This is a genomic window from Bradyrhizobium sp. WSM4873, from assembly GCF_055811355.1.
The window spans coordinates 591,288-821,973 of the sequence record NZ_JBVVPS010000001.1; the positions used below are offsets into that span (position 1 = coordinate 591,288).

The 230,686-nt window shown below is 63.7% G+C and carries 207 protein-coding genes, 3 pseudogenes and 3 riboswitches (2 of these 213 only partly in view); of the genes and pseudogenes, 74 read left to right on the top strand and 136 right to left on the bottom strand.

What is annotated here, in order from left to right; genetic code table 11:
• On the bottom strand, positions 1 to 39 hold the beginning of the coding sequence (gene dusA, locus AC0L21_RS02900; protein ID WP_473257842.1) for a tRNA dihydrouridine(20/20a) synthase DusA. Its footprint begins 957 nt before the window's first position; 39 of the gene's 996 nt are visible here — the first part of the coding sequence; it begins with the start codon at positions 37 to 39; its stop codon lies beyond the left edge, outside the window.
• 132 nt (positions 40 to 171) lie between these two features.
• On the opposite strand from dusA, the gene AC0L21_RS02905 reads away from it, so the two are divergent.
• The gene (locus tag AC0L21_RS02905; protein WP_473257844.1) at positions 172 to 612 is read left to right on the top strand and encodes a hypothetical protein; all 441 of its coding nucleotides are present in this window, start codon (positions 172 to 174) and stop codon (positions 610 to 612) included.
• A 94-nt stretch (positions 613 to 706) separates the two neighbouring features.
• On the opposite strand, the gene AC0L21_RS02910 is transcribed toward AC0L21_RS02905, so the two are convergent.
• The 21 genes from AC0L21_RS02910 to AC0L21_RS03010 all read right to left on the bottom strand — a co-directional run bounded on the left by AC0L21_RS02910 (position 707) and on the right by AC0L21_RS03010 (position 22,503).
• Complete coding sequence (locus AC0L21_RS02910; RefSeq protein WP_473257847.1) at positions 707 to 1,324, bottom strand: glutathione S-transferase family protein; 618 nt, start codon at positions 1,322 to 1,324, stop codon at positions 707 to 709.
• Positions 1,325 to 1,719: 395 nt separating this feature from the next.
• Entirely contained in the window at positions 1,720 to 2,703 is a 984-nt protein-coding gene (locus AC0L21_RS02915) for a molybdopterin-dependent oxidoreductase (protein ID WP_473257849.1), read from the bottom strand.
• Between the two features lie 83 nt (positions 2,704 to 2,786).
• Positions 2,787 to 3,680 (bottom strand): LysR family transcriptional regulator, encoded by an 894-nt coding sequence (locus AC0L21_RS02920; protein WP_473257851.1) that lies wholly within the window; start codon positions 3,678 to 3,680, stop codon positions 2,787 to 2,789.
• Between the two features lie 198 nt (positions 3,681 to 3,878).
• Positions 3,879 to 5,111 (bottom strand): CmpA/NrtA family ABC transporter substrate-binding protein, encoded by a 1,233-nt coding sequence (locus AC0L21_RS02925; RefSeq protein ID WP_473257854.1) that lies wholly within the window; start codon positions 5,109 to 5,111, stop codon positions 3,879 to 3,881.
• An 82-nt stretch (positions 5,112 to 5,193) separates the two neighbouring features.
• Positions 5,194 to 6,285, bottom strand: a complete 1,092-nt coding sequence (locus AC0L21_RS02930) for a carbon-nitrogen hydrolase family protein (protein ID WP_473257855.1) — start codon at positions 6,283 to 6,285, stop codon at positions 5,194 to 5,196.
• A gap of 35 nt (positions 6,286 to 6,320) precedes the next feature.
• The gene (locus tag AC0L21_RS02935; protein WP_473257857.1) at positions 6,321 to 7,376 is read right to left on the bottom strand and encodes a phenylacetaldoxime dehydratase family protein; all 1,056 of its coding nucleotides are present in this window, start codon (positions 7,374 to 7,376) and stop codon (positions 6,321 to 6,323) included.
• A 16-nt stretch (positions 7,377 to 7,392) separates the two neighbouring features.
• Complete coding sequence (locus AC0L21_RS02940; protein ID WP_473257859.1) at positions 7,393 to 8,127, bottom strand: ABC transporter ATP-binding protein; 735 nt, start codon at positions 8,125 to 8,127, stop codon at positions 7,393 to 7,395.
• Complete coding sequence (locus AC0L21_RS02945; RefSeq protein ID WP_473257861.1) at positions 8,124 to 8,903, bottom strand: ABC transporter ATP-binding protein; 780 nt, start codon at positions 8,901 to 8,903, stop codon at positions 8,124 to 8,126. Before AC0L21_RS02945 ends, AC0L21_RS02940 begins: the two co-directional genes overlap by 4 nt.
• Complete coding sequence (locus tag AC0L21_RS02950; protein WP_473257864.1) at positions 8,900 to 10,108, bottom strand: branched-chain amino acid ABC transporter permease; 1,209 nt, start codon at positions 10,106 to 10,108, stop codon at positions 8,900 to 8,902. Before AC0L21_RS02950 ends, AC0L21_RS02945 begins: the two co-directional genes overlap by 4 nt.
• Position 10,109: 1 nt before the next feature.
• A complete protein-coding gene (locus tag AC0L21_RS02955; RefSeq protein ID WP_473257867.1) occupies positions 10,110 to 11,030 on the bottom strand; it encodes a branched-chain amino acid ABC transporter permease in 921 nt (306 codons plus the stop codon).
• 69 nt (positions 11,031 to 11,099) lie between these two features.
• Positions 11,100 to 12,197, bottom strand: a complete 1,098-nt coding sequence (locus AC0L21_RS02960) for a branched-chain amino acid ABC transporter substrate-binding protein (protein WP_473257871.1) — start codon at positions 12,195 to 12,197, stop codon at positions 11,100 to 11,102.
• A gap of 967 nt (positions 12,198 to 13,164) precedes the next feature.
• Positions 13,165 to 14,718, bottom strand: a complete 1,554-nt coding sequence (locus AC0L21_RS02965; protein ID WP_473257875.1) for a tripartite tricarboxylate transporter permease — start codon at positions 14,716 to 14,718, stop codon at positions 13,165 to 13,167.
• Entirely contained in the window at positions 14,719 to 15,186 is a 468-nt protein-coding gene (locus AC0L21_RS02970) for a tripartite tricarboxylate transporter TctB family protein (protein WP_473257878.1), read from the bottom strand. It abuts the gene before it with no gap.
• Positions 15,187 to 15,197: 11 nt separating this feature from the next.
• A complete protein-coding gene (locus tag AC0L21_RS02975; RefSeq protein ID WP_283843491.1) occupies positions 15,198 to 15,731 on the bottom strand; it encodes a helix-turn-helix domain-containing protein in 534 nt (177 codons plus the stop codon).
• 89 nt (positions 15,732 to 15,820) lie between these two features.
• A complete protein-coding gene (locus tag AC0L21_RS02980) occupies positions 15,821 to 16,771 on the bottom strand; it encodes a PDR/VanB family oxidoreductase (RefSeq protein WP_473257881.1) in 951 nt (316 codons plus the stop codon).
• Entirely contained in the window at positions 16,772 to 17,281 is a 510-nt protein-coding gene (locus tag AC0L21_RS02985) for an MOSC domain-containing protein (protein ID WP_473257883.1), read from the bottom strand. It abuts the gene before it with no gap.
• Between the two features lie 32 nt (positions 17,282 to 17,313).
• On the bottom strand, positions 17,314 to 18,957 hold the full coding sequence (locus tag AC0L21_RS02990) for a thiamine pyrophosphate-dependent enzyme (protein ID WP_473257885.1): 1,644 nt from the start codon (positions 18,955 to 18,957) through the stop codon (positions 17,314 to 17,316).
• Positions 18,954 to 19,631 carry a 3-oxoacid CoA-transferase subunit B gene (locus tag AC0L21_RS02995; RefSeq protein WP_473257888.1) on the bottom strand — a complete coding sequence of 226 codons (678 nt, stop codon included), beginning with the start codon at positions 19,629 to 19,631 and terminating at the stop codon, positions 18,954 to 18,956. Before AC0L21_RS02995 ends, AC0L21_RS02990 begins: the two co-directional genes overlap by 4 nt.
• Positions 19,628 to 20,290: a CoA transferase subunit A gene (locus tag AC0L21_RS03000; protein WP_473257892.1), complete on the bottom strand. Its 663-nt coding sequence runs from the start codon at positions 20,288 to 20,290 to the stop codon at positions 19,628 to 19,630. Before AC0L21_RS03000 ends, AC0L21_RS02995 begins: the two co-directional genes overlap by 4 nt.
• 20 nt (positions 20,291 to 20,310) lie before the next feature.
• Positions 20,311 to 21,489 (bottom strand): acyl-CoA dehydrogenase family protein, encoded by a 1,179-nt coding sequence (locus AC0L21_RS03005; RefSeq protein ID WP_473257896.1) that lies wholly within the window; start codon positions 21,487 to 21,489, stop codon positions 20,311 to 20,313.
• An 18-nt stretch (positions 21,490 to 21,507) separates the two neighbouring features.
• Positions 21,508 to 22,503, bottom strand: a complete 996-nt coding sequence (locus AC0L21_RS03010) for a Bug family tripartite tricarboxylate transporter substrate binding protein (protein ID WP_473257898.1) — start codon at positions 22,501 to 22,503, stop codon at positions 21,508 to 21,510.
• A gap of 245 nt (positions 22,504 to 22,748) precedes the next feature.
• Here AC0L21_RS03010 and acuR point away from each other — a divergent pair, with 245 nt between their 5' ends.
• The 5 genes and pseudogenes from acuR (at position 22,749) to AC0L21_RS03035 (ending at position 26,903) form a co-directional block, all read left to right on the top strand.
• Positions 22,749 to 23,423, top strand: coding sequence for an acrylate utilization transcriptional regulator AcuR (gene acuR / locus AC0L21_RS03015; RefSeq protein ID WP_473257901.1), 675 nt, complete (start codon positions 22,749 to 22,751; stop codon positions 23,421 to 23,423).
• 9 nt (positions 23,424 to 23,432) lie between these two features.
• Entirely contained in the window at positions 23,433 to 24,416 is a 984-nt protein-coding gene (gene acuI, locus AC0L21_RS03020) for an acrylyl-CoA reductase (NADPH) (RefSeq protein ID WP_473257903.1), read from the top strand.
• Positions 24,417 to 24,511: 95 nt separating this feature from the next.
• On the top strand, positions 24,512 to 25,723 hold the full coding sequence (locus AC0L21_RS03025; protein ID WP_473257906.1) for a trans-sulfuration enzyme family protein: 1,212 nt from the start codon (positions 24,512 to 24,514) through the stop codon (positions 25,721 to 25,723).
• 118 nt (positions 25,724 to 25,841) lie between these two features.
• Positions 25,842 to 26,264 (top strand): annotated as a pseudogene (locus tag AC0L21_RS03030) (ester cyclase); the annotation flags it as partial.
• A gap of 12 nt (positions 26,265 to 26,276) precedes the next feature.
• Positions 26,277 to 26,903, top strand: coding sequence for a LysE family translocator (locus tag AC0L21_RS03035; protein ID WP_473257910.1), 627 nt, complete (start codon positions 26,277 to 26,279; stop codon positions 26,901 to 26,903).
• A gap of 612 nt (positions 26,904 to 27,515) precedes the next feature.
• Here the strand turns inward: AC0L21_RS03035 and AC0L21_RS03040 are convergent.
• From AC0L21_RS03040 to AC0L21_RS03085, 10 genes are all read right to left on the bottom strand, one after another.
• Positions 27,516 to 28,532 carry an aromatic ring-hydroxylating dioxygenase subunit alpha gene (locus AC0L21_RS03040; RefSeq protein ID WP_473257914.1) on the bottom strand — a complete coding sequence of 339 codons (1,017 nt, stop codon included), beginning with the start codon at positions 28,530 to 28,532 and terminating at the stop codon, positions 27,516 to 27,518.
• 17 nt (positions 28,533 to 28,549) lie between these two features.
• Complete coding sequence (locus tag AC0L21_RS03045) at positions 28,550 to 29,911, bottom strand: amidohydrolase family protein (protein WP_473257916.1); 1,362 nt, start codon at positions 29,909 to 29,911, stop codon at positions 28,550 to 28,552.
• The gene (locus tag AC0L21_RS03050) at positions 29,908 to 30,708 is read right to left on the bottom strand and encodes an ABC transporter permease (RefSeq protein WP_473257919.1); all 801 of its coding nucleotides are present in this window, start codon (positions 30,706 to 30,708) and stop codon (positions 29,908 to 29,910) included. The genes AC0L21_RS03045 and AC0L21_RS03050 overlap by 4 nt, the downstream gene beginning before the upstream one ends.
• Positions 30,705 to 31,511 (bottom strand): ABC transporter ATP-binding protein, encoded by an 807-nt coding sequence (locus AC0L21_RS03055; RefSeq protein ID WP_473257921.1) that lies wholly within the window; start codon positions 31,509 to 31,511, stop codon positions 30,705 to 30,707. Before AC0L21_RS03055 ends, AC0L21_RS03050 begins: the two co-directional genes overlap by 4 nt.
• Before the next feature lie 59 nt (positions 31,512 to 31,570).
• The gene (locus AC0L21_RS03060) at positions 31,571 to 32,566 is read right to left on the bottom strand and encodes an ABC transporter substrate-binding protein (RefSeq protein WP_473257923.1); all 996 of its coding nucleotides are present in this window, start codon (positions 32,564 to 32,566) and stop codon (positions 31,571 to 31,573) included.
• Positions 32,567 to 32,951: 385 nt separating this feature from the next.
• On the bottom strand, positions 32,952 to 34,055 hold the full coding sequence (locus AC0L21_RS03065) for a hypothetical protein (protein WP_473257925.1): 1,104 nt from the start codon (positions 34,053 to 34,055) through the stop codon (positions 32,952 to 32,954).
• A 344-nt stretch (positions 34,056 to 34,399) separates the two neighbouring features.
• On the bottom strand, positions 34,400 to 34,984 hold the full coding sequence (locus AC0L21_RS03070) for an NAD(P)H-dependent oxidoreductase (RefSeq protein WP_473257927.1): 585 nt from the start codon (positions 34,982 to 34,984) through the stop codon (positions 34,400 to 34,402).
• 3 nt (positions 34,985 to 34,987) lie between these two features.
• Complete coding sequence (locus AC0L21_RS03075) at positions 34,988 to 36,343, bottom strand: FAD-binding oxidoreductase (RefSeq protein WP_473257930.1); 1,356 nt, start codon at positions 36,341 to 36,343, stop codon at positions 34,988 to 34,990.
• Positions 36,340 to 37,167 carry a cysteine hydrolase family protein gene (locus AC0L21_RS03080; protein ID WP_473257934.1) on the bottom strand — a complete coding sequence of 276 codons (828 nt, stop codon included), beginning with the start codon at positions 37,165 to 37,167 and terminating at the stop codon, positions 36,340 to 36,342. Before AC0L21_RS03080 ends, AC0L21_RS03075 begins: the two co-directional genes overlap by 4 nt.
• A 3-nt stretch (positions 37,168 to 37,170) precedes the next feature.
• Positions 37,171 to 37,590, bottom strand: coding sequence for a cupin domain-containing protein (locus AC0L21_RS03085; protein WP_473257937.1), 420 nt, complete (start codon positions 37,588 to 37,590; stop codon positions 37,171 to 37,173).
• Between the two features lie 142 nt (positions 37,591 to 37,732).
• Between AC0L21_RS03085 and AC0L21_RS03090 the strand changes: the two genes are divergently transcribed.
• The 4 genes and pseudogenes from AC0L21_RS03090 to AC0L21_RS03105 form a co-directional block, all read left to right on the top strand.
• Positions 37,733 to 38,635, top strand: a complete 903-nt coding sequence (locus tag AC0L21_RS03090) for a LysR family transcriptional regulator (RefSeq protein WP_473257940.1) — start codon at positions 37,733 to 37,735, stop codon at positions 38,633 to 38,635.
• A 199-nt stretch (positions 38,636 to 38,834) separates the two neighbouring features.
• Positions 38,835 to 39,653, top strand: a complete 819-nt coding sequence (locus tag AC0L21_RS03095) for a creatininase family protein (protein ID WP_473258373.1) — start codon at positions 38,835 to 38,837, stop codon at positions 39,651 to 39,653.
• A 120-nt stretch (positions 39,654 to 39,773) separates the two neighbouring features.
• Entirely contained in the window at positions 39,774 to 41,399 is a 1,626-nt protein-coding gene (locus tag AC0L21_RS03100) for a CocE/NonD family hydrolase (protein ID WP_473257943.1), read from the top strand.
• A 239-nt stretch (positions 41,400 to 41,638) separates the two neighbouring features.
• Positions 41,639 to 41,743: pseudogene (locus tag AC0L21_RS03105) on the top strand (LysR substrate-binding domain-containing protein); the annotation flags it as partial.
• A 284-nt stretch (positions 41,744 to 42,027) separates the two neighbouring features.
• Here the strand turns inward: AC0L21_RS03105 and AC0L21_RS03110 are convergent.
• Positions 42,028 to 42,354, bottom strand: a complete 327-nt coding sequence (locus AC0L21_RS03110; protein WP_473257947.1) for a hypothetical protein — start codon at positions 42,352 to 42,354, stop codon at positions 42,028 to 42,030.
• A gap of 204 nt (positions 42,355 to 42,558) precedes the next feature.
• Positions 42,559 to 43,029 (bottom strand): ABC transporter substrate-binding protein, encoded by a 471-nt coding sequence (locus AC0L21_RS03115; RefSeq protein WP_473257949.1) that lies wholly within the window; start codon positions 43,027 to 43,029, stop codon positions 42,559 to 42,561.
• Positions 43,030 to 43,558: 529 nt separating this feature from the next.
• On the opposite strand from AC0L21_RS03115, the gene AC0L21_RS03120 reads away from it, so the two are divergent.
• The gene (locus AC0L21_RS03120; RefSeq protein ID WP_473258376.1) at positions 43,559 to 43,825 is read left to right on the top strand and encodes a substrate-binding domain-containing protein; all 267 of its coding nucleotides are present in this window, start codon (positions 43,559 to 43,561) and stop codon (positions 43,823 to 43,825) included.
• Positions 43,826 to 44,011: 186 nt separating this feature from the next.
• On the opposite strand, the gene AC0L21_RS03125 is transcribed toward AC0L21_RS03120, so the two are convergent.
• From AC0L21_RS03125 to hypB, 3 genes are all read right to left on the bottom strand, one after another.
• Positions 44,012 to 46,126, bottom strand: coding sequence for a TonB-dependent receptor (locus AC0L21_RS03125; protein ID WP_473258378.1), 2,115 nt, complete (start codon positions 46,124 to 46,126; stop codon positions 44,012 to 44,014).
• Between the two features lie 217 nt (positions 46,127 to 46,343).
• Complete coding sequence (locus AC0L21_RS03130; protein ID WP_473257951.1) at positions 46,344 to 47,057, bottom strand: HoxN/HupN/NixA family nickel/cobalt transporter; 714 nt, start codon at positions 47,055 to 47,057, stop codon at positions 46,344 to 46,346.
• A gap of 164 nt (positions 47,058 to 47,221) precedes the next feature.
• Entirely contained in the window at positions 47,222 to 47,887 is a 666-nt protein-coding gene (hypB, locus tag AC0L21_RS03135; RefSeq protein WP_473257953.1) for a hydrogenase nickel incorporation protein HypB, read from the bottom strand.
• A gap of 24 nt (positions 47,888 to 47,911) precedes the next feature.
• On the opposite strand from hypB, the gene AC0L21_RS03140 reads away from it, so the two are divergent.
• Positions 47,912 to 48,157 (top strand): hypothetical protein, encoded by a 246-nt coding sequence (locus tag AC0L21_RS03140; protein WP_473257955.1) that lies wholly within the window; start codon positions 47,912 to 47,914, stop codon positions 48,155 to 48,157.
• Positions 48,158 to 48,201: 44 nt separating this feature from the next.
• Here AC0L21_RS03140 and AC0L21_RS03145 read toward each other — a convergent pair whose 3' ends face one another.
• The 21 genes from AC0L21_RS03145 to AC0L21_RS03245 form a co-directional block, all read right to left on the bottom strand.
• Complete coding sequence (locus AC0L21_RS03145) at positions 48,202 to 48,558, bottom strand: hydrogenase maturation nickel metallochaperone HypA/HybF (RefSeq protein ID WP_473257958.1); 357 nt, start codon at positions 48,556 to 48,558, stop codon at positions 48,202 to 48,204.
• On the bottom strand, positions 48,552 to 49,619 hold the full coding sequence (gene hypE, locus AC0L21_RS03150; RefSeq protein ID WP_473257961.1) for a hydrogenase expression/formation protein HypE: 1,068 nt from the start codon (positions 49,617 to 49,619) through the stop codon (positions 48,552 to 48,554). The genes AC0L21_RS03145 and hypE overlap by 7 nt, the downstream gene beginning before the upstream one ends.
• The gene (gene hypD / locus AC0L21_RS03155) at positions 49,616 to 50,746 is read right to left on the bottom strand and encodes a hydrogenase formation protein HypD (protein ID WP_473257963.1); all 1,131 of its coding nucleotides are present in this window, start codon (positions 50,744 to 50,746) and stop codon (positions 49,616 to 49,618) included. The genes hypE and hypD overlap by 4 nt, the downstream gene beginning before the upstream one ends.
• The gene (locus tag AC0L21_RS03160; RefSeq protein ID WP_473257967.1) at positions 50,743 to 51,435 is read right to left on the bottom strand and encodes a D-sedoheptulose-7-phosphate isomerase; all 693 of its coding nucleotides are present in this window, start codon (positions 51,433 to 51,435) and stop codon (positions 50,743 to 50,745) included. The genes hypD and AC0L21_RS03160 overlap by 4 nt, the downstream gene beginning before the upstream one ends.
• Before the next feature lie 13 nt (positions 51,436 to 51,448).
• Positions 51,449 to 51,730, bottom strand: coding sequence for a HypC/HybG/HupF family hydrogenase formation chaperone (locus AC0L21_RS03165; protein ID WP_473257972.1), 282 nt, complete (start codon positions 51,728 to 51,730; stop codon positions 51,449 to 51,451).
• Positions 51,700 to 54,159, bottom strand: coding sequence for a carbamoyltransferase HypF (hypF, locus tag AC0L21_RS03170; RefSeq protein WP_473257975.1), 2,460 nt, complete (start codon positions 54,157 to 54,159; stop codon positions 51,700 to 51,702). The genes AC0L21_RS03165 and hypF overlap by 31 nt, the downstream gene beginning before the upstream one ends.
• A complete protein-coding gene (locus AC0L21_RS03175; RefSeq protein WP_473257978.1) occupies positions 54,156 to 55,358 on the bottom strand; it encodes an NHL repeat-containing protein in 1,203 nt (400 codons plus the stop codon). The genes hypF and AC0L21_RS03175 overlap by 4 nt, the downstream gene beginning before the upstream one ends.
• A 2-nt stretch (positions 55,359 to 55,360) precedes the next feature.
• Complete coding sequence (locus tag AC0L21_RS03180) at positions 55,361 to 56,230, bottom strand: NifU family protein (protein ID WP_473257980.1); 870 nt, start codon at positions 56,228 to 56,230, stop codon at positions 55,361 to 55,363.
• Positions 56,231 to 56,259: 29 nt separating this feature from the next.
• Complete coding sequence (locus tag AC0L21_RS03185; RefSeq protein WP_473257981.1) at positions 56,260 to 56,484, bottom strand: hypothetical protein; 225 nt, start codon at positions 56,482 to 56,484, stop codon at positions 56,260 to 56,262.
• Positions 56,485 to 56,497: 13 nt separating this feature from the next.
• The gene (locus AC0L21_RS03190) at positions 56,498 to 56,707 is read right to left on the bottom strand and encodes a hypothetical protein (protein WP_085395754.1); all 210 of its coding nucleotides are present in this window, start codon (positions 56,705 to 56,707) and stop codon (positions 56,498 to 56,500) included.
• Positions 56,704 to 57,771, bottom strand: coding sequence for a hypothetical protein (locus AC0L21_RS03195; RefSeq protein WP_473257986.1), 1,068 nt, complete (start codon positions 57,769 to 57,771; stop codon positions 56,704 to 56,706). Before AC0L21_RS03195 ends, AC0L21_RS03190 begins: the two co-directional genes overlap by 4 nt.
• Before the next feature lie 69 nt (positions 57,772 to 57,840).
• Positions 57,841 to 58,167 (bottom strand): hypothetical protein, encoded by a 327-nt coding sequence (locus tag AC0L21_RS03200; protein ID WP_473257988.1) that lies wholly within the window; start codon positions 58,165 to 58,167, stop codon positions 57,841 to 57,843.
• Complete coding sequence (locus AC0L21_RS03205; protein WP_473257993.1) at positions 58,164 to 58,649, bottom strand: hydrogenase maturation protease; 486 nt, start codon at positions 58,647 to 58,649, stop codon at positions 58,164 to 58,166. The genes AC0L21_RS03200 and AC0L21_RS03205 overlap by 4 nt, the downstream gene beginning before the upstream one ends.
• Positions 58,650 to 58,783: 134 nt before the next feature.
• Complete coding sequence (locus tag AC0L21_RS03210) at positions 58,784 to 59,092, bottom strand: hypothetical protein (RefSeq protein ID WP_473257997.1); 309 nt, start codon at positions 59,090 to 59,092, stop codon at positions 58,784 to 58,786.
• Between the two features lie 47 nt (positions 59,093 to 59,139).
• Positions 59,140 to 59,451, bottom strand: a complete 312-nt coding sequence (locus AC0L21_RS03215; protein ID WP_473258001.1) for a hypothetical protein — start codon at positions 59,449 to 59,451, stop codon at positions 59,140 to 59,142.
• A gap of 100 nt (positions 59,452 to 59,551) precedes the next feature.
• Positions 59,552 to 61,150, bottom strand: a complete 1,599-nt coding sequence (locus tag AC0L21_RS03220; RefSeq protein ID WP_007594382.1) for a nickel-dependent hydrogenase large subunit — start codon at positions 61,148 to 61,150, stop codon at positions 59,552 to 59,554.
• A 61-nt stretch (positions 61,151 to 61,211) separates the two neighbouring features.
• The gene (locus tag AC0L21_RS03225; RefSeq protein WP_473258381.1) at positions 61,212 to 62,174 is read right to left on the bottom strand and encodes an NADH-quinone oxidoreductase subunit B family protein; all 963 of its coding nucleotides are present in this window, start codon (positions 62,172 to 62,174) and stop codon (positions 61,212 to 61,214) included.
• Positions 62,175 to 62,910: 736 nt separating this feature from the next.
• Positions 62,911 to 64,356, bottom strand: coding sequence for a sigma-54 dependent transcriptional regulator (locus tag AC0L21_RS03230; protein WP_473258003.1), 1,446 nt, complete (start codon positions 64,354 to 64,356; stop codon positions 62,911 to 62,913).
• 415 nt (positions 64,357 to 64,771) lie between these two features.
• Positions 64,772 to 66,088: a DUF3422 family protein gene (locus AC0L21_RS03235; protein ID WP_473258005.1), complete on the bottom strand. Its 1,317-nt coding sequence runs from the start codon at positions 66,086 to 66,088 to the stop codon at positions 64,772 to 64,774.
• A gap of 2,589 nt (positions 66,089 to 68,677) precedes the next feature.
• Positions 68,678 to 70,087 (bottom strand): dihydropyrimidinase, encoded by a 1,410-nt coding sequence (gene hydA, locus AC0L21_RS03240; protein WP_473258007.1) that lies wholly within the window; start codon positions 70,085 to 70,087, stop codon positions 68,678 to 68,680.
• Positions 70,088 to 70,098: 11 nt separating this feature from the next.
• Positions 70,099 to 70,839, bottom strand: coding sequence for a maleate cis-trans isomerase family protein (locus AC0L21_RS03245; RefSeq protein WP_473258009.1), 741 nt, complete (start codon positions 70,837 to 70,839; stop codon positions 70,099 to 70,101).
• A gap of 205 nt (positions 70,840 to 71,044) precedes the next feature.
• Here AC0L21_RS03245 and AC0L21_RS03250 point away from each other — a divergent pair, with 205 nt between their 5' ends.
• Entirely contained in the window at positions 71,045 to 71,755 is a 711-nt protein-coding gene (locus AC0L21_RS03250; RefSeq protein ID WP_473258011.1) for a GntR family transcriptional regulator, read from the top strand.
• Positions 71,756 to 71,757: 2 nt separating this feature from the next.
• Positions 71,758 to 72,507: an aspartate/glutamate racemase family protein gene (locus tag AC0L21_RS03255; protein WP_473258013.1), complete on the top strand. Its 750-nt coding sequence runs from the start codon at positions 71,758 to 71,760 to the stop codon at positions 72,505 to 72,507.
• Here the strand turns inward: AC0L21_RS03255 and AC0L21_RS03260 are convergent.
• The gene (locus AC0L21_RS03260) at positions 72,504 to 73,886 is read right to left on the bottom strand and encodes an amidase (protein ID WP_473258016.1); all 1,383 of its coding nucleotides are present in this window, start codon (positions 73,884 to 73,886) and stop codon (positions 72,504 to 72,506) included. The two genes, AC0L21_RS03255 and AC0L21_RS03260, sit on opposite strands and share 4 nt — an antisense overlap.
• An 88-nt stretch (positions 73,887 to 73,974) precedes the next feature.
• Here AC0L21_RS03260 and AC0L21_RS03265 point away from each other — a divergent pair, with 88 nt between their 5' ends.
• From AC0L21_RS03265 to AC0L21_RS03280, 4 genes are read left to right on the top strand one after another with little or no spacing between them, the layout of a single operon-like run.
• On the top strand, positions 73,975 to 75,069 hold the full coding sequence (locus tag AC0L21_RS03265) for an ABC transporter ATP-binding protein (RefSeq protein WP_473258020.1): 1,095 nt from the start codon (positions 73,975 to 73,977) through the stop codon (positions 75,067 to 75,069).
• A 29-nt stretch (positions 75,070 to 75,098) separates the two neighbouring features.
• Positions 75,099 to 76,145, top strand: a complete 1,047-nt coding sequence (locus AC0L21_RS03270) for an ABC transporter substrate-binding protein (protein WP_473258022.1) — start codon at positions 75,099 to 75,101, stop codon at positions 76,143 to 76,145.
• Between the two features lie 4 nt (positions 76,146 to 76,149).
• Entirely contained in the window at positions 76,150 to 77,016 is an 867-nt protein-coding gene (locus AC0L21_RS03275) for an ABC transporter permease (RefSeq protein ID WP_473258024.1), read from the top strand.
• Complete coding sequence (locus AC0L21_RS03280) at positions 77,013 to 77,828, top strand: ABC transporter permease (protein ID WP_473258026.1); 816 nt, start codon at positions 77,013 to 77,015, stop codon at positions 77,826 to 77,828. Before AC0L21_RS03275 ends, AC0L21_RS03280 begins: the two co-directional genes overlap by 4 nt.
• On the opposite strand, the gene AC0L21_RS03285 is transcribed toward AC0L21_RS03280, so the two are convergent.
• Positions 77,829 to 78,164, bottom strand: a complete 336-nt coding sequence (locus tag AC0L21_RS03285) for a hydroxyisourate hydrolase (protein ID WP_473258030.1) — start codon at positions 78,162 to 78,164, stop codon at positions 77,829 to 77,831. It abuts the gene before it with no gap.
• Positions 78,165 to 78,190: 26 nt separating this feature from the next.
• Here AC0L21_RS03285 and AC0L21_RS03290 point away from each other — a divergent pair, with 26 nt between their 5' ends.
• On the top strand, positions 78,191 to 79,387 hold the full coding sequence (locus tag AC0L21_RS03290; RefSeq protein WP_473258032.1) for an MFS transporter: 1,197 nt from the start codon (positions 78,191 to 78,193) through the stop codon (positions 79,385 to 79,387).
• On the top strand, positions 79,368 to 80,735 hold the full coding sequence (locus AC0L21_RS03295) for an amidase (RefSeq protein WP_473258036.1): 1,368 nt from the start codon (positions 79,368 to 79,370) through the stop codon (positions 80,733 to 80,735). The genes AC0L21_RS03290 and AC0L21_RS03295 overlap by 20 nt, the downstream gene beginning before the upstream one ends.
• A gap of 33 nt (positions 80,736 to 80,768) precedes the next feature.
• Here the strand turns inward: AC0L21_RS03295 and AC0L21_RS03300 are convergent, their stop codons facing one another.
• Positions 80,769 to 81,725 carry a MurR/RpiR family transcriptional regulator gene (locus AC0L21_RS03300; RefSeq protein WP_473258040.1) on the bottom strand — a complete coding sequence of 319 codons (957 nt, stop codon included), beginning with the start codon at positions 81,723 to 81,725 and terminating at the stop codon, positions 80,769 to 80,771.
• 240 nt (positions 81,726 to 81,965) lie between these two features.
• On the opposite strand from AC0L21_RS03300, the gene AC0L21_RS03305 reads away from it, so the two are divergent.
• The 25 genes from AC0L21_RS03305 to AC0L21_RS03425 all read left to right on the top strand — a co-directional run bounded on the left by AC0L21_RS03305 (position 81,966) and on the right by AC0L21_RS03425 (position 109,782).
• The gene (locus AC0L21_RS03305) at positions 81,966 to 83,507 is read left to right on the top strand and encodes an ABC transporter substrate-binding protein (protein WP_473258045.1); all 1,542 of its coding nucleotides are present in this window, start codon (positions 81,966 to 81,968) and stop codon (positions 83,505 to 83,507) included.
• A 79-nt stretch (positions 83,508 to 83,586) separates the two neighbouring features.
• Complete coding sequence (locus AC0L21_RS03310) at positions 83,587 to 84,531, top strand: ABC transporter permease (RefSeq protein WP_473258049.1); 945 nt, start codon at positions 83,587 to 83,589, stop codon at positions 84,529 to 84,531.
• Positions 84,528 to 85,388 (top strand): ABC transporter permease, encoded by an 861-nt coding sequence (locus AC0L21_RS03315; protein ID WP_473258051.1) that lies wholly within the window; start codon positions 84,528 to 84,530, stop codon positions 85,386 to 85,388. Before AC0L21_RS03310 ends, AC0L21_RS03315 begins: the two co-directional genes overlap by 4 nt.
• A gap of 3 nt (positions 85,389 to 85,391) precedes the next feature.
• Positions 85,392 to 86,366, top strand: a complete 975-nt coding sequence (locus AC0L21_RS03320) for an ABC transporter ATP-binding protein (RefSeq protein WP_473258054.1) — start codon at positions 85,392 to 85,394, stop codon at positions 86,364 to 86,366.
• Positions 86,363 to 87,328: an ABC transporter ATP-binding protein gene (locus AC0L21_RS03325; RefSeq protein WP_473258057.1), complete on the top strand. Its 966-nt coding sequence runs from the start codon at positions 86,363 to 86,365 to the stop codon at positions 87,326 to 87,328. Before AC0L21_RS03320 ends, AC0L21_RS03325 begins: the two co-directional genes overlap by 4 nt.
• Before the next feature lie 340 nt (positions 87,329 to 87,668).
• Complete coding sequence (locus tag AC0L21_RS03330) at positions 87,669 to 88,919, top strand: ABC transporter substrate-binding protein (protein ID WP_007593010.1); 1,251 nt, start codon at positions 87,669 to 87,671, stop codon at positions 88,917 to 88,919.
• Between the two features lie 129 nt (positions 88,920 to 89,048).
• Positions 89,049 to 89,876, top strand: a complete 828-nt coding sequence (locus AC0L21_RS03335) for an AraC family transcriptional regulator (protein WP_473258059.1) — start codon at positions 89,049 to 89,051, stop codon at positions 89,874 to 89,876.
• A 200-nt stretch (positions 89,877 to 90,076) separates the two neighbouring features.
• Positions 90,077 to 91,087 carry a branched-chain amino acid ABC transporter permease gene (locus AC0L21_RS03340; protein WP_473258061.1) on the top strand — a complete coding sequence of 337 codons (1,011 nt, stop codon included), beginning with the start codon at positions 90,077 to 90,079 and terminating at the stop codon, positions 91,085 to 91,087.
• A 1-nt stretch (position 91,088) separates the two neighbouring features.
• Positions 91,089 to 92,210 carry a branched-chain amino acid ABC transporter permease gene (locus AC0L21_RS03345; RefSeq protein WP_473258063.1) on the top strand — a complete coding sequence of 374 codons (1,122 nt, stop codon included), beginning with the start codon at positions 91,089 to 91,091 and terminating at the stop codon, positions 92,208 to 92,210.
• Positions 92,203 to 92,985 carry an ABC transporter ATP-binding protein gene (locus tag AC0L21_RS03350; protein ID WP_007593014.1) on the top strand — a complete coding sequence of 261 codons (783 nt, stop codon included), beginning with the start codon at positions 92,203 to 92,205 and terminating at the stop codon, positions 92,983 to 92,985. Before AC0L21_RS03345 ends, AC0L21_RS03350 begins: the two co-directional genes overlap by 8 nt.
• On the top strand, positions 92,978 to 95,191 hold the full coding sequence (locus AC0L21_RS03355; RefSeq protein ID WP_473258065.1) for a Tm-1-like ATP-binding domain-containing protein: 2,214 nt from the start codon (positions 92,978 to 92,980) through the stop codon (positions 95,189 to 95,191). The genes AC0L21_RS03350 and AC0L21_RS03355 overlap by 8 nt, the downstream gene beginning before the upstream one ends.
• A 3-nt stretch (positions 95,192 to 95,194) precedes the next feature.
• A complete protein-coding gene (locus tag AC0L21_RS03360; protein ID WP_473258068.1) occupies positions 95,195 to 96,028 on the top strand; it encodes a phosphoenolpyruvate hydrolase family protein in 834 nt (277 codons plus the stop codon).
• A 25-nt stretch (positions 96,029 to 96,053) separates the two neighbouring features.
• On the top strand, positions 96,054 to 98,957 hold the full coding sequence (locus AC0L21_RS03365; RefSeq protein ID WP_473258070.1) for a flotillin family protein: 2,904 nt from the start codon (positions 96,054 to 96,056) through the stop codon (positions 98,955 to 98,957).
• Between the two features lie 9 nt (positions 98,958 to 98,966).
• Positions 98,967 to 99,404, top strand: a complete 438-nt coding sequence (locus tag AC0L21_RS03370; RefSeq protein ID WP_007593021.1) for an SRPBCC family protein — start codon at positions 98,967 to 98,969, stop codon at positions 99,402 to 99,404.
• Positions 99,405 to 99,409: 5 nt separating this feature from the next.
• A complete protein-coding gene (locus AC0L21_RS03375) occupies positions 99,410 to 99,859 on the top strand; it encodes an SRPBCC family protein (protein WP_473258074.1) in 450 nt (149 codons plus the stop codon).
• Positions 99,856 to 100,674 (top strand): FAD binding domain-containing protein, encoded by an 819-nt coding sequence (locus AC0L21_RS03380; RefSeq protein WP_473258076.1) that lies wholly within the window; start codon positions 99,856 to 99,858, stop codon positions 100,672 to 100,674. Before AC0L21_RS03375 ends, AC0L21_RS03380 begins: the two co-directional genes overlap by 4 nt.
• A gap of 5 nt (positions 100,675 to 100,679) precedes the next feature.
• A complete protein-coding gene (locus AC0L21_RS03385; protein WP_473258078.1) occupies positions 100,680 to 101,156 on the top strand; it encodes a (2Fe-2S)-binding protein in 477 nt (158 codons plus the stop codon).
• An 11-nt stretch (positions 101,157 to 101,167) separates the two neighbouring features.
• On the top strand, positions 101,168 to 102,763 hold the full coding sequence (locus AC0L21_RS03390) for a xanthine dehydrogenase family protein molybdopterin-binding subunit (RefSeq protein ID WP_473258081.1): 1,596 nt from the start codon (positions 101,168 to 101,170) through the stop codon (positions 102,761 to 102,763).
• A gap of 1 nt (position 102,764) precedes the next feature.
• The gene (locus AC0L21_RS03395) at positions 102,765 to 103,787 is read left to right on the top strand and encodes a xanthine dehydrogenase family protein molybdopterin-binding subunit (RefSeq protein WP_007593027.1); all 1,023 of its coding nucleotides are present in this window, start codon (positions 102,765 to 102,767) and stop codon (positions 103,785 to 103,787) included.
• A 7-nt stretch (positions 103,788 to 103,794) separates the two neighbouring features.
• On the top strand, positions 103,795 to 104,676 hold the full coding sequence (locus AC0L21_RS03400) for an AAA family ATPase (protein WP_473258084.1): 882 nt from the start codon (positions 103,795 to 103,797) through the stop codon (positions 104,674 to 104,676).
• Positions 104,673 to 105,794, top strand: coding sequence for a vWA domain-containing protein (locus AC0L21_RS03405; RefSeq protein WP_473258086.1), 1,122 nt, complete (start codon positions 104,673 to 104,675; stop codon positions 105,792 to 105,794). Before AC0L21_RS03400 ends, AC0L21_RS03405 begins: the two co-directional genes overlap by 4 nt.
• Positions 105,791 to 106,675, top strand: coding sequence for an amidohydrolase family protein (locus AC0L21_RS03410; protein WP_473258088.1), 885 nt, complete (start codon positions 105,791 to 105,793; stop codon positions 106,673 to 106,675). The genes AC0L21_RS03405 and AC0L21_RS03410 overlap by 4 nt, the downstream gene beginning before the upstream one ends.
• Positions 106,676 to 106,716: 41 nt before the next feature.
• Positions 106,717 to 107,565, top strand: coding sequence for an MBL fold metallo-hydrolase (locus AC0L21_RS03415; protein ID WP_027569306.1), 849 nt, complete (start codon positions 106,717 to 106,719; stop codon positions 107,563 to 107,565).
• An 18-nt stretch (positions 107,566 to 107,583) separates the two neighbouring features.
• A complete protein-coding gene (locus AC0L21_RS03420; protein ID WP_473258090.1) occupies positions 107,584 to 109,152 on the top strand; it encodes an isochorismatase family protein in 1,569 nt (522 codons plus the stop codon).
• Between the two features lie 3 nt (positions 109,153 to 109,155).
• A complete protein-coding gene (locus AC0L21_RS03425) occupies positions 109,156 to 109,782 on the top strand; it encodes an FMN-dependent NADH-azoreductase (RefSeq protein WP_473258092.1) in 627 nt (208 codons plus the stop codon).
• A gap of 23 nt (positions 109,783 to 109,805) precedes the next feature.
• Here the strand turns inward: AC0L21_RS03425 and AC0L21_RS03430 are convergent, their stop codons facing one another.
• Genes AC0L21_RS03430 through AC0L21_RS03455 form a run of 6 tightly spaced genes read right to left on the bottom strand, consistent with a single transcriptional unit; the run spans position 109,806 to position 115,671 of the window.
• Entirely contained in the window at positions 109,806 to 110,855 is a 1,050-nt protein-coding gene (locus tag AC0L21_RS03430; protein WP_473258094.1) for a LacI family DNA-binding transcriptional regulator, read from the bottom strand.
• Complete coding sequence (locus AC0L21_RS03435) at positions 110,852 to 111,496, bottom strand: ThuA domain-containing protein (protein ID WP_473258096.1); 645 nt, start codon at positions 111,494 to 111,496, stop codon at positions 110,852 to 110,854. Before AC0L21_RS03435 ends, AC0L21_RS03430 begins: the two co-directional genes overlap by 4 nt.
• A gap of 10 nt (positions 111,497 to 111,506) precedes the next feature.
• The gene (locus tag AC0L21_RS03440) at positions 111,507 to 112,604 is read right to left on the bottom strand and encodes a Gfo/Idh/MocA family protein (protein ID WP_473258098.1); all 1,098 of its coding nucleotides are present in this window, start codon (positions 112,602 to 112,604) and stop codon (positions 111,507 to 111,509) included.
• Positions 112,605 to 112,626: 22 nt separating this feature from the next.
• Entirely contained in the window at positions 112,627 to 113,475 is an 849-nt protein-coding gene (locus AC0L21_RS03445) for a carbohydrate ABC transporter permease (protein ID WP_473258100.1), read from the bottom strand.
• Positions 113,468 to 114,409: a carbohydrate ABC transporter permease gene (locus AC0L21_RS03450; RefSeq protein ID WP_473258384.1), complete on the bottom strand. Its 942-nt coding sequence runs from the start codon at positions 114,407 to 114,409 to the stop codon at positions 113,468 to 113,470. The genes AC0L21_RS03445 and AC0L21_RS03450 overlap by 8 nt, the downstream gene beginning before the upstream one ends.
• Positions 114,410 to 114,411: 2 nt before the next feature.
• Complete coding sequence (locus AC0L21_RS03455; RefSeq protein WP_473258102.1) at positions 114,412 to 115,671, bottom strand: extracellular solute-binding protein; 1,260 nt, start codon at positions 115,669 to 115,671, stop codon at positions 114,412 to 114,414.
• Between the two features lie 164 nt (positions 115,672 to 115,835).
• Between AC0L21_RS03455 and AC0L21_RS03460 the strand changes: the two genes are divergently transcribed.
• The gene (locus AC0L21_RS03460) at positions 115,836 to 116,594 is read left to right on the top strand and encodes an SDR family NAD(P)-dependent oxidoreductase (protein ID WP_473258104.1); all 759 of its coding nucleotides are present in this window, start codon (positions 115,836 to 115,838) and stop codon (positions 116,592 to 116,594) included.
• A 34-nt stretch (positions 116,595 to 116,628) separates the two neighbouring features.
• On the opposite strand, the gene AC0L21_RS03465 is transcribed toward AC0L21_RS03460, so the two are convergent.
• From AC0L21_RS03465 to AC0L21_RS03475, 3 genes are all read right to left on the bottom strand, one after another.
• Positions 116,629 to 117,777, bottom strand: a complete 1,149-nt coding sequence (locus tag AC0L21_RS03465; RefSeq protein WP_473258106.1) for an ABC transporter substrate-binding protein — start codon at positions 117,775 to 117,777, stop codon at positions 116,629 to 116,631.
• 956 nt (positions 117,778 to 118,733) lie between these two features.
• Positions 118,734 to 119,810, bottom strand: coding sequence for a glycoside hydrolase family 5 protein (locus AC0L21_RS03470; protein WP_473258108.1), 1,077 nt, complete (start codon positions 119,808 to 119,810; stop codon positions 118,734 to 118,736).
• A complete protein-coding gene (locus AC0L21_RS03475; RefSeq protein WP_473258111.1) occupies positions 119,756 to 121,066 on the bottom strand; it encodes an O-antigen ligase family protein in 1,311 nt (436 codons plus the stop codon). Before AC0L21_RS03475 ends, AC0L21_RS03470 begins: the two co-directional genes overlap by 55 nt.
• Positions 121,067 to 121,293: 227 nt before the next feature.
• Between AC0L21_RS03475 and AC0L21_RS03480 the strand changes: the two genes are divergently transcribed.
• Positions 121,294 to 122,430: a GNAT family N-acetyltransferase gene (locus AC0L21_RS03480; protein ID WP_473258115.1), complete on the top strand. Its 1,137-nt coding sequence runs from the start codon at positions 121,294 to 121,296 to the stop codon at positions 122,428 to 122,430.
• A 27-nt stretch (positions 122,431 to 122,457) separates the two neighbouring features.
• Here the strand turns inward: AC0L21_RS03480 and AC0L21_RS03485 are convergent, their stop codons facing one another.
• Positions 122,458 to 123,681, bottom strand: coding sequence for an FAD-dependent oxidoreductase (locus AC0L21_RS03485; RefSeq protein WP_473258118.1), 1,224 nt, complete (start codon positions 123,679 to 123,681; stop codon positions 122,458 to 122,460).
• Between the two features lie 432 nt (positions 123,682 to 124,113).
• On the opposite strand from AC0L21_RS03485, the gene AC0L21_RS03490 reads away from it, so the two are divergent.
• On the top strand, positions 124,114 to 125,460 hold the full coding sequence (locus AC0L21_RS03490) for a lipopolysaccharide biosynthesis protein (protein ID WP_473258120.1): 1,347 nt from the start codon (positions 124,114 to 124,116) through the stop codon (positions 125,458 to 125,460).
• A gap of 54 nt (positions 125,461 to 125,514) precedes the next feature.
• On the opposite strand, the gene AC0L21_RS03495 is transcribed toward AC0L21_RS03490, so the two are convergent.
• Complete coding sequence (locus AC0L21_RS03495; protein ID WP_473258123.1) at positions 125,515 to 127,608, bottom strand: GumC family protein; 2,094 nt, start codon at positions 127,606 to 127,608, stop codon at positions 125,515 to 125,517.
• 281 nt (positions 127,609 to 127,889) lie between these two features.
• Here AC0L21_RS03495 and AC0L21_RS03500 point away from each other — a divergent pair, with 281 nt between their 5' ends.
• Together AC0L21_RS03500 and AC0L21_RS03505 are read left to right on the top strand one after the other, a co-directional pair.
• Positions 127,890 to 129,065: a glycosyltransferase family 4 protein gene (locus tag AC0L21_RS03500; protein WP_473258125.1), complete on the top strand. Its 1,176-nt coding sequence runs from the start codon at positions 127,890 to 127,892 to the stop codon at positions 129,063 to 129,065.
• 30 nt (positions 129,066 to 129,095) lie between these two features.
• Positions 129,096 to 130,628 carry a glucosamine inositolphosphorylceramide transferase family protein gene (locus tag AC0L21_RS03505; protein ID WP_473258127.1) on the top strand — a complete coding sequence of 511 codons (1,533 nt, stop codon included), beginning with the start codon at positions 129,096 to 129,098 and terminating at the stop codon, positions 130,626 to 130,628.
• Here AC0L21_RS03505 and mdlC read toward each other — a convergent pair.
• The 6 genes and pseudogenes from mdlC to AC0L21_RS03535 all read right to left on the bottom strand — a co-directional run bounded on the left by mdlC (position 130,625) and on the right by AC0L21_RS03535 (position 138,355).
• Entirely contained in the window at positions 130,625 to 132,232 is a 1,608-nt protein-coding gene (mdlC, locus tag AC0L21_RS03510; RefSeq protein WP_473258129.1) for a benzoylformate decarboxylase, read from the bottom strand. The genes AC0L21_RS03505 and mdlC overlap by 4 nt on opposite strands.
• Before the next feature lie 35 nt (positions 132,233 to 132,267).
• A pseudogene (locus tag AC0L21_RS03515) lies at positions 132,268 to 133,715 on the bottom strand (aldehyde dehydrogenase).
• 34 nt (positions 133,716 to 133,749) lie between these two features.
• Positions 133,750 to 135,075 (bottom strand): MFS transporter, encoded by a 1,326-nt coding sequence (locus tag AC0L21_RS03520; protein ID WP_473258132.1) that lies wholly within the window; start codon positions 135,073 to 135,075, stop codon positions 133,750 to 133,752.
• A gap of 89 nt (positions 135,076 to 135,164) precedes the next feature.
• Positions 135,165 to 136,874, bottom strand: a complete 1,710-nt coding sequence (locus AC0L21_RS03525; RefSeq protein ID WP_473258134.1) for an FAD-dependent oxidoreductase — start codon at positions 136,872 to 136,874, stop codon at positions 135,165 to 135,167.
• Positions 136,875 to 136,920: 46 nt separating this feature from the next.
• Positions 136,921 to 137,388: a MarR family winged helix-turn-helix transcriptional regulator gene (locus AC0L21_RS03530; RefSeq protein WP_473258136.1), complete on the bottom strand. Its 468-nt coding sequence runs from the start codon at positions 137,386 to 137,388 to the stop codon at positions 136,921 to 136,923.
• Positions 137,389 to 137,431: 43 nt separating this feature from the next.
• Entirely contained in the window at positions 137,432 to 138,355 is a 924-nt protein-coding gene (locus tag AC0L21_RS03535) for a LysR substrate-binding domain-containing protein (RefSeq protein ID WP_473258139.1), read from the bottom strand.
• Positions 138,356 to 138,463: 108 nt separating this feature from the next.
• Here AC0L21_RS03535 and AC0L21_RS03540 point away from each other — a divergent pair, with 108 nt between their 5' ends.
• The 11 genes from AC0L21_RS03540 to AC0L21_RS03590 all read left to right on the top strand — a co-directional run bounded on the left by AC0L21_RS03540 (position 138,464) and on the right by AC0L21_RS03590 (position 149,340).
• A complete protein-coding gene (locus AC0L21_RS03540) occupies positions 138,464 to 138,787 on the top strand; it encodes a Dabb family protein (RefSeq protein ID WP_473258142.1) in 324 nt (107 codons plus the stop codon).
• Positions 138,784 to 139,863, top strand: a complete 1,080-nt coding sequence (locus AC0L21_RS03545; protein WP_473258144.1) for a maleylacetate reductase — start codon at positions 138,784 to 138,786, stop codon at positions 139,861 to 139,863. Before AC0L21_RS03540 ends, AC0L21_RS03545 begins: the two co-directional genes overlap by 4 nt.
• A gap of 4 nt (positions 139,864 to 139,867) precedes the next feature.
• The gene (locus tag AC0L21_RS03550; protein WP_473258146.1) at positions 139,868 to 141,241 is read left to right on the top strand and encodes an amidohydrolase family protein; all 1,374 of its coding nucleotides are present in this window, start codon (positions 139,868 to 139,870) and stop codon (positions 141,239 to 141,241) included.
• A 20-nt stretch (positions 141,242 to 141,261) separates the two neighbouring features.
• On the top strand, positions 141,262 to 142,164 hold the full coding sequence (locus AC0L21_RS03555) for an NAD(P)-dependent oxidoreductase (RefSeq protein ID WP_473258148.1): 903 nt from the start codon (positions 141,262 to 141,264) through the stop codon (positions 142,162 to 142,164).
• A 15-nt stretch (positions 142,165 to 142,179) separates the two neighbouring features.
• Positions 142,180 to 143,064 (top strand): intradiol ring-cleavage dioxygenase, encoded by an 885-nt coding sequence (locus AC0L21_RS03560; protein WP_473258150.1) that lies wholly within the window; start codon positions 142,180 to 142,182, stop codon positions 143,062 to 143,064.
• Positions 143,065 to 143,120: 56 nt separating this feature from the next.
• Entirely contained in the window at positions 143,121 to 144,515 is a 1,395-nt protein-coding gene (locus AC0L21_RS03565; protein WP_473258152.1) for an FAD-linked oxidase C-terminal domain-containing protein, read from the top strand.
• Positions 144,512 to 146,038, top strand: coding sequence for a sugar ABC transporter ATP-binding protein (locus tag AC0L21_RS03570; RefSeq protein WP_473258155.1), 1,527 nt, complete (start codon positions 144,512 to 144,514; stop codon positions 146,036 to 146,038). The genes AC0L21_RS03565 and AC0L21_RS03570 overlap by 4 nt, the downstream gene beginning before the upstream one ends.
• Positions 146,031 to 146,981: an ABC transporter permease gene (locus tag AC0L21_RS03575; RefSeq protein ID WP_473258157.1), complete on the top strand. Its 951-nt coding sequence runs from the start codon at positions 146,031 to 146,033 to the stop codon at positions 146,979 to 146,981. Before AC0L21_RS03570 ends, AC0L21_RS03575 begins: the two co-directional genes overlap by 8 nt.
• Positions 146,978 to 147,955, top strand: a complete 978-nt coding sequence (locus tag AC0L21_RS03580) for an ABC transporter permease (RefSeq protein ID WP_473258159.1) — start codon at positions 146,978 to 146,980, stop codon at positions 147,953 to 147,955. Before AC0L21_RS03575 ends, AC0L21_RS03580 begins: the two co-directional genes overlap by 4 nt.
• A gap of 42 nt (positions 147,956 to 147,997) precedes the next feature.
• A complete protein-coding gene (locus tag AC0L21_RS03585; protein WP_473258161.1) occupies positions 147,998 to 148,972 on the top strand; it encodes a sugar ABC transporter substrate-binding protein in 975 nt (324 codons plus the stop codon).
• Positions 148,973 to 149,052: 80 nt separating this feature from the next.
• Positions 149,053 to 149,340 carry a YciI family protein gene (locus AC0L21_RS03590; RefSeq protein ID WP_473258163.1) on the top strand — a complete coding sequence of 96 codons (288 nt, stop codon included), beginning with the start codon at positions 149,053 to 149,055 and terminating at the stop codon, positions 149,338 to 149,340.
• A gap of 178 nt (positions 149,341 to 149,518) precedes the next feature.
• On the opposite strand, the gene AC0L21_RS03595 is transcribed toward AC0L21_RS03590, so the two are convergent.
• From AC0L21_RS03595 to hydA (AC0L21_RS03655), 13 genes are all read right to left on the bottom strand, one after another.
• The gene (locus AC0L21_RS03595) at positions 149,519 to 150,511 is read right to left on the bottom strand and encodes an ABC transporter ATP-binding protein (protein WP_473258165.1); all 993 of its coding nucleotides are present in this window, start codon (positions 150,509 to 150,511) and stop codon (positions 149,519 to 149,521) included.
• Positions 150,508 to 151,497, bottom strand: coding sequence for an ABC transporter ATP-binding protein (locus tag AC0L21_RS03600; RefSeq protein ID WP_473258167.1), 990 nt, complete (start codon positions 151,495 to 151,497; stop codon positions 150,508 to 150,510). The genes AC0L21_RS03595 and AC0L21_RS03600 overlap by 4 nt, the downstream gene beginning before the upstream one ends.
• Positions 151,498 to 151,516: 19 nt before the next feature.
• A complete protein-coding gene (locus tag AC0L21_RS03605; protein ID WP_473258169.1) occupies positions 151,517 to 152,440 on the bottom strand; it encodes an ABC transporter permease in 924 nt (307 codons plus the stop codon).
• Positions 152,437 to 153,378, bottom strand: a complete 942-nt coding sequence (locus AC0L21_RS03610) for an ABC transporter permease (RefSeq protein WP_473258171.1) — start codon at positions 153,376 to 153,378, stop codon at positions 152,437 to 152,439. Before AC0L21_RS03610 ends, AC0L21_RS03605 begins: the two co-directional genes overlap by 4 nt.
• A gap of 17 nt (positions 153,379 to 153,395) precedes the next feature.
• Positions 153,396 to 154,997 (bottom strand): ABC transporter substrate-binding protein, encoded by a 1,602-nt coding sequence (locus AC0L21_RS03615; RefSeq protein WP_473258173.1) that lies wholly within the window; start codon positions 154,995 to 154,997, stop codon positions 153,396 to 153,398.
• Between the two features lie 140 nt (positions 154,998 to 155,137).
• Complete coding sequence (nikE, locus tag AC0L21_RS03620) at positions 155,138 to 156,808, bottom strand: nickel ABC transporter ATP-binding protein NikE (RefSeq protein WP_473258175.1); 1,671 nt, start codon at positions 156,806 to 156,808, stop codon at positions 155,138 to 155,140.
• Positions 156,805 to 157,653 (bottom strand): ABC transporter permease, encoded by an 849-nt coding sequence (locus tag AC0L21_RS03625; RefSeq protein WP_007608569.1) that lies wholly within the window; start codon positions 157,651 to 157,653, stop codon positions 156,805 to 156,807. The genes nikE and AC0L21_RS03625 overlap by 4 nt, the downstream gene beginning before the upstream one ends.
• Positions 157,650 to 158,684, bottom strand: a complete 1,035-nt coding sequence (locus AC0L21_RS03630) for an ABC transporter permease (protein ID WP_473258177.1) — start codon at positions 158,682 to 158,684, stop codon at positions 157,650 to 157,652. Before AC0L21_RS03630 ends, AC0L21_RS03625 begins: the two co-directional genes overlap by 4 nt.
• A 29-nt stretch (positions 158,685 to 158,713) precedes the next feature.
• The gene (locus AC0L21_RS03635; RefSeq protein WP_473258179.1) at positions 158,714 to 160,333 is read right to left on the bottom strand and encodes an ABC transporter substrate-binding protein; all 1,620 of its coding nucleotides are present in this window, start codon (positions 160,331 to 160,333) and stop codon (positions 158,714 to 158,716) included.
• A gap of 119 nt (positions 160,334 to 160,452) precedes the next feature.
• Positions 160,453 to 161,889, bottom strand: coding sequence for an NAD(P)-binding domain-containing protein (locus AC0L21_RS03640; RefSeq protein WP_473258182.1), 1,437 nt, complete (start codon positions 161,887 to 161,889; stop codon positions 160,453 to 160,455).
• On the bottom strand, positions 161,886 to 162,635 hold the full coding sequence (locus AC0L21_RS03645) for an SDR family oxidoreductase (protein ID WP_473258185.1): 750 nt from the start codon (positions 162,633 to 162,635) through the stop codon (positions 161,886 to 161,888). The genes AC0L21_RS03640 and AC0L21_RS03645 overlap by 4 nt, the downstream gene beginning before the upstream one ends.
• A complete protein-coding gene (locus tag AC0L21_RS03650; RefSeq protein ID WP_473258188.1) occupies positions 162,635 to 163,609 on the bottom strand; it encodes an NAD-dependent epimerase/dehydratase family protein in 975 nt (324 codons plus the stop codon). The genes AC0L21_RS03645 and AC0L21_RS03650 overlap by 1 nt, the downstream gene beginning before the upstream one ends.
• A gap of 16 nt (positions 163,610 to 163,625) precedes the next feature.
• Entirely contained in the window at positions 163,626 to 165,095 is a 1,470-nt protein-coding gene (hydA, locus tag AC0L21_RS03655; RefSeq protein ID WP_473258191.1) for a dihydropyrimidinase, read from the bottom strand.
• Positions 165,096 to 165,151: 56 nt separating this feature from the next.
• Between hydA (AC0L21_RS03655) and AC0L21_RS03660 the strand changes: the two genes are divergently transcribed.
• Entirely contained in the window at positions 165,152 to 165,814 is a 663-nt protein-coding gene (locus AC0L21_RS03660; protein WP_473258195.1) for an aspartate/glutamate racemase family protein, read from the top strand.
• Here the strand turns inward: AC0L21_RS03660 and AC0L21_RS03665 are convergent.
• The 7 genes from AC0L21_RS03665 to AC0L21_RS03695 all read right to left on the bottom strand — a co-directional run bounded on the left by AC0L21_RS03665 (position 165,811) and on the right by AC0L21_RS03695 (position 176,687).
• Positions 165,811 to 166,479 (bottom strand): flavin reductase family protein, encoded by a 669-nt coding sequence (locus AC0L21_RS03665; RefSeq protein WP_473258198.1) that lies wholly within the window; start codon positions 166,477 to 166,479, stop codon positions 165,811 to 165,813. The two genes, AC0L21_RS03660 and AC0L21_RS03665, sit on opposite strands and share 4 nt — an antisense overlap.
• Positions 166,480 to 166,484: 5 nt before the next feature.
• A complete protein-coding gene (locus tag AC0L21_RS03670) occupies positions 166,485 to 167,417 on the bottom strand; it encodes an N-carbamoyl-D-amino-acid hydrolase (protein ID WP_473258200.1) in 933 nt (310 codons plus the stop codon).
• Between the two features lie 135 nt (positions 167,418 to 167,552).
• The gene (locus AC0L21_RS03675; RefSeq protein ID WP_473258202.1) at positions 167,553 to 168,848 is read right to left on the bottom strand and encodes an aminotransferase class III-fold pyridoxal phosphate-dependent enzyme; all 1,296 of its coding nucleotides are present in this window, start codon (positions 168,846 to 168,848) and stop codon (positions 167,553 to 167,555) included.
• A gap of 10 nt (positions 168,849 to 168,858) precedes the next feature.
• Entirely contained in the window at positions 168,859 to 170,439 is a 1,581-nt protein-coding gene (locus AC0L21_RS03680) for a hydantoinase B/oxoprolinase family protein (protein WP_473258205.1), read from the bottom strand.
• Entirely contained in the window at positions 170,436 to 172,439 is a 2,004-nt protein-coding gene (locus tag AC0L21_RS03685; RefSeq protein WP_473258207.1) for a hydantoinase/oxoprolinase family protein, read from the bottom strand. The genes AC0L21_RS03680 and AC0L21_RS03685 overlap by 4 nt, the downstream gene beginning before the upstream one ends.
• 460 nt (positions 172,440 to 172,899) lie before the next feature.
• Complete coding sequence (locus tag AC0L21_RS03690) at positions 172,900 to 174,327, bottom strand: PepSY domain-containing protein (protein ID WP_473258210.1); 1,428 nt, start codon at positions 174,325 to 174,327, stop codon at positions 172,900 to 172,902.
• A gap of 11 nt (positions 174,328 to 174,338) precedes the next feature.
• On the bottom strand, positions 174,339 to 176,687 hold the full coding sequence (locus AC0L21_RS03695) for a TonB-dependent receptor (RefSeq protein WP_473258212.1): 2,349 nt from the start codon (positions 176,685 to 176,687) through the stop codon (positions 174,339 to 174,341).
• A 117-nt stretch (positions 176,688 to 176,804) separates the two neighbouring features.
• Positions 176,805 to 177,006: riboswitch (cobalamin riboswitch) on the bottom strand.
• A 72-nt stretch (positions 177,007 to 177,078) separates the two neighbouring features.
• Here AC0L21_RS03695 and AC0L21_RS03700 point away from each other — a divergent pair.
• On the top strand, positions 177,079 to 177,651 hold the full coding sequence (locus AC0L21_RS03700; RefSeq protein WP_473258214.1) for a histidine phosphatase family protein: 573 nt from the start codon (positions 177,079 to 177,081) through the stop codon (positions 177,649 to 177,651).
• Here the strand turns inward: AC0L21_RS03700 and cobT are convergent, their stop codons facing one another.
• The 8 genes from cobT to cbiT form a co-directional block, all read right to left on the bottom strand.
• Positions 177,652 to 178,704 carry a nicotinate-nucleotide--dimethylbenzimidazole phosphoribosyltransferase gene (gene cobT / locus AC0L21_RS03705; RefSeq protein WP_473258216.1) on the bottom strand — a complete coding sequence of 351 codons (1,053 nt, stop codon included), beginning with the start codon at positions 178,702 to 178,704 and terminating at the stop codon, positions 177,652 to 177,654.
• A 15-nt stretch (positions 178,705 to 178,719) separates the two neighbouring features.
• A complete protein-coding gene (gene cobF, locus AC0L21_RS03710) occupies positions 178,720 to 179,469 on the bottom strand; it encodes a precorrin-6A synthase (deacetylating) (protein WP_473258219.1) in 750 nt (249 codons plus the stop codon).
• A gap of 45 nt (positions 179,470 to 179,514) precedes the next feature.
• A complete protein-coding gene (locus tag AC0L21_RS03715) occupies positions 179,515 to 180,192 on the bottom strand; it encodes an energy-coupling factor ABC transporter permease (protein ID WP_473258222.1) in 678 nt (225 codons plus the stop codon).
• A 37-nt stretch (positions 180,193 to 180,229) separates the two neighbouring features.
• Positions 180,230 to 180,449: riboswitch (cobalamin riboswitch) on the bottom strand.
• A 45-nt stretch (positions 180,450 to 180,494) separates the two neighbouring features.
• Complete coding sequence (gene cobA, locus AC0L21_RS03720) at positions 180,495 to 181,226, bottom strand: uroporphyrinogen-III C-methyltransferase (RefSeq protein ID WP_473258224.1); 732 nt, start codon at positions 181,224 to 181,226, stop codon at positions 180,495 to 180,497.
• Entirely contained in the window at positions 181,223 to 182,533 is a 1,311-nt protein-coding gene (locus AC0L21_RS03725) for a cobyrinate a,c-diamide synthase (protein ID WP_473258226.1), read from the bottom strand. The genes cobA and AC0L21_RS03725 overlap by 4 nt, the downstream gene beginning before the upstream one ends.
• Complete coding sequence (gene cobM / locus AC0L21_RS03730) at positions 182,533 to 183,315, bottom strand: precorrin-4 C(11)-methyltransferase (protein WP_473258228.1); 783 nt, start codon at positions 183,313 to 183,315, stop codon at positions 182,533 to 182,535. The genes AC0L21_RS03725 and cobM overlap by 1 nt, the downstream gene beginning before the upstream one ends.
• Positions 183,312 to 183,680 carry a cobalamin biosynthesis protein gene (locus AC0L21_RS03735; RefSeq protein WP_473258230.1) on the bottom strand — a complete coding sequence of 123 codons (369 nt, stop codon included), beginning with the start codon at positions 183,678 to 183,680 and terminating at the stop codon, positions 183,312 to 183,314. The genes cobM and AC0L21_RS03735 overlap by 4 nt, the downstream gene beginning before the upstream one ends.
• Positions 183,677 to 184,858 (bottom strand): precorrin-6Y C5,15-methyltransferase (decarboxylating) subunit CbiT, encoded by a 1,182-nt coding sequence (cbiT, locus tag AC0L21_RS03740; RefSeq protein WP_473258234.1) that lies wholly within the window; start codon positions 184,856 to 184,858, stop codon positions 183,677 to 183,679. The genes AC0L21_RS03735 and cbiT overlap by 4 nt, the downstream gene beginning before the upstream one ends.
• On the opposite strand from cbiT, the gene AC0L21_RS03745 reads away from it, so the two are divergent.
• Complete coding sequence (locus AC0L21_RS03745; RefSeq protein WP_473258237.1) at positions 184,857 to 185,603, top strand: cobalt-precorrin-6A reductase; 747 nt, start codon at positions 184,857 to 184,859, stop codon at positions 185,601 to 185,603. The genes cbiT and AC0L21_RS03745 overlap by 2 nt on opposite strands.
• Here AC0L21_RS03745 and cobJ read toward each other — a convergent pair.
• From cobJ to AC0L21_RS03780, 7 genes are read right to left on the bottom strand one after another with little or no spacing between them, the layout of a single operon-like run.
• A complete protein-coding gene (gene cobJ, locus AC0L21_RS03750; RefSeq protein ID WP_473258239.1) occupies positions 185,579 to 186,313 on the bottom strand; it encodes a precorrin-3B C(17)-methyltransferase in 735 nt (244 codons plus the stop codon). The genes AC0L21_RS03745 and cobJ overlap by 25 nt on opposite strands.
• A complete protein-coding gene (locus AC0L21_RS03755) occupies positions 186,310 to 187,041 on the bottom strand; it encodes a precorrin-2 C(20)-methyltransferase (protein ID WP_473258241.1) in 732 nt (243 codons plus the stop codon). Before AC0L21_RS03755 ends, cobJ begins: the two co-directional genes overlap by 4 nt.
• A 2-nt stretch (positions 187,042 to 187,043) precedes the next feature.
• A complete protein-coding gene (locus tag AC0L21_RS03760) occupies positions 187,044 to 187,673 on the bottom strand; it encodes a precorrin-8X methylmutase (protein ID WP_473258243.1) in 630 nt (209 codons plus the stop codon).
• Positions 187,673 to 188,836: a precorrin-3B synthase gene (cobG, locus tag AC0L21_RS03765; RefSeq protein WP_473258246.1), complete on the bottom strand. Its 1,164-nt coding sequence runs from the start codon at positions 188,834 to 188,836 to the stop codon at positions 187,673 to 187,675. The genes AC0L21_RS03760 and cobG overlap by 1 nt, the downstream gene beginning before the upstream one ends.
• Positions 188,833 to 192,081 (bottom strand): cobaltochelatase subunit CobN, encoded by a 3,249-nt coding sequence (cobN, locus tag AC0L21_RS03770; protein WP_473258248.1) that lies wholly within the window; start codon positions 192,079 to 192,081, stop codon positions 188,833 to 188,835. Before cobN ends, cobG begins: the two co-directional genes overlap by 4 nt.
• Positions 192,081 to 193,115, bottom strand: a complete 1,035-nt coding sequence (gene cobW / locus AC0L21_RS03775) for a cobalamin biosynthesis protein CobW (RefSeq protein ID WP_473258251.1) — start codon at positions 193,113 to 193,115, stop codon at positions 192,081 to 192,083. The genes cobN and cobW overlap by 1 nt, the downstream gene beginning before the upstream one ends.
• Complete coding sequence (locus AC0L21_RS03780; protein ID WP_473258253.1) at positions 193,112 to 193,495, bottom strand: DUF1636 family protein; 384 nt, start codon at positions 193,493 to 193,495, stop codon at positions 193,112 to 193,114. The genes cobW and AC0L21_RS03780 overlap by 4 nt, the downstream gene beginning before the upstream one ends.
• A gap of 95 nt (positions 193,496 to 193,590) precedes the next feature.
• A riboswitch (cobalamin riboswitch) is annotated at positions 193,591 to 193,810 on the bottom strand.
• A gap of 40 nt (positions 193,811 to 193,850) precedes the next feature.
• On the opposite strand from AC0L21_RS03780, the gene cobO reads away from it, so the two are divergent.
• Both cobO and AC0L21_RS03790 read left to right on the top strand, forming a co-directional pair.
• On the top strand, positions 193,851 to 194,486 hold the full coding sequence (gene cobO, locus AC0L21_RS03785) for a cob(I)yrinic acid a,c-diamide adenosyltransferase (RefSeq protein ID WP_473258255.1): 636 nt from the start codon (positions 193,851 to 193,853) through the stop codon (positions 194,484 to 194,486).
• Between the two features lie 9 nt (positions 194,487 to 194,495).
• A complete protein-coding gene (locus AC0L21_RS03790) occupies positions 194,496 to 195,944 on the top strand; it encodes a cobyric acid synthase (protein ID WP_473258258.1) in 1,449 nt (482 codons plus the stop codon).
• Here the strand turns inward: AC0L21_RS03790 and cobD are convergent.
• Positions 195,933 to 196,895 (bottom strand): threonine-phosphate decarboxylase CobD, encoded by a 963-nt coding sequence (gene cobD / locus AC0L21_RS03795; RefSeq protein WP_473258261.1) that lies wholly within the window; start codon positions 196,893 to 196,895, stop codon positions 195,933 to 195,935. The two genes, AC0L21_RS03790 and cobD, sit on opposite strands and share 12 nt — an antisense overlap.
• Positions 196,896 to 196,906: 11 nt before the next feature.
• On the bottom strand, positions 196,907 to 197,848 hold the full coding sequence (gene cbiB, locus AC0L21_RS03800) for an adenosylcobinamide-phosphate synthase CbiB (protein ID WP_473258264.1): 942 nt from the start codon (positions 197,846 to 197,848) through the stop codon (positions 196,907 to 196,909).
• 121 nt (positions 197,849 to 197,969) lie between these two features.
• Here cbiB and cobU point away from each other — a divergent pair, with 121 nt between their 5' ends.
• From cobU to AC0L21_RS03825, 5 genes are all read left to right on the top strand, one after another.
• Complete coding sequence (cobU, locus tag AC0L21_RS03805; RefSeq protein ID WP_473258268.1) at positions 197,970 to 198,473, top strand: bifunctional adenosylcobinamide kinase/adenosylcobinamide-phosphate guanylyltransferase; 504 nt, start codon at positions 197,970 to 197,972, stop codon at positions 198,471 to 198,473.
• Complete coding sequence (gene cobS / locus AC0L21_RS03810) at positions 198,470 to 199,252, top strand: adenosylcobinamide-GDP ribazoletransferase (protein WP_473258273.1); 783 nt, start codon at positions 198,470 to 198,472, stop codon at positions 199,250 to 199,252. The genes cobU and cobS overlap by 4 nt, the downstream gene beginning before the upstream one ends.
• A 4-nt stretch (positions 199,253 to 199,256) precedes the next feature.
• Complete coding sequence (gene bluB, locus AC0L21_RS03815; protein WP_473258276.1) at positions 199,257 to 199,889, top strand: 5,6-dimethylbenzimidazole synthase; 633 nt, start codon at positions 199,257 to 199,259, stop codon at positions 199,887 to 199,889.
• 174 nt (positions 199,890 to 200,063) lie between these two features.
• Positions 200,064 to 201,095: an ABC transporter substrate-binding protein gene (locus AC0L21_RS03820; RefSeq protein ID WP_473258278.1), complete on the top strand. Its 1,032-nt coding sequence runs from the start codon at positions 200,064 to 200,066 to the stop codon at positions 201,093 to 201,095.
• The gene (locus AC0L21_RS03825; protein ID WP_473258281.1) at positions 201,092 to 203,785 is read left to right on the top strand and encodes a hybrid sensor histidine kinase/response regulator; all 2,694 of its coding nucleotides are present in this window, start codon (positions 201,092 to 201,094) and stop codon (positions 203,783 to 203,785) included. The genes AC0L21_RS03820 and AC0L21_RS03825 overlap by 4 nt, the downstream gene beginning before the upstream one ends.
• 79 nt (positions 203,786 to 203,864) lie before the next feature.
• Here the strand turns inward: AC0L21_RS03825 and AC0L21_RS03830 are convergent, their stop codons facing one another.
• Both AC0L21_RS03830 and AC0L21_RS03835 read right to left on the bottom strand, forming a co-directional pair.
• The gene (locus tag AC0L21_RS03830; RefSeq protein WP_473258284.1) at positions 203,865 to 205,433 is read right to left on the bottom strand and encodes a hypothetical protein; all 1,569 of its coding nucleotides are present in this window, start codon (positions 205,431 to 205,433) and stop codon (positions 203,865 to 203,867) included.
• 174 nt (positions 205,434 to 205,607) lie between these two features.
• Positions 205,608 to 206,537, bottom strand: a complete 930-nt coding sequence (locus tag AC0L21_RS03835; RefSeq protein WP_473258288.1) for a LysR family transcriptional regulator — start codon at positions 206,535 to 206,537, stop codon at positions 205,608 to 205,610.
• A gap of 129 nt (positions 206,538 to 206,666) precedes the next feature.
• Here AC0L21_RS03835 and AC0L21_RS03840 point away from each other — a divergent pair, with 129 nt between their 5' ends.
• Positions 206,667 to 207,605: a ring-cleaving dioxygenase gene (locus tag AC0L21_RS03840; RefSeq protein WP_473258291.1), complete on the top strand. Its 939-nt coding sequence runs from the start codon at positions 206,667 to 206,669 to the stop codon at positions 207,603 to 207,605.
• Entirely contained in the window at positions 207,602 to 208,228 is a 627-nt protein-coding gene (locus tag AC0L21_RS03845) for an alpha/beta hydrolase (RefSeq protein ID WP_473258293.1), read from the top strand. The genes AC0L21_RS03840 and AC0L21_RS03845 overlap by 4 nt, the downstream gene beginning before the upstream one ends.
• Before the next feature lie 39 nt (positions 208,229 to 208,267).
• Here AC0L21_RS03845 and AC0L21_RS03850 read toward each other — a convergent pair whose 3' ends face one another.
• The 7 genes from AC0L21_RS03850 to AC0L21_RS03880 all read right to left on the bottom strand — a co-directional run bounded on the left by AC0L21_RS03850 (position 208,268) and on the right by AC0L21_RS03880 (position 216,716).
• A complete protein-coding gene (locus tag AC0L21_RS03850) occupies positions 208,268 to 209,242 on the bottom strand; it encodes a magnesium transporter CorA family protein (protein ID WP_473258295.1) in 975 nt (324 codons plus the stop codon).
• Between the two features lie 353 nt (positions 209,243 to 209,595).
• Complete coding sequence (locus AC0L21_RS03855) at positions 209,596 to 211,092, bottom strand: ABC transporter substrate-binding protein (protein WP_473258297.1); 1,497 nt, start codon at positions 211,090 to 211,092, stop codon at positions 209,596 to 209,598.
• A gap of 55 nt (positions 211,093 to 211,147) precedes the next feature.
• A complete protein-coding gene (locus AC0L21_RS03860) occupies positions 211,148 to 212,152 on the bottom strand; it encodes an ABC transporter ATP-binding protein (RefSeq protein ID WP_473258299.1) in 1,005 nt (334 codons plus the stop codon).
• Positions 212,149 to 213,162, bottom strand: coding sequence for an ABC transporter ATP-binding protein (locus AC0L21_RS03865; RefSeq protein WP_473258303.1), 1,014 nt, complete (start codon positions 213,160 to 213,162; stop codon positions 212,149 to 212,151). The genes AC0L21_RS03860 and AC0L21_RS03865 overlap by 4 nt, the downstream gene beginning before the upstream one ends.
• Before the next feature lie 2 nt (positions 213,163 to 213,164).
• The gene (locus AC0L21_RS03870; protein ID WP_473258305.1) at positions 213,165 to 214,058 is read right to left on the bottom strand and encodes an ABC transporter permease; all 894 of its coding nucleotides are present in this window, start codon (positions 214,056 to 214,058) and stop codon (positions 213,165 to 213,167) included.
• Positions 214,055 to 215,005 (bottom strand): ABC transporter permease, encoded by a 951-nt coding sequence (locus tag AC0L21_RS03875; protein ID WP_473258311.1) that lies wholly within the window; start codon positions 215,003 to 215,005, stop codon positions 214,055 to 214,057. Before AC0L21_RS03875 ends, AC0L21_RS03870 begins: the two co-directional genes overlap by 4 nt.
• A 289-nt stretch (positions 215,006 to 215,294) precedes the next feature.
• Positions 215,295 to 216,716: an amidase gene (locus tag AC0L21_RS03880; protein WP_473258314.1), complete on the bottom strand. Its 1,422-nt coding sequence runs from the start codon at positions 216,714 to 216,716 to the stop codon at positions 215,295 to 215,297.
• A 120-nt stretch (positions 216,717 to 216,836) separates the two neighbouring features.
• Between AC0L21_RS03880 and AC0L21_RS03885 the strand changes: the two genes are divergently transcribed.
• Complete coding sequence (locus AC0L21_RS03885; protein WP_473258316.1) at positions 216,837 to 217,724, top strand: LysR family transcriptional regulator; 888 nt, start codon at positions 216,837 to 216,839, stop codon at positions 217,722 to 217,724.
• Positions 217,725 to 217,892: 168 nt separating this feature from the next.
• On the opposite strand, the gene AC0L21_RS03890 is transcribed toward AC0L21_RS03885, so the two are convergent.
• The 12 genes from AC0L21_RS03890 to AC0L21_RS03945 all read right to left on the bottom strand — a co-directional run.
• Complete coding sequence (locus AC0L21_RS03890; protein ID WP_473258319.1) at positions 217,893 to 218,828, bottom strand: carbohydrate kinase family protein; 936 nt, start codon at positions 218,826 to 218,828, stop codon at positions 217,893 to 217,895.
• A gap of 5 nt (positions 218,829 to 218,833) precedes the next feature.
• Positions 218,834 to 220,474, bottom strand: coding sequence for an FGGY-family carbohydrate kinase (locus AC0L21_RS03895; RefSeq protein WP_473258321.1), 1,641 nt, complete (start codon positions 220,472 to 220,474; stop codon positions 218,834 to 218,836).
• A 38-nt stretch (positions 220,475 to 220,512) separates the two neighbouring features.
• Entirely contained in the window at positions 220,513 to 221,286 is a 774-nt protein-coding gene (locus tag AC0L21_RS03900; RefSeq protein ID WP_473258323.1) for an SDR family NAD(P)-dependent oxidoreductase, read from the bottom strand.
• A gap of 39 nt (positions 221,287 to 221,325) precedes the next feature.
• Complete coding sequence (locus AC0L21_RS03905; protein ID WP_473258325.1) at positions 221,326 to 222,333, bottom strand: ABC transporter ATP-binding protein; 1,008 nt, start codon at positions 222,331 to 222,333, stop codon at positions 221,326 to 221,328.
• 16 nt (positions 222,334 to 222,349) lie between these two features.
• On the bottom strand, positions 222,350 to 223,180 hold the full coding sequence (locus tag AC0L21_RS03910) for a carbohydrate ABC transporter permease (protein WP_007608460.1): 831 nt from the start codon (positions 223,178 to 223,180) through the stop codon (positions 222,350 to 222,352).
• Positions 223,181 to 223,183: 3 nt separating this feature from the next.
• Entirely contained in the window at positions 223,184 to 224,056 is an 873-nt protein-coding gene (locus AC0L21_RS03915; RefSeq protein ID WP_473258328.1) for a carbohydrate ABC transporter permease, read from the bottom strand.
• Between the two features lie 90 nt (positions 224,057 to 224,146).
• The gene (locus tag AC0L21_RS03920) at positions 224,147 to 225,400 is read right to left on the bottom strand and encodes an ABC transporter substrate-binding protein (RefSeq protein ID WP_473258387.1); all 1,254 of its coding nucleotides are present in this window, start codon (positions 225,398 to 225,400) and stop codon (positions 224,147 to 224,149) included.
• Between the two features lie 384 nt (positions 225,401 to 225,784).
• Positions 225,785 to 226,735: a sugar-binding transcriptional regulator gene (locus tag AC0L21_RS03925; RefSeq protein ID WP_473258330.1), complete on the bottom strand. Its 951-nt coding sequence runs from the start codon at positions 226,733 to 226,735 to the stop codon at positions 225,785 to 225,787.
• 8 nt (positions 226,736 to 226,743) lie between these two features.
• Entirely contained in the window at positions 226,744 to 227,409 is a 666-nt protein-coding gene (locus AC0L21_RS03930; RefSeq protein WP_473258332.1) for an HAD family hydrolase, read from the bottom strand.
• A gap of 74 nt (positions 227,410 to 227,483) precedes the next feature.
• The gene (locus tag AC0L21_RS03935; protein WP_473258334.1) at positions 227,484 to 229,400 is read right to left on the bottom strand and encodes a nitric oxide reductase activation protein NorD; all 1,917 of its coding nucleotides are present in this window, start codon (positions 229,398 to 229,400) and stop codon (positions 227,484 to 227,486) included.
• Between the two features lie 10 nt (positions 229,401 to 229,410).
• Positions 229,411 to 230,217: an AAA family ATPase gene (locus AC0L21_RS03940; protein ID WP_473258336.1), complete on the bottom strand. Its 807-nt coding sequence runs from the start codon at positions 230,215 to 230,217 to the stop codon at positions 229,411 to 229,413.
• Positions 230,218 to 230,277: 60 nt separating this feature from the next.
• Positions 230,278 to 230,686, bottom strand: the end of a protein-coding gene (locus AC0L21_RS03945; protein ID WP_473258338.1) for a cbb3-type cytochrome c oxidase subunit I. 938 nt of this gene lie beyond the right edge of the window; 409 of the gene's 1,347 nt are visible here — the last part of the coding sequence; the start codon falls outside the window, past its right edge; it ends in the stop codon at positions 230,278 to 230,280.

Below are 230,686 nucleotides of genomic sequence, written 5' to 3' on the forward strand. Positions count from 1 at the left end.
CATGGGTGCCACGGAAAAGCGATAGTCTTGATATTTCAACAGCTTAGCTTACTCTTCAATGGGATGAATAGCGAACGTGTGCACTCCAAACTAGACGAAATTGCACACGTTTGTACCCGTTTTGACCTCTCAGTGCACACATAGTGCACACGAAAGTCGGAGTGCACACGCGTGGCGACCTTCACACAAATGGCATCTGGGAACTGGCGCGTCCAGGTCCGCCGGAAGACCCGCTATGTGGCCGAGACATTCCGACGGCGTAAGGACGGCGAAGAATGGGCGCTCGAGATGGAGCGCAATATCGACCGCAACGGATCGTCCAAGCCACGCGTGGCGCGGAACGTTCGCACGTTTGGCGATCTGATCGACCTGCACGATGAAGACATGCATGAAGTTGGAAAACCCCCTCGCCGGTCAAAAGCTGCTGTGATGGCGTCGCTCAAGACTGAGCTCGGCAGCGTGAAGCTTCCCGCGCTCGATCGAGAACGGCTGATCGAATTCGGAAGAAAGCGCGCCAAGGAAGGCGCTGGCCCTGCAACGTTGGCCATCGATTTGTCTTTCATCCGGACAATCATAACTCATGCCGCCGCGGTGCACGGTATCGAGGTTTAAGCCGAGGAAGCCCGCCTCGCACGCGTCGCGTTAAGTCACCTCAATTTGGTTGGAAAGAGCAAAGAGCGCGACCGACGGCCCACACAAGACGAACTCAACGAACTAATCGAATAAAGCAGATGTCGGCCAGGCTCACCCCCTCGCCGACCAGGGCTTGGCGCGCAGGCCGCAGGGCCCGGTCGATCCCGGCCATGTAGGTCGTGAAAGCTTCGTCGGCGCGAGCGTGGACATCCGCGGCAAGTTCGGAGCCTTGCATGGCGAGCAGGTAGATCTGCGCATCGCGGCCGAACACCAGACTGACATCCAGAAAGCTGTCAATCCGCGAGGCCTCGAATGGATCGTGGCCATATAGACCGCTCCGCTCCGCCTGGCGGGCGACCGCGCGCATGATGCTGTTGGACTCGAAAATGCCGACTTGTCCGTCCCCGCTGAAACCCGCGGGGACCGTCCCGAACGGCTGGGCCGCAAGGAAGGCGTCGGTCTTGTAGAGCTTGCGGCCCTTGAACCCGATGCGGCCCACCCGCTCCGCGGCTGAGCGTTCCTCTGCGGGCACTTCGCTCAGCGGGCGAGCGTCAAAATCCCAAAGCCAGTCCACGAGTTCTGCGCCCGCGGCGCCCCGCACCTCCAACGCGACGCCGCCGATGCGCGCGGCGATGACCGCCTTCCAAACACGAGGATTGGGCAAGTAGGAAAAGATCCGCACCTCGGCCATAGTGCTGTCTCCGTGGCGCGCCGCTAAGCCGGTAGCGCAGTTATTCGTGCATTGGGCCGTGGAGCTGGACATGCTTGAGCCCTTATTCGACATGTTGAGGGGGACCAGCATGCGCGGAACGCCTGCTCGACGAAGAGGGCCGAAGCGGCCAAGGGGGGAGGCAGGAGCGGCCACGCTGATGGCGCCGTTTGGCCAGAGGTATCCCTTAGCGCACCTGACGCGGTTGTAAATAAGCGCCGTGCCCCCATCGGCTTCCAACATTGAACCCACACGTGATGGGCATTCCGGTGATGGTTCAAGGAATTGGGCGGTGTTGGGCGGGGTCAACCTTCGGCGCCGATCGGGGGTCAATCCGTACGCCGAATAACATGCGGCGACGCGAAGCGTCATAGGTCTCATACGACCGTGAAAGGAACGCGATAGAGAGCATTTCTCTTTCCGTCGTCCGGCTGACTCTCGCCGGAACGGGAGGTCGCGCGGGAAACGATGCTTTGTTGTCCCGCCGCCGCCTCGAAGTCGCACATGAATTGCGTCCACGAATGGCCGGTAGGCTTTTCGACGGCGCAGGCCTTCCAGGAAAGCCCCTCATCCAGGCTGATCTTCACGCCGGCCACGCCGCCATCCGCCCACGCCCAACCTGATGCCCGAACGACGGCCTCCCGCTCGAGCGAAGTCCCGGGCACAGGCCACACGATCACCGATTGCGGAGCGATGTTCCAGACCGGGCGCGTCACGCCCTCGGCGACGACATCGTTGTACCAACGTGTCGTAAAGGGACCAGGAGCGCGCTCTTTGCGAAGCTCGATCCTCCGGAGCCATTTCACGCTGTTGGTCCCATAGAATCCCGGTACGACCAGCCGCAGCGGATGACCGTGCTCCGGTAACAGAGGCTCGCCGTTCATTTCGTAGGCCAGGAGGACCTCGGCCCCCACGCGCGAGCGAGGGAGATCCTTCGTGTAGTGCCCGCAATCCGCGCCGCCGAACTCACCCGCGTCCGCACCGACGGACCAGACAAAGGTAGCCTCCGGGTCCGGTTCGACGCGTTGGAGGACATCGTCCAGACGCACGCCGCCCCATATCACGTTGCAAACACGCTGCGTCGGCTTGTCCGGAGCCAACGGGCTTCCCGCGCATTGGTGCACTGAGGCGACGGTTACCTTCGGCATCCGCTTGAGATCCCGCACGGTGACGCGCATTGGGCGGCCGATCATGCCGGCGATCTCGATCTCCCACGCATCACCGTCGCTCACCTCCAAGACGCCCAGGTGGCAGAGAACGATACAATCCTTCGTCGGCGTCGTCCGCTCGATCAGCTTGTGGGGTTCGGACGGGATCCGCGCGAAGAAGCCTTTGACCTTATATTCGAACGCTTCAGACATCCAATGTTTCCGTAGCAACTGCGCGATGGAGCCGACGCCGGCCGATGACCAACCGAGAAGGAGCGGTCGCATAGACGAGAAAACTAGAACTCGTTGAGGTAGGCGTTGTCCCGCTCGAAGATGCGCGATAGGTGACGGCTCACGGTCCGAACGCGCGCCAGGAACTGCAGGTCCTCGTGAACCGAGTGGAAGACGTCCCGATAGACCTTCACCTGATCGGGAAGCACCGGGATCAGCCTGGGATCGGTCTTCGCAGAGAACAAGGGCAGCAAACCGATGCCGGCTCCCGCAGCGATGGCCTGCTGCTGCGCGTGCATGCTCGACGATCTGAAAACCACGTTGGTGGGATCCAGCACGTCGAGCAACCAGTGAACGGGCTGGATCGCGATCAGATCCTCCACGTAGTCCACGAAGGTATGGGCCGCCAGTTCGTCCCGGTCCCTCGGCGCGCCGCGCTGGGCGAGGTAGGCTTGACTGGCGTAGAGCGCTAGACGGAACGATCCGAGCTTCTTGACCTCGAGTTTCGCTCCCGCGGGATGCACGAAGCTGATAAAGATGTCCGCTTCGCGCTTGGTGAGGCTGATGATGTGCCGTTCGGTCACCAGTTCGACAGTAATGCCGGGACTTTGAACCGCGAGCTCGGCGAAGCGCTGAGCAAGAAAAAAGGCTCCGATACCCTCCATCGTCACGACACGGACCCGGCCCGCTGCAGTCGCATTGTCCGCTCCCATCGCCGGCTCGACGGCCGAGGCCTCCTGTTCGATGCGTTCGGCGATGTCGAACAGACGATGTCCCCGCTCCGTCAGCACGAAGCCGTCCCGGTTGCGATCGAAGAGCTTGACGGCAAGATCCTTTTCGAGCTCCGCGATCCGGCGGCTTACCGTCGTATGATCGACCTTCAACCGGCGGGCGACCGGCGCCAGCCGCCCCTGTCGGGCAAGTTCCAGAAAGAATACGAGATCATTCCAGTCGAACAATGCGGCCGCCCGTGCCTCGATCCACTCGAATAGGCGCCCCGACAAAATGCGGGCCAGCCGACGATATCGACATCCTAGCCTCCCGTCACCCGGCGGCCAACAGCGCCAAGGCAGCTTCGGAGACCGTCGTTTCGGCAATCTCCGCGTTCAAAATGCCTTCCTGAAGCGTTCTGCTGTCCTTCGCGAATGGCCTTAAACTCATGTCTTCTGCAGCGTCGCCAGATATTCCTCCGGCTTCGCGGAGTCGAACTCGCGACCGAAAATCCGCTCCTTGCCGAACACGATCGGCGGAGGCTCGACACCGTCCTCCTTGAGGATCCGCGCCGCGTCGGTCGCCAGCATCACCTTCTCCGCGAGAGCCTTGTAGTCGATGTCCTCCTTGAGCATCTTCCATCGCTTCAACTGCGTCATCAGCCAGACGGCGGCCGAGTATTGCGGAAATGGCCGATAATCGACGCGCTTCGGATCCTCCTTGATCGCTCCCAACCCGTCCGCGTACCGCCCCGTGATGACCTGGTCGATGACGACTTCGGGCGCGTTCAGGTACTGCGGCTGCGACAGGACCTTCGCCATTCCAACCCGGTTTCGGTCGTCGGAGACGTGAAGGCTGGCCGCAACAATCGCCCGGTAGAAGGCCATGAAGGTGTTCGGGTTCTGCGTTATCCAGCTTTCCGCCGCCGATACCGCGCAGCACGGGTGCCCGTCCCATATTTCGCGCGAAATGAGGTGGATGAAGCCTGCCCCCTCGAACACGGCCCGCTGCCCGCCCGGCTCGCCGCCGAAGAAACCATCGATGCTGCCGACCCGCAGATTCGAAACGTATTCCGTGGGCGGCACCACTCGATATTTGACGTCGTTGTCGGGATCCAGTCCGTGGGCGGCGAGATAATTGCGCAACTGCAAGGCCTGATGGCTCTGGTCGAAGGGAATGGCAAACGTCATTCCTTTCCAATTCTTCGGATCGCGATTGTCCCGGTGTTTCATCGCGAGGACGAGCGAGTTGCCGTTCTGGTTCAGAATGGTCAGGATCTTGATGGATTGCTGGTTGCCACCGAGACCTGCCGTCATCGTCAATGGCACCGGCATGACCTGTTGCGAGACATCGAGCTCGCCGTTCAACATCTTGTCCCTGATCAGGGCGATGCCGGCGATCTTTTGCAGCGAGACCGCGAGACCCTCCTTGGCGTAGAAGCCGATCTGTTCGCCGTAGATCAGCGGCGCAGCGCACGTGATGGCCAGGAAGCCGACGTTGAGTTTGGTCTTTTCGAGCGGCTTCTTCTCCTGCGCGATGGCCTGCAGGGTCGACACCGGGAGGATGGTGCCCAGGGCCCCCAAAAGGGTCGCGGCCCCGACCGATTTCAGAAGCTGCCGTCGCAGAACCGGTTCCGGGAACAAGCCGTGCAGGAGCGCCTCCTCGATACCGTTCGCCACCGCCTGTTCAACCGTCGTCCGGGACGCTTGGGCCGGGGCACAGCAGAAGCAGCCCCGGAACCGGCTTAGTCGATCGCGAAATTCATTGCGCAATGCGGCCTCCTCTCGTTGTGACCTGTCGGATCGACGGATCAGCTTGCTGGCTGGATATCGGGGATGTCTGGAGACGTTCACCCATCTCGATCGCGCCCATCTCGGTTGGCGTATCGACGAAGGTCGCCGGCATCAGACGCTTTCGGCTGACGGTCAGATCGAAGACGTCGAACCGGTTGTAGTAGCCGACCACGTCGTGGAACTGCTTGGGTTCGATGCAGCGGCGCAGATCGAACTCGGCGTATGCGATGCCCTCCTCGTCCTGCAGCGTGTCGCCCAGGGTTTCGCCAGTCGGATCGACGAAGAAGCTCACCGCGCGGGGCGTCGCGTCGATCACGTCTGCGACGGTTGAATCCCGTTCTATGAGGAAGTCGCGCAACGCCTTGTCCATGTAGCCGGCGGTGACGATGCCGAACGCCTTCGCCTCGAACGAGTGCGCGCTGGCACGGATGCGATTGGCGGCGACGTTGTTGAAGTTTCCTCCGCCTTTGGGCCGTCGGGTCGGCCACATGGGTGGCCAACTCGAAATGTGGACCTGCTCGGCCTGAGCCATCAGGGTGTACCTGGCGAGAGGGTTGGTGTTTTCCCCACAGATGAGGTTTCCGACGCGCCCGACCGGGGTATCGACGACCCGTAGACCTTCGCCGTCGCCGGCGGCCCATACGAGCTTTTCGTAGAAGGTCGGCACCAGCTTCCGGTGATGATTGAGCACGTTTCCGTCGGGGCCGATCATGATGTTGCTGTTCCAGATCAGCCCCACGCTGACCGGCGAGCTCTCGCTGATCCCGATCGAGACGGTGACTCCGAGCGTGCGTGCCTCGTTCCGGATGGCGGCAATCTCGGGACCGTTTGCGGCGACGGACTGCTCGGCCATGCGCACGAACAGATCGTGGTTGTCGATCGGCGCCCAGAGAGCGGCCCAGACAGGGAAAGCGGGAATGTAGGTTTCCGGGAACGCGATCAGTTGCGCTCCGGCCTTCGCGGCTTCGCGGATGATCGAAACGGCTTTCGCCGTAGTGGCCGCCCTATCGAGAAACACGGGAGCGGCGTGGACCGCGGCGACCTTGACCGGTGAAGACATGACTTTTTCTCATTTCAATTGGTATGTCGTGAATGTCAGGCGGACAGCTTCTCGCCATCGAAGTAGCTCGAGAGACCCGTCCCCGGCGTGCAGTTCACGTACTCGAAGACGTTCCCCTGCTTCGGAATGACGAACACCTCGTGCCACGTCCGCAACTGATTGGCCTTACCGTACTTGCGGTAGCGCGCGATCGCCGCCGAAAAGATCGCTTCGTGCGACGCGTGATGCTCGGCCCAGTTCTCCATGTGCTTGAGCGACAGGAAGTAGCCCAGCGCGTGCGTCTCGAGCACGGCTTGCCCGGCGACGTCGCAGGTCTGCTGAAAACGTAGCGAAGCGCACCCCGTGGCCGTGGGGCTCTCCTTGAGGAAATCCATACCGCGCAGAAGAGGAGCGCGCAGTTCGCGCATATAGTCGTCCGTCTGGGACGGATCGCAGCGCCCCCAGAAGGCCGCCGACCGGATGATGGCGAGATTTTCCGGGGTGACGATGCGCCAGCGAGCCCCCTTCGTCGCCCTCGCCTGCGGAGCCGGCAGATCGGGCATCGGCGACTCCAGCTTGTCGGCCGCAGCCAGCGGTATTCGGTCCCGCATCGCGCCGTAATAGCCGCAATAAGGCGTCGGATAGATCGCGACTTCCTTGGAGAGCATCAGCCCGGCGGGATAGTCCTGCCAGTAGATACTCTCCTGCCGGTCGACGGGAACGGTGATGCTTTCGCGGAAATAGCCGGTCGGCTCGGCCAGGCGCGCCTCGTCGCCCCACCAGGATTTCACATGGGGGTCGGCCAACCAGTCGTCGCGCTTCTGCCGGTCGACCCAATATGCGGCCACGATATGGGTGTACAGGCCGTTCTGATCGACGAACCACGCGTGATCGTGGACGGTCGGGCCGTTGCGCAGGACGAGGGCCGCTTCGATCCACCGGAAGAACGGCGATGCATGCACGTCCTCCGCCGACCTTCCCTGAACGCCATGGAAAGCGACGCAGATTTCGTCGCAGCCGTTCACGAACGCGGTCGACCAGCGCTGAACGACCGGTTCAAACCCCTTTGGCTTTCGCAGCGGATTGACCCGCTCGTAGATCTGGATGGTCATGTCCCTGCTCTCTCCCTTAATGGACGCCGAAATACGCTCTGTGCAGTTCTGGGTTCTGCATCAGCGTTTCGGCATCTCCCTCGGCCATTACCTGGCCTTGAACGAGTACGTAGCCGTAGTCCGCCACCCGTAGCGTCTGCCGGACGTTCTGCTCGACCAGCAGGATCGAAAGCCCAGCGGTCTTGAGCCTCTTCACGATCGCGAACACCTCCGACACGAACAGCGGCGAGAGACCGAGCGACGGCTCGTCGAAGACAACCAGTTCCGGATCCGTCATCAGGCCGCGAGCGATCGACAGCATCGAGCGCTCTCCGCCGGACAACGTTCCGGCGAGCTGCCTGGATCTTTCCTTGAGCCTCGGAAACGTCTCGAAGAGCTCCTCCATCCGGGCCGCGACGCGGGCATTGTCCCGAATGAGCAGGCCGCCCACCTTGAGATTTTCCGCCACCGTCATCTTCGGAAGGACGCGGTTGCCCTCCGGCACGGTCGCGATTCCGAGGGCGGCGATCCGATGCGTGGGCATGCGCACTATCGCGTCGCCTCCGAAGTAGATCTCGCCCTTCTGCGCCCGGTTGAGTCCAAGGATGGTCCGGATCAGTGTGCTCTTGCCGGCGCCGTTGGCCCCGAGGATGCACGTGACCTGGCCGGGCTTCGCCTCCACGGTCACGTTCCTCAGGACATCGGCCTTGTCGTAACCTGCCGTGACGCCAATGACCGATAGCTTGCGGGAGCTCTCGGAAGCGGTCCTCATGCGTCTTCTCCCAGATAGGCCGTCTGCACGTCACGGTCCGCCATCAGCGCGTCGAACGCCCCTTCGAATATCTTGCGGCCGAAATTCAGCACGACGCAGCGGTCGGATACCCTGCGGATCACGTCCATCTCGTGCTCGACCAGAACCACGGCGAGTTCCGGAAGCTCGGCGCGGAACGCCAGAAGATCGCCCATCAGTTGCCGGGTCTCGTCGTGGGTCATGCCGGCCGACGGTTCGTCCAGCAACAGCACGCGCGGCTTGGCTATCAGAGCCCTGCATATCTCGATGCGCCGCCGGTCGATCATCGTGAACGAGCCGGCGGGCTGGAACAGACGGTCGGCGATCACAGGATTGAAGCGGTGAGCGAGCGACCGGACCTCGCGGATCGAGGCTTCGACTTCGGCCCGCCAGCGTCCACGGCGGAAGATGTTCGTCGTCAGACCGAGATCGAGAGACGTGAGTTTGCCGACCACGATGTTGTCGAACGCGCTCTGTTCGAGCATGAGGCGGGACCGCTGGAATGTCCGGACGATGCCCGCCTGCCCGATCGTCTGGGGCGATTTGGCGAAGAGATCGAGGTCTCCCAGACGGATGGTTCCGGCAGTCGGGCGATAGAGACCCGTGACGACGTTGAAGAACGTCGTCTTTCCGGAGCCGTTGGGTCCGACGAGACCTACGGTTTCGCCGCAGTCGAGTGTAAAATCGAGACGGTCCAGCGCGACGAGGCCGTCGAAACGCATCGTCAGGCCCGTGCAGGCGAGCAGAGCTCCGGTCACAGCCCCTCCTCCCGCCCCGCGGAAAAGCGGGAAAAGTCGCGGAGCGGCCGCGGGAGAATGCCGAACGGTCTGAAGAGCAGGATGCAGAGCACCAGCACGGCAAAAATGAGCAGGCGATACTCCTGGATCGCCTGCAGCTTCTCGGGCAGGACGATGATGATGCAGGCGGCGACGACCGCGCCCCACATGTTTCCCAACCCGCCGAGCACGACGATCGACAGCATAAGGAGCGATTCGCCCAGACCCGCTCCGTTCGGGGTGACGAAGCCGTTCATCATGCCGTAGACGGCACCGGCGACGCCCACGATGGCGTTGCCCAGGATGAACGCGACGGCCTTCCAGCGCACGATCGAAAGCCCGAACACCGATGCGGCCGTTTCGTCGCTGCGGACGGCGTCCAGCGCGACCCCGATCCAGGAGGCCTCGAGGCGCTTGGCGAAAGTGAACGCAAGCGCGAACAGGACGATCGCGAGAATCGCATAAGGGAAGTAGAACGACACCTCCCACCAGCCGATTGATGTTGTCCGGCTGAAGTCGAAGCCCCAGACCGAAAAGCCCTTGATCTTCATTCCCTGCGGTCCCCCGAGGGTGTCGTTCACTTCGAGGAAGGTGCGGAGGAGAAGCCCGAACGCCATGGTCACCAGCGCCGCGTAATGTCCGCGCGTGCGAAGGACGGGAAGCAGCAGGACGAGGCCCAGCGCGCTGGTGACCAGACCGCTGATCGCCAGGATCGCCAGATGAGGCAGGCCTGGATATGTCGTGAGCACCGCGGCCGCGTACGATCCGATCACGAAGAAGGCGGCCCCAGCGAAATTGACGATACCGGCGAACGCGAGCTGGATGTTCAGACCAACGCATGCCGTCGCGAACAGGGCGACCGTCGACAGCATCAACAGCGTATAGTGCTCTCCTCTGAAGACAACGGCGATCGTCAAGGCGCCGATCATCGCGACCGTATTGCCGAACCCGCTGAAATCGCCGCAGATCGCCGCGATCTCCCTGCCCGCCGCCGATTTGTCGGCGAGCGCGAAAACGACCAGGAATGCGGCCAGCATGCCGAGCACCTGCGCCTGCGATTCCGAATGGATCACAAGCGCTCCACCTCCGAGAAGAAGCAGCACGGTGAAGACCGCGACCGCGCGCGGGAAACGCTGAAGCCGCATCATCAGGGGCAGGGATGGCGCGGGCGCCGGAATGCTGCTCATCCTACACCCGCTCGCTTCTGCGCTCGGCGATCAGGCCGGTAGGAAACAGCCCGATCAGCACAATCACGGCGGCGAAGGCGATTACATCCTTGTAGGCACTCGAGAACGGCAGCGCCACGACAACCAGCGTCTGCACGCCGGCGAACAGGAAGCCGCCAATGATCGGTCCGAGCAGACTTCCGAGTCCCCCAACGACGGCGGAAGCGAATCCGATGACACCGAGAAGAAGTCCCATGTTGAAGTTGATCTCCCGGTAGTAGAGCCCGAGCATGCAGCCAGCGAAGGCCGCAAGCGCGGAACCGAGGGCGAACGTGCCGAGGACGACCCGCTGGAAATCGACGCCCGCGAGCCGGGCCACTTCGCCGTCCTGCGCCACGGCGCGGATGGCCAATCCCATCGGGGACCGCGAAATCAGAAGGTGCGTCGCGAATACCAGCGCCAGCCCCGCACACAGGATGATGACGCTGTCGAAACCAACGCTGAAGGAGCCGAGCCGGATCGATCCGGCAGGCAGCAACGCCGGGAATGGCTTCGGATTGCCGCCGTTGGGAACGCCCAGTCGGATCGCCTCGCGAAGCACGGTACCCGCCATGAGCGTCGCGAGCAGCACGTTGACCGCGGGTGCCTGGCGCAGCGGCAGGATGAGGAAGCGGCCGATCAACGCTCCGACCAGACTACCGATGGCGATGGCCGCGGCGATGCCCGTCCCCAGCGCGACGAGCGGGGGAAGTGCGACCAGTCCGCCGACGAGCCCGATAGCGCCGAGGCTGGAAAACGCCCCGACCGTTACGACGTCGCCGTGGGAAAACTTGATGACGTCGAGCACGCCGAAGAACAGCGAGAAGCCGACGGCGATCATCGCGTAGATGACGCCCAGCATCACGCCGTTGAACAGCTGCTGCGCCAGTATTCCGAAGTCCATCGCACGATTCCGATGTTCGTGAGGGCGATGGCCTCCGCGCAGCCTGTGCGCGCGGCGGCCGTCCGATCGTCAGTCCTTTGCGAGCTTCTTTTTGCCGGCCGCGTAGTCGCTATCCGGCCAATAGACCCACTTCCCGCCCTGCGCGACGTAGACGTTCGCGCTCATGATGTTCTGACGGTGGTCGTCGAAGTTGATCTCACCGACGAGCGCCTTGTAGCCCTTCGTTCCGTTCAGTTCGGCCTTCACCTTCTTGCGGTCCGGGCCGACCTTTTCGATCGCGTCCATGATCAGGTTCGCGGCCGAGTAGGCAAACGGCCCGTAGGCATCCGGATCTTCGCGGAAACCAGCTTTGGTGTACGCCTCCTGGAAGGCCTGCCCCTCGGCATACTTGCTCAGCGGTGCACCATTGTGGAAGGAGATCGTCCCTTCGCTCGCCGCACCGGCGCCCCCAATGTAGCCTGCCGTCATGATGCCGGAGACGCCTGCGAACTGGGCCTGAACGCCCACGCGATCCATCTGCGACCGCAGGCGGACGCCGAGCGGCGTCAAGCCGCCAACCAAGATCACATCGGGCTTCAGTTCCTTGATCTTGGTGAGTTCTGCGGTGAAGTCTTGCTGGTCCGGGCTCACAGGAAAGGTCGCCAGGTTCTCGCCGCCCGTCGGCTTCAGATACTCGGAGAAATACTTGAACTGGCCTTTACCGTAGTCCGTGGTGTCGTGAATCATGACGAACTTCTTGTAGCCCTGCTTGGTCAGGAATTCCGCGGCCAGCTTGCCCTCGTTGATCATCGTGCCGTTGACGCGATGGACCTCCTTGTAATCGTTGCCGTAGGTGATCTCGGGCAGGATCGCTCCCCAGACGACAACCGGCAGACCGAAGCGCGCATAGGTGTCGACGGTCGCGATGCCGACGGCGGAGCAGTAATGGGTCACGCCGGCGACGATCGAATTGTCGGACGCCGCCTTGGTCGCTACTTGGATGCCGACATTGGGCTTGCACTCGTCGTCGTAAGTAACGAGTTCGTAGGTGTACTTCGCGTTCGCGTCCGCATTCCTCTGCTGCACCGCCAAGGTCGCGGAATTCCGTCCGCCGAGGCCCGGTGCAGAATTGCCGCCCGACAACGGGCCGATGAAGGCGATTTTGACGGTATCCTTTGCCGCTGCCACGACGGATGCCCAACCGCTCAGTAAGACCGCGCTGCCCAGAACAGAAAGAATTCTTCGCTTTGTGATCATGTTGCCTCGCTCCGTCCTCGATATGACAGGAGCGTAACTGCATCCGGATTTCCGCCACCATTGGGAATCTTCGCAAGGCGTCGTGCGGAGACGAACCCGCCTGCCCGTTTAATGCGCCTTGGCTGCATCCATGCGATGCATCGTGCCGACTACTTGGGCCAACGCGCCGGGTTTGAGGTGGCCCGGGGGAAGAAGCGGGCTTTTTTGCAAGGCGCCGCTTCGGCGAACCGGTCGAGCCGGCCTATCGCCTCTCCGCGCGGGATCGCGAACCACGTCCCGCAGCCGCGAAACCACGGCCGGCCGCGAGGCGATCGCGCGTGCGTTCAGGACTTTAGGCTGAAGTCATTCTTAAATTCATAGTCACCCACCGGCTCGCGCGACATATACCTCGCGGGCGTCCTAAACATCAGCGAGACCAATCGCCCCATCAGTGCCGGTTTCGCAGCGAGATCGAACCGCTCCAGTGGGAAGTTTGTGATGTAACTAGGCAGCCGCTTGTGGAAGAACGCGCCGCTATCAAAGGGGCGCGAAAGCGCCCCCCCTAAAGGATTGATAAATTTGCGTATTCGACGGATTTGGCGCCCGAGAGCCGATCGACGCGGTTCGCGCGGATCGTGTGGCCTGCGAAAGCTCGCCATATCGGCGAGACCTTGTCTCGATCATCTGAAAGCGTCCCAAAGATCTGGGCAGAACCGCTCGGTTGGCTCCGCCTCGCCTCTTGGAGCCGGCCGCCGGCCTTAAATCCGGTCGATCGCTGGACTTGGACAAGCATGCTCCAATCCGTGCAGCGTGGTCCAGGCAGCCCTGCACCGTACACTCGCTGGTATGGAGATGCTGCGCCATCTCGCGGGTGGCGCGTTCGGGCCGCGATGCAAGCGGATCTTGAAGCGATTGAAGCCTACTCGGCGGGCCGTGCGACCGCGGCACCAGAGCTCTCCGGGAGGTCGAGCGCAGCAAACGCCTTCGGTTTCCGCAAGCGCACGTAGATCTGCGCTGCCAGAAGCACCACGCACAGGAGCAAAAAGAACGCGCTGATCGGCCGCTCGACGAAGATCATGGCGTCGCCCCGCGAGACCAGCAGCGAACGGCGGAAGTTCTCCTCCAGGCGCGGCCCCAAGACGAAACCGAGCAGGATCGAGGCCGGGTGGAAATCAAGCAGCAGCAGCAGATAGCCGACCAACCCGACGACGACAGTCTCGCCGACCTGGAACATGTCGTTGTTGGTCGAGTAGACGCCGATCGCGACGAAGAACAGCGCGCTCGGATACAGATATTTGTAGGGAATCATCAGGAGCTTCACCCACAGCCCGATTAGCGGGACGTTGAGAAGCACCAGCATGACGTTGCCGATCCAGAAGCTTGCGATCAGGCCCCAGAAGATGTCCGGATGCTCCTTGATCAGCTGGGGGCCGGGCACGATGCCCTGGATCATCAGCGCACCAAGGATCAGGGCCATGACAGCGTCGCCGGGAATGCCGAGACTCATTGTCGGGATGAAGTCGCCCTGCACCGACGAATGCGTAGACGCCTCTGGACAGGCGACGCCTTCGATCATCCCGGTACCGAACTTCTCTGGCGTTTTCGAGACCTTTTTCTCCGCAGCGTAGGAGATGAAGGAGGCGATCGTCGGTCCCGTTCCCGGAATGAGCGAGCAAAGACTTCCGATGATAGTGCCCCGCAACATCGCCGGAATAGAGCGGCGGAGTTCGTCGCGTGATGGACGCAGATCGCGCAGACCGACGTTCGAATAGCGCGTATTCACGTCGGAATATTGATTCACGCTCTTCATGAACTCGGCGATGCCAAATAGACCGAGTGCGAGTCCGACGAGTTCGATGCCGTCAAGAAGGTTCGGAATGCCGAACGTGAAGCGCTCCGTGCCAGTCTCGACATCCGTTCCCACGATTCCCAGGAAGAGGCCCAGCAAGGTCATGGCAATACCCTTGAGAGGTGAGCCCTTCGCCAACGTCGAACCGGCGAGCAGGCCCAGAAGCATCAGTGAACAAATCTCGGTCGGACCGAACTCCAGTGCGACCTTCACCAGCACCGGCGCCAGAAAGATCATCTCCACTATGCCCCAAGAGGCGCCTACGAACGACGACAGTACCGTGATGCCGAGTGCAGCGCCGCCTCGACCCTGCTTCGTCAGCGGAAATCCGTCGAGGCACGTCACCGCGTGCGGTGGATGGCACGGCAGGTTGAGCAGGATGGAACAAATCGCGCCGCCGTATTGCGCTCCATAGAAGACGCCTGACAGCATCAAGATCGCGCCGACCGGGGGAATGCCGAACGTTAGCGGGAGCAGCACGGATATCGTGGCGAGAGGCCCCATTCCCGGCAGGACCCCGACCATGTTGCCAACCAGAACACCGACGAAACACCACATGAAATTCTGTGGCTCGAAGGCGACCCCGAAGCCGTACCAGAGATCGGAAAGCGCGCTCGCCAACATCTAGAACCCCCAACGGTAGAGCGGGAAAGGAACTCTCAGCACGCAGGAAAAGAGGAGACAGCCGGCGACGGTGACGACCGCGGCCAGAACGGCGGAACCTCTGACGGTAGCGGTCCGGTCGCCGAGCGCGGAGACGAAGACGCACATGAAGGTGGCCGCAGCCATGCCGAAATAGACGCCGAATAGGACGAACATCAGCGGACCCGCGAGGATGCAGGCCCAGCCTCGCCATTCCATCGCGGCCGGCAAGATGCGCTCTCCCTCTTCAAGAGGCGTCGCCAATCCCGTGACGAAGATCAACGCTCCAACGATCACCATCATGACACTGAGCATGAACGGAAACATGCCCGGTCCCATGTGCGCGAAGGTCCCGAGCGAATAGGTCGTAGAGTTGAGACCGATCCCGGCGCCCAGCAGCACCATGAGTAGCCCGGCGTAGAAATCCTTCTTTCGCAACGTGATCGGCATTCTCGGCACCTCTATGCGGTTTTGGTCGCTATCACGACGAGCGCCGATGCCGGTTCGGAAGACACCTGGATCAGCTTGTGCGGGATCGTGGAATCGAACTGAATGCAGTCGCCCGGATTGAGCGTTTCCTTGCGCTTCCCGATGACGAGTTCGATCCGGCCCGTGAGGATGAACAAGATCTCCTCACCTTCGTGGTGGCTCATGATGCGACCGCGTTTTGCCGTTTTGGTCGGCCTCACGACGAAGGCGCGCATCGTGCGTTCGGGAGCGAGTCCAGCGACGAGCGACAGGTGCGTGTCGACATCGCCCGCTTTCCCGTTCTTCGCGCGGACAATCGTGATCGGATCGTGGTCGTCGGGCTGGCCGTAGAAGTGGTCCAAAGTCGTTCCGAGAGCCTCGGCGATCTTGATCGCGGAGCCTATCGATGGAGAAGAGAGCCCGCGTTCCAGCTTGGAAAGATAGCTGCGGGTCAGACCGGAATCGGCCGCAAGCTGCTCCAGCGTCATGCCGCTCTGCACGCGGAGGAATTTGAGGTTGAGTGTCATTGCGCTCGGATCTTTCCGAAATGATTGCCTGCATCGATCTCGCACCAAACCATCGACAATTCAAACCGTAGAATGGGTTCTCCAAACGATCACAGATCAAGCACCAGTCGCTGTCCCGCGCAGTCGCCCACACAGACGATGAGCTCATTCTGTCGTTCGGCGGGCGACAGCACGCGATCGCGATGGATGGGCGGCCCCTCGGTCCAGCGCGTGCGGCAGGCGCCACAGATGCCTCCGCCGCAGGACACGGGGACGTCGACGCCGAGCGCATCCAGCGTCCCGAGAAGACCGACATCCGGCGTGACGGTTGCCAACTTCTTGCTCGCCGACAGATAGAGTTCGTAGGGAGGCACGTCGCTTTTGGCGGAGACTTTCGGCGGCGTGAACATCTCAATGTGCTTTCGCTCTTCCGGCCAGGCCGAAACGGCATCTTCGAAGGCCTGCAGCATCAGGGCAGGTCCGCAGCAGGCCGCCAGACCAGACCCGACGAACTCCCCCACGATCGCGGCGATGACGGGCTTGGCCTGGGTGGTCGTGTCGTACAGGCGAACACGGCCCGCTTCGATCGCTTGCACAATCATGTCGGGCAGGACCGGCTGCCCGCGACTGGTCCAATGCAGCACGTAATTCGAACGCCCCCGACGCTCGAGATGCCGGATCGCGGAGATGAACGGGGTCACGCCGATGCCTCCCGCAACGAACACGTTCGTTGCCTCCGGATGCAGCGCGATCCCGCCGCGCGGCAGCGAGACGGAAAGCGGCTGTCCCACCTCCACGCGTTCGTGCAGGAAATTCGAGCCGCCGCGGCCCTCGCGTTCCCGCTTCACCGCTATCACGTAGCGCCGATTGTCGTCCGGCTCGTTGCAGAGGGAGTAGGTCCGGACGAGACCCTGCCCAAGATGGACGTCGATATGCGCCCCGGGCCGAAACGGAGGCAGCTCCCAATCGTCCTGATCGACCAGCGTAAAGCGCTTAGCGTCGTTGCCGAGATCCTCGACCTTAGAGACAACGGTGGAGACCGTCTTGATCGCCTTCGCCATCTATATCGGCCTCACTGCGTCACCGACACGCAGCGTGCCTCCGGCGACGATCTTGCAGTTCAGCCCCGACCGGTTGATGAGCGGATCGAAGACCGGCTTGCCGAGTATCTCTTCGATGTGCCGGCACGGCGTCGAAAGACGGGTCGCCTCTACGATCGTCTCTCCCAGCCGGAAGCGACGGCCGACGAGATGATTCAGCGGGACGCCTTCGACGGTCACGTTGCGGCGATGTTCCTCGGGCAGCAACTCGATCTTGTGGTCGCGTCGCAGCGCCTCGAGCGTCTCCACCTCGAACAGGGTGACCTGCCGTCCCTCCTCCGGCTTGTGGGAGTAGAATCCGGTTTCGTGACCGACGAAATATCGATCACCCTCGATCCCGCGTCCGGCGACGAGCTCGAGCGAAGGAAACGAGCGCATCGGCAGAAAGGCTCGCGGGGTCTTGTGCAGGAAGCGCACGACGCCCTGCCAGGACGTCGCGACCTGGGACTTCTCGATTGCGATGGCGTCCATCTTGGTTCTCCTAGGCCTTGATCCGAACGATTTCAGCGTGAAACGGCGAGCGATTTGTCCAGCGTCTGACGCACATCGGATCGCACCTCGATGACGACCGGTCCTTTGGCCGTCATGGCCTCAGCGACCGTCGACGGAGCGCTCTCCGCGTCCTCGACGACGAATCCCTTCGCGCCGAAGGCACGTGCCAAGGCGGCGAAGTCGGGGTTCGAAAGATCAGTGCCGTACGGACGATCGGGGAAGGCCCGCTCCTGATGGGATCGGATCGTCCCGTAGGACCAGTTGTTCGATACGACGATCTTGAGGTCCGCCCCTCTGGCGACGGCCGTCGCCAGTTCGTTGCCCGTCATCAGGAAGCCTCCGTCTCCGCAAAAGGCTACGACCTGCCGCCCCGGAAAGCGAAGGCTCGCGGCGAGCCCGGACGGGACCCCGCTGCCCATCGCGCCGCAAGCCGAGCCGAGTAGTCGTGCGGTCGGCTCGAAGCTGAAGATGCGATGGACCCATCCGGCGAAATTGCCGGAGTCCGTTGTGACGACGCCGTCGGGCTTGAAGTGTATGGCGATGGCCGCCACGGCGTGACCGAAGACGTCTGCGGACGGTACGCCGAAACGAGGCCAACCGTGCGTGGCCGTCCGCACCGCGGCGGCTGCTCGGAGCCACTCGGTCCGGTCCGGCGCTGCCGTGGAAACGGCCAGCATGGCCGACACGAACGCATGCGATCCGGAAACGACCGCGACGTCGGTCTGGACGCGCTTTCCGATCGCATCGGGATCCGGATAGACGTGGACCAACGGCTGGCGCGGCTCGGCCTGTCTCGGAAACGCAAAGCCGAGCGAGGACAGGTCGCCCAGACGCGTTCCGACGGCAACGACGAGGTCGGCTCGTTCGAGCAGTTTGGCGTGAGGTTGGGAGGGAAAGAACCCAAACTGACCGCCCCACAGCGGGTGAGCGTTCGGAAATTGGTCCTGCATCTTGTTCATGGTGACGACTGGGACGTTCCACTTCTCGGAGAACGCGACCAGATCTTCGCGGAACGATGCCGTCCGGCATTCGCCGCCGACCAGCAGGATCGGCCGCTCCGCTGCCGTCAACGCCGCCGCCGCTTTTTCGATGGCCGCACTGCCTGGCTCCGGGCGCGCGAGTCCATTAGTCCTGATGGCAAGTCCCTCTGCCGCTTCCTCTAGGAGATCCTCAGGCAGCTCGACGGCGACCGGGCCGGGCGTTCCCGCATGGGCCACCGCGAACGCGCGGGCCATCATCTCAGGAACGAGATCCGCCGAGTTCAGACGCACGGACCATTTCAGCACGCCATCGAACGAACGGCCACAGTCGATCTCCTGCACAGCGTCCCGCGCAAGGTTCGGACGGTCGACTTGACCGACCAGCATCACCAGCGGAATCGCTTCCTGCGCGGCGACATGCAGTCCAAGCGCGGCGTTGAAGGCGCCTGGGCCACGGCTCGCCATCACGACTCCGGCGCGACCCGTGAGCTTGGCGTCGGCGACGGCCGCAAGGCTTGCACTTCCTTCGTGCCGACAGGTCACCAGATCGAAATCGCTGCGGTCGCGCAGCGCATCCAGCAGCGCCAGAAAGCTTTCTCCCGGCACGCCGAAGGCCCGGTCGATCCCATGGGCGACGAGACTGTCTGCGACCAGTTCGGCGACGCAATAGGTCATGCGACGCTCCCGTCCTGCTTGATGGTCCGGACCTCGCCGGCGACGTGCAGCGGCGCCTCCGTCCGATCGCGCAGCGCCTGAATCGTGAGGCCGTCGAGCAGCGCCCAGACCGCCAGCCCTCCCTCCGTCACGTCGATGATGGCGAGGCTGGTGAATATCCGGGTCACCACTCTACGCGCGGTGAGTGGATACCCGCATCGCTCCACGATGCGGGAACGACCATCCTTCGTGGTGTGATCCATCATCACCCAGATCGACTTCGCGCCGACGGCTAGATCGATTGCTCCACCGATGCCGGGCGGAGACCCATTGTCTCCGGTCGTCCAGTTGGCAAGGTCGCCGTCCTTGGAGACCTGGAACGCGCCCAGCACGGCGACGTCGAGATGGCCGCCCCGCATCATCGCGAATGAGAGGCTGGAGTCGAAGTAGGAGCCACCTGTCCGAAGCGAGATCGGCATTTTCCCGGCGTTGATGAGATCCCAGTCCTCTTCGCCTGCCGCTGGCTTTGGGCCTACGTTGAGGATGCCGTTCTCGCTGTGAAGGATTACGCCCGAACCGGCCGGCAAGTAGTCGGCCACGTGCGTAGGAGCGCCGATCCCGAGATTCACGAAGCCCTCCGCCGGCAGATGAAGCGCGACCGTGCGCGCCAATGCGTCGCGTGAAAGCGGGGTCATCGAAGGCTCCTTGCGAAAACGCGGTCGACGAAGATGCAGGGCGTGACAATGGCTTCCGGATCCAGATCGCCGGCTTCAACCACGCGGTCGACCTCCACGGCCACCGTCCGGCCGGCGGTCGCCATGACCGCGCAATGATTGCGCGCCGTCTTGTTGTAGGTGACGTTGCCGAGCGTGTCGGCGAGATGCCCCTTGACGAAAGCAAAATCTGCCCGAAGCGGAAGCTCTAGAATGAACTCTCGTCCTTCGACGACGATCTTCTCTTTGCCCTTCGCAAACACCGTTCCGACGCCGACGGGAGAAAGGAAGCCGCCAAGACCGGCGCCACCCGCTCGGATGCGTTCCACCAACGTGCCCTGCGGAACGAGTTCGAGTTCGACAGTGCCGGCACGATATTGCTCAGCGAATTGCTTGGCACTGCGCGGGTAGGAGCAGACGATCTTACGGACGATCTTGGCCTCGAACCACAACGACAGATCGTCCTCTGTGGAGCCCGCGTTGTTCGATACCAGCGTCAAGTCGCGGACCCCCCTGTCGAGCACCGCCTTGACCACTCCGAGCGGAAGACCCGCTCCGCCGAACCCGCCCATCATGACAGTGTCGCCGTCCTTGATGCCTTCCACGGCCGCTGCCGCATTCTCAACCACTACGTTGCGCATCGTTTCGTCCGCCGTGTTTGCTACGGGATTGACTTGGGGTACGTCGTCGACAGGCCGCGACCGACCCGATCGAGCAGCATCTCGTTGGTGCCGTCGGCGTAGGCCGCCATCCGGACCTCGGCGAAATGCATGTTCAGACGGTGGGCCCCGCTGGCGCCGGTCGCGCCCACGATCCGGACACACTGATCGATGCCCCACAGCGCCGTATCGACCGCGAACTTCTTGGCTTGCGCGGCGAGCGCGACCGGATTCCCGCCGATCTGTATCTGCTCGGCGGCGCGGAAGACGAGCGCGTTGGCGGCCTCGAGCCGAACCGACACCTCCGCGAGCTCCCAGCGCAGGCCCTGATGTCCGGTCAGCGGCTTTCCGAAGGCCTGCCGGCCCTCGCAGTAGTCGACCGCCTCGCACAGCGCCGCATGCAGCGTCGCGACGCACATGGCGGCCACGTGGACGCGAGCCGCGTTGACGGAAGCCATCGATGCCTTGAGAGCAGCGCCCGGCGCTGCGATCAGACACCACTCGGGAATGAAGTGAGCGTCGAAGGCTACCTCGGCCAGGCGGAAGGAACGCGCTCCCGGAACGACGATCTCGCTTCGCCGGACCGTATTGGCCTCACCGAACGGCACGTAGAAACTGGCGATGTCCCCTGCCCCCGCCGCATCGCCCACGCGGGCCAGGACGATCAAGCCTCCGACCAGCAGGCCGTCCGTCATCCAGGCCTTGGTGCCGCTCAGAGCCCAGCCACCGTCGACCGGAACGGCCGTCGTGGTAAGCGCGGAGACATCGCTCCCGCCCGCAGGCTCGGTCATGGCCGTCGTCAGGAGAAGCTCCCCGCGCAGCGCGGGCTGCAACAATCGCTCGATCTGGATCGGCGCACCTGTCTGGGAAAGGCGCGTCGCTCCGCCCTGGTGATGGTTCAGGCAGAACGCCGCCGCGAAGCCGTGGCGCGCCATTTCCTGCGCGACCCGGATTTTGCAGAGGTAGGACGCTTCCAGACCACCGTGAACTCGCTTCGCCTGAAGCCCCAGCATGCCGAGCTCTGCCCACTCGGCAATCCACTTTTCCGGAAACGCCTCGCCCGCCATGTGCGCGGCCAAGACGCTCTCGGAAAAGGCGCCGGCACAAAATGCCCGTGCCGTCGCCACGTGATCGCGCTCGTCGGCGGAAAGATGAGCGTCGTACTGCTGATAGAAGTCCATGGGTTATCCTTCGGCGGGCTACTTCTGCAGAGGCGCCCCGATATCCTTGGCCCACTTATTCCAGTAGGCCTCTTCCTTTCCGACATCGGACGTGAAGCTCTCCACCGTCGAACCGGTGATCAGGGTGGCGCCGATCGTTTCCAGTTGCTTCAGGAACTCTGGATCACTCGAAGCCTTGTCGAGGGCAGCGCCAACCTTGGCGACGACGTCGGCGGGGAGGCCCGGCGGACCCGCGACCCCGAACCACGGGGAGATATCGATAGGCTTGCCACCCGCCTGTTCGATCGTCGGCAGATCCGGGAAGGCCGGCGACCGCTCGGCTGACGTCACCGCGAGCGCCTTGAGGGTGCCGGCCTTGACCTGCTGACCGATCGTGGCTTCGGTAAAGAAGCCCACCTGTAAAATCCCCGACATGCAATCGACTATCGGTTGATTGCCGCCCGAATAGTTGATGAACGACATTTTCGTGTCGTAGGCCATATCGAACAGCGTGCCACCAATGTGGGATGTCGCCCCGAACGTACCGCCGAAGTTCACTTCTCCCGGGTGCGCCTTCAGATAGGCGACGAGCTCCGGTACGCTGGACACGGGAAAAGTCGGGTTCACGACGAGCAGATTCCGCTGCTTCGCGACCTTCCGGATGTAGGTGAAGCCCTTCTGCTGATCATAGCGCACAGACGCATAGAGCGCCTTGGCGCGAGTATTCGAGGACTCCACCGCGACGAGGAGCGTGTACCCGTCGGGCTTCGCGCGGGAAACGTTTGACGCGGCGATCATTCCGCCGGCACCGCCGTTGTTCTCGATGATGACGGTCTGGTTCAACTCCTTCGAGAGAAGGCGGCCGATCACGCGGCCAATGATGTCCGTCGGACCTCCAGGCGGGAAACCGACGACCAGCTTGATCGTGGTGGAGGGATAAACATCGGCCGCCTCGGCCGGATCGGCGATATGTCCGACGCAAAGAACAGCCACGCCGACGACGATGGACGCGGCTTTTCGGAACAAGCGAAACATGCGACACCTCTCTCGAAGAATGGCGAACCTTCGAACCAAGGACACTTTGTGTCAAGTATGAAACTGACGTAACGCGACGCATAACCGCACAACGACTCGGCAAAAACTGCGAAAAAAGCTTTCACTTGCAGCATTTTTCGGCATTTTCAGCGCTATTTCGGTCTCCAGTTCGTCAGGTATTGCGGTTCCATGCTTGCTCAAATTCGGCTTTTGTGTTCTAGACGATCGGTCTATTAAGGACACAAATGGCAAAATCTTCAGATAATCGCCGCCAACCGGCCGAGGCGCGGCGACACGACATCGGATACTCGCCGACACGCGACGTTCTGATCCGTTGCGGAATGGAAGTGATGACTCAACAGGGATTTGCCGCCACGGGCCTGGACGCACTGCTGCGCCGCGCCACCGTGCCGAAGGGCTCGTTCTACCATTACTTCGAGAGCAAGGCGGAATACGGTCGCGAAATCATGAAGGAGTACGATTCCTTTTTCCGGCACAAGCTGGACCGCGCCCTCAACGACGAGAGGCTCGCGCCGCTGGCACGCATGCGAGCCTTCGTCGAAGACGCCAAGGCAGGTATGGCGAAATACAGCTACACGCGCGGCTGCCTCGTCGGAAATCTCAGCCAGGAAGTCGAGGCGCTACCCGACGATTACAGGTCCGCTTTGGACGAAATCATCAAGGGCTGGCAGCGGAAGGTGGCGCATTGCCTGGAACTCGCGCGCGACGCCGGCGAGATCGGAGATGCCGCGGACTGCGATGCCTTGGCCGAGTTCTTCTGGATCGGCTGGGAGGGGGCGGTGATGCGGGCGCGCCTCGTCAGGAACGGCGTGCCGCTCGATACCTTCATCTCCGGCTTCGTCGCCGGTCTCCCGCGCCCGGACGGGGCGAAGCCGCGGTCCAAAAGAAACGTGAAATAGGAGTTCAAATTGTTCAAAGCCGTTTTGATCGAAAAGGACGAGCAAGGATACCGCGCCGGGGTGGCCGAGTTGCCCGAGGCTCGCCTTCCCGAAGGAAACGTGACCGTCGACGTGGAGTACAGCACCCTGAACTACAAGGACGGCCTTGCGATCACCGGCAAGGGTCCGATCGTCAGATCCTTCCCGCTGGTGCCGGGGATCGACTTCGCGGGTCTGGTCTCGTCGAGTTCCGACTCGACCTTCTCGCCGGGAGACCGGGTCGTTCTCAACGGCTGGGGGGTCGGCGAACAACACTGGGGCGGCCTGGCCCAGCGAGCCAGCGTCAAGGCCGACTGGTTGATCAAGCTGCCGGATTCGATGCCTTCCCGCCGGGCGATGATCATCGGCACCGCCGGCTACACGGCGATGCTATCGGTCATCGCCCTCGAGAAGTTTGGCATCCGCCCTGGCACGGGCGACGTGCTGGTGACCGGTGCCGGCGGGGGCGTCGGCAGCATCGCGATCATGCTGTTGCACAAGCTCGGATTTCGCGTCGTGGCTTCGACTGGAAGACCCGACGAAGAGCCGTACCTCAAGAGCCTGGGCGCAAACGAGATCATCGACCGGTCCCAATTGTCGCAACCAGGCAAGCCGCTGCAGAAGGAACGGTGGATCGCCGCGATCGACTCGGTAGGCAGCCACACCCTCGCCAACGTGTGCGCCGGCATCAAAGCGGACGGAGCCGTCGCAGCTTGTGGCATGGCGCAAGGTTTGGACTTTCCCGCAAGCGTTGCCCCCTTCATCCTGCGCGGAATCGCCCTGTTCGGCATCAACAGCGTGACGCGCCCGAAGGCGGAACGCGTCGAAGCCTGGGACCGTCTTGCCGCCTTGCTCACCGAGGCCGATCTGGAGAGATCAGCGGTCGAAATCGGTCTGAGTGACGTCGTCGCCTCCGCGGAGCGCCTCATGAGTGGCCAAGTGCGCGGGCGCACGGTCGTCGACGTCAATAGGTGACTTCGACCCCGAAAAACTGCGATGCGACTGTAGCGGGCCGGGCCGTCGAAACCAGACGACGACTACGGCCCACCCAAACGGGAGATTTCGAAACGATGGCCGCTTCGGAACGAACTGCAAGCGAGGAACCCCTGCTCGGGTTCTCGACGCGAGCGATCCACCATGGGTACGACCCTGGCCATCACTCTCGCGCGGTATCCCATCCCATTTACACGACGTCGACCTTCGCCTTCGACAGCGTCGCTGAATTGGATGCGGCGGCTGCATCGGGAGGCAGGCTATACGCGCGGGAGTTCAATCCGACGACCGCGCTGCTGGAATCCCGCTTGGCAAGCCTGGAAGGCGCCGAAGACGCAGTCGTATTCGCATCGGGAATGGCTGCCTTCGGAGCGTTGATCCTTTCGCTGCTATCTCAGGGTGACGAGCTCGTCGTTCATCGAACGCTGTATTCGAATACGACGACCATGACCGAGCAGGGTTTACCCAGGTTCGGTATCAAGACCGTTCCAGTCGATCTGAGCGACCCCGCCAATCTCGATGCTGCTGTTACTTCACGCAGCAAAGCTGTCTATTTCGAGACCCCCATCAACCCAACTGGCGACGTCCTCGACATCGTTGCCGTTGCGGACCGTGCGCGACGAGCCGGCCTCTTGGTCTTCGTCGATGGTACGTTCGCATCGCCTGCGCTGCAAAGGCCTCTGCAACATGGGGCGGACGTCGTGCTGCACTCACTCACGAAGTACATCAGCGGACACGGAGACCTACTTGGAGGCGCTCTCTTGGGTCAGGCCGAACTGATCGAAAAAATCCGAGATCGTGGCCTCCGATATATCACGGGTGCCGTCCTGTCACCTGTGGCTTCGTCACTGATTCTGCGTGGTATCAAAACGCTTCCTCTTCGGATGGAGCGCCACGGATCCAATGCACTTGCAATCGCGCGCATGCTCGATGCCCACCCGTTGGTTGAATGGGTGAACTATCCATTCCTTCCGTCCCATCCACGGTACGCAATCGCGAAAAAGCAGATGTCGGCAGGATCCGGCATACTGTCCTTTGGTCTCCGTGGAGGCTTTGAATCTGCCCGGCGCTTTCTTGACAATCTCAAACTCATTACGCTGGCCGTCAGCCTCGGAGACGCCGAAACGCTCATAATGCATCCTGCCAGCTTAGTTCACGCCCGGCTCGCGGTTCGTCCGGAAGCGCATCTTCAAAGAGGCGTCGAAGACGATTTGATCCGTCTATCGGTCGGACTTGAGGACGAAGCAGATCTACTCGGAGATTTCGAACAGTCTTTAAGTAGGCTCTAGGGACCTCGGTCCGCAAAGCAAGGATTAGAATATGATCGCCGCACCGCCCGGACTCGAGCCGGCCATGGACTTCGGTCAAATCCCTCTGTCTCAGCAAAAGTAAGTCGTCCGGAAATTCTACAAAGATATGTGGGACCGCGCGGATATCGCTCTGATCCCGGAGATATTTCAGCCGGGCTTCACGTTCAGAGGCTCCCTCGGCCCCGTCCTCGTCGGCTACGACCAATTTGCGGACTACGTCAGATGGGTAACGGACTCGCTCGAGTCCTACACATCGGACATCCTCACCCTGGTCGAGGAAAGCAACCGGGTTTCAGGCAAGCTTCGCTTCCACGGCATCCATCGAAGGCCGATGCTCGGTTACGCGCCGACCGGACGTCACGTCTGGTGGTTCGGAGCACCGTTTTTTACGTTTCACGATGGCAGGGTCACGGATCTGTGGGTTCTTGGCGACATCCACGGGCTCATCGCGCAACTCGCCCCGGACGCGGCGAGCAGACCCGAGTTCGCCACGAACGCCCGGTTGCAATCTTCGCCGTAAACGGACCTCGAAATGTTTAATCTTCAGATGTTCCTACTCTTTTTGGCCGCCGCACTGGTCGTGGCGGTCACTCCGGGACCCCGCATCTTCTACATCGTCGCGCGCACGCTGGCCGGCGGCCGCAACGAGGGATTGGCATCAAGCGTCGGCCTGGGGCTCGGCGGCTTCGTACATGTGCTCGCGGGCGCGATCGGCATCTCGGCCCTGGTGATGGCGAGCGCCGAAGCGTTCACCGCGCTGAAGGTCGCCGGTGCCTTCTATCTCATCTGGCTGGGCATCAAGACCTGGAGGGAAGCGCGCGTGACCGCGCCGACCGACGTCCGGACGACTGGGCCAGGCCATGCGCTGCGCGAAGGCATCGTCGTCGAAGCGCTGAATCCGAAGACCGCCGCATTCTTCCTTGCCTTCATTCCGCAGTTCGTTGACGCGACCGCGCACGTGGCTCTGCAGTTCGTCGTGCTCGGAACGATTTCCGTCGCTTTGAATACCAGCGTCGACCTGATCGTGACCCGTTGGGCGGCCAAAGCGAGGGATGGACTCGCCGGACGACCAAAGTTCATTGCGCGGACGAGACAGACCTCGGGAGCCGTGATGTGCGGCTTGGGAGTCGCATTGCTGGCCGCGCGACGCGCGAGCTAGGGTCCGCAGCCGGCAATACGTTCCCGATTCCGACAATTGAAATTGCTTCGTCGGCACTCGACCAACTCCCGCGCCATCCGAAATTCATCTCGTGAACATCGCACGACGCGGGGCGGCCTTACCCACTTCAGGAGGCCTGCTCACATAGGCTGTGATGAGATTTTTCTTGATCTCGCGGTGCACACGCCGCGCACACGCCGCCTTCTAAGCAATTGAAAAACTTAAATTCTCGCTCCAATCCATCATGGGGAAGTGTGAGCTAGGTCCAGCCAATCAAAGCCAGCGAAATCTAAGTTCGCACACCCGCGGACACAGTGGAGAAGCACTGTGGCGGAGAGAGTGTCAGTCAATCCCCGTTGAAACAGAAAGTATTTTCGATCTTTTTAGACCAAAACCCACCGTTCGAGCTACGGCTGAAACCGGGGTTTCTCCTGCCGGCAACCGCCTGTCCTGCCAGTGGCAACCCTCCGTGTTTGAAAAAGCCATTGTGCGGCTTTGTAGATCGCCATCTGCCTTATTTCTTTCCTGTCTCTGTTCGGCAGCAAGGACCTCAGCCCGGCGGTGGCTTGCAAGACTGAACCACTTCACCGTTACCGGCTGGGGCGAGACCGGCTATTGCCGCGGCTGCTCCTCCTCGCCATGCTGCCGTAGCAAATCGAGCAGGCGCTTGCGCATGATCATGCCGGGCCGATCGGACGGCATATGAATCTCGATCTTGCGGCCCATATCGACGACGGCGTCGGGATCCGTCGATTCCAGCATGTCGCGATCTTCGGCGATGATCGCGGCGTCCCAGTCGATCAGCTCCTGGGTTGAACAGTCGGCCTCGGTGTCGTTGCGGAACAGCAGCTGAACGACCTGGATCTGTCCATCGGAAATCGGCGTCGCGCAGTTGAAGATGATGTGCCGGATGCCGGACGGATATTCCATATCGAGGCGCCGACAAAATGGCATGAACCATTTGTTGCGCTGATGCCGCCTCGTCATCGGCTCTTTCGTGCCGGTGATCCTGTAAGCATTGGGCGGATTGCGAACCGAGATGACGGTCTCGGCGTCGAAGCCTGCGGCGTTCTCGGTGATCTCGTACTTCTCGGGCTTTGGCTGATTGATGTCGCCGAAAGTCCCCTTGTGAACAAAAGCGAAGTGCGCGTTGTCGAAGGAGTTCTCCATCAGCCGTAGCGCCGCCGTGTTCCACTTGTCGTAGAATTGGTTGATACGGCGATAGCCGGGCATCTCGTCCTCGGGGATCGGCGGGATGTCGCTCAAGGGCTCATCGAGTGCCACCCAGACGTAACCGTAGCGAGCCTTAGCCCGGAAGGAGCGCGCCTTCGCGTCCGGAACCGGTTGCTCGAATGGAAATTGCGGGATCATGATTAGCTTGCCGTCGCGATCGTATTCCCAGCCATGATAGCCGCAGACGATGTTGCCGTTGTTGCACCAGCCTTTCGACAGCTTTGCGGTGCGATGGCAGCACCGATCTTCAAGCGCGGCAGGCTCGCCCTTGGCATCCAGGAACAGCACGATCGGCTCGCCGAGCAGCGTGAACGGCTTCGGCCCGTCCTTGAGATGATCGACCGGCATCAGCGCGTACCAGAACCGGCGCAACACCGGCTGCTTCGTGCTCAACATGATCTTGCTCCCGGATTCTAGGCTGCCAGACGCGTGATGACGCGCGCGGCATCGGTTTTGAGTTTTTGCAGATCGAGCCCCGGAATGGCTCCGTCCTCGACGACGATCCGGCCGCCAATCAGGAGATAGCGGAGTCTGGCCGAGCCGCCACACGTCACCGGCGCGATCAGGGGATCGTGCATGCCGAAATGTCGGGGCTGGTCGAGATTGAAGATGGCGATGTCCGCCTGTTGCCCGGGCGCGAGCGTGCCGACATGGGGCATGCCGAGCACGCGGGCGCCGCCGGCGGTTGCCCAGTGCACGACGTCCTCGGCGGTCACGGCGCCCGCGCCCTTCACCGCGCGGTGCGTGTGCCAGGCGCTATGCATTTCGCAGAGCATGTCCGCTGCTTCATTGGAGGCCGCCCCATCGACCCCCAGCGAAACGGCTCCACCGAGACGCGCCATCGCATCGGCAGGCGCAATACCCGAGCCGAGGCGGCAGTTCGACTGAGGACAATGCGCCATGCCGGTGCCGGTGCTCGCAAGGATGCGCACCTCCTCCTCGTCCAGATGCACCAGATGCGCGAACCACACGTCCTCGCCGAGCCAATCGTGATCGGCCAGCCATTGCACCGGCCGCTTGCCATGGACGGACAAACAGAACTCGACATAGTCGGCGGTTTCCGATAGATGGCTGTGCACCCGCACCCCCATGCGCCGCGCCGCCGCGATCACTTCGCGCAGCTCACCCGGATCGAGCGACCAGGTCGGCGTGGTCGGCGCCAGCGCAACCCGCGACAGGCTGTTCGGCGAGCCATCGTGGAAACGCTGCGCGCATGCCTCGACCGATTGCAGCATGCGATCGAGCGTTTCGACCGGCATCGCTGCAAACCTGTCCGTATCGACGTGGCGCGCCGTGGTGCCGCCGCCGCGGCAAAATACCAGGCGGAGACCTAGACTTCGCGCAACGTCGAAGATGACCTGCGCCGGATCGAACCGGAAGGTGTCGCTGAAGAGATAATGATGGTCGGCAACCGTCGTCGTCCCCGACAGCAGCAGCTCTGCGAGCCCGATACGAGCCGCGACCGCAAGCGCCTCCTCGTCGAATTTCGACCAGAACCGGTAAGGCACAGCGCGCAGCCAGCCGGCCAGCGGCAGGTCGATCCCGGATCGCACGCCCTTCAAGACACTCTGGAATAAATGATGATGCGTCGAGACCAGACCGGGATAGACCACACCACCCCGCGCATCGAGCCGCTGCTCGCCCGGCTCCGGCGCGAGCGCACCGATTGCGACGATCACGCCGTCTCGGATGCGGATCTGACCCGCGGTGCGCATCGCAGCGCCCGGCAGGCCTGTGAAGATGCCTGCGGCATTGTCGATCAGGATCGCCGTCATGTTTCTGTCCTGGTCTCGCTGTCGTGCCAGTTGGACAGTACCAGCTGCGACAGCGCGACCATGGCCGCGAACAACAACACCCCGGTCAACGTGATCAGGAATAGTGCGGCAAACATACGGGGAATATCGAGCGAGAATCCCGCATCGAGAATTTCATAGGCGAGTCCCGATGAACGACCGCCGGTGCCCGCGACGAACTCCGCGACCACGGCGCCGATCAGCGCGAGGCCGCTCGATATCCGCAAGCCGCCAAAGAAATAAGGCAGCGCGCCCGGAATACGCAGCTTAACCAGCGTCTTGAAGCGGCTGGCACGATTCATTCGAAAGAAGCTCGCAAGTCCAGGGTCGACGCTGCGCAGTCCAAGCGTCGTGTTCGAGATGATCGGAAACAGCGCCACCAGCGTGGCGCAGATGGTCAGCGAAATCTGTGTGTTCTTGACCAGGATGATGATGAGAGGCGCGATCGCCACCACCGGTGTCACCTGCAGGAGCACCGCATAGGGAAACAGGCTGACCTCGATCGCCCGGCTCTGCACGAACATGAAGGCGATCAGCGTGCCGAGAATGACTGCGGCCACGAACGCCTGCAAGGTCACCCGCAAGGTCACGAGCAGCGCGCGGAGCAGTGAGGGGCCGTGCTGGAGGAAGCTGTTAAAGATGTCGCTGGGCTTCGGAAACAGGTAGACGGGAACGGAGGCGAGTTGAAAGCCGACCTCCCAGACGGCGAACAGCACAACCCCTACCGCAAGCGGGGCCGCGATGCGCACGAACACTTCGGATTCGAGCAGGGGCTTCACTTTTCTCCTCCCCCGACCGATTGCAGGGACGCCTCGGCAAGCCATGTCGACAGCTCGCGGCAATAGGCCGCAAATTGCGGGCTATCGCGAAATCCCTGATCGCGTGGTTGCGGATGATCGATGGTCATGACGCGAAAGATGCGCCCCGGGTTGGCGGCCATGACGATGATCCGGGTCGAGAGGAACACAGCCTCGTAGATCGAATGCGTGACGAACACCGTGGTCAGCTTGCGCTCCCACCACAGGTTGACAAGATCGTCGTCGAGCCTGTTGCGCGTGAATTCGTCGAGTGCGCCGAACGGCTCGTCCATCAACAGGAGATTTGGGTTCGTGACCAGGGCACGCGCGATGGAAACGCGCATCTTCATTCCGCCGGAGAGCTGCCTCGGAAAATGCCGGTTGAACGCCGAGAGACCGACGCGGGCAATGGCATCGGCAACTTTCGGATCCGCCGTGGCTCGCGGCATGTTGGCGAACTCCAGCGGCAAGCGGACATTGGCCTCGACCCGAGCCCAGGGCATTAAGGTCGGCTCCTGGAACACGAATGCGAGACGCCTGCTCTCCTGTCCCACTTGAGCGAAATCGCCGCGCCACCACAGCAGACGGCCGTCGGAGGGCTCGATGAGGTTGGCTATCAACTTGAGCAACGTGCTCTTGCCGCAACCGGACGGCCCGATCAGGGTCAGGAATTCGCCCTCTGCGATGGCAAGATCGATCGGCGCGAGGCCTCGCGCTCCGTTGGCAAACACCTTCTCGGCCGACAGGACCTCGACAGCCGGCGGGCGGTCATCAGCGGTCGTCATCTGCCTTGCCCTCTCGTCCAACGGCTCAACGGGCAACAGCACCGTCATATCGGCATCCCCTATTTCAGACCGATCTTCAGGTTCCTGACAAAACGGTCGTCGAACGACTTCTGCCAGTCCACCTTAGGGTCGAGCAGGCCTCCGGCGACCAGGAAATCGTAGATTTGCCTGTATCGGTCGGCCGTGATGATGCCGACGCCGAGCGTTGCCGCATCGCCACGGTCGATTGCCTTCATCTCCTTCATCCGCTCGACTGCGAATGCGAGCTGGCCATCCGTCATCTTGGGATTGTCGACCTTGATCAGTGCATTTCCGGGCGCCGGATTTTTCATGTAGTCGTACCAGCCCTCCAGCGAGGCCTTGACGAAGCGCTCCACCACACCGGGCTTTTCGGCGATCGTCTTCTCGGTGGTCACGATCGTGGAGCCGTAGGGTGGGTAGCCGCCGTCCGCGAGCAGGAAGAACTTGACCTTCTCTTGCTGCTGCTCGGCTTGATACGGCTCGGAGGACGGATAGGCCTGCTGCGCAATCGTCTTGTCGGCGAAGAAGGGTTGCAGGTTGAAAGTATAGGGACGGATCTGGTCGTCGGTATAGCCGTATTTCGTACGCAGCCAAGGCCAGAATGTTGTTCGGGACGACCCGGCAATCAGGATCGGCCTTCCCTTGAGCGCGGCGAGATCAGCCACGTCGTCATGAGCCATGATGCCCTGCAAGTCGAACTGGAACGAGGAAGCGACTGTCACGAGCGGCAGGTTCTGCTCGCGACCCTTGAGAACCTGGATGTCGTAGCCCATCATGAAATCGGTATCGCCGGCCAATAGAAGCTGTGAGCCGTTCACCTGCGGGCCGCCCATCTTGATCGTGACATCCAGGCCGGCTTTTTCGTACAGCCCCGTAGCCTTGGCCTGGTAGAAGCCGCCGTGCTCGGCCTGGGCGAACCAGCTCGTCAAAAACGTGACCTTGTCGGCGGCCTGCGCGGGCGCGAGGGACGCGACCAGTCCTGCGCTCGCCAACAGACCGGCTGCGATCATTCGGAATAGATTTTTCAAGGCCATGCTGGTGCCCTTCTGCGTCACTCCGGCGCCGGCCGGCAAGACCCGTGCTGCGAGACTTTCCGAATTGAGGATGCACAAGCGGACTGTCACCTCAAAGCATTTTGATTCGAGCAATCCGTTGCCTTTCGAGCAACGCCGTTTTCGTGTGCAGGTGACCCTGCCCTGCTGAAATGAGCCAGCTCTATCGGCTCGCCTGGTCGCAAGCCTCGGTTCGGTAACAGCCGAACCTGGGCTTGGCGGAACGGATCAAGCGCTCCGCATGCTTTTGTGCTCTCCAGCACTGCCCCTTTGGCAGGCAACTCGCCGCGAGAAAATGGGCACGCTATAGCGGGAAAAGATGCGCTCCGGGTGCCGGTGACTGGCCGGTCGTCGGCACCCGAGCTCGTCAGAATTTCATTGTCACCCCGGCATAGACCGTCTCTTCCGTGCAGCTATTGTTGCTGGCGCCCTTGAACAGACAGCTTGCACTGCGATTGTGATCGAGGCCGAACTTGTTCTGCCAGTAGCGATAGGCAACCCAGAGATCGACGAAGTGGGCGTATCGCGGTCCCCAGAGGGCCTTGCTGGCGTCGAATGTCAGACGAATAGGTTCGGAGTTCAATGTCACGACGGTCGGCGTGCTGACGACCGGATTTTTCTCGTAGCCTTTCGGTCCCTGCCAGGCGGCCCGGCCGCTGATCGACCAGAACTGCATGCTCTCGGGCAGGAAGCCTAGATCCATGTAGTAATTGGCCTCCACCGACCATGTCACGTCGAAACTCCGCTCGCCGTCGGCGAGACAGGTCGCGCCCGGCGCGGGATACGGAACGCCAGCGCCGAACAGGCCGCATTGGGCGAACGCGTTACGGCTCGCAAACTCCCAATAGGCGAGCGGCGCCACGTTGAAATAGCCCTTGTACGGGAGGTCGAACGCAAACTGGAGACCAGCGACGACCGCGCGCTTGGAGTTCGCAAGGAAGCTGTTCTCCGTGTTCGCATCCATGCCGACTTCGAATGAAATGTTATGGAGCGGTCCGATCGCAAACGCCTTGGTATTGAATATGTCGTTCCAGCCGAAGGTCGAACGAAACAAACCGTAGATCTCCGTCATTCCGGCGCAGCTGGCCGGCAGACCGGAGACGCTGCTCACGATCGCCCCGGACGCGTTCGTGACACAGGGATTGGCAGGATCGTTGTGATCCGACTTGAACATCGAAAGCGAAAGGAAGTTGGTGCCGTACGCCCAGACATCGAAATGCGTGAATGCATAAACCTGCTTCGCCGTCGTCCCGTCGATGGCGCCGTTCGGCTGAACGCTGAAAAGACCTGGGTCCGTCGCCTTCGGCATCCACGCATATGTCAGGCGATCATCGACGACGAGGAAGAATGGAAGATCGGGTGTCTTCCGGGCGGATTTGACTGCGAGGTCGTCCGCGCGGGCAAGACCGATTGATGCCGCAGCCATCAAGGCTAGGGTCGCGGCGGTGAAGAAACGTCGAAGATCGAACATTGTGTGCCCCCTGGTTTGACAAGCGGGCGCCCGCAACCGTTCGCAGCGACGACGTCGTCGCTACGCTCATAGCTCAAGCTCTTTTCAGGGAGCCGTCCCCGGACGGCTGCGTGCTCGCCCGTACTCAAGATGCACAGCCAAGCAGTCGCCTAGAAGCATTTTGATTCGCGCAATGCGTTGCCTTTCGGATGACGCGCGATCGTTTCGGCGAACGACGCACGGACATCGAAGATGCACGACAATGTTCGTGCGCAGGCAGCATCGAGCACGCATCTGATGTTTTCGTTAGTGGCTGAAGGAGCAAGAGGGTCCGCGCGATTTGTCGTCGCTTTCGGAGCGAGCGGCTAGAACCGGCTCATGTCCCGCCGCAGCCGAGCGAGAAAGCGCTTGCGTTTGCCCGCGGTCGCAACGTTCATGTGATAGAGCGCGTAGTAGCGCACGCGCGCCTTGCCGCCGGCGAACCACGGCAGATAGCGCTTGATGATCTTGCGCGGCGGATCAGCCATGGCGATCGCCTGCCAGCGTGGCCGACCATAGGTCGCAATCCCTGTGATCCGTTCGATGTGTAGCAGCATCGGCCTCGCATGAGCGGGATCGGACAAATCGAGCGCGATACCCGGACCGAACATGCGGTCGAACCAGCCTTTGAGCATCGCCGGCGGTCCGAATGACCAGGTCGGAAACTGCACGATCAGCGCGTTCGCCGCCATCAGGCGTACGACATGGGCCTCGTTGTTGGCCCGGTTTCGCTGGGGATCGTGGTAGTCGCGGCGGCCCTCAGCGTTCAGGACGGGATCGAACCCCTCGGCATAGAGGTCGAGTAGATCGACCGAGTGGCCGGCCTCGGCGAGGCCGGCCATCGCCTCGCTCCGAATGGCGGCGTGAAAACTGTCGGCGAGTGGATGGCAATACACGTAGAGCACGCGCATCGCTCATCCCCTCGCGCTGACGAAGCTCCGCATCTTGCCGGGATTGAGCAGGCCATGCGGGTCGGTCTCATGCTTGAACCCGAGCTGATCCGCGTCGGCGCGCTTGTAGCGGCTGCCGTCCTCGATGGTGAAGACGTGCGGATTGGCGATGAAGACGCCGCGATCCTCGTGCAGCCGTATGATCTCGTTCAGGCGGTCGGCATCGCTGTATCGTATCACCGGGAGGCTGCTGCAGGTGAGGCGTCCGCCAAAGCGAATGAACTCGAGATGCTGCATCACCTCATCCGGAAACAGCTCGCGGATCTCAGCGACCTTTTCCAAGACACGGTCATGCGGGTAGAGGCACTGCAGGTAAGTCACGGAACGATCGCTCTTCAGGACCTGGAGCGTGGTGTGATTCCAGCAATATTCGTAGAGCGGCACGCGGCTCGGGCTCTCGTCGGTCGGCATCTCGAGCGTGATCGTGCCTCGACCGCCGAGAAGTGACGTGAAACTTTCGAGGGAGGGTTCGGCGATCATGGCCATGAGCACGCTTTTGCCCTGGGGACAGTACGGCTTCAACGCACCGAAATAGGAGGGCAACGGCCAGGTAATCGGCGAGAGAACCTTCTTCACGATCCCGTCGGCGAGGGCAGCCTCGTAGCCGAATGCTGCGGCCTCGATGAAATCGTCGAAGGCGACCACGACATCGATCCAGTTCCACGCAGGCGCGAGCGGCATTTCTAGCGCCGTGATGATGCCGGTCGTGCCATAGGCGCGGTTGATCTTCTGTGCCGCGTCCCCGCGCAGTTCAATCACACGCGGCTCCTCCTCCAGGGTCACAATCCGCGCCGCCAGAATGTTGCCCGGCTCCCGCAAGCCGCCATAGGAGACGGAACCGATCCCTCCCGATCCACCCGCGACAAAGCCGCCGATCGTCGCCATGCGCTTCGTCGATGGATGCAACCGCAGCTCCCATCCCTCGGGCTGCGCAGCCGCATCGATCGCGCTCATCTTGGCGCCCGCGCCGACTCGGACGCTGCCGCGCTTGATCCACTCGATGCCGTCGAGACCCGAGATATCGAGGAGCACACCGCCTTCAAGCGGCACGGCCTGTCCGTAATTGCCGGTGCCGCCTCCGCGCACGGTGAGCGGTACGCGATGGCGGGCGCAAACGGATGCGATCCGAACGACATCATCCTCGTTACGCGGCAGCACCATCAGGTCGGCAGTCTTGCCATCGAGCTGCGCCTTCAGGATGGGACTATACCAGAAGAAATCGCGCGAGCGCCGGCGCACGACGTTCCGCTCGGTGACGACTGGAATGTCGCCGAAATCTGCAACCAGCCGGTCAAGTGCGTCCACTGCGAGAGCGGTCACGATCGGCCTCCCCTCTGAGCATGCTGGGCGAGCCCGGCCGCGATCGCTTCTGACCCGACGACGAAGCCAAAGCACTGGTTAACATTGTAGATGGTGGCGGCCATGCAGTAGTCGGGCGATGTCGTGGCGGCGCAATCCTCCAAGAGAAGGCAATCATAGCCGCGGAAATTCGCATCCTGAAGCGTGCAGAGCACGCATTGATCGGCGTTCACGCCTGCGAACATCAGCGTGGTCACGCCGAGATTGCGCAGGATGCTGTCGAGCTCGGTGTCCTGAAAACCTGACATCCGATACTTCGCGACGTGGATGTCGGTCGGTTCGACCGCAAGCTCGTCGACAATGGCCGCTGACCAGCTGCCCCGCTCCAGCACCTTCGCGCCCGAGCCTGGCAGCGGGTCACCCAGACCAATGCCGACGCCCGTGGGATTGTACACGTGCAGCAGTGACGGACTGAGATTGAGCCGGTCGGGCCGATTGCCCCAGTTGAGCCAGATGATCGGCACCGACGAGCTGCGCAGGATCGGGAGCAGCCGGCGCAAGGATTCAATCGGCCGACGCGCTGGCGTGACGTCAATTCCGATATGCGCCAGCCACCCCCCGGGATGGCAAAAGTCGTTCTGCATGTCGACGATGATGATGGCGGTCCGCGCGAGGTCGAGCGTAACCAGTTTGCCATGGGCCTGCACCGTCATCGGGCGCGGCAGCACCACTTGCCGCACCAGATTTGCGTGCGCCTCGGAAACCATCCAGCTGTTCAATCCGCTTGATCCGAGCGGCAACAAGCGCTCGTCCTGCGCGGCCGGATCAGCTGCTACCGCGCCCATCGGTCAGGACCCTTGCAGAACGCGGATGTCCTCGGCGTCGAGCTCCACCGGCTCGCCGCTGCGGATCAACTCGGAAAAGCCCTCGTTGGGAGTCATCACCGTGAGCGTATAGAGCTTGCCGGGGCCCGTGTTCTCGATGACGTGCTCGGAGCCGGGATGCAACAGGAGCGAGTCTCCCTTCTTGATCGGCAAGGTCTTGCCGTCGCAGCGCGCGATACCCACGCCGTGCAGCACATGAAAGAATTCATGCGCGGCGGCATGCTCGTTGGGCGGCGTCGCGCCGCCGGGCCTGAATATCTCGATGACGAAGATGTTTCCGATCCGGTCCGTCACCTGATCGAACAGGACAGCAAAATAGTTGGTGTCCTTCGACGAGATGCGGAAAGCTTTCGCGTACGTGAGTTCGGCGACGCTGAACGCCATATGATGAATTCCTTGAAGGCAGTACGCTTCTCGTCAGCATGGATGTTGCATGCCCGAACGTCACTTCAAAGCGCTTAGATTCGACAGGCCCGTTGCCTTTTCGGCAACGAGACTGCATCTTGCGAACTTCATGGGGGCAAGGATGCTTCACAGCCGGCTACTGAACTATATCGACGAGGTTGCCCGCACGGGCTCGATCCGCAAGGCGGCGGATCGTCTGAACGTCGCGGCGTCCGCGATCAGCCGTCAGATCCTGGCGCTTGAAACCCAGCTGGGAACGCCGATCTTCCAGCGCCTCCCCAAGAAGCTGATCCTCACGGCCGCGGGGGAAGTTCTGATCGGACATGTCCGCCAGACGCTGAAGGAGTTGACCCGTACACAAGTGAAGATCGAGGAGTTGAAGGGCCTGCGCCGGGGTGAGATCACGGTGGCAATGATGAGCGGCCTGGCCTCGAATCTCGTCCCGACCACGGTGATGGAATTTCGAGTTGCCAATCCGCGGGTCAAGCTCAACCTGACACTGTACAATACGGGAGCGGAGATTCAGCTCGCCGTTGCCAATGGTGAAGCGGATCTCGGCATCGGATTCGACTTCGGCAAGGACAGCAATCTGAAAGTCTTGGCACGCGGCGTCGGGCGGCTCGGCGCGGTCATGGCACCCAATCATCCCCTGGCAAAGCGAACTAGCGTCCGCCTCAGTGATTGCACCGATTACCCGCTGGTCATCGCCGACAGCACCAGCGCGATCCGTCCCTATCTGGACACGGCCTTCGCCCGTGTCGCGATCGATCTGCATCCGGCCATCGAGACCAACTCGATCGAGATCATGCGGCACGCGGTCATTTTGAACGACGGCATTACTTTCCTGACGCCGTTTGACGTCGAGTCAGAGCGGCGCGCCGGCCGGCTTGCCTATGTGACCATACGGGAGCTCTCCCAAGACGCGCAGGCGCTGATGCTGATCGGCCATACGCGTGGGACCAGCGCCATCGCAAGCGTATTGGCGGAGATGCTGAAGGCGATGATCCGGGACGTTGCCGGCTGAGGCATGGTTAAAACGGAAGCTTGATCATCGCTATCCGCAGCGGCTGCGTTGCCAAAAGGGCAACAGAACAGACGAAATTAAGCACTTTTCATGTCGCTGCCGATATCTGACATTGATCAGCGCCACGCTGGTCTTTCGAACTCGGCGCGTGAGAGCACGATCGTGTGCATGCCGGCAGCCAAAACGGAAAGCGACTGAGATGAAGCTGAAATCGCATTGGTGGTGGGACCTCTCCGCCGAGGACTTCCGTCTCCTCGACATGGAGAGGATCGTCGCTGTACTCCCGGTGGGCGCCGTCGAGCAACACGGACCGCATCTGCCGGTCCGCGTCGACACCGCCATCCTCGACGGCATCGTGCAGCACGCAGTTGCACGGATGGCCGACGACTTCCCGGCCCTGATCCTGCCGACCATGTCCATCGGGAAATCGAACGAGCATTCGGCGTTCCCCGGCACGTTGACGCTATCGGCGGAAACTCTCGGACGCCTCTGGTACGAGGTCTGCGAAAGCGTTCACAGAACTGGGGTCCGCAAGGTCATCTTCGTCAATTCGCATGGAGGACAGCCGCAGATCATGGAGATCGTCTGCCGCGAGCTCCGTGTCAGGTTGGGAATGCTTGCCGTCTCCTCGCAATGGTCGCGCTTCACGGACATGTCCGACCTTTTCACCCCGACCGAACGCAAGCACGGAATCCATGCGGGTGAAATCGAGACCAGCGCGATGCTTTATCTCCATCCCAATCTTGTCGACATGACCCTTGCCGAGGATTTCCGGTCCCTGTCCCAAACCCTGGAGACGGAATGCGAAATCCTGATGCCGGAGAGCCATGCGGTCGGATTCGGCTGGCAGATGCAGGACATCAATCCCAAGGGAGCATGCGGCAATGCCAGTCTAGCAGACGATAAGCGTGGTCAGGCGGCAATTGACCGTGCAGCTGATCGCTTGATCAAGCTCATCTCCGAGGTCGACAAGTATCCGCTCTCTCGCATCAGAGCGACATCGGACGTTGCGCCGTAGACCACGCAGCGGGTCCATGGCATCCGGCCTTTCGCATGCACGAATTCACTTCGATTGAGATCTGAGCAGATGTCAGCAGAGTCCTTCCGGCTACCCGTCCTTCCGCCCGCGATTGAAACGATGACATTGAAGGACGGAACGCGGCTCGATGCGGACGTCTATCGCCCGGCGGCGCCTGGGCCCTACCCAGTTCTGCTTCAGCGTCAAGCCTACAGCAGGCGCATTGCGTGCAGCATCTGCTACGCGCATCCGGCATGGTACGCCTCGCACGGCTATATCATCGTGGTGCAGGATGTCAGGGGGCGCGGCACATCGGAGGGGACATTCCGCCCTGGTGAAACCGAAGTCGAGGACGGCGCCGCGACGGTTGAATGGGCAGCGCGTCTTGATGGTTCGAACGGCGACGTCGCGATGTATGGCTTCTCCTACCAGGCCTACAACCAGCTATTGGCGGCTGCGGGAGACTGCCCCTCCCTGAAAGCCCTCGCGCCAGCCATGGGACCTTGGAATCCCGCGCATTGGGCCTATGAGAACGGCGCCCTGCAAATGAAGCACATGATCGGCTGGGGCATTCAGATCACGGCCGAAGCCGCACGGCGCGCGGGCGACAACGATGCCTTCAGCGCGCTGCAGGCGGCGGGAAGCAACTTGCCGCTTAATGGGGCCATCGCGGCGATGCCCCAGCTGCTTCAGAAATACCGGCACTATTCGCACGTCATGGACTGGCTCGAAACGCCGCCCGATTCGCCCTATTGGGACAGCATCTCACCGGTAACATATGTCGAGGCCATTCGCGCCCGCCGACTTCCAATGCTGTTTGTCGGCGGTTGGTTCGACCCTTTTCTGCCGGCCACGATCGAATCCTTCCGGGCCCTTGCAAGCAGCAACGAGGAAACGCGGCTCATTGTCGGCCCCTGGATCCATTTTCCGTGGACCCGCAAGGTGGGCGCGGTCGACTTCGGTCCGGAAGCGCAACGCAACGTTGACGTCGATCACATCCGGTTCTTTGACCATGTTCTCAAGGCTGTACCGAATGATGCGGAACACCAAAGGGTCGAGCTGTTCGACATGGGGCTGAAGGCATGGCGACAATACCAGGCTCTGCGTGATGACACGTTGTCATTCTTTCTGGGTGGAACGGGTCGCGCAGCGACGGACGTTGAGGACGGTAGTCTCGGTCTTCGGCCAAACCCGGAGGATGACGTCGAGCATATCGTGCATGATCCCTGGCGACCCGCGCCGACGGTCGGAGGCTACTATGGCGTTCCGACAGGGCCGGTCGATCGCCGGGTCACCGATGAACGCGGCGACGTTCTGACCTTCACAACACAAGCTCTTGAAGACGCGATCGAGGTGGTCGGCGAACCCGAAGTCGAGCTCGAGCTGAGCTGCGACCATCCGAGCTTTGATCTCTGCTGCATCCTTTCACTCATCACTTCTGACGGAAGGGTTCTTCAGATCTCAAGCGGATACGCGCATTATCGTGTCGCGACCGCTGGCCGATACGAGCTGAAGCTGGCCACTACGTGCACGACGCTCAGGAGGGGTGAACGGTTGCGTCTCTCCATCGCGGGCGCGGACTACCCAGCGTACCCCGTAAATCCGGGGACAGGCGAAGATCCGGTGAGCACCCCAAAGACGCATGCTGTCGTGACCACGATTGCGGTCCATCACGGCCCATCGCGGCCATCGCTTCTGCGCCTGCCTGTTGGGGGCGCCTTTGAAATCGGCTCCGACGGACTCTAGTTGCTTGTCTCTTGAGGACTCCCAGCACCCCAGACTTGCTTACGGCAAGCAGGACGCGAATGTCGAAGCCTCCAGCCTGCGGACCTTGCACCGATCTGAGTTGAAAAACACAGCGACAGATTCTCGTGTTGAAACGATCGCCAGTGGAATGCCCATGACAAAGAACGAGGGCCGACGGCCCTTGCAGTTTGGAAGAACAGACTCGCGCAGTATCCGGGCGCCGTCATGACATGGTCGGCATGACGAACTCCGACGTGAAGCGGGTGCAGTGGCACCAATGGTTCACCGCGAATGGCTTGGAAGCACCTGCGCTTCACGGCATGAGATTCGACCGGAGCTTTGTCTGGTCGAGCCTTACCGAAAGCACCTGAGCGCCCGGTATTCGCTAGCGCTTGCGCCAATCCGCGGCGACGTTTGATCTCTTAGTGCACACATCGTGCACACGGCGCCTTCTAACTGATTGAAAAACTTGAACTCTCCGTCCAATCCATCAAGGGTGCTACAGCAAAGCGTCTCTCTAACATCCTGTTTTCAGTCATTTTTGTAGTTCAAGTCGGTCCAACCGATTTTTGGGCCAGCAAATGATCGGGACCATAGAACTAACGTATTTTTCTTTCTTTTCAACTGATTAAAGCAATCCCGGCTTCTTCACGTATTTCGCCTTCGTCGATTCTTCCTCGAAGCCAGTACTGCATTGCAGTACTGGCTGTGCGCGTGCAGTCTCGCGTTGCTGCACGCTGCCAGCGGCGACTTCGACCACTGCCGTCTCGGTAGCGTCGCACAAGCGAAAGCCTATCAAGTCAGAGCCGACTGCCTTGATCGAAGCGACGAGGTTGGTCATCGCGACCTTTTCGTCCAGGTAGGTCGGCGTGACGATGAATATCCCCTCCGCATCCCGGAGCGCTTCGTCCAAGCGATGCCTGATCGAAATAGTCGGCGCGACATATCTGCGCATCCGGGAACTGCTGCACGAGATTGCTCGTCGTTGCCGGATTGCTCGAGATCGACCGCAACTTCACGTGCGGAGCCTTGAAGCGCACAAACCTCGCAAGCGGATTTCCGATGTGCGCGTTCGCCCCGAACACGGCAATGGTGTTCGGAATCGGCTTGGTATCGAATCTCATGTCCACCCTTTCAATTGGATGCTGACTAGCTGCGTTCAGCGCGCCTCGGTGGCGGGCACGTTGGGGACGCTGCTGAACTCGATATTTTCCAGTCGCCCGTTTCGCCGTTCGACGCGCCTGATGTAGATGGTTTGCACGATGTCCCGCGATCTATCGATCTCGATCGGACCGCGCGGGCTGTCGAGCTTGAAACATTTCAGGAGTTCGGCGGTTTTTTCCGCATCCAGCCGGCCATTTTGGGCCTCGGCAAGCTTGTAGATCGCAGCCATTGTGTCGTAGGCGGCCACCGCGGCAAAACTGACGCGCTGCTTTCCGCCGGTCAAAACTTCAAAATCGCGAACGAACGCCTTGTTCAATTCGCTGTCGTGCGCTGCGGAGTAGTGCGAGGCCGTGACCATGCCGAGCGCATCGATCGACACCTCGTCGGTTTCACCGGTTCCAATGATCTTGATGCCTGAAGCCGCAAGGCCGGCCTCGTTGAACGCCTTCAGGAACAGAACCGGCAAATCGCCGCCACCGGACGGCAGGAAGATGAAACCCGCATCCGGCGGCCGTGGTCGGGTGCGCTATTGCGGAGGCTACGGCGAGGTCGGAGGTCGTGGATACCGGAGCCGTTCCAACGACTTCCAGCGTCGCCGGATTGAAAACCGGATAGGTGGTGGAGCCACGCACATGCTTGCCTCCGCTGAGGTTAGGAACATCCTGGATGCGTGGCTCGACATTGGAGCAATCTGACCGACGCTCCGATCGACACAGTCATTGGCTATTCGAATTTTGCTGCCGCCAGGGAGCTGACCCTGATGCTTGCATCGCGCGGCCATCAGCGTATCGCGCACGTGACTGTCAAGCGCGATCTAAATGATCGCATCGGAGATCGATTGACAGGTTATCGTGCTGCGTGCAACGGCCGAGAGAATACTCAGCCTGCGCTGGTGATCGAATGTGAGAACAGCTTTTCAGGCGGAGCGGATGCCGTCGCTTGGGCGCTGGAATCCTCCGATGCCATCGGTGCCCTGTTTTTTTGCGACCGACGTGATGGCGGTCGGAGGTCTTCTCGAATGTCAGCGGCGCGGCATCGCAGTACCCAAGCAATTGGCGATTGCAGGATTCGACGATCTGCCGATCGCATCATCCGTTATCCCCACTCTAACCACCGTTCAGGTCGATCGCGTCGGCATGGGGCGAAAGATTGCGAACGTGCTACTGCAACGAATCAATGGAGAGCCTTCTCCATCAAACAGGATAGACGTTGGGTCCCGGATTAGGGAGCGCGACAGCACTCTCAAGCCGAGGCTTGTCTAACGTCGTCGTATCATAGGCGCTGCCTGGCTAGGAACGGTCGCCAGTTCGCGGGCCGCTGACATGCACAGGTCAGATCCAAGCTTCGCAACAAGCGATGCTGACGTTTGCTCGATTGAATGTAGCGCAGCTCTCAGTCAGGAGCTCCGAAGCAGTACTTCAGCTAACGAATTGAAGCTTTGATGTCGGTTAGAACGACGACGCCAGCGTTACACGCCAGGCTCGCGGTTCGCCCGGATGCACATGACGGTCGGCGATGCCGCCGATCGGCTCACCCGGTAGACGCGATAGATAGTAATATTCGACCTGGTTGGTCTGGGCGCCGAACAGGTTGAGCACGTCCAGCTGCAATCGCGCACCATTGTCAAATCGGTAGCCTGCGCGCGCATTGAAGATCAGCGAGGAAGCCGAACGTACGCTATCGTCCTCAATCAATGGACGGGGGCCGAAATAGCGCGCCTTCAGCGCGCCGAACCAGCCTATTTCACGACCGACGATGATGCTGCCGCTGGCGATCCAGGCCGGGGCACCAGGAATGCGGTCGCCCGTGGGATCGAGATCGCTGAAGCGCGCGCGGGTATAGGCAAGATCAAGGTCGAAGGTCAGCCAGGGCGCGGGCTTGTAACTATTGGTCCACTCCACTCCGACACGTCGGCTTGGCCGGCTGGGTTCGGTCGTTCCGGCATCGCCGACGAACAGGAGTTCAGAGTCGAAGTCGAGCACAAACACTGCGACCGAGCTGGTAAGGCCATCGATGGCCCTGGTGCGGATACCCAGCTCGGCGCCACGCGAGCGCACCAGGAGCGGAACACGATCGAGCGAGCTTACCTTATCGCGGGGATCAACGCTGATGGTGGCGCCGCGGATATCATTGCTGTGCAGGCCGTAGCCGGCATTGCCGTAGAATTCGGTCTTGAACCAGGGTCCAAACACGATGCCAGCTTTCGGACTCATCATCGACGCTTGGGCGTTACCAGAATTCTGCGGCGTGTCGCTGAGAACGCGTCCGGCAAAGATGTCCTCGCGAATTCCAACAGTGGTCCGCAACCAGTCGGCCCAGCGCGTGGTGCTATCCATCCAGATGCCGACGCTTCCTTCCTCCACGCGGTCCGCGCGTACGGTGGAAAGCCATGCGCGCTGCTCGGTCCCAAATAGGCCGACCTGGATATGGTCGTGGCGGCCCTGCCCGCCAAAACGGGTCTGTGTTTCGAACCCACCGAAACGCCAGTCGAATGCATGCCGCGCATCGAAGCCGCCGAGTGTGCGACGATCGAGTTGGCTGAATTGGTCGCCGTTCAGCGGATCATCGAGGACATAGGTGAAGTTGTTGAAGAGCTGTAGCTCAGAACGGACGACATAGGCGCTGATATTGCTTTGACCGTACTCGCCTGAACGAGCCCAACTGCCGGAGAGACTGAAGCGGCTGGAGGTGCCGCCGTCGGTCGGATCGAGCGAGCCGAAGCGGCCGATGACACCCAGATCGACGGCGCGCTGCGCGATCTGATCAGTCGAATTCCAGCCGTTGGAGTAGGCCATTCCAGTGAACGTGAATCCGTCGGTCGCGATACCCTGACTATAGCGCAAGACGCTGTTGATCTTCCGCACCTTGTCCGGCACGTCCCAGGGACCGCCGTATTTGCTGCTCTCGGCAGCGGCGAGCAGTGTACCGTCGCCCACCGCGGTGGAACCCGCCACCAGCGCTCGGCGATACCCAAAATCACCAAAGGTCATCTCCGCGATGTTTTTCGGCAGCTTGCTCATGTAGTCGATGCTGACCGCGCCAGCGGACGCGAAATCGCCGACGTCCGAGAAGTATGGACCTTTGCGGATGCCAACCGACTGGATCAGCTCGGGGATCAGGAAATTGATGTCGGCGTAGCCCTGCCCGTGTCCGTGCGTTGGCATGTTGACAGGCATGCCGTCGACACTGATCGCGAGGTCCGTACCGTGATCCAGATTGAAGCCCCGCAGAAAATATTGATTGGCTTTGCCTTCGCCGGAATGCTGCGTGACGATCAGTCCAGGAACGACCTCCAGCGCCTCGCCTGGCCGCGAGAACGGAATGGCATTCACCTGCTCACCGCTCACAAGCAAGGCGCTCGCGGCGGCGGACTGAAGAGCTCCCACGGGGCTTGACGATGCACCCCGCATGCCCCCGCGAGTGCCTTCACTGCCTGTTTGCGGCTGATTCGGCGGCACAATATTCCTGGTTCGCGATGCCCTATTTTGCGCCGCTTTTGCCCCGACAGTCCGCCTGCGCGGCGCGACATCCGGCGACGTCACCGTGACCGGAGGAAGCTGCATTGGCTGAGCCACCGCAAGCTCTTGCGCCGCCGAGGGCACTGCCGGACCGGTTAGGGCAACGAAAGCTGCCGAGCAGACCAATCGCCGCAGGAATTGCTTCGTCCGGTCACTTCTCACAATGCCACTCTGACGCACCTCTAGAACAGCAGTGCATAGAGACCGACAGAGCTCGCAAACACGAATAGCTCCACTCATGCCGGGCCAAAGCGGATGCCGCCTAGGTTGTCGCGTAATTGTAAGCGATTGCCGTGGTATAGACAGTCAGAGCCCCCAGACCGATTGTAACAGCGCCAACGACACCTTGGATCGCGCGGTTGGTCCACGTCAGCCACCGGGCCGAGATTGCCAGCGGCACGGCGATGATGATCGAAAGGCAGCCCATTCCAAACATCGACCCGATGCCGAACAGCCCGACGTACAGCATTCCGTAAACGGGATTGCTGATTTGCGATACCGCGAGCACCAGCAACGCGGCCGAACCGGCAATCCCATGGACAAGCCCCACCAGCAACGAACGCCAGCGAAACCCGTGGTCATGGGTATGCGCGCGTTGCTGATCTATCGATCTTTCATTCCGATGGCTATGAACGTGAGTGTGCTTTGTTCCGTCGAAATGTCCGTGGCGATGAAAATGAACGCGATCACGCCATAGCTTCCAGAGAACATTGATGCCCAGACCGATCAACATCACGCCAACGGCAGTTTCGAGCGGTAGCGCAAGGCTTTCGGGGATCGCGTGGCCTAGCAGGATGGCGACACCAGCGAAGACGAAAAGGGCGAGCGTATGTCCGAATCCCCAGGTCAGCCCATGCCTGACGATATCGCCGACATTGGTACGCCGGGCTGCGATGCTGGAGACTGCAGCGATATGATCCGCTTCCAGCGCATGTTGCATGCCGAGCAGGAATCCCAGCCCCAAAATCCCGAACATCTGCGCCTCCGCGGTCTGTGGCAGACATACCCCGTTGCATATCGGGGAACAGCCGGCCGTTCGCACAACAATCAACGTTCGCGCAGATCGCGTATATCCATCTGCGATAGAGAAGCGTCAGAGCAGAACATTGAAGCGAGGACCTAGTCGGCGCAATCAATGCTCTAGGCGAACACAGCCTCGCCTGCCTTGCTCAATTCACGGCGCAACCAGTCGTACCAATCGGCAAGTCCCTCGCCGGTTCGCGCTGAAAGCTGAAACACCGCGATGTCCGGGTTAACAGTCCGCGCATTAGTCACCGCCCGCGAGACATCAAAGTCGACATGCGGCAGCAGATCGAGTTTATTCAAAATCATGATCTCTGCAGCACGGAACATGTGGGGATATTTCAGCGGCTTGTCTTCGCCCTCGGTCACCGAGAGGATCACAACCTTCGCGCGCTCTCCGAGGTCGAACATCGAAGGACACACCAGATTGCCGACATTCTCGATCATCACCACTGATCCCGCCCCGGGTTGCAGCTCGCGCAACCCGCGGGCAACCATGTCGGCCTCGAGATGGCACCCCGTGCCGGTGTTGACTTGCACCGCCGGTGCTCCTGCGGCCCGAATTCGCTCACCGTCATTGGCGGTCGCTTGATCGCCCTCGACCACGTAGATCTTTAGCTCGGCAGACAGGTCGCGAATCGTGTGCTCCAGCAGCGTCGTTTTGCCCGAACCCGGCGAGCTGACCAGATTGAGCGCGAGGATTTCGCGACCCGCAAACCATGCCCGGTTTTTGGCCGCCAGCGCATCATTCCTTGCGAGGATCCGTGTCTCCAGCTCGATCACGCTGCCCCCAGCGTGATCGTGTCGATGCTCCACGCTGTGATCATCGTGGGCTGCATGACTATGGCTATGACGTGTGCCATCGGCGTGAACATGATCGTGGAGATGATGATGGTCGTGGAGACCGTCATGGGGGTGGTGGTGATCGTGACTATGCATGACACCATCGCCCAGCAAATGTTCATGTTTCAGGTGCTGCGCATGCTCATGGCTATGATCATCGTGATGGGAATGGCCGCTCATATCGATTTCCTTCCCGGTCTGAAGATTTAGGACTGTGGCGCCTCGCTTGTCTCCGCATCCGCAATGACCACACATCAAGCGACCTCCTCTTCCAGTTCCATGCTCTTGATGTTCAATTCTTCGCCCTGCAATCGCGTCAGCCGACGCGAACCGCAGCTACACGCGCTGAACAGAGTCCGGGTGACGAACTCCAGTCCACAAGAATCGCAGCGGGCGCGTCCCTCGATCCTCCTGATCTCCAGCGTTGCGCCTTCCAGCATCGTCCCCCGGGCAACCGTCTCGAAGCAGAAGGCGATCGCGTCCGGCATCACGCCGGACAATTCGCCAACATCAAGATTGACGCGGCGAACCCGACGGCCCTTGGCGGCGTCGCCAACGATCGCGATAACGTTGCGAGTAATACCTAGTTCGTGCATGAGCAGCCTCAGCAAATCCGCGGCAATTGCTCGCCCACCAACATGTCGACGATCCGCTGTCCGCCAAACACGGTGCGCATGGTGACACGCCCTGGCTCTCCCCGTTTGACCCTGCCGACGACTGCGGCCCCCGCGCCCAGCGGGTGAGCCCGCATGGCTGAGAGTGCGGCATCGGCCTGTTCGGGAGGCGTGATCACCACAATCTTCCCCTCATTTGCGAGATAAAGCGGATCAAGGCCAAGTATTTCGCAAAAGGCCTTCACCTCCTCGCGAATAGGAGTGGCGCGTTCGTCGATCTCAATCGCAACCTGGGAGGCTTCGGCGATCTCGTTGAGTACTGTCGCCAATCCACCGCGCGTCGCATCGCGCATGAATCTAACTTCGGGTGCCGCCTCTAAAAGTCTTTCGATCAGGCCATGAAGGCAGGCGCAATCGCTTTCGATCGTCGAATCAAGCGCCATGTCCCCGCGCGCGCACAAAATCGCTGCGCCGTGGTCACCGAGCAAACCATTGACCATCACCACATCGCCTGGCCTGGCGTTGCCGACTTCGAGTTCGAGGTTTCTGCGGATCACGCCGATCCCCGTGGTGGTGATGAACAGCTTGTCGCACGCGCCACGTTGCACCACCTTGGTGTCGCCGGTGGAGATGACAACGCCGGCTGCTTGGGCGGTCATTGCCATCGAGCGCGCAACTTGGCGCAAGAGCTCGATGCTCGTCCCCTCCTCGATGATCACTGCACACGATAAATATAGCGGCTTCGCTCCCCCGACCGCGAGGTCGTTGACCGTTCCGCAAACCGCAAGTTCTCCAATATCGCCGCCGGGGAAGAATAACGGATCAACTACAAAGGAGTCCGTCGTGAAAGCGAGCCGGTCTCCATAGCCAGCCAGTTCGGCCAGGCTGAACCGAGCCTGGTCTTCTAGGGGCGCGAGCGAACGATTGTCGAAAGCCGCGACGAACACGTCGTCGATCAGATCCTTCATTGCCTTGCCTCCACCACCGTGGGCAAGCGTGACCTTATCGACACTGACTTTGCCGAGCTTCCGAGCGTGAATGAACGGCGCGACGTTCATACTGCCTCCTTGTAGCTCTTCTGGCCGCCATATTGGTAATAGGCTGCACAGGCGCCCTCGGACGAAACCATCAACGACCCGAGCGGCATCTCCGGCGTACACGCCGAGCCGAATACCTTGCACTGCCACGGCTTGATAACGCCCTTGAGCACCTCGCCGCACTGGCACGACTTCGGATCGGCGATCTTTAAGTTGGGGATGGCGAACTTTCGCTCAGCGTCGTAGCCAGCATACTTTTCGCGTAGCTTAACACCGGAGTGGTCGATGGAGCCAAGCCCGCGCCATTCGAAGAACTCACGCAGTTCGTAGACGCGTGAGACCGCTTGCAGCGCGGCTGCATTTCCGCCATTCGGAACGATGCGGGCATACTGATTTTCAACCTCGCTGCGGCCATCCTTGATCTGCTTCAACACCATCCAGATGGACTGAAGGATATCGAGCGGCTCAAAACCGGCCACCACCATCGGCTTTCGGTAGAAATTGGCGATGAATTCGTAGGGAGTTGTGCCGATCACCATTGAGACGTGACCGGGTCCAAGGAAGCCATCGAGCTGGAGGCCCGGGCTGTCCAGGATGGCCTTGATTGTGGGAACAATGGTGATGTGATTGCAGAACACCGAGAAGTTGGTAATTTCCTCGGCTTCTGCCTGCAGGACGGTCAACGCCGTCGATGGCATCGTGGTCTCGAACCCGAGCCCGAAGAAAACGACCTCGCGATCCCTGTTCTTGCGGGCAAGCGCCAGCGCATCCATCGGCGAATAGACCATCCGAACGTCGGCACCATCGGCCTTCGCCTGCAGCAGGCTCTTCTTCGAACCCGGAACCCGCATGGCGTCGCCGAAAGTTGCAAAGATGACGCCAGGGTTCTCTGCAATCGACACGCAATCATTCACGCGTCCCATAGGCAACACGCAAACCGGGCAGCCCGGTCCATGGATCAGTTCGATCTCCTTGGGCAACATGCCCTCGAGGCCGTAGCGGAAGATTGAATGCGTGTGACCGCCACAGACCTCCATGATATAAATTGGCCTGTCGGGCGGCAGCGTCATGGTTGAGACCAGCGCTTCGATTTCCCGGACCAGGAAGCCAGCCTTTTCAGAATCGCGAAATTCATCGACATATTTCATGCTGCCGCCCCTTTCGTGGTGGCTGATCCGCGGTCGTCCGCCAGTAGCGTGTGCACGAGATCCCACAAGATATGATAGGCCGCCACGTGACATTCCTGGACGCGGTGGATGGATGTCGTTGGCACCACTAGGCAGAAGTCGACCAGACCTGACGATTTCATCTTGCCGCCGTCGCCGCCCGCAAGGCCGATCGTGACGATGCCAATCTCCCTGGCTTTGGCGAACGCGGCCATCAGATTGGTAGAATTGCCGCTGGTGGAAATGCCAACCAACGCGTCACCGGCTTTTCCCTGCGCCAACAGCTGACGGACAAAGACGTGCTCGAAGCCGAGATCGTTGCCAACGGCGGAGATCATTGCGAGGTCCGCAACGAGATTGGTCGCGGCGAGCGCCGGCCGCCCTGCAGTGATGGGATGAACAAATTCCACGGCCACATGGGAAGCATCGCAGCTTGACCCGCCATTGCCCATCGAGAACAGCCGGCCGCCCCGCCGGTAGACGTGGGCTAGAGCCTTGGCGGCGGCAACCAGAACCGGCCCCTGCTCGTCGAAGAAGCGGGAGTTGGTCTCGCGGGAGTCGCGAGCTTTCTCATTGACCGAATGCAGGAGCGCCGCGTCTAACCGCGCCGGTGACTGAGGTTGTCCGTGCAAAAACGGGTAAAGTGCCGTGAGATCGCTCTCGTTGGACATGGTGAGACCCTCCTTACTGGGCCGCCGACAGCTTCATTGCCTCAATCTCGGCCTGGGCTTCGCCGAGTTCGATCAGTATTTTCAAGGTCTGGGCCGCCTCTTCCTCGTTGATCCGACTCATCGCGAAACCGACGTGAACCAGCACCCAGTCGCCGACGCACGACTCGACCGGATGGTCGTCGTTCACGATGCAGGCGATGTTGATTTGTCGCTTGACGCCACCAACGTCGACCGTTGCGAGGCGCGTGGTCACATCGTCGATCTTCACGATGCGTCCGGGAATGCCGAGACACATGACCTGCTTCCTTCTGTTGACGGCCTTTGTTTATCGATCAGATGCGCGGCAGCGATGGCCGCTTGCCCCAGTGCAAGTCCACCGTCGTTGGCGGGAACCTGAGCATGCGAGAGCACCGAAAACTTCGCCTGTTCAAGGCGACGGCTGACTTCCTGGAATAGAACCCTGTTCTGGAAGCAGCCGCCCGACAAGGCGACCGTCGAGAAACGCGGCTGCGTCGCATCGTCCTCACCGCCGGCGAGCTTTCTCGTCATAGCGACTATCGATATCGCCAAGCCCTTATGGAAGCGTGCGGCCATGACTGGCGCCGGCGTGTTCAGGATGAGATCACCGAGCACTGCGGCCCACATGGCTCGCGGCTCGATATAAGGCAGTCCTGACCCGGGCAAGTTCGGAATTGTCAGGGGATAGCCGAGCTCATCCCCCTCATTCAGCATCGTATCAGGATCGACAAGGGCTTCCAGTCGCGCCGCGGCCTCACCCTCGTAAGCCTGCCGCTCACGGCAGACATCCAGCGCCGCGGCAACGGCGTCGAACAGCCGACCACATGACGACGCCGGCAGCGCGTTGATGCCCTTCTTGATCATGGCATCGAGGGTGCCGCGCGGCTTGCCTGACAAATAGCCATGTAGTGAGAGCTGGTCGAAATTCATCGAGAATTCAGGCCACTTCATCTCGGCCATCAGGTGCGCGTACAGGTTTCGCCAGGGCTCGCGAGCTGCAGTAGCCCCACCGATCATCGCGACCGGCTTGAACGTGCCAAGCCGTTGATAGCCCCGGTAATCGGCGAGCAAGAATTCGCCGCCCCAAAGCGTACCGTCGCCCCCCCAACCCAAACCGTCGAGCACGATACCGAGCACCGCAGGGGCATCCAACGGATAATTGTTTTCGGCAAGGCAGCTCGCGACATGGGCGTGGTGGTGCTGAACTTCAACAAGCGGCAGCCGATTGGCGACGGCCCGCTCATGGGCGAACTTCGAGGACAGATATTCGGGATGCAAGTCGACGGCCAGAGCGGCCGGTGCGTGATCGAACAAGCGAGCATAGAGCGCGAGATTCTTCCGGTAATCATCGAAACATCTCGCATGCTCCAGATCGCCCTGATGCTGCGACAGGATAGCGGCACCATCCTTGAGGAGGCAGAAAGTCGATTTCAACTCGCCGCCCATCGCCAGCACATCTGGCGCTGCCTCGAATCCCCTGGGCAGGACTATCCACTCCGGTGCGTAGCCGCGGGCTCGGCGCAGCAGCCTCACGCGGCCGCCGACGACGCGCACGACAGAATCGTCAATTCGGTTCGCGATTTCACGACCGTGGATCAGCGCATAGGAGGCGATCCCGCCAAGCCGTTCGCGCGCTTCCTCGTCTAACACAACCTGCGGCTCGTCCGAGAGGTTGCCGCTGGTCATCACCACCGGCCGGGCCATCCTACGCAACATGAGAAGATGCATCGGGGTCGTCGGCAGCATGAACCCCAGCGTTGCAAGAGCCGGCGCAATTGAGTCCGGCAGTCTTTCCGGGCCATTGGCCTCGAGCAGCACGATCGGCCCTGAGGGCGCCGCCAACAATGCTTCTTCCTGGGCGCTCACGCTGCAATAGCGACGAATCACGTCGAGATCACGGGCCATTAGGGCGAACGGCTTGGCGTCACGATGCTTCGTTCGGCGCAGCCTTGCTACGGCGGCGGCGTTCGTGGCATCGCAGGCCAACTGATAGCCTCCGAGACCCTTGATCGCGACAATCTCGCCATTCTTTATCAGGCCACACGCGGCATCAACATCATCCATCATCGAGAACTGGTCGAAGCTAAACGCCCGGCCGTCGAAACGAACCAACCTCGCCTTCGGCCCGCAGGCATGACAGGCGATTGCTTCGGCATGGAAGCGGCGATCGGCGGGGTCTTCGTACTCGAGCCGGCAGTCTGCGCACATCACAAATGGCGCCATCGTGGTACTGGCGCGGTCATAGGGGATAGCGCTGACGATGCCGAGCCGTGGTCCGCAATTGGTGCAGTTGGTGAACGGATAGCGATAGCGGCGGCCGAACGGGCTGGTGATCTCCTCGGCACATTCGGCGCAAATCGCGGCATCAGGTGCAACTTGGGTGTTTGCGCCACCGGTAAGGCTCCCGGCGATGACGAATTGCCCTGGCAGACCGCCACGAGCGGGCCTTGTCTCGACTGCATCGATACGGGCCAGTGGTGGCGAGTCAGTGTGGATGCGGGCGATGAGCGCAGCTATGGTGCGCTCGCTGCCGTAAAGGCGGATCAGCACGCCGTCCGCGTCATTTCGAACGTCGCCTGACAAACCAAGCTCACGCGCGAAACGCCAGACCGCCGGCCGAAAGCCAACTCCTTGCACGCGGCCGCGCACTCGAATCTCCGCTCCGACATTAGCGTCCGGTTGCGCGATGCTGCTACGATCGGTCACGAAACCGTCTCCCAGAGGAGCACGCGATTATTGCCAGCGTCAGCCACGACCAGCAGATCATCGCTGGCCGAAGCAGCGTAGGGCCAGCACAGGCTATCGCGCGTGGCAGAACGCCACCTATTGTCTCCTTTGGCCGAGAACATGGGCTGCCCAGCAAGCGCTATGGCAGGAGAATCCATTGATAGCCCGTCTAGTTCGAATCCAAGCAACCGCGAATTGGCGGTATCGGTCACGATCAGCATTCCGCCTTGCACGGTGAGTCCGTACGGCATGTTCATCGCGCTGGATGTCGGGTAATAGGAGGCGCGGTTGTGATCAAGGTTTGCGAAATCGCACTGGCCGAGCACGAAATCGCAGGGCTGTCCGATAGAACGCGGAAACGTTCTCCATGCCATTACGCGATTATTGCCAGCGTCAGACACGAATAGCATTCCGTTGCAGGCCGTAATGCCGTGGGGCCAGCGCATGCCGACCGCGCCGCCGGCCTGCCCAGCATTGTCATCGCGGGTCACAAAGTCGAGCTGCCCCAAGACCAGATCGGCCGGCGTGCCGTTCGAGATTGGAATACGATCCCAAACCAGTACACGGCGATTGCCCGTGTCGCAGACGATCAATTTCCCGTCCACGATCGCCACCCCGTAACACCAGTTCAATGTGTCCGCTTGGGGCGCGTTCGCGCCGCGATTGGCAAGCCCACTGGAAAAATCTGTCTGCCCAAGCACCACATCTGGGGGCTGGTTGGATGTTTCGGGGTAGCTATGCCAGATCAGAATGCGGTGGTTCCATGCATCGGCTACGGCTAGGACGCCATTAGACGCTGCGATTCCAGTCGGGATGTTGAGCGTCGCCGGTCCCACGTCGCCTTTGGCGTTGCGCCCTTCCCGCGAAAAGTCCGGTTGACCGATCACCAGATCAGCCGGTGCCTGATCGGCCAATGGCAAAGATCGCCAGATCATGAGCCGATGATGGCCTGTGTCACAGACAAACAGCGGCCCTTGCGCGCCGGCAAGGCATGCCCCACGCGGGCCGAACAGGGTTGTCGGGCCTGGCACGATCGATTGCGCCAGACCATTCGGCAGCGCCTCGCCTCCAAGGACAGCGCGCGCGCCGCCATGAGCCAAGAGCGGCCGCGCGACATGGTTATCTCCGGCCCTGGCAAGAGCCTGATGCAATCGGTGCGGGGCAAAGGAAACCTGCATGGCTACACCGAAATCCTGACCTCGACCCGAGCGCCTATAACGCGAACAGCATGGGATTGGAGCGCCACCTCCGGAGCGGTGAGGCATTCGCCGCTTGAAAGGTCATACTGAAAGCCATGATGCGGACAGGTGATAATGCCGCTTTCCACCTCGCCGTCGTGCATCGGAAAGCCGAGATGGGCACAAGCATTCTGGAAGCAAGTGACACTCGCACCCGCGCGCGACAACAATAGCTTCTCTCCCCCAATGGTGATCGCGCGAACCCCACCTTCCGGAATGTCGGCCAAAAGACCAGCCGAGAGCCAGTTCCCTTGTGCGTCAAGCGCGAACGGACTGACAAAGCGAACTCCGTTGTCCGTGGAGCTGCCCAGTCCTTTCACCTGTACAATCTCTGTAATTTCTGGACATGCCTCCTCGACTGCCTTCTTCACGCCGGCGTGGAACGTCAATGCGGACGCGGGGCAGCCGTCGCACGCCCCAATGAAACGCACCTCCACCTTGGGTGGGTTCACCTGGACGAGCTCCACGTTGCCGCCATGCGAACCCAACATGGGGCGGACGCCCTCAAGCGCCGCTTCGACTCGTTCGTTGAGACTGGGTTTGACGATCTGATGCCGGCGCAAGACCGCGTAGACGACCTCGTCGGCGACCGCATTCTTCATCGCCGCAAGCGCGGCAGGATCAGTCTTGAGCGCGCGGATCAACCGGCGCAACGCCTCTCCATCCAGCGCCTCGATGGCCAGTTTGTAGGCGCTGACGGCCGCCCGCTGGGTATCGTCCCATGTTGCAAATATGGCCTCCAGTTGCTCGATGTCGCCGACCAAGCCGGCAAGATCGTCGCGCGTGGTCGAGATCATATCGTGGGCGTTCATATCGTTCTCACATGCGGATTCCCGCAGCATCACCGATAGCGGAGGTTCCGAAAGAGATAGGGCTGCAACCCACCGCCGACGAACGCCGCGACGGGCGCCGCCATCCACACCGGGGCACCCAGCTTTGCGATCATGACCAGCAACGATGCAGTCACAAGCACGCCTACAAAAATCATGAGGAATGCTTTGCGCGGTTCGGCAAACAACTTGCCGCGGAAGAACAAAAGGATTGAATTCTGAGCCATTGCCCACATGATATCGTTCTCCTCAGCCGACAATTGTAAGGATGGCGAGCCCAAGAAAGGCCCCGGCAACGCCGGCCAGGGGCCCATAGAAGCCCCCCAGTAGCGCGGCCAGTTCATTCCCCAACACCTTGCCGCCGACGACTACGCCTCCGATGACGCCGCCGCCAATCGAGGCAACGACGCCCAGGATAAACGAAACAACCAACATTTCTGGAGAAGACGGTAGGGTCATAGATCGGAAGCTCCGGTTTCGTTCGGTTGACGATTGCTGGGATGAGAACGCACGACCTGGCCATCGGCCGAATTCGATGCCAGCAACTCGCGCTGAATCTGGTCGATCGCTTCGGCAACAACCTTTCCCTTCTCCAAGTCGCCATGCGCCATGAAGATCTCCCGCGCTTCGCCGTAGTAGGCGCGCGCTTGTAAAAGGTTGGATCGATTGCCACCGTCTGGATCGGAGGGATCGTCGGGCAGATTCCACAGACAGTTGGCTTTGTTGCAAATAGTGTTCGCGTATTCGAGCGGGGTCGTCTCGGGCGTCCGCACCTTCAGCGCTTCGTCGTAGGCTTCAAGTGCGCGTATGTTGTTTGCGATCGTGTGGCTCGAGGACACATATTGCAGGGCGTTGCCGAGGTTGTTCTGCAGCATCGCATATTCAGTTGGATTGTCGATCAGCGTGATGACTTTGAGACCTTCTTCGAAAGCCTGCACTGCAAGTGCTTCACGCATTTTTCCGCGTTCGTCCGTCATGGGGATCGAGAGAAACGCCGTGGCAAGGTTGTTCTGCAGGATCACGAATTCCTGCGGAAACTCAGATCGCGTGAAAGTCCGCAGCGCACGTTGATAAGCGGAAATGGCGTCTGTGATGCGGGCCTTGTTCACGCCTGCAAGATTCTGCAATACTAGCCCGAAATTCATCTCTGCCTCGGCAAGCTCCTCAGGCCTGCCGAGCTCGGTCATGGTCCGGATTGCCTGCTCAAAGGCCGAGCGCGCCTGCTCAAGCGCCGCTGTACCTTCCTCCGGTATGGCCTGTAGCGCAGTGCCTTTGCGCGCCAGAATGCGAGCAGATAGAAGCCGCATGTCCCCAGGACAAATCGCCAGCGCCTTGTCATAGAGGACAACCGCAGCATGAAGCTGATCCGGCGATTTGGGCTGCCGCTGCAGACCCATCGCAATCTCCATCAGCATCTCGGCCCGCTCGGAGGGGCTCGCCTCGGCGTCATCAGCAGCCGCGAGGGCCGCACGCACTTCATCGCCGAGAAGTCCTGTAATCACTGCTTCCTCCGACCAGCGCATTTTTGGCTGCACGCTTGGTACGAGAGCTACTCTAGCAGCACGAAATCCGAACTGTCTATCTATTATGCGTTATGCAAACTTAGTTTGCAGGAAAGCGCCAGCGGCGATGAGCGCACCAGCTTCCGGCGACCACGCGACCGGCAGCTGCGAGGCGACGTATTCATCGACGGCGTGCTCGCGCAGGAAATCTGGCGCATGCACCACTCGGTCTCCTCGGCTGTTGCGAAGCTTGAGGAGATAGCCCCCGGCGGCGGCGTGACGGACTGGCATGATCCAGAGGTCATCCGCGCGGCGTAACAGGATGACCGCCTCCAACCCTGCAAAATAGCCGTCGTATGTTTCGCGGCTCAGATAAAGTGCCCCGCGCGCTATTCTGACAAAAAAGACGGCGGTCACGACGATCCCTCTGGGCCAAGACGTGCATCGATGAGCGTGGCAATGCGGTCGGTCACTTTCGCGACAGCGGCTGATGCGGCATCTGAGAGGCCGATTCCCAATTCGACTGTCTGCGCTTCAATCAAAAGCACGACGACGTCAGAGGGAAAGTCGTCGCGAAAGATCTTCCGGCCTGCGAAAAGTGCGTGATCCCACCGGAAATCGTGCAGGTTAAGCGATGGCTCGTAGCGCTGCTCCAGCTCGCTCCCTGGCACTTCGAAAACCGCCCCTGGCGAAGAGCCCGAGCGACACGCATCTACAACAATCAGCGTCCGGCACCCACGCGCCGCAAACATGGTCGCCATGCCGTCAGTTCCTGCAGCCAGCAGGCGGACGCTTTGTGGGCCCGCTCCAACACCGCGCGCTTCCAGCAGGCGCAGGACTTCAAGACCTGCACCGTCATCGAGGCGATTTGGATTTCCACATCCTATGACCACGATCATCGGGAGCCCGGTACGCTATTCGTCACCATCTGCGATCCCGCACCAGGCGACGATGTCTCATCGTGACATGATGCGCCGGGAACGACGCGGCGTATAGATCTGGTATCGGTCGCCTTCCGGCGCAGCATCGACACCTAAATGCGCCAAAGGCGGCAGGACCATTGGGGCTCAACGGGCACATCCAGCTCAGGCAGCTCGCAATAGCGGCGGTGGACCTTGTAATACATGCACGTTTCACACAGTTGCTCGAGACCCTCGTGTTCGACCGGTTCGAGGGTAAATCCGCCGAGCACGAGCTTCCTCTTCAGCTCGTTTCCTGCGGCTTTCAGCCGGGAAACGATGGCCTGGACGTCTTCATGGGAATCGGCCCGTGGCAGTACCTCCGTTTTGAGGCCACCCGCCAGAAGAGCGCGAATCTCGTCCCGGATCTTTTCGTCGCACACGGCGTCATCTCTCCTGAGGTTCGCTCTCGCGGCTGTCAGTCAAGACATCAGATTCGCCACAATCGGCACCACCACTCTGGCTCGACAGGGACCGCAAGCTCCGGCAGGTCGCACCATCTTCGATGCACCAGATAGTACATGCACTCCAGGCATCGCTGGTTATCCGGGCCGTACGGATGGTTTACAAAGCCTCCGACCACCAGCTTGCCTTCAAGATCCTTCGGATCCAGCCGGCGAAGCTGGAGCAAAATATCGCCAAACTCCTTGTCGGTTTCGGGAAAAGGCTCAACTTCCGTTTTGAGCCCATTCTCGAGCATCTCGGCGATCGCCTTGAGCACAACCTCTTTGTCAGACGCCATGCGCGACCGCCTTTCACTCGAAAAATTCAGCATATGACGTTACAACCGGCAATTTAAGCACCAGCGTCCCGATACCCACAGCGTGCCCGATGAGCGAACCTCAGGCCGTTCGGAAGCGCGCCAATTCCTCGCCTGTCTTTGCGTCATGTGCGTGGACGGTGCAAACCAGACAAGAATCGTACGAGCGGCAAACGTGACCGACCTCGACTGGGTCGTGCGGGTCCCTGATCGGAGAACCGATCAAGGCCTGCTCCATCGGACCGCGAACGCCATCGGCCGACCTTGGGCCAACATTCCAGGTCGTCGGGGCAATGATCTGGTAATTTTTGATCTTGCCATCCTTGACCTCGATCCAGTGGCAGAGTGCGCCACGAATGGCCTCTGTAGCTCCCCAGCCGCGTCCATCCCGTTCGGTGGGCTTGATATACCAGGGGTCGTTGAGCCGAAATTCACGCAACGCGCGTTCGGCCTGGCGATAAAGCTTAACGCCTTCATGCATGCGGGCGAAGTGCCGCAACATGACGTTTGCCCCACCCAACTTCCTGTACATGTCGAGTACCAGTGGATCGAAGTGCTGCCAGGCTTCCCCATGCGTGCCGCCGGCGATCAGCTGACGAGACAGCGGTCCAGCCTCCAGGCGTCCTGATTCGTCGTGGCGCACGGCCGTCGACCAGGAATATTGGCCGTCCATATTGATTGTGTTCTTCTGCGTAGGCACCGTCTTGCGATCGAAAGGATGCACCCCACCCGGCTCATCGTACCAGGAACGCATCGTATCTTCCCGCGTGTGCTTCTGATCCATCAGCTTAAAGCTGTTGGCGTTACCGTCATAAACACCGCTCTTCATAATCAAAGCAGCGTTACGCCCATCGATCGTCGGCTTCTGATATTTGTCTTCATGCGGCAAGTACCCCCACGAGACGAACTTTTCGTGGCCCTTCCCGAACTTGTCCATCCCACAGTCAACGCTCATCCGCCAGAACATTCCTAGGTCGGAATTTGCGTGCTCGGGCTTCTCGTCGAGCCAGGCCATGAAGTCGTCATAGGATTTAATCTCTTCGTAGCGCTCCAATGAACATCCGAGCCAGATTTTCTCCATCCAGTCACGGCGGAAATATTCCAGGATCGACCACGCTCTCGTGACGTCGGTCAAGGTCGGTGCGCACATCACGCCGCCCGGGACCATGTAGCTTGAGTGCGGCCACTGGCCGCCCAAAAGCGCGTAAATTTCCACTGGCTTGCCAGAGATCGTGACGCCGATTTCGTAATTGCTTCCGGTGAACGGTGCCCAGCGTTTGACGGCTTCTTCGTAGTATTTCGATTTCGAGTAGTTCTTATGCGTGTAATCGATCATGAACAGACCGTAGTGATGACGCGGCAGGCTCTGAAGGCTTTCGACAAGCTGACCGAGATTCCGTGCCAGAATCGCATTGCGGGGCACTTCCGTTTGCCACGCGGTATCGAGCGCCCAGGCCGCGCACGTCAGATGCGAAGCACCGCAAATTCCGCAGGCCCGAGGTGTGACCACAAGGCCTGCCTGGGGGTCCTTGTCACGCAAGATCACCTCGAAGCCGCGGAACAACTCGGCCTGGGTCCAGGCGTCGACGACGACTCCATCCTGAATGTTGACGCGGACATCAAGGTCGCCTTCGACGCGCCCGACGGGAGAAATATCAAGTGTTTGAACGGCTGAGGGCATAGGAATGCATCCTGATTTTACAAGGTGAAATGTCTGCGCGGTTGTTGGGTGAGCTCGCAGCTCAAACGACGAAGATGTCTTCCTCGGCCCAGGCCGGAGACGCCGCCTTGGCTGCTGCCGTGAGCTTGATGTACCCGGCCTTGTCGACGCCGAGCGGCATGTCCTTTGGAACACCCATCATCGTTTGCGTCTTGAAAACCGTGCCCGGCATCAAATCGAAGAATGGGAATTCCGGCTCCGTGCACCCCATGCAGGGCATGCCGGCTCGCGTCTTCGACGACTGGCGATTCCACAGGATACGATTGCAAGGCGAGTGCGTCATCGGGCCGCGACATCCAAGGTCATAGAACAGGCAACCCTTGCGCTGCCCGTATTCGGTCGCGGACACCTTGTAGGCGAAGTGCATGTTGCGGGTGCAGCCCGTTTGCGTGAAACTCGTAAAAAACGTTTTCGGACGCTGGAATTCGTCTAGCGTCAGGTCGCCGCCGCGTCCCGTAGCGACCGCAACAACGATTTGCGTTATCCAATCGGGATGCGCGGGGCAGCCTGGGACATTGATGACGGGCAGCCCGGCCTTGGATTTATAGGACGGCCCGAGAAATCCGCCGTGCTTGCGCTTCAGGAATTGCAGCCCTTCGCTCTCCGACGGGTTCGGTGCCGTTGCAGGAATCCCGCCCCAAGTCGCGCAGTCGCCGATTGCGACGGTATAGCCCGCCACTTTCGCAAGATCGGCGACCCAATCCTTCATCGGACGGCCCGCAAACCGATTCCATTCGCCCGTGCCGTTCGGTGCGTTGACCACCGAGCCTTCGAAGACGAAAATATCCAGTGGCATGGCACCAGACACAAGCGCATTCAGCATTTTTCTGAGATTCTCACCGAGCTCCATGCCGAGCGAGGGGTGCCAGAGAACATTGATGCCAAAATCAGTGACCAGGTCGCAGGCGCTCGGCTCCTCCGCATTGAGGAACGACATCGTATTTCCCGAACATGCGCCGCCTTGGAGCCAAAGAAGATTCGCCATCAATTTCCTCCACTATGTTCTATCGCCAACCAATACGGCGCTTGAACAATAGTACAGCAAGACCTGTGCCGGATTGGGCGACCCTGAAAAGACCTTGTAAAGACAGATGCTTAGTGTGAAGTCGCCCAAGACGCCGAGGTGTTTCTTCTCGTGCATTAGCTGCAAAGAACGTTAGCTATGCAAAGTTAGTTTTCAAATTCGCTGACCGACGTAACGCGATAATGCGCGTCAACGAGCAGGTGCTCACGAGGGAATGACGCTCCAGGAAGAACATATTGCAGGCGGCCAACGCGGAGCGCTCGCTGCGCACACCTTTGGCCTCTTCAGAATTCGCCGCGCGCTTGGCACGCTTTCAACGCACCGGATGTTCTCTAAAATCCTGGCGTCTAGGTGCCGCGTAGTGAATTGTCTATTGAGCTCCGCGCGTTGACCGCAGCGAACCGCCATCAGACCGGCAGGCTCAGCGCACGGCGGCTTGCGGCTATCCGTGACGGTTGCCACATGCCGGGCATGTCACTTCCAGCAAGTATCCATACCAGATGCCGCGACACCGGCTGCACCAATGGCCGGTGGCCTGACGCTCGGGCAAGCCAAGAGCTTTCGAAAGCTGACTAGTGCCAAGCTCCCTGAAAGGTTCGGAGCTTCCTGCCGGGTTTACTCGCGATTGCGGGAAGCGCACAATTCGCGCTAAGGGATCGCTGCCGTTTGCATCCTTATTGTCGGGCATCGCAAACTTTCACTTAGCTTCGTCGAGACCATATCGCTTGATCTTGTTGGCTAAGCCAACGCGCGACAGACCGAGTTCGTTCGCAGCCCGGCTTTGGTTCCACCGATGGCGGCTCAGCGCTTCGTTCAGAACCTGCTTTTCGAGGCTCTCGACCTTATCCTTCAGTGTCGTTCCCTGCGGCACAAATGCAAGCGCTGCGGCTAATCGCGGACGTGGTGGCGCTGCGAGAATGGAGGGCGACATATACTTTGTTGTCAAATACTCACCATCTTCCGCCAAGGAGACCATTCTGCGGATTTCGTTTTCGAGCTCGCGAACGTTTCCCGGAAACTCGAACGCTGCCAGCTTTTCAAGGGTCCCAGCGGAAATGCCAAGAATTTTGCGGCCCATCGCATCGGCATGTTTGGCTGCGAAAAACTCCGCAAGGGCCGGAATATCGACAGGGCGTTCACGAAGCGGGGGCACCTCGAGTTCGAAGCCCTTGAGACGAAAATAGAGGTCCTGCCGATATTTTCCCGCGGCAACGAGCGCCTGCAACGGCCGATTTGACGCAGCGATGATGCGAACGTTGCAGGTCTGCGTTTTGTCGGAACCGAGTGGTTTGACTTCGCCCTCCTGAAGAAACCGTAGCAGGCTCACCTGAAAGGATGGCGACACTTCCGATATTTCGTCCAGGAAGACCGTTCCGCCGTCGCCGGCGCGAAACAAACCGAGACGATCGGAGATGGCGCCCGTAAACGCACCGCGCTTGTGGCCAAACAATTCCGAATGAAGCAGCTCATCGGACATACCGCCGCAGTTCTGGACCATCAACGGACTGGTCTTACGTGTCGAATTGTAGTGAATTGCGCGAGCCAACAATTCCTTGCCTGTGCCGGTCTCTCCTTGGATCAGAATAGGTAATTCTGTTCGCGCCGCCTTCCTCGCAAGATCGCACAGCTCGCTGAGCTTTTCGCTCACATAGACCAATTTTTCAAAACGCTGGCTCTCGACATGCAACGAAGCGCCATTTCGTTGATGAACTCCTACCGTATCGCCTCGAATCTTGAACTCTCGCGACAGCATGCGATGCCGGCGTGAAAGCTCCCGCGACTCCAGCCCGCGCTCGACAACCAAGCCGATTTGCTTTGCATCCAACGGTTTTCGCACAAATTGATAGATCGCCGCCGGCGAAATCGCTTGTTGGCTCAGCTCCGTTTTAGCCTCAAGCGCGAGGACACGAACGATGTCCGGATGGCTGACACGCAAGCCGACGAGGAATGTCAAACCTTCTCCGCCTGACCCGTGTTCTGCCAGAACGAGATCTACGTGAGCGTCCGACAACGCGCTCGTCGCCTCTTCCGCCGAGCGGACGACCAGGACGCGATAGCCATATTCTTCCGATAAAACCACCTCGGCCGCCGACCATTGCGGTCCGCCTCGGGCAACGATGAGGACTGTTCCCTGCGTTTCCATGCAATGCTTCTTGGCTAATTGAAAACCTTCTTAGCAGCAGCGAGCGGAACCTTCAATGGGCATTCCGGGTGGCTTTGAGTGCTTAAAAAAGGCTGGCCGACACTGCTTGCCGCTGAAGGCGGAGAGTGCGGCCTTCACGGATTGCGATCAGACAACGGCCGCGATGAATGTTGAACGTCGGATAACCAGCTCATACAGCCTCACTCAAGCGCGGCTGCTTCTGAAGGACCCTCCGCCCGGGACGCTAACGTTTAGAGGTGGCGGCGTCATTGTCTCGCGCAACTGACCACACACGATCGGCGGCGCGTCGAACCGCACGCGCAGCAATCATACATAGTCGTACGCACCGATTTCCATACGGCCAATGAAGTATAATGAGTTCTGCTGCTGCATAGTCGGAGGCGCTTCTGAGTTGTCATCGCTCGTCGCTGACGTGCTTTCGGCGGATTCTCCGAACGATGGACCAAATCATGATTGCGGCAAGCGGAACAAATCCCGCAATCATGTAGTTCGGCTCAATCGGTACCCGTCCACTGTCATGAGCAGCTTTGACAACATATGCAAATAGCCCCACGACGTAATAAGTTATGGCCGCGACGGATAACCCCTCGACCGTTGTCTGCAGACGCAATTGCAGGCGAGTCCGGGCGTTCATTGATTGCAGGAGTTCCTGGTTCTGTTGCTCGAGCTCAACATCGACACGCGTTCGCAGGAGGTCTGCAGCGCGCGAAAGTTTGACCGAGAGATTGCCTTGCCGCGCATCGAGAGTGATGCAAGTGCGCATAGCAGGAGCCATTCGGCGCGCCAGGAAGGATGACCAAGTCGGAAACCCACTCAGCTTTCTCTCACCAATCGTCTGCAGCCGCTGCGCAACTATCTCTTCATAAGCACGACTGGCTCCAAAGCGAAAACCGCTGGCGGCTGCGCCTGCCTCGACCTTCGCCGCCATCTCCGTTAGTTCATTCAACAACTGCCTGTTGCTGGCAATGTCGTTCGCCCTGCGCATTTCGTCCATTACTTCAGCTAACCGCTTTTCGACAAGACCTACGGTGGGCGCGAGCCGATGAGCTTCGGGCAAGCCAAGAAGGGCGAATGTGCGATAGGTCTCAACCTCAATGACGCGCTGAACGAGTGCTCCCGCGCGCTCTCGGTCTAGTCCTCGGTCGACAACGAGAATGCGAACAAATCCGCAGGAATCTGGCTGAAAATCGGTGGCATAAACGGCCTTCCCATCCGAGTTCTCTGCCATTGCCAGACTTGCGCGATCAAACAGAAGCTGCGGTGCTGGCCGATCTTGCTGTTCAGGGAGCAGATGCAAATCGAGAGCAACTAACAAGGGGCCTGGCTGGGGAACAAGCCCCATTACAGCTGCGAGCGACGTCGCTCCTGGGCTGAATGGCTCGACGTCGACATCTGATGGAATTTCCCAGGTATAAGTCGTGAACTCGGAATGCTGCTCCCATCGCAGAGCCGTCGTGCCGAGTTGCATGCGATGGTACCTTTCCTCCAGCGACGGTACCACCGGCCCATGTTTGGTGCATAGCTCTGCGAGATTGGCACGATCTATCCGCGCGCGTCCTTCCGAGGTATCGAAAGCGAAGTGCAGGATTCGGCTGGGAATGGAGATTGGCGTAAATGGACGAGCATGCAACTCGCCCAAGACCGCCGAACGCAATTCATGGGTTGATAGACTGCGCGCCTCATTATCAACGAGCAAAACGACATCATTCATTTGCAATTCCCGTGATCTTTAAAAGATGGACACTTCATCAAACGACCGGTACGCAAACTCCAGCGTACGGATGGGCTTCACCACGGCTGCGTTGTAACATCGCACATCCCAGATCCCACACCCCACATCCGAATTCACAAAGGGACGACTGTTCAAGGTTACTCGCCGCAAGCCGACGCCGTTCTGGCTGAACTATGTCGACATTGCCATGATAGTCGGGGGCTTGCCGGCATGGTCCTCGACGGCGCAATTCGCGGAAATCCGTGGCCGCACTTCTCCCGTGTACGCGCGCGGCGTCACCCATCGTGGTCCATATGCCCGTGAACGCGGGCGACATTATTGTAGGCGACTAGGACGGCCTCCTCGCATTCTGCCGTCCCTGGCCGCAACGGTCATCGAGAAAGCATTGGCGCAGGAGCAAAATGAACACGGCACTATCGACGCGGTCCCTGAGGGGCGATGGGATCGCGCCTTCGTCGATACGCTCGGGGCGCGTTGCGCGAACTGAGCGGCAAACGATGACATTCTGATCGCGCAGCCGTCCTATTTGCTCGTCCCACTATCCAAATCTACGACGCGCAAATGGTCGACCTGTACCATTGGGTCTGCGCACGGTGTTTCGGTGGCGTGAGGGCTGCGGAGAGAGTGGCACTCACACACGCAATTTTTTGATCATTCCACCTAGAATGACTGGGACTGCTAGTGGGCACTCACCCGCGCCGGCCCCGGCAAATTCAGAGCCTGCACATGGGCCACAAGCCGGCTGACGTTGGCCGTGACAGGATTTTCCCGGTGCATACGTCGTGCACACGACAGCTTTTAACCGGTTGAAACAATTGAACTCTCGGTCCAATCCATCAGCAAGTTTGAGCTAGCTCCAGCAATGGATATCCGACTGGAGCCAATCAAAGGAAACGTTCGTCCACTCCCTTGCCCGCCGTACGTTCAAATCGTGGAGCTACCGCCGCTTCGACCGCGAACGGCTTGGACTTTGCGCGCCGCGCTAGATCTGGCCTACGGTTTGAGTGGACAAGCAGTGGGCGGAAGGGGTGTCTGGTCAACCTTCTTGAAGTTGCTCCACTTTTTCGAGCTCCGCGCGAGCAATCTACGGTCCTATCCACGGCGAGTTTCGCAGCCTCACGGCCGTAGTTTTCGGCCATCTCGCAGCGCGCCAGCCCCGGCGGACACCCTGCTCTCCTCCCCCAGCCCCCGACACAGTCGCTCCATGCGCGCAAGTTTGTCGATGTCGTGCTGATGGCGCCCATGCAGGCGATCAGACTCCGGATCGCGACCACCCGTCAAGGAGCGTCCTTATTCGCAGGGGACTTCCTTTTTAATTCCGCGAAGGAAATGCCATCCCAGTCGTCTGCGGCGTTGACCATCGGCAGCCTGGTTCTGCGTAGGGAAATGCTGAGCCCAATCGTCCGGGAAGTATACGTTCCTTTCAAGTGTAAATGGGCGCGTTGCCGTAGCTAAGACCTCCATCACTTCGGAGCGCCGCAAGAGAATACCCAGATCATGACGATCTCCCAATCCTGCAGAGATCGCATGAACGAGGTAGGTCGCGTTTTCCGGTTGGGGGTAAAGATTAGCGAAGAGAAGGAGACTCTCCAGCTTCTCCGCCACGTCGCCCGCAGAGAGGGACCTATTTTTGCTTCCGACCATTGAAAGAAGCTCTTCGATCCTCTCGTTAAGTCCTTCCGTTTCGTATTCAAGAGGATCGCCTCTGACTATCCTCACCTGTCGCCTGGCTAGTGGCTCAAGATGGAAGCTCCTGATAGCTCGTCGACCGACATCGGTATTCAAGGCCCATAAAGCACTCTGACGCGTGGGGACAGGCTGCACATTGCGAAACTGCAGTTCACAAGCTCAACCGACAGCTTGGCTGAGCGTTACTAGAAAATGCGCCAGGTTGATTATCCATTTGTTCTCACGGTGCGCATTATACGGTGACGTCATTTGCAAGCGATTTGCGGATTAAGTGTTCTGGAATATGGAGAGAATGAGCCAGCAAGGTATTTTTGTTCTTCATCGAGCTTTCAAATGGGATCGCGCCGCTCGTGGCGGCACGTTGCCGAAAGATGACCGAAACGTTGGGCGATGGTCAGGTGCGTGATGACGGCATCACGTAGCGTGGCATCGATTGGTCTGGTCCGGCATGCGAACTCAAACCCTCTCGGAGACATCCGCGCCGCTGACGCCAATGAGCGTTCAGAACACCGCTAGCATTGGTTGTTGCTGGATTTTCTTTGATCTCCCGGTGCACACACCGTGCACATGGGCGCCACGGAAAAGCTATAGTGATGCGATTTCAACGACTTACCTTATCGCATCAATAGGAACGTGCGCATTCTAACCTAGCCGAAATTGCACACGTTTGTACCCGTTTTGAGCTCTCGGTGCACACGTCGGGCCCTAGGGAGTGGAACTGGTGCGTCCAGGTCCGTCGCAAGAACCGCTATGTGTCAGAGACTTTCCGCCGTCGCAAGGACTGTGACGATTGATATGACCGGCATGATCTGTGGACTTGAGACGGTCATCGCCGCCGCGCACGGCCGGCACAGTTGCGCAGCAACGTGTTCAGCCCGATCAGATCAGGCTCGACCTGCCGCGGCTGAGAACGTCGCCGGCGCCTTTGTCGCCCACGATCCTGCCGTGCTCGTACACCACCCGGCCACGGGCGATCGTCGTTACCGGCCATCCCGTGACGTCGAACCCTTCCCATGGCGTGTAGTCCGAGCCGTGATGCAGATCCGCCTGCCGAATCGGTTTCTTCAATTTGGGGTCCCACAGCACGATATCCGCATCGAAGCCGATGCCGATCGAGCCCTTGCGCGGATAGAGGCCGTAGATGCGTGCATGGTTGGTCGCGGTCAGCTCGACGAATTTTTGCAGGCTGATCCGTCCCTTCGACACGCCTTCCGAGAACAGGATCGGCAGCCGGGTCTCGACGCCAGGAATGCCGTTGGGCACCCAGCGGAAGGAGGTGCGGCCGTTCGGCGTCAGCTTGCCCTTGGGATCGTCGTAGCGGAACGGGCAGTGATCGGACGAGAAGGTCTGGAACACACCCGTGGTGATGCCTTCCCAGATCGCCTGCTGGTTTTCCGCGTCCCGCGGTGGCGGCGAGCAGACGTATTTCGCGCCTGACATGTCCATGTTCAGGCTCTTCATGTCGTCGGCCGTCAGCGTGATGTATTGCGGGCAGGTCTCGGCATGAACAGGCAATCCGCGCTGCTGGGCCCAGCGCACCTGCTCCATCGCCTCACGGCCGGAGACATGCACGATCATGATGGGAACGCCGATCACCTCGGCATGACTGATGGCGCGATGCGTGGCTTCGCGCTCGACGGCCTGCGGCCGCGACACGCCATGGAAATATGGGGCGATATGCCCCTCTCGCTCGAGTTTTGAGGTGAGAAAACGGATGGCGTCGTAACCCTCGCAATGGACCATCACCAGCGCTTCTTCGCGGCGCGCGACCTCGAAGACCTCGAGCAGCTGCTTGTCGCTCAGCACGAGGTCGTCATAGGTCATGAATACCTTGAACGAGGTGTAGCCGTCCTTGACCAGCGCCGGCAGCTCCTGCCCGAGCACGACCGCGGTCGGATCGGAGATGATGAGATGGAACGCGGTGTCGATATAGCACTCGCCTTCGGCGAGCTTGCGGTAGTTCTCGACGCACGCCCGCAGCGAGGTCCCCTTCTCCTGCAGCGCAAAGGGCAGCACCGTGGTGTTGCCGCCGGCGGCTGCTGAACGGGTCGCTGAGGCGAAGTCGTCGGCCATCACCACGTCGGGGCCGGAGGCCTGCGAGATGTGGACGTGGCTGTCGATCCCGCCTGGCAGGGCCAGCAGCCCGGTCGCATCGATCTCGCGGGCAGCACCCTCCAGATGATCCGCAATGCTGACGATGCGGCCGTCGCGAATGCCGATATCGGCGCGGAACTCGTCGCTGGCCGTCACGATGGTGCCGCCGCGAATAGCGAGATCGAGCTGCGTCACAGGAGTCTCCGTCACTTGATGACCGTCGATGTCTGGAAGATCCGCCCCCAATCGGCAAGAGCCCCGGCGTCGCCGCCCGCGAGCTCCAGGGTTCGCCACAGCGTGACCGCGACCGAATCGAGCACCGCGACATTCAATTCCCGTTCGAGCGAGGCCGTCAGCGCGGCGCCTTCGAGGTTGGTGCAGAGGATGACGACAGCATCGGCGCCGTCAGCCGCCACTGCGCGGATCATGTCCGCGATCGTCGCGGGCGCGACCTCGCCGAAGGAGAAATTTTCGCGCAGTCCGAGGTGCCGCTCCGCATGCGGGGCGATCCCCTCCTCTGCCCAGACGTCACCGATCCGCCGCTGCACGTCATCGGTATAGGGCGAGACCAGGCCGACATGTTTGGCGCCGAGCGCACGCGCGGCATCGATGCAGGCAAGCGTTGACGTTGTCGCGGGCACGCCTGTGCGCAACGTGATTGCCTCGCAAAGGCTCCGGTCTCGACCGATGCCGAGCCAGCTTGCGGACGTACCGTTCCAGGCGATGGCATCGACCTTCGCATCGGCGAGCAGGTTCGCCGCGGGCAGCATCACCGAGGCGTCGAACTGGTTCAGCGCGGCAGCGTCGAGTGCGATCTCGGTGACGCGAAAGCGCGAGAAGTGCGCGGTGACGCCGTCAACGCCATCCAGCATGGCACTGGTGACAGGCTCCAGCACCGAATTAGAGGACGGCGTGATCATGCCGAGGCGTTTGCGTACAATTGGCATCGATCGCAGTCGCTCCGTTGCGGCGAAAGCGCTCCTCCGCTTCCTCAAAAGATCATCCGCGTCCGCATCCGTCCACGCAACCCGCAATCTGCATGCTGCATACAATTTATTCGATATGAACGTGTTTTGAGCCACATACGTCTTCTATTTGGGCACCTCACATGAAGGAAATTGGCTACGATCGCACGTCAGCAGGAAGGTCGGCGTGCAGCAGAAATCCGAACCGATTCCGGGCCGAAAGTCGCCCAAGCTCAAGCGGATGGGCCTGCATGAGCGCGCGGCCGCGCGGATGCGGACGATGATCATTCGTGGCGAGCTGCCGCCGGGATCGCAGACCCAGGAAACAAGACTGTCGAAGGAGCTCGGGGTGTCGCGCACGCCGCTGCGCGAGGCGATCAAGGTGCTGGCGGCGGAGGGATTGATCGAGCTGCGCCCCAACCGCAGCCCGCGTATCGCCGACATCGCGGTCGACGGCATCTCCGAATTGTTCGAGGCGCTGGCCGGCATCGAGCGGCTGGCCGCCGAGCTTGCCGCGGAGCGCGCCACCGAGCGCGATCTCGCCCGGCTTCGCACGCTTCAGACCCGCATGGAAGGCCATCATCGCAACGGCAAGCTCGACGAGTACTTCGCCATCAACGGCGAGATTCACAACACCATCGTCCGCATGGCGCGCAACACACCGTTGCGGGAGGCGCACGAGACGCTGATCTCCCGCGCCGAGCGCGCGCGTTACCTCGCGCTCGGCGCCGACCGGCGCTGGAGCAATTCGGTCGACGAGCACGCCAGCATCCTTGCCGCGCTCGAGGCGCGCGACAGCCAAACCGCAGGACGCCTGCTCGGCGCCCATGTCCGGCGCACCGGCACGGCGCTGCTCGAAGTCATCGCGGCCTCTCAAGCCAAGCAGACGGTGGCGTAATCATGAAGCTGCTGCTGCTCAACCCGAACACCAGCACCGCAGTCACCCAGTTGATGACGGATGTCGGGCAGCGCGCGGCAGGGCCCGGGACCGAGCTGATCCCCTGCACCGCGACCCGCGGCGTGCCCTATATCTCGACACGCACCGAGGCACAGATCGGCGGTGCCATTGCGCTGGAGATGCTGGCCGGGCAGCATCGCAAGGTCGACGCAGCGATCATCGCCGCCTTCGGCGACCCCGGCCTGTTCGCCGCGCGCGAAACTTTCGACATTCCCGTGGTCGGCATGGCGGAAGCGGCGATGCTGACCGCCTGCATGGCCGGACGGCGCTTCGCCATCGTCACCTTCGCCCAGGCGCTCGGCCCCTGGTACGAGGAATGCGTCCGCGCCCACGGCCTGTGGGAGCGCTGCGCCGGTATCCGTATGCTCGACACGCCGTTCCAGGCGATCTCCGAAGTCGGCACCGAGAAGGAGGATGTGCTGGTCGATCTCGCCCGGCGCGCGATCGTGGAGGACGACGCCGACGTGCTGATCTTTGCGGGTGCGCCGCTCTCGGGCCTCGCCGAGCGCGTCGCCGACCGGATCCCCGTCCCCGTCGTCGATCAAGTCATCGCCTCGGTGAAGCAGGCCGAGGCGCTGGTGGCGCTACGCCTCCGCAAGGCAACTGCAGGCACGTACCGCCGCCCCGCCGCCAAACCCACGCTTGGCCTTGCCGAGGCGCTCGCCGCCCGGCTCGAGCATCGCGACAGCTAGGGAAGCTTCGGCCAACGATGGGAAAAACCGAGTTCGTTCTCGATGGCACGGCCGAAGCCAAACAGGCGGGATTCGCATCCCGGTGGTGCGATGATCTGGATGCCGAACGGCAGCTCGCTCTCCCCTCGCGGCGCCGGCAGCGTCAGCACCGGGAAGCCGACCAGCGACACGATGAAGGTGACGGCGAGATAATCGATCGGCGTCTCCAGCGCAGCGCCATCGATCGCGGCGACGTCGCTGATTTCATTGGGCCAGGGCAAAACGGACGCCGCCGGCGCCACCAGGAAATCGGTGTGGCTGAACAGCTCGCGAAAGCTGCGGTAGATGCCGGTGCGGCACCGCTCGGCGTTGAGATAGTCCTCCGCGGAGAGCTTTGCGCCCGCCTCGATATTCCAGATCACGGCGGGCGTGAGCTCGGCGCGGCGCGCCTTCAGCAGCTCTCCATAGCTGTTGGCGATGTGCGCGCCGCGCAGCGTCCGAAATGTCTCGATCGCACCGCCGCAATAGGGCGCGGACGGTACCACATCGGCAACGACCGCGAGTGCCTCGCAGGCCGCGGCGAACCGCGCACGGACATCGCGCGCCACGGGCGCGACACCGAAATCGGGCGTCACTGCGATCCGGGGACGGATTACAACCGGCCGCTCGTCATTGACGACGCCCATCGAGAGCGGGTCGTGCGCATCGCCCCCCGCACAGACCGACAGCGCCAGTTCGAGATCGTCGACGCCGCGGGCCAGAAAACCTTGGGTGGCGAGCATGTCCCAGCCGAGCGGGCGGCGCGGCGACGGAATCCGGCCGGGCGTCGGCCGGATCGAGGCGACATCACAAAAACTTGCGGGGGTGCGCACGGAGCCGCCGAAATCGGTGCCATGGGCCAGCGGCACCATGCCGGCCGCGACCGCAACCGCGGAGCCGCCGGAGGATCCGCCCGAGGTCAGCGCGGGATTGAAGGGATTGCGGGTCGGCCCACGCAATTTGTTGGTGCAGACCGCGCCGAAGCCGAATTCGGGCGTGTTGGTCTTTCCCAGAATGATCGCGCCGGCGCGCCGCAGCCGCGCGACCACGAGATCGTCTTCGTCCGGAACGTGATCGCGAAACAGAGCCGATCCGTACGTGGTCGCGAGTCCCGCGGTGTCAGTGAGGTCCTTGATCCCTATTGGCACGCCATGCAGCGCGCCGATCGGCGCGGGCGCGGCGTCGCAGACATCAGCGGCACGGCGGGCCCCCTCCGCATCGACAGTCACGAATGCCGCCAATTGCACGTCACTGTGCGCAATCCGCGCCAGATGCGCCTCGACGACCTCACGCGAGGACAGCTGGCCCTTCGCGATGGCGCGCGCGAGGATCGTGGCGGTGAGATCGCAGATCGATGTCATCGCCCCACCATGCCAAACCTCGAATCGAAAAGCGACCGGTGCGGGCACGAGACTTGCTTTCTCCTCCGGGGCAACGGGAGGCAACATCATGGCTGAAGCGCAAGGCGGCCGATCGCTCGTCGTCGACGCCGTCACCCACCGCTATCCGAGCGGCGCGCTCGCGGTCGAGAACATCAATCTCGACATCAAAGGGGGCGAGATCATCGCCCTGCTCGGCCCCTCCGGCTGCGGCAAGACAACGCTGCTGCGCATTATCGCCGGCTTCATCGCGCAGACGCAAGGGCGGATCATCGTCGGCGACGACATCGTCGACGCGCTGCCGCCGAACCGTCGCGCGGTCGGCATCGTGTTCCAGAACTACGCACTATTCCCCCATCTCAGCATCAGCGAGAACGTCGCTTACGGGCTTGCCGCGCGCGGCATCGACAAGGCGACCCGCCAACGCGAAGCGCAGCGGCTGCTGGATTTGGTGCAGCTGCCGACCATGTCGGAACGGTTGCCACGGCAGCTCTCCGGCGGCCAGCAGCAGCGCGTGGCGCTCGCTCGCGCGCTGGCGATCAAGCCGTCGATCCTGCTGCTCGACGAGCCCTTTGCCGCGCTCGACAAGAATTTGCGGCTGGACATGCAGATCGAGGTCAAGCGGCTGCAACGCGTCTCCGGCATCACCACGCTGATCGTGACCCATGACCAGGAAGAGGCGCTGTCGATGGCCGATCGCGTCGCCGTGCTGAGCCACGGCAAGCTCGAGCAGTTCGGATCGCCATCGGACGTCTATGACCGGCCGCAGACGCTGTTCGTCAACACGTTTGTCGGAGCCAGCAACCGCATGACTGGCGTCGTCGTCTCGGCGGATCGGACGGCAGCAAAAGTCCGTCTCGATGCCGGCGCGGAAATTATCGCGCGCCCCGCCGGCGGCGCTCTCACCGAAGGCGGCCGCGTCACCGTGTGCATCCGCCCCGAGCATCTGCAATTCGTCGGTGACGAGACCGGCTTTGCCGGCGTAGTCGGCATGTCGCTGCCGTTAGGAGCCACCGTGGTCCACGAGGTCAGGACCGCCGACGGCTCCGGCGTCAAGATTTCCCAGGCGCGCATCGGCGAGACGCGCACGCTGGAGAGCGGCGCCGCGGTACGCCTTGCCCCGCTCGCCCCATCGCTCGCCAACGCTTTTCCAGCAACGCTTTAGATCCAATCTCTGTCCAGAGGGAGTTCGACATGATTATGAACCGCCGAAGCCTGATGACGACCGCACTCACACTCGGCGCCATGAAGGCGTTTCCCGGCCTTAGCTTTGCTCAAGCCCGCCCGCTGGTGTTTGCGACCTTTACCGGAAGCTGGGAGGAGGCGCACAAGGCCGTGCTGGTCCCGGCCTTTCGCAAGGCCAACGCGGACGCCGCGATGGTGCTCGACCCCATGCTCTCTGTCGACCAGATCGCCAAGGTGAACGCCGCCAAGGCCAATCCGCCGATCGACGTCATGCTGCATGATCCCGGCCCAGCCCTGGTCGCGATCGGCCAGGATCTCGTCGAGCCATACCCCGTCGAGAAGAGCGCCTATTACAAGGACCTGATCGCCGAGGCCCAGGAGCTGATGGGCCCTGCCCCCTTCTTTCAGGTCGTCGGCCTCACCTACAATCCGGAAGCCGTCAAGACGCCGCCGACCTCCTGGGCCGATCTGTGGAAGCCCGAGTTCAAGGGCCGCGTCGGCATCACCAATCTCAACTCGACGCTCGGGACCGGCTGGCTGGTCGAGATCGCCAAGATGCGCGGCGGCTCGGAAGCCAATGTCGATCCCGGCTTCAAGGCGATCGAGGAGCTGAAGCCCAACCTCGCCGCAGTGGCCGCCAATCCCGGCGCGCTCGCCACCCTGTTCCAGCAGGGCCAGATCGACATCTCGCCCGGCAATTTCAACGCCATCCAGATCCTGAAGGCGCGCGGCGTGCCGGTCGAGTTCGTGGCGCCGAAGGAAGGTGCCATTGCCTTCAAGACCACGATCCACATCGTCAAGAACTCGCCCAACCGCGAGCTCGCCTTCAAGCTGATCGAGGCGTCGTTGACGCCGGAAGTGCAGACCACGCTGATGAATCCGCCCTACTTGATTGTTCCGACCAATTCCAAGGTCACCATGGGCGGCGAGATCGCGCGCGTGCTCGCCAAGGACACCGCGGAGCTGAAGCAGAAGTTCGTATTCCAGGACTGGAAGAAGATCAACGAGCAGCGCTCGGCCTGGATCGAGCGCTTCAACCGCGAGATCAAGATCTAGCGCCATGGGCACAGCGCCGGCGTCACGAGACGTCACGTCCTACGGGATGGGATTGGCAGCGCCGCTGGCGCTGTTCTTCCTGGTGTTCTTCGTGGCGCCGCTGCTCCAATTGCTGTGGCTCTCGCTGCACAACGACACCGCCGCGCTCCATTGGGGGCTCAGCCAGTATCAGCAGTTCCTCACAGATCCCTTCAGCCTCAGCGTGCTCGGCTCGACGCTGCTGCTGGGGGCGGAGGTGACGGCCGTCTGCCTCGTGCTCGGCTTTCCCATCGCATGGCTCTACCAGCGGGTCGGGCCGCGGCTTCAGACCATCATCATCCTGATCGTGCTGCTACCGCTTTTGACCAGCGTCGTGGTCCGGACCTTCGCGTGGATCGTCATTCTCGGCCGCCAGGGCATCATCAACGCGACGCTGCAATCCCTCGGCATCATCGATACGCCGTTGAAGCTGCTCTACACCCAGTTCGGCGTGGTGCTCGCGCTGGCGCAGGTGCAGATGCCGCTGATGACGTTGCCCCTGATCACCGCGCTCGGCCGCATCGATTCCAATCTCGACGACGCCTCCTGCTCGCTCGGCGCCGGAAGCTGGCGCACCTTCTTCAAGATCGTGCTGCCGCTGTCGCTGCCCGGCGTGATCGCCGGATGCACGCTGACCTATGCCGCCGCGATCACGGCCTTCATCACCCAGTCGCTGATCGGCGGCGGGCAGATGTTGTTCATGCCGATGTATCTCTACCAGCAGGCTTCGACGCTGCAGAACTGGCCGTTTGCCTCCGCAATCTCGATCATCTTTTTGCTCGCCGTGCTCGCGGTCGTCTCGCTCTTCACCACGCTCGGCCGCCTGTCGCGCGGCTACGGAGGCGCATCATGAGCGGGCGCAAACGTACCCTGGAGGCGTTCAGCTTCGAGCTGGTCATGACCGTGGTCGCCGTGATCGCGCTGATCGTCATCATCGCGCCGTCGCTGGTGGTGCTGATCGTCTCCTTCACTAGCGGCTTCTCTCTGCGTTTCCCGCCGCCGGGCTATTCGCTGCGCTGGTACGCCGAATTGTGGAACGCCTGGCAGCTGCACTTCGCCGCCAAGAACAGCCTCATTGTGGCGCTGTGGGCGACGGGCCTGTCCGTCGTGCTCGGCGTTGCCGCCGCGCTCGCGATCTCGCGCTCGCCGACGCTCTCGGCGCGGCTGCTCGATTCCCTGTTCATGTCGCCGCTGGTGCTGCCGGCGCTGGCCTTCGGCCTTGCCGCATTGATGCTGTTCTCGCTGGTGGGACTTCCGGTGTCGCCGCTGACATTGGTGATCGGCCACACCGTGGTCTGCGTGCCCTATGTCGTGCGCAACACGATTGCGGCGCTTGCCCAGCTGGAGCCGACCCTGCTGGAAAGTTCGGCCGTGCTGGGCGCCAGCCGCATCTACACGTTCCGCCGCATCGTGCTGCCGCTGATCCGGCCGGGCATCATCGCGGGCGCCTTCATCGCCTTCATGTCGTCGTTCGACAATGTGCCGGTGTCGCTGTTCCTGCGCGACGCCGCCACCGACATGCTGCCGATCCGGATGTGGCAGGACCTCGAGGGCAAGCTCGACGTCACCATCGCCGCGCTCTCGGGCGTGCTGATCATTGCGACGGTCGCGCTGGTCGCGATCATGGAGCGCGTCACGGGATTGTCGAGGCGGCTGACCAACTGATCAGGCGCCGCGGAACAGCGAGTAGCCCCAGCGCGTGAATTTCAGCGGCAGATGAAAATGCTCGTCAACAGCCTTGATGCGGAAACGGAACGGCGTCACCGTGAGAAAACCGTCGCGCTCGCCAAAGAACTCGCCGAGATGAAACAGGACCTCGTACTCGCCTGCCGTCACGCCCGCGCCCTCGGAAATGGGATGATCGAGCACGCCATTCGCGCCGAGCCTGCCGTCGGCGACGCGCGAGGAGTCCGGATCGATCCGCCAGATCTCGACGCGCAGGCCCTGCGCCGGGCGTCCGCTCGCCACATCGACCGCGTGAATGGAAATGCCGCCTGCCACAATGTTCCTCCAATGAACGCAGCGCCATGGTAGACGCAAACACGGCCGTTCGGCCAGCGCCCGCATTGTTGCCGGCGCTTGGCGCCATGACCTCGCTTCAGGCGCTGGTGGCGCTGGCTCTGTTCGCGCCGGGCGTGGTGGCACCGCGCGCCCATATCGAGGTCTGGCAGCTCTCGATATTCTCCTGCGCCGTGTTCGCGGTCGGCATTCCCGCCTCGTTCTGGGGCGGCGGGTTCATCGCTCGCCTCGGGTCGCTGCGGATCGCGAGCCTCTGCGCGGCGGTGATCGTCGCCAGCATGGCGCTGGCTTCGCTCGGCTCGACGGCGGCCCTGTTCGCAGCCGGCCTCTGTCTTGGCCTCGCCTTCGGACCGGAGACGCCCGCAAGCGCGGCGCTGCTGGCGCGGCTCGTGACGGCCGAGCGGCGCGCACTCGTGTTCTCGGTTCGCCAGACCGGAAACCAGATCGGCGCCATCTGCGGCTCGCTGGTTCTGCCCGCGATCGCAATCTCGCTTGGACCCGCCTGGTGCTATGCCGCCGTGGGCGCGTGTGCGCTGCTGGCGATGGCGTGGTTCGAGCGCCTGCGTCCGGCGTACGCCGCCAAGGTCATTCCACAGCCGGAGCTTGGCCTTCGCATGCGGCTGGCACTGGTGACCGCGGACCGGCGCATCGCAATGCTGGCGCTGGCCTCGATGCCGTTCAGCGCGATGCAGGTGTCGCTCAATACGGTCTTCGTCACGCTCGGCACCCGCGAGCTCGGCCTCAGCCATGTCGAGGCCGGCATGGCGCTTGCTTGCGCCCAAGCCGGCGGCCTGATCGGCCGGCTCGGCTGGGGCCTCGTCGCAACGCGCCTCAATGCCTCGCGCGGAGTTCTCGTCGTCATCGGCCTCGGCATGACTTTCTGCGCCGCGCTGCTGAGTCTCGATGGCGCATCGCTCGGACGGACCGGCCAGTTCGCGATTGCAGCTCTGTTCGGCCTGACGGCATCGGGCTGGAACGGTGTCTTCGTGGCCGAGATCGCACGTCTCGCTCCGCAGGACAGGATTGGCGAGACCACCGGCGCGGTGCTGACAGCATCCTATGCCGGCCTCTTGGCAGCACCGGCGCTGGTGTCGCTCCTGGACGGCGCAGCCAGTCTTGGTGCCGCCTTCTTCGCCTTGGCGTGCCTCGCCCTCTGCGGCACATTGGCACTGATCTGGGGAGGCCATGACAAAGGGAAGAAGTAGCGCGTGCGAGATTGCGGCCGACGTCTTCGCCGGACGAACGAGTGCGGTCGAGACCGCCAAGGCCGCGCTTGCGCGCATCGAGGCCGCCAAGGCGCTGAACGCAGTGGTGACGACCGCTCCCGCGCGTACGCTTGCCGACGCCGCAGCGGTCGATGATCGCCTGCGCGCCGGCGTGACGATGCCGCTCGCCGGCGTCCCCGTCGTCATCAAGGACAACATCTGGGTCGGCGACTGGCGTGTGACACAGGGCTCGCGCCTGTTCGCCGAATTCGTCGCGCCGCGGGATGCGATTGCGATCGAGCGGCTGCGCAAGGCCGGCGCCGTCGTCGTCGGCATCGGCGCAACGTCGGAATTCGCCTGCAAGGGCGTGACCACCTCGCCGCTGTATGGGCCAACGCGGCATCCGCTCGATCTCACGTTGACGCCCGGTGGCTCGTCGGGCGGCCCTGCCGCCGCGGTTGCGGCCGGCCTCGTGCCGCTAGCGATCGGCACCGATGCGGGCGGCTCGAGCCGCAGGCCGCCGGCTCATGTCGGCGTCGCCGGGTTCAAACCGTCCTATGGCGCGATCCCCTATGGGCCCGGCTTCGCCGAACCGTTCTTCAGCCTCTCCGTCATCGCGCCGATCGCCACTGACATTGCCGATATCGCGCTGGCGTTCGAGGCCATGGCCGGCGTCGATCCGCGCGACCCGGATTCAGCGGGCATCGCTCAAGAGGCCAAAAACATCGCCGGTCTGCGCATCGCGTTTTCGCCGCGCCTGGGGCTCGACGTCGCCGTCGATGATGTTGTCGCTGACGGGCTCGTTTTCGCCATCGCGCGTCTCTCCGCCGCAGGCCTCGGCATCGCGCAGCGCGATCCCGTCTGGCCGGCGGGCGCTACGGAAGAGGCCATCATGCCGCTTCAGCACGCCGGCCTCGCCGCACTCTATCGAGACGCCTTCCGCGAGGATCCGACCGTCTTCGATCCTGACATCGCCAGACAGATCGAGCGAGGACTGACGTGGTCGGGCGCCGATGTTGCCGGTGCGCTGCTGGCAAGCGCCGCGATCGCCGATGCTTTCGCGGCATTCTTCGCCGAGGTCGATCTGCTGTTGGCGCCGACCGTCCCCTGTGTCGCGTGGCCATTCACCCAGCTCGGACCCGAGACGATCGGTGGCCGCGCGGCGAGCCCGCGCGCGCACGCGGTGTTCACGCCCTTTGTCAATCATGCCCGCCTGCCGGCGATTTCGATGCCGTGCGGAACGGATCGGCGCGGACTTCCATTCGGCCTTCAGGTCATCGCCGCGCGCGGACAAGACCGCACGCTGCTTGAAGCAGCGCAAGAGATCGAGGCCATGTTGCGAACGTAGTCCCGAGAGGCGCGCGGTGCGTTAATTGCCCGCTCAGTCTCCCAGCGGCCCTTTGGCGTCCCCGCCGCTCCCCTTCAGCAACTCGTATTTGATCCGCCGCATGCGTGCCTGGGCTTCGAGCGGCTTGCAATAGGCAGTTGACGCTGCGAGCAGGTCGATGGTGGCGAGAAATGCATAGCGCGACGCCGTCGGCTTGAGCGCGTCGGGCGCTTCGGGCACGTGTACGCCAAGCGCAATATCGGCGATCGAGGCCAGCCTGCTTTGCGGCTTGGTAATTGCGACGACCAAGGCGCCGTATTGCTTGGCGATACTGGCTGCTTCGATCACCTCGTTCGCTGCACCGGTGGTCGAGATGGCAACGACGACATCATCCCGTCCGAAGGTCGCGGCAATCATGCGCATCAAGCTCGGATCGGAGGCATGCGAGACGGCAATCCCAAGACGAAAAAACCGGTTCTGAACCTCCGCCGCCGCAAGAGTGGAACCGCCCCCTACCCCGAACGCTGCAAGCTTCGAACAGCGGGAGATAGCTTCGGCGGCCCTCTCGATGTCCTCCTTGCGAAGTCCTTCCTCGGCAGCGGCGATCGCACGACGAATTTCCTGAAACACCGACCGCCAGAGTGCGGGGCGCGCCAGATCGGTTCCGACATGCGGGGGAAGCTCAACGTAAATCCGCCCCACCGCCATTGCTTGAGCCAGCCTCACCTTGAGGTCGCGGACGCCCCGGCAACCAACGGAGCGACTGAACCGAGTTACCGTCGGCTCGCTGACGCGCGCCCGAAGAGCCAACTCGGAATTGCTGGCGTGAACGGCAAACTCCATATCGGCCAGCAGCACCGTGGCAACGCGTTGCTCGGACGGGCTGAGGCTTGGAGCGCTCTGCCTGATGAGGGAGATGATGTCGCCGGCCACGACATTGTCGTCGCCGGGCGGCTTCGAGACTGCTGCACCAACGGCTCTCGCCGGGTGATTTCGCTTTGCACGCGCCATTGCCCGCCCTTCCCCAGGTCAGATCAACCTGCGCCCTTGGCAAGAAGCTGCCGTAAGAAACCTTCAGTATCGACCAAACGTATATCGCCATGCCTCATCAAGAATAGCATTTTTCGCTTGATAATCGTCGAATTGTGTATGTAACTTTCAAACAAGCAATAGCGTGCCATCGGCCCAACAGCTGAAAGGCACATCCCCTGCACCGGGAAGCAGGCGGTCCAACAAGGCGGGAGGGCGATCATGAGATACGGTCCAAGTGTCTTGATGCGTAGCGTCGTGGGGCTGGCCACCGCGTCGTTCTTGATTGCGCAGGCCAATGCCGCCACCCTGCTGCGCGAAGCCACAATCGGAGAACCGCCGCCGCTCGATGTCATGCTGACGACAGCCGACGTCGCATCGGTCATCGGCCGCCACATCTTCGAGACCCTGTATGCCCTGGACTCGACCTACACGCCGCGTCCGATGCTGGCCGAGAGCGATCGCACGGAAGACGGCGGTCGGACCATCGTCATCAAGCTCCGCGAAGGTGTCCTCTTCCACAACGGCAAGGAGATGACCGCCAAGGACGTGGTCGCCTCGATGACGCGATGGGGCAGTTTCGGTGCGCGCGGCAAGCTCCTGATGGCGGCGACTACGTCGGTCGAGGCGACCGGAAAGTATGAAGTCACGCTGAAATTATCCGCGCCGAACGGCGCCTGGAAGGCTCTCATTGCGGACGTAAATGGGGGTCTTGCGATCTATCCGGAAGACATTGCCGCCAAAGCGGGAAACCGGCCGATCGAGCAAAAGGACTATATCGGCACCGGGCCTTACAAGTTCGTGGAGTGGCGGCCGAACCGCTATGTCGAGGTGGAGAGGTTCGAGGGCTACAAGCCGGTGAAGGAAAAGGGCGACGGTTTCGCCGGCGCCCGCGTTGCAAGCTTCGACAAGATCCGGTTCATTCCGGTGCCTGACGTCGGCACGCGCGTGAGCGGCGTGCAGGCGGGTGACTACGACTACGCGGAAATGATCTCCGGCGATCTGTACGAGTCCCTGAGCAAAGATCCATCGGTTCAGGTGCAGCGTACCAACGCGCCGATCTTCGGCCTTTTCTTCATGAACTCGAAGCAAGGAATCCTGAAGGACAATTACAAGCTCCGCCGCGCCATCCAGGCCGCGCTGGACAAGTCGCAGGCGCTGCGCGTCGCCTTCGGTCCCAAGGACCTGTGGAATGCCGAGGGATCGATCTTTCCCAACGGCACACCCTGGTACTCAACCGAAGGCGTCTCCAATTACAGTGCGCACGATCCGAAGAAGGCCAAGGAGCTCGCAAAGGAGGCGGACTACACGGGGACGCCGATCCGCCTGCTGGTCTCGACGAACTATCAGGCACACTATGACGAGGCCTCCGTCTTCACCCGCCAGCTGGCCGATGCCGGCATCAATGTTCAGATGATGGTCGTCGATTGGGCGACCCTTCTGAAGATGCGGGGCCAGCCGGAACAGTGGGACATCTTTGTCACCCACCATTCCTTCGCACCTGATCCGTTGCTGCTCACGTTCCTCAATGCGAGCTATCCCGGCTGGTGGGACAGCCCCGAGATCGGCTCGCTTAGGGCTGAGTTGATCAACACGACCGATCCAGCCGCGCGCAGGTCGACATGGGACAAGATCCAGTCGCTGATCTACGAGCAGGTACCCGTGATGAAAGTAGGCGATGCCTACACCTATGACATTGCTTCTCCCAAGCTCAAGGGGCTCAACCCAAACGGTCCCGTGTTCTGGAATGTGTCCACGAGGTAAGGACAGGCAATGAGGCCGCGAAGACTGTCGAGCGCCGGCGCCGGCGCGCATCGCTGCCGCTGATCAGGCGCTCAATCACATGTGGTCTTACGCATTCAAGCGCGCAGGAACGACGGCGGTGACGCTGCTGGCAGCGTCCATCATCATCTTCGCGTTCATCCATATCGTGCCGGGTGACCCGATTTACGTTCTGCTCGGTGATACCGCGACTCCCGACCAGATCGACGCCTTGCGACACCAACTCGGTCTCGACCAACCGATCATCCTGCAATATCTCACTTGGGCCGGCCATGTTCTCGAGGGCGACCTCGGGCGGTCGATCTTCTTCCAGGCGCCCGTGCTGTCGGTGATTGCCGATGGCGCTGAGACCAGCACCTTACTCGCCACCATGACGATGATCTGGGTTGCGGTCATCGGGGTGCCGATCGGCATGATTGCGGCGGTCCGGCACGGCACGTGGCTCGATCAGGGATTGTCCGGTGGGGCGATGCTGATGGCCTCGATACCCACGTTCTGGGTCGGGCTCTATCTGATCCTGATCTTTGCCGCCTGGCTCGGCTGGTTTCCGAGCTCCGGTTATCCATCGATCTTCGAAGGCGGTGTCATCAATCTCCGCTATCTCGTTCTCCCCAGCCTGGCGCTTGCGGCTCCGAATGCCGCTTTGATCCTGCGGCTGACGCGCGCCAGCATGCTCGACGTCTCCCGCGAGGACTACGTGCGCACGGCGCGTGCAAAGGGAATCCGGCCGTGGCAGGTCGTGCGCCGCCACATCTGGCGCAATGCACTCCTGGCGGTCGTCTCGGCATTTGGCTTCACCTTCGCCGCACTGCTGTCCGAAGCGGTGGTGACCGAAACCGTGTTTGCCCTGCCCGGCATCGGCCGGCTCGTCGTTCAGTCGATCCTTCGCCGAGACTACCCTGTGATCCAGGGCGTCATCCTGGTCATCGTGGTGGTTTATCTCCTGATCAATTTGATCGTCGATCTGAGCTATCGTCTGCTCGATCCGCGGGTTGAACTTCAATGAGCAGCAACAACGTGATCTTGTGGCTCAAGCCGTTCATCGCCCGCCCGATCGCGCTGGCCGGACTCGGGGTCCTTCTGGCGACCGTGCTCGCCGCGGTCTTCGCACCCTGGCTGTCGCCTTACGATCCGTATGCCATCGATCCCCTGATCCGCCTGACGCCCCCGAACGTGACCCACTGGTTCGGCACCGACCAATTCGGCCGGGATACCCTGTCGCGTACCATTCATTCAGCACGCATGGCACTTCTGATCGGTTCGGGCGTGGTCGTCTTCGCTCTCGCGACCGGCGTTCCGGCCGGCGTACTTTCCGCTCTGTTCCCGCGGCTGGGTCACCTGCTGATGCGCATGGTCGACGTGCTGATGGCCTTTCCGACTCTGCTTCTCGCACTTGGCCTGATTGTCATCTTGAGCCCGAGTGTGGCCACCGTCATTCTGGCCATCGGGATCGGCTACATGACGACGACCACCCGCATCGTCTACGGACTGACACTGCGCTTGCGCGCGGAAACCTATGTCGAGGCGTCCCGCAGCATGGGCGCCGGAGCGGCATGGCTCATCAGTCGGCACATCTTGCCGAACCTCGTCTCGCCACTTCTCGTGCAGGCCAGCTTCGTCTTCGCGTTCGCGCAGCTCGGCGCGGCTTCACTCGATTTCCTGGGCCTCGGCGCCCCGCCGGACATTCCGAGCTGGGGCAATATGCTGGCGGAATCACGGACCTTCATCACCCGCGCTCCGTGGCTGCTGTTCTTCCCGGGCATGATGATCGTGGCGACGGCATTTTCTCTGAACTTGGTCGGCGATGCATTGCGCGATCGACTCGATCCGCGGTTCCGTCAAGTCTTCGGTGAGAAGGGTTAGGCCGTGCTGACAGTTTGCGACCTTACGGTGTCAGTGGGGCCGGAAACCGCGCCGGTCGACATCGTCGCGGGCGTGTCCTTCGGCTTGGCCAAGGGCGAGATCCTCGGCCTCGTCGGCGAGTCCGGTTGTGGAAAGAGCATGACCTCGCTTGCGGTCATGGGATTGCTGCCGCAGCCCGGTCCCCGGGTCCGGGCCGGGCGGGTCCTGTTAGAGGGCTGCGACGTAACGCAGCTGCAGCCCTGGCAACGTGTCGAAGCCGGCCACGGCCGCATGGCAATGATCTTTCAGGAGCCGATGACCTCACTCAACCCTGTACGTCGGATCGGCGATCAGATCGCGGAAGCCGTGCGCGTACATGAGGGGATTTCGGGCGCAGCGGCGCTCATCCGTGCCCGCGAACTGCTCGAGCTGGTGCGTATGCCGGACCCCAAAATGCAGCTGTCCGCGTACCCGCATCAGTTGTCCGGAGGACAACGCCAGCGGGTCATGATCGCGATTGCGCTGGCCTGCAGGCCACAGGTGCTGGTCGCCGATGAACCGACCACCGCGCTGGATGTCACCATACAGGTTCAGATTCTCGGGCTCTTGCGCGAGCTCTGCAATCGGTTGGATATGGCGATATTGTTCATCACCCATGACATGGGAGTCATTGCGCAGCTCGCCGATCGCGTCGCCGTCATGTATGCCGGCCGGATCGTGGAAACCGCTGCAGTCGATGCGCTGTTCGGCGCACCGCGTCACCATTACACCCGCGGACTGATGGATTGCATGCCGTCGCGAAATTCCGGCGCGCGCCGGCTGCCAACCATTTCCGGTCAGCCGCCGCTGCCAGGTTCGGTCGCTGCTGGCTGCGTGTTTGCATTGCGTTGCGCAGCGGTACGCGATGAGTGCCGCGTGGCGACCCCGCCTCGCCTGGAGGCCTCCCAAGGGCACGCGGTGCTTTGTGCGTTTCCGCTGGCCGGCGGGGAGCTGCCATGAGCTGCAATGCCATCCTCGACGTCCGGGACATGATGGTCTCGTTTAGTGCCAGGCGAGCCGGTCGGAAATACCGGGTGCAGGCGGTGGACGGTGTATCGCTGTCGTTGGCCGAAGGCGAGGTCCTCGGGATTGTCGGCGAGTCCGGCTGCGGCAAGACCACGCTGGGCCGCACCCTCGTCGGACTGGTTCAGCCCGACGGCGGCAACATCAAATTGAAGGGAACCGAAATGATCGGAGCCGGCGGCTCCGGCGTCCGCGAGATGCGCCTCAGCGTCCGAATGGTTTTCCAGGATCCCAACGCATCCCTCAACCCACGACGTGCAATTGGAGATTCGGTGGCGGAGGCGGCCGACATCAGCGGCTTCTTCAAGAGCCGCGCCGAGCGCAGCGCGGCCATAGCTGCCACCTTGACGGCCGTCGGGTTGAACCCGTCTTTCGCCGCTCGCTATCCCTACGAGCTGAGTGGCGGGCAGCGGCAGCGGGTCGGAATCGCACGCGCCATTCTTCCCACCCCGTCCATCATCGTCGCCGACGAGCCGGTCTCGGCCCTCGACGTTTCGGTGCAGGCGCAGGTGCTCAATCTGATGATGGATCTGCGTGACCAGTTGAGACTGTCGATGCTCTTTATCTCGCACGACCTTGGCGTGATCGGACAAATCAGCAGCCGCGTTGCTGTCATGTATATGGGCCGGATCGTGGAGCAGGCCGGGACTCGGACGGTGCTGGACCATCCGCTCCACCCCTATACGCGCGCATTGGTGGCAGCAATTCCGAAGCCGGATCCATCGAAGCGGATCCTGGGCGCGATCGAAATGGGTGAACCGCCAAGTCTCTTCACGCGACCGCGCGGCTGTGCATATGCGCCCCGCTGTCCAATGGCCAGCGATCGCTGCCTCGTCGAAGTGCCACAACTTCGATCTGCCGGTGCGGACGGTAGGACAATCGCCTGCCACAACGCATAACCAGCGAGTGCCGCGCGCGGCGAAATCACGCAACGCCTACGAATTATTTCTCCTCTTTTCGAGCGATCCCATTGACGCGGCGGCAGTCCGCTACCGCCAGGCGGCAGGCGCATGCAAATTCAGGAAGCCGGACGCCTGTTGCAACGCGATGTTAATCGCGACGCAACATTCAAAATGAGACTGCCCGTTAAGCCGCGTACGGCTCCGGCACGTGCGCTGCATGCGAGTTCGGTTAGCCTCCATTTCAAGAACCGTTGGCCTTGCCCGAACGCCGCACCGCGCGGCGGACGCGTCAGGGCGCGGTGAAAAACAGCGACAAGAGCGCCCAGGGAGGAGAGCAATGTTGAAAGGCAGTCTAGGACTGATCGCGTTGAGCAGCCTGTTACTTTCGGGCACCGCCTTCGCACAGGAGAAGATCAAGGTCGGCGTCACCGCGACGCTCGAAGGCACCTACACCGTGCTCGGCGAGGACGGCATCCGCGGCTTCCAGACGGCCCTCAACGTGCTCGGCAAGAAGGTCGGCGACAAGGAACTCGAATTTGTCATCGCCTCGACCGACGCAACACCGGACTCCGCCGTACGAGCCGTGCGCAAGCTGATCGAACAGGACAAGGTGCAGATCCTGCTGTCACCGCTGTCCGGAGACGAAGGCATCGCGGTCAAAAATTTTGCAAAGACCCATCCCGAACTGACCTTCATCAACGCCGCATCGGGTGCCCAGGAAACGACCTATGTCGATCCCGCTCCGAACTTTTTCCGCTACAACATGGACGGCGCGCAGTGGCAGGTGGGCCTCGGCAAATACGCTTATGACCAAAAGAAGTATCGCAAGATCGCGACCGTCGGCGAAGACTACTCGTTCATCTATACGCAGGTGTTCGGCCTCGTGCTCGAGTTCTGCGGTGCCGGCGGACAGGTCACCAACCGGCAATGGGTGCCGCTCGGCACCAAGGACTTCGCCTCGGTTATCGCCGCACTGCCCGACGACGTCGACGCAATCTATCTCGGCCTCGGCGGCGCCGACGCCGTCAACTTCCTGAATCAGTACCAGCAGGCCGGCGGCAAGGCGCATCTGATGGGCGGCTCGATCATGATCGACCAGACCATCCTGTCGTCCAAGGGAAACGCCAAGAATGCCCTGATCGGCACGCTGGCCGCGAGCGGCCAGGCCGACACCTGGGAGAACCCGAGTTGGCAGAAGTTCGTGAAGGACTATCAGGACGCCTTCCCGCCCAACAAGCGCTTCCCGAGCCCATCTCTGCTCGCTACCAACTACTATGGCTCGACCATGGCGCTGATCCTGGCGCTGCGTCAGGTCAATGGAGATCTCTCCAACAATCAAGCCAAGTACAAGGAGGCCCTTGCCAAGATCGAACTCGACGCACCCAACGGAAAGATCAAGCTGGACTCCAACCGCCAAGCGATCGGCACCAACTTCGTTACCGAGGTTGTCGACGATGGCAAGGGCGCGCTGTTCTCAAAGGTTGTGAACGTAATCCCGAACGTCAACCAAACGCTGGGCTACGATCCCGCGGTGTTCGCCAAAATCGGTTTGCCGAGCCGCACAGTACCGGAATGTAAGAAATACTGACCTAGTCTCGTTCGCGAACGATGACCGGCCGGGGAGAGATTTGCCAGAAGCGCGACACGTGCGCCTTGCATTCTCTCCCCGGTTGTTGAACGCTAGCAAAAAACACCGGGAGCTTTTGGGAGGAGAGGCATGAGCCGGGCGCTCGCCGTCTTCCACGGCCGCTTTGGTCGGGCGACGGTCTATCAGTTGAACCGCCCTTTCAACATTCACGCACATCGCGAAGGTCATTTGATCTTCCATGTCGGCGGGCGTTCCGCATGCATCGATGTCAGCGACGGACGCTACGAGCTCACCGAAGGTTCCGTCGTCGCGGTCAATCCGTGGGAGCCGCATAATTTCCTGCCGTCCGATCTCGAAGGCGGCGCCGTTTTCTTCGTGCTCTACGTCAATGCGGAGTGGTTTGCGCCCGATGCGCCCGGCGCCGACCGCCTGCGCTTCGGCCGCACCCAGTTCACGCGGTCCGTTGCGCTGGACAAGCATATCAGGCACGCAGCCGCCCTCGTGTGCGGCGCTCCCTCGCTCAACAGCCTCGATGGCGAGCTGAGAGGCCTGATCGACATCTGTTACGACGAAAGCTGGCAACAGGCGGCGACCGCGCGCGATCCGCGCGCAAACGGTTCCGTCACGGATTTTCGTGTGCGCAAGTGCATCAAGATGATGTCGGAGAGTCCTGGCGCCGAGATCGAGCTCGACACCATCGCGCGCGAATCCGGCCTGTCCCGGCCGCATTTCTACCGGCTCTTCCGCACCCAGACCGGCGTCACGCCACACCTCTATCTCAACACGCTGATGATGGAGCAGGCGCTGGAGGCGCTGGTAGCAAGCGAAGCGCCGATCGCCGATATCGGCTTCGATCTCGGTTTCTCGTCGCAGAGCGGATTCACCCGCTTCTTCGCCGCCAATGTCGGCATGGCGCCGACCGATTATCGCCGTGCGGCCAAGGTTTTGCGCGCCTGACCGCGCGCGAAAAGATACTCACGATCAAGCGCCTGCCTTACAGCCGCATTAGGATGCGCCAAACGCGGTCCCGAAAAGAGGATCGCGCGCGATAGGGAGCGCACGTTCATGGCAGGGCTTGCGGCCGGCAACGGTCTGCGTGCCCCTCCGCCTTGCTTGCGGGGTGGCAGATGGGGTGACGTGACGACGGAGCGGCTATCATGACCCGCTTTGTCGAACGCCATCCCGCCTGGGCACTGATCGTCATCATCGTGATCGCGGTAGCACTCTGGCTGATTTTCGCGGTGTGGCCGCAGGGCGTCGAAGATGCGTTCGGCCGCAAGCGGGTCTTCCTCAACGCGCTCTTCAACGGCATCACGCTCGGCGGCCTCTATTTCCTCGTTGCCAGCGGCTTTACGCTAATCTTCGGCCTGATGCGCAACGTCAACCTCGCGCACGGCTCGCTCTATTTGTTCGGCGGCTATGTCGGCTACGCCATCAGCGCCGCGACCGGCTCATGGGTCCTCAGCTTCATCGTCGCTTTCATCCTGACGGCACTGGTCGGCGTCCTGCTCCAGGTCCTCGTCTTCCGCCGCATGGAGGGCCAGGACCTGCGCCAGACCATGGTGACGATCGGTCTCTCGATCGTGTTCGCCGATTTGATGCTCTGGGCCTGCGGCGGCGATTTCTATCAGATCCAGACTCCGAACTGGCTGATCGGACCTGTGGAGCTGCCGCTGGTCACGGCGGTCAAATCCTCAGGCGAGCCGGTCTATCTCCGCTATCCCATGGTCCGGCTCGTGATCTTCGCCGCGTCCGTCGTGATCGGCGTGGCGATGTGGCTGGCGCTCAACCGCACGCGGATCGGCATGATCATCCGCGCCGGCGTCGACGATCGCGACATCCTGGCTGCGACCGGGGTACGGATCCAACTCGTTTTCGTGGTGGTGTTTGCGCTCGGCGCCGGCCTCGCCGGAATCGCCGGCGTCGTTGGCGGAACGTTCCAGTCGCTCTCGCCCGGCGAGGATATCCGCTTCCTGCTCGCTTCCCTCGTCGTGGTGATCGTCGGTGGCATGGGCTCGATCCCGGGGGCTGCGCTGGGCGCGCTCATCATCGGCCTCGCCGAGCAGCTCGGCTCGGTCTACATCCCGACCTACGCCATCGTCGTGACCTTCCTGATCATGGTGCTGGTGCTGGCAATTCGGCCGCAGGGCCTGTTGGCGAGGCGCTGACATGTCCCTCGCTCACGACGCCCGCGTCCCGGTTCGTCCCACCGCTGCGGTGCAGCGCTCGAAATTGCGCGGATGGCCGGAGATCGACAATCCGGCGGCCTGGGCCGTCGCGGCCATTCTTCTGATCATGCCGCTGATCGCCAACGGCTTCTTCCTGATCGAAATCTTTGCGACCACGCTGATTCTCGGACTCATGGCGCTGAGTCTGATGTTTCTTGCCGGCTATGGCGGCATGGTCAGCCTGATGCAGCTCACCATCGCGGGTTTCTCCGCCTACATGGTCGCGGTGTTTGGCGTCAGCGGCAACGCCAATATCAGCCTGGGCTGGCCGTGGTGGCTTGCGGTCCCGATGGCGCTTGCGCTCGCGACCATCTTCGGCACGCTCGGCGGCGCGCTGGCGGTGCGCACCGAGGGCATCTACACCATCATGATCACGCTCGCGATCGGCGCGGCGTTTTATTATTTCACCAACCAGAACTGGGCGATTTTCAACGGCCATACTGGCATCAATACTGTTGCCACGCCGCATTTCTGGGGCGTCAACTGGCGCGCCGACATTCCTTTCTATTATATCGTCCTCGCCGTAGCCGCGCTGTGTTACTTCGCCGTCGACTACATCTCCCGCGCGCCGTTCGGCCTCGCGTTGCAAGGTGTCCGCGACAATCCCCGCCGCATGGCGGCGCTCGGCTTCAACGTCAATGCGCATCGCGTCGCGGCCTACGTCTTCGCGTCCTTCGTCGCGGCGCTGGCAGGGGTACTCCAGGTCTGGAATTACCGGCAGATTTCGCCGGGATCCGTGAGCGTCGGGGCCTGCATCGATATCCTCATCATCGCAGTCGTCGGCGGCATCACGCGCCCCATCGGACCCTTTATCGGCGCGCTGATCTTCGTGCTGCTGCGCACGTTCGCACTCGACTTCCTGGTCAAGCTGGGGCTCGACGGCAACCGCTTTCGGCTGCTGATCGGTCTCGGCTTCCTCGCGATCGTGTTCTGGTCCTCGGACGGCGTGATCGGGCTCTGGCAGAGCTGGCGCCGCCGCCAACGCTTCAGCGCGGCGAGTTCAAGCGGACGACCAGGCCGAGAATCTGGCCATGGATCCAACCAAGGATCCAACCATGGATAGCGTCGCGCAACGCCTCTCTGTGGTGGGCGCCGGCGCGGCGCTGGAGCTGCGCGGCGTGACGCGTCTGTTCGGCGCGCTCGCGGCACTCACCGACATCACCATTACCGTCCGCCCAGGCGAACGGCGCGCCGTGCTTGGCTCCAACGGCGCCGGCAAGACCACGCTATTCAACTGCATCACCGGCGACTTCCCACCTTCTAGTGGCACCATCCGCTTCTTCGGCGAGGACGTCACGCACTTCCCGCCCTATGAGCGCATCCGCCGCGGCCTGCGCCGGACTTACCAGATCTCCGCGCTGTTTCCCGGCCTCACGGTCCAGGACAATGTCTATCTCGCCTGCCGTGGCGTCTCACGTGGGCGCTTCTCGTTTCTCCGCCCCGGCCAGAACGATGCGTTGATGCACGCGGCCGAAAATCTCGTGCAGGCCGTCCATCTCTCGGGCGTGAAGGATCAGCGCGTTGCCGAGCTCGCGCATGGCCAGCAGCGCCAGCTCGAGATCGCACTTGCGCTTGCCGGCGCGCCACGATTCGTCCTGTTCGATGAACCCGCCGCGGGACTGTCGCCGACCGAGCGCGCCGAGCTGATCGAAATATTGACCTCCCTGCCCGCGCATATCGGCTACATCATCATCGAGCACGACATGGACGTCGCCCTGCGCGTCGTCGAGAGCGTCACGATGATGCACAACGGGCGGATCTTCAAGGAAGGTCGTCCGCAGGAGATCGAGTCCGATCCCGAAGTGCAGGAGCTTTACCTCGGAGGCGGCCATGAATGAGGTCCGCCGTACGGCCGCCGCCCTCGAAGTGCGCGGCTTGGACGTCTATTATGGCCATTCGCATGCGCTGCAGGGCGTGGATCTGACGCTCGAGGCCGGCGTGTTCTCGGTTGTCGGCCGCAACGGCATGGGCAAGACCACGCTATGCAAGGCCATCATGGGGCTGGTGCCGGTCAGCGGCGGCTCGATCCGCATCCGCGGGGATGAGATCACCCGACAGCCGCCTGCCCACATAGCCCGACTCGGCGTCGGCTACGTTCCGCAGGGACGGCGGCTGTGGCGATCACTCAGCGTCGAAGAGCATCTGCAGCTTGCCGCCGGCTTGCGCCGCGGCGCCTGGACGGTCGAGCGCATCTACAAGACGTTTCCGCGGTTGGCCGAGCGCAAAGATCACGGCGGCGGCCAGCTCTCCGGCGGCGAGCAACAGATGCTTGCGATCTCGCGCGCGTTGCTCACCAACCCGCGGCTTCTGATCATGGATGAGCCCACCGAGGGGCTCGCTCCCGTCATCGTGGCCCAGGTGGAGGAGATGCTGCTACGGCTCGGCGAGGACGGCGACATGTCCGTGCTCGTGATCGAGCAGAATATCGGCGTGGCGACCGCCGTGTCGCGCAACGTCGCGATCATGGTCAACGGTCGCGTCAACCGCATCATCGATTCGGTGCGGCTTGCCGCCGATCGCGAACTGCAGCAGCGCCTGCTCGGTGTCGGAATCCACGCCGGACTCGAGCTCGATCTCGACGTGCCACCGGCGGATACGGAAGCGAAGCCTCCTCCGCAGCAGACGCGGCCAGGCGGCGCGATCCGCATCTACATGTCAAACCCGACGCCGCCGACACGGTGGTCGCAGCCTATGCCGATCGCCCGCATCGAGGCTGCCGCCCGCACGTTCTCGACACAGGTGATGCGTCTCGACGAGACGGCACGGCGACGGCGCGAACCCGTTGCCACCCAAACGCAGGGCCCTCCGGTCGTGCTCGTCGTCGGTACGCTCGACACCAAGGGCGCGGAGCTCCGCTTCATCCGCGACATCATCGCCGGGACCGGCCTGCGAACGCGATTGGTCGATGTCTCGACCAGCGGCAGGCACGCGGCCAGCGACGTCTCCGCCCAGGAGATCGCCTTGAACCATGGTCGCGGCGGATCGGCGGTATTCGGACCCGACCGCGGCGCCGCCGTCACCGCGATGGCCGAGGCCTTCGCCAGCTGGTTGCGGCGCCAGAACAATGTTGCCGGCGTGATTTCGGCGGGCGGCTCGGGCGCAGCGTCGCTGGTCGCGCCCGGTATGCGGATGCTTCCTGTCGGGGTGCCGAAGCTCATCGTCTCGTCCGTCGCCTCCGGCGACGTCGGGCCCTATGTCGGCCCCGCGGACATCACCATGATGCATTCGGTCGCCGACGTGCAGGGCCTCAACTCGATCTCGCGCGCCGTGCTGGCCAACGGCGCCAACGCGCTGGCCGGCATGGTAAAGGCGCGCCTAGATCAGCACGCACGGAAGGATCGCGACGACAGCGGATTGCCGTCGGTCGGAATCACCATGTTCGGTGTGACCACGCCGGCGGTGCAGAAGATCGCGGCCGACTTGCGCGAGGATTTCGAGTGCCTGGTCTTCCACGCCACCGGCGTCGGCAGGCGCTCAATGGAGAAGCTCGTCGATTCCGGGCAGCTCGCAGGCGTCATCGACCTCACGACCACGGAGGTCGGGGACCTCCTGATGAGTGGCGTGTTCCCGGCCACCGACGACCGCTTTGGCGCCATCATCCGCAGCCGAGTGCCTTATGTCGGCTCGGCGGGCGCGCTGGACATGGTGAATTTCGGCGCCCCCGAGACCATCCCGGAGCGCTACCGCGGCAGGAAATTCCACGTCCACAACCCGCAGGTCACACTGATGCGCACCACCGCGGAGGAGAACGAGCGCATGGGGCACTGGATCGCCGATCGGCTCAACCGGATGGACGGTCCGGTGCGCTTCTTCCTGCCCGAGGGCGGCGTCTCCGCGCTCGACACGCGCGGACAGCCGTTCTGGGATCCAGAGGCCGATGCGGCGCTGTTCCGCACGCTGGAGCGCAACGTGCGGCAGACCGCCAACCGTCAGCTCATTCGCGTTCCCAAGAACATCAATGACCCCGAGTTCGCCTCCACCCTTGTCAGCGCGTTCCGAACATTGTTCGGCCGCATTGGGGCGCGCCGGAGATTAGCGAGGTGACCGATGGCCCGGTTTGAACGCGCTGCACTGTTGAAGCGCTTCCGCGACATGGCAAGGCACGGCGAGCCCATCGTCGGCGGCGGCGCCGGCACCGGCCTTTCGGCAAAATGCGAGGAGGCCGGCGGTGTCGACCTCATCGTCATCTACAATTCCGGCCGCTACCGAATGGCCGGCCGGGGCTCGCTCGCGGGATTGATGGCTTACGGCGACGCCAACGCCATCGTGCTGGAGATGGCCGGCGAAGTGCTGCCCGTCGTGACCAGGACGCCAGTGCTCGCCGGCGTCAACGGCACGGATCCGTTCCGCGATATGGATCTTTTCCTGGACCAATTGAAAGCGCTCGGCTTCGCCGGCGTGCAGAACTTTCCGACCGTCGGCCTTATCGACGGCGTGTTCCGCGCCAATCTCGAAGAGACCGGCATGTCCTATGCGCTCGAGATCGACATGATCGCAAAGGCGCGCGAGAAGGACCTGCTGACGACGCCCTACGTCTTTAGCGAGAAGGAAGCCGCCGCGATGGCGATCGCGGGCGCGGATATCATCGTCTGTCATCTGGGCCTGACGATCGGGGGCAGCATCGGCGCGCAAACCGCACTCAAGCTGACGGATTGCCCGGCGCACATCGACACCTGGGCCTCCGCCGCGCTCGGCGTCAATCCGGACATTCTTGTGCTCGCTCACGGTGGACCGATCTCCGATCCGGACGATGCCGATTTCATCATGAGGAATACACGCAATTGCCACGGCTTCTACGGCGCCTCCTCGATGGAACGGCTGCCGGTCGAACGGGCGCTGACGGATCAGGTTCGCAAATTCAAGGCGATCGGCGCGCGATAACGCCGAAAGGTCGAGGGAGAGAAACATGTCAGGGACTCTGGTCGGTGAATTGATCCTCTGGCTGATCGTCGCCGTCGTGGTGATCGTGGTCGGCGTCTACATCGTGAACTGGCTCTATCACCGCTCGTCCAAGGAGACCTCATTCGTTCGGACCGGCCTGCTCGGCGAGCGCGTCGTGATCAACGGCGGCGCCTTCGTGCTGCCGTTCATCCACGACTACACGCCCGTCAACATGAACGTGCAGCCGATGGGCATCGTTCGCTCCCGCCAGGATGCCGTGATCACCCGTGACCGCATGCGCGTCGACATCGAGGCCGATTTCTATGTCCGGGTGCAGGCAACCCGCGAAGCTGTGTCTATCGCGGCCGCCACGCTCGGCCGCCGTACCATGGAGCCCGAACAGCTCCACGCCCTCCTCGCCGGCAAATTCATCTCCGCCATTCGTTCCGTTGCCTCGGAGATGACGCTCGAGCAGATGCACGAGCAGCGCGGTGAGTACGTCGCCCGCCTCAAGGCGAACGCGGCAGAGGCCCTCGCCCAGAACGGACTCGAGCTGGAGTCAGTGGCGATCACCGATCTCGACCAGACCGATCTCGAATTCTTCAACCCCTCGAACCGCTTCGACGCCGAAGGTCTGACCCGCCTGATGGAGGACATCGAGGCCAAGCGCAAACTGCGCAACGACATCGAGCAGGATTCGATGATCAAGATCCGCTCTCGCAACCTGGAGGCCGAGCGGCAGGCTCTCGAGATCGAACGCGAAAGCGAGACGGCGCGCCTCGAACAGGAGCGTGACATCGAGATGCGCCGGGCCCTGCAACGCACCGAGGTCGCACGCGAGCGGGCCCTGCGCGAGACCGAAGCCGAGCAGGCGCAGATTTCCGCCCGTGAAACCATCGAGAAGGCGCGAATCGCCAACGACCAGGCAATCGCCGAAGCCCGCATCGCCTCGGAGCGTGAGACCCGCCAGCGGGAGATCGAGCGCACCCGGACCATCGAGGAGAAGGAGCTGCTCGCACGCGAGGAGATAGAGAAGACCCGGATCGCCAACCAGCGCTCGATCGACACCAGCCGCATCGCTTCCGAACGCGAGGTCCGCCAGCGCGAAATCGAGCGGATGCAGACCATCGAGGAAGCCGAGATCACCGCCCGCGAGGCGATCGAGAAAGCGCGTATCCAGCAAGACCGCGTCGTGACCGACGCCCGCATCGCCAACGAAGAGGAGACCCGGCGCCGCGAGATCGACCGGACCCGCGCTGTGGACGAAGCCGAGATCGCTGCCCGCGAGACGACCGAGAAGGCCCGCATCGCCCAGACCATGATCGTCAATGTCGAGCGCATCGCGTCTGACGAGCGCACACGCGCGCTGGAGATCCAGCAGGTGCGTAACATCCAGGAAGCCGAAATTGAGGCGCAGCGCGCGGTCGAGGCGGCGCGCATCGCCCGCGAGCACAGGCTCGCCGTCGAGCGCATCGCGGTCGAGCAGAATACCCGGCAGTTGGAGATCGAACGCAATCAGACGCTCGAGGTCGCAGAAGTCACGGCGCGCGAAGCCACGGAAGCTGCCCGCATCACCCAGCAAGAACGCGTGCGCTCCCTGGAAATCGCCCGCAACCGCGCCGTCGAGGAAGCCGACATTGCCTCACGCGAAGCCATCGAAGCCGCCCGGATCGCGCAGGAGAAGTCCGTTGCAGCCGAGCGTATTCAGGCCGAGCGTGACACACGCGCGCTCGAGATCGAGCGCACCGCCGTGCTCGAGGCGGCCGAGTTGAAGCGACGCGACGCCATCGAGCGCCAGCGCATCGGCGTCGATCTCGCGCTCGAAGTCGAGCGGATCACGTCCTCCAAGAAGCGCGAAGTCCTCAACATCGAGCACAAGAAGGCGATCGAGATCGCGGATGAGGACCGCGTCATTGCGCTCTCGACCAAGAAATCCGAGCGCATCGACGCCGACCGCCAGGTCAGGCAGGCTGAGATTGTCGCGCGCAAGGAGGTCGAGACCACCGATGTCTCGCGCGAGCATGCGCTGGAGGCGGCGCGGATCGAACGCCGCCGTTCGATCGAACAGCTCGAAGTCGCTCGCGTCCAGTCGCTCCAGGAAGCGGAAATCGCCGCGCGCGAAGAGGTCGAGCGCTCCCGCATCGCCTCCGATCGCGGCCTCGACGAGGCCCGTATCGGCCGCGAGCGCGAGCTGCGCAAGCTTGAAATTAATCGCGAGAAGGAGGTCGAGACCGTTCTCATGGAGAAGGCGATTGCCATCCACCTCAAGTCGTTGGAAGAATCCGCGGCCAAAGCCTCGGCCGAGGAGGCGCGGGTGCATGCCACTGAAGCCACCGAGCGCGTCATCACCGCGCGCGAGAGCGAGATCGCGAAGCGTCGCAAGACCGTGGAAATCCTGATCGCCGAGAAACAGGCCGAGGAAACGCGAATTGCCGCGGAAGCCGAACGGATCCGCGCTGCAGTCGAGGCCGAAGCCCAGCGTATGCTCAACGAGGCCGAGAACGTGCTAACCGACCAGGCGCGGTACTCGCTGTTCCGTAGAAAGCTGCTCGACCGCATCGAAGGCATCGTCCGCGAGAGCGTCAAGCCGATGGAGAAGATCGAGGGCATCCGCATCCTTCAGGTCGATGGCCTCAACGGCAACGGCCATGGCGGCAATGGCGGCCGTAGCGCGACCGACGAGGTGATCGACTCGGCGCTGCGCTACCGCGTCCAGGCGCCGCTGATCGACTCGCTTCTGGCGGACATCGGCGTCGAAGGCGGCAGCCTCGCCAAGATGCCAGGCCTGATCCGGGAGGCTCGCGACATGCAGGGCATCAAGGACTCCGCACGCAAGGGCGGCGGCGGTGGCGAGAAGCCAGCCGCTGCGCCCTCGCCTTCGGCCGACGGCGAGCCGCCCGCCGAGCGCAGCCCTCGGAAGAAGAGCTGAGGTCGCACCATGGCCCGCGTCTACGTCTCAACCGTCGTCAACGCGCGCAACGATCGCGTCTGGGCGCGGGTACGCGACTTCAACGGTCTGCCGAACTGGCATCCCGCGATCGCGGAAAGCCGCATCGAGGGCGGTGAACCCTCCGACAAGATCGGCTGCGTCAGGGATTTTCGCCTGCGCAACGGCGATCGTATCCGGGAAAAGCTGCTCGGCCTGTCCGATTACGACATGTTTTGCACCTACTCGATCCTCGAATCCCCGATGGGGGTCGAGGACTACGTCGCGACGCTTCGGCTGACGCCGGTCACGGACGGCGACCAGACCTTCATGGAATGGACCGCCGAGTTCGACTGCGCACCCGAGCGGGAGGCGGAACTCGTCGCGAATATCGGCGGCGGCGTGTTCCAGGGCGGCTTCGACGCCCTCAAACGCCAGTTCGGAGGCTGAGCGCGGTGCCGCATATCGTCAAGAGCACGATCCTGGATGCGCCGACCGACTCCGTGTGGGCCGTGCTGCGCGACTTCAACGGGCACGATCGCTGGCATCCGGCGGTCGCGACCTCCACGATCGAGCGTGCGCAGGCCTCAGACAAGATCGGCTGCGTCAGGCGCTTCAAGCTGCAGGACGGCTCGGAGCTGCGCGAGCAATTGCTGACGCTGTCGGATCTGGAGCAGACCTTCAGCTATTGCCTGCTCGATACGCCGGTCCCGATGTTCAACTACGTGGCCCACGTCCGCCTGCTGCCCGTGACCGACGGCGACCGCACCTTCTGGCACTGGGAATCCCGCTTCTCGACGCGGCCAGAGGACAAGGACCGGATCACCCACATGGTCGCCGAAGACATCTACCAGGCGGGATTCGACGCGATCCGCCGGCACCTCAAGGAGGCCGTGTCAACATGACTGTGACCGTGAAGACCTTCACGAGCTCGAGCGAGGCCGCCGCCGCGCTGTCGTCCGATCGCAACGCGCGCTATCTCGGCGGCGGCACGCTGGTGATGCGCGCACTGAACGAAGGCGACATCTCGATCTCGACCGTCGTGCGCGCAAATGACCATGCCTTGACGCGCATCGACCCCTCCGGCCCGCGGATCACACTGGGTGCGAGCGTAACTTTCGCCCGGATTCTGGGCGAGCGCGACCTCGCTTTCCTGCACGCCCCTGCCCGCTCGATTGGTGGCCCGGCGGTGCGCAACATGGGTACGGTGGGCGGCAATCTGTTCGCGCCCAATCCCTATGGCGATTTCACCGTCGCCCTGCTTGCGCTCGATGCCACCGTGGCTCTGCAAGGCGGTTTTGGATCGCGCGACATTCCAATTGAGGAGTTTTTGCAGTCGCGTGAAAGGCAGGCGGGCACGCTCGTGCTGTCGGTGTCGTGCACACGACCAACAAGCCCGGAGGCTTTCCGCTACCGCAAGATCGCACGGATCAAGCCCAAAGGCGGCTCGGTCATCACGCTCGCCGCACATCTGCCAATCAGTGGCGGACGGATCGCCGGAGCACGAATTGCATTGGGATCGATGGCGCCGACGCAAATACGTGCACGGGCGGCCGAACGCGCTCTGGAAGGCCGCTCGCTCGATGCCGCGACCGTTGCGGCCGCCGCCTCCGCAGCCGCGGAAGGAACATCGCCGTCCGACAATGCGCTCGGCAGCGCCTGGTATCGCCGCGAGATCGTCGGCGTACACCTGCGTCGTCTTCTTTTGGATCAGGAATAGATCGTATGGCCAAGACTGCCCTGCAATTTCGTCACAACGGCAGCGATGTCGCCATTTTCGTCGATGGCGGCACCAACCTGCTCGTCGCGCTTCGCGAATTGATCGGCGATATGACGCCGAAATTCGGCTGCGGCCAGGGCGGCTGCGGCACGTGCAGCGTCCTGATCGACGGCGAGCTCCATCTCTCCTGTCTGACGCTGGCCGAGACCGTCGCCGGCCGCTCCGTCGAGACGCTGGATAGCCTGAAGCAAGGACGCAACCTCCACCCGCTGCAACACGCTTTTGCCGAGAACTTTGCTGCCCAGTGCGGCTATTGTACGCCGGGCATGCTGATGGCTGCCAAGGCACTGCTTGATCGCAATCCCTCCCCGAGCCGCGCCGAGATCGTCGAGGCGATCTCCGGCAACATCTGCCGGTGCACCGGTTACGAGCCGATCATCAACGCCATCCTCGCCGCCTCCGGCGGCCGGGTGAGCGCCTGAAGGACCACCTCATGCTGGAACTGCGCAAGGATATTTTCGCCGACGAGCGCGACGACAATCTCAACGAGATCGGCAAGGGAACGCAGCGCCAGGACATGCTCGGCCATGTCACGGGCACATCGAGCTATTTCAACGACCACAAGCTCCAGGGCATGCTGCACCTGAAAGTCGTCCGCTCGACCCATTCGCATGCAAGGATCCGACGGATCGACACCGCGGACGCCGAGCGCTCAGCCGGCGTGCGCCGGATCATCCGCGGCTCCGACGTGCCCCGTAACCTCAACACACTTTTGAGCCTGATCAATTTCGGCAGGGACGACGAGCCGTCGCTGGCTGTCAACAAGGTCCGCTACAAGGGGGAGCCGATCCTGGCCATCGTCGCCGACAGCGAGCGCGAGGCGTTCGAGGCAATCGCAAAGGTGCGGATCGACTATGAGCCGCTGCCGACCGTGTTCGACGTTGAAGATGCTCTGAAGGCCGGCGCGCCCGTCGTCAACGATACGTATCCGAAGAATGCCTTCATTTATCACGACGCATACGACCACCAGAAGCTCCGCTTTGGTGACGCCGATGCCGCACTCGCGACCGCCGATCACGTGCTCGAACAGCGTTACCAGATGTCGCCTATCGAGCACGCGCCGACCGAGACCAATGGGGCGATCGCAGCGCCCGACACCAACGGCCGCTATGTCGTCTATACGTCGACGCAGGCGCTGTTCTTCTCGGTTGACACCTGCGCCAAGATCCTCGACGTCCCCTCCAACACCTTCCATTTCATCGGCGGCACGGTCGGCGGCGGCTTTGGCGGCAAGGTGGACACGCTGACCGAACCTTTATGCATCCTGGGTGCGATGCTGACGGGACGTCCCGTGCGTTACGTGTTCGGACGCGAAGAAGAGATGCAATACGGCCCGCCGCGCGGCGCCGAGCGCATCTACATCAAGGACGGCGTGATGCGCGACGGCCGGGTCGTCGCGCGAAAGGTCCGCGCATATTTCGACAGCGGCGCATATACGCGGCTATCGAGCTATGCCGCGGTGAAATGCGCAGCCCATCTGCCGGGCCCCTACACCATCCCGAACGTTTATGGCGACGTCTACTGCGTCTTCACCAACCGTACGCCGGCAACCGCGATGCGCGGCTTTGGCGTCACGGCAATGGATTTTGCGATCGAGTGCCAGATGGACAAGCTCGCGAATCTCGTCGGCATGGATCCGATGGAGTTCCGGATCCTCAATGCCTATCGCGACGGCGACATGAAGGCGCATCGGCGCGAGGCCAAGAACACGGCGCTGATCGAGTGTGTCCAGGTCGCAGCGGAGAAAGCCAAATGGCCGATCCGCGACGAGTTCAAGCGCGCCTCCTCCCGCAAGGACGGTGGCGGCAGCCGCGCCGCCATCCCGCGGACGCCTGCCGATACCAAAGCGCGGACAGCTGCGCCGGCGCAGCAGCGCACGAGCTATGATCGCCTGCCGACGGCCGGGTTACGGGAACCACCGCGCGAGCCCCCACCACCGACTCCGCCCTCGCCGCAGCCACCGCGGCCGGCATCGCCGGCGCATGGGGCGGGCCGCTTCTCATCCGTGTTCGGCACCAGGAGACGTTGAGATGACCCGACATCGCGGACGCGGCATCGCTTCGGTCAATTATCCCATCGGCATGAACCTCGGCGGCGATCCCAGCCAAGCCCTGGTTCATTCCAATCCAAGCGGCAAGTTCACCGTGGCGCTATCCTCGATCGACCTCGGTCAGGGCATGAAGTCGGTAACGCGACAGATTTGCGCAGAGACACTCGGCGTACCCGTCGAGGACGTCTATGTCGACACCGCCGATTCCGACACCGGCCCGCATTGCATGGGCTCGTTTGCCTCGCGCGGCACCCACCGCGTCGGCAATGCCGTGATGGCGGCGGCGCGCGAGGCGCGCGGCGTGATGATGGAGGCGGCCGCAGAGGAACTCGAGGTCAATGCCGCCGATCTCGAAACCGACGGACGGGGCAACATCCACGTCAAGGGTGCGCCGCACCGCTCGATCTCCACCAAGGACGTCGCCATCGCGGCGCAGTTCAAACAGGGCAAGACCATCTCGGGCCGTGGCATCTTCCTGGTGCCGCTCTCGAACGTCGATCCGGAAACTGGCGAGATGTCGCCGGCGACCTGCTATGCCCATGCCTGTCTCGTCGCCGAGGTCGAGGTCGACGACGAGACCGGCGAGGTCACGATGATCCGCATGGACTCTGCCTATGAGCTCGGCCGTGCGCTCAACCCGCGTCTGGTCGAGCAACAGCTCGTCGGCGGCGCCTGGATGGGCGTCAGTCACGCGCTCTACGAGACGCCTGAACCCTATTATCCAGACCCTGTCCACGGCCCTCGCGACTTCGTCGAATATGTCATGCCCGGTCCTGGCGACATCTGCCCGCACGACATCGCCGTGTTGGAACGCCCCGCGCCCGATGGCCCTTTCGGCGCCAAAGGCCCCGGCGAAATGTGCGCGAATCCCGTATTGCCGGCCGTTGCGAACGCCATCTTCAACGCCGTCGGCGTCCGCATCGACGATCTGCCGATTACGCCGGAGAAGGTGCTGCGCGCGATCAAGGCTGAGGGCGGCGCGCGCCCTCAGGCGCGGCGCTGAGGGCGCGATGGCCGTCCGCAGCAACATCGTCGGCATCGATAGCCCCGAAGCACTGGAGAAGGCGCTTCGGGCGGCCTATTACCTCGCCGACGAGGGGCTGGCGACCGCAGCCTATCTCGCTCTCGCACTCGGCAAGCCATTGCTGCTGGAGGGCGCGCCGGGCGTCGGCAAGACCGAGGCCGCCAAAGCCATTGCCGCCGTCCTCGGCCGCCGCCTGATCCGCCTGCAATGCTACGAAGGCATCGACGCATCCGCCGCACTTTACGAATGGAACTATCCGCGCCAGATGCTCGCAATCCGCCAGGCCGGCGATGAGAGCATCGACATCTACGGCGAAACGTTTCTGATCGAGCGACCGATGTTGGCGACGCTCCGCGCGCCTGACTCAACTGTGCTGCTGATCGACGAAATCGATCGCGCCGACCAGGAGTTCGAAGCCTTCCTGCTCGAGTTTCTGTCCGACTTCCAGATCTCGATCCCGGAGCGCGGTACGGTGCGTGCCTCGGAGCGTCCGGTCGTCGTCCTGACCTCAAACCGCACGCGGGATCTTCATGAAGCGTTGCGGAGGCGCTGCGTCTATCACTGGATCGACTATCCCTCGGCGGAGCGCGAAGCCCGCATCGTGATGATGCGGGCCTCCAGCGTTGCGGAGGGGACCGCGCGCGCCGTCGTCGCGGCCGTCGAGAAGCTGCGGCGCGAGCCGCTCAGCAAGGCGCCAGGGATTGCCGAGGCCGTCGACTGGGCTGAGGCCGCCACGCTGTTGCACAAGGGCGGCGCGCGGTGGCCCGATGCCTTCAGGCGCTCGATCGGCGTTGCCCTGAAAGACGAGGAGGATCTGCACTTCATTTCGCCGCGGCTGGACGCCCTGCTGGCGGAGGCCTCTGCATGAGCGCCGAACCCGAACTGCCGCGCGCTGCGCGTGTTTTCATCTCGTTCGTGGGGCTCCTGCGAACGAACGGGTTTGCCGTCGCACCGGAACAGACGACCTCGTTCCTGGCCGCGATCCAGTTGCTCGGTCCCCGCAGCCTGGAGGACATTCGGCAGGCAGCCCTCGCGACACTGGCCCCTCCACCGGAGCGTCGCGCAACGTTCGACCGGCTGTTCGATCTGCACTTTCGCGGAAACGAGGCCATCGAGCGCGTCGATGATGGCGAGGACGAGGAGACGGTTCGGCTGCAGGAGGAGGCCCGTGGAAACGACGAGCCGCTGTTGTCGGACGAGGCCAACGAGTCCGGTCTCGCAGCTGCGCGCACCGAAGCTCTGGTCGAGCGCCGCTTTGCGCAGCTCTCGACCACCGATGCGCTGCGCCGGCTGTCCCGCGAGGCGTCCAGGCGCCTGCCGAAGCGGCGCGGCCATCGCCGCATGCGGGCACGCAGCGGTCCCTACGCGGATTTGCGCCGCACCCTGCGCGACTCCGTGCGCAGCGACGGCGAAATCCTCCGGCTGGGACGTTTGAAGCGGCGGCAGCGTCCACGCAAGGTGTTGCTTCTGATTGACGTCTCCGGCTCGATGAAGACCCGCACCGAAGAGAACATGAAGTTCGCGCACACGCTAGTGCAGGCGGCGCCCACCGTCGAGGTCTTCACCTTCGGCACGCGGCTGACCCGCATCACCCGCCCGTTGCGTCTCAAACGCCGTGAGCAGGCGCTCAACGCCGCAGCCTATGCGGTCAGCGACTGGGACGGCGGCACCCGGATCGGCGACGCGCTCCAGGCCTTTCTCGCCGTGCCCCGCTTCAGCGGATACGCGCGGGGCGCTGCCGTGATCATCGTTTCCGACGGCCTGGAGCGCGGCGAACCCGATGTGCTGCGCGATGCGGTCGCGAAACTATCGCGCCGTGCGTGGCGCGTGAGCTGGCTGACGCCGCTCGCGGCTGGTCCCGGCTTTCGCCCGCAGACCGAAGCGCTGGTCGCGATCGAACGCTTCGTCGACGACCTCGTCGATGGAGGATCGAGCGCGTCGATCGTCGCGCACGTGCTGGCGCTGGGACAAAGGAGAGTTGCGTGACCGACATCGTCGATGGGCACCATCATATCTGGCGCCAGGCCGACCTGCCCTGGCTGGTGGGTCCGATGCAGCCGCGCATCTTCGGTCCATACGAGCCGATCCGGCGCGATTACCCGATAGAGGAATATCTCCGCGACCTTGAAGGCAGCGGCGTCACCCGCTCGGTCTATGTCCAGACCAACTGGGCCAATGACCGCTTCGAGGACGAGGCGGCTTGGGTGCAGCAGACCGCCGAGGCGCACGGCTGGCCGCATGCCATCGTAGCTTACGCCGATTTTTCAGTGGACGACGTGCGTCCACAGCTCGACCGCCTGAAGCGCTATTCCCTCGTACGCGGCGTCCGCATGCAACTGCATTGGCACAAGAACCCGCTATATCGCTTTGCCGCGCGGCCGGATCTCTGCACCGATCCCGTGATCCAGCGCAACATCGCCCGCCTTGCGGGCTATGGCTGGAGCTTTGACCTTCAGGTGTTCACACCCCAGATGCCGGATGCCGCACACCTTGCGGAAGCCTGCCCCAAGGTGACCTTTATCCTGCAGCACGCCGGCATGCTGGAGGACCTTTCACCCTCAGGCCGCGCCGCGTGGCGCGCCGGGATGGCCCGCCTCGCAGCCTGCCCGAACGTCGTTTCGAAACTGTCGGGGCTCGGAACCTTCATCCACCGCAACGAGGCCGCGCATATCGCATCCGTCCTGGTCGATACGATCGCGATCTTCGGCGCTGAACGCTGCCTGTTCGGCTCGAATTTCCCAATCGAGAAATTGTGGACCAGCTATCGCGAGCTGATCGATGCGTTCCGTGCCGCAGCGGCGCCGCTACGAGATGATCAGCGCGAAGCCGTTTTCAGAACCACCGCCATGCGCGTCTATCGGCTCTGAGCCTGAGGAAACGAACGAAAACAGACACTGGGAGGGACGGAATGCCGCTGGAGATCAAGATCCTGGACTACGGCGATATCGAGCTGGAATCGAGTTTTCTGGTTCTCGGCCACGACTGCGGCCGCACCCGCCGTGTCCTCACCCTCGGCTTCCTGATCCTCGGCGGCAAATATCCGGTCGTGGTAGACACCGGTTACCGCTCCAACCAGATCATGGAAACGCTGGGCATGCGCGGCCTGCAGTATCACGAGCACATGATCGAGAACCAGCTTGCGCGGCACGGCGTGCGGATGGGAGATGTGCGTTTCGTCTGCCACACCCATCTGCATATCGACCACGCCGGCAAGGACGATCTGTTTCCGATGAACACGACCGTCGTCCTCAACCGCCGAGAGCTTGAATATTCCGTGTCCGGCCTGATGCATCCGCAATATCCGGCGCCGGATATCAAGCATCTGATCGACCGTCTGCACACCAAGAGTGCGCTGCGCTTTCTCGACCTCGAGATCACAGGTCCCATCGAGCTGATGCCGGGCGTCTACTGCGACGCCGCGAATGCGCATACCGAGGGCTCGATGAACATCATCGTCGAAACCGCCGACGGCATCGCCACCATCTGCGGCGACGTGATCTACGATTTCAACGACCAGATCGTGACGCCCTTCAACGAGATCCACGACTGGGAGCCACGCACCACCGGCAACCACGGCACCACCAAGCGCGCCGAGAAGGCTGCCATCAAGAAGCTGCTCAGCAATTCGCGCTATCTGCTGCCAGTCCACGACCGACCCGCCAAGATCGAAGGCGGCAACGTCGTCGGCCGGCTGCACGACCAGGTCCCTGGACCGATCGTGCAATCCCTGCCCCAGCGCAACTGGTTTCCGGCCTAGACGCCAGAGGATCGACCGATGACGCACGTCACCTTGCGTTCCGAATTCGAGACCCTGATCGACCCCTACGCACCGCTCGCCCAAGTCGGCACCGGTTTTGATTTCACGGAGGGACCGATCTGGCATCCAGTCGATCATTATCTGCTGTTCTCCGACATGCCGGGCGACGTACGCCGGCGCTGGGATGCGCGGCGCGGCGTCGCCGAGGTCAAGCGTCCCTCGAACAAATGCAACGGCATGACCTATGACGCCGAGCTCAATTTAATCGTTTGCGAGCACGCGACATCGTCGTTGATCCGCGAGCGGCCGGATGGGCGGCGCGAGGTGCTGGCCTCGCACTTTGGGGGACAGGAGCTCAACAGCCCCAATGACGTCTGCGTGCACTCCTCCGGGGCGATCTATTTCTCGGATCCCTGGTATGGCCGGATGCCGGTCTATGGCGTCGAGCGGCCAAGGCAGCTCGGTTTCCAGGGCGTCTATCGAGTCCTGCCCGGCGCCGAGCCGAAGCTCGTCGTGGACCGCAATCTGTTCGACCAGCCGAACGGGCTGTGCTTCTCGCCGGACGAGAGGCTGCTCTATGTCAACGACACCGTGCAGGCATTGATCCGCGTGTTCGATGTCAATTCCGACGGGTCTCTGTCGACCGCGCGGGTGTTCGCGAGCGGCATCCGCTCTGAGCTCGAGCCCGGCCTGCCCGACGGCATGAAGTGCGACCAGCACGGCAACGTCTGGGTCACGGCACCCGGCGGGGTCTGGGTCTATTCGCCGCGGAGCGAGCTGCTCGGCAAGCTCCGCCTGCCCGAACTCGTCGCCAATCTTACCTGGGGCGGGCCGGATTTCCGCACGCTGTACCTGACTTCGACGCACTCGGTCTATGCCATCCCCACCAAGGTCGGACCGCACCACGAGCCCTATATGAGCGGCAAGCGAGGCGGCGGCACAGCGGCCGCCGGCTCTGCTTCCGCTGCACCCGTCGTTGCCGAGATGCAGATCGACCCGCGACGCTGTGCCATGATCATCCAGGATCTCCAGAACGACGTCATCATGGACGGGGGCGCATTCGCCGATTCCGGCGCGCCCGGGCATGCGCGCGAGCAGCATGTCATCGAGAATGTCCGCCGCCTGGCCGAGACTGCGCGCGCGCACGGCGTCGCTATCATTCATGTCTGGTTCGTCGTCGAGCCCGGCGCGCCCGGCGTGACGCTGAATTCGCCGCTGTTCGAGGGTCTCGTCGACAGCAAGGCGATGGTGCGCGGAAGCTGGGGCGCGGCACCGGTATCAGGTCTGGAACCACGGCCCGGCGACTTCGTGGTCGAGAAGGTGCGAATGAGCGCCTGGGAAGGCACGAGGCTCGAAACGATCCTGAGAGCCACCGGCCGCGACATGATCATCAACACCGGCGCATGGACCAACATGTCGGTCGAGCACACGGCGCGGACGGGTGCCGACAAGGGCTACTTCATGATCGTTCCCGAGGATTGCTGCTCGACCATGAATGCCGATTGGCACGCTGCGTCGATCAACTTCGCCATGCAGAACGTCGCCGTCGTGACCAAGGCCGATGCGGTCATCAAAGCGCTGGGATGAGCGGTGGCGAAGCTCCTGCACCTGTCCTGCTCGCCCCGCGACGACTCCTGGTCGAGCGCCGGCGCACGCGTTTTCCTCGATGGCTTTCGCCGAGCCCGGCCCGATTGGGACGTGGACGTCATGGATCTCTGGCGCGAGCGCCTGCCGGAATTTTCAGGCCCGATTGTCGAAGCCAAATATGCACGGATGAAGGCGCAAGCCTTCAACGACGCGCAGCGGGACAGCTTCGCGGAAGCCGAGCGGATGGCGGTGCGCTTAGCGCTCGCCGAGCGGGTGCTGATTTCGACGCCGATGTGGAACTTCGGCATTCCCTATAAGCTCAAGCAATGGTTCGACGTCATCGTCCAGCCCGGGCTCACCTTTCGGTTCGACCCTTCGCTAGGGTATATTCCGCTGCTGAAGGACCGGCCGACCATCGTCATCATTGCCAGTGGCAGCGATTTCGCCACCGGAATGAACCGCGGGCGCATCGACATGGCAACGCCTTACCTGCGCGAAATTTTGCGTTTTGTCGGTATCAACAATGTCCGGTTCATTCCAATCGGACCAACCACCGGACCGCCAGAGCCCATTGAGGCGGCCCGCGAACGAGCCCATCAACGCCTGGCAGCAATGGCCGCGAGCTTCTGATGCACTCCGCAAGCGACTCGAAGTTACGGCAGATTGTCCCGCAGAAAAATATCGATACGAATGCGCTCCTGGTCGGGGCTGATGGGCTCACCCGAACAATGCGCGAGCAGGACTCGCGCCGCAGACCGTGCCTCGTGGCCGGGATCCTGGTTGATGATCGCATCGAGCGCGCCGCGGACCAGGAAACGCCGTGTGTATTGAGTCAGCTCATGGGCAATCCAGACCACCTCGCGCGCGCGTCCCGAGGCCTCGAGCGCGTCGGCGATCCCACGGTTCCCGGCACCACAGCAGTATATGCCGCGCAGATCGGCATGGCGCGCGAGCAGTGCCGCAGTGAGCTCCCGGGTGCGCTCGCTGTCGTCGCGGCCCTCGATCACCGGCAGCGCGAGCAGGTTCGGATACTCGCTGGACAGGATTTGGTGGAAACCGAATTGCCGCTCGGTGTGATCGCGCAGCGACAACGATCCTGCGATCACGGCCACCGTCCCCTCGCGACCAGTGAGGAACCGTCCCATCAGCGTTGCAGCGGTGCGGCCTGCCGCCGGGTTGTCGATGCCGACATAGTGCAGCCGGCGCGAGCTCGGCGCGTCCGACACAAGGGTCACCACAGCGACCCCGCGCGCGGTGAGTTCGTCGATCGCCGCGCGCACCCTGGGATGGTCGAGCGCGATCACGGCGACGCCCTGATAGGCGGGCGAGAGACTTTCCAGCGCGGCGGCGAGTACGTCCGGATCGAACACGTCAACACGGAGTATATCAATGAAGCCGCGCTGGCCGGCGAGCCAGTCCGCGGTGCGCTGGACCTGCTCGGTCAGGTTGCTCATGAAGCTGTTGCTACCGGTCGGCAGCACGAAGGCAAAGCGGAACGTCTGCCCCCGGGCAAGCCGAGCGGCCGCGACGTCGGCTCGATAGCCGAGTTTTACCACCGCGGCCTCGACCCGCGCCACGGTCTTGGCGCGCACGCCCTCGCGTCGGTTGACGACGCGGTCGACGGTGGCGAGCGAAACACCCGCCGTGCGTGCGACGTCCTCGAGCGTAGCGCGCACCACCGACTGGGTCGCAACGGCTGTCATTCGCGCGCCGCCCACAGCATGCCGCGGGTCATCAACGTCCGGATCTCCGGTACGTCGAGCTCGTAAGCGCGGTGGCCGAGGGAGGAGTAGAACACCCTGCCCGCGCCGTATCGCTTCTTCCAGACCACGGGCATCACCACGCCCTCGATCCAGGGCGCGTGCTCGCCAGTGAAGGTCGTGGTCGCCAACACCTCGTTGGCGGGGTCGACATGCATGTAGTACTGCTCGGAACGATGCTCGAAACTCTCTAGACCCTTCATGATGGGATCATCCGGCTTCGTCAAGTCGACCTTGTAGTCGATGATGTTGCCGGGATGCGCAACCCACTGTCCGCCGCACAGGAAATGGTAGTCGACGGAATCGCGGAACGCATCGCCCATGCCGCCATGATGGCCGGCGAGCCCGACGCCGCTCCGGACCGCAGCGCAGAGATTGAGCGCTTCCGCCTTCTCGATCTTCGACATGGTGTAGATCGGGATGATCAGTGACAGGTCGTGAATCGCGGGATCGGCGAACGCGGCGGTGGTGGTTTCGGTCCGCACCTCGAAGCCTTCCGCCTTCAGCCAACCACGGATCATCGAAGCACAGAGATCGGGATCGTGCCCCGGCCAACCGCCCCATACAATCATTGCCTTGCGCATGGTCATTCCCTCAGTCGATCTGTCCGGTTTCACGCCCGGCCGGCAGCATCGCCGGCCGCTCGACGCGGCTCTCGATCTTGACGCGCCGGCCTTCGTCGGCAGAGACCTGGAACGCCTCCATCACCTCCAGCACGTGGAAAGCGAACGCGCCGCTGGCACGATGCGGCCGGTTGTTCAGGATCGCGGAGGCCATGTCGGCGACACCGATGGAACGGAACTCGCCATCGACATGACCGTGGGTCAGCGGCACCGGCTCCCATTCGCCGCCGGTCTTGGCCACCTGTACTTCGCCGCCGAAGCGGTTCGGGTCCGGCACCAGCATGCTGCCCTTGTCGCCATAGATCTCGATCGGCGCATGGCGGTGCTTCGGCACATCAAAGCTCATTGCGATCGAGACGACCGCCCCGCTCTCAAATTCGAGCGTGCCGGCGATATGGGTCGCAACTTCGACCGGGATCAACGTCCCGTTCATCGGCTGACTGGTGACCAGCCGCTCGGATTTCGGACGCGCGGTCGAGCCCATCACGCTCGCCACGGGGCCGAGCAACTGCACGAGATCGGTGATGTAGTACGGGCCCATGTCAAGCATAGGCCCGCCGCCGCGCAAATAATAGAAACCCGGCGCCGGATGCCAGCGCTCGTGGCCGGGGCAGCCGAAGAACGCGCTACCGGCCACGGGCGTGCCGATCGCGCCATCGTCGATCAGCTTGCGCGCGGTCTGGTGCCCGCCGCCAAGGAACGTATCGGGTGCGCAACCAACGCGAAGACCCTTTTGCGCGGCGAGGTCCATCACCTTGCGGGCTTCCGTGACGTTGATGCCGAGCGGCTTCTCGGAATGAACGTGCTTGCCGGCGTTCAGCACTGCGAGGCTGACGTCGGTGTGGGCGAGTGGCACAGTCAGATTGATCACGATCTCGACGTCGTCTCGCTTGAGCAGCTGATCAACCCGCATCGCCGGCAGCCGGAAGGCGGCACCTTGCCGCTCCGCGACGTCGCTGCGCATGTCGGCGAGCGCCTTGATTTCCATGACCGCGAAGCGCTGGGCTGCCTTCAGATAAGCGGTGCTGATATTGCCGCAACCGATGATGCCGATGCCGACTTTTCTCATTGTGATCTCCGTGAGGTACCGCTCATCCCTTGACAGCACCGGCGGTGAGGCCCGCGACGATGTGTTTCTGCGCCAGGAGGAAGAGAATGATCGTCGGCAAGATGGTCAACGTGATGAAGGCCAGGATCAGATGCCACTCGGACGAATACTCGCCCTGATAAACCATGATACCGAGCGGCCAGGGATAGAGCGCGTCGGTGTTGAGCATCACCAGCGGCAGCAGATAGGCGTTCCAGCTGTTAACGAAGGTGATGGTACCGACGGTCGCCAGGATCGGCCGGGACAAAGGCAAGGTCACATAGCGGAAGAATTTGACATAGCTGCAGCCGTCGACCAGCGCGGCCTCCAGCAGTTCGTACGGGATGTCCTTGAAGAAACGCCGCAGCAGCAGCACGCTCATCGCAAGACTGAAGGCCGCCTGAGGCAGGGCAACGCCAAAATATGTGTCGAGCAATCCGAAATCGCGCACTTTGATGAAGAGCGGCAGCACCGCTGTCGCGGCGGGAAACAGCAGGCCCAGCGTCAGATAGCTCAGCAGCATCGAGCTGCCGTAGAACCTGATATGGGCGAAGGTGAACGCCGCCATCGAAGCGACGATCAGGGTCAGGGCGACCGTGAGGGTCGAGATGATCAGCGAGTTGCGCAAGAGCTGCCAGTAACGTGCCGAGAACAGGATGTCAGCATAGTTCTGCCACTCCCAGTGACGTGGCAGGCCGAACGGATTGACGCGCAGTTCGCCGAGCGATTTGAAGCCACCAAACAAGGTCGCGAGCAGCGGCACCATGACGATAGTGGCAACGACGGCGAGGAACACGATCTTGAACAGCATCGAGGGATCGAACGGCGCGCGGGTGGCCTTGGCGTTACTCATCGCGCATGAACCATCGCTTGTACGTGAAAGCAAAGGTCACGCAGATCGCAAACAGGATGACGCCGATGGCGCTGCCGTAGCCGACCCGCATGCGCGATATGCCGTTGTTGTAGAGAAAGCTCACCATCGTGTTCGAGGAGTCCGCTGGCCCCCCGCGCGTCAGCGGCATGACGAGATCGAACAGCTGCAGCGAGCCGACGATGGCGAAGAACACGGAGAGCCTTATGGTTGGATAGAGCAATGGAATGACCACATGTCGCAAGGCTTGCGATCGGGTCGCGCCGTCGATGCGTGCCGCCTCGACCAGGCTCTTGTCGAGGCTCTGGAGCGCTGCGATGAATAGCATCATGTGGAAGCCAAAGTACTTCCAGACGATTACGATCAACACCGCCGGCATCGCCGTATCCGTCGAGGCCAGTAGATGCGGAGGCTCGGCGCCGAAGGTACGCCAGATCGAGGCCACAAGGCCGTAGTCGCCATCATAGACGAAGCTGAAGATCAGTCCGGTCGCGATCTCCGCCAGGATATAGGGCATGAAGAACAGCATGCGCAGCGCCACGGCCCCGCGAAAGCGTTCGGCCAGCACCAAGGCCAGCGTGAGCGCAAGCGGCAGCTGGACGGCGAGCGAAACAGCGATGATCAGCCCGTTGTTCCGCAGCGCGAGCCAGAAGGCGCGGGTCTCCAGCACGAAGCGGTAATTGTCCAAGCCAATCCAGTTGGTCGGCCTGCCGAACCCATTCCAATTGAAGCCCGAATACCAGGCTGCTTCGCCGATCGGCAACACAACGAACAACGTGAACAATAGCAGCGCCGGTGGCAGGAACAGGATGAGCACCGTGAGCCTGCCGTCCCAACTCGGACCACGAACCGTGACCTGGGGCAGCATCTCGCCAGCAGCACCAATCGCCGACACGCTCGCGGTCCGCCGCGCCACCCTCAGTTGCCCTGCTTCCACGCCGCCTCGATCGCCTTGGCAGCCTCTTGCGGGCTCATGCTGCCGCCGGCGATCTCGGCGGTGACGTCGTTGACTACGCGGCCGACCGACGGACCCAGGCTCTGGTCATAGAAGTTCTGGTGGTAGTTCGACTTCGCCAGATTGGCTGCGATCAGCTTCATGAAGGCGTTGTTGAGGCCAACGTCCGCGCCCTGCACCACCGGGATAATGAAGTTTCCGGCGGCAAGCCGCGTCTGCACCTCCTTGGAGACGAAGTATTTCAGGAAATCGACAGCCTCCTTCGGCGAGCCCTTCGTAACCAGCCAACCGGTGATGCCGCCGAGCGTATCGGTCGGCGCGCCCTTGCCGCCGGTCACGACCGGAAAATCGAACCAGCACATCTTGTCTTCGGTCAATCCGACCTTGTCCGCGGCGAGCGCGCGCTGCAGATGATAGACCGTGCTGATCGCGAGCGTCATCGCCGCCTTGCCGTCGCCGAAATAACCGACCGCCTGCGGGTTCTTGAAACCCAGGAAGCCATTCTGGAACGGCTGGAGATCCACGAGTTGCTTGAACAGCTCGCCGGATTTCTGGAAGGTTTCCCCGGCGAAGCCGCCGTTCTCGCCACGCAACGCCGCATCGAACGCCGCCTTGCCGCCGATGCGCACCGCAAGATGCGTCCAGTAGAAGTGCAGCGGCCATTTGTCAGCGCCGCCGACCACGATCGGGGTCACGCCAGCGGATTTCAGCGTCTTCACGGCAGCAAGCAGATCGTCCCAACTCTTGATCCCGGCAGGATCGACCTTCGCCTTGGCCATCAGCTCCTTGTTGCAGAGGAAGCCGACCTGCGAGAGCGCCGTGGGCAGACCATAAACCCGGCCGTTGCTGGTGAAGGCGACAAGCGCCGCGGGTGTGAGACTGTCGCTGTAACCCTTCACAGAATCGGTGATGTCGTCGAGCACGCCGGCCTCGATCTGCGTCTTCAGGACACCGCCGGCCCAGCTGTAGATGATGTTGGGCCGGTCTTTGGATTGCAGGATGGTCGGCAGCTTGGCCTTGTAAGCCTCGTTCTCGAGGAACTGCATCTCGACTTTGACGCCCGGATGCGACCCCTCATAGGCGCGCGCAACCTCCTCCCAGATTTTGACCTGGGCCGGGTTGGCCTCGATGTGAAGCCATTTCACCGTCGTATCGGCCGCAGCCAATTTCGCTCCGAACAGGCATGCGACAACAGCCAGTCCCAGTTTCCCGAGCAGTCTCATCACATTCCTCCCAGCGGCTTTTATTCTTTGGTGCAATCCTGCCTTCGATTTTTGAGGTACGCAACTGAAATTCTGATCTATGCACCTCACGAAGGAGATCGCTAAGTTGCGCGGGAGAGTCGGGCGGCGCCTCGCGCTGCCCCAACGCAAATCGAGGGATATCCATGGCTGCCGTTTATTCCGACCTCGCCGGCAAGGTCGTTCTCGTCACCGGAGGCGCATCCGGAATTGGCGCTGCGATCGTGCGGCGCTTCGCCCAGCAGAAATCCAATGTCGTGTTCTTCGACATCAAAGTTGACGAGGGCCAATCCCTGGCACGCGAGCTATCGGATCAAGGTCTTAGCGCGCGTTTTATGCGTGTCGATTTGACCGATATCGCCGCGCTACGTGCCGGTGTCGCGGAGGCGCGCAGCGCGCGCGGCGCGATCAACATCCTCGTCAACAATGCCGCGCATGACGAGCGGCACAGCACCGAGGAAATGACTCCGGAATATTGGGACGACCGCATCGCGGTCAACTTGAAGCACCAGTTCTTTGCTGCGCAGGCCGTGTTGCCGGACATGAAGGCGGCGAACGCCGGCGCTATCATCAATTTCGGCTCGGTATCGTGGATCGCCGGACAAGGCGGCATGGCCGCCTACACCGCCAGCAAATCGGGCGTGATCGGTCTCACACGCTCTCTGGCGCGCGATTACGGTGCCTACAACATCCGCGTGAACGCGATAGCGCCGGGATGGATCATGACCGAGCGCCAGCTCGATAAATGGATGACGCCGGAGGGCGAGGTCGAACTGATGCAGCGACAATGCCTGAAGCGCAAGCTCATGCCGAACGAGGTCGCGAAGTTCACCGTCTTCCTCGCTTCCGACGAGGCTTCCGCCTGCACAGCCCAGCACTACATCGTCGATGGCGGCTGGGTCTGAGGCGGACCTGACCAGATCGTGCAATGACGCGCCGCTACTTTGCCAGGCGGAACTTGCCGCCTTCGACCTTGATCAGAAAGGCCGAGCGCTCATCATAGCCGTTGTGATCGGTCTTGCTCATGTTCGACAGCCCATTGTTGAGATAGATGTTCTGGCCACGCTCGAGTGCATCCCGCAGAGTCGCGCGAAATTCGATTGTGCCAGGCTTTGCCATCTTCAGCGCATCCGGTGCAGCTTTTCCGATCAGCGCCACGACATCCCAGAGGTGAGCGGCGAACATGTTGGGCTTTTGCCCGTTCGCCGCTTCATACGCGGTCACGAACTCCTCCGTGGAGCGACGGAACGGATCTCCCGTGGGAAGATCGGCGGCAATGGTAAAAGCCTCGCCCGCGAATACGGCACCTTCGACGTTCGCGCCACCGAGCTTGATGAACTCCTCACTGGCCACGCCGTGTGTCTGAAATATCTTCCCGGCGTATCCGCGCTCGCGGAGCGCCTGCTGCGGCAAGACCGCTGGAGTTCCTGCGGACGCGATGAAGACGGCATCGGGATTGGTTGACATCACCTTCAGCGCCTGACCGGTGACGCTGGTGTCGGCGCGCGCGTAGACCTCGTGTGTGGTCACGGTCAGCCCCAGCCCGGGCGCAAGGCGGCTCACCTCCTTGTAGTAGCCCTCGCCGTAGCCATCCGAAACGCCGATATAGCCGAGCGTCTTCACGCCTGAATTCGCAATATGCTTGAGGATGGCGGCCGCCATGAGGTCGTCATTGGGAACGACCTTGAAAGCCCAGGCGCGCTTCTCATCCATCGGTTGAACGATGGCGGTAGCGGCGGCGAGCGACAGCAGTGGCGTCTTCGATTCAAGCGCGACATCCAGCATCGGCATGGTCACCGGCGTCAGAGAGGAGCCGACCAGCACATCGACCTTGTCCTGGATCACCAGCCGGCGTGCGTTCTGGACTCCTTTGGTCGAATCCGACTCGTCGTCCAGGACGATATAGGTGACCTTCTCTCCACCGATCTCTTTCGGAAGAGCTGCAACCGTCTTGAGCTGCGGTTGTCCCAATGCGGATCCCGGGCCGCTTGCCGAAATCACAATTCCAATTTTGATGTCCGCGTGAGCAGCATTTCCGTAAAGGACGCATGCCACAAGAAGCGAGGCTCGCGCGAAACCGATCTTCATGTCCTATTCCTCCCTGTCCGCTTTGATGACTCCGCCGGCTGCATCGGGCGCCCCGGCTTGAGCTTGCAGGTGCTCCCCACGAGGCACCGTCGCTCCTCAGAAGGCATGTCGTCCGCCTTACGCGCGTCCTCCTGCGGTCCCGAGCAACCAGGCGGACCATGCTAAGTGGACCGCAGCAACGTGTCTGTCCCTAGCGTTAGGGACAAGACATCGGCGCCCGAACCGGGATCTCGAGGGAGGCGGACGCACCCCTGCGTTCTCGCGGCGCGTTTCGCCCGAGCTTTGCTTGGTCACTTCACCCTCAAACCCAAGAGGGCGCAGGGAAGGCCGGGTGCCGGCTGGCACCCGCGGTCCGCTGCGCGAAAAGCACACGCAGGAAAACCGCACAGCAGCATACAGGTGTAGCCAATCACTCGGCCTTCCCTGCGCGATGGTTGGACGGCTTATGCCGTGATCTCCCGGGAGCCGAGTTCCTGCTGGCCTCCCTCGTCCCAACGAAATTCACCGACACCGCGCCGGTTGACGCAGATGCCGCATTCGCCGGGGCTTGACCGTAGCAACGACGGCCAGGACCACACGGTTTTGCCGTACGCACGGCCCGCCATTTCGCCGCAGTTTTTCCAGCCCTGTCGACGGAGCCGGAAACTTACAGACGAGACGAAGCCTGACAGCGCCGCTCGTCGGAACGAAGCCTTGGGCTCACGGAGAGCAATCCGCCCTGCCCACGCCTCTCGCACCCGAACGCTGCCGCGTCCACCGCAAGTCCGGCTCGCGAACGTGACGACCACAAGATCGCCCCTCGAGGATGAGCCGGGATGGGCGACACATAAGCCAATTCCGAATTTCGGTAAAGCGGAATATATTTACCGAAAGGGGTTGACGGGATGGCGGGTGTTTTGCCCGACGGCTCTGACCCGGCACGCCTTCCGCGGAATGAGCGGACTCGGGACGCGATTTCAACGCGTCGGCGGCATCAGCGCACGCAGGATACCCGGCTTCCAGGCCTGGCGCGCACTGTCGAACGCTGCGAAGTCGTGATCGAACTGCCAGTAGGCCCATGACCAGCCGAGCCGGTCGGCGCTTCTCGCCACGAATGACAAATACCGATGCCGGCTGCCGGATGGCGCACGCTCGTACACTCCGAACTCACCGACATAAACCGGGCGCTGCTCTTTCTCCGTCCAGAGGCTCATCTTCCTGAAGTCGGCGGCAGCCTTGGCTTCATCCTCCGGGCTGCCCCAGTCCAGGGGCCCGATCCGGGAAAACGTCGGAGACCACGGCGCGCCCTGATGGGTGAACCGTATCGGCGCGTAATAATGAAACGTGACGATGAGATGCCTGTCCTCGGCCGGCAGAACCAGCTCCTCCACAGGGATCTCATCGGTGTTGAGAACGGCGGCGATGACCGGCCGTTCGGGATTGGTGTGACGGATGATGCCGAGACATTCATTGAGGAGCGAATTCCAGCTGGCGGACGTCATTTCTCCACCAGGCTCGTTCAACACCTCGAAGACGAGTGCCGGGTATCTGCCGGCATAGCGCTCGGCGATCTGCCGCCAGAACGCCTTGAGCTTCTCGGCGCATTCGGAAACGTCGCGTTGGCAAAGGTGGGTATCGTGTTCGTCGACGATGGGAACGAGCTTCCTCGCGAGAACCTCCTCGATGACGGCGTCAAGCCGCCTCAGGACGATCTCGTCCAGGACATTCCCCGGGCCCATGAACTTGAAGCCGAAGAAATTGATCCTGACATGCGCGAACCCGGCCTTCTTGATCGCAGTCAGATTTTCCAGGCGAAATGGCGCGTTTTGGCCGCCTTCCCAGATTCCATCGTAGCCGAGAATGTTGATACCGCGACCCAGTTTTGGCGTGTCACGGGCGGCGGCTTGCTCGGCCCCATCGGCGTGGGAGAACAGCGATACAAGAAAAACCGCCGTAGCCGCAAGATTGAAGCTTCTCGGCCAACGCGCGCGCATGGAGGTCATACTGCTTCCATTCCTGGAGCCTGGACTTCCGTCGGCTGCACCGGCCTGCAAGTCGCGAAGAAAAACCCCACCAGGAGCACCGATGTGAACATCGTCGAACGAAGGAATGTCGTTTCCGTGAAATTGGTCTGAAAGCTGAGGACGACGAATCCGATGATGAGAGCACAGTGCGACCGATCGATCGTGCGAGCGGAAATCAGATGGAGGATCTTGTGCGAGAACAGGAGGACGCTCGCGGTAAAGAGCGTATAGCCCAGAAATCCGGTCTCCATCAGGATGGCGATGTAGCCGCTGTGATAATTGTCGAGCACCCAGCCGTGATTCTGTTCGAAATAATCGTAGATCGACGGGATCGTCCAGAAGCCGTTGATGCCGAAGCCGAGCAGCGGCGCATCGTTGAAATGGCTGATCGCGTAGTGCCAGATGAAGGTCCGTTCGGTGAAATCGATACTGGCATCGCCGATATGGATCGCGTCGTATCCCGTCGCGTAGAAATAGAGGATCAGAAGGCCGGCCAGAATGCACATGACAAACGGCAGGAGCGCATAGAGCCTCATGCAGCTGACCGACCACATCGAGGTCACGAGCATGGCGCAAGCGGCCAGGGCGACAGCGCCGGCGCCACGCGATTCCGACGCGAGCACACATGTTGACGCCAGCAGGAACACGGCGAGGAAGGCCGGCCACCCCTGCCCCGTCATCTTTCGATAGCAGGCCAAGAACATCAGATACGCGCCGACGAAGCCGAGCGTCTGTTTCGATTCGTAGACGCCCTGCCATTGACCGTTGTGCATCCAGCTGTGATCGATCCCGATGTCGGGCACGGCCAACGCACAGACAGCCGACGCGGCGACCAATATGAAAAGCCCAAGGGCCGTGGCTCTCACGATCTCGTCCACGTCGACGCGCGTGACGAGGCAAAATGCGCCGAACGTCGTCATCGCAAGCGCCGCGCTCTTCATGATCGCCGCGACGCTCAGGCTGGACCAGAACACCGAGACAATAGCGAAGGCATAGAATGCGACCAGCGCCACCAGATCGGGATTGACCTGCAACCGCAGGCGCGGCTGCACGAATGCACTTGCGTAGATCAGGACAGCCCACATCAGAAGCGCTATGGCCTGCTGCAGAAAGCTCAGCTCCGCCGGCAGCAGCGCGGCGTTGAAGATGCCCATCGATGCGACCACGTTGATGGTGATCGAACAGCTGATCGCGAACCTGGCTATCTTCTCGACGCCAACGCTGCGCGTCGTCCAGATCGCGCTCCCGGGTGTCCCGGAATCCACCTCGGTCTGCAGGCTGGCCATGAGATGACCTTCCTTAAGCGCGGTTAATAATTTGCTAGCGCAGGTCGATCTCCATCGCTGCGTCGTGGCGATATTGCGAAATTAACGATTTGGTCACGATATGAGCCCTGCGCGAGGCATTAATGCAAACTGCACGCCGCCGGTGTCTCGCCCGTAACGACCCTGCTATAAAGCGCAGATCCGGCTCGAGCGCCCCGTCCCGAGCTATCCGGTTTCCCTGGTTGTGCATGAACAAAGCTAGCAACACGTTCGACATCGCCATCGAGCAGGAATTCGATTTCCTGTCGCCTGATTACGCGGAGCTGTTTGACAATTCGGCCGCCACCGCGTTCCAGCATCCGCTCTGGCTGGACACCCTCTACACCAGGCTCGCGTCTCATGCAGGCGCAACTCCTCTGGTTGTCGTGGTCCGCCACCGCGCAACGCGCGCACTCGCAATGGTGCTGCCCTTGCTGCGGATCCGGCGCGGCCCGATACGGACCGTCGAATTCGCCGACCTCCGCGTCTCCGATTATCTGGCGCCGGTGTGCAGCCCGCAGGTATTTTCCGAGCTGCTCAAGGACGAGAGTGCGTGCGCAGAAATTCGGTACCTCGTCCGCCCGTTCGATCTGCTCCGAATGACCAAGCTGCCGGATGGACGGCTTCCGATCGAGAACCTCCTGGCTACACCTCGCCGCGTCGCGATGGACACCAACGCCTATGCGACCGTTCTCGTCGCGCCGTTCGAGCAATGGCGCGCCAGCGCGATGGACCGTTCCTACCAGAAGGAGCTCGCAAAAAAATCCCGGCAGCTCCAGAAGAAGGGCGACCTGAGTTTTTCATGCTGCGGCGACAGCGCCTCCGTGATCGAGGCGCTGGACGTGATGCGGAAATTTCGCGGGCCGCGCTTTCAGGCTCAAGGCGACGGCGATCTGCTCCAGCGCCCTGAATATTACGGCTTCTATTCCGAAATGGCGCAGCGCGGCCTCGGCTCCTTTGTCCGGCTCTATGCCATGCAGATGGATGGTGAGGTGATTGCCGCCGTGCTCGGGCTCTGCCATCAAGGCAGCTTCCTCGTCATCATGAGCGCCTTCGACATTGCGGGATACAAGAGCCAGTCCCTGGGCGCGCTGATGTTCGAGCAGGTCGCGAAGGACTGCATCGAGCGCGGGGATCAGATGCTCGATTTCACCATCGGTGACGAGCCCTACAAGAAACTGTTCGGCGCGCAGCCCTCGCCGATGTGGGCGGTCACGCAGGCCGGCAGCACCGTGGGCGCCATTTCCCTGTTCGCACTGAAACAGGCTCCCTGGCTGAAACTGGCCGCCAAGCGAATGTCGGAGTTCCGGCTCCTGCCGACCCGGACCTCAACGCCCACGCGCTGACCGGCGAGGCCCCGACAGACGCGGCTCTCAGGCCCGCAGCGCGCTTCGAACATGCGCGAGCCAGCCTGGCCGCATTTGATCGACCCGGTGGGTGATACTGCGTCGCAGGAAGTGCAGGCGCCGCCGCACGTCCCAGCCGATATCGTTGCGGGACGTCAGAGCCTGCCGGAAGCGCGCCATCTTCAGCGACTGCTGGTCCGCCGCGACCTTGTCGGGATCGGAATAGAATTCCGAAACCTTCTCCCGGCTCATGCCTTCGGTCACGAGCCAACGCGGCGCATATTCACTGCAGAGGCGGTCGACGTCGACCAGCAGGCGGGCAACGCCGGTGCCGGCGGCAGGGCAATTGGTCTGGAACGCATCGCCGATGAGCACGACGCCGGGTTGGAGATGTCCTTCCACGACGGACAGGTCCATCACCCAATTCTGCACCCGGTCGGTCACGTGGAAATCGCCAAGGTAAGGCCGCAATCCCGGCAGCAGGCGCAGAACCGTCGCTTGCGGTTCGCGGCGCAGCTCGCGCATAACAGGATCGGACGGGTCGCGGAACATGAATAGGTTTGCCCGCATGCCGGCACGCACGGGAAACAGGCTGAGATAATCGATGCCGTCCGTCGTGCGCTCGCCGTAACAGGTCAGCGCTTCGAAATCGAACGGCGCATCGTCCCGACGCGCGATCGTGAATCCGAACGTGACCGAATGACGCTCGGCCAGCACCCGCCGCTTGATGCCGAGCTTGTAGCCGAGAACTCCCGCCATGCCCGTGGCCAGCACGACGAGGCGTGCAGTTACGCTCCGTCCGGAAGCGAGCTCGACATGCTGGATATCGTCGCTACAGTTGACGGCAGTGACTTCGTCGACGATCAGGCTGGACGGATCAGGCAGTTGGCTGCGCGCCATCGCGACGAGATCGGCATATGGAAGTCCGTAAGCCCGGCCGACGCTGACATCGACCACCTTGCCTTCCCTGATATTGAGCACCTGGTCATATCGGCTGGCCACGCTATCGAGCGCGTCGAGGAAGCCCAGCTTGCGCAACATCTCCAGCTGATGGCCGCCGATTTTCTCGACCCGGAACTCGTCCGGATGAACCGCGCGCTTGTCGACGAGAGCGACACGATGCCCTGACCGCGCGAGCACGGCCGCCGCCAGCGAGCCCGCAAGGCCGCCGCCAACGATCGCGATGTCGGCGACGATCGTCGAAGGGCCGGCTGCGGCGTTCGGCTCGGGCACGTTGCTATCCGCCGTCATGGTCCAGGCTCCCACGGTCAACTATGATTGCCCGTGCAATTCTCTCGCCTGATGTCGCATCGCAGGACCAAACGCGATCATTTCTCGATATCTCGGTTAATGCAGCGGAGACTGCCCGGCCCGATGAGAACCGGCACGCGCCTTGCTCTGGATGGTCGTTCCCGGCGAGCCGGTCCGCATTCCAGCGGCTTATATCGCCTGATTGGCCGTCGATGCGGCGCTATGCCGCCACGCGATCAGGCCGCACTTTGCTCTATCTGGGACAATGGGGTCAGCGATGTTCCATAGTGAAGCAACGGGCATGGCCGCGACGTCGCCGCGGCCGGCAGGATCATGGAGGCCGTCCATTAACACTCGCGGTTTTTCGGCATGCTAGGCTGTCGCAGGTAATCGGAAAATGTCTCTCCAGGGGAAGTTGCCCCTTAAATTTCCATGATCGAATCCATCATCCAGTTCATGCGGCGCGACGTGACGCGCGGTGTTGCCGGAACCATCCTTCTCAAGGTTGGTAGCGGCGCGCTTGCGTTCGCGTTGTTTTCGCTTGCGGCACGAACGATGTCGCCCGATGGGTTCGGCATCTTTGCGACCTGGCTTTCGGTGGCCCAGATGGCAGCAGTCGTCGGTCTGGTGGGCCAGGAATCGCTGCTGGTGCGATTTCTAAACGAGTATCGGGTAGGAAATCAGCCCGACCTCACCAAAGGCGTGCTGCTATCGAGCCTAAAGATTTCCTCGGTCGCGATGCTGATTGCGATCGGCACAATGGCGATCGGCGCGAACATCAAAGGGGCCTCGTGGCTGCTGGTCATCGCGGTGTCGGCCTACACGGCCGTGAATGCGGGGCTGATGCTTGGCAGCCAGATCGCACGCTCGCTGGTCAGCATTCTCATGGGCGAAGGAAACAGGGAGTTCTTCTGGCGCGTCAGCGTCGTGCTGTTCCTGCTCGCAATCATGTCCGGCCATCGCCAGCTCGATCCCGCCGAATTGATCGCCGTAATGACGATTGCCATGTCGGTCGGACTGATTGCACAGATCATCGCGATTGCGCGAACCCTGCCGAATTTCCGCGGCACGGCGGTGAGGTCCGAGACGTCGCGCTGGAGATCGAGCGCGCTTCATTTCTGGGTCGCATCCATCCTCGAAGCCGCGAACCAGTATTTCGACGTCATTCTGGTCTATTGGATGTTGGACCCGGCAACCGCCGGAATTTACTTTGCCGCTTCGCGGCTGGCCAACATCTTCGCCATGCTGTCGGCCGCACTGTACAGTTTTGGCGCACGTCGGCTTCCGTCGCTGTACTTCAGCAAGAACCATCAGGAATTCGAGCGAACGTTGCGGCTCATGGCGGAAGTGACCGCGGTGTGCGTGGTCAGCGGACTTCTCCTGATCTGGGTTGGCGGCCCCCACCTGCTCAACCTATTTGGGCCGCATTTCGCTGCGCAACACTGGGTCCTGATCGTGCTCGCGATCGGAACGGCGTTCCAAGCGGCGGGCGGTCCGTCTGCGGCGATCTTGCAGCTGACCGGCTATGAGCGCGAGTATGTCCCCGTGATTGCCGGGAACGTCGCGCTGCGGCTGGTCGGATTTCTCGTCCTCATTCCCTGGCTCGGCGTTCTTGGCGCAGCGATCTCGGCCACTGTGTCGCTGGCGCTCGCGACCATCGCTCTCAACATCCTCTGTCGCCGGCGAACCGGAGTCGATCCTTCGATTCTGGGGCTTCTGCGCTTCTCGCCATCGAAGCCTAGCGCCTACGCCGTCCGTGGCGCGGACTCCGGCGAATAGACCTCTGCTCAGCCGAGGCAATGGCGCGGCTCGGCAATCCGTTGCCGGGTGGCGTCAACCAGCCAGCCCCAGCACTTCGCCCCGACGCGACGCCGAGGGGCCGCCAGGCACGCGATTGACGACGATGCCCGTCGGCACTCCGGCAAACCGGGAGAGCGCAGCGATGGCTCTGCGCATTGCGGCCGAGTCGACTGCGTCTTCGCGCGCGACCAGCATGACAAGGTCGGCGTGAGCAGCCAGCGCCGCCGCCTCCGGCTGCAAGGCCAGGGAGGTGGCGTGGACGACGATCAGATCGAACTCCGAGCGAATATCGTCCGCGGGCGGCGGCCCGGGCCGCTTGCTGGCACTCAGGAGCTCATCGACGCTGCGGAAGTCCGCGGTGGTCATGCCGTCGGCCTGCCCCTTGGCAAGGCCGGCCCCGGCACCGCCGAGGTCCGGCTCGACCCGGATCAGGACGCTCAGCTTCCCGGTGTTCAACGCCCATCGATTCAGCGACCGCGCGACAGTGTTGCCGCCGGCGCGCTTCCCGACCGACATCACGAGGACGACCTTGCCACGAGGTCCCGGCACCTTCTCCAGCCGCTCCAGCAGCGGACGCAGATGGGGACCGAGATCGAGTTCGGCCGTCGCAGACACCGGACCTTGCCAGATGTTTCTGGGGACTTCGCCAGGCGTCAGGTCGGGAATGCGGGCCCACACGGGCGGACGTGACCACGTCGCGGGCTGGCGCGGAGCCGGGTCGGGGTCGCGGATATCAGGCGCCGATCTGTCCGATCCGCGTCCTGTGGCGGCAACAATCGCCGTCGATGTCAGCAGCGAACCGATCGCGAGAGCGGCGAGCAGTAAAGACAGCGGTGGAAGGGTCGAGCGCAACGGCGGAATGGCGGACGACGCAATCTTGGTCTGGGAGCTCTGCAAGAGGCGTTGCTCGTTCGTCGTCTTGGAGCGCGAGAGAAACTGTTCGTAGATGTTTCTGTTGGCCTCGGCGTCGCGCTGCAGCTCCTGGAGCCGGACCAGAGCCTGGCCGTCGACCAGAAGCTGCGATTCCGCCGCCTTCATCTGGCCTTCCAGCGCCTTCTGCTGTTCGCGCTGGGCCTCGTATTCCGATTTTGCGGTATCGATGCCCTTCGTCCGCTCGACCTCGATCTGCCTGTTGAGATCGGTCAACTGGCTATAGGACATAACGAGGTCGGGATGGCGATCGCCGAACACCGCCCGCTTCTGCGCAATCTGGTCATTGAGCGCCGATCGCTGTGCGCGCAGGGCGCTCAGCAGATCCTGCTTGACCGGGCTGTCGACATTCGCCTTCACGTCCCGCTGTGCCTGCTCGTAGCGGGCCTTCGCCTCTTCGGTCCGGGCGCGCGCAGCGGCAACCTGCTGCGACAGTTCGGTGACCCGCAATTGCTGGGTGGTGGAATCCTTGCCCGCGTTGACGATCCTGTGCTCGAGCTTGAACGTGGCCACGGCGTCCTCTGACGCCTTCAACCGTTCGTTCAATGATTTGAGCCGGCCACTGAGCCAGTCGGCGGCCTCGTCGGTCGCATCGGTGCGGCTGCGGCCCTGGCTGGCGACGAACGCCTCGGCGATGGCATTGGCGTAGTAGGCCGCCCGCTCCGGCCGGTTCGACGTGAAGCGGATGGCGATGACATAGGTCAGCCCGCGCCGGGAAATGTCGAGGCGGTTGCGGAATCTCTCGAGAAGGCGCGCGGGGTCGGTATGTCCCCCGGAAATGTCCTGGTCGTCCCGAATTTTGAGCTGCTGGATCAGCGGCTCGAGAAAGCCGTCGGACTTCGCCACTTCGACCAGGCTCTGCAGCGCGGCGCTATCCTGCCCGATGCCCGGCAGAACGTCCTGCTCCGAGGTCACGCGTTGCTCGCGGGGATCGACCACGACCAGCGCGGTCGCCGCAAATCGCACCGGGATCACCAGGAGAACGACGACGCCAAGGGCAAAAATCGCGAGAGCGAGCGTCAGGATGCGGCGAGCGTTGTCCCGCATGAAGGAGAGCGCACCCGCGGCCGTGAGCGCACCGCCCAAGCGTGCGGCGGATGCGCGCGACTCGCCGTTCGACGCCTGTCGCGTCTGCCACGACGCGGCGGCACCGGTCGATCCGGAACTTGTCGGGTCTGCGCGGCGACCGAACGTCATGGATTTTACTCGGATTCAACTGCGAACACTGTTCAGTGCCTGCTCCAACGTAAATATCTATGGTTAATCCGCGGTTACCCGCGCCTGGCGCGGCCGTGACCAATTGGTTAACGCGCGCGCCTCGCTTCGTCGGGAACCAGCGGAATTCATTCGCGAACGATGCCCTTGCGGCAGGGCGCGCATTAACTCCGTTTATTGCTAGTCGGTGTCCGCGCGAGGCCCCCATGGTAAGCACGGGGTTAAGAATGTGAAGAATTCGTTTCTCTAGTGGGTCGGGATCCGTGCTCCATTACCAGCCAGACAAGGCGTTGGGCGAGACGACTGCGACAGCACTCTCGCCGCCCAACGGTGGCGGACGAAAGCTGCACGTGGTTCTCGTACAGACCCAGGCCGAGAATGCCGGCGCGCAGGAAATCTCGCGCCTGCTTGGCGCCGGGCTGACCGCCCGCGGCTATCGGGTCACCAATCTGTTCTTCTTCCGCAAGTCGGATTCGTTCGATGAGCCGCCCGACACGATCTATTGCGCGTCGAGCCGGCCGGGAAATCCGCTGGCGCTGCTGCAAATGCTGTGGACGCTCGGCGGCCATATCAGGACCACCAGGCCCGACGCCGTTCTGACGTTTCAGCACTTCGGCAATGTCATCGGCGCCGGTGTGGCGCGCCTGATCTGCCGTGCGCCTGTCATCGCCAATCAGGTTTCATCCGCGCTGTCGATGAGCTGGCCGGTCCGTATGGCCGACATCGTCATGGGCAGCCTCGGCTTCTTCGACCGCATCACGCTCAACTCGCTGGACATGCAGCGTGAGTATTCGCGCTACCCCAGGGCTTATCGCGCGCGGATGGTGCATGTCCCGCACGGCTTCGACGACAAGGCGCTCACCCTGACGAAGCAAGCCGCGCGACAGAAATTCAATCTTCCGCCGGATCGCACCCTGCTCGGCTGCGCAGCAAGATTGCACCCGCACAAGCGGCTCGACGCGGCGATACGTCTGTTGCCGGATCAACCATCCTGGCACCTCGCACTGGCTGGCCAGGGAGCCGACGAGGCCCGGCTGCGGCAGTTGGCGGATGAGCTGAGAGTATCGGACAGGCTGCATCTGCTCGGCGAAATTACTCCGCGCCAGATGGCGGAGTTTCTCGCCGCTCTCGACGTGTTCGTATTTCCGACGCAGGCGGAGACCTTCGGCCTCGCCGCTGTGGAGGCCGCAAACGCCGGCGTTCCCTCCGTCGTCACCGATCTCCCGGTCTTGCGCGAGGTGTTGTCCGTCGAAGGAAAACCGACAGCGCTGTTCGTCGATGCCTCCGATCATACCAAGCTGTCGGCCGCCGTCTCCAGGCTCCTGACCGACCAAAAACTGAGCGACGAACTGCGACAAAACGCCAAAGGTCTGAAGCTGCGCTATTCAGTGGACGCCATGGTGGAGGAATACGTTCGAATTCTCGGCCAGGTCATTTGATCGGGGCGCATTGAAACGGATCGGCTCGACATGACCATCGAGTTTCGCTGTGAAATTGAACATGCGCGGCGATGGATGGGCCGCGAGACGCTGTCGATCGACGGCCGGGATGTACCGGTCCAGATCGCATGGACGGCAACAGCGGAGCCGCGACCGACGGCTCTCGACATGCTGTTCGAGCTCGAACGCCTGGTGTTGCACAAGGGCAAACACTGCGGCGCCGACAGGCTGAAGATCAGTCCCGAACGGATGCAGGCTCGCGCCGGCACGGCGGACGTCATCGTCGATTTCACCGGTGGCGCGCGGGATCCGAACTGCTCGGCCCGGCAGTATCTCCGCCCGCTGTTCAATGGAGCCGCAGGCGAAAACGCAGCCCTTGCCGCCATTCTCGCCGGTGATCTGCCGGTGATCGAAATCGTCGACGAGGTCGACGGTGCCGTCCTCGATCGCGGCCACCCCTCCGCCGAAATCGCGGCCGGTCTGAGCGGCGGACTGGAAACCGTCATGGCGCGAACCCTGACCATGGTGGCGGCCATCCTGTCGGGACGACCGCGCATCGTGCCGCAGCTGCCACGACCGGCCCGAATTGGTAACGGCAGCCCGCCGGCGGCGTACGTCGCGCGCGGCCTAGCGACATCGATCGCCAAGGAGATCTATCGCCTCTGCTGCTATGCCCCGCATTGGCATGTCGGATGGCGCTGCAATGATGGTGCCGGCGTCTGGCAGACCGGAGATCTATCAGGGCCTCGCTGGAACGTCCTTGCAGATCCCGGAAACCACTTCTACGCCGATCCCTTCCCCATCACGTGGCAGGGAAGAACATTCGTCTTCTTTGAGGATCTCGATCACCGAATTGGAAAAGGAATCATTTCCGCGATCGAGTTCGACGGCGCGGGCCCGGTCGGGAAGGTCGTACCCGTGCTGGACGAGCCCTGGCACCTCTCCTATCCGTTCCTGATCGAGGACGATGGCGCGTTGTGGATGATCCCGGAGAGCTCGACCAACGGGGACGTCGCCATCTATAAATGCGTTCGGTTCCCGGACAAATGGGAGCGCCACGCGACGCTGCTTTCAGGACTTGAACTCGCCGATGTGACGATCACGCGGCACAACGGCCTGAACTATCTGTTCGGGGCTTGGCGCGACGGCACCGGCGGATATTCGGATTCGCTGGCGATCTATTACGCCGAGCACCTCATGGGCCCGTGGCTTCCGCATGCCAGCAACCCCGTCCTCATCGACCGCGCGAGCACGCGGCCTGCGGGGAATTTCGTCACCATCAATGACAAATTGTGGCGGCCGGTCCAGGATTGTGCCGGCGGATACGGCGCAGCGCTCGCGCTGGCGGAAATCGTCGAACTGTCGCCGACGACGTTCAAGCAGATCGTCCGCCACTCTCTGCGGCCAGGGCCAGCATGGCCTGGCAGGAAGTTGCACACGTTGAACCGCTGCGGCCGGCTTGAGGTGATCGACGGATCGCGTGTCCAACCCAAGACCCGCGCCTTCACCAGCAAATTTCCATCGGCTGTTTTGTCGCCGCGAACCAGTCCCTCTACCAGCTAGCGCGGATGGCTGAACAGGTCGGTCGTGGCGTCGTCGACGGCGATATCGACCAGCGCCGGGCCGCTCGATGCCAACGCTTCGGTCAAGGCGTAGTCGACATCCCCGGCATCGGTCACGCGCCGCCCCGGACAACCCATTCCCCTTGCGAGCGCCACAAAGTCGAGCCCGGGCAGGTCGATTCCGGGCGGGCGATGCGCCTGCATCAGCTGGCTGAAGGCGCGCATCGCGCCATAGCCTGAATTGTTCATGATCACGAAGGTGATCGGCAAGCGGCGTTGCACCGCGGTCCAGATTGCCTGGATGCAATACATCGCCGATCCGTCACCGATCAGGGCGACGATGCGGCGACCGGGCCGCGCCAGCGCCACGCCGACGGAGGCCGGCAGGCTGTAACCGAGTCCGCCGCTCGCCATCGTGTAGAAGCTGTCCGCGCCCGGCCGCGGCAGGAATTGTTGAATGGCGGGGCGATGCGACGGCGCCTCCTCGACCACGATCGCATTGCCCGGCATCAACGCCGAGAGCCGGGCGAGCGCATAGGCCGGTGGAATCGGATTTTGTACCGCTGGAGCCGCAGGCCGCATCCGCGCGGCCGGCACCTCGCGCTCCGCGATGTCAGGCATCGCCGACAGCAGCCCAGCCAGCGCCTTCGGGAGCGTGCTGATGATGGTGTCACCGGCAGAAGCGGATGCGGCTTCCGTCGGATCATCCGTGATCTGCCAGACCGGCGTTCCGTCGTCGAGCAATTCGCATTGTCCTTCGACATGGAAAGTAAACACCGGCGCGCCGACCACGACGATCAGATCGGCGCCGCGCAGGGCGCGGGCGAGCCCACCTGGTGCTGCCGGAAGAAAGCCGGCAAACAGCGGATGCAATTCCGGAAAGCTCGAACGGCTCGACATCGGACTTGCCCAAACGGCCGCGCTCGCCTGCTCGGCCACAGCGACCATCGCGTCGACGCAGCCGTTGCGATCGATCTCGGGCCCGACAACGAAGACAGGTTTTTTGGCGGCTCGGATCGCCGCGCCGAGCCGAACGATCGCCGCCGGATCCGGCGCAAACTCCGTCGCGATGTGGCGGACCGACGGAGCGATTGCGGGCCGCGCCCAATCGTCCGACGGGACCGACACGAATGTCGGACCGCGCGGATGCTGCATGGCGGTGAGGAAGGCCTGCGCAATCGCCGCTGGAACATCTTCGGCGCGCGCCGGTTCGGCACTCCATTTCACATAGGGCTTTGGAAACTGTGCGGCGTCCTCGGCGAAGAGGTAGGGTCGCATCCGCAACAGGCTGCGCGCCTGCTGCCCGGCTGTCACGACCATCGGCGTCTTGTTGCGGAACGCTGTGAAGAGATTGCCGAGGGCATGACCGAGTCCGGCCGCCGAGTGCAAATTGACGAACGCCGGACGCCCCGTCGCCTGCGCATAGCCATCCGCCATGCCGACGACGCAGGCTTCCTGCAAACCGAGCACGTAGTCGATGTCGTCGGGCCAATCGCCGAGGAAGGCAAGCTCGGTCGAGCCGGGGTTGCCGAAAACGCGATCGACGCCAAACGAGTGAAGCACACCGAGGGTCGCTTCCCGAACCGTGAGAACTTTCGAATTCATGAATGGCGTCCTGATGGGCTTCGCTTGCTGCGCGGTCAGAAGGGATAGTGCTGCGGCTGGGTCTCGATGGTGATCCAGCGCAGATCGGTGAACTCGGCGATCCCGGCCTGGCCGCCGAAGCGGCCGTAGCCCGATCCCTTCAACCGCCGAACGGCATCTGCGCCTCGTCATGCACAGTCGGGCCGTTGACGTGGCAGATGCCGCTTTCGATCCGCTGCGCCACCGTCAGCGCACGCGCGACGTCGCGGCCGAACACGGCGGCCGAGAGGCCATACTCCGTGTCGTTGGCGAGCCGCACGGCGTCGTCCACGCCACGCGCGCGGATCACCGAGACGACGGGACCAAAGCTCTCCTCGGTGTAGATGCGCATGCCGGGCACCACGCGGTCGAGCACGGTGGCCGGGACGACCGTGCCAACCCGGTCGCCGCCCGCGAGCTTGACGGCGCCCTTGACGATCGCGTCGTCGATCAGTGCAACGACGTGCTTGGCCGGCGCCTCGTCGATCATCGAGCCGACCACCACCGGACCGCGGCGCGGGTCGCCGGCCGGAAGCGCGCCTGTCTTCTTGGCAAGCTTCGCGACGAACTGATCGGCGACGGCCTCATCCACGATCACGCGCTCAGTCGACATGCAGACCTGGCCCTGGTTGATGAAGGCGCCGAAGGCCACGGCGGCGACGGCGGCATCGAGATCGGCATCGTCGAGCACGACCAGGGGCGCCTTGCCGCCGAGCTCGAGCAGCACCGGCTTGAGGTGGCGGCCGGCGAGCTCGGCGATGACGCGGCCGACGCGGGTCGAACCGGTGAAGTTGATCCGCCGCACGGCCGGATTGGCGATGAGACGTTCCACCACCGCCGGCGCATCGGCCGGCGCATTGGTCACGACGTTCACGACACCGGGCGGGAAGCCCGCGTTCCCGAACACCTCTCCGATCAGCCGGTGCGTTCCCGGACAGATCTCGGAGGCCTTGAGCACGACCGTATTGCCGCAGGCAAGCGCCGTCGCCACGGCGCGAACGCCGAGAATGATCGGCGCGTTCCACGGCGCAATGCAGAGGCACACGCCGGCCGGCTGCCGGACGGACATCGCGAGACATCCAGGCTTGTCCGACGGGATCACCTCGCCGGCGATCTGCGTGGTGAGCGACGCCGCTTCGCGCAGCATGCCGGTCGCGAGCTTGACGTTGAAAGCCGACCAGATCTCCGTCGTGCCGATCTCGGCCATCATGATCCGGATGAAGGCGTCGCGCTTGGCCTCGAGCGCATCTGCGGCCTTCAGCAACAGGGCTCGCCTCGCATTCGGGCCAAGTGCCGACCATCCTGGCAATGCCGCGGAAGCAGCCGCCACCGCAGCGTCGGCATCGGAAGCGGTCGCGGCGGCCGCGCGGGTTGCGACCTCCTGCGACAGCGGATTGCGGCGCTCGAACACCTTGCCGCCGGAAGCGGCCCGATCCTGGCCATTGACGAGAAGACTGACGTCCATGAAAACCTCCCTGATGTTGGTGATGGCGCTTGCTCTAGCCGAGCAGGCGCGACTTGCCGGTTTCATGCGCGAAGCCGAGCGCGATCATCGCCGCGAGCGCGAGCACGACGTAGTATCCCGTGATCGCATAGGTGGAGCCCGTCTGCGCAAACAGGCTGGTGGCGACCAGCGGCGCGATGCCGCCGCCCAGCACCGTCCCGAGCTGCTTTCCGATCGACACGCCGGTGAAGCGAATGCGGGTCGGAAACAGTTCGGGGAAATAGCTTCCTTCGCTCCCGAACATCAGCGGATGGATCACCCCCGCGGCGAGGATTACCGCACCCGTCACCAGCATCGTGTCACGGCTCGCGACCACACCGTAGAATGCAAACATCGAGATGGCTGCGAGCACCACGCCCGCCAGGAACAGACGCTTTCGTCCGATACGGTCGGACCAGGCGCCGATGAGGGGCATCGCAACGAGCCCGACGAGATTGGCGAACAGCACGGCCTGCGTGATGACGTCTTTCTGGACGCCGAGCTGACGGGTCGCGAAGGAGATGGTGAAGATGGCCGTCAGATAGAAATAGGATGTCTGTGCCATCTCGGCAAAGAACACGATGAGGATCGGCCGCCAGTGCTCCCGCACTGCTTCGACCACAGGCGCCACTTCAGTCACCTTTGCTTCGCGGAATGTCGCGCTCTCCTCGATGCGCAGGCGCATGTAGACGCCGAGCGCGACCAGCACCGCGCTGATCAGGAACGGAACACGCCAGCCCCATGACAACAGGTCCGCTTCCGGCAGCCGCGAAATCGTGAGCGCCGCGAAGGAGGCGAGCACGACACCGACGGGTCCTGCGGCCTGGATCACCGCGGCCGAGAAGCCGCGCCGGTGCCCGGGCGCCGTCTCGATCGCCATAAGGATCGCCGCGGTCGACTCGCCGCCGAGCGCAAACCCCTGGACGAACCGCAACGCCACGAGCGCGACGGTCGCAGCCACGCCTGCACTGGCGTAGGTCGGCAACAATCCGATCGACATGGTCGCAAGTCCCATCATGAGCAGCGTACACAGCAAGACGGACTTTCGGCCGAGGCGGTCGCCAAAATGACCGAACACCAGCCCGCCGAGCGGACGCGCCAAAAATCCGACGGCGAACGTCGCGAACACCGCAATGGTCGCCGTTAGCTGGTCGAATTTCGGAAAGAACAGCTGATCGAACACCAACGGCGCGATCAGGCCGTAAATGAAGAAGTCGTACCATTCGATCGCGGTGCCGATGGTACCGGCGATCAGGATACGCCGGCGGCTGCTCGCCGTCTGCTCGGCAGTGACGACGGTCGCAACATGATCGTCGTAGTCCTCCAATGCTTTTGTCGTCACGGTTTCCTCCTCCGGTGTCATTTGTCGTTTTTGTTGTCTTGTTATTATTGGCCGCGCAACCGCTGATCGGATGCGACGGCGAGAGTCGATCAGCTTGCCAGCCGTGCGCCGTCGCTCGCATTGTGTCCGAGTGCTCGGGCCAGGACGCGCCCGATCGTGCCAGCCTGTGACGCGCTGCCGCGCCAGGCCACGATCTGGTCGGGACGTATCAAAGCCAGATCCGCCTCGTAGAGATCGCGCAGGGATTTCGGCAGCGTGACGAGTTTCACATCAACCCCGATCGGGCGGATGGTCTCAGCGACCGACGCATGCGCGGTCATGACTTCGCCGAACTGGAGCAGCGTCCACTCGAACCCGAACAGATCGTACAAGGAGACGCCGTCGTCCAACCACGCATGCGGGGCGCGCCCGCCGGGACAGGCGCTCGGAACGTAGACGTTCGCGGCGTCGGGCGGCGGCTGGCTGCCATCGGAAACGATGATCGGCGAGCCGTCGTAGCGCCCGCCGAAAGTGACGCCGGGGATGTTGAATTCGGCGCGGGCGTGCTGTTCGAGATAGATGCCCGCGATCCGCCGCGCCTCCTCGCCGGCGTCGGTGGCATCCTCAATGTCAGGCGCGGGAGCGAACAGACCGAGCGAGTCGGCAAAGCGACGCGCATAATCGGTGTTGCGCAGCGCCACCGGACGCCGCTCGACCTCATAGCTGTCGAGCAGCCCCGCCGGGCTCACGCCCTTGACGACGCTTGCGAGCTTCCAGCCGAGATTGACCGCATCCTCGATCGCGGTGTTGTAACCAAGCCCGCCGGTCGGCGTGAACAGATGCGCCGCATCGCCGCCGAGGAACACCCTGCCCCGCTGCATTCCATTCGCGACCAGCGCGTGGCCGGCGGTCCAGGTCAGGAACGACAACACTTCGCAGTCGATCGGCGCGCCGCAAGCGCGCTGGAACGCTGCTTTGGCTTCGTCGATCGTGATGGCATTTTCGTTCTCATCGGGCCGAAGCTGCGTGTGAAACGCAAACTCGTCGCGACCGTTCACGGATGCCATGAAGGCGCGGCGGTCGCCGTTGAAGCAATTGTACATCCACGCCTTGGCGTGCGGGATACTCGCGTAGAATCCGGGCGAACGGAGATAGACCGCCAGCATGCGGCCGCCCATGAAATCGCGCTGCGTTCCGGTTTCGCCGCCGTAGACGATCCCGAGCGACTGCCGGACTTGCGAGCGCGGCCCGTCGGCCCCGACCAGGAAGTCGGCCCGGACCTCAAAGCGGCTGTTGTCATCGAGACGTTCGATCTGGGCGACGACGCCGTCATCGCTCTCGGTGTAGCTGATCAGACGATGACCGTAGCTGAGCCGTATTCCGGGAAGACGTTCGGCGTGACGGCGCAGCACCGCCTCGACATATTTTTGCGAGACGCGATGCGGCAGCTCCGCCGCGCTCCAGGAGCCCGACATGCCCCGGACGAGCTCGCCCGCGCGTGACGATGACGGCAACTGAAAGCGGGCCAGCTCGTAACCGGTGTAGCGCGTGAAATACGCAACGTCGGTCGGATAATCCGCAGGCAGACCTTCGCGTCGGATCTCGTCGGCAAAACCTAGCCGCCGATAGTGCTCCATCGAGCGCGCCTGCGTCGCATTGGCTTGCGGATTGAATGCCGTGCCCGGCTTTTCATCGACCAGGATCGCGGACACGCCGCGCCGGCCGAGCTCGTTGGCGAGCATCAGGCCGCAGGGCCCCCCACCCACGATGAGCACCGAGGCCGTCAGACATGTTTCCAAGACGCTTCTCCCTACCAGCATTATCCTGCATGGTAAGGACGCCTGACGATATCGTCAAGTAGCCTGACTACTCGGGCTCGTGGAGCGTGTCGAATTGCGCGCCGTAGACTGCCAATCCCTTGAGGATCGTGTCCATCGTGGCCTTGCCGAGTTCGGCGCGCATCTCCTGCTCGGCAACGTCGACGGCGTCGCGGAACGCATCGAGCCATTTGCGTCCCGTCGGCGTGAACATGACGATGCGCGCGCGCCGATCGGTCGGATCGGCGATGCGATCGACCAGACCGAGCTCGGCGCATTGATCGACCAGCTCACCCATCGCCTGCTTGCTCATGGAGGCGCGGCGGGCGAGCTCCGTCAGTCTGGTCCCCTCGACGTCGAGATTGCGTGTGAGGCCGACATGCGCGATCCGCGTTTCGCCATGTCCCTTCTCGCTCATCAGTTCGAGCACACGACCTTCGAAGCGCCGCACCGCGTTGTTGAGCAGCCGACCGATGTTGGCATGCCGCCATGCGGTGCCGGATGTCCTGGCTTTCAATGGATCTGCCTTCTGCAAAGCCGCCTGAATTCGAAAATGTCGCTCACTTCGCCGCGTCGATCCAGATCCCCGGCTGCGAATGCTCGCGGATGTGGGTGACCAGGAAGTCGGAAAACACCCTGATCTTGGCGGGCAGTCCGGCACGGTTCTGGTAGGCGATGTTCATCGTGAGCAGCGGCAGCTCCCAGTCCATCAGAACCGGGACAAGACGGCCCGCCGCGATATCGCTTTGCACGATGTATAGCGGCTGGATGAGGATGCCGAGCCCCGCCAGCGCGGCGCCGCGGATGACCTGGCCGTCATTGCTGTCGAGCGTCGGCGTGATGCGAACAGTCTGCGCGCCGTTGCCTTTGCGCAGGCGCAGCGAATAGGGATCGTTGGCGAGATTGTAGACCAGCATGTTGTGACGCGCGAGGTCGACCGGCTGCTCCGGCTCGCCGCAGCTTGCGAGATATGACGGCGAAGCAGCGAGCACACGCCGCATCTGGCCGATACGGCGAACGATGATGTTCGAATCCGGCTCCTGCTCGCGCGTCCTGATCGCCACGTCGATGCCGGCCTCGATGAAATCGGAGTACCGGTTGGCGGTGGTGATCTGCATGTTGAGCTTCGGATAGCGCGCGCGGAAGGCGGGCAGCATCGGCGCCAGATAGATCACCGCAAAGGACAGCGAACTCGTGACCCGCAGCGTGCCCTGCGGCGACAGCGCGCGATCGCTGACGATGTCCTCGGCCTCCGCCAATTCGCTCAAGACGCGACTGGAGCGCTCCAGCAGTTCCTGCCCCGCCTCCGTCAACCACAGCCGACGAGTGTTGCGCTCGATCAACCGCACCGCAAGGCGCTCCTCGAGCGCGCTGAGATGGCGGCTCGCGGCAGCATTCGACATGCGCAGGGCTTCGGCAGCTTTGGACAGGCTGCCGAGCTCGGCCGTCTTGGCGAACACTTCCAACTGGAGCAGGCGGTCCATTGTTTCGCAATCAGGAAAAGAGACTTACGATTATTGACCTTTATTTCCGTATCCCGCAAGTCAAGATAGCCCAAACACAAGCAAGATAGCAGGCGAGGAAACAGGGAAATGTCGGGCCCGATCAGGCACATCGTGATGTGGCGGCTGCGCTGGGAGACGCTCGCGGAGCGTTCCGCCGCCCGGGCCAAGGTCAAGTCCCTGTTCGAGGACTTGCGCGGCCGGATCGACGGCCTCACCCATATCGAGGTCGGCCTCGATGTCAGCGATGTCGACTACGCCTGCGACGTCGTTCTGTTCTCCGAATTCACGGACCACGCTGCGCTCGCGGCCTATGCCACCCACCCGGAACATTTGCGGGTGCGCGAGGCGCTGGGCGACTTGCGGATCGGACGCTTCCAGGTCGATTATCCCATCAAAGAGACCGGCGCATGATCGGTACGTTCACCTTTGAAAACCTGCCCTGCCGCGTCGTGTTCGGCAGCGGAACGTTAGCTAGCGCCAAGGCCGAGATCGAGCGGCTCGGCGGCAAGCGCGCGCTGGTACTGACCACGCCGCAGCAGGAGGCGCAAGGCAAAAGCCTGGGCGCGGCGCTCGGTCCGCTCTACGCCGGCATCTTTCCGGGCGCGACCATGCACACGCCGGTCGAGGTCACGGAGCGGGCGCTTGCGGCGATGAAGGCGTGCGATGCCGACTGCGTCGTCTCCCTCGGTGGCGGATCCACGACCGGCCTCGGCAAGGCGCTCGCCTTGCGCAGCGGGATCAACCAACTCTGCATTCCCACCACCTATGCCGGCTCGGAGATGACACCGATCGTCGGCCAGACCGAGAACGGCCTGAAGACCACGGTACGCGACGCCGCCATCCTGCCCGAGACCGTGATCTACGATGTCGATCTCACTTTGACGCTGCCGGCGAGCCTGGCCGCAACATCTGGCATCAACGCGATCGCGCACGCAGTCGAAGCGCTCTACGCGCGCGACACCAATCCCGTCACGTCGCTGATGGCGGAAGAAGGTATTCGCGCGTTGGCACGTGCCCTGCCCGCTATCGCCGCCAAGAGCGACGATCGCGAGGCTCGCACCGAAGCGCTCTATGGCGCCTGGCTGTGCGGCGTCTGCCTCGGCACCGTCGGCATGGCGCTGCATCACAAGCTCTGCCACACCCTCGGCGGCACCTTCGACCTGCCGCATGCCGAGACCCACACCATCGTGCTGCCGCACGCGCTGGCCTACAACGCGCCCGCCGTGCCCGATGCGATGGCGCGGATCTCGCGCGCCATCGGCGCCGCCGATGCATCGCAAGGACTTTTCGAGCTCGCCAAGCGCCTGGGTGCGAAGGTCGCATTGCGCGACATCGGCATGCCCGAAGGCGGCATCGACAAGGCTGCGGATCTCGCGGTCACCAACGCCTACTGGAACCCGCGCCCGCTCGAACGCGACGCCATCCGCGATCTGATCGCGCGCGCCTGGGCCGGCGAGCCGCCCGGCGTCACCAAAGCGGTGGCTTGATTCGATGCGGCGCACGCTCATCAAATCCGCTGTCATCATCAGCATGGATGACGCGATCGGCGATTTTCCCAGAGGCGACGTGCTGATCGAGGGCAGCCGCATCGTTGATTTGCGTCCATCGATCGACGTCGGCGGCAGTGCGGCCGAGACCGAGATCGTGGACGGCACCGGGCGCATCGTCATCCCCGGCCTGATCAACGCGCATATGCACACCTGGCAGACGGGCTTGCGCGGCTATGCCGCCAACTGGACGCTGCTGGAATATTTCCGCCGCATGCATGCCGGGCTCGCAACGGTGTTCCGGCCCGAGGACATTCATATCGCGACTTTGGTGGGCGCGCTGAACCAGATCAACCACGGCACCACCACGCTGGTCGACTGGTGCCACAACAATCCGACGCCCGATCATACCGACGCCGCCGTGGGCGGCCTGATCGAAAGCGGTATCCGGGCGGCTTTCTTCCACGGCTCGCCCAAGCCCGAGCCGAAACCAGGCGAGCCGCATTTCTCGGAGATCCCGCATCCACGCCATGAGGTCGAGCGACTGCTGGCGGGGCCCCTCGCCGACCGCGACGGCCTCGTCACGCTTGGGCTCGCGATCCTCGGCCCGCATTATTCGACGCTCGACGTCGCCATGCACGATTTCCGCTTGGCGCGCGAGTTCAAGCTGATCGCATCGATGCATCAGGGCGGTGGTCCCGCCAAGACGCCCGGTGGCTGGGAGAAGCTGATCGGGGCCGGCCTCGTCGGCGCGGGCACCAACATCGTCCATGGCAACGACCTGCCTGACGATCTCCTGGACCGGATGGTCGATCTCGGCGTCTCCTTCTCGGTGACGCCGGAGAACGAGATGATCCAGGGCCACGGCTTTCCGATCACCGGACGGCTGCTCAAGCGCGGCGTGCGGCCGACCATCGGCATCGATCTGGAATCCGTGCTCGCCGGCGATCTCTTATCCGCCGCGCGCGTTGCACTCTCGATGCAGAGGGCACTCGACAACGCGGAGTCGCGCAAGGCCAGCGGCGCCATTCCGGCAACGACCACAATCCCCGCCCGCGAGGCACTGCGCTGGATCACGATGGAAGGCGCGCGCATGCTCGGCCGCGAGGACCAGATCGGCTCGCTGACGCCGGGCAAGCTCGCCGACCTCGTCATCATCGATTGCTCCGATCTCAACCTCGTCCCGGTGCACGATCCCGTTTCCACCGTGGTGATGCAGACGAGCCTTGCCAATATCGAGGCCGTGATGATCGGCGGCGTGTGGAAGAAGCGGAATGCACGGTTGCTGGCCGACGGTCTGGAGGCGAAAAAGCAACTGCTCGTGCAATCCGGCCGGCGGCTGGTGCACGACATCGAACGACAGGGACAAGCCGCCTAAGGGCGTCAAGGACAACAACGATGACGAACGCTTCGAAACACATCGCTTTCATCGGGATCGGCAAGATGGGCCTGCCGATGTCGGCGCTCGTCGCCAAGGCCGGTTACGCCGTGACCGCGTTCGACCGGAGCGCCGCACGGCTCGACGAGGCGCGCGCGCAAGGCATTTCGATTGCCGCTTCAGCGGCCGAGGCCGTGGGCGACAAGGCCGCGGTCGTCACGTCCTTGCCCGATGACGCCGCCTTGCGCGGAGCGTTGCTCGGCCCCACCGGCCTCATCGCCACGATGGCTGCTGGAACCGTTCTGATCGAGACCAGCACCGTGAGCGTCGAGGCTTCCGCAGAGGTCGACGCCGCCGCACAGGCGCGCGGTGTCTTCTACCTGCGTGCGCCGGTCTCGGGCAATGCCAGTATCGTTCACACCGGCGCGCTGAGCTGCTTCGTCTCGGGCCCGAAGGCCGCCTACGAAAACGCAAAGCCGCTGCTCGCCGCCTTCACCCGCGCCCAGACCTATCTCGGGCCCGGCGAGGAAGCGCGATATGCCAAGCTTGCGGTCAATCTGATGATCGCGGTGTCGGCCGCCATGATGGCGGAGAGCCTCGCGCTCGCGCGCAAGGGCGGCATCGGCTGGCAGGACATTCTGAAAGTTCTCGATGACAGCGCGGTCGCCTCACCCATGGTGAAGTACAAGACCGCTCCGCTGCGCGACCGCGATTTCGACTCGACCTTCTCTTGCAGGCAGATGGCCAAGGATCTCGACCTGATCCTCGGCGCCGGCCACGCCGTCGGCGTGCCGCTTCAGCTCGCAGCGCAAGTGCGCGAGACCTATGGCGCGCTGGTCGCGCAAGGCGACGGTGACGCCGACTTCATCGCGACCGTCAAGCATCTGGAACGGCTGTCCGGGCTTGGCGAACCGAAACTCTGATTCACGGAGACAGCTATGCGCAATTTCAACGAGAACACGATCACGGACGCGGTGCTGGAGCGGATCGCGGGCGCGACCGACCCGCGGATCAAGCAGGTCAGCGAAGCGCTGGTGCGCCACCTTCATGCCTTCGTCCGCGAGGTGCGACCGAGCCAGAAGGAATGGGACTACGGCATCGACTTCCTGACCCGCACCGGCCACATGTGCGACGACAAGCGCCAGGAGTTCATCCTGCTGTCGGACGCGCTCGGCGTCTCCATGCTGGTCGACGCAATCAACCATCCGGTGCCGGAAGGCGCGACCGAAACCACGGTGCTCGGTCCGTTCTTCGTGCAGGCGTCGCCCGAGAAAAGCAACGGCGAGGACATCTCCGGTCCCATGAAGGGCGATCCGATGCTCGTCACCGGCTCGGTGTCGACCATCGACGGACGGCCGCTCGCCGGCGCCGTCGTGGACGTCTGGCATTCCGACGACGACGGCTATTACGACGTGCAGCAGCTCGACAAGATCGGCGACCTTGCGATGCGGGCGCGCTTCCACACCGACCAGAATGGCCGCTTCAATTTCTGGTCGATCAAGCCGGCTGCCTATCCGATCCCGCATGACGGCACGGTCGGCGACATGCTGGAGGTCCAGGGCCGCCATCCCTGGCGCCCGGCGCACGTGCATTTCATGATCTCGGCGCCCGGCTTCGAGCAACTCGTGACCCATGTGTTCGTGGCCGGCGACCAGTATCTCGACAGCGACGTGGTATTCGGCGTCAAGGACAGCTTGATCCGAGAATTTGTGCGCTGCCCGCCTGGCCGTGCGCCCGATGGTCGCATGGTGGACAGCGAGTATTTTCACCTCAACTATGATTTCGGCCTGAAGCAGGTCGCTAGCAGCGCAAGAGCCGCTTAAGCTGAGCGACGGCGGACCAGACAAGAGTCCGACAGCAAGGCAGACAGGGAGCAAGGATGGGACCGCGGGTCAGCACGGGCATATTGGCCGATCGCCTCACAGGCATGATCGGCCCGCGCGCGAGCGTCGCGCGTGGCGTGCTCGATCAGCATGGGCAGAGCGAGTCGCACTATCGGAGCCTGCCGCCCGACATCGTCGTCTTTCCTGAAACCACGCAGGAGGTCGCGGAGATCGTCAAGCTGTGCGCGGGCGCGAATATGCCCATCGTGCCGTTCGGCGCCGGGACCTCGCTCGAAGGCAATGCGGCCGCGGTCGCGGGCGGCGTCTGCTTCGACTTCGCACGCATGAACAAGGTGCTGACCGTGCACGAGAGCGACATGGATGTCGTCGTGCAGCCCGGCATCACGCGAAAGCAGCTCAATGCGGAGCTGCGCGGCAGCGGACTTTTCTTTCCGATCGATCCCGGCGCCGACGCTTCGATCGGCGGCATGACGTCCACGCGTGCTTCCGGCACCATGGCGGTGCGCTACGGCACCATGAAGGACAATGTCATGGCGCTGGAGGTGGTCCTGGCCGACGGTCGCGTGATCCGGACCGCCCGGCGCGCGCGCAAGTCAGCCGCCGGCTACGACCTGACGCGGATGTTCGTCGGTGCCGAGGGCACCCTCGGACTGATCACTGAGGTCACGCTGAAAGTGCATCCCGTGCCGCAGGCGATCTCGGCCGCGGTTTGCAGCTTCGACACCCTGCACAACGCCGTAGACAGCGCGATATCCATGATCCAGTCCGCGATCCCCGTGGCGCGTATCGAGCTGCTCGACGACGTCATGATGCGCGGCATCAACGCCTATGCAAAGCTCGGCTATCGCGAAGCCCCCACCCTGTTCTTCGAATTCCATGGTTCCGAGACCTCCGTCGCCGAGCAGGCCGAAGCCGCACAGGCCATTGCCGCCGACCATGGCGGACATGGCTTTGCATGGGCGAAGGCACCGGAGGATCGCAGCCGTCTCTGGCACGCCCGCGACAACACGCTCTATGCGGGCCTGGGCCTCCGCCCCGGCGCGCGTGCCGTGATTACCGATGTCTGCGTGCCGATCTCGCGGCTCGCGGAATGCCTCACGGAGACCCGCCGCGACGCGGACGAGCATGGTTTTACGGCGCCGATCGTCGGCCATGTCGGCGACGGCAATTTCCACATGCTGATCCTGATTGACCCGGCAAGGCCCGAGGAAGCCGAAGGCGCCAAGGCGCTCCAGGCCCGCATGGTCGCCCGCGCCATTGCCATGGACGGCACCTGCACCGGCGAGCACGGCATCGGGCTCGGCAAGATCGACTATCTCACCGACGAGCTCGGCGAGGCCGTCGATGTGATGCGGTCGATCAAGACCGCGCTCGACCCTCACGGCCTTATGAATCCCGGAAAGATCTTTGCAAGCGGAGCGCAGGCATGAGCACCGCCGCATTGGCCGTCGAGCCCTCCTCGCCTGTCCCGCTGCTGGAGCTGCGCGGCATCAGCAAGGAGTTTCCCGGCGTCAAGGCGCTGGATGACGTGTCCTTTGCCGTCTTCCCCGGCGAGGTCCATATGCTGCTGGGCGAGAACGGCGCCGGCAAGTCGAGCCTGATGAAGGTGCTGTGCGGCGCCTATCGCGCCGACGCCGGCGAGTTCTATTACAAGGGCGAGCCGGCCGCGATCAACTCGACCGTGGACGCGCAGAAGCTCGGCATTGCCGTGATCTTCCAGGAATTCTCGCTGGTGCCCCATCTCGATATCGCGCAGAACATTTTTCTTGGCCGCGAGCCGAAGGGCCGCATCCCCGGCACCATCGACCGCCGCAAGATTCTCGCCGACGCCGCGCGCGTGCTCGGCACGATCGGCTTCGAGATCGATCCGTCCACCATCGTCGACAAGTTGGGCGTGGCGCAGCAGCAGATGGTCGAGATCGCCAAAGCGATCAGCCAGAGCGCCCGGATCCTCGTGATGGACGAGCCGACCGCGGCGCTGTCCGATCGCGAGACCGAGCTGCTGTTCGCACTGATCGCGCGACTGAAAGCCGACGGCGTCTCCATCGTCTACATCTCGCACCGCATGGCGGAGGTGTTCGCGCTCGGCGACCGCATCACCGTGCTGCGCGACGGTCGTCGCATCGACGGCGTTCGCCCGGCCGACGTCACGCCGGACCAACTCGTCCGCATGATGGTCGGTCGCAACGTCGACATGACCTATCCGCGCAACTTTGCCGACAAGCCCGGCGAAGTGCTGCTCGAGGTCAAGGGCCTGAGCGCCACCACCGGAATCTCCGACATCAACATCGAGGTGCGCCGCGGCGAGATCGTCGGCCTGTGTGGGCTGGTGGGCTCCGGTCGCAGCGAGGTCGCGCGCGCGATCTTCGGCGCCGATCCCGTGACCTCAGGCGAGATCGTCTTCGACGGCAAGACTATCTCCGGCGAGCCTGATCTTGCCGCGCGCCGCGGCATCGCGCTGATCCCGGAGAGCCGCAAGAGCGAGGGCCTGGCGCTGTTGCGGTCGGTGGGGGACAATCTGGTGGTGTCGGCGCTGCGAAAACTGTTCCCGAGCGGTCTGTTCGATCAGCGCAGCGCGCAGCGCACTGCCGACGGCCTGATCCGTCAGCTACGCATTGCGACGCCCAGCGCGCGCCAGATCGTCGGCCTGCTCTCGGGCGGCAATCAGCAGAAGGTCGTGATCGGCAAGTGGCTCGCCGCCGGCTCGAAACTCTTCATCTTCGACGAGCCGACCCGGGGCATCGATATCGGTGCCAAGGCCGAAATCTTCGCCCTCATCGACCGCCTCGTCGCGGAAGGCGCGGCGGCGCTGATGATCTCGTCGGAACAGGTCGAGATCTGCCATGTCTGCGATCGCGCCTATGTGATGCGGGAGGGTCGCATCGCCGGGCACCTCGCGCGCAACGAGCTGACAGAGGAGAACATCGTGCGACTGGGGATGCATCATGCGTGAGGCCGCGGTCGTCTCTCAACCGAATCCGCTGCAACGCATTCCCGGCGTTGCCATCGTGCTGGTGCTGCTGATCGCGCTGTTCAGCACGATCGCGCCCGGCTTCCTGTCGGTCGCCAACCTCTCCAACGTGCTGGTGCAGTCGACGATCCTGACCATGCTCGCGCTGCCCATGACCTTGATCATCATGACCGAGGGGCTGGACCTGTCGATGGGCGCGGTGCTGACGCTGACCTCGCTCTGCGTCGCCATCGTCTCGCTCGCCACCCACTCGATGTTGCTCGGCCTCGGCGCCGGACTCCTCGTCGGCGCGGCCTTCGGTTTCGCCAACGGCTGGCTGGTCGCGATCGTTGGCATCCCACCGTTCGTTGCGACCTTGGGCACGCTCGGCATGGCGCAGGGCCTGTCGCTGATCGTCAGCGACGGCCAGAGCGTGGTCGGCATTCCCCACAGCGTGCGCGACATTTACTCGGCGACGCTGCTCGGCGTGCCCGTGCCGATCGTGATGGCACTCGTCACCTATGCCGCCTTTCATGGCCTGCTCTATCACACCCGCTTCGGCACCTATATCTTCGCGCTCGGCGGCAACCGGGAGGCGCTCCGCTATGCCGGCCTGTCACCCAACCGGCTACTGATCGCGGTCTATGCGATCGGCGGCGCCATGGCCGGCACCGCCGGCCTGCTTATGACGGCGCGGATGAATTCCGGGCATCCAACCGCCGGCCTCGGTCTCGAATTCGATGCGATCGCGGCCGTCGCCGTCGGCGGCACATCGTTCGAGCGCGGCAATGGATGGCTGCTCGGCACTGTGCTCGGCGTGCTCTCGGTGGGCGTGCTGCGCAACGGGCTGAACCTGATCTCGCTGCCGTCCTCGGTGCAGGTCGCAAGCGTCGGCGTGCTCGTCATCGTGGCGCTGTTCCTGGATGGCCTGCGGAGCCGCGCATGACCGACATCAGCAAAGAGGCCATCGCGCCGCCCCGTTCGTTCCTGTCGCAGGACGCGATCCAATTGTTCTATCGCCTGCTTGCGGCGCTGCTGATCTGCGCGGCGCTCGCCGTGCTCAGCGATTCCTTCCTGAGCCTCGGCAACATCCTCAATGTGCTCCGGCAGGCGAGCCTGACCTTCTTCATCGCGTCGGGCCTGACGCTGGTGGTCCTGACCGCTGGCCTCGATCTCTCCGTCGGCGCCAATGTCGCGCTGTCCGCCTGCATCGCCGGGACCGTGATCCACAAGACCGGCTCGCCGGCGCTTGGCATCCTCACGGGGCTTGCCTGCGGCGGCCTCGTTGGCCTCCTCAACGGCGTGATGGTCACCGCGCTCCGCATCCCCTCCTTCATTGCCACCTACGGCATGCTCTGGGTGCTGAACGGCCTCACCTATTGGTACATGGCGGGCGAGACCCTTCACGGCTTCCCGGCCGGCTTTCGCCAGATCGGCAGCGGCTATCTGTTCGGCCTGCCGATCCCGGTCTATCTGCTGCTGGTGTTCCTCGGGATTGGAACGCTGTTTGCGCAGCGAACGATCTGGGGCCAGGAGATCTATGCGATCGGCGCCAATCCGGTCGCGGCCCGGCTCTCCGGCATTCCGGTCGCGCGCCGCCTGCTGCTGGTCTACGCCGTCTCCGGCACCATGGCCGGGCTAGCCTCGATCATCTTCCTGTCGCGACTCAATTCGGCCGAGGCCGACATCGGCGAAAGCCTGACGCTGCCCGCGATCGCCGCCGTGCTGATCGGCGGCACCTCCCTGTTCGGCGGCGTCGGTACTGTCTTCGGCACCTTCATCGGCGCACTGATCCTGACGCTGGTGCTGAACGGCATGAACCTCTTGTCGGTCAGCGCCAACTGGCAGCCGCTCGTCACCGGCATCATCGTCATTCTCGCGGTCTGGCTCGATATGAAAACCCGCCGCCGCGCGCAATGAGTTCTTGAACGACCAACAAGCAAAACGAGGGATGGAGGCAACATGAAACAGAAACTGGGTTATTTGACGCTGCCGCTGCTGATGGCGGCCGTGTTCACCACGCAAGCGCGAGCCGACGGCGAAACCATCGCCGTCTTCACCAAGAACCAGACCAACCCGTTCTTCCAGACGGTGCGGGTCGGCGCGGACAACATGGCGAAGACGCTGAACGCCAAGACGCTGCAGTATATCCCGACCAAACCCGACAGCATTCCCGAGCAGCTCAGCCAGATCGAGGACGTCGTGGTGAAGAAACCGAGCGCCATCGTCTTCACGCCGGTCGACTACAAGGCGATGGTGCCGGGTGTCGAGAAGATCAACGAGGCCAAGATCCCCGTCGTCAACATCACCGACCGCTCCGCCGGCGGCAAGTTCCTGTCCTTCGTCGGCGCGGACGATTACAGCCTCGGGCTCGAGACCGCGCGCTTCCTGCTCAAGACGCTGGGCGGCAAGGGCAACATCGTCATCATCGAGGGCGTCAAGGGCTCGCTGACCAATGTCGACCGCGTCCGCGGCTTCAACGACGCGCTGAAGGAAAATGCCGGTGCGAAACTGCTGGCCTCGCAGCCCGGCAATTACCAGCGGCTCCAGGCGCTGCAGGTAATGGAAAATCTGATGCAGTCGAACGCGCAGATCGACGGTGTGCTCGCCGCCAACGACGCCATGGCCGTCGGCGCGATCGAGGCGCTCGACGGCGCCAACCGCAAGGCGCAGGTGATCGGCATCAATGGCACCAAGGAAGCGATCGACGCGATCAAGTCCGGCAAGCTGCTCGCGAGCGGCGACTACAACGGATTTTTTCAGGGATGCCTTGGCACCATGATGGCGATCCGATCCCTGCGCAACCAGCCCGTCATCGCCGAGATCGTGCTGAAGCCGACCGTCATCACCAAGGACAATTACCAGCCGTTCGACGTGCCGCTGGAGCAACGGAGCTGCCCGACGTTCGAGGAAGCCAGCAAGCTCGGCGGCAAGTAACCAGGCGCACCCATCACAACAAGCCCGGACGGCCGCTGTCGCGGCCGTCCCAAGAAAACGAGACATAAACGGAGACCACCATGCTGTTCGCCATTCACGCTCTCGACCGCGACGGCGCGCTGCCGACCCGGCTCGCGAATTACGATGCCCACAAGGCTTTCCTGAGCGACACCTCCCGCTTCGGCGTCAAGATCGTGATGTCGGGACCGCTGGTCTCCGACGACGGCGAGAGGATGATCGGCAGCCTGTTCCTGATCGAGGCAGCGGGCCGTGACGACGTCGAGGCCTTCAACCGAGCCGATCCGTTTGCGGCGGCCGGCATCTGGGACAAGGTCACGATCACCGGCTTCCTGCGCCGCCAAGGTTGAAGGCCGCTAAACAAAAAACGCGAAAACAACCCCATGCACAGTAGAACGATGTTGTTTTTGCACATGAATTTTCGTCGTAGACGTCTTTGACTCGTCGGGCAAAACAGGAGCAGAGTGGCATCATCGCCCGATTGTCGCGCCTACGCCTCGATCCAGAGGATTGCCGCCGGCCCAACGGCTAGCCGCTCGCCACCGCTGCACTACCTTCGAGATGACAGGCCACCCACTGCTCGGGTCCAGCCGCACGCAATGTCGGCTCCTCGGTCCGGCAGCGATCGAACACGAGCGGGCAACGGGTGTGGAAGCGGCACCCGCTCGGCGGGTTGATCGGGCTCGGCACGTCGCCCTTGAGGATGATCGGATTGCGCTGGGCCCCCGGCTCCGGCAGCGGGACCGCCGAGAGCAGCGCCTTGGTGTAAGGATGCTTTGGCGCGGCGAAGATCTCGTAGCGCGGCGCCACCTCGACGATCTTGCCGAGATACATCACCGCGACGCGATGGGTCATGTGCTCGACGATCGCGAGGTCATGGCTGATGAACAGCAGTGCCAGGCCGAACTCGCGCTGGAGATCCTGCAGCAGATTGACGATCTGGGCCTTGACCGAGACATCGAGCGCCGAGACCGCCTCGTCGCAGACGATCAGCTCGGGCTCGGCGGCGAGCGCCCGCGCGATGCCGATGCGCTGGCGCTGGCCACCGGAGAATTCGTGCGGCCTGCGGTTCAGCGCCTCGCGCGGCAGGCGCACGGTATCCATCAGCGCCGTCACCCGGGTTTCGAGATCGATCGCGGATTTGGCGAGGCCGAAATTGCGGATCGGCTCAGCCAGGATGTCGCGCACGCGCATGCGCGGATTGAGGCTCGAGAACGGATCCTGGAACACCACCTGCACGCGGCGGCGCATCTGGCGCATCGTGCTCGGATGGGCGTCGTCGATGCGCTGGCCGTCGAGGATGACCTGGCCTGCCGTGATGTCGAACAGGCGCAGAATGGCGCGGCCGACCGTCGATTTGCCGCAGCCGGATTCGCCGACCAGCGAGAGCGTCTCGCCGCGCGCGATCTCGAACGACACGCCGTCCACCGCATAGACCCATTCAGACTTGCGGCTGAACAGGCCCTTTTTGACCGGGAAGTGCTTCTTGAGGTCGTTGACCTGGAGCAATGGGGGACTCATGCCGCGACCGCTCCCTTGGCCGCATAGTGGCAGGCCGCGACGTGACGTGGCCCCTTCTCTTCGAGCCCCGGCGCGTACTGCCGGCAGAGATCGGTCGCGAGCGCGCAACGGCCGGCGAAGACGCAGCCGACGATGGGCTTGCGCAGATCAGGCACCTGCCCGGGAATCTCTGCCAGCCGCCTCGCGGTGCCGGTTAGCGACGAGCCGAGCCGCGGCACTGCACCGAGCAGACCCTGCGTATAGGGATGACGCGGCGATCGGAACAGGTCCGCCACCGGCGCTTCCTCGACCTTGCGGCCGGCATACATGACCATGACGCGCTCCGCGATTTCGGCGACCACGCCGAGATCGTGGGTGATCAGGATGATCGCCGCGCCAACCCGGTGCTTGAGGTCCAGCATCAGCTTCAGGATCTGCGCCTGGATCGTCACGTCGAGCGCGGTGGTCGGCTCGTCCGCAATGAGAAGCTTTGGATTGCAGGCGAGTGCAATGGCGATCATGACGCGCTGGCGCATGCCGCCGGAAAGCTGATGCGGATATTCGCGCACGCGACGCTTCGGCTCGGGAATGCCGACCAGAATCAACATCTCGATGGCGTGCGCCTCCGCGGCCTCCTTGTCGAGGCCCTGGTGGATCATCAGCGTTTCGCGGATTTGACGCCCGACGGTCAGCACCGGGTTGAGGCTGGTCATCGGCTCCTGAAAAATCATCGAGATGTCGTTGCCGCGGATCGCGCGCATCTCGCGATCCGACATTTGCAACAGGTCCTTGCCCGCGAAGCGGATGCTGCCGGCGATCCTGCCCGGCGGTTCCGGGATCAGCCGCATCAGCGACATGGAGGTCACCGACTTGCCGCAACCGGACTCACCGACGATGGCGAGGGTCTCGCCCTCGTTGACATGGAACGACACGCCTTCCACCGCGCGGTTGATGCCGCTGGGCGTGCGGAAGTGCGTTTGCAAATTCTCGACTTCGAGCAGTGCCATCGCGATCAGTCCCTCACCTTCAGAGGCTCTTGGCCATGCGCGGATCGAGCGCATCGCGAAGGCCGTCGCCGAGCAGGTTGACGGCGAGCACGGTGACGGACAAGAAGGCCGCCGGAAAGAACACAATGTAGGGCTTGACCTGCCACAGCGCCCGCCCCTCGGCCATGATGTTGCCCCAGGACGGAATGGTCGGCGGCGTCCCCGCGCCGATGAAGGACAAGATCGCCTCCGTGATCATCGCACTGGCGCAAATGTAAGTCGCCTGGATCAGCATCGGCGCCAGCGTGTTGGGCAGGATGTGGCGCAGGATGATCATCGGTGTGCGCGTGCCGCAGGCTACCGCCGCATCCACGTAAGGCTGCTCGCGCAGCGACAGCACCACACTACGGACAAGACGGGAAACCCGCGGTATCTCGGCAACGGTAATCGCCAGAATGACGTTTCCGACGCTGCCGCGTGTCAGCGCCATCAGCGCGATCGCCAGCAGGATCGGCGGGATCGACATCAGGCCGTCCATGAAGCGCATCAGGATGCCGTCGGCCCAGCGGATGAAGCCGGAGACGATGCCGATGGCGAGACCGGCCGCGGAGGCGAAGATCGCAACGGACAAGCCGACCGTGAGGGAGACCCGTGCGCCGAACAGCACGCGCGAATAGATGTCGCGGCCGAGAACGTCGGTGCCAAACCAGTAAAGCGCCGACGGCGCGCGGGTCCGCTTGGCCGGCGCAAGTGCGGTCGGATCCACCGTTCCAAGATAAGGCGCAAAGATCGCGATCAGGACGAGCAACAGCAGCAACATGCCGCCGATGGCAACGGTGGGATGGCCGCGCAGCAGCCCGATGAAGCCGCGCCGGATCGTGACCGGCCGGAGGATCTCGGGCAGTTGCGGCGCGAGGACGAAGCCCGCCGGCAGCGCTTGCGGATTGACGGTCGTGTCGGTCAATAGCGGATCCTCGGGTCAACGAGCGTATAAATGACGTCGATCATCAGATTGACGAGGACGTAGACGAAGCTGAACAGCAGCACGATGCCCTGGATGACGGGATAGTCGCGGCGCAGGATCGCGTCGATGGTGAGCCGGCCGAGTCCGGGAATCGCGAACACGCTCTCCGTGACGACCGCGCCGCCGATCAGGAGCGCGATGCCGATCCCGATCACCGTGACGATCGGCACCGCCGCGTTCTTCAGCGCGTGGACGAACAGGATGCCGCCCTGCCCGAGCCCCTTGGCGCGCGCGGTGCGGATATAATCCTGCTGCAACACTTCGAGCATGGTGGCGCGCGTGATACGCGCGATCAGTGCGATGTAGACACAGCCGAGTGCGATCGACGGCAGGATCAGGTTTTGCAGCCAGGGCCAGAAGCCTTGAGCGAGCGGCGTATAGCCCTGCACGGGAAGCCATTCGAGCTCCAGCGCGAAGACGTAGGCGAGGACATAGCCGACGACGAAGACCGGCAGGGAAAAGCCGAACACGGCAAAGGCCATGATGGCCCGGTCGATCAGGCTTCCCGCCTTCCACGCCGCCAGCACCCCGAGCGGCACCGCGACCACGATCGTGAGCAGGAGCGTGACCATCATCAGCGACAGCGTCGGGCCGAGACGCTGCCCGATCATCGTCGAGACCGGCAGATTGGTGAAGATCGAGGTGCCGAGATCGCCGTGCAGAATGCGCCAGACCCAGCTGCCGAACTGGATCAGGAAGGGTCGATCGAGGCCGAGGCTCTGACGAATGCGCTCCACATCCTCCGGACTTGCCTGATCGCCTGCGATCACCACGGCGGGATCACCCGGCGCGATGTAGAGCAGGCTGAACACGAACAGCGCGACGATCGCCATCACGGGCAAGGTCGAGGCGATACGCCGGAGGATGTAGGAGAGCATCTGGCTTCAGCGCAGGGTCATGCGGATTTCGACACGCCCCAGAAGAACGGCAGCGGCCCTTTCGTGATGCCGGAGACGTTCTTGCGCCAGGCCGTGTAGCTGAGGAAGAAGCCGGTTGGCGCGTAGACGACGTCCTCGAGCGCGACCTTGTTGAGGCGAGCGACCGCGGCCTTCTCCTCGTCGAGGTTCTTGGCCTCGAACCAGGACGTGACCTCCTTTTCCGTGCCGGGGCTGTTCGGCCAGCCGAACCAGGCCTTGTCGCCGTTGGCGCGAATGGCGGTGTAGGGCGCCGGATTGATGCAGTCCGAACCCGCATGCCAGGTGTGGAACATGTTCCAGCCGCCCTGTCCGGGGGGAGTCTTCTGCGCGCGGCGGGAGCCGACCGTGCCCCAATCGGTCGCGACGAAGTCGACATTCATGCCGAGCTTCTTTAGGAGATCGGCGGTCACATCGCCGAACGCCTTGGTGATCGGCTGGTCCTGCGCCACGAGGCACGTCACCGGCTGGCCGGAATAGCCGCTCTCGGCAAGCAGCTTCTTGGCAGCGTCGAGATCGCGCTTGCCCTTCAGGACCTCGCCGCCCGCCTCGGTGTAGAGCGGCGTATCGGGCGTGAAGTAGCCCGGCAGCGGCTTCCACAGCGAATTGTCGTCGCCCACGAGCGCGCGCATATAGTCTTCCTGGCTCATCGCCATCAGCACCGCGCGCCGCGCCCGCACGTCGTTGAAGGGCGGGTACAGGAAGTTCATGCGGAACGAGCCGACATTGCCGAGCGGATCGCCGATGTCGACGCTGATGTTCTTGTTCTTCTTCAGGATCGGGACGAGGTCCGCGATCGGGTTCTCCCACCAGTCGATCTCGCCGTTTTGCAACGCGGCCGCGGCGGTCGCCGGATCGGGCATCACGATCCATTCGACGCGGTCGAGCAGCATCTGCTTGCCGCCGGCGAGCCACGACGCCTTCTCCTGCCGCGGCACATAATCGGCGAATTTTTCGAACACTGCTTTCGCACCGGGGACCCACTCACTCTTGGTGAACTTCATCGGCCCCGAGCCGACATAATCGCCGATCTGCTTGAACGGGTCGGTCTGCGCAATGCGCTCCGGCATGATGAAGGCGCAAGGCGAATTGTTCTTGCCGAGCGCATAGAGCATCTTCGGGAACGGCTGCTTCAGCACCCATTTGAAGGTACGATCGTCGACAGCAGTGAGCTCCTGCTGCAGTGCCTTGAGCATCAGCCCCATCGGATCGCGCGCCGCCCAGCGTGTGAGACTCGCAACGACGTCCTTGCTCCGAACCGGCTCGCCGTCGTGGAATTTGAGCCCCGGCCGCAGTTTGAACGTCCAGGTGGTGCCATCGTCGGTCACTTCCTCGGACTCGACCATCTGCCGCTGCGGCTGCAGCGAGGAATCGACGCCGTAGAGCGTATCCCAGACCAGCGCGGCGGCATTGCGCACGACATATTGCGTGCCCCAGATCGGGTCGAAATTGGCGAGGTTTGCTTGCGGCACGAAGCGCAGGGTGCGCGCGGAGGCGCCTTGTGCGATCGCCGGGGCCGAAAGGCCGCTCAACGCCAGACCGCCCGCGCCGGCAAGTCCCTTCAATACGGTCCTGCGATCCATGAAATCCTCCCAATAGTGCCGTGATGCCGGCCATCGTTGGCCAAGAACAGGTGAAACCAGAGCTCATTGGCGTGCAAATGGTATGCCACTCCGCACCTTCGTCAGCGGGATATCCGCACCATCTGGGCCGGTCGCGCACCTCAAAGCGCAGCCGCCAGTACCGGCCCGGTCTCGATATGCGGGATCGCCTCGACCAGCTTGCGCGTGTAGTCGGTCTTGGGATTGTCGAACAGCGCCCGGCTCTCGCCCTGCTCCACGATGCCGCCATTGCGCAGCACGATGGTGCGGTCGCAGAGCATCCGCACCACGTTGAGATCGTGGCTGACGAACAGCAGCGCAATGTCGTTCTCGCGCCGCAGGCGATCGAGCAGTTGCAGCACCACCGCCTGAACGGAGACGTCGAGCGCAGCGGTCGGCTCGTCCAGCACCAGGAGCCGCGGTCGGCAGGCGATGGCGCGGGCGATGCCGACGCGCGCCTTCTGGCCGCCGGAGAGCTGATGCGGAAAGCGCGGCAACAGATCCAGCGGCAGCCCCACACGCTCCGCGCAGTCTTCCACCCGCTTGCGCAGTGCATCGCCCCCACGCATACGATCGAGCCGCATCAGGGGATGGGCGATGCAATCGAAGGCGGTGAAGCGCGGGTTGAGGCTCTCGTTCGGGTCCTGGAACACCATCTGGATGTCTTTGCGGAACTGCGAGCGATGAAAGTCGCGCGACGCCACGTGGCCGATCGACTGCCCGTCGAACACGATCTCGCCCTCGCTCGGATCGATCAGGCGGCAAATCATGCGTGACGTCGTGCTCTTGCCGGAGCCGGATTCGCCGACGAGGCCGACACTCTCGCCGCCGGCCATCGTCATCGAGAAGTCCGCCACCGCCGCAGCACCCTCGTCGAAGCGTTTTGCGAGCTTGCGCACTTCCAGCAGCGGCGGAGTCCCGTGAACGGGCTCCTGCCTCGGCCTGCTGACGACAGCCGCGTAGCCTTCCCGCTCCTCTTCCGTCACGAGGTCTGCGATCCCGGAGGTCGCGGTCGGCGACGCCGCCACCAGACGCCTAGTATAGGCGTGCTGCGGCGCGCCGAACAGTGTCCTGGGGCTTGCCTCTTCGACGATGCGGCCGCGTTCCATCACGGCGATACGGCGGCAATATCGCGCCGCTAACCCGAGATCGTGCGTGATCAGGATCGTCGCCATGCCGCGCGCAGCGGCAATCTCCGCCAGGAGGTCCATCACCACCTTCTGCGTGGTGACGTCGAGTCCGGTCGTCGGCTCATCGGCGATCAAGAGCGCGGGATTGCAGGAGATCGCAATCGCGATCATGACGCGCTGGCACATGCCGCCGGAGAGTTCGTGCGGATAGGCGTTCATCCGCGTCTCGGGGTCGCGGATCTGGACGGCGCGCAACAGCTCCAGCGCCTCGGCGCGAGCGGCGTCCTTCGATATCCGCTTATGCGTGAGAATCGCGTCCGCAATCTGTAAGCCGATCGCGCGGATCGGATTGAGCGCCGCACGCGGGTTCTGGAAGATCATCGACATCGCGGCGCCCTGGAGCTGACGGAGATCATCGCCCCTGAGTTTTGTGACGTCCTGGCCGCGAAACAGGATTCTTCCGCCAGTGACGCGCCCGGCCGCATCGAGCAGCCGCGTCGTCGCAAAACCGGTCACCGACTTGCCCGATCCGCTTTCGCCGACGAGGCCAAGCATCTCGCCGGCTTCGACCGTGAGCGTGACCCCGCGGACGGCCTCGACCAGTCCACGCCGGGTTGAGAACGAGACGTGGAGATTGTCGATCTCGAGGAGAGTTTCGCTCATGTGCGCATGCGCGGATCGAGAATGTCCCGCATCCCGTCGCCGAGAAGGTTGAAGCACAGCACGGCCATCATCAACGCAAGGCCCGGAAAGGCCACCAGCCACCACCGCCCAGTCGAGATGAAGCGGGCGCCTTCCGCGACCATGATGCCCCATTCCGGTGTCGGCGGCTTGACGCCAAGGCCGATGAAGGACAGGCCGGCTGCGTTCAGGATCGCCCAGCCGAGATTGAGCGAGATCTGCACGGCCATCGCCGGCAGGATGTTCGGCAACAGGAAGCGCAGCACCACCGAGAAATGGCTCTCGCCGCAGGAACGCGCCGCCTCCACCCAGCCGACATTGCGCCGGACGTTGACCTCGGCGCGCGCGAAGCGGATGTAGAACGGAAGATTGATGATCGCGGTCGCGATCACGATGTTCTCGATCCGGTTGCCGAGCGCCGCAACCATCGCCATCGCCAGCACGAACAGCGGAAAGGCCATCATGACGTCGACGAAGCGGCCGACCGAGCGATCGAGCCTGCCGCCGGCATAGCCGCAGAAGGAACCGACGACGGCGCCGATCACGAAGGAGATGCCGACCGCCGAGACCGCGATGGCAAGGTCGAGGCGGGCCGCAACGACGAGGCGGCTGAACACGTCGCGCCCGAGCTGGTCGGTGCCGGCGAGATGCGCCGCACTCGGCGGCTGCAAGGCTTCCGAGACATTGGAGACGACGGGATCATAGGGCACGAGCCAGGGTCCGAAGATCGCGACCAGGACAAACAGGAGGACACCGGCCGCGGCGACCCCGGTCAGCGGGTTGCCGCGCAAAATCCAGACCGAATGGCGGAGGGTTGCGCTCGTCATCCGATCGACACCCTGGGATCGGCGATGCCGTAGCAGATGTCGACGACCAGATTGACCAGCACGAAGATGCCAGCCATCAGCAGCACAAAACCCTGCACCGGCGCATAATCGGACGACAGCAGCGCATCGAGCGCATAGGAGGCGACGCCCGGCCAGGAGAACACCTTCTCCACCAGGACATTCGCGCCAAGCATGGTCGAGAACACGATGCCGGCAATGGTGATGACGGGAAGGATCGCATTGCGTAGCGCATAGGTGACGACGACCTTCTGCCAGGACAATCCGACCGAGCGCGCGGTGCGCACGAAATCGCTGCCGAGCGAGACCAGCATCGACGCACGGGTAATCCGCGCCAGCGGCGCGATGACGAACAGGGCCATGCTCACTGCCGGCAGGATCAACTGCTTGCAGGCCGCCCACCAGCCCTCGATGTCGCCCGCGAGCAGGAAATCGACCGACAGAAACCCGGTGCGCTGCGGCGGCAGCGAGGTGAAGACGTCGATCCGCCCGGTCGGATCAGGCGCAAGACCGAGCAGATAATAGAACACATAGATCAGCAGCAGGCCCGAGACGAAGGTCGGCACGCAGACGCCGAGCGCACAGAACAGCCGCACGCCGTGATCGACCAGCGATCCCGGCTTCAAGGCTGCAACCACGCCGAGCGGCACCGCCGCGATCAGCGCGATCAGGAGCGCCGTGAAGGTGAGTTCGAGCGAGGCCGGCAGCCGTTCGCGCAGATCCTTGAGCACCGGTTGTCCCGTCATCATGGAGCGGCCGAGATTGCCTCGGCCGATATCGGACAGATAGAACACGAGCTGCTCCGGCACCGACTTATCGAGCCCCATCTGCTTGCGGATCTGCTCGATCTCCTCCTTGCCGGCATTGGGCCCCGAGGCGAAGAACACCGCGGGATCTCCGGGGAGGACCCGCATCAGGAGAAAGGTGAAGACCAGCACGCCGAACAAGGCCGGCAGCGACGACAGAAGTCGCCTCGCCGCCCGCGTCACGGTCGCACCAAGACCGGTCATCACCTTTCAGAGCTCCTCCAATTTTGCGGACATCATTTGCGGCTGACGTCGCGATAATCGACCTGACGGTGGAACTCGTAGGTATAGCCCTCGATCGACGACGCCATCACGGCGTCCTGGTTCGGCTGCCACAGCGGGATCTGCGGCATCTCGCTGAAATGGATCGCATTGAGCTTGCGGCCATCCTCCTCGTACTTGGCCTTGTCGGGCTCGAAGCGCGCTTCCTGCGCGATCGTCGCCAGCTCCGGATTGTTGATCGAGCTGTAATTCCAGCGCTGATTGCCGGTGTAGAAGTTGCGGTAGAAGTAATCGGTCGAGGGCAGCCAGGCGACAATGCCTTCCGTGAACAAGGGCAGCTTCTTCTCGTTGATCTGCGTCGACATCTGCGCATCCGGCAGCTTCTGGATGTCGACCTTGATCCCGATCTTGGCAAGCGATTCCTTCACGAGAGCCGCCATAGGCTCCGCGGTCGAGGCCTGGCCGACGTTGAAACTGAAGGTGGTCGAAAAACCCTCCGGGAGGCCAGCGGCCTTCAGATATTCCCTCGCCTTGTCCAGATCGGTCTTCACCGGCGCCTGGAACGGATAGATCCCGTTCAGCGGCTTGCCATCGGGCCAAGTCGCACCGAACAGCGGGGCACCGCGGCCGAACAGGGCAGCCTTGAACATGTCCTCATAGGGCAGCGCGAAGGCGATAGCACGTCGGACATTGACGTTGTCGAACGGCGGGATCTGGTTGTTCATCGAGACGAAGGTGATCGAATTGTATTGCGGCGTCGAGACCACCTTGAGCTTGCCCTTGGCCTCGAGCGACTGCACGTCGCTGGCCTGGAGATCGACGACGAGATCGGCGTCGCCGCGCTCGACCAGATTGGCGCGGGTCGCGGGCTCCGGCACGGACTGCACGATCACGCGCTTGAAGAACGCCGGCTTGTCGGGCGAGCCGCGGTTCCAGTCCTCGTTCCGCTTGATGATCACCTGCTCGCCAGGCTTGAAGCTCTCGATCACATAGGCACCGCTGCCGGCGGTGTGCTCCTTCAGCCAGGCGGTGGCCCAGGGATCCTCCGGGGTCGCATGCTCCTTGGCGACCTTCGAGTTGATGATCAGCGGGTAGACCGTCGCGAGATTCGGCAGCGCGAGCTTGTCGGGCTTCGGCAGCGTCACTTCGATCGTGAGGGGATCGATCACCTTGAACTGGTCAGCGGACGTCAGCGATCCCGTCAGCAATTGCGCCTTGCCGAGGATCGGCGCGGTGACGCAGCGATCGAGCGACCATTTGACGTCCTCGGCAGTCACGGGCGAGCCGTCCTGGAACTTGGCATCCTTGCGCAGACGGAACGTCAGCTTCAGTCCGTCCGGGCTGACCTCGTAGGATTCGGCGAGTTCGCCGGTGATCTTGTCGAGATCGAACACCCATTTGCCGTTGAGCTGCTTGCGGCCGAACGCGACAAGGCGGTCGTAGGTGCTCATGCTCAGCGCGAAGGATTCGCGCGTCGAGCCCGGGATGTTGGGATCGAGCGTGTTGACGGACGCGCCGGTGACATAGCGCAAGGTCTCCGCCCTGGTTTGCGCTTGCGAAGGCGCAGTGGCGACGAGCAACAACGCGGTGGTGGCGAGCACGGAGGATGCCGATCTGAAAGACACAAAACGCATTCGTTTTCCCCAAAATTTTCGACAGGAACGCCAGCAGGACAGGTTAAGAAAGAAGCAAGTTGCGCGCCAGTCTCATGATGCGCTCTTGTGGACGCTTTGTCGCGGCTGCGCATGGACGATCATCGCGATTCCTCCATTTTTCGCGCTGGCCGCGTGACCACGGCCTGCGGCACGTCATAGGCGCGGAGCGAGGCCCAGTGCCGTTCCACATCGGCGCGGAACAGGCCGCGCGTCAGGCCATTCACCAGCTTCGGCACCGCGGTCGTCATCGCGTTGATCGACGATCCCGACGGGCCAAAACTCATGGTGGAGGCGATGGCGAAGAGATGGATATTCGAGATCCACGACGTCTCGCCCGCGACACGCTCGGTGAAGGCGTAGTCGTCGGCAAGATAGGGAAAGCGGCCGAGCCGCGCGTTGCGCTCGCTCTCCGGGGGCTGGTAGCGGTCGGCCCAGGTTGCGATATTGCCGGCAAATGCGAACAGCTCGCCACGGCCGGCAAAGTTCATGTCGATGCCGGTGCCGCAGATGACGAAATCCGCTGCGATGATGCCGCGCGGCGTCTGCAATTCCACGCCACGATCGGTCTCGCCGGCCGCCTCGATCGGCGCGCCCTCCTGCAATGTGAAATTGGCGTGACGTGCGCAGCGATCGTAAGTGGCCTGCGGAAAGCCTTCGCGCATCTCGAGGATGGCGCGCATGAAGCGCCAGCGCCAGGCATCATCGAGATCGCTGAGATGGCGCAGGAAGCCACGAAAGGTCAGCCAGCGATAGGGCTGGATCAACTGGATCTGCGCACGACGACACAGCAGATGCACTTCCGCTGCGCCCGCTTCCAGCGCGGTTGCCGCATTGTCGAAGGCAGATGCGCCGGCGCCGATCACGGCGACGCGCTTGCCGCGAAGACTTTCGAAATCGATGTCGTCGGCGACGGTTGCGACCGAGCTCACGGGCAGATGGCTCAGCGGCTCGGGGATCATCCAGTTCCCCATCCCCTCCTGTCCCGTCGCCAGCACGATCTTGCGCGCATGGAGCGTCTCGACTCCATCGCCACGTTTCACGCGTGCGGCGAGCAAACCATCTGCCGCGGGCCGGATTTCCAAGAGCTCGCAGCCGTTGCGCACGGGCAGGCCGATCGTGCGCCGCAACCAAAGCAGATACTCAGCCCAATGCCCGCGCGGGATCAGGTCGAGTGTCTGCCAGCTCTCCTTGCCGAAACGGGCCTCATGCCAGGACTGATAGGTCAGGCTGGGGATGTCGAGGTCAGGTCCCGTATAGTCCTTCGGGCTGCGCAGCGTCGGCATGCGAGCATAGGTGAGCCATGGGCCTTCCATCCCCTCCTCGGCCTTGTCCAGCAGCAGGATGTTGCTGACGCGGGAGCGCATCAGGCCGAAGCCGATGGCGATGCCGGATTGGCCGGCGCCGATCACGAGCACATCCAGCGCCGGTTTGCCGTCCGGTCCCGTCTTCGGTTCGAGCCAGGCGGCACCAGGATGCGCGATCCGCGCGAGATCGGCGCGCACGTTCATTTCGAGCTCTGTCAGCGCATCACTCATGCCGCGAGCCAGCCTCCGTCGACCACCATCACGGTGCCGGTGGTAAACGAGGACGCATCGCTGGCGAGATGCAGCGCCGCTTGCGCGATCTCCTCGGCTTGGCCGAACCGTTTCATGGCATGGCGGTTGCGGGAGGTTTCCCGCACCTCGTCCGCATTGGCGTGACGGGCAAAGCTGCGGCGAAGCATCGGCGTGTCGATCGCGCCGGGCGCGATGGCGTTGACGCGAATGCCGTCCGCCGCGAAATCTACCGCCATGGTCCGGGTCAGGCTGACGATCGCGCCCTTGGCGGCGATATAGGCGCTGTTGCCCTTGCCGCCGGCAATCGCAAGCTGCGACGCCAGCGTGATGATCGAACCGCCCTTCTGCCGCTGCATCTGAGGCACGGCGGCCCGCGCCCACAGCCAGGTGCCGCCGACATTGGTGCGGAACACCGCGTCCCAATCGGCGGGGTCCGTCGTCAGCACGGTGCCGCCGCAGGAAAATCCCGCGGCGGTCATCAGGACATCGAGCCGGCCGTGTCGCGCCACGACATCGCCGACGACGGTCTCGGCGAAACCGGCATCGCCGACGTCGCCGACATGGGTCGTTGCCTCGCCCACCAAGCTCAACGTTTCCTGAAGGCCCGCAGGATCGCGATCGACCAGAGCGAGATCCGCGCCCTCTTCCGCGAACAGCATTGCACTGGCGCGGCCGATGCCCGAACCCGCTCCCGTGATGATGGCCGTGCGCCCTTGCAGCCGCATCAGAGACTCTCCTTGTGCTGCGTCCACCAGGCGCTCATGGCTGCGGCGGACTCGATACACCCGAACCGCGCACGCCAACCGAATTCCTCAGCCATCCGCGCGACCGACAGCGGCGCGCGATCTCCACCGTGCAGCTTGATGAACGTCTTCTCTCCCGGTGCCGCCAGCCGGCATTGCAGGCCGGGATGCAACGCCGCAAAGGTCTCGCCCCATTGCAGCGCGGACCACGTTCCCCCGCTGGAGATGTTGTAGAGCCGATGGCGCGGTCGCTCGGCTTCGATCAGCACGGCAACGGCTTCTGCTGCGTCCGGCGCGTAGGTCCAATCCTTGATACCAGGCGCAGGGAGGAGGGCCGGCTCGCCGCGCGCGAATTCGGCGAGAATCTGGAACTGAAGACTCGGCGTTTCGCGCACCTTCCCGATCCGTTCCCACGGACCGAACACGGCGCTTAAACGCACACTGAGAAAGTCACCATCCCACAACTCGGCGAGCCGAGCCACCGATCGTTCCGAGGCGAATTTGCTAATCGCGTAGAAAGAGACGGGATCGCAGGGCGTCTCCTCGTCCAGCACCGCATGACGCTGCCCCGCAGCGCCATAAGCGGAAGCGGATGAGAGATTAATCACGCGCCGAGTGCCACGGCGGACCGCCGCGCTCAAGATCGGGATCTGAGCCATCACGTTGATCTCGAGGATACTCGAGGTGGTGGTTCGTTCGAGGTGATCCCCGGCGGTTATGGCGGCGCCAAGGACGATCGTATCAAACCTCTGCTTTAGAAGCGCGTCGATCCTTTCGATGTCGGTGATCTCGCCCTGAACAACCGTACACCGCTCACCATAGTCGGCAAACGATCGCTCCGCTCCCGCCGGCAATTGCTTGCGGTCATAGAGCGTCACGTCATGCCCGCGCGCGAGCAGCGCCTCCGCAACATTGAGGCCGACAAAGCCGGTGCCGCCGAAGATGACGATCTTCATCGCGCGCGATCCGCCGTCACAGCAGTTTTGCCCCGAAATTCCGTTCCGGATCCATATCGGCGACGAGCCGCCCCGTCGGCTTGGCCGCCTCGCCTCCGCTGCGTGCCAGGAATTGGCCGCTGCCGGGGCTCGCGAGGCACTTGTTGCCGTCGATGATCACCCGCCCGCGCGACAGCACCGACACCGGCCAACCCTTCAGCTTGCGGCCTGCGAACGGCGTGTAGCCGGCGAGATCGTGCATCATCTCGTCGGCGATCACGGTCTCGCGATCGGGATCCCAGATCGCTATATCGGCATCAGCGCCGACCGCGATCGAGCCCTTGCGCGGATGCAGATTGTAGATCTTGGCCGGCGCGGTCGCCGTCAGCTCGACGAACTTTTCCAGGCCCAGCCGTCCTTTCGACACCATCGCGTCGAACAGCAGCGGCAGCCGCAGCTCCAGTCCCGGCAGGCCGTTCGCGACCTGCTTGAAATTGGGATTGGGACCGGCGCGCAGCTTGCCGGTCTCGTCGTAACGATACGGCGCGTGATCCGACGAGATGGTCTGGAGATCGCCGAGCGACAGCGCCTGCCACAACGCGTCCTGGTCGGCATGCGTGCGCGGCGGCGGGCTGCACATCCACTTGGCGCCTTCCGCCCCGGGCTTGTCGAGATCGCCTGCCGTCAGGAACAGATATTGCGGACAGGTCTCGGCAAACACCTTCAGCCCCTGCCCGCGCGCATCCCTGATGACCTTGGCGCCTTCGGCGGTCGAGACATGGAAGATCATGATGGGCTGATCGATCAGCGCCGCCATGCCGATCAGCCGGGTGAAGGCCTCCGCCTCCGATACCCGGGCATGGCTGACGGCGTGGTATTTCGGCATCGTGTAGCCGCGCGCTAGCAGGCGCTTCACCATCCAGGCGATGATGCCGTGGTTTTCGGCGTGCGCGCACAGCATCGCGCCCGACTGGCGCGCGGCAAGAAGGATGTCCAGCAGCGGCTCGTCGTCGACCTTGAGCCGGTCATAGGTCATGAAAATCTTGATCGAGCCATGGCCCTGCTTCACCAGCGCCGGAATGTGCTCCTCGACCGTTTCTTTGGTGGCATCGGCGATGATCATGTGAAAGGCGTAGTCGATCACGGCGCCCTTCTTCGCCAGCGCGTGATAATCCTCCACCACCTGCGGCAGCTTCATGCCGACGTGCTGGGCGGCAAACGGGATCACCGTGGTGGTGCCGCCGAAGGCGGCGGAGACGGTCGCGCTCTCGAACGTGTCGGCGTTCATGATGCCGGCAGCGGACAATTGCTCGATATGGGCGTGGCTGTCGACGCCGCCGGGCAGCACGAGCTTGCCGCGCGCGTCGATCTCGCGCTTCGCCGCCGGAAGCCCGCGGCCGATTGCCGCGATGGTCTCGCCGGAGATGGCGACATCGGCTTCAAAGACATCGGTCGTGGTAGCAACGCGCCCACCGCGAATGATCAGATCGTAAGCGGGTTCAGTCATGAGGCACTCCATGATAGGCTCAAGCCAAGTGATCGCAATTTTGCAGGAAGACCAGCATGTCCCGACCGCGCATCCTCGTCATCAATCCAAATTCCAACCCTGCGGTCACGCAAGGGCTGGAGGACGCGCTGAAGCCGCTCGGTTTCGAGGGCGGGCCGGAGCTGGTCTGCCAGACCCTGGCCGAGGGACCGTTCGGCATTGAAAGCCAGGCTGATGTCGATGGCGTCGCCATGCCGCTGCGCCGGTTGGTCGAGGGCGACAACAGCTCGGCTGCTTTTGTCATCGCCTGCTACAGCGATCCCGGGCTTCAGGTCTGCCGCGAAGGCACCGATCGCCCGGTGTTTGGCATCGCCGAGTGCGGCGTGCTGACCGCGCTGGCCCGTGCGGAAACGTTTGGCGTCATCGCGATCGCCCAGCGCTCGATCCCACGTCACATGCGCTATCTCAGGCAGATGGGACTGACCGAACGTCTCGCCGGCGAGCGGCCGCTCAACATGAGCGTCGCGGAAACTGCCTCGGGGGAAGGCACGCTCGCCAGGATGATTGAGGTCGGCCGCGCGCTGCGCGACGAGGACGGCGCCCGCGCCATCGTGATGGGCTGCGCCGGCATGGCGCGCCATCGCCATCCCCTCGAAGACGCGCTCGGCATTGCCGTGATTGACCCGACACAGGCGGCCGTCACGATGGCGCTGGGTACGGTGCAGTTCTCGAACCACTAGGCGTCCTTCAGCTCTTTGGCGTCCTGCCGCGCGAGCCATTGCGCGTGGCTCTCGCGGACAAGCGCAAACGTATCCCGCTGCGTCGTGTAGAGATTGCCGAACATGCGGCCGATCGGCCGGTAGGCGTCGAGATCGACATACATGTTGGCCTCGTCGACGAGGCCCTCGCGGGCGTGAATCCGGAGCACTTCGCCGACCAGCAGTTCGCGATCGGGCGAGAAGCTCAGCGCGATATGACGCCGGCATTCGAGCGCAAAGGGCGCCGCGGCGAGGCGCGGCACCTTCACGTCGATTGAGGGAAGCGTCGCCAGGCCTGCCGCAGCGACCTCGCTGTCGCCGGACGGAAAATCGACCGCGCAGTCGTTCATCGCCACCGACAGCGCCTCGTCCACCATGTGAACCACGAATTCGCCGTCGCGATGGATGTTGCGGGTGGTGTCCTTCGGGCTGTGATCCGGCTTGTGCTGGAGACCGAGCACGATCAGCGCCGGGCTCTCCGAGAACACGTTGAAGAAGCTGAATGGCGCGGCGTTGACCGCCCCGTTCGCATCGAGCGTCGTCACCAGCGCAATCGGCCGTGGCACCACCACGCCGCAGAGCAGCTTGTAGCGGTCGCGTGGATCGAGCTCGCGCAGGGGAATACCTGATGTGCCCTTGTCCGCCATCGACGTCACTTCTCCGGCGGCGGCACTGCGCCCGTTCGGCTGGTGATCAGCCCGTAATGCTCGATACGGCGATGCTGCGCGAAATTGAAGATCGTGGTCTTGCCGAAGGTGGTGGCGTCGAGGTCGCAGGCGTGGACCAGCAGCTCGTCGTCCTCCGTCTTCGCTTCGGCGACGATTTCGCCATTGGGATCAACGATGAGGCTACCGCCGAACAGCGGGTGTCCGTCCTCGTTGCCGGCCTTGGCCACCGCGACGACCCAGGTCGCGTTCTGATAGGCGCCTGCCTGCGCGGAGAGGCGGTTGTGAAACAGGCGTTTCTCGACGCCCTCATCGCTCCTCTCCGCATTCACGGACGGCGTGTTGTAGCCGATCAGCACCATCTCGACGCCTTGCAAGCCCATGACGCGATAGGTCTCGGGCCAGCGCCGGTCGTTGCAGATGGCCATGCCGATGATGCCGCCCAGCTCGCGCCAGACGTTGAAGCCGAGATCGCCCGGCTCGAAATAGCGCTTCTCCAGATGCTGGTGCGAGCGCTTGGTGTCGTATTCCACATGGCCGGGCAAATGGATCTTGCGATATTTTCCGACGATCTTGCCGGACTTGTCGGTGAGAACAGCAGTGTTGAAATGATGCCCGTCCGGCGTCAGCTCCGCATAGCCGAAATTCATCGCCATCTGATGCTGCGCCGCGCGCTCGAACAACGGCCGGGTCGCCGCATTGGGCATCTCGCGCTCAAACCAATTGTCGAACTCGGCCCGGTCCTCCACATACCAGCGCGGGAAGAAGGTCGTGAGCGCCAGTTCCGGATAGACGATCAGGTCGGCGCCCTTGCTTTTGGCCTCATCCATCAGCGCAATCATACGCTTGACCACGGCCTCGCGGCTGTCGGCTTTCTGAATCGGACCCATCTGGGCGGCGGCAACATTGACGATACGCATCGGCGATTTCCTGGTGATGTCTCGAGCTAAGCTACAGTTCAATCACGTGCCGGCGCGCGCAGCATAACGCAGCATCGCCCGGACTTTCCAGCCGGTGGCTGCCGATCGGCACAGTGTGCGTTGCGCGATGCACCATCATGTCTGCTCTTCATCCGCAACATCGAGACCGTGGTCCAGCGCGTCCAGAAGCAGCCCGGCCTCATGCTCGGAGATCACGAGCGGCGGTGCGAGGAACAGCGAGGTCTGCTCGCCGCTGGTGCCGATCACGGCGCCTGCCTCCAGGGCCCGCTCCGCGACGCGCGAGGCGATCGGCACCTCGGTAGTGTCAGCGTGCCAGGAGCGCCAGTCCGGCCCGTGCAGCTCCACGGTCCAGTGCAGCCCCTGCCCGGCCACGCGCTGCACGCTCGGATGCTTTTGCGCGATGACGAGCAGACGGCGGGTGAACAGCTTTTCGAGGTTCTTCACGTGCTCAAGAATCTTCTCTTCGCTGACGACCTTGAGATAGGCGCTAACGGCGGCCATGCTGATAGGATGCCCGCGCAACGTGCCGTAATTCTGCCAGCTCGTGCCCTTGAGCCGTTCGACGATATCTTTCGACACCACCACCGCGGCAACCGCCGCCGCGCCGCCGCCGAGCGATTTTCCGAGCGTCACGATGTCAGGGCGGCTTTCGGCACCCTCGAACGCGAACCAGCGCCCGGCGCGGCCCGCACCGGTCACCACTTCGTCGGCGATCCAGTACGAGCCGGCCTGCCGCGCGCACCGCGCCACCTCGTCCTGATAGGCACCGTCGTAATAGATGCCGCCTTGCGTGTAGTCGATGATGGTTGCGGCCGTGTCCGAAAGCAGGTGCGTGGCATCCGCCAGATATTCACTGGGCGGGGTGTTGTTGGGCGGCGCGCCATAGATCGCGCCGTGTGGTGCCGGCAATATCCGCACGGGCGCCATCGGCGCCGGCAGCTTCGAGCCGCCTGAGTGCACCGCGAGGCCGCCATGCCATTGCGGCTGCACGGTCATGCTGCGCGACAGGCCGGTGATGCCGTGATAGGCGCGCTCGCGCGTCGCCAGCGCAGACCGCTGCGTCAACGCCTGGCAAAGTGACAGCGCCATGTCGTTGGCCTCGCTGCCGCTGATGCAGAAGCGCACCGCGCCGACCCAATCCTCTTCGCCACGGAACGCGGTGGCCATCAAATCGTCAGCGGCCTGCTCGCGGCCGACCCAGGTCCACCCCTCGTTCACGACCGGCGTATCCGCGGCGCGGCGGATCGCCTCGACCATCGCAGGATGACGGTGTCCGAGGCCGCCGCCGGTGTTGCTGCCGTCGATGAGCTTGCGGCCGTCTGACAGATGAAAATAGACGCCCTCGCCACCGATCACGGCCATGGGCGCGCAGTCGCCGGCATTCAGCCCGGTTCGCAACAATCTGCTCATTGCAATCCCTTCATTCCGCAGCCTCGACGCCGTAGCCACCGCCGCCGCAGGTCTCGATCGTGACGAGATCGCCTTGCTGCAGCACCAGGTTCGACTTGCCGTCGATCGCGACGCTCGCGTCCTGCCTGATCAGCGAGATGCGGCAGGTCTTGCCGGGCTCGCCGCCCTGCATGCCGAACGGCGCGATCACCATGCGCTCGATGCAGGTGGTCAAATGCATCGACGGCGCCAGGATGCGATAGGTACGGATGACGCCGTCTCCACCGCGATGCGCGCCGGCGCCGCCGGACTGCCAGCGAATGGCCTGCTGCTCGACTTGAATCGCGTAATTCGCCTCGATCACCTCGACCGGCGTGTTCGAGGTGTTGGACAGATGCACCCGCGTCGCCGAGATGCCGTCTCGATCGTGCCGCGCGCCCTCGCCACCGCCGTGGACCTCGTAGAGCATCTTCCACGAACCGTTCTGTCGCGGTTCGGCGAAGAAGAGGACGCCCGCCGTGGTCGCCCCGCCGGCCGACAGACGTTCGGGGATCGTATTCTGCATCGCGCGAAAAATCGCATCGACGATGCGCATCGAGGTCTCGTGGTTGCCGGCCGCGACCGAGGCATTCCACCCCGGCTCCAGGATCGAGCCCGGGCGCGTGATGATGGTCAGCGGCCGCAATGCGCCCGCGTTCTGGTGCATGTCGCGCCCGCTCATGATGCGCGCGGCATAGGCCACCGCCGAACGCGCCATGAACGGGGTCGTGTTGCAGAAATTCGAGACGCGGTCGCAGCTTCCCGAGAGGTCGAAGGTCGCTTCGTCGCCGGCAATGGTGATCTTGACATGAATGCGCGCAGGCGCGTTGTTGACGCCGCCGTCGTCCAGATAATCCTCGCCCTCGTAGACGCCATCCGGCAGATCGCGCAGCGCCTCGCGCATCTCGATTTCGGAGAGATCGTGCAGGCGCGACTGCACCGCCGTGAAGACCGCCTTGCCGTGCTCGCGACAGAGCTCGACGATGCGCTTCTCGCCGGCTTTCGTTGCGGCGATCTGGGCGAGAAGATCGCCCTCGCAGGATTCGGGATCCCGAACATTGGCCTTGAGCAGCTGCACGATCGGCGTATTGACGCCGGCTGCAGTAGCAATCAGAACCGGCGGAATGCGCATCGCCTCCTGGAAGGTGTCGATGGCTTTCGCAAAATAGCTGCCGGGCCAGGTGCCGCCGATATCGGGCCAATGCGCGAGGCTGACCGCGAACGCGACGATCTCGCCATCGACGAAGACGGGCCGCACGACCTTGACGTCGTTGAGATGATTGCCGCCGAGCGGGCCGACATTGTAGATCAGTGCGTCGCCGTCGTTCAGGCTGTCGCGCGGCACCACTTTCAGCAATTCGAGGACCGTATAGGCCATCGCGCCGAGATGGATCGGGATGTCGCGGCCCTGCCCGACCAGGTCGCCGCGGGCGCCCGTGATCGCCGACGACAGGTCGCCGGCCTCGCGCAGCAGCGGCGAGCGCGCCGAGCGCGTCATCACCAGGCTCATCTCCTCGGCCGCGGCCGAGAGCCCGTGCCTGATGACCTCGACGACGAACGGATCGAGCTTCATGAGGCCCCCCGCGTCAGGGACAGATTGCCTGAAACATCCGGCCTCGCCTGCCAGCCGGGCGGGACCACCACGGTCGACCATGCGTCTTCGATGATGGCCGGGCCGCTGACGATCTCGGTCAGCGAGGCGCGATCGATGATGCTTGTGGCAATGTCGTGAAAGCCGTCAAACGAGCAGATGCGCTCGCCGACCGTCCTGACCGCGACGGCCGGCCGGCTCACGACGGTCGTCGACGGACGGCGTGCCTGCACCCGCACGGATTCGATGACGCAGCTCTCGCCCGTCGCATAGCCGAACAGCTCGTGGTGCCGGGCCAGAAAGTCCTTCTTCAGCGTGATGACGTCGAGCGGTCGCGCGAACGGCACCGCAATGGCGTCGTTCTGCGCCGCGTAGCGCATCAAGGCCACCAGCTCGATCTGAATCTCGGTCGCGGCAACGCCATTGGCGATCAGCGGCGCCGACGCATCGTCGATCAGCACCCGGATCCGCTCCGACACACGGGCGAGGTCGATGCCGTCGAGCGCCGCGCGCAGGGTTTGCTGCTGGAGGAAGCTGAAATCGGCGGTGAGACAGCCCAGCGCCGAAAACGCACTCGATGCACTGGGAACGACGACCTCGACAATCCCGTAGAGATCGGCAAGGCCCGCGGCGTGCATCGGGCCGCCACCGCCGAAGGCAAGCAGCGTGCAATCGCGTCCGTCGATGCCCCGCTCGACCGTGACGCGGCGGAGCGCACGCGCCATTGTCGCATTCGCGACCTTGATGATGCCGAGCGCGGTTTCGGTCAGGCTCAGCCCCAGAGCGCGCGCGATCGGCGCGATGACATCAGTCGCTGCCTTGATGTCGATTCCGATCCGGTCGCCAAGTTTGGTGTCGGGATTGAGATAGCCCAGCACGGCGTTGGCGTCGGTGATGGTCGGCTTGGTACCGCCGCGGCCGTAGCAGGCCGGTCCCGGCTCGGAGCCGGCGCTTTCCGGCCCGACCGTCAGGCCACCGGGGCCGTTGCGAACGATCGATCCGCCGCCCGCCCCGATCGAATGAACCGCGAGCATCGGCTGGCGCAGCGGCTTGTCGCCGAGCATGCGGCCGTCCGTCATCTCGGCCTGGCCGTCGACGATCAGGCAGACGTCGGTCGTGGTGCCGCCCATGTCGAACGTCAGCATCCGCGACGTGCCGAGCTGACGCGCGATGCTGACGGATGCGGAGACGCCGGCCGCGGGGCCCGACATCGCCATCACCAGCGGCCGCCGCTTCACCGCCGCGATCGGGACCATGGCACCGGCCGAATGAAACACCTGCAGGCCCGGGCCGATCGGCAGCCGCTGCTCCAGCTCGCTGAGATATTCCACCGCGATCGGCATGGCGGCCGCGTTGAACACGGTCGCCGAAGTCCGCTCGTATTCGCGCGCCTCGGGATTGACCTCGTGCGACAGCGAGACGTGGGCAACGACGCCCTTGAGGCGTTCGCCGAGCATTTTCTCGTGGACGGGATTGGCATAGGCGTGAAGCAGCGCGACCGCGACGCTCTGCACGCCGGTCGTTTTCAGCCATGCGACCAGGCGCTCGATCTCCGATTCCTCCAGCGCCTTTAGCACCCGGCCCTCATGATCGAGGCGCTCGGCGACGCCAAAACATCGTTCCGGCGGCACCAGCGGCGGCGATTTCGGCGGGATGTCGAGACGGTAGAGATCGCGGCGGCGATAGCGCGCGATCTCCAGCACGTCGGCAAAGCCTTCGGTCGCCACCAGCGCCACTTTCGGCAGCCTGCCCTCGACGATGGCATTGGTCACGCGCGTGGTGCCGTGGACGAAGCGCCTGACCTCGCTCTTGCGCAGGCCCACCGCCTTGATCGCCTCCAGCATCGCCTGAACCGGAGCCTGCGGGCGTGATGGCACTTTCGCGATCCGCGCCTCCGCGGGGGAGCGCCGGATTGCGATGATGTCGGTGAAGGTGCCACCGATATCGGTGCCGACCTCCCAGTGATTTTCGTCGGTGCTCATTTGGCGTCAGCTGCGGACGACGTTTGAACCGGACGCCGGGTGCTTCCCGTCCATCGCCAGGTTCAATCGCAATCCGAGAGCGCTCATCATCATCCCCTGTCATGCCACCGCTTGCGAGCGTGCGACAGAGCGACGGGCTCGGGATAGGGCCAGAGTTGTCGCAACGCACAGGACCGGTCCGCAACCAGCGCGGCGCGCCGAGGCACATTTTAGTGCAGCGCTGCCCGCATGGAGAGCAGGTCTGTGTGGATCGTTCCACGCGTGACAAGTGCAGCGCACCACGAATTTTCCCGGACGAAACGCCACATCCGCTGCACTGCAATCCGCGCGCCGCGCACGCACTGTCTAATTTGCAGGCGATCGACCGGCGCTACGGGCCATGCGATTGCTTATGAGCTATGCATGGCAGTCGGCTCAGCCTCTCTTTATTGTACGATCAGTAAGCGGTGGTTTTGCCCGCTCAACGCATCCCGACCAGGCGGCGCCAGCCGATGACGATGCCGGTGATGGAGAACAGAAAGCCGAGGGCGCAGAGCCCGACGACCAAACAGTCGCGCAGCAACGGATGCGCGACGAGGACCGGAAAATCCAGCGTGTGCAGCGCGCCGTAGAACCAGCGATAAGCCCGCCGCGACGAATCCAGCCTTTGCAGCACATTGCCATTGGCGCCGTCGATGTCGAACCAGAGGTCGCCGCAGTAGGAGCGGTAGACCGGGGCACCCGGAACGGTGGACTGCGCGGGATAGTCGTCATTGCCGGCAAGTACGGACGGTACGCCGCAGCCGGCCGCGAGGTGCGCGGTCAGCCCCTGGACCTCGTGCACATCCAGAAATCCCGTTGGTCCATCGCGGGGCACATCCCCTGCCTTGATCAATGTCTGACCGGCAAGGCCCGTCCGATCCCGCCGATAGAGATTGCCGTTGAAGGCAAACCATTCGATTTCACGGGCCGACGGCGACACAGGCTGCCGATCGAGCGATACAGCCACCGCCCAGTTCGGTGAAGCGTTCATCACGCTGGATTCAGCCGAGGTCAATTGCCCACGCGAGAACAGCCGCCCGTGATCCATGGAGAGCCAGCCACTGAAAATCCAGCTCAGCACGAACACCATCGCGGCGAGGCCGATGAGATGATGCAGCGCATGCCAGCCGCGATAGGGCGAGCCGATCAGACCGCCTCGAGGTTTGATCCGCGCGAGGCCGAGCACAGCGCCCAGCAATGCTGCGATCAGGGCCAGCAGCGACAAGGTCCAGACCACGCGATCCCACAGCGACCAATTACTTCGCAGGACTGTCGGATAGATCCAGTGCAGCACGCTGCCGACGAGATTCCAGGTCCGCTCGCTGCGCGTCGTATCCAGAACGATCTCGCCGGTGAGCGAGGAGACATAGACCTCCGTTCCGGCGGAGTCGCCGAGGGCAGCCTGAAACAAGGGCCGGTGGCGGTCAAAGCCGTTCGGCACGCTCCATTGGTCATAGTCCGAGCGCGCAACGATTGCGGCTCGCGCGGCATCCAGCCCACGGCTGCGGGCGTGATCTCGCGCGATGGCCAGCGCGACGTCGAATGATTTGACCGACGCGTCGGCCCCGTCGGAGGCGCGGACTGCGCCCGCGCGCGACGGCCCCGAGACGACATAGACCTGTCCGTCGCTGCGCTGGATCAGGCGAACGCGTGTCGCATCCGCGATCCCGCTCGCAGCCACCGCGTCGGCGACCGTGATCTTCATCTGCGCGCTAGCCAGCGGCACGAGCCCGGCAAAGCGTTCAGATTCCGTCAACGACGGAAACGGAACGAAGTGCATCACGATTCCCGTCGCGAACCACATCGCGAACAGCAGACAGAACGCGATCCCGAGCCATCGATGCAGCAGGACGATCGCGCGCATCATCGATCAGCGTCCTACCATTTGAACGCGGCCGAGACTTCATAGGTCCGCGGCGCGCCCAGCAGGATCTGGTCGGGATAGAACGGATCGCCCCAGATCGCGTAACGCTTGTCGGCGATGTTGCGCACCCGGAAGGTCAGGCGGGCCTGGTCGACTGCATCGAACACGGTCTTGGGGATGTCGACGAAGGCATAGACGTCCGCGACGGTATAGGCCTTCAGCGTCACGGTGTTGGCATCGGTGTTGTAGCGGTCGCCGACATGGCGGCCTGTGATGCCGAGCTCGACCGCCCAGGGCGTGAAGAACCGGTACGACGCGCCGGCATTGGCGACGACGCGCGGCACGTTCGGCGGCGTGTTGCCGGAGAACGAGCCGCCGACAAAATCGTAGTCGGCGTAGCGCGCATCGACATAGGCGATGTTGCCCCAGAGACGCAGAGGCTCGATCGGACGCACGGACGCGGCAAGCTCGACGCCCTTCGATTCCTGCCGTCCGGCAAGATTGAGCTGCATGCCGCCGGCCGCGGCATAGACGTTCTTGCGCAGGATGTCGTAGGCCGAGAACGACCACTCCGCCCGGTTGTCCCAGAACAGATGCTTGACGCCGGTCTCATAGGTGCGCGCGGTGGTCAGGTTGAGCGGATCGGTCGGATTGAGCAGGAAGATGTTGTTGGCTGCGAAGTCGGCGCCGGTCGCATATTGGCTGAAGAAGGTCAGGCCCGGAACGACTTCCCACGTATAGCCGATACGGCCGGTGGTCGGGGCCCACGATTGCGAGAACGGGAAGTTCGCCTTCTCCAGACCGAACTTGTCGGTCGAATTGCGGTCGAGCCCGATATGCTCGACGCGCAGGCCGCCGACTAGCGAAAAGCTGCGCGTGAGCTTCAGCCGGTCCTCGAATGACAGCGCCTCATTATCGATGCGCGCAGTCTGCTGCTGAATGGTGAGCAGGCCGTAATAGCCGCGAGGCGGATCGACCAGTGGAACGGAATCGCCGGGGAAATTCGCGGCGCCCGGCCTCACAAAATCAAGATAGCTTGAGGACAGCGTCGTGACCAAGCGGTTGTCAAAGCCGGCGATATTCGCATCCCAGATCAAGTCGGTGATGTTGCCGACCAGGCGTTGGCTGTGCGCGACATAGAAGCGCTCACGGTCCACCAGGTTCGTACCGGAATTGAACGCCTCGATCTCATTGTTGAACCAGGTGCGCTCTGCGCCGTAACCATAGGCCTGGCTTTTCAGCGTCAGGTCGGGCGCCAGCTTCAGCTCGAAACCGCCGCGCAGCCAGACCTCCTTCGCTACGTTCTTGTTGTCGAGCACGTTGTAGTTGGTGTTGAAGGTGCGGTCGTCGATCGTGACGGCCCCAAGATCAGTCTTGTTGAAATAACTGCCGGACACCATGCCCGTCGTCGCATGCGAGCCGCTGAAGGCGATCGGCACCAGCGGCGCACCCCAATAGGCTTTCGAGCGATCTTCGCGGTACTCGATCGCGCCCCAGACCTTGAGGCTGTCGGAGATGCGGTAGTTGAGCTGGCCCGACACGTCGAGCGTCTTGGTGTTGGTGTCGTCGGCAAAGCCATTGAGCGAGGAACGGCTGACGTCGAAGCGATAGTCCAGCCCCTGCACATTGGTGCTGCCGCCCGAGCCGTAATGCGCCCGGAACGAATTGAGCGAGTCCCAGGAGAAATCCGCCTCGTTCCGGATCGGACCGGTGTGCGGCTGCTTGGTGACGAAGTTGATCGCGCCGCCGGCGGCGCCCTCGCCTGACATCAGCGACGCCGGACCCTTCAGGAATTCGACGGCCTCCAGATTGGCCGTGTCGGTGATCCGCGAGGTCATGTTCTGCGGACCGATCTTGATGCCGTTGTAGAGCGTGTTGATCTGGCTGTTGGTGAAGCCGCGCATGGAGAAAGCCGAAGGCTCGGCCGGATTGTCGCCGGATGTGACGCCCACCGCGCCCTGCGCGACGTCGGACACGGTGCGGTAGCCCTGCTCGCGCATGGTTGCGGCCGAGATCACCTCCACGGTCGCGGGCGTTTCGCGCACGGTCAGGCCAAGGCGCGAGGCGCTTTCCGCAACGGTATTGGTGTTGAGCGGCGTCTGTGCTGCCGCGTTCGGCACGACAGGCTTAGGCGTTACAGATGCGACCGTTGGCCTGCGCGCAGCCGCGCGGCGCGGGCCCTGCGCCTCCCGCGCGGCGGGCTTGGCCGGCTTGCGGGATTGGACGGGCGTTACCTCGACCGGCGGCAGAGGTTCGCGGGCCTGCTGCGCCAGCGCGGCGGGCGGATCAAGCACGGCAAAGGATGTCAGCACGGCGGATGCGAGCAGGAACGCGCGCGGTCGTACAATACGAACAGGAGACACGGTCTTGGACCTCGGTATGACGTCAGTGGCACGTCACAGCGAACCAAGGTCCCATCTTCGGGCTTATAAGCCTTCCGATGAAGCCGAATGTCTGTACTCCCCGACCGACATCTTCGCGTGTGACCACGGCTGACGGCAGGTCTCCTGGCTCGCGGGTCAGTACCTTGCGTCGCCTTCCCGGGACCGAGACACCCAGTGGCACGTGACGCAAGATTCGCCGCTTACAGTTGCGGGGGCAGCCACGGCATTGGGGACAATGTCCCCGCACCGCATTCCCTTTTCATCCCCTCTCGGGGAAACCGTCGCGAGCATCTAGGATTACGATCCAGACAGAGTCAATGTATCAGTTGCCGCGTTAGTGCCACGGCGACCAATTTCCCTGGAGATAAGCATGGAAGGCGAGACCTTCCTCTGGCTGATACGACACGCGCCCGTCGATGGCGTCACGGGGACGATCCATGCGGCCGACGTGCCGGCCGATCTCGGCGATCGCGCGCAGCTGGAGGCGCTGCGGCAGCGCCTGCCGCGGGACGCCGCGCGCTATGCGAGCCCGTCGCGGCGCACGGTCGAAACGGCCCGCGCGCTGGGGCTCGAGCCGTTGCAGCTGGACGAATTCAGCGAGCAGAACTTTGGCGACTGGACCGGCCGTCGGCATGACGAACTCGCCGCGACCGGTGGCGAGGCCTATGCACGGTTCTGGAACGATGCGGCGCGCGGACGGCCCCCGGGCGGCGAAAGCTTTGAGGAACAGGTCGCGCGCGTCCGGCTAGGTTTGTCGAAGATCGGCACCGGGGCCGCAACGCTCGTCGTGCATTCCGGCACGATCCGCGCGGCGCTGTGCATCGCGCTGGATCTGACGCCACAAGCGGCGCTGCGCTTTGTAATCGATCCGCTGTCGCTGACGCGGATCGACCGGCTCGCGACCGGCTGGCGCGTCGTCTGCGTCAATCAACCGATGATTTGATCAGGCGGGACGATCAGGCACATTGGCCTGCGCAAAGGTCGCCATGCCGTTGTGGAGGGCGCAGGCCGACCGCACCAGCGGCAGCGCGATGGCTGCGCCCGACCCTTCGCCGAGCCTGAGATCGAGGCTGATCAGCGGCTGCACGTTCAGCGCGCGAAGCACCAGCCGATGTCCCTGCTCCGCCGACTGGTGCGAAGCCAGCAGGAACGGCTGGCACGACGGGTTGAGCCGCGCCGCCGCCAGCGCCGCGACCGACACGATGAAGCCGTCGATCAACACGGGGATGCAGCGCTGCGCTGCTGCGATAATTGCACCGCAGATGGCCGCGATCTCGAGGCCGCCGACGGCGCACAGGATCTTTTCGGGCGAAGCGCCTGCAATGCCATGGCGCGCGATCGCAGCGTCGATCACCCGCGCCTTGTGCGCACGGCCAGCCGCGTCGATGCCGGTGCCGCTGCCCGCGATCTCCTCCGCGCTCACGCCGAGCAAGCCGGCCGCGATCGCCGCCGATGTCGTGGTGTTGCCGATGCCCATCTCGCCGAAGATCAGAAGATCGGGCTGCCCGGCCTGCGCGCGCGTCACCGCACGTCGGCCGGCGTCGAACGCAAATGCCAGCTCCGTGGGGGTGAGCGCAGCTTCGACGCTGAAATCGCGCGTGCCGCTGCGCGGCTTGTCGGTCACGATTCCAGCCATCTCTTGCTGCGCCAGCGTGCCGGCGTCGACGACCTCCAGGTTGGAGCCCAGCTCGCGCGCGAGCACCGAGATCGCGGCGCCGCCGGAGGCGAAGTTCGCCAGCATCGCGATGGTCACTTCTTTCGGATAGGCCGAGACGCCCTGCGCGACGATGCCGTGATCGCCGGCGAAGATGATGATCGGCGCCCGCGCCGCGCGCGGCTGATCGGTTGCTTGCAGGCCCGCAAGCTCGATCGCGAGCTGCTCGAGCCGGCCGAGCGCGCCGGTCGGTTTCGTCAGTTGCGCCTGCCGCGCCACCGCCGCCTCGCGGTGGACTGCGGAGATATCGGGGCATTGTTGGGTGACCCATTCGGGGAGCATGCTGCCTCGCTTGCCTCACGGCCTGCGCTTGAGGATGTAACTGTCCATGATCCAGCCGTGCCGCTCGCGCGCCTCTTGCCGCACGGCGACGATACGGGAGCCGATCTCGGCCAGCGCGCCGGACATGATAATCTGATCGGGCATGCCGAGATAGGCCCCCCACCAGATGTGCAGGCCGGCCGGATCAAGCGACTGGAACGCCGTGCCGCCGTCGAGCATCACCACCACGGTATCGACACCTGCCGGCCAGCCACCATCGCGCAAGCGGCGTCCGGTCGTGACGAGAAAAGGCTCGCCGATGTCATTGAGCGGCAGCGCATGCGCCGCGCACAGCGCCTGGATCGAGGTGATGCCGGGAACGGCCTCGATCTTTGGCGAGGGATTGAGCCGCCGCGCAATGCGCAGCGAGGAATCATAAAGCGAGGGATCGCCCCAGATCAGCAGCGCGACTCTGCCCTCGCCTTCGAGATGATCTGCAATCGTCTGCGACCAGGCAGCGGCCACGGCATCGTGCCAATCGTCCACGCCCTTGCGATAGTCCGCTTCAGCGGCATCGCGGACCGGCAGATCGAACTCGGCGATACGCGTCGTGTCACTGGTGAGTACATCCGCGCAGATCGTCCGCCTGAGATCGGCGAGATCGGATTTTGCGGTTCCCTTGCGCGGGATCAGGACGAGATCGGCCGCGTTGATGGCAGTGATCGCGGCGCGCGTGAGCTGCTCGGGATCGCCGCAACCGATGCCTATCAAGGAGAGCGTGAGCATCGTGGCCGCGAAGAGCGGCCATCACGGCCGCCCTTTCGCTTGTCTCTAGGCCGCGTTGTGCAAACGCGGCGTGACGAGGCCGGCCGCGGTGACGCCGCGCAGCGACTTCGCCAGCGCCAGCACGCCAAGATCGGCGAGCGGCTCGATCACGATAACGAGCGCATAGGACGCCGCGAAGGTCGCGATGTTGGCGAGGTTGGTCGCACCGAAGCCCGATCCATAAATCGCCCAGAACGCCACCCAGGCGATGACACCGGCCTGATAGGTCGTCGAAAGCGCCAGCGCCTGGCGGTACTTCAGATCGACATAGGCCGTGTTGCGCGAAATGATCCGCGTGGCGATCGCCTGGATCCCGAACAGCGGCACCAGCAGCGTGGTGACGTTCATGCCATATTGCGGCAGGTCGGGCGGCTCGAAGAAGATGCCCTGGAACAGCAGGCCGAACGCGAGGCCGAAGGCCGCAGGCGCAGCTCCAAACAGCAGGAACAAGGTCGAGCCGAGGATGAAGTGCACTTCGGAGACGCCGACCGGGAAGTGCGGCAGGATCTCAAAGAAGATAAACACGAGTCCCGTGGTGGCGAACGTCCGCGCCGCGAACGACGTGATGCCCTGCTCGCGCACGGTCTCGACCGCGAGCTTCAAGGCAACGCCCCCCACGGCGATGCCGGTTGCGTAACTCAGCACGAGCTTGGCGTCCGAGACTAGTCCGGGTTCGATATGCATGGCTCAGATCCTTCTTGCCGTCACACCCGACGGCCTTGGCCTCAAAACGTGCACGGCCGGTCTCCTGGCTCGCGGTTCACTGGGAGTCTCCGGCCTTCCCGAGCCTTGCGGCCCAGTGGCTGATCGAAGTCCCTCACCGCTTACAGTCGCGGGGGCGGCTGGGGTTTTGGGCGCCGCAACTGGGTCCGCCCATCCCCATTCCCGATTATGCTCCGGCGCTTTGCGCCGCGTCGAGCACCATGCGTCTCCTGTGTGCCCCTTTCGCCAGCCGGACGTCAAGGGCCGAAGGGCGGCCGAGAGCGTCATGACGGATAATCCCCGGCCAGCGCGCCGAACAGGATGACGGCCGCCGTGGAGGCCGCTCCGCCCCGCGCAAGCTGCTCGGCAAGTTCAGAAATGGTGGTGCGGACCAGCCGCTCATCGGGACGGCCGAGCGATTCGGCAAACAACGCCGGCGTGGTTGGGGCGAGCCCGTGCTCGATCAATTTGACGACAAGCGCCGGAAACGTCCGCCGGCCCATATAGACCACGGTCGTCGCCTCCGGATCGGCCAGCGCCGCCCAATTGAGGTCTGGCGGCAGTTCGCCAGTGACGTCCGCCCCGGTCACGAACTGCACGCGGCGCGAGGTGTGACGCCGGGTCAGCGGAATGCCGGCTTGCGCGGCGGCGACACAGGCCGAGGTGACGCCGGGAATGATCTCGTAGCCGATGCCCGCTTCACGCAGCGTCTCGAGCTCCTCCTCGAGCCGGCCAAAGATGCCGGCATCGCCCGACTTCAATCGCACCACGCGCGCACCTGTTGCGGCGTAGTCGACCAGCAGGCGGTTGACGTGGTGCTGCTTGGTCGAGGCCCGTCCCGCCCGCTTTCCCACCGCGACGAGATTGGCACCGGGCCGGGCCAGATCGAGGATCGCGCCTGAAGCAAGATCGTCATAGAGCACGACGTCGGCCTCGCGCAGGCGCGCGGCACCCTTGAGCGTGAGGAGCTCGGGATCGCCGGGGCCGGCGGAGACGAAGGAAACAAAACCGCTCACCGATCCTCCGCGATCAGATGGAAGAACGTGCCGGTGGCTTGTCCCCGCCGCGAGCCGGTCTCGGCGATGACCGCGCCTGTCGCGTCGTGCACGACCGCCAGCGGCGTGTCGGGTTGCGCCAGGATCGTCGAATAGTGGAATTCGTGGCCACGCAGGCGTGCGCCGGCCTGATGACCCGGCATCGGCGTGGCAAGCTCGGCCAGACGATAGCCCAGATGCATGCGGCGTTTGGCAAAGCTCGTCTCCAGGCCGAGCAGCCCGGTCATCTCGTGGCTGATGCCCTCGGCGTCGGTCAAAGCGGTGCCCAGCACCATATAGCCTCCGCACTCACCGTGCACCGGGCGCGTTTCGGCGAAGGCGCGCAATCCGCTGCGGAAGCGCGCATTGGCCGCGATCTTGCCGGCGTGCAGCTCGGGATAGCCGCCAGGCAGCCAGCACACATCCGCGCCCGCATCGGGGCCTTCGTCAGCCAGCGGCGAGAATGTCGAGATCTCTGCGCCCGCCGCGCGCCACGCTTCCAGCATATGCGGATAGACGAAGGAGAATGCAGCGTCACGGGCGAGCGCAATGCGCTGGCCGGGCGGCGTCACGTTGACGCCGCTTGCGGCAGGTTGCGGCGACCAGGTGGCAGCCGAACGCAGCACTGCGTCGAGATCGACATGCTCGGCGACGAAGCGCGCGGCCTCGTCGATCAGCTTGCCGATTTCCGCCTGCTCCTCAGCCTGGACCAGCCCGAGATGCCGCTTCGGCAGACTGATCTCGGCATGGCGCGGCAGCGCGCCAAACACGGTGATGCCGGCGTCCAGCAGCGCACGTCGCACGAGGGCTTCGTGGCGCGGGCTGGCAACGCGATTGAGCACGACGCCTGCAAGGCGCACACCGGGACGGTAGTCACGAAGGCCAGCGGCGATCGCCGCCGCCGTTTGCGCCTGTCCCGAGGGATCGATCACCAGCAGCACCGGCCAGTCCAGCATCTCCGCGATGTCGGCGGTCGCCCCGGTGCCGCAGACGCCACGCGCGGCGACGCCGTCGAACAGGCCCATCGAGCCTTCGGCCAGCACGACATCGGCGTCAGTGCCGCGACTGACGAGATGCGAGATCGTCCCGCGATCCATCGCCCAGCTGTCGACGTTGACCGAGGCGCGTCCGGTCGCGGCTGCATGAAACGCGGGATCGATGTAATCGGGGCCGCTCTTGAAGCACTGCACCCGCAATCCGCTGTTGCGCCAGGCGCGGGCAAGGGCCAGCGTCAGCGTGGTTTTGCCGACACCGGAGGCCGGCGCGGAGATGACGAGCCCTGCCGCCATCACGACACCTCCGGAAAGCGCGGCTCGGCGCCCACCGGGCGATAGCGGCGGTCATAGTCGGCGGCATAGAGACGGCTCTCGGAAAAATCCGCAGCGCCGAGCGTCCTTCCGACCAGGATGAGCGCGGTGCGCTCCATCTCGCCGCCGACAGCAGCATCGAGCGTTGCGAGCGTGGCGCGGACGATGCGCTGGTCGGGCCAGCTCGCGCGCCAGACGATCGCGACCGGGCAGTCCCTGCCGTAATGCGGCGTCAGCTCGGCGACGACCTTGTCGAGCAGATGGATCGACAAATGAATCGCGAGCACCGCGCCGGTGGCGGCGAAGGCGGCGAGCTTCTCGCCTTCGGGCATCGCGCTGGCGCGGCCCGGCGTGCGCGTCAGCACCACCGTCTGGGCAAGGCCGGGCAGCGTCAGCTCGGCCTCCAGCGCAGCCGCGGCGGCCGAGAAAGAGGGAACGCCAGGCGTGACCGTGTAGGGAATGCCGAGCGCGCGCAGGCGGCGGAGCTGTTCGCCCATCGCCGACCAGATCGAGAGATCGCCGGAATGCAGCCGCGCGACGTCCTGGCCGCCGGCATGTGCGGCGGCGATCTCCGCGACGATCTCGTCGAGCGAGAGTGGCGCGGTGTTGACGATGCGCGCGCCGGGCGGGCAATGCGCCAAGACGCCTTCGGGGACAAGCGAGCCGGCATAGAGACAGACCGGACAGGCGGCGATGAGGTCGCGGCCGCGCAACGTCAGCAAGTCAGGGGCACCCGGCCCGGCGCCGATGAAATGCACCGTCATGCGCCGTCTCCTTCCGCGATTGCCGCGGTCGCGGTGCGGTCCTGAGAGACCACCCGCGTCGCGATCAATCGCGCACGAGGTCCGACTGCCGCGAGAGCCGCCGCTTCGGCGACTGATCCCGTCCCGAACTTTTCCGCGATGAGCTTTGACTGCGTCGGCGTCTCGATGCTGGCCAGCATTTCGGCGGCAATCCCCTTGATCGGCACGCCGCATTCGCGCGCAAGCTGCTTCAGTGCCTCCGCGTCGGCCTTGTCGCTCACCGTCGCGATAGCGGCGAGGCCTTCGGAACCGCCGGCCGCCAGCAGGGCCTCACGCAGCGACGCCAGCGTGACGTCCCGCTTGAATCCGAGCCCGGCGACCTTCATCGGACCGCACTCCATTGCACTACCGGCCGCGCCGCCTCCCATGACCGGTAGCGGCCGAGCGGAGCGGCGTGCGCAATCTCGACCCGCATCAAGTCGCCGCCGTGGCGCTGGTGCAGCTCACCCAGCAGCGCTTCCGTCTCCAACGTTACTGAATGCGCGACCAGCCGCGTACCGGGCGAGAGCCGCGACCAGATGGCGTCGAACATCGTAATGTCGAGCCCGCCGCCGATGAAAACGGCGTCAGGCCCGTCCAGCGCAGCAAGGGCCTCAGGCGCCTTTCCCGTGATGACTGTGATTCGATGCGCCAATCCGAACGCCGCCGCATTGTTGCGGATGCTCGCAACGCGATCCTCGCGCGCTTCGATGGCGATCGCCGTCCCGTCGCACAGCGCCCACTCAACCGAGATCGAACCGGAGCCGGCGCCGATGTCCCACAGCCGTTCACCGGGATGCGGCGCCAGCGCCGAGAGCGCCAGCGCGCGCACCGGCCGCTTGGTGATCTGACCATCATGGACGAAGAGATCGTCCGATAGTCCCGAACTGCGGGGAAGGCCCTGTGCCCCTCTCGCCTCCACGGCCACCGTGACCAGGCTCCCGGCAAGATCGCCTGCGAAGCTGTCGGCGCGATGCGCGTCGATACTTTCGCGCGGCCCGCCAAGCGCAGCGAGTGTCCAGAATGCCGAGGCACCCCATCCGCGCGCCGTCAGCCATTTCGCAAGATCACCGGCCGCCTTCGCGTCGCGCACGAGGCAAATGATGCGTGCACCTTGCGCCAGATGCGGCACGAGACGCTCGAATGGCGCGGCGTGCAGGCCAAGGCACGCCACGGACTCAAGACGCCAGCCCAAGCGCGCGGCTGCGAGCGAAAACGTTGACGGCGCGGAATGCGCGATCCACTCGCCCGCGTCCAGCTTTTCGGCGAGGCTCGCGCCAGCGCCGAACCAGAACGGGTCGCCGGAGGCGAGCACGACCGTTGGCACGCCGCGGCGGCTCAGCACGATCTCTGCATCGAACGGCACCGGCCATGGACGGCCGCGCCCGGTCGCGCCGGCTAGTGCAAGATGCCGTTCACCGCCAAAGACAGTTTCGGCATCACCAAGCGCCTTTCGGCTTGCTTCCGACAGGCCGGCGAGGCCATCTTCGCCGATACCGATGATGGTCAGCCAGGGATCAGCCATGACGCGCGCCCTCATTCTGGGCGGAACGGCCGACGCGAGCCTGCTCGCGGCTGAGATCGCGCGTGCCGGCATTAACGCCGTGTATTCTTATGGCGGCCGCACCCGCGCGCCCGCCGGTCAGCCGTTGCCGACGCGGATCGGCGGTTTTGGCGGCGTGAGCGGTCTTGTCGATTACATTGGTCGGGAAGGCATCACGCATGCGATCGACGCGACCCATCCCTTTGCCGCAGAGATGAGCCGCAATGCGGTTGCGGCATGCGCGGAGACCGGCACGCCGCTGATCGCTCTCGAACGTGCGCCCTGGACCAAAGTGCCCGGCGACAATTGGGTCGAAATACCTGATGTCAACGCCGCGGTCGCCGCACTGCCCGAGGCGGCGGCAAATGTGTTCCTCGCCATCGGCCGCCAGCACATCGCACCGTTCGCGACCAGGCCGCAGCACGCCTACACGCTGAGATTCGTCGATCCGCCCGAGGCGCCGCTGCCCTTCGCCGCGGACATCGTCGTGTCGCGTGGGCCGTTCACGCTTGAGGCCGAGCTGGAGATGCTGCGCGCGCGAGGCATCACCCGGATCGTGGCCCGCAATTCCGGTGGCAACGGCGCGCGCGCCAAGATCGACGCTGCGCGGGTACTCGGCCTGCCGGTGATCATGATCGCACGACCGCAACTGCCGGAACGATTGCGGGTCGAGAGCGTGGCCGAGATCATGCAGTGGCTCGGTCATCGCACCTGCCTCGGCGCATAGACCCAGCGGCCGACGCGGCGTGTCTGCGAGTTGCCGACGATCACCAGCGTGCGCATGTCGGCCATCTCGGGTCTAGCTTCGTTCAGCCTGACGGTCTCGATCCTTTCATCGGCGGCGCTGATCGCGCGCGCAAAAATCACAAGACGCTCGCCACAGCCGGCCTCGTTCAGCACCGCAAGCGCACGGCCAAATCCTTCCGGCCGGCTCGCCGAGCGCGGGTTGTACATCGCAATCGCAAAATCGGCTTCCGCGGCGAGCCGCAGGCGCCTCTCGATCACCGCCCAAGGCTTGAGATTGTCGGAGAGATTGATCGCACAGAAATCATGGCCGAGCGGCGCGCCCGCCCGCGCGGCAGCCGCCAGCATCGCGGTGATGCCGGGCAGCACACGGATCGGCAGCTCCTGCCATTGCGGCGCCTGTTCGAGCGCCTCGAACACGGCGGAGGCCATCGCGAAGACGCCGGGATCTCCGGAGGACACGATGACGACTTGCCCGCCTTCGGCCGCGAGCCGCAAGGCCTCGCTCGCGCGCTGCAGCTCTTCGCGATTGTCGGAGGGATGCAGCTTGAGTCCCGATCGCGGCGGCACGCGCGCGACATAGGGCGCGTAGCCCAGAATGTCGGTCGCGGCGGCAAGCGCGGCGGAGACTTCGGGCGTCACCAGCGCATCGCTGCCCGGTCCGAGGCCTGCGATGGTCAGCGTGCCCGTCATTCGGGGGCGTCCGGATGCCGGCCCTTGCCGTGCACGAGCACGATCGCGAAGTAGGGGCAATCGGCGGCATCGATCTCGGCGAGCCGCACCACGCGCTCGCCCGGCATGGTGCCGCGCTCGACCAACCAGGCGTCGTCCAGCCGTCCGGCGGACGCGAGCGCGCGGCGCACCTTTGCGAGATTGCGCCCGGTCTTCATGATCACGAGCGCATCGGAATCGCGCATGCGTCGTTCGAGCTCGTCCTCGGCGAGCGTGCCCATGAGCACCGTCGTCACGTCATCACCGAGCGCGATCGGCTGTCCCACGCCGTTCCAGCAGCCGACCATGCCGGGAATGCCGGCGATCACCTCGATCTCGACGCGGCCCTGCAGGCGCGTGTGCAGATGCATGAAGGAGCCGTAGAAGTAAGGATCGCCTTCGCAGAGCACGACGACATCGACCGCGCGCGCCAGCCGCGCCAGACGTTCCGCCCATTCGTCGTGGAAGCCGGCAAGCAGCTGGACATATTCAGGCGTGTCGAAGGCGATCTCGGTCGTAACAGGATATTCCATGGGATATTCGGTGACGTCGGCCGCCAACATGCCCTCGACGATGCGGCGTGCCTGACCGGGCCGGCCCTTCTTGCGGAAATACGCGACATGCCTCGCGCCGCGCACCGTGCGGTCGGCGCGCACGCTCATCATATCAGGATCACCGGGGCCGAGACCGCAGCAGATGATGCGTCCCATCGCTATTCGCTCCGGCTCGCCAACGCGTTCACGGCGGCGACCGTGATCGCGGACCCACCGAGGCGGCCTTCGACCGTGAGCGCGGCGACCTTCGGATCGGCCATCAGCGCAGCCTTGGATTCGGCCGCGCCGACAAAGCCGACGGGACAGCCGATGATCGCCGCGGGCCGCGGGCAGCTCCGGTCCTCCAGCATGTTGAGGAGATGAAACAACGCGGTCGGCGCGTTGCCGATCGCCACGACCGCGCCGTCGAGATGCGGCCGCCATAGCTCCAGGGCCGCAGCCGAACGGGTGTTGCGCATGGACTGCGCGAGCGCGGGAACGGTCTCGTCGCCCAGGGTGCAGATGACAGCGTTCGCCGCAGGAAGCCGCGCGCGCGTAATTCCTTCGGAGACCATGCGCGCGTCGCACAGGATCGGTGCGCCCTTCTGCAAGGCCGCGCGCGCAGCCACCGCCATGCCTGATGTGAAGCGGATATGCGCTTCGAGGCCGACCATGCCGGCGGCATGGATCATCCGCACCACCACCTGCTCCTCGTCCGGCGTGAAGCGCGCAAGATCGGCTTCGGCCCGGATGGTCGCAAAGGACTGCCGGTAGATCGCCGCGCCGTCGGTCTCGTAAATGTGCGGCATCAGTGCCCTCCCATCAGGATGGAGGGATCTCTGACGATGTCGTCGCGGTTCAACCCCCGCAGGATGGGCTCATCGCGCGTCGACCCCGCACGCACGAGGTCGAAGCCGGCGCTGGTCGCAACCAGAGTGATGGCGGCGGGACCGGAATGGGCGCAGCCCTTGGCACAGCCGGAGACGTGGAGCCGTGCGGCCGCGCCGATGTTCGGCGCCAGGGCCGCGGCAAGGTCGCGGGTATCGGCATGCGCCTCGCGACAGCGTGGCGCACCGCTACAGGCGATGACGCGCAGCGCAGGGTCGTAGGCCTCGGTGATAAGACCGGTCGCGCTCGGCATCGCGCGCTTGCCCTCGCTCAAAACCATCCGCCACGGCGTCATGCGCAGCGCATGTCCGCAACCGGCGAACTGGTTGAACGTTGCATGCGCCATCTGTCCGAAGGCGACGCCAACCATCGCACCTTGCGCATAGAGGCCGGGACGCGCCGCGGCCATAATCGGCGCCGGCTCGGCCTCGCTGCGCAATTCCGCGGGCAAAATTGCACCAGTGGCAAGATGCGCCGCCATCCGCCCTCGCCCGCCTCTGGCGCCGCCCGAGGTCACGAACCAGTCGGCGAATGCGAGAGCGGTGATCACGGCCTCGCCACGCGCGACGGAGCGGCCGAGTTTGGCGCCATCTGCCCGCACCAGCAGGCCGCCGGACTGATCGCGCTCGATCCGCACGTCCGCGGAATCGCCCGCCAACACGCGTGAGGTGCCGTCATCGATGGCGAAGCCGAACTTGGTTGGAAGTTCGAGCGTGCTATCTGCAAGCGCCTCCTCGAGCTCGGCGGCGAGCGATTGGGTTGCGTCCCCGCTACGCCAGAACGGCGTCACGAGGATGTTGCGACGGGATTCGGTGTCGGCGTCCGGGTCGAGCAGCGCCAGTTGCGAAAGGCCGTCGAGCAGCAGCCTGTGGCTGGTCTCGTTGACGCCCCTGATCTGGAGATTCGCCCGGCTGGTCACGTCGATCAGGCCGTTGCCATGGCGCTCGGCAAGATGGGCCAGTCCGGAGATCTGTGCCGCGTCGAGCCGCCCGCCGAACGGACGCACGCGGACCACGAGCCCGTCGCCCGATTGCATCGGGCGCAGCGCGCCGGGACACCAGCCCTTGACCACCGAAGCGCTCATGAGGCCTCCCGCAGCGCAGCCGCAATCGAATTGCGGCGCGTTCGCCATAGCGAGGCCTCGTGCAGGCGCGTGAAACACGACTCCATCGCGACGAGTGCCGCCGGGTTTTCGCGGGCCATGAAGGCCCGGACGTCCTCACTGCCGAGCGTCGCATCGTAGTAGAGGTCGAACAGATGCGGCGGCACGGCGCCGGCCAGATGCGCGAAGGCGGCCATGTGCTCGAGCGTTGCAGTGATCTCGGCCGCCCCGCGAAATCCGTGGCGCATCATGCCCGCGATCCAGGCCGGATTGGCCGCGCGCGCGCGTACCACCCGCGAGATTTCCTCGGTCAGCGTACGCGCATGCGGCTGCTCGGGGCGCGTCGCATCGAGATGATAGAGCGATGGTCCTGTCGCACCGAGATGGGCTGCGGCGGCCGCAATGCCGGCCTCATGCGCGGCATAGTCGGCCGCGAGCAGAAGATCGGTTTCCGGCAGATCCTGCACGTGCACAAAAGCATCGGCCGATGCGAGCCGCTTCTCGATCCCGGCACGATCGAGCCTGATCTCGCCGTCGGCCGAGAACGCCCATGACGAGGCCGAGAGCCACGCTTCGCCGGCGGCCTCGCGCGTCTCGGGCGTGAAGGCGTCCGGGATTGCCGAGAGGCCCACACCGTATTGTCCGGGACGCGGCGCGAACACGCGCGATGTGCGATGGCGATATGGATTTTCATCGCCCTCGTCCTCCCGGGCCGACAGCGCCTCGGCTGCCGCCTCGAACAATTGCGCAAGGCCCGAGAAGACGTCGCGAAACAGGCCCGAGACACGCAGCGTGACGTCGATGCGGGCCCGGCCAAGCTCGGCAGGCGCGATGATGTCGTAGCCGGTCACACGGCCGGAAGCGTGATCCCAGCGCGGCGCAAGACCAGCCAGATGCAGCGCCATGGCAAACTCTTCGCCTGCGGTGCGCATCGTCGCCGAGCCCCAGAGATCGACGACAAGGCCCTTCGGCCAGTCGCCGTGATCCTGCAAATGGCGGCGCAGCAGCTCTTCCGCGAGCTTGATGCCTTGAGCATGCGCCGACGGCGTCGGCACCGCGCGCGGATCGACGGCAAAGAGATTGCGTCCCGTAGGCAGCACGTCCTGGCGGCCGCGATAGGGTGAGCCTGACGGCCCCGGCGCCACGCGCTGTCCTGCAAGCGCGGCCCGCAAGGCGTCGCGTTCCGCGTCGCCGCAGGGGCCGCGGCCGAACACGTGGAGGCCGTCGCCGAACTGACTTTCCTTGAGATCGCAGACGAAGCGATCGATCCGCGGGATCGCTTCGGCCGGCGCGGCCGCTGCATCGAGGCCAAGATCGTCTTCGAGGCCGGCCGCGCGCGCCTCGTCACGGATCGCGGCGATCAGACGCTGGCGGCGGCCGGGATCGAGGCCATCGGCCGTCGAGTACTCGTCGAGGAGCTGTTCGAGCCTGCGCAGCCCGTCCGGCACCGCTGATGCTGCGAGCTGCGGCGGCATATGGCCGATCGTGACGGCACCCAGGCGACGCTTGGCCTGCGCGGCCTCGCCGGGATCGTTGACGATGAAGGGATAGATGATCGGCAGATCGCCAATCAGGGCTTCCGGCCAGCACGCCTGCGACAGCGCCACGGATTTTCCGGGCAGCCATTCCAGCGTGCCGTGCGCGCCCATGTGCACGACGGCATCACAGCCCTGCGCTCGGAGCCAGAGATAGAACGCGACATAGGCATGGCGCGGCGTGCGGGCGAGATCGTGATAGTCGGCATCGCGCGTGGTCGCATCGCCACGCTCCGGCTGAACCGCGATGATCGACCGGCCGCATTGAATCGCGGCGAAATGGAACGCGCCGTCGCGACAACCCGGATCCTTCTCCGGCGCGCCCCAGGCTTGCGCGAGATCATCCTGCAAGACTTGCGGAAGGCGCGACAGCGCCGCACGGTAATCGGCAACGCTCCAGCTCAGGGTCTGCTTGAGCAGCGTCTCGCCAAGTCCATGGACAGGCGCAATATCGAAGCCGGTCTCCGCGAGGTCGGACACCAGGGCCTCGACCGAGGCTAGCGCATCGAGACCCACCGCGTGCGCGATCTGATGCGGGCGGCCCGGATAGTTGGAGAGCACGAGTGCCATGCGCTTGTCGGCGGCCGGCTTCTCGGCAAGGCGACGCCAGGCCGCAACGCGCGCGGCGACGGCCTTCACGCGCTCCCCGTCGGGCCTGTGTGCCAGATGCGAAAATTGCAAATCGGGATCGCGCATCGCTGCCGACTTGAAGCTCACCACGCCCGCAAACAGGCGGCCGTCGACCTCGGGCAGCACCACATGCATCGCGAGGTCGCCGGGCGACAGGCCGCGGAGAGAACTCGCCCAGTCCTCGCGGCGTGCCGTGGAGAGCGCGACCTGGAATACCGGGCAGGATGCGGCATCGAACGGCGTCGTGCCGTCGTCGCCCATCGCCGAGAACGCCGTCGCATTGACGATCGCGGCCGGAGGATTTTGCGCCAGATACTCGCGCAACCAATCCGCAACCCCCGCGGCTTTCAGCGAGGTGACGAACACACCATGCGCGTCGAACCCCTTCTCGCGCAATGCGGCGATCAGGGCATCGACCGGGCCAGTGTCGGCCGCGGTGAGATAGGAGCGATAGAAGGCCACGAGCGCTCGCGGCCTGCCCTCACCCAACGCCGGCGCGGCAATGACACCGCGCGCCGGATCGTAAAAGCCCATCTCGGGAACGGTCGTCTCCCCGATCACGGGGCCGGCATAGAGGCCCGAGGCCAGTGCAAGCTGCGCGATCGCGGCTTGCGATGCGACGGGGCCGCCGGTGTCGCAGAGCACCTTGAGCCGTCGCAGCGTCGAGACCGGCAGGGTCGAATATTCATCTAGCCGCGCGTCGTCGCGGCCGTCGGCCGGCAATACGGCCAGCACGATGCCGCGCTCCTTCGCCAGTTGCTGCAGGGCCGCGAGCCCATACGACCAATAGGATTCCCCGCCGATCAGACGCACGAGGATGCCGCGCGCCTGCGCCAGCGTGCGTTCGATATAGGTGTCGACGGAGAGCGGATGACGGAGTTCGGCGAGATTGACGAGCCGTAGCGACGGCAGGCTGTTGCGGCCACGGCGCCAGCCGGCCGCGAATGCGGCAAGATCGGAATCCGAATACGAGAGCACCACGAGATCGGCCGGGTCCTGGCCGATGTCCCTTGGTATCGCGGTCTCCTCGAGACCGCGGCTCTCGCGGAAGACGACGTGCATCAGATGCTGAGTCCTGCCCTGATCGCGGCCTCGTCGATATCGCCGTGCTCGCCGATCACGACGAGCTTTGATCGCCTCGCACCCACGCCCCAAGGCTTGTCGAACTGGTGGCGCACGCGCTCGCCGACCGCTTGCAGCAAGAGGCGCATCGGCTTGCCTTCCATCGCGATGTAACCTTTGACGCGCAGCACATTCTGCTCGCGCGCCAGACGCTGAACGGATGCAACCAGCGCGTCGATATCGGTGACCTCAGGAAGATCGATCACGACGGACGCAAAATCGTCGTGCTCGTGATCCTCCTCGCCGTCGTGATGCGAGGGACGCGCGGCGAGATCGTTCTCGGCGGCAGCACCGAGACCGAGGATGAGACGCGCGTCGATCGCGCCGTCGGTGATCGCAAGCATCGGGACGCGACGCGGCATCTCGGCGGTGATCGCCGCCTTGGCCGCTTCGAGACCTGCCGCGCCCGCAAGGTCCGCCTTGGTCAACAGCACGATATCGGCGCAGGCGATCTGGTCCTCGAACACTTCCGACAGCGGGGTCTCGTGATCGAGATTTTCATCGGCCGCACGCTGCGCCTCGACGGCCGCAGGGTCGGGCGCGAAACGGCCGGCGGCGACAGCTTCGGCGTCGGCCAGCGCGATCACGCCGTCGACCGTGATGCGCGAACGGATCTCCGGCCAGTCGAATGCCTTCAGCAGCGGCTTGGGCAACGCCAGGCCCGAGGTCTCGATCAGGATGTGATCGGGCCGCACCGGCCGCGACAGCAGCTTCTCCATGGTCGGAATGAAATCGTCAGCGACGGTGCAGCAGATGCAGCCATTCGCGAGCTCGATGATGTTCTCTTCCGGGCAATTCGCATCGGCGCAGGATTTCAGAATTTCGCCATCGACGCCCTCGCTGCCGAACTCGTTGACGAGCACCGCGAGCTTCCTGCCGTTGGCATTGGCAAGCAGATGCTGGATCAGCGTGGTCTTGCCGGAGCCGAGAAAGCCCGTGACGACCGTGACCGGGACTTTTGCGAGCGAATTCATTCGGCGGCCTCCGGCACGATGGCCAAGGGGAAAATGGGGGGAATGCGGGCAAGCGATTGCTTGCGGAATATCTCCGGGCGGCTGCGCCAGGGCACGAGGCCATCGGGTGCGGCCGCATAGGCCGCGGCGCCCGCGACCACGTCGCTCGCATGCGCATCCGAGAGGCGACCATAGACATAGGACCAGCGGCCGGGTGCGCTGAGCGCGACCGAGCAACCCTGGTTGCACGCAGACAGGCATTCGACGGGAACCACGCTGACGCCGTCGGGCACACCGGCCTCGAGGATCGCACCATGCAGGCGCTTGCCGGGAGTCGTCTCGCCCTCGCCAAGGGTCTCGCCGGCACGGCAGGTGATGCAGACATGAAGTGTGACGGTCATCGCTTCTTCCAGAATAAACAGCGGGAAGCGAAGAGGCCCACGAACCGTTCTTGCGAAGGCCCGTTTCCCCGTCGCGGAACACCCCGTCCGCCGGTCCAAAATCGTCCGCGCTGGCAGGTCTCCCGGCTTGCGGAGCAGGGTTTCCCCTTCGATCCCCGCCTTCCCGATCCCCAAGAGGGGTCAGTGGCTTCGGGCATCTCTCCGGTCACGGTCGCGGGGGCGGCTGCATTTTGGAACCAAATCTTGCCGATTCGGACCCTATCGCATTCCCTCTTCGCCTGTCGTAGGACAGGAACCAACGCCGGGCCACCATTTGCCCCCGACCGCCTCTTGTCAAGCCGAAGGACCCCGTCCGATGACGTCAGAACCGGATACCCAGACGGCCGACCAAACCGACGCCCGCCACGCCTCGAAAATGGCGAAGAAGAAGGCCGCCCGCGACAAGATCATGGCGACCAAGAGCGGCGAAAAGGGCCTCATCATCGTCCACACCGGCGCCGGCAAGGGCAAGTCCTCCTCCGCGTTCGGCATGATCGTCCGCTGCGTCGCCCATGGCTTCCCCTGCGCGGTCGTACAGTTCATCAAGGGCGCCTGGGACACCGGCGAGCGCCGCATGCTCACCGGCCATTTCGGCGACCTCTGCCAGTTCCACGCCATGGGCGAAGGCTTTACCTGGGAGACGCAGGACCGCGCCCGCGACATCGCGGCCGCGCGCGCCGGCTGGGACAAGGCCAAGGAGCTGATCCTCGACCAGAATCTCCGCATGGTCGTGCTCGACGAGATCAACATCGCGCTGCGCTACGACTATCTCGACATCGCCGAGGTTGTCGAATTCCTCACGACGCAGAAGCCGCCGATGACGCATGTCGTGCTCACCGGACGCAACGCCAAGGACGAGCTGATCGAGATCGCCGATCTCGTCACCGAGATGACGCTGGTCAAGCATCCCTTCCGCTCCGGCATCAGGGCGCAAGCCGGCGTCGAGTTCTAAGAACTCGCGATGGCGCGCGCATTGATGATCCAGGGGGCCGGCTCGGACGTGGGCAAGTCGCTCATCGTTGCCGGCCTCGCGCGCGCCTTTGTGCGACGCGGCCTGCGCGTGCTCCCGTTCAAGCCGCAGAACATGTCGAACAATGCGGCCGTCACCATCGACGGCGGCGAGATCGGCCGCGCCCAGGCACTCCAGGCACTGGCTGCTCGGGTCGAGCCGCACACCGACATGAATCCGGTGCTGCTCAAGCCCGAGACGGATGTCGGCGCGCAGGTGATCGTGCAGGGAAAACGCATCGCGACCGCGCGTGCGCGTGAATATGCGGCGATGAAACCGTCATTGATGGGCGCCGTGCTGGAGAGCTTCGAGCGGCTGAAGGCGCGCGCAGATCTCGTGCTGGTGGAGGGCGCCGGCAGCCCGGCCGAGGTGAACCTGCGCAAGGCCGACATCGCCAATATGGGCTTTGCGCGCAAGGCCGATGTGCCGGTCGTGCTGGTCGGCGACATCGACCGCGGCGGGGTCATCGCGCAACTCGTCGGCATCAAGACGGTGATCGACCCGGATGACGCCGCGATGATCCAGGGATTTGTCATCAACAAGTTCCGCGGCGATCCCACGCTGTTCGACGACGGCTACAGGCTGATCGAACAAAAGACCGCATGGCGCGGCTTCGGCGTGCTGCCCTGGTTCGCGCGCGCCGGCGAGCTGCCGGCCGAGGATGCGCTGGGCCTGAGCGATGCGCGCAAGCCGGGCCAATGCAAGATCGCCTGTCTCGCGCTGTCGCGGATCGCCAATTTCGACGATCTCGATCCGCTCAAGCTCGAGCCTGGCGTCGATCTCGTGATGGTGCGGCCGGGCGAAGCCATCGCCGGCGACGTGCGCCTCGTCATCATTCCCGGTTCGAAATCCACCCGCGGCGACCTCGCCTTCCTGCGCGCCCAGGGCTGGGACATCGATCTCCTGGCGCATCACCGCAGAGGCGGCCATGTGCTCGGCCTCTGCGGCGGATATCAGATGCTCGGACGCAGCGTCACGGATCCCGATGGGATCGAGGGCCCCGCGGGCGACACAGCGGGTCTCGGGCTTCTGGATGTCGCGACGGTGATGAGCCCGGAGAAGACGCTGACGCGTGTCGCGGCCGTGCATGCCGCGACGGATCAGCCGATCGAGGCTTATGAAATCCACATCGGGCGCACCGATGGGCCGGATCGCGCGCGGCCATTCGCAAGGCTGAATGGCGAACCGGAAGGCGCGATCTCGCGCGACGGACGCGTGCAAGGCAGCTATCTGCACGGCCTGTTCACGTCGGATGATTTCCGCAAGGCGTTTTTGGCGAAGCTCGACATTCCTGCCGGCGACGTGCCCTATCACGCCAGGGTCGAAAGCGCGCTCGATGCCCTCGCCAATCACATCGAAGCTCATCTCGACGTCGACGGCCTGCTCGCGCTAGCGCGCTAGAGCCTCGGCCAGGCGCGACCATTCGGATTCGCCGCCCGGAAGCCCGAGGCGCAGCCAATTCGGCTCTCGCGCGAACACGCGCGACCAGATATGGCGACGCGCCAGCTTCTCCTGCGCGGCAAGCGCGCCAGGCGTCCCGTAGAGACGAAACAGCTGCGTCCCGCCAACGAGCGTCCAGCCTTGCGACCGCACCATGCCATCGAGACGAACGCAGTCCCGCGCGAGCCGCGCGGACGTGGCCTCGGCCCAGGTATCATCACGCAGAGCTCGGCAGCCGATCGCGATCGCCGCTCCCGAGACCGGCCAAGGCCCCAACATCGCCGCGATCCTGCTGATGTCGGACGAATTGCCGAGCGCGAAGCCGAGCCGCAGGCCGGCAAGGCCGTAAAACTTTCCGAAGGAGCGCAGAATCAACAGCCCCGGCCGATCCTCGGATGCAAGCGATAGCTGCGGGGCCACATCGGCAAAACTCTCGTCGACGACGAGACGGCCGACGCGCGGCAGCACCGCCAGCAAATCCTTTGGCGTATGACATCGGCCGTCGGGATTGTTGGGATTGACAACAATGGCGAGGTCGGCGCCCACCAGCGCGTCGAGTTCCCCGACCTCCTGGACCTCCCAGCCCGCAGCCGAGAGGACCCCGGCATATTCGTTGTAGGTCGGCGCGAGGATGCGCGCGCGGCCGGGCAGCGCGAGTTGCGGCAGCAGTTGAATCGCGGCCTGTGCGCCGCCGAGCGCGACAACCGCCGCGCTCGTGCGATAAGCGTGCCGCGCCGCCTGATGCAGCGCCTCGATCTCGCCGCGGGACGGCAACGCGCTCCACGCGCGCGCGCTCACCTCGCCCACGGGATAAGGCAGGCGGTTGATCCCGGTCGACAGATCGATCCAATCCTCCGCGCGACCGCCGAAACGCTGCTGGGCCTGATCGAGATTTCCACCGTGCTCGCGCATGCGCTGTTCTTTCACGCGAAGGCCAGGATCGCAAGGACACCGGCGAGCAGCAGCATGGCGCGGCGGTAAACCGTCAATCCCCGATCGATATCGGCAGCAAGCGGATCGCGCGCACCCTCATTCAGCCATGGCTCGATTGTGGTGCTGCCGCGATAAATCCGTGGACCGCTGAGCCGCACACCAAGCGCACCCGCCATCGCTGCTTCCGGCCAGCCGGCATTGGGCGATCGATGTCGGCGTGCATCGCGCATCATGCACGACAGCGCCTCCGATCGCCGTGGCGCCAGCAGCACGAACAGACATCCGGTCAGCCGCGCCGGAATGACATTGGCGACATCGTCGATGCGCGCCGCTGCCCAGCCGAAGGCTTCGTGGCGTTCGCTGCGATGGCCGATCATGGAGTCCAGCGTGTTGATCGCCTTGTAGCCCAAAATGCCGGGCAAGCCGAACAGCGCGCCCCAGAACACCGGTGCGACGATGCCGTCGGAGGCATTCTCGGCGAGGCTCTCGATCGCCGCACGCGCGATCCCGGCCTCGTCGAGCGCTGCGGGATCGCGGCCAACGATGCGCGAGACCGCGTAGCGTGCGGCGGCGATGTCACCGGCCCGCATCGGGTTTGCGACGGCAGCAACGTGGTCGTGCAACGAGCGCAGCGCAACCAACGGCCAGCCGAGGACGCCGACCAGCACGATCTGGATCCAGCCTAAGGGAAGCAAGGATTGAACTGCCCAGCCGAGGGCGACGGAGAGCGCGATCACCGCGAGCGCTCCGGCAAGACCAGCGGCGCGGCGAAATGCCGGCGGATCGGACCGTCGATTCCAGGCGTTATCGATGGCAGAGATCAGCCGGCCCAGCCACGTGACGGGATGGCCGATGTGCGCGAACAACCACGACGGCCAGCCCAACAGGGCATCCACCGCCATCGCCACCGCCATCGCACCCGCAAAACCCACAGCCGCCTCCTGTCCCGCCCCTGTTGCGCAAACCACGACCAGAGCGCAAGTCCCCGATTGGCGGATTTCGGCTTTGTTTTTGGTCGCGTTTGGTGATTAGTCAGGCCCACAGGAGACCTTTATGACCGTCATCTTGATCACGGGCGGAGCGCGATCGGGCAAGAGCAAGCGCGCGGAAATGCGCACGCGCGCCTTTCCCGGGCAGCCGGTCTATGTCGCGACGGCCGAGGCTCTCGATGCCGAAATGGAGGCGCGCATCGCGAGGCATCGCGCGCGCCGCGGAACCGACTGGATCGAACGCGAAGTGCCGCTCGATCTCGTCCCCGCGCTGGTCGCAACCGACGGCGGCGGCGCGCGGCTCGTCGATTGCCTGACGTTGTGGCTCTCCAACCTCATGCATGCGGAGCGCGATTGGGAACGAGAGGTGAGCGAGTTTGCCGGCGCCCTGCCCCGCTTGAAAAGCCCCGTCGTTCTCGTCACCAATGAAGTCGGCCTCGGCATCGTGCCCGACAACGCGCTGGCGCGCAGCTTTCGCGACGCCGCCGGGATCATGAACCAGATCATCGCTGATGTCGCCGACGAGGTCGAATTCATCGTCGCCGGCCTACCGATGAAACTGAAATGATGCCGCGCGACCAATTCTTGCCCGACGTCATCGCCGATCTCAGGACGGCGGCATCGTTCATGACGATCCTCCCGGTCGCTCCTTCGAAGCCCGCAGCTGACGGCACCGTCGCGCGCGCGACCTGGGCGCTGCCCGTCGCGGGACTGCTGGTCGGCCTTGCCGGCGCCTTGGTCTACAAGCTCGCGAGCCGGTTCGGTCTGACACCGAGCCTCGCCGCCCTGCTCGCGTTGGCCGCGACCGCCCTCGTCACCGGCGCGCTGCACGAGGACGGCCTTGCCGATACCGCCGACGGGCTCGGCGGCGGCCGCACCCGCGAGCGCAAGCTCGAGATCATGCGCGACAGCCGGATCGGCACCTATGGCGTCTGCGCGCTGATCCTGTCGTTCGGCCTACGCTGGAGCGCGCTTGCGGCAATCGCCAATCCGTGGGCGGTCGCGCTCGCGCTGTGCGCTGCGCATACTGCGGCCCGCGCCGGCTTGCCGGCATTCATGTCGCAGGTCGCGCCTGCGCGACCTGACGGCCTGTCGGCGGGCGCCGGATCACCGCCGGGCCGCAGCGTTGCGATCGCCTTCGCCGTTGGAACCCTCGCGCTCACGCTCGCGCTTGGGCCGGGCAAGGCGCTGGTGAGCCTGATCCTGCTCTCCCTCGCCGGCCTGATGCTGGCGCGACTTGCCATCCGCCAGATTGGCGGGCAGACCGGCGACATCCTCGGCGCGTTCGAGCAGACCGGCGAGATTCTGATCCTGCTAGTTGCCGCAGCTTTCCAGATCGGAGGGTGACGCGATGGTCCAATTCGACGACACCTTCCGCCAGCACTTGCGGGAGCTGTTCGTGTGGCGTCGCGACGTGCGCCGCTTTCGCGCCGATCCGCTGCCGGATGGCGCCATCGATCGCCTGATCGAGACGGCCTGTCTCTCGCCTTCGGTCGGCCTCAGCCAGCCCTGGCGCTTCGTCATCGTCGACGACGTCGCGCGGCGTCGCGCCGTAATCGACGACTTCAAAGCGTGCAACGCCGACGCATTGAATGCCTATGCCGGTGAGCGCGCAGCGCGCTATGCCACGCTGAAACTCTCGGGTCTCGAACAGGCCCCGGGTCACCTCGCCGTGTTCGCGGACAAGGCCAGCGACACCGGTCACGGCCTCGGCCGCGCGACGATGCCGGAGACGACGGAATATTCCGTGGTCGCGGCGATCACCGCGATGTGGCTCGCCGCGCGCGCCGAGGGCATCGGGCTTGGCTGGGTCTCGATCCTCCGTCCGGATCGCATCCACGCCATTCTCGACGTGCCCGACACCTGGAAATTCATCGCCTATCTCTGCATCGGCTATCCGGAAATCGAATGCGACCGGCCCGAGCTGGAACAGGCGAAGTGGGAGCAGCGGCGCGGCGCAGCGGAATTCACGCTGCTGCGTTAATCAGGCCACGTCGGAAATCCGTCGTCATTGCGTGCGGCTGCCGGCGTAGGGAATACGGTATCGGGCTGCCAAACGTGCGAATGAACAGTCACAAACGCATTTTTTCATCAATTGTGGACGCCGGCTGTTCGCGCTAAGCATCGGGTTGGGGCAAACCATCATGCAAAGACATCCATGACCGAACGGCCTTCCGCTCTCGCGGTGGATCGCCGCGGGTTCATTCGGCTTGCGGGCACGACCGCTGCGGGCTGGCTGGCGCTCGGCGCAACATCTGATCGCATGCGCGTCGTCGCATCGCTGACCGCATTGCGGCTCGACGACGAATTGACCAGAAGAAGCATGATCGACAGCCCTACCTCTCGCCTGGGCGGCCTCATCGTGGGCTTGAGGCAGCGAGGCTGGGTCGAAGGCGTCAATTTCCGCTTCGAGCTCCGTTCGACCTTCGGCGCACCGGATAGGCTGAAGACCGCGGTGCAGGAATTGCTGGCGCTCAATCCGGATGTGATCCTGACCGGCTCGACGGTCGAAACCGCGGCCGTCCTGGAAGCCACCAAAACCATCCCGATCGTGTTCGCGACCGCGAACGATCCCGTCGGCAACGGCTTCGTCGAAAGCCTGGCCCATCCGGGCGGCAACGTGACCGGCTTCACCAACAGCACGGCCGAGATGGGCGGCAAATGGCTTCAGCTCATCCGGGAGGCCGTGCCGGATCTTGCGCGTGTCGGCATCCTGTTCAACCCGGCGACCACACCTCGCGGCGGCCGCTTCTTCCTCGATTCCATCGAGCAAGAGGCAGCCCTGTCCGGCGTGTCCGTGGTCCCCGCCCCCGTGAGCGCGCCGACGGAGATCGACGAAGCCGTCAGGCGCTTTACCGAACCGCCCAAGGCGGCGATGATCGCGCTCGTCGACAGCTTTCTGGTGGTCAACCGGCAGGCGATCATCGCAGCAACCGCCAAATATCGCGTGCCCACGATTTATCCGTTCCATTATTTCATGGATGCGGGCGGGCTGATGAGCTACGGGCCGACGCTCGAAGTGCGCTCGGCTGACTATGTCGATCTCATCCTGCGCGGCACCAAGGCCGGCGATCTGCCGGTGCAATCGCCGCGAAAATACGAACTCCTGATCAACCGCACGGTCGCCCGCACGCTGGATCTGACGATACCATTCACGCTGCTCGCGCGCGCCGACGAGATCCGCGAGTGAACGAGACGATCGACCAGGGAGATTTGCGGCCACCTCCCGGCCGGCTGTTCCGCAAATACCTCTACTCGATCGTCGCGCTCGCCTTTGCCGCGCTCGCCATCAACACCGGCTTCGACGTCTGGTTCTCCTATCGCGAGCAGAAGCAGCTCCTGGCGGCGACCCAGCGCGAGCAGGCCGCAAGCGCCGCCATCCAGATCGGCCAGTTCATCGGCCAGATCGAAAACCAGATCAGATGGCTCTCGCGCCTGCCCCCGGAACTGTCCACGAACGAGGACCAGCGCCTGAACGCCATCCGCCTCCTGCGCCTCTCGCCTGCGATTGCGGAAATCGCCGAGCTCGACGCCCAAGGCCGCGAGCAGGTGCGCGTGTCGCGCCGTGTCGCGGACAGGATCGGCAGCAAGGCCGACCTCTCCGCTTCGCAGGCCTTCCGCGGCGCGAATGAAAGCCGCGCCTATTACGGGCCGGTCTACTTCCTCGGCGACACCGAGCCGTTCATGACGCTCGCCACGCGCGGGACCGGCCTCACGCCCGATGTGATTGTCGCCGAAGTTAATCTTCGCTTCATCTGGGACCTCGTCGCCGGGATCAGGGTCGGCAACACCGGCAAGGCCTATGTGGTCGATCGGATGGGGCTGTTGATCGCGCATCCCGATCTGTGGCCGGCATTGCGCCGCAGCGATCTCTCCGGCCATGCCGACGTCCGCGCCGCGCTCGATGGCGTCGGGCCGCCCTCGGGCGGCCTGGTCAAGGAGGATCTGTCCGGTCAACGCGTGCTGTCGACCTACGCGACGGTCCCCTCGCTGGGCTGGCTGGTGTTCGTCGAGCTCCCGCTCACCGAAGCCTATGCACCGATCTATGCGTCGATCGGACGCTCGACTTTTCTCCTGGTCATCCTGCTGGCATGTGCGGTGTTGGTCTCCCTCTTTCTGAGCCGGCGCATGACCGTGCCGATCCAGATCCTGACGCAGGGTGCGCGGCGGATCGGCAGCGGCGACCTCGGCCTGCGGCTCGCGATCAAGACCGGTGACGAGCTGGAGGCGCTCGGCGATCAATTCAACCGGATGGCCGCTCACTTGCGCGAATCCTATGCGACGCTCGAGCGCAAGGTGATTGAGCGCACCTCCGAACTGGAAAAGACCCGCGACCAGGCCCTTGCCGAGCACGATGCCGCCGAGCGCGCGCGTAGCGCGGCGGTGGCGGCCAACGAGACCAAATCGCGCTTTCTCGCGGTCGTCAGCCACGAGCTGCGCACGCCGCTGAACGGCGTCATGGGCGTGCTGCAACTGCTCGACGATGGCAGCCTCGGCGAGGCGCAGCGGCGTCACCTCACGACCGCGGCCGCGTCGGGCGAAACGCTGATCGCGCTGGTCGACGGCATCCTCGAATATGCGCGCCTGGAGGCCAGCGCCGAGACTCTGGAGACCCGCGATTTCCGCCTCGACCAGCTCATCGAGACGGCGGCCGATCTGATGCGTCCGCAGGCCTCTCGCAAGGGCCTCTCCTTCGATCTCGCCTGCGATGCGACGGTCAACACCTCCGTGCACGGCGATCCGGTGCGGCTCAATCGCATTCTGCTCAATCTGATCGGCAACGCGATCAAGTTCACCCCGCGCGGCGGCATCGGCTTGAGTGCAGCCGCCGAGGGACATGACGATCATGTGCTGCTGCGCATCACCGTTCGCGATACCGGCATCGGCATCGCGCCCGACATGCACGAGCGGATTTTCGAGGATTTCGTCCAGGCCGACGACAGCATCGCGCGGCGGTTCGGCGGCACCGGCCTTGGACTGGCGATCGCGCGGCGCCTCACCCGCCTGATGCGCGGCGAGCTGACGGTGGCGAGCACGCCGGGCACGGGCAGCTCGTTCATGCTTGAGGTACCGCTTGGTCTCGCCACGACCGACATCGCGCAAGGCGCGGTTCAGCCGCCATCGCGGCAGCTTCGCGTGCTGCTGGTCGACGACGACCCCGTCAATTGCGAGGTCGGCGAAGCGATGTTGAAGAGGCTCGGCCACCACGCGACCATCGCCACGAACGGCGCGTTGGCCATCGCGCTCGCCCGCGATCAGGCGTTCGACATCATCCTGATGGATCTGCACATGCCCGACATGGACGGAGTCGAGGCGGCATCGCGAATCGGCAAGCTCGGTCTGCCGACCATGCCGCGCATCATCGCGGTAACCGCCGACATGTCGCGCCGCGCCCGCGAGCGGCTCGCGGGCGCGGGCATTGCCAGGATCGTCAGCAAGCCGATCCTGATCAATGCGCTGCGCGAGGCGATCGAGGACGATGCCCAGAACCAGCCAGCCGTGCCGCAACTCGCCGCAGGCGCATTGATCGACCGGCATTTCCTTGACGACCAGAAGGAGCTGCTGGGCGCGGCGCAGATCGCAAAACTCCACCACCTGCTGGAACAGACCAGTGCAAAGCTGGTCGAGGACATCGCCAAGGCAGCAGTGATTGGCGATCCCACGCAGCTCGCGCGATCCGCACACCAGCTCGGCAGCGGCGCGAGCGCGCTCGGCCTGGTCCGCCTGTTTGAATTTTGCCGTGAGGTCGAGCTGGCGGCACTCACGATGACCTCGCCCGAATGCCAGGGCGCCGCCCGTGAGCTCGCTGCGCTTCGAGAGGCCTCGATGAGCGCGCTGGACGATCTGCTTCGTCCGGCGGAGCAGCGTACGATCAGCTAGATGCGCTCGAGTTCTTATTTTGGGCCCGAAGAAAAATCTGGTGAGCCTTATCAGTCCAGATCAAGGCAGGCGCCTTACATCAGACTGCCGGGGCGACCTTTTCCGCACTCGACTGCACCGGCTTTGTCGCCTCCAACTCTCCCCCTCTCATGGTTTTTCGATACCAGTACGGAATCGTGACCCCAAAGAGCGCACCGATTGAGGCGCTGAGCAGGCACGGTATCAACAGCAGGTGCTGTACTGTCGGCTGGTTCACGCTCAACCAGCGCATCACGAGAAAGCCCGAAAAGCCCATGAGTACAGCCAGCCCGGCGCTCTCCGCCCACCTGAGCCACCACGGTTCGTGATCCGCTTCGATTGTATCGTCACACGCAAAAGCCAATGCTATTGAAAGCACGGTGGGGAGCAGCAGCCATTTGGCCTGGGCCACGAACGGCAGGATCGGATGAACGGCATCTACTGGAAAATGCGCCCGAAGCAGATAGAAGCAAAACGAAATCGGCAGCGTTATCGTGAGGGTACATGCGCCAGAGATCAGATAAGACAGAGTAGGCCTTTCCCTGACGCAACGATAATCTGCAAAATTCCACAACTGCTTCGGTGCGAGGGCACACACCGCCGCGATTGACTGATTGACCGCCACAAGCATCCCGATGCCTAATGCCCTGCCCAAATCGCCGCCGGCCAGGGAAATCGTCACTATGACGAACAGCGCGACAACCCCGGCGAAGTCCAAGCTCAGCAGATTTAACGGCAGGCGGATCAGAGACGGCCGTTGAATGGAAAAGCCAATCCTTGCAAACTGGTGAGCGACTTCGCTGTCGCTATTGCAACTGTACAGGAGCACTCTGGCAAGCATCAACCGAATGTCCTCGTAGGCTTCGAGTGCATAAGAACGAAACTGGTCAACCGGCTCCGCCGCCGGCTCAAGCTGACGCTGAGCGATCTGACTTGTGAGAGTGAAAAACGCCACGGACTGAGCGAAGAAGCTGCTCATCTTCTTCTCGAAAGTGGCTCGCTCTTCGGGAAAGTCGGCGGAATAAGCAGTCCAACCGGGCAGATTGCTCAAGGCAACGTAGAGCGCCAGACATCGCGTGAACCGAAAGCGCACGCTGTCCAAGGTGAAATCGGGCTGCAGCTGCGCGGCTAGAGAGTCAGGCAGAAGCGTGCTGTTGGCGATATAAAACTTAGTGTCTGCGACCAATCTTTCAGAAATCGTAAGCTGCGTCATGTTGATCCGCTGCGCCCAACGAACAGCTCCAAGCGGGATCGCGCCCATACGGTGAAAAAAACGCAGCATGGCACCGTCAACGTCCCGCAGAACAGGAACCGATGGCAGCAACGTCGTTAGGATAAGCGCGGCCACAAGTGGCGCATCAAGGCTCTTCAATCCTTCAGGAATGGGGCTTGGCGAGTACAGGAGACCAAGCAATTCGGGCTTGTGGGCAAGGGTCCAGCTCAAGAACATCAGAAGCCCGATGCACGAAATGATATACGTCACGTAACTGCTGTAATACTGAAAGCGGGTTGTCTCTGACCTGAGCGTCCTAGGCGTGGCAAAACGATGTGCGGCGTAAAAGGCCGTCAACACTCCCGCCACAAGGTGCGCGGCGTCGAGGTGGATTGCTGTGAAAAATTGATCGATCATAGCGTGCCTCCAAAACAATAAGGCATCTGCAATCGGCTGAATCCATTCGCACAGCCGCACTACGCGTTACATTGCCAGAAACACTGACGAGCGGTTGTGAACCAGCTCACAATGCTCGCGACGTTTGGTCTCGGACGGACTCTTGCAAGCCCTCCTGCCGGCAGATCCATGGATCTATAGCTTGGCCTCTGTATGTCTGCTCCCGCCGGCTTCGTCGCCCTCACAGCCAAAACGCTCAACCAGGAAATCAATGAACAGCCGCACCTTCACCGAGAGATGTCGGGTCGGCGGATAGACCGCATAGAGCGCAAGCGGCGGCGCGGAATAATCGTCCAGCACAGTTCGCAGCTCGCCCTTCCTCAAGGCATCGGCGGCGATGAACTCCGGGAGCAGCGCGAGCCCCCTGCCCTTGACCGCGACATCGCGCAGCACTTCGGCATTGTTGACGCAGAGCGACCAGGCCGGCTGGATCCAGTGATCGCCGTCGGTGCCAGTGAGCTTCCACTGATTGCCCGTAAGCAGGAAGCCGTAGGTCAACGAGGCATGTTCGCGCAGATCCTGCGGATGTTTCGGTGTGCCGTGACGTGCAAGATAATCGGGCGAAGCGCAGATCATGCGCGCCACCGGCATGATTTTTCGCGCGATCAAACTCGACGATTCCAATTCCGCGATGCGCAAGGTCACGTCAAAGCCGTCCTGGACGGGATCGAGCAGGTCGTCGCTGAGCACGAGTTGGAGCTGCAGCTCCGGATATCGCGCCATGAAATCGGCAAGCACCGGCCCGAGCCGCAGGGTGCCGAACGACATCGGCGCGTTGACGCGCAACAGGCCGCGCGGCGCCGACTGGGCTTGCGCTACGGCCTGGTCGGCCGCCTCGATCTCCGACAGGATGACGACCGCGCGCTCGAAATAGCGCTGGCCGTTCTCGGTCGGGCTCGCATGGCGCGTGGTCCGGTTCAGGAGCTGCACGCCGAGGCTCTCTTCGAGGTCGGCGATGTATTTGCTGATCGCCGAGCGTGACAGCCGCAACTGCCGGCCCGCCTCGGCAAAACTGCCGCTTTCGACCACCTTTACGAAGGCCCGGAGGCTGGCGATCTTATCCAAGCGCCGGCTCCCTCGATTGTTTCCAAATCGTAGACATAGACGTCATATTTGCATGGATTGTCTCCAATCCAAAGCGGCACGATATTTCCTGTCAGAGCAAGACCGCTCCCCGAATTCAGGAGGACGACAATGTCTGGACTGCACCACGTGACCGCGATCGCGGGCGACCCCATCAGGAATTTCGGCTTTTACACCCGGGATCTCGGCCTGCGCTTCGTCAAGAAGACGGTCAATTTCGACGATCCCGGCACCTACCACTTCTACTATGGCGACGAGACCGGCCGCCCCGGCACCATCCTGACCTTCTTTCCCTGGGCCGGCGTGCCGGCCGGGCGCCGCGGCGTCGGCGAAACGCACCAGACCGCCTTCCGCGTGCCGCAAGGCTCGCTCGGCTATTGGACGCAGCGCTTCGTCGAAAAGGGCATCGCCTACGAGGCGCTGGAGAAGCGCTTTGGCGAGTCCGTGCTGCCGTTCACAGACCCTGATGGCATGGCGCTCACGCTCGTCGGTGTCCCCGGCGCCGACAGCGAGCCCGGCTGGAGCAATGGCGACGTTCCCGCCGAACATGCGATCCGCGGCTTCCACGGCGTGACCTTGCTGCTCGACAGCGCGGCGAAGACGGCTGCCGTCCTCACCGACGTGTTCGGCTTCAAGGAGACGGCGCGCGAAGGCTCCGTGATCCGCTTCAAGGCGTCCGGCGATGTCGAAGGCAGCGTGGTCGACATCTACGAAGCCAAGGGCTTTTTGCGCGGGCACCAAGGTGGCGGCTCCGTGCATCACATCGCCTTCCGCGCGGTCGACGACGCCGAGCAGGGCAAGATGGCGCAAAAGCTCGTGAGCAATCACGGCCTGCACCCGACCGAGCAGAGGGACCGCAACTACTTCCGCTCGATCTACTTCCGCGAGCCCGGCGGTGTGCTGTTCGAGATCGCGACCGATATCCCCGGCTTCGCCGTCGACGAGCCCGTTGCGACGCTGGGACGCGACCTCAAGCTGCCTGGCTTCCTCGAAGCGCAGCGCAAGCAGATCGAGGCTGTGTTGCCGAATTTGGCAGAGAGCGTGTCATGACCGAGAGTTCATTCGTCCATCGTTTCGAGCCCGCGACCGGCGCGGGCTCCCCTCCTCTCCTGCTACTGCACGGCACCGGCGGCGACGAGAACGACCTGCTCGGACTTGGCAGGATGATCTCGCCTGGCTCGGCTATGCTCTCGCCGCGCGGCCGCGTGCTCGAGCACGGCATGCCGCGTTTCTTCCGCCGCTTGGCCGAGGGCGTGTTCGACGAGGACGACGTGCGCCGCCGCGCGCACGAACTCGGCGGCTTCGTCGCGGAGGCACGGCAGCGCTACGGCGTCGCCGCGCCGGTCGCGGTCGGCTTCTCCAACGGAGCCAACATCGCAGCCGCACTGTTGCTGCTGGAGCCGAACGTGCTGGCAGGCGCGATCCTGCTCCGCGCGATGGTGCCGCTGTCGGATCCGCCGAAGGCTGAGCTCGGCGGCAAGCCCGTCCTGCTTCTGTCAGGGCAGGCTGATCCGATCGTTCCAGCGAACAATTCCGCGAAGCTTGCTTCGCTGTTGTCGGAAGCCGGAGCGCGGATCGAACACAAGGTTCTGCCGGCGGGCCATCAATTATCGCAAGCCGATGTGGCGCTCGCCCGCGACTGGATCGGCACATTCGCCGCCGAAGTCGTCTGATCCCGAAGAGCGGCGCATCGTTGTCGGTGCGCCGCGGCTTCACTCGAACCAGCCGCGCCGCTTGAACCAGATCAGCGGCAGCACGCCGCTTGCAATGATGGCGAGCCACGCCAGCGGATAGCCGAACGTCCAGTCCAGCTCCGGCATGTGCTTGAAGTTCATGCCCCAGATGCCGACCATGATCGTGGGCGGCACGCCGACGACCGAGACGATCGTCAGGATCTTGAAAAGCTCGTTCTGCTGGATGTTGATGAAGCCGAGCACGGCATCGAGCAGAAGCTGGATCTTGTCCGACAATCGCGTCTCGTAATCGCCGAGCGAAGCGACATCCTTGGAGACGGCTTCGAGGCGCTTCTTCGACGCGGGCGTGATCCACTCGCTCCCGACATCGCCGGCAAACGAGGCGACGCGGCCGACGCCAAGCAGGACATCGCGCGCCTTGGCCAGCCGATCGGCCAGCTCCCCGATGTTCTCCAGCGCCTCGCGCATCCGCCGGCTGGAGCGGACCGGCCGCTTGGTGCGAACGAGCCCGCCTTTGAAGACGCCGCGCGAGAGCCTGTCGACCTTCGCCCCGAGATGCTCAAGAACATCGGCCCCGCGGTCGACCATGGCCTCGACCAGGCTGGTGAACACGCACATGCCGTTCTCCAGACTGTCATCGGAACCGATACGCTTGCCGATGTCCTCGAAGATCGGCAGCTGCGCAAAGCGCACCGTCACCAGCACGCGCGGGCCGATGACGAATCCCACCGGCGTGATCTCGGCCTCGTTGTTCTCGTTGAGCCGGACCGCCGGCGAGCTGAGATAGAGCGTGCCGTTGTCGAGGATCAGGCGGCTCGACGCTTCGATCTCGCTGAGCGAATCCTCGGACGGGACGCGTATCCCGAGCAATCGTTCGACGAAGTGCTTTTCCTCCGCGGTCGCGTCCAAGAGATCAGCCCAGATGATCTCGGACGGCATCTCCGCGCCGATCTTCTGCCAGTCGTCGGATGGCCACCTGTATAGTTTGAGCAAGACCGAACTCCGCATACCCTCGCGCCGGATCGCACGGCCTGCGGCCATCCTGCGCCGAACTAACGCATGAGGATTCCGAACGTTCAAGGTCGGGGAGCATCGAACCGGCGGAATCAAACCAAGCGGGCGCAGCCTTCTTCGATGACGCCATCATGCCAGTGTTTTGCCCGACGCGTCAACGGCATCGCGCAACGCGAAGCCATTCGATCGCGTGACGCGCAAGTCATTGAAATAACTACCCCCGGCTACTGTGCATGGGGTTGTTTTTCAGGTTTTTGTTTGGACCGGCCTCGTGACTATCGCTTCGGTTGGGAGAGATCGTCACCGAAACCGCGCAATCGACCTGTGCGTCCCTACTCCCACGCCCATGTCGAGAAGTCGTTCTCGTACTGGGGCACGTCCTTCCAGACGCCCTTCAGCTTCTTGTTGGTGATGGTGATCAGCTGCGGCTGGTACAAATAGCCGGAGACCGCGTCGGTCGCCAGCATGCGCTGGGCGTCGCCGAGAAGCTTGGCACGGGCAGCTTCATCCGGCGTCGACACGATCTGCTTGTAGAGCGCGTTGAACGCCGCGTTGTTGTAGCCGAGATAGTAGTCGGGCTCTGTGATCTTGACGAGGTCGAACGGCTCGACATGGCTGACGATGGTGAGGTCGAAATTGTGCGGACCATTGCCGGCGAACACCTGCGACAGCCATTGCGCCCATTCGACGTTCTCGATCTTGGCGATGATGCCGACCTTGGCGAGCTGGGCCGCAACGATCTCGCCGCCCTGCCGCGCATAGGATGGCGGCGGCAGCTTCAGCGAGAGTTCGAGCGGCGTGGTGATTCCAGCCTCGGCGAGGAGCTTCTTGGCCTTCTCGGGATCGTAGGGGTTGATGCCTGTGGTGTCGACATAGCCGAGCGCAGTCGGGACGTAGAAGCTGCCGATCGGCGTGCCGAAACCATCGACCGCGCCGTCGATCATCGCCTTGCGATCGATCGCGGCAAGGATCGCGCGGCGGACGCGAACATCGTCGAGCGGCTTCTTGCGGTGATTGATGGCGACGATGGTCTTGGCGCGGGAGCCGCCGACCAGGACGTTGAAGCGCGGATCGGCCTTGAACTGGGCGATGGTGCGCTGGGCCGACACGCGCGGAAAAGCATCGACGTCGCCCGACAGCAGCGCGGCTGTCTGCGCCGATGGATCGGAGATGAAGCGGATCGTCACCTTCGCGAGCTTGATCGCGGCGGCGTTGCGATAGTCGGCCCATTTGGTCAGGATCATCGAGGAGCCCTTGGCCCAGGCGCCCAGCTGATAGGGCCCGGTCCCGACCGGCTGCGTGATGTTGGTGGCAGCGCTCTTCGGCTCGACGATCGAGCCGCTCGCCTGCCCGAGCAGGAACGGCAAGTTCGGCTCGGAATTTTTCAGGCTGATCACGACCGTGTCGGCATCGGGCGTGGCAATGGACTCGAAGCTCTGGAACAGGCTCTTGTCCTTGTTGGTGCTGGTGGCACCGGCATTGCGTTCGAACGAGAACTTCACCGCGGCGGAATCGAACGGCTCGCCATTATGGAACTTGACTCCCTTGCGCAGCTTGAACGTGTAGGTCTTCAGATCGGGCGATGCGGTCCAGCTCTCCGCCAGCAGGGGCGAAGTGGTGCCGTCCTCGTTGATCTTGGTCAGGGTCTCATAGATGTTGTAGAGCGTGACCTCGGCGATCGCGGCGGCGGCGGCGTTGGTGGGATCGAGCCCCGGCGGCTCCAGCGCCATCGCCATGACGACGCTGTCCTTCTTGCTCTGCGCCAGCACCGGCAACGGCGCCACGGCAAGCGCGGCGGCGAATGCGACGATCGATAGTTTCCTGAACATGCGTAACTCCCCGGCCTTGTCTTGTCTCAAGCCTACGCCAATCCCGGCGCGGACGCTAACCTTCCACGGGCAATTGCGGCAACGCCATCACGGCTTCCGCCTTGTGGCAGGCGGCCAGATGCGTCTCGCCCACCTTGCGTAGCTCAGGCAGAACCTCGCGGCAATGCTGATCGGCGAGCGCGCATCGCGAGACATAGGGACACCCGGTCGCGACCGCCGATTGCGAGGCAATCGCCTGGGCCCCGCGCCGCCGCCGGCCGCCGCCAGCGCGCACCCGCGGCACGGCCTCCAGCAGCGCTCGCGTGTAGGGATGGGCGCAGCGCTCGAACAAATCCTCGGGACGGCCCTGCTCGACGATACGGCCGAGATACATCACCGCGACCTCGTCGCAGAGATAATCGACGACGGCGAGGTCATGGCTGATGAGGACGTAGCTGAGACCGAATTGCTCCTGGAGGTCCTGCATCAGGTTCAAGACTTGCGCCTGCACGGAGACGTCGAGCGCGGAGACCGGCTCGTCGGCGACGATCAGCTTCGGCTGGGTGATCAGCGCGCGCGCGATGGCGATGCGCTGGCGCTGGCCGCCGGAGAATTCGTGCGGATATTTCTCCATGTCGGCATCGCGCAGGCCCACCTGCCGCAGCACGTCGGAGACGCGGGCGCGAAGCGTGGTGCGGTCAATCCCCTCCAACACGGTGAGCGGCTCGGCGACGATACGCGCAATGGTCTGGCGTGGGTCGAGCGATCCGTAGGGATCCTGGAACACCATCTGGAAATCGCGGCGGGCGCGACGCAGCTCGTCTGCGGAGATGCGATTGAGGTCGCGGCCGAGCAGCGCGACCTGCCCCGATGTCGGTCGCTCCAGCGCCATCACCACCCGCGCGAAGGTCGACTTGCCGGAGCCGGATTCGCCGACGATGCCAAGGCTCTTGCCGGCGTCGACCCTCACGCTGACACCATTGAGCGCGCGCACCTGCCCGGGCGGGCGGAACACGCTTTCGCGCGGCAGCGTGTAGCGCTGCTCGAGATCCTTCACGTCGAGAAGAGGCGCCGTGCTCATACGGTCAGCGCTCCGACGCGTTCGGCCATGGACACGTCGGTCCGGATGCAGCGCACGAAGTGGCCGGGTCCGACATCCACCATCGATGGAAGCGCGGCCCGGCACTGCTCGACCACGAGCGGACACCGATCGGCGAAGGTGCAACCGGAAGGCAGATCGGCGAGTTCCGGCACCGTGCCGGATATCGTCGTCAGCCGCGTCCCCTTGCGCGCGCCGAGTTTCGGTCGGGCGCGAAACAGGCCTTGCGTGTAGGGATGTCCCATCCGGCGGAACACCTCGTCGGTCGGCCCGCTCTCGATGATCGTGCCGCCGTACATCACCATCATGCGTTGCACGTTCTCGGCGATGACGCCGAGATCGTGCGAGATCAGGATCATCGACATGCCGCGCTCCTCGACGAGATCGGCGATCAGGTCGAGGATCTGGCCCTGGATGGTGACGTCGAGCGCGGTGGTCGGCTCGTCCGCGATCAGAAGGTCGGGCTCGCAGGCGAGCGCCATCGCAATGGTGACGCGCTGACGCTGGCCGCCGGAAAACTGGTGCGGATAGGCGTCGACGCGCCTCGCCGGATCGGGCAGCCCGACGCGGTCGAGCAAGGCGATCGCTTCCTTGCGCGCCTGCGATGCCGAAAATTTCCTGTGACGCCGCAGCGGCTCGGCGACCTGGTGGCCGATCGTGTGCATCGGGTTGAGCGCGGTCATCGGCTCCTGGAAGATCATGCTGATTCGATTGCCGCGCAGGTGACAATACTCCGCGTCCGACAAGCCAGCGAGTTCGCCGCCATCCAGCTTGATGCTGCCGCTGACGACCGCGCTGTCCGGCAGCAGCCCCATCAGCGACAACGCCGTCACCGACTTGCCGCAGCCGGATTCACCGACGAGCCCGAGCGTCTCGCCGCGCTTCAGGGCAAAGCTGACGCCGCGCACGGCCTGTGCCGGCCCGCGGCTGGTGTTGAGGCGCACGCCCAGGTTCGCAACCTCGATCAGCGGCATGGTCGAGCGCTCGCCCATCCTCATCGCTCCCGCGCCAATCGTGGATCGAGCAGATCGCGCAGTCCGTCGCCGAGCAGATTGAGGCCGAGCACCGCGATCGCAATCGCAGCGCCCGGGTAGACGGCGAGCATCGGCGACTGGAACAGCAGCGTCTGCGCGTCGTTCAGCATCCGTCCCCAGGACGGCTGCGGCGGCTGCGTGCCGAGACCGAGATAGGACAACGCGGCCTCGGCAAGAATCGCAAGCGCAAACTGGATCGTCGCCTGCACGATCAGGATCGACATGATGTTGGGCAGCACGTGCTCGATGGTGATGCGAAACTTGCCCTTGCCCGCCGCACGCGCGGCCAGCACGAATTCGCGCGCCCAGATCGCGTTGGCCGAGCCGCGCGTCAGCCGGATCAGCGTCGGGATCTGGAAGATGCCGATGGCAACGATCGAGGTCACCATGCCCGGCCCCACGACCGCGGCGAGCATGATGGCGGAGAGCACGGCCGGAAAGGCGAAGGTGAAATCGGAGAAGCGCATGATGATCTCTTCGGTCCAGCCGCGCCTGGCCGACGCGATCAGGCCGAGACAGACGCCGAAGGTGAGGCCGATGCTGACCGCGATGACGCCGACCATGATGGTGGAGCGGGCACCGGCAAGCAGCAGCGAGACGATGTCGCGGCCGAAGACGTCGGTGCCGAGCCAGTGCGCGGCCGAGGGCGGCCGGAGCTTTGAAGCGATGTCGATCTCATAGGGCGACCAGGGCGTCCACAGCAGCGACAGCAGCGCCGAGGCGAGCACCAGCAGGCTCAGCGCGGCGCCGAGCACGAAACTGCGATGACGTAGCGCGCGGCGCCAGAAGGTCCGGGCCGGCAGAGGGCGCGCGATGGCCGGCGCGTCGACGAGGGTGGTCAGCGGCGCGCTCACAGATCGTGGACCTTGATGCGGGGATCGACGAAGGCATAGAGCACGTCGACCACGAAATTGACGATGACGACCATGGCGGCCAGCAGCATCACGCAGTTGCGCACCACGATGAGGTCGCGGTTTGCGATCGACTGAAAAATCAGGCGGCCGAGGCCGGGCAGATAGAACACGTTCTCGATCACGATGGTGCCGGCGAGCAGATTGGCGAATTGCAGGCCCATCACGGTCATCACGGGGATCATGGCGTTGCGCAGCACGTGTTTCCACAGCACCTCGCGCTTGCCGAGGCCCTTCGCGCGCGCCGTGCGGACGAAGTCTTCACGCAGCACTTCCAGCACGGCCGAGCGCGTGACGCGCGCGAGGATCGCGGCCTGCACCACCGCGAGCGACACCGCCGGCAGTAGCAGCGACTTGATGCCGGGCCAGATGCCGTCCTCCCAACCGGGAAAGCCGCCCGCGGACAGCCATTGCAGCCGCACCGAGAACAACAGCACCAGCAGGATCGCGAACCAGAAATTCGGCAGCGCGATGCCCACCTGCGTCAGCGACATCACGCCGACGTCGCCGAGCTTGTTGTGGTTGGCGGCGGTGTAGATGCCGGCCGAGAGCGCCAGCGTCACCGTGATCAGCATGGACATCATCGCGAGCGGAATGGTCAGCACCAGCCGCTCCGCAATCAGGCTTGCGACCGGCGTGCCGTAGACATAGCTGTTGCCGAGATCGCCGACCAGCAGACCCTTGACCCATTGCAAATAGCGAACCGCCAGCGGCTGATCGAGCCCGAGCTTGACCGTGAGCGCGCGGACCGCGTCTGGCGAGGCGTCGGCGCCCATCAGCATCTGCGCAGCGTTGCCCGGGAGAGCATCCAGCACCAGGAAAATGATCACGGATGCGCCGACCAGCGTCGCCAGCAGGGTCAGCAGACGTCGAAGGACAAATACGCTCATGTGCTCACGAGCTCCGACGTCGTCCTGGCGAAAGCCAGGACCCATAGCCCCAGGGAGCGGTTTGGCGAAGACTCGTCGTTCGGTACTGGCACCGCCCGTCACCGATCAATTCCGCGGTATGGGTCATGGCTTTCGCCAGGACGACACCGAGAGGGTTGCGGGCGCCGTGCCGCATTGGGACAAATACGCTCATGCACGCTCGGATTCAGGGCTCATCCGCAGCACGATCAACATGTCCGGGCATCGGAGGCAAGTGGTTTGCGAACAAGTCCTTTGCATGCCCGTCTCCTCAAGCCGGCCAACCGGACAGGAGGTCATGCGACGCCTCGAACAGCGCGCTCGCGCGCAGCAAGTCCGCGTCAGCGCGGAAGCGCCCGACGAGTTGAAAGCCGATCGGGAGGCCGTCGCGGCCGAAGCCGCAGGGCAGGCTGATCGCGGGGTGTCCGGTCATGTTGAACGGCATGGTCCAGGGGAACCAGTGCGGCCGGACGCTATCAAAGTGCTTGCCGTCGATCTCGATGGTGCCGAACAGATCCTGATCGATCGGCAGGGCGGTCCGGGTGATGGTCGGCGTCGCCAGCAAATGCCCACGCGCAAGCAGAGACTGGACCCGGCGGAACAGCGCCGTGCGCGCGAACATCGCCTCCTGACAAGCGACGCCGCTAACGTCGGTGGCAAGCGCTAGCTGCTTCCGGAAGGCCTCGCTCAGCGCGTCCCCATGCTCGGCCGCGAGTTTTGCAAAGCGCGTCCGCCAGACCGTGTGGTTGATGGCGCGCCAGATCGGCTCGATGTCGAACCCCTCGCCGGAGAATTCCTCGAGCTCGGCGCCCAGGCCCGCGAGTCGATCCAGGCCCGCCTTGAAGCTGGCTGCAACATCGGTAGACACAGGGCGTCCGGGCGGCGACAGGCAGTACAAGATCTTCTGCCCACGCAGATCGCCGCGCGGGGCGGCCGTGCCGATGAAGTCGGGCACGGGAACGCCGATCGACCAGGGATCGCAAGAATCCTCGCCGGCCATCGCCTGCATCATCAGCGCGGTGTCGGCGACGGTTCGCGTCATCGGCGTGACATAGGTCTGGTTGCCGAATACGTCCAGCGCCTGGCTGTGCGGGATGACGCCGTTGCTCTGCTTCAGCCCGACCACGCCGTTGCAGGCGGCGGGAATCCGCGTCGAGCCGCCGCCATCGGTCGCGATCGCCAGCGGCGCGATGCCGCTCGCCACCGCCACCGCCGCGCCGCCGCTCGAGCCGCCGGACGAACGCTCGGCGCTCCACGCATTGCGGGTGCGGCCGAACAGCGGCGAGTCGGTCAGGCATTTACTGCCGAATTCGGGCGTCGTGGTCTTGCCGATCAGGATGGCGCCTTGCGCGCGGAGCCGCGCGACCGCGACGGCATCCTCGTCCGGAACATTGTCCTTGTAAGGAATGGCGCCGAAACTGGTCTTCACGCCCCTGGTGTTGACGATGTCCTTGACGGTGACGGGGATGCCATGCAGCAGGCCGAGCGGCTCGCCGGCCATCAGCCTGCGCTCGGCCTCACGCGCGGCGGCAAGCGCTTCGTCGCCGCAGATCGTGATGAAGCAGTTCAGCTCGGGCTGGAGCGCTTCGGCGCGGGCGAGCACCGCGCGGGTGAGCTCGACGGGGGAGATCTGCTTTGTCGCGATGAGGCCGCGCAGCACGGTTGCGGACAGCAGGCAGGGATCACCGTTCATCGTCACATCGCTCCGAAGCCGGCCGCCGGTGGCCGATAGCATTGACAGCCAGGATGACAGTTTTGTTAACTCGCCGCCAATACGATTTTGAACATCAACCCATACGTTTTCGGTATGCCAATGGATCTTCGCCGGCTCCGCTATTTCGTCGCCGTCGCCGAGGCGCGCAGCGTCGGCAAGGCTGCCGAGCGGCTGCGGATGGCGCAGCCGCCGCTGTCGGTCCAGATCCGCAAGCTGGAGGCCGAGGTCGGTGCGCGGCTGTTCCGCCGCGGCACGAGCGGCATGGCTTTGACCGACGCGGGCCAGGCACTGCTGGCGCGCGCCGGCGAGGCGCTGGCGCTGGCGGCCGACGGCATCGAAGCCGCGCGCGCGGTCGCGGCCGGCACCCGTGGCCGGCTGTCCGTCGGCTACATGTTCGTGCTGGCGAACGCGATGCTGCCGCGTCTCATCCCCGAACTGCGGCGATCCATTCCCGGCGTCGATCTCGATTTCGCCGAGCTCAGTGCCTCGACGCGCGAGGCGCGGCTGCTCGATCGCAGCGTCACGGTCGCGCTGTGCATGCCGGCGATCCACCATCCCGAGATCCAGGTGGCCCGGATCGGCGCGCAGCCGTTCATGCTGGCGGTGCCAAACCGTTCGCCGCTTGCGCGCCTGAGCGCGGTGCCAATGATACGACTCCAGGGCCGTCCACTGATCGCGCTGCCGCCGCCGGAGCGAGACCCCTCCTCCTCCGCGGTCGCGGCCCTGCTGCGGCGGCATCAGATCGTGATGCCGATTGCGAGCCGGGTGGAGACGGTGCATTCGGCGATGAGCCTGGTTCTCGCCGGTGAGGGTCTTGCAATCCTGCCCGCCTGCGCGCAGCTCGGCGCGCCGCGCGGGGTCGTGTTCCGGCCGTTGCGGGATGCGACCGATTCCATCGATATCGCGGTCTGCTGGCGACGGGACTCCCAGAGTCCGCTGATCCGCACTTTCCTGAAATGCGCCGAGAAGGCTGTTGCTCGGCTGTGAGACGTGCTTCCCCTCTCCCCTTGTGGGAGAGGGTGGCTCGCCCCGCAGCGGCGAGACGGGTGAGGGGTTCTCTCCGCGCGTGACCTCATGTTTGTGAATTCGCGGAAGCAACCCCTCATCCGGCGCTTCGCGCCACCTTCTCCCACAAGGGGAGAAGGAAAAAGCGAATTACCAGCTCCAACTGATCTCGTGGCTCCAGGGCGGATCGGCGCCCGGACGGGTGCAGGTCAGCCCGGCGCAATTGGCGGCAAAGAACAGCGCGCGGCGAAGCTCGTCTGCGCCGATATCCTTCAGTTGCTGCCGGGCGAGACGTCCCTGCTTGTGCAGGGCGAACAATAACGCCGCCTGAAAACTGTCACCCGCGCCAATGGTGTCGGCGACCACGACCTTGGGGGCGGCGACCTCGATCTGCCCTGCCCCCGCATGCCATGCGATCGCACCGTTGTCGCCACGGGTGATGACGACGAGGCTCGCGCCGCGTGCGAGCAGCGTGCTCGCACGCTGGTGATACGGCTCCTCGGCGAACAGATAGGTAAAATCGACGTCCGACATCTTGATGAGATCGGCACAGCCGGCAAACTCGGCCATGCGGGCGAGATAAGCCGGCTTGTCCTTCACGAGGTTGGGCCGGCAATTCGGATCAAAGGAGATTGTCGAGGACGCTCCTGCGTCCGCGATCAGGGCCCTGGTCTCGGTCGCGCCCTGGTCGTTGACGAGCGTGGTCGAGCCGACATGAAGAACTTCGACCGTATCGAAGGGAATGGAGCCGCGCCGGTAGCTCCAGTTCCGCGTCGCGGTCTCGGCGTCGTAGAAGGCGTAATGCGACTCGCCGGCGACGATGCGAACGAAGGCGAGCGTGGTCTGGCGATCGCTGCGGGCGGCGAGCGCGAGCTCGACATTGGAGGCAGCGGCGTGGTCGGCGATCATGCGTCCGAACATGTCCGTCGAGATCCCGCCGACAAAGCCGGTCGGCGCGCCGAGCCGCGCCATGCCGATTGCGACGTTCAGGCAGGAGCCGCCGACCGCCGGCATCACCGCTTCGCGCCCGTCGATGTTTCGCGTCGGGACGAAATCGATCAGCGCATCGCCGCAGGAAATCAGCATCCGTTTCAAACTCCCACTCGCATCGCGGCGCGGCTGCCGCGATCGACCTCGCGCAGCAACTTGTAAACCTCGCGCTTGCGGGCGTGAAAGGCGGCGATGTCGGGCGTGGTCGGCTCGCTCCTCCGTCCCAGCGCCGACATCTTTGCCATGGTCTCCCCGATCGAGGCATAGGCGCCGCCTGCGACTGCGCCGAGCATCGCGGCGCCGAGCAGCACGGGCTCCCTGGTCTGCGGCAGCGCGACCGTGAGGCCGGTCGTATCGGCCATGATCTGCCGCACCAGCGGACTGCGGCTGGCGCCGCCACCCATGATCATGATGCTGGAATGGACGCCATGCGCGGCAAAGGCCTCGATCACCTCGGCAAGCCCATAGGCGAGCCCGCACAGACCGCCGACGAACAGCCGTTCCATCGAGGCGATGTCGGTGTCGAGATCGAGGCCCCCGATCACCGCGCGCGTGTCAGGGTCGGCATAGGGCGAGCGGTTGCCGATGAATTCGGGGAGGACGTGAATGTCGCGTGCCAGCAGCGCGGCACGGCTGGCATCGCCGGCGCGCGCGATGATGCGGCGCTCGAGGAAATCGATGAGGTCGAGCCCCTCCGCTCGCGCCGCAGCGCTTGCCTCGGCATGGCCCGGATGCGACTTGAGAAGATGGTCGATCGCGGCGCCCGCGGCGGACTGGCCGCCCTCGTTGAGCCAGAAGTCCGGCACCATGCCGGAATAATAAGGGCCCCACACGCCCGGAACGAAGCACGGCTCCTTCGTCGTCGCCATGATGCAGGCCGACGTTCCCATGATGTAGGCGAGGCGATCGCTGACATCGGTGGCACCGCCCGCACCGTCGCGACCACCGATCGCACCGATGCCGCCGGCATGGGCGTCGATCAACGAGGCGCCGACCGGCGTGCCCGGCGACAAGCCAAGATCGGCGGCCGCCGTACTGGTAAGCCCGGCGCCGAGCCGCGTGCCGGGCGCGACGATCTCGGTGCCGATGCGGGCGTATGTCTCGTTGACGAAGTCCGACAGGCCGATGCGCTTGAAGAATGGCGCGCTCCAGCCGCCGCCGTCATGGGCGAGATAGTTCCATTTGCAGGTGACCGTGCAGGTCGAGCGCTGCAGCGAGCCGGTTGCGCGCCAGGTCAGGAAGTCCGCCAGATCGAAGAAGTACCCTGCGGCGTCGAAGCTCGCGCGCATGTGCCGCTTCAGCCACAGCAGTTTCGGCATCTCCATCTCTGGCGAGATCGAGCCGCCGACATAGCGCAGCACGGCATCACCGGTCTCGTTGATCAGCCGCGCCTCGGCCGTGGCGCGGTGGTCCATCCAGACGATGACGTTGCGTTGCGCCTCGCCGGAGGCGCTGATGGTGAGCGGATCGCCTTGTCGGTCGAGCACCACGAGGGAACAGGTGGCGTCGAAGCCGATACCGCCGACGCTGTCGGGCGCGATTGCAGCTTCCGCCATCGCGGCCCGCACTGACGCCGTGCAAGCGTCCCAGATATCCTGGGACGATTGTTCGACGATGTCACCGGCCTCATGCCATATCCTGATCGGATGCCGTGCGATCGCCAGCAAGGTGCCCGCTTCGTCGAACACTCCGGCCCGCGTGCTCGTGGTCCCTACATCGACGCCGATATACGCTCGCGGCATTGTCGCCCCCGGAAGCTCTCGTCAGTTTTGACGCAAGCCTACCAGCAAGTGTAGCCGCCATCCACCAGCACGATGCTGCCGGTCATCAGGCTCGCGGCCTCGGACGAGAGGAACAGCACGACGGAGGCGATCTCCTCGACCTGCCCCATCCGCGCCATCGGGGTTCCACCGATCCAGGCGTCGTACATTCTCGGATTGCTCTTCACGAACGCGTTGAGCGGCGTCTCGATATAGGTCGGCGCCACCGCGTTGACGCGGATGCCACGCGCCCCCCATTCGGCGGCGAGCGATTTCGTCAGATGGTGCACGCCAGCCTTGGAGGCATTGTAGAAGCACTGCTCCTGCGGCTTGTTGACGATGAAGCCGGACATCGAGCCGACATTGACGATGGCGCCGCTCTTCGCTTTCAGCATGTGCTTGCCGAACTCACGGCAGCACCAGAAGGTGCCGTTGAGATTGACGTCGATGACGTTGAGCCAGTGCTCGTCGGTCACGGTCTCCGCCGGCGTCTCGCTGCGAGCGATGCCGGCATTGTTGACCAGGATGTCGACCTTGCCGTGGCGGGCGACGAGGTCGTTGGCCACTTCCGCCACGCGCTTGGTGTCGGTGACGTCCATGATCGCCGTCTCGGCGTCATAGCCCTTCGCCTTCAGGCTGGCTTTCGCACTGTCGGCGACCTTGCTGTCACGATCGCCGATGACGACCCTGGCGCCGGCTTCGGCCAGCGCTTCGGCGCAGGCGAGCCCGATGCCCTGCCCGCCGCCGGTGATGAACGCGGTCTTGCCGTTCAGCTTGAATTTTTCCAGGTACATGTTGCTTTTCCGATTCTTGCCGATTCTTGCCGCTTCTTGTCAGCCCCGGATGGCGTTGCCGCTTGCGTCGAAGCGATGGATGCGCGCGGGCTCCGGCACCAGCGATACATGGTCGCCGGCGTGCAGGCTCAATTCACCGACGTAGCGCGCCGTCAGCATGCCGAGCTGACCGGCATCGACATAAAGGAAGGTGTCGCTGCCGAGGTGCTCGGCCACCGCGATCGTTCCCTGCCAGCCGCCGGCGCCGTCGCGCTCGATCTTGAGATGCTCCGGCCGTACGCCGATCGTGGCCGCGCCCTTCTGCAACGCGTGCTCGCCGGTCACGAAGTTCATCTTCGGCGAACCGATGAAGCCGGCGACGAAGAGGTTGGCCGGCTTCTCGTAGAGATCCAGCGGCGAGCCGTATTGCTCGATCTTGCCGCCGTTGAGCACGACGATCTTGTCGGCCATGGTCATGGCCTCGACCTGGTCGTGGGTGACATAGATCGCGGTGGTGCCGAGCTGCTTCTGAAGCCGTGTCACCTCGATCCGCATCTGCACGCGCAACGCCGCGTCGAGATTGGAGAGTGGTTCGTCGAACAAAAACGCCTTGGGCTCGCGGACGATGGCACGCCCGATCGCGACGCGCTGGCGCTGGCCGCCGGAGAGCTCGCGCGGCTTGCGATCGAGATAAGGGGTGAGGTTCAGCGTTGCGGCGGCGGCCTCGACCTTGCGGTTGATCTCGTCCTTGGCCAGCCCCGCCATCTTCAGGCCGAAGCCGATGTTGCCGCGCACGCTCATATGCGGATAGAGCGCGTAGGACTGGAACACCATCGAGAGCCCGCGCTTGGCCGGCGGCGTGTCGACCACGTTCTTGCCGTCGATCAGGATCTTGCCGCCGGAGACGTCCTCGAGCCCCGCGATCAGCCGCAAGAGCGTGGTCTTGCCGCAGCCCGATGGCCCCACGAACACCACGAACGACCCGTCGGAAATCTCCAGGTCCGCGCCCTTGATGATGTGCACGGGGCCGAAGGATTTCTGCACGTCCTGAAGTGTGATCTGACCCATGATCCGGCAGCCCTTCCTACTTTACCGCGCCAAAGGTGAGCCCGCGCACGAGCTGCTTCTGGCTGAACCAACCGAGGACGAGAATAGGCGCGATCGCCAGCGTCGACGCCGCCGACAGCTTTGCCCAGAACAGCCCTTCCGGGCTCGAATAGGACGCGATGAACGTGGTGAGCGGCGCAGCGTTCGAGGTCGACAGATTGAGCGTCCAGAACGCCTCGTTCCAGGCCAGGATCAGGTTCAGCAGCATGGTCGATGCAAGCCCCGGGATCGCCATCGGCGTCAGGACATAGACCAGCTCGCGGCCGATGGTGGCGCCGTCCATGCGCGCGGCTTCCAGGATGTCGCGCGGGATCTCCTTGAAATAGGTGAAGAGCATCCAGATCACGATCGGCAAGTTTCCCAGGCACAGGATGAAGACGAGCCCGATGCGGGAATCGAGCAGGCCGAAGGACTTGTAGATCAGGTAGATCGGCACCAGCACGCCGACCGGCGGCATCATCTTGGTCGAGAGCATCCAGAGCAGGATGTCCTTGGTGCGCTTGGTCGGCGAGAACGCCATCGACCAGGCGGCGGGGATCGCGATCAGCAGCGCGATCAAGGTCGAGCCGCCGGCGATGATGATCGAGTTCATCGCGTGGAGGAAATAGTCGCTGCGCTCCTGAACCGTCGCGTAGTTCTCGGTGGTCCAGTGGAAGAACAGGAAGGACGGCGGAATCGCGAAGGCCTCAAGTTCGGTCTTGAAGCTCGCCAGCACCATCCAGAGGATCGGGAAAAAGATCAGGAAGCCGAAGAACCACGCCCCAATGGTCGAGACCACCACCCGCTGCCTCGTCGCCATACGCGCCATGTCTCATGCCTCCAGATTGCGGCCGACGATACGGACGAGGAAAAAGGCAACAATGTTGGCGATCACGACAGCGACGAGGCCGCCCGCCGAGGCGGTGCCGACATCGTACTGGATCAGTGCCTGCGAATAGATCAGGAAGGCGATGTTGGTGGTCGAGAGTCCCGGGCCGCCGCCCGTGGTGACGTAGATTTCCGCAAAGACGGTGAGCAGGAAAATCGTCTCGATCAGGATCACCACCGTGATGGGACGCGCGAGGTGCGGGAGCGTAATGTAGATGAAGGTCGAGACCGCGCTGGCGCCGTCCATTTCGGCGGCTTCCTTCTGCTCCTCGTCGAGCGACTGCATCGCAGTGAGCAAAATCAGCGTCGCGAACGGCAGCCATTGCCAGGACACGATCAGGATCACCGCGAGCAGCGGCGCGTCGGTAAACCAGTCGATCGGCGTCAAGCCGAACAGCGACGCGGTCCAGGCAAACAGCCCGGACACCGGATGCATCAGCAGGTTCTTCCAGACCAGCGCGCTCACCGTCGGCATGACGAAGAACGGCGCGATCACCATCAGCCGCACGACGTTGAGGCCGATCACGGGCTGGTCGAGCAACAGCGCCAGCGGAATTCCGAGCAGGACGGTCAGCGCCAGCACCGAGCCGACCAGCACCAGCGTGTTCTGAAGGGAGGCGAGGAACGCGGGATCGGTCAGGAAGTAGCGGAAATTTTCCAGCCCGACGAATGATTCCGAGCCGGGATCGAGCAGACTGTAGTGCAGCGTCGAGAAATAGAGCGTCAGCGCGAGCGGGACGATCATCCAGATGAACAGCAGCCCGACGGCCGGCGTCAGGAGCGTCCGTGCGAGAAGCTGCGTCTGCCGGGTCGCCATTTTTGGCTTCTCCGCTTGCGGAAAGAAGGCGGCCATCCCTCCCTGGCGGTGGATGGCCGCAAGTCTGAGCTCAGGAGGGAGAGTTCGAGCTCACTTGATGTAGCCGGCGCGCTTCATCTCGCGCTCGGTTGCGGATTGCGCTGCGGCGAGCGCGGCATCGACCGTCATCGAGCCCGCAAGAGCCGCCGAGAATTGCTGGCCCACCTGGGTGCCGATGCCCTGGAATTCGGGGATCGCCGCATATTGCACGCCGACGTAAGGCACCGGCTTCACCGTCGGCTTGTTCGGATCGGCGGCGTCGATCGAGGCCAGCGTCAGCTTGGCGAACGGGGCGACCTTCAGATAATCGGGGTTCTGGTAGAGCGAGGTTCGGGTGCCCGGCGGCACGTTGGCCCAGCCCTCCTTCGCAGCCACGACCTTGGTGTAGTCCTTGCTGGTGGCCCAGGCGATGAACTTCTCGGCGGCTTCCGCTTTCTTCGAGCCGGCGGGGATTGCGAGACTCCAGGCCCACAGCCAGTTGGCGTTCTTGCCGAGCCCGGTGTTGGGCGCCAGCGCGAAGCCGACCTTGTCGGCGACCTTGGAGTCCTTCGGATTGGTGACGAACGACGCCGCGACGGTGGCATCGATCCACATTGCGCACTTGCCGGCATTGAACAGCGCCAGGTTCTCGTTGAAGCCGTTCGAGCTCGCACCGGGAGGGCCGGCCTGCTTCATCAGGTCGACATAGGTCGTGAGCGTCGCCTTCCATTCCGGGGTGTTGAACTGCGGCTGCCACTTCTCGTCGAACCAGCGTGCGCCATAGGAATTGGCCATGGCGGAGAGGAACGCCATGTTCTCGCCCCAGCCGGCCTTGCCGCGCAGGCAGATGCCGTAGACGCCGGCGCTCTTGTCGGTGAGCTTCTTGGCGGCGTCGACGACGAAATCCCAGGTCGGCTTTTCCGGCATCTTGAGGCCGGCCTTGTCGAACAGGTCGGTGCGGTACATCACCATCGAGCTCTCGCCGTAGAACGGCGCGGCGTAGAGCTTGCCGTCGACCGAGACCGCATCCTTGATCTTGGGCAGGAGGTCGGCGACGTCGTAGTCGGCGCCAAGATTGGCGAGCGGCACCAGCCAGCCCTTCTTGGCCCAGATCGGCACCTCGTAGGTGCCGATGGTGAGGACGTCGAACTGGCCGCCCTTGGTGGCGATGTCGGTGGTGACGCGCTGGCGCAGCACGTTCTCCTCAAGCGTCACCCATTTGACCGATATATCGGGGTTCTTCTTGGTGAATTCACCCGTCAGCCCCTGCATGCGGATCATATCGCCGTTGTTCACGGTGGCGATCGTCAGGGTGGTTTCGGCCATCGCGGGGACGGCCAGCAACAGGCAAGATGCGCCGCAGACGGCGCCAAGGACGTGTTTCACGGTGACCTCCCTAGGATCGCGCTTTTGAGCATATACCCACGCGTTGGGCGTATGTTCGACTGAGGGCGAGCCATTGTCAAGCAGGCACAAAGCTGTTCGCGCAACTTATGAGTGCTGCGGTGCGGGAGCGAGTGATGTCTGCAAGAAGGCGCCGCGGGTTCGTCACCTCTCCCGCTTGCGGGAGAGGTCGTATCGCATCGCAGATGCGATACGGATGAGGGCTTTCTCCTCTTGGGGAATCTTGCCAGCGGAGAGACCCTCTCCCCAGCCCTCTCCCGCAAGCGGGCAAGGGAGCGCAGTCCCATTGCCGCGGCGGCTTACGCCCTACCGCTCCAGAATCGCCCGTGCGGTCGCCTCGTCCGTGATCAGCCCGTTGATCAACCGTCCATTCAACGCCGCCGCGATCGCCGGCACCTTGGCTGCGCCGACCGCGGCGCCGATCGTGGTGGTCTTCGCCGGGACCTCCGGCGGGATGCTGGTCAGGCGTTTGTTGGTGCCGGCCTTGAGCAGGCGGCCCTTGGCGTCGTACGCCCAGCCTGTGATCTCGCCGATCGCCCCTTGCCGCATCATCTCGAACAATTCGTCGCGGGTGACGAAGCCGTCGACATGGACCTGCGCCTTCTGGTCCATCTGGCCGATACCGACGAGGCGCAAATCCGCCTTGGCCGCGACCGCCTTCACCTTTGCGATCGGCTCGATCCGGACCATCTTGTTGCGCTCATCTTCGGACGACATCAGGAACGGCAGCGGCATCGGATAGTGCCGCGCGCCGGTGCGGTCGGCGAGCCGGCCGACGGTGTCGTAGAAGCTCGCCGAACCGTCGGCGGAGATATTGCCGACCAGCGAGACGATCTGGTGGTTGGGCCGGTCGATCGGCGTGACGCGCTCGACCGCGGCGCGCACGGCCCGGCCGGTACCAAGCGCGACGATGACGGGGGTCTCCGAACGGAGGGTGGAATCGAGCAGGTTGGCGCAGCGCTCGGCAATGCCCGCTGTGGCCTGCGGCGCGGCGGAATCCGCCGGCACCACCTCGCAATGAGTAAGCTCGAAACGCTGCTTCAGACGCGCCGCCAGTTCCATGCACGCGGCGATGGGATGTTCGAGCCGGAAGGTGATGAGCCGCTCGGCGAGACACAGCGACACCAGCCGCTGCGCCGACGCGCGGGACACCTGGAGCATCTTTGCGATCTCGTCCTGGGTGTGACCGGCAATGAAATAGAGCCAGCCGGCACGCGCGGCGTCATCGAGCCTGGACTTTTCGTTCTCGGCGGCCATGGCAGACGTCAGGCGTCCTTCCAGAAATCGATCATGCGCGCGAAGACCCGGTCGGCCCCCGCACCCGACAGTATAGCCTGCCCGTCGCGGCCGCGATAATGGCTGCCGCCGGCAAATCCCCAGACCGTCATGCCGGCCGCCTTGCCCGCCTGCACGCCGCTCGCACTGTCCTCGATCACCAGCGTGCGCGCAGGTTGCGCGCCCGTCTGCTCGGCTGCGTAGAGAAAGAGATCAGGCGCCGGCTTGCCGTGCCTGACCATCTGCGCGGTGTAGATCCGGTCGCCGAAATGCGCCCGCAGGCCGGTGACGTCAAGAGAGAGCGCGACACGGTCGATATCGCTGGACGAGGCTACGCAAAATGGTATCCGCAATTCCGATATCACGGTGGCAACACCCGCGATCGGCTGGAGTGATCCGGCAAACGTGCTCAACACATGCGACTTCAAGCGCGGCAGAAAGCCGTCCGGCACGACCTGCCCGAGGTCCCGATAATGCTGCTCGACCGCTTTGGTGCTGCGTCCGAGAAAGAGTTCGAACGCCTGCTCCGGGCTCAGCGCGATGCCGCATTCGGCCAGCACGTCCGACAGGCACCGACAGCTCAACAGCTCACTGTCGACCAGCACGCCGTCGCAGTCGAAGATGATCAGATCGAGTTTCGGCCGGCCCTGGTCCATCCCAGCATTCGATCATATACCCAATTGGTGGGCAATAGCTCACCCAAGGCCGGAACGCCGCACCCTTTCCTGAATCAGTGCGCCACCTGCCGGTAAATCGCCGGCAGGGCCGCGGGCAGTCGGCGGATGTTGCCGACGATGGCGTAGCCTCCACGCCCGAACAGCGTCGGGAAATAGGATTGCGCGGTTGCGTCCACCGTGACGCCGAAGGCGGCGATGCCGAGCCGGCGCGCCTCCTGCACCGATTTGCGGGTGTCCTCGACCGCGAAGCGGCCTTCGTAGTGATCGACATCGTTCGGCTTGCCGTCGGTGAGGACGAGCAGCAGCTTCTTGCGTTGCGGCTGACGCGCGAGCTCGGCCGAGGCGTGGCGCACCGCCGCGCCGATCCGCGTGTAATAGCCGGGCTTCAGCGCACCGATACGACGCTCCACTGCCCCGCTCATCGGCTCGCCGAAGGCCTTGACGGTTTCGAGCCGCACCCAGGACCGCCGGCGCGAGGTGAAGGTCAGGATGCTGTGATGGTCGCCGCAGGCCGACAGGCCGTGCGCGAGCACGAGTAGCGCCTCCTTCTCGACGTCGAGCACGCGATGGCCGTCGACCCAGGCGTCCGTCGAGAGCGAGACGTCGACAAGCAGTGTGACGGCGAGATCATGCCCCTGCGGGCGCATCGCGACATGGATGCGATCGAGACCGCCGCCGCTGCCGGCGCGAAGATCGCACCGGGCGCGCACGAGCGCGTCGAGGTCGAGATCGTGCCCGTCGGCCTGGGCGCGCATCAATTCGCGGCGCGGCCGCAAGATCTCGAAGCGCTGCCGTACCTGACGGATATGCCGGCGCATGGTCTCGTCGGGCGACCAGATCTCGCCGGTCTCGGACGCGGCGCCCGCGAGCACGCGGCAATGATCGGGCAGGTAGGAGCTGCTGCGGCAATCCCATTCGGGATAGCTGAGGTCAGCGTTCAGCAGCGAGGCATCGAGGGCTTCCGGCGGCAGGTCGAGATCGAATTTGAGCCGGCTCGCCGGCTTGCCGCTGCGGCGGCTCAGCGTCATCTCCTCGAGATCGTCGGCGGCCTTCTGCGCGTCCTCGTCCTCGCTGTCGTCAGCCGGACGGTCGACATTGACCATCTCGGCCATTGCGAGAATCTTCTCGAAGCGGTTGAGCACGAAGGGATCGCGGCGGCTGGCGTTGTCCTCGCGCTCGCGCACGGCAAAGCGCTTGCGATTGTCCTGGGCCGCGTCCCCCGCGCCCGCTGCGCACTCGTCGTCGCCCGCATGCGCGGGCGAGAGCTCGCGCGTCCAGCAATCGCCCCAGAGCGGACATGGCAGGACCGAGCGATAGCCGGGCGGGGCCTTGTCCGGCAGCTGACCTGTCCCCATCATCGCGGGCCACAGCTGGCCTGCGGGCGCCTTTCCGGCCCCGAGCAAGGCCAGGACGATCTGCTCGATCTCCTGCTCGAGACGCGGCAACTGACGTTGCGGCCGGGCTTCGGCAGTTGCTGCGGCGAGCCGCGCGTAATCGGCGGCGAGCCCGGGAAACTGCGTGAGCACGAAGACCGCCGTCTCGCTCGCCCGGCGCAAGACCAGAAGGTCCCGCCGCAGCGGATCATCCTCCGTGATCGTCTCGATCGGCGCGACCGCGAACCACGCCGCAAGCCAGCGATAGAGGCATGCGTTGAGGTCGTGGTCGGCAAATATCGCGATGCGGTCGGGGAGGAAGATGGTCGTGGCGTCGCGGCCCGGCTGTTCGAGACGTTCGTCTCCAAGGCCGATGCGTTGCCGCCAGCCGAGCCGATGGCCCGCCCTGCGCGCGCCTGCACTCGCGATCTGAACGCCCGTCTCGCCCCCAAGCGCACGGAACATCACCGCGAGCCGGCCTCTCACCTCCGCAAGCGCGACCGCGTGATCATCTTGGACCGGATAGCTCGCGGTGCCGCCGACCATCCGGTGCCAGGCACGGCCGACCGTCTCCTCCAGTTCGAGGAAGTCGAGCATGGAACCTGCCTCACCCAATCACGGCGCGCGCGACATCCAGCAGCGCCGCCTTCACGTCGGAATCGTCGGTCAGCGGCTCGATCATGCCGGCGAGCACGGCACCGGCGATCGAGACTCCCGCCGCGATCAAGGTCGCGCAATACACCACGAGCCGGGTCGAGACGCCCTCCTCCAGATCATGCCCCTTCAGCGCCCGCAGACGTCCGGCGAGCGCGACCAGCGGCCGTACGCGATCCGGCGGCAGCCCGCTCTCGGCCGACACGACCGCAATCTCCTGCTCGGTCGGCAGGAAGCCGAACTCGATGGCGACGAAGCGCTGCCGCGTCGACGGCTTCAACGCCTTGAGCAGGGTCTGGTAACCGGGATTGTAGGAGACGACGAGCATGAAGCTCGCGGGAGCGACGAGCTCCTCGCCGGTTCGCTCCAGCGGCAGGATACGGCGGTCATCGGTGAGCGGATGCAGCACGACGGTGACGTCCTTGCGAGCTTCCACCACCTCGTCGAGATAGCAGATGCCGCTCTCGCGGACAGCGCGCGTCAATGGACCGTCGGTCCACACGGTGTCGCCGCCCCTCAGGAGATAGCGCCCCGTGAGATCGGCGGCAGTGAGATCGTCGTGGCAGGCGACGGTGTGGAGCGGCAAGCCGAGCCGCGCCGCCATATGCGCGACGAAACGCGTCTTGCCGCAACCGGTCGGCCCCTTCAGCAGAACCGGGAGCCGGTGCCGCCAGGCATGCTCGAACAGCGCACATTCGTTGCCGCTTGCAACATAGGCCGGTAGCGCAGGCGCGGCCAAGGCGTGAAGGGCTGCTTTCATGATCTCTCTCCGAAAATTCCTGAAGCGGCGGCCGCGATGGAAACGCGGCCGCCGTCACGCTTACTCGGCCGGCTGCAGCACGGCGGGAATGGTCGCCTGCCTTTCGCGGCCGGGCACCAGCACCGCCCAGACGAACATCAGCGCGGAGATCGCGACGAACACACCGGAGCCGAGCCGCACCCAGTAGAAGAAGGCGAGCTGGTCCTGCACGTCCATGTAGCCCTGGCCGAGCACGCGCTGGAGATGGACCTGGACCACGCCGGCAAAGGTCAGCGCGAACGTCATGGTCATCATGGCCGTGCACATGATCCAGAAGCTCGTCATGCTGAGCCACTGGTTATAGGGCGCGCGTCCCTTGATCTGCGGGATGGCGTAAGCCATCACGGCAAGGTTGAGCATCACATAGGCGCCGAAGAAGGCGAGATGGCCGTGCGCGGCGGTGACCTGCGTGCCGTGGGTGTAGTAGTTC

Excerpts from the sequence above, each read along its gene's own strand:
- AC0L21_RS03925 (WP_473258330.1), bottom strand. The coding sequence starts at position 226,735 with ATGGCCGCCGAGAACGAAAAGTCCAGGCTCGATGACGCCGCGCGTGCC.
- AC0L21_RS03235 (WP_473258005.1), bottom strand. The coding sequence starts at position 66,088 with ATGAATGATGTCGTTTTGCTCGTTGATAATGAGGCGCGCAGTCTATCA.
- AC0L21_RS03385 (WP_473258078.1), top strand. The coding sequence starts at position 100,680 with ATGGCCAAGACTGCCCTGCAATTTCGTCACAACGGCAGCGATGTCGCC.
- AC0L21_RS03660 (WP_473258195.1), top strand. The coding sequence starts at position 165,152 with ATGTCCCGACCGCGCATCCTCGTCATCAATCCAAATTCCAACCCTGCG.
- AC0L21_RS03745 (WP_473258237.1), top strand. The coding sequence starts at position 184,857 with ATGACGCGCGCCCTCATTCTGGGCGGAACGGCCGACGCGAGCCTGCTC.
- AC0L21_RS03330 (WP_007593010.1), top strand. The coding sequence starts at position 87,669 with ATGTTGAAAGGCAGTCTAGGACTGATCGCGTTGAGCAGCCTGTTACTT.
- AC0L21_RS03255 (WP_473258013.1), top strand. The coding sequence starts at position 71,758 with ATGAAGCTGCTGCTGCTCAACCCGAACACCAGCACCGCAGTCACCCAG.
- AC0L21_RS02910 (WP_473257847.1), bottom strand. The coding sequence starts at position 1,324 with ATGGCCGAGGTGCGGATCTTTTCCTACTTGCCCAATCCTCGTGTTTGG.
- AC0L21_RS03225 (WP_473258381.1), bottom strand. The coding sequence starts at position 62,174 with ATGGCGAATCTTCTTTGGCTCCAAGGCGGCGCATGTTCGGGAAATACG.
- AC0L21_RS03625 (WP_007608569.1), bottom strand. The coding sequence starts at position 157,653 with ATGACGAGCGCAACCCTCCGCCATTCGGTCTGGATTTTGCGCGGCAAC.
- cobO (WP_473258255.1), top strand. The coding sequence starts at position 193,851 with ATGACGTCAGAACCGGATACCCAGACGGCCGACCAAACCGACGCCCGC.
- acuR (WP_473257901.1), top strand. The coding sequence starts at position 22,749 with ATGGCAAAATCTTCAGATAATCGCCGCCAACCGGCCGAGGCGCGGCGA.
- AC0L21_RS03080 (WP_473257934.1), bottom strand. The coding sequence starts at position 37,167 with ATGGGCGCGGTAGCAGCTGATCCGGCCGCGCAGGACGAGCGCTTGTTG.
- AC0L21_RS03600 (WP_473258167.1), bottom strand. The coding sequence starts at position 151,497 with ATGGCACTGCTCGAAGTCGAGAATTTGCAAACGCACTTCCGCACGCCC.
- AC0L21_RS03615 (WP_473258173.1), bottom strand. The coding sequence starts at position 154,997 with ATGGATCGCAGGACCGTATTGAAGGGACTTGCCGGCGCGGGCGGTCTG.
- AC0L21_RS03585 (WP_473258161.1), top strand. The coding sequence starts at position 147,998 with ATGAAACAGAAACTGGGTTATTTGACGCTGCCGCTGCTGATGGCGGCC.
- AC0L21_RS03055 (WP_473257921.1), bottom strand. The coding sequence starts at position 31,511 with ATGACGACCGCTGATGACCGCCCGCCGGCTGTCGAGGTCCTGTCGGCC.
- AC0L21_RS03035 (WP_473257910.1), top strand. The coding sequence starts at position 26,277 with ATGTTTAATCTTCAGATGTTCCTACTCTTTTTGGCCGCCGCACTGGTC.
- AC0L21_RS02950 (WP_473257864.1), bottom strand. The coding sequence starts at position 10,108 with ATGAGCAGCATTCCGGCGCCCGCGCCATCCCTGCCCCTGATGATGCGG.
- AC0L21_RS03095 (WP_473258373.1), top strand. The coding sequence starts at position 38,835 with ATGAAGCTGAAATCGCATTGGTGGTGGGACCTCTCCGCCGAGGACTTC.
- cbiT (WP_473258234.1), bottom strand. The coding sequence starts at position 184,858 with ATGGCTGATCCCTGGCTGACCATCATCGGTATCGGCGAAGATGGCCTC.
- AC0L21_RS03915 (WP_473258328.1), bottom strand. The coding sequence starts at position 224,056 with ATGGCGACCCGGCAGACGCAGCTTCTCGCACGGACGCTCCTGACGCCG.
- hydA (WP_473258191.1), bottom strand. The coding sequence starts at position 165,095 with ATGACTGAACCCGCTTACGATCTGATCATTCGCGGTGGGCGCGTTGCT.
- cobG (WP_473258246.1), bottom strand. The coding sequence starts at position 188,836 with ATGAGCGCTTCGGTGGTCAAGGGCTGGTGTCCCGGCGCGCTGCGCCCG.
- AC0L21_RS03350 (WP_007593014.1), top strand. The coding sequence starts at position 92,203 with ATGGATAGCGTCGCGCAACGCCTCTCTGTGGTGGGCGCCGGCGCGGCG.
- AC0L21_RS03205 (WP_473257993.1), bottom strand. The coding sequence starts at position 58,649 with ATGATCGTGGTCATAGGATGTGGAAATCCAAATCGCCTCGATGACGGT.
- AC0L21_RS03245 (WP_473258009.1), bottom strand. The coding sequence starts at position 70,839 with ATGCCAATTGTACGCAAACGCCTCGGCATGATCACGCCGTCCTCTAAT.
- AC0L21_RS03930 (WP_473258332.1), bottom strand. The coding sequence starts at position 227,409 with ATGGACCAGGGCCGGCCGAAACTCGATCTGATCATCTTCGACTGCGAC.
- AC0L21_RS03505 (WP_473258127.1), top strand. The coding sequence starts at position 129,096 with ATGACCATCGAGTTTCGCTGTGAAATTGAACATGCGCGGCGATGGATG.
- AC0L21_RS03065 (WP_473257925.1), bottom strand. The coding sequence starts at position 34,055 with ATGTTCGATCTTCGACGTTTCTTCACCGCCGCGACCCTAGCCTTGATG.
- AC0L21_RS03880 (WP_473258314.1), bottom strand. The coding sequence starts at position 216,716 with ATGAACGGTGATCCCTGCCTGCTGTCCGCAACCGTGCTGCGCGGCCTC.
- AC0L21_RS03460 (WP_473258104.1), top strand. The coding sequence starts at position 115,836 with ATGGCTGCCGTTTATTCCGACCTCGCCGGCAAGGTCGTTCTCGTCACC.
- AC0L21_RS03305 (WP_473258045.1), top strand. The coding sequence starts at position 81,966 with ATGAGATACGGTCCAAGTGTCTTGATGCGTAGCGTCGTGGGGCTGGCC.
- AC0L21_RS03940 (WP_473258336.1), bottom strand. The coding sequence starts at position 230,217 with ATGAAAGCAGCCCTTCACGCCTTGGCCGCGCCTGCGCTACCGGCCTAT.
- AC0L21_RS03060 (WP_473257923.1), bottom strand. The coding sequence starts at position 32,566 with ATGGCCTTGAAAAATCTATTCCGAATGATCGCAGCCGGTCTGTTGGCG.
- AC0L21_RS03640 (WP_473258182.1), bottom strand. The coding sequence starts at position 161,889 with ATGAGTGATGCGCTGACAGAGCTCGAAATGAACGTGCGCGCCGATCTC.
- AC0L21_RS03455 (WP_473258102.1), bottom strand. The coding sequence starts at position 115,671 with ATGAGACTGCTCGGGAAACTGGGACTGGCTGTTGTCGCATGCCTGTTC.
- AC0L21_RS03760 (WP_473258243.1), bottom strand. The coding sequence starts at position 187,673 with ATGCCGCACATTTACGAGACCGACGGCGCGGCGATCTACCGGCAGTCC.
- AC0L21_RS03495 (WP_473258123.1), bottom strand. The coding sequence starts at position 127,608 with ATGACGTTCGGTCGCCGCGCAGACCCGACAAGTTCCGGATCGACCGGT.
- AC0L21_RS03315 (WP_473258051.1), top strand. The coding sequence starts at position 84,528 with ATGAGCAGCAACAACGTGATCTTGTGGCTCAAGCCGTTCATCGCCCGC.
- AC0L21_RS03865 (WP_473258303.1), bottom strand. The coding sequence starts at position 213,162 with ATGGGCGAGCGCTCGACCATGCCGCTGATCGAGGTTGCGAACCTGGGC.
- AC0L21_RS03490 (WP_473258120.1), top strand. The coding sequence starts at position 124,114 with ATGATCGAATCCATCATCCAGTTCATGCGGCGCGACGTGACGCGCGGT.
- AC0L21_RS02940 (WP_473257859.1), bottom strand. The coding sequence starts at position 8,127 with ATGAGGACCGCTTCCGAGAGCTCCCGCAAGCTATCGGTCATTGGCGTC.
- hypD (WP_473257963.1), bottom strand. The coding sequence starts at position 50,746 with ATGAAATATGTCGATGAATTTCGCGATTCTGAAAAGGCTGGCTTCCTG.
- AC0L21_RS03265 (WP_473258020.1), top strand. The coding sequence starts at position 73,975 with ATGGCTGAAGCGCAAGGCGGCCGATCGCTCGTCGTCGACGCCGTCACC.
- AC0L21_RS03715 (WP_473258222.1), bottom strand. The coding sequence starts at position 180,192 with ATGCATATCGAACCCGGACTAGTCTCGGACGCCAAGCTCGTGCTGAGT.
- AC0L21_RS03295 (WP_473258036.1), top strand. The coding sequence starts at position 79,368 with ATGACAAAGGGAAGAAGTAGCGCGTGCGAGATTGCGGCCGACGTCTTC.
- AC0L21_RS03325 (WP_473258057.1), top strand. The coding sequence starts at position 86,363 with ATGAGCTGCAATGCCATCCTCGACGTCCGGGACATGATGGTCTCGTTT.
- hypE (WP_473257961.1), bottom strand. The coding sequence starts at position 49,619 with ATGAACGTCGCGCCGTTCATTCACGCTCGGAAGCTCGGCAAAGTCAGT.
- AC0L21_RS02915 (WP_473257849.1), bottom strand. The coding sequence starts at position 2,703 with ATGTCTGAAGCGTTCGAATATAAGGTCAAAGGCTTCTTCGCGCGGATC.
- cobU (WP_473258268.1), top strand. The coding sequence starts at position 197,970 with ATGACCGTCATCTTGATCACGGGCGGAGCGCGATCGGGCAAGAGCAAG.
- AC0L21_RS03380 (WP_473258076.1), top strand. The coding sequence starts at position 99,856 with ATGACTGTGACCGTGAAGACCTTCACGAGCTCGAGCGAGGCCGCCGCC.
- AC0L21_RS02980 (WP_473257881.1), bottom strand. The coding sequence starts at position 16,771 with ATGGCGAAGGCGATCAAGACGGTCTCCACCGTTGTCTCTAAGGTCGAG.
- AC0L21_RS03160 (WP_473257967.1), bottom strand. The coding sequence starts at position 51,435 with ATGTCCAACGAGAGCGATCTCACGGCACTTTACCCGTTTTTGCACGGA.
- AC0L21_RS03755 (WP_473258241.1), bottom strand. The coding sequence starts at position 187,041 with ATGGGACGCATCATCTGCTGCGGTCTCGGCCCCGGTGATCCTGATATG.
- AC0L21_RS03175 (WP_473257978.1), bottom strand. The coding sequence starts at position 55,358 with ATGCAGGTTTCCTTTGCCCCGCACCGATTGCATCAGGCTCTTGCCAGG.
- cobM (WP_473258228.1), bottom strand. The coding sequence starts at position 183,315 with ATGACGGTGCATTTCATCGGCGCCGGGCCGGGTGCCCCTGACTTGCTG.
- AC0L21_RS03735 (WP_473258230.1), bottom strand. The coding sequence starts at position 183,680 with ATGAAGGTCGCCGGGCTCGGATTCAAGCGGGACGTCACGCTGGCGTCG.
- AC0L21_RS03345 (WP_473258063.1), top strand. The coding sequence starts at position 91,089 with ATGTCCCTCGCTCACGACGCCCGCGTCCCGGTTCGTCCCACCGCTGCG.
- AC0L21_RS03780 (WP_473258253.1), bottom strand. The coding sequence starts at position 193,495 with ATGACCGTCACACTTCATGTCTGCATCACCTGCCGTGCCGGCGAGACC.
- AC0L21_RS02990 (WP_473257885.1), bottom strand. The coding sequence starts at position 18,957 with ATGACCTATTGCGTCGCCGAACTGGTCGCAGACAGTCTCGTCGCCCAT.
- AC0L21_RS03475 (WP_473258111.1), bottom strand. The coding sequence starts at position 121,066 with ATGGCCAGCCTGCAGACCGAGGTGGATTCCGGGACACCCGGGAGCGCG.
- AC0L21_RS03290 (WP_473258032.1), top strand. The coding sequence starts at position 78,191 with ATGGTAGACGCAAACACGGCCGTTCGGCCAGCGCCCGCATTGTTGCCG.
- AC0L21_RS03665 (WP_473258198.1), bottom strand. The coding sequence starts at position 166,479 with ATGGCGGACAAGGGCACATCAGGTATTCCCCTGCGCGAGCTCGATCCA.
- AC0L21_RS03230 (WP_473258003.1), bottom strand. The coding sequence starts at position 64,356 with ATGGAAACGCAGGGAACAGTCCTCATCGTTGCCCGAGGCGGACCGCAA.
- AC0L21_RS03085 (WP_473257937.1), bottom strand. The coding sequence starts at position 37,590 with ATGGCGTTCAGCGTCGCCGAACTCACGTACGCGAAAGCTTTCCGCATC.
- AC0L21_RS03005 (WP_473257896.1), bottom strand. The coding sequence starts at position 21,489 with ATGGACTTCTATCAGCAGTACGACGCTCATCTTTCCGCCGACGAGCGC.
- AC0L21_RS02935 (WP_473257857.1), bottom strand. The coding sequence starts at position 7,376 with ATGACCATCCAGATCTACGAGCGGGTCAATCCGCTGCGAAAGCCAAAG.
- AC0L21_RS02955 (WP_473257867.1), bottom strand. The coding sequence starts at position 11,030 with ATGGACTTCGGAATACTGGCGCAGCAGCTGTTCAACGGCGTGATGCTG.
- AC0L21_RS03180 (WP_473257980.1), bottom strand. The coding sequence starts at position 56,230 with ATGAACGCCCACGATATGATCTCGACCACGCGCGACGATCTTGCCGGC.
- AC0L21_RS03040 (WP_473257914.1), bottom strand. The coding sequence starts at position 28,532 with ATGTTGAGCACGAAGCAGCCGGTGTTGCGCCGGTTCTGGTACGCGCTG.
- AC0L21_RS03820 (WP_473258278.1), top strand. The coding sequence starts at position 200,064 with ATGACCGAACGGCCTTCCGCTCTCGCGGTGGATCGCCGCGGGTTCATT.
- AC0L21_RS03485 (WP_473258118.1), bottom strand. The coding sequence starts at position 123,681 with ATGACGGCGGATAGCAACGTGCCCGAGCCGAACGCCGCAGCCGGCCCT.
- AC0L21_RS03845 (WP_473258293.1), top strand. The coding sequence starts at position 207,602 with ATGACCGAGAGTTCATTCGTCCATCGTTTCGAGCCCGCGACCGGCGCG.
- AC0L21_RS03685 (WP_473258207.1), bottom strand. The coding sequence starts at position 172,439 with ATGAGCACCGACGAAAATCACTGGGAGGTCGGCACCGATATCGGTGGC.
- AC0L21_RS03090 (WP_473257940.1), top strand. The coding sequence starts at position 37,733 with ATGCTTCACAGCCGGCTACTGAACTATATCGACGAGGTTGCCCGCACG.
- AC0L21_RS03480 (WP_473258115.1), top strand. The coding sequence starts at position 121,294 with ATGAACAAAGCTAGCAACACGTTCGACATCGCCATCGAGCAGGAATTC.
- AC0L21_RS03670 (WP_473258200.1), bottom strand. The coding sequence starts at position 167,417 with ATGCGTATCGTCAATGTTGCCGCCGCCCAGATGGGTCCGATTCAGAAA.
- AC0L21_RS03435 (WP_473258096.1), bottom strand. The coding sequence starts at position 111,496 with ATGCGCAAGGCAATGATTGTATGGGGCGGTTGGCCGGGGCACGATCCC.
- AC0L21_RS03310 (WP_473258049.1), top strand. The coding sequence starts at position 83,587 with ATGTGGTCTTACGCATTCAAGCGCGCAGGAACGACGGCGGTGACGCTG.
- AC0L21_RS03900 (WP_473258323.1), bottom strand. The coding sequence starts at position 221,286 with ATGTACCTGGAAAAATTCAAGCTGAACGGCAAGACCGCGTTCATCACC.
- AC0L21_RS03140 (WP_473257955.1), top strand. The coding sequence starts at position 47,912 with ATGCTCCACGCTGTGATCATCGTGGGCTGCATGACTATGGCTATGACG.
- AC0L21_RS03910 (WP_007608460.1), bottom strand. The coding sequence starts at position 223,180 with ATGGCGCGTATGGCGACGAGGCAGCGGGTGGTGGTCTCGACCATTGGG.
- cobW (WP_473258251.1), bottom strand. The coding sequence starts at position 193,115 with ATGAATTCGCTCGCAAAAGTCCCGGTCACGGTCGTCACGGGCTTTCTC.
- AC0L21_RS03195 (WP_473257986.1), bottom strand. The coding sequence starts at position 57,771 with ATGCGCTGGTCGGAGGAAGCAGTGATTACAGGACTTCTCGGCGATGAA.
- AC0L21_RS03440 (WP_473258098.1), bottom strand. The coding sequence starts at position 112,604 with ATGAGAAAAGTCGGCATCGGCATCATCGGTTGCGGCAATATCAGCACC.
- AC0L21_RS03790 (WP_473258258.1), top strand. The coding sequence starts at position 194,496 with ATGGCGCGCGCATTGATGATCCAGGGGGCCGGCTCGGACGTGGGCAAG.
- AC0L21_RS03395 (WP_007593027.1), top strand. The coding sequence starts at position 102,765 with ATGACCCGACATCGCGGACGCGGCATCGCTTCGGTCAATTATCCCATC.
- AC0L21_RS03690 (WP_473258210.1), bottom strand. The coding sequence starts at position 174,327 with ATGATGCGCGCGATCGTCCTGCTGCATCGATGGCTCGGGATCGCGTTC.
- cobD (WP_473258261.1), bottom strand. The coding sequence starts at position 196,895 with ATGCGCGAGCACGGTGGAAATCTCGATCAGGCCCAGCAGCGTTTCGGC.
- AC0L21_RS03565 (WP_473258152.1), top strand. The coding sequence starts at position 143,121 with ATGGGACCGCGGGTCAGCACGGGCATATTGGCCGATCGCCTCACAGGC.
- AC0L21_RS03595 (WP_473258165.1), bottom strand. The coding sequence starts at position 150,511 with ATGAGTCCCCCATTGCTCCAGGTCAACGACCTCAAGAAGCACTTCCCG.
- AC0L21_RS03550 (WP_473258146.1), top strand. The coding sequence starts at position 139,868 with ATGCGGCGCACGCTCATCAAATCCGCTGTCATCATCAGCATGGATGAC.
- AC0L21_RS03830 (WP_473258284.1), bottom strand. The coding sequence starts at position 205,433 with ATGATCGATCAATTTTTCACAGCAATCCACCTCGACGCCGCGCACCTT.
- AC0L21_RS03465 (WP_473258106.1), bottom strand. The coding sequence starts at position 117,777 with ATGAAGATCGGTTTCGCGCGAGCCTCGCTTCTTGTGGCATGCGTCCTT.
- AC0L21_RS03575 (WP_473258157.1), top strand. The coding sequence starts at position 146,031 with ATGCGTGAGGCCGCGGTCGTCTCTCAACCGAATCCGCTGCAACGCATT.
- AC0L21_RS03535 (WP_473258139.1), bottom strand. The coding sequence starts at position 138,355 with ATGGACCGCCTGCTCCAGTTGGAAGTGTTCGCCAAGACGGCCGAGCTC.
- AC0L21_RS03270 (WP_473258022.1), top strand. The coding sequence starts at position 75,099 with ATGATTATGAACCGCCGAAGCCTGATGACGACCGCACTCACACTCGGC.
- AC0L21_RS03590 (WP_473258163.1), top strand. The coding sequence starts at position 149,053 with ATGCTGTTCGCCATTCACGCTCTCGACCGCGACGGCGCGCTGCCGACC.
- AC0L21_RS03190 (WP_085395754.1), bottom strand. The coding sequence starts at position 56,707 with ATGACCCTACCGTCTTCTCCAGAAATGTTGGTTGTTTCGTTTATCCTG.
- AC0L21_RS03355 (WP_473258065.1), top strand. The coding sequence starts at position 92,978 with ATGAATGAGGTCCGCCGTACGGCCGCCGCCCTCGAAGTGCGCGGCTTG.
- AC0L21_RS03700 (WP_473258214.1), top strand. The coding sequence starts at position 177,079 with ATGGAAGGCGAGACCTTCCTCTGGCTGATACGACACGCGCCCGTCGAT.
- AC0L21_RS03045 (WP_473257916.1), bottom strand. The coding sequence starts at position 29,911 with ATGACGGCGATCCTGATCGACAATGCCGCAGGCATCTTCACAGGCCTG.
- AC0L21_RS03370 (WP_007593021.1), top strand. The coding sequence starts at position 98,967 with ATGGCCCGCGTCTACGTCTCAACCGTCGTCAACGCGCGCAACGATCGC.
- AC0L21_RS03125 (WP_473258378.1), bottom strand. The coding sequence starts at position 46,126 with ATGCAGCTTCCTCCGGTCACGGTGACGTCGCCGGATGTCGCGCCGCGC.
- AC0L21_RS03390 (WP_473258081.1), top strand. The coding sequence starts at position 101,168 with ATGCTGGAACTGCGCAAGGATATTTTCGCCGACGAGCGCGACGACAAT.
- AC0L21_RS03400 (WP_473258084.1), top strand. The coding sequence starts at position 103,795 with ATGGCCGTCCGCAGCAACATCGTCGGCATCGATAGCCCCGAAGCACTG.
- cobN (WP_473258248.1), bottom strand. The coding sequence starts at position 192,081 with ATGCACGTCGTCTTCCGCGAGAGCCGCGGTCTCGAGGAGACCGCGATA.
- AC0L21_RS03300 (WP_473258040.1), bottom strand. The coding sequence starts at position 81,725 with ATGGCGCGTGCAAAGCGAAATCACCCGGCGAGAGCCGTTGGTGCAGCA.
- AC0L21_RS03570 (WP_473258155.1), top strand. The coding sequence starts at position 144,512 with ATGAGCACCGCCGCATTGGCCGTCGAGCCCTCCTCGCCTGTCCCGCTG.
- AC0L21_RS02975 (WP_283843491.1), bottom strand. The coding sequence starts at position 15,731 with ATGACACTCAACCTCAAATTCCTCCGCGTGCAGAGCGGCATGACGCTG.
- cobF (WP_473258219.1), bottom strand. The coding sequence starts at position 179,469 with ATGCTCACGCTCTCCTTGATAGGCATCGGTTGCGGCGATCCCGAGCAG.
- bluB (WP_473258276.1), top strand. The coding sequence starts at position 199,257 with ATGGTCCAATTCGACGACACCTTCCGCCAGCACTTGCGGGAGCTGTTC.
- AC0L21_RS03185 (WP_473257981.1), bottom strand. The coding sequence starts at position 56,484 with ATGTGGGCAATGGCTCAGAATTCAATCCTTTTGTTCTTCCGCGGCAAG.
- AC0L21_RS03890 (WP_473258319.1), bottom strand. The coding sequence starts at position 218,828 with ATGCTGATTTCCTGCGGCGATGCGCTGATCGATTTCGTCCCGACGCGA.
- AC0L21_RS03645 (WP_473258185.1), bottom strand. The coding sequence starts at position 162,635 with ATGCGGCTGCAAGGGCGCACGGCCATCATCACGGGAGCGGGTTCGGGC.
- AC0L21_RS03895 (WP_473258321.1), bottom strand. The coding sequence starts at position 220,474 with ATGCCGCGAGCGTATATCGGCGTCGATGTAGGGACCACGAGCACGCGG.
- AC0L21_RS03415 (WP_027569306.1), top strand. The coding sequence starts at position 106,717 with ATGCCGCTGGAGATCAAGATCCTGGACTACGGCGATATCGAGCTGGAA.
- AC0L21_RS03275 (WP_473258024.1), top strand. The coding sequence starts at position 76,150 with ATGGGCACAGCGCCGGCGTCACGAGACGTCACGTCCTACGGGATGGGA.
- cobJ (WP_473258239.1), bottom strand. The coding sequence starts at position 186,313 with ATGACGGGCACGCTGACCATCGCAGGCCTCGGACCGGGCAGCGATGCG.
- AC0L21_RS03680 (WP_473258205.1), bottom strand. The coding sequence starts at position 170,439 with ATGAAGCTCGATCCGTTCGTCGTCGAGGTCATCAGGCACGGGCTCTCG.
- AC0L21_RS03110 (WP_473257947.1), bottom strand. The coding sequence starts at position 42,354 with ATGCGCAGATATGTCGCGCCGACTATTTCGATCAGGCATCGCTTGGAC.
- AC0L21_RS03555 (WP_473258148.1), top strand. The coding sequence starts at position 141,262 with ATGACGAACGCTTCGAAACACATCGCTTTCATCGGGATCGGCAAGATG.
- AC0L21_RS03280 (WP_473258026.1), top strand. The coding sequence starts at position 77,013 with ATGAGCGGGCGCAAACGTACCCTGGAGGCGTTCAGCTTCGAGCTGGTC.
- AC0L21_RS03920 (WP_473258387.1), bottom strand. The coding sequence starts at position 225,400 with ATGGCCGAAACCACCCTGACGATCGCCACCGTGAACAACGGCGATATG.
- AC0L21_RS03000 (WP_473257892.1), bottom strand. The coding sequence starts at position 20,290 with ATGCGCAACGTAGTGGTTGAGAATGCGGCAGCGGCCGTGGAAGGCATC.
- AC0L21_RS03635 (WP_473258179.1), bottom strand. The coding sequence starts at position 160,333 with ATGCGTTTTGTGTCTTTCAGATCGGCATCCTCCGTGCTCGCCACCACC.
- AC0L21_RS02995 (WP_473257888.1), bottom strand. The coding sequence starts at position 19,631 with ATGACCCCGCTTTCACGCGACGCATTGGCGCGCACGGTCGCGCTTCAT.
- AC0L21_RS03540 (WP_473258142.1), top strand. The coding sequence starts at position 138,464 with ATGTCGGGCCCGATCAGGCACATCGTGATGTGGCGGCTGCGCTGGGAG.
- AC0L21_RS03840 (WP_473258291.1), top strand. The coding sequence starts at position 206,667 with ATGTCTGGACTGCACCACGTGACCGCGATCGCGGGCGACCCCATCAGG.
- AC0L21_RS02930 (WP_473257855.1), bottom strand. The coding sequence starts at position 6,285 with ATGTCTTCACCGGTCAAGGTCGCCGCGGTCCACGCCGCTCCCGTGTTT.
- AC0L21_RS03100 (WP_473257943.1), top strand. The coding sequence starts at position 39,774 with ATGACATTGAAGGACGGAACGCGGCTCGATGCGGACGTCTATCGCCCG.
- AC0L21_RS03580 (WP_473258159.1), top strand. The coding sequence starts at position 146,978 with ATGACCGACATCAGCAAAGAGGCCATCGCGCCGCCCCGTTCGTTCCTG.
- AC0L21_RS03010 (WP_473257898.1), bottom strand. The coding sequence starts at position 22,503 with ATGTTTCGCTTGTTCCGAAAAGCCGCGTCCATCGTCGTCGGCGTGGCT.
- AC0L21_RS03935 (WP_473258334.1), bottom strand. The coding sequence starts at position 229,400 with ATGCTCGACTTCCTCGAACTGGAGGAGACGGTCGGCCGTGCCTGGCAC.
- AC0L21_RS03025 (WP_473257906.1), top strand. The coding sequence starts at position 24,512 with ATGGCCGCTTCGGAACGAACTGCAAGCGAGGAACCCCTGCTCGGGTTC.
- AC0L21_RS03130 (WP_473257951.1), bottom strand. The coding sequence starts at position 47,057 with ATGTTCGGGATTTTGGGGCTGGGATTCCTGCTCGGCATGCAACATGCG.
- AC0L21_RS03215 (WP_473258001.1), bottom strand. The coding sequence starts at position 59,451 with ATGGCGTCTGACAAAGAGGTTGTGCTCAAGGCGATCGCCGAGATGCTC.
- nikE (WP_473258175.1), bottom strand. The coding sequence starts at position 156,808 with ATGAGCGAAACTCTCCTCGAGATCGACAATCTCCACGTCTCGTTCTCA.
- cobT (WP_473258216.1), bottom strand. The coding sequence starts at position 178,704 with ATGCTCCCCGAATGGGTCACCCAACAATGCCCCGATATCTCCGCAGTC.
- AC0L21_RS03445 (WP_473258100.1), bottom strand. The coding sequence starts at position 113,475 with ATGAGTAACGCCAAGGCCACCCGCGCGCCGTTCGATCCCTCGATGCTG.
- AC0L21_RS03070 (WP_473257927.1), bottom strand. The coding sequence starts at position 34,984 with ATGCGCGTGCTCTACGTGTATTGCCATCCACTCGCCGACAGTTTTCAC.
- cobS (WP_473258273.1), top strand. The coding sequence starts at position 198,470 with ATGATGCCGCGCGACCAATTCTTGCCCGACGTCATCGCCGATCTCAGG.
- AC0L21_RS03430 (WP_473258094.1), bottom strand. The coding sequence starts at position 110,855 with ATGACAGCCGTTGCGACCCAGTCGGTGGTGCGCGCTACGCTCGAGGAC.
- AC0L21_RS02970 (WP_473257878.1), bottom strand. The coding sequence starts at position 15,186 with ATGCCGATCACGTTGCGAAAGAAGGATTTCTACGCCGGGCTACTCATG.
- AC0L21_RS03120 (WP_473258376.1), top strand. The coding sequence starts at position 43,559 with ATGGCGGTCGGAGGTCTTCTCGAATGTCAGCGGCGCGGCATCGCAGTA.
- AC0L21_RS03340 (WP_473258061.1), top strand. The coding sequence starts at position 90,077 with ATGACCCGCTTTGTCGAACGCCATCCCGCCTGGGCACTGATCGTCATC.
- AC0L21_RS03885 (WP_473258316.1), top strand. The coding sequence starts at position 216,837 with ATGGATCTTCGCCGGCTCCGCTATTTCGTCGCCGTCGCCGAGGCGCGC.
- AC0L21_RS03260 (WP_473258016.1), bottom strand. The coding sequence starts at position 73,886 with ATGACATCGATCTGCGATCTCACCGCCACGATCCTCGCGCGCGCCATC.
- AC0L21_RS03405 (WP_473258086.1), top strand. The coding sequence starts at position 104,673 with ATGAGCGCCGAACCCGAACTGCCGCGCGCTGCGCGTGTTTTCATCTCG.
- AC0L21_RS03365 (WP_473258070.1), top strand. The coding sequence starts at position 96,054 with ATGTCAGGGACTCTGGTCGGTGAATTGATCCTCTGGCTGATCGTCGCC.
- AC0L21_RS02985 (WP_473257883.1), bottom strand. The coding sequence starts at position 17,281 with ATGGACGCCATCGCAATCGAGAAGTCCCAGGTCGCGACGTCCTGGCAG.
- AC0L21_RS03525 (WP_473258134.1), bottom strand. The coding sequence starts at position 136,874 with ATGCTGGTAGGGAGAAGCGTCTTGGAAACATGTCTGACGGCCTCGGTG.
- AC0L21_RS03610 (WP_473258171.1), bottom strand. The coding sequence starts at position 153,378 with ATGCTCTCCTACATCCTCCGGCGTATCGCCTCGACCTTGCCCGTGATG.
- AC0L21_RS03165 (WP_473257972.1), bottom strand. The coding sequence starts at position 51,730 with ATGTGTCTCGGCATTCCCGGACGCATCGTGAAGATCGACGATGTGACC.
- AC0L21_RS03560 (WP_473258150.1), top strand. The coding sequence starts at position 142,180 with ATGCGCAATTTCAACGAGAACACGATCACGGACGCGGTGCTGGAGCGG.
- AC0L21_RS03860 (WP_473258299.1), bottom strand. The coding sequence starts at position 212,152 with ATGAGCACGGCGCCTCTTCTCGACGTGAAGGATCTCGAGCAGCGCTAC.
- AC0L21_RS03650 (WP_473258188.1), bottom strand. The coding sequence starts at position 163,609 with ATGAAGATCGTCATCTTCGGCGGCACCGGCTTTGTCGGCCTCAATGTT.
- AC0L21_RS03360 (WP_473258068.1), top strand. The coding sequence starts at position 95,195 with ATGGCCCGGTTTGAACGCGCTGCACTGTTGAAGCGCTTCCGCGACATG.
- AC0L21_RS03875 (WP_473258311.1), bottom strand. The coding sequence starts at position 215,005 with ATGAGCGTATTTGTCCTTCGACGTCTGCTGACCCTGCTGGCGACGCTG.
- AC0L21_RS03905 (WP_473258325.1), bottom strand. The coding sequence starts at position 222,333 with ATGGGTCAGATCACACTTCAGGACGTGCAGAAATCCTTCGGCCCCGTG.
- AC0L21_RS02965 (WP_473257875.1), bottom strand. The coding sequence starts at position 14,718 with ATGTTGGCGAGCGCGCTTTCCGATCTCTGGTACGGCTTCGGGGTCGCC.
- AC0L21_RS03220 (WP_007594382.1), bottom strand. The coding sequence starts at position 61,150 with ATGCCCTCAGCCGTTCAAACACTTGATATTTCTCCCGTCGGGCGCGTC.
- AC0L21_RS03725 (WP_473258226.1), bottom strand. The coding sequence starts at position 182,533 with ATGGCGGCAGGGCTCGTCATCTCCGCGCCGGCCTCCGGTGTCGGCAAA.
- AC0L21_RS03545 (WP_473258144.1), top strand. The coding sequence starts at position 138,784 with ATGATCGGTACGTTCACCTTTGAAAACCTGCCCTGCCGCGTCGTGTTC.
- AC0L21_RS03420 (WP_473258090.1), top strand. The coding sequence starts at position 107,584 with ATGACGCACGTCACCTTGCGTTCCGAATTCGAGACCCTGATCGACCCC.
- AC0L21_RS03335 (WP_473258059.1), top strand. The coding sequence starts at position 89,049 with ATGAGCCGGGCGCTCGCCGTCTTCCACGGCCGCTTTGGTCGGGCGACG.
- AC0L21_RS03855 (WP_473258297.1), bottom strand. The coding sequence starts at position 211,092 with ATGTTCAGGAAACTATCGATCGTCGCATTCGCCGCCGCGCTTGCCGTG.
- mdlC (WP_473258129.1), bottom strand. The coding sequence starts at position 132,232 with ATGAATTCGAAAGTTCTCACGGTTCGGGAAGCGACCCTCGGTGTGCTT.
- AC0L21_RS03675 (WP_473258202.1), bottom strand. The coding sequence starts at position 168,848 with ATGAGCAGATTGTTGCGAACCGGGCTGAATGCCGGCGACTGCGCGCCC.